217 protein-coding genes and 1 riboswitch (2 of these 218 running past the window's edge) are annotated in these 230,686 nt (G+C 30.2%); of the genes, 79 read left to right on the forward strand and 138 right to left on the reverse strand.

Annotated features, from left to right (window positions below):
• From D1817_06280 to D1817_06330, 11 genes are all read left to right on the forward strand, one after another.
• Positions 1-825, forward strand: the 3' end of a protein-coding gene (locus D1817_06280; GenBank protein ID AXT19489.1) for a LysM peptidoglycan-binding domain-containing protein. 1,095 nt of this gene lie to the left of the window's left edge; only the last 825 of its 1,920 coding nucleotides appear in the window; its start codon lies off the left edge, out of view; it ends in the stop codon at positions 823-825.
• 68 nt (positions 826-893) lie between these two features.
• Positions 894-1,439: a DUF922 domain-containing protein gene (locus D1817_06285; GenBank protein ID AXT19490.1), complete on the forward strand. Its 546-nt coding sequence runs from the start codon at positions 894-896 to the stop codon at positions 1,437-1,439.
• Between the two features lie 6 nt (positions 1,440-1,445).
• Positions 1,446-1,679 (forward strand): hypothetical protein, encoded by a 234-nt coding sequence (locus tag D1817_06290; protein ID AXT19491.1) that lies wholly within the window; start codon positions 1,446-1,448, stop codon positions 1,677-1,679.
• 184 nt (positions 1,680-1,863) lie between these two features.
• Entirely contained in the window at positions 1,864-3,480 is a 1,617-nt protein-coding gene (locus tag D1817_06295; protein ID AXT19492.1) for a CTP synthase, read from the forward strand.
• 87 nt (positions 3,481-3,567) lie between these two features.
• On the forward strand, positions 3,568-5,469 hold the full coding sequence (gene yidC, locus D1817_06300; GenBank protein ID AXT19493.1) for a membrane protein insertase YidC: 1,902 nt from the start codon (positions 3,568-3,570) through the stop codon (positions 5,467-5,469).
• A 119-nt stretch (positions 5,470-5,588) separates the two neighbouring features.
• Positions 5,589-6,287, forward strand: coding sequence for a toxin-antitoxin system YwqK family antitoxin (locus D1817_06305; GenBank protein ID AXT19494.1), 699 nt, complete (start codon positions 5,589-5,591; stop codon positions 6,285-6,287).
• Between the two features lie 99 nt (positions 6,288-6,386).
• A complete protein-coding gene (gene mnmA / locus D1817_06310; protein ID AXT19495.1) occupies positions 6,387-7,574 on the forward strand; it encodes a tRNA 2-thiouridine(34) synthase MnmA in 1,188 nt (395 codons plus the stop codon).
• Between the two features lie 24 nt (positions 7,575-7,598).
• Positions 7,599-9,209, forward strand: coding sequence for a T9SS C-terminal target domain-containing protein (locus D1817_06315; protein AXT19496.1), 1,611 nt, complete (start codon positions 7,599-7,601; stop codon positions 9,207-9,209).
• Complete coding sequence (locus D1817_06320) at positions 9,210-10,151, forward strand: nitronate monooxygenase (GenBank protein ID AXT19497.1); 942 nt, start codon at positions 9,210-9,212, stop codon at positions 10,149-10,151. It begins immediately after the preceding gene.
• A gap of 28 nt (positions 10,152-10,179) precedes the next feature.
• A complete protein-coding gene (locus tag D1817_06325) occupies positions 10,180-11,004 on the forward strand; it encodes a cyclase family protein (GenBank protein ID AXT19498.1) in 825 nt (274 codons plus the stop codon).
• A gap of 8 nt (positions 11,005-11,012) precedes the next feature.
• Complete coding sequence (locus D1817_06330; protein AXT19499.1) at positions 11,013-11,795, forward strand: nucleoside triphosphate pyrophosphohydrolase; 783 nt, start codon at positions 11,013-11,015, stop codon at positions 11,793-11,795.
• Positions 11,796-11,954: 159 nt separating this feature from the next.
• Here the strand turns inward: D1817_06330 and D1817_06335 are convergent, their stop codons facing one another.
• From D1817_06335 to D1817_06395, 13 genes are all read right to left on the reverse strand, one after another.
• Entirely contained in the window at positions 11,955-13,901 is a 1,947-nt protein-coding gene (locus D1817_06335) for a DUF349 domain-containing protein (GenBank protein ID AXT19500.1), read from the reverse strand.
• A gap of 90 nt (positions 13,902-13,991) precedes the next feature.
• Positions 13,992-14,756, reverse strand: a complete 765-nt coding sequence (locus D1817_06340) for a shikimate dehydrogenase (protein AXT19501.1) — start codon at positions 14,754-14,756, stop codon at positions 13,992-13,994.
• Complete coding sequence (locus tag D1817_06345; GenBank protein ID AXT19502.1) at positions 14,725-15,744, reverse strand: DUF368 domain-containing protein; 1,020 nt, start codon at positions 15,742-15,744, stop codon at positions 14,725-14,727. The genes D1817_06340 and D1817_06345 overlap by 32 nt, the downstream gene beginning before the upstream one ends.
• 7 nt (positions 15,745-15,751) lie before the next feature.
• Entirely contained in the window at positions 15,752-16,717 is a 966-nt protein-coding gene (locus tag D1817_06350) for a DUF368 domain-containing protein (protein AXT19503.1), read from the reverse strand.
• A 40-nt stretch (positions 16,718-16,757) separates the two neighbouring features.
• The gene (locus D1817_06355; protein AXT19504.1) at positions 16,758-18,161 is read right to left on the reverse strand and encodes a hypothetical protein; all 1,404 of its coding nucleotides are present in this window, start codon (positions 18,159-18,161) and stop codon (positions 16,758-16,760) included.
• A gap of 113 nt (positions 18,162-18,274) precedes the next feature.
• On the reverse strand, positions 18,275-19,456 hold the full coding sequence (locus D1817_06360) for an aspartate aminotransferase family protein (protein ID AXT19505.1): 1,182 nt from the start codon (positions 19,454-19,456) through the stop codon (positions 18,275-18,277).
• 8 nt (positions 19,457-19,464) lie between these two features.
• Complete coding sequence (locus tag D1817_06365; GenBank protein AXT19506.1) at positions 19,465-21,255, reverse strand: hypothetical protein; 1,791 nt, start codon at positions 21,253-21,255, stop codon at positions 19,465-19,467.
• A 134-nt stretch (positions 21,256-21,389) separates the two neighbouring features.
• Positions 21,390-22,661, reverse strand: coding sequence for an adenylosuccinate synthase (locus D1817_06370; GenBank protein AXT19507.1), 1,272 nt, complete (start codon positions 22,659-22,661; stop codon positions 21,390-21,392).
• Positions 22,662-22,668: 7 nt separating this feature from the next.
• Complete coding sequence (locus tag D1817_06375; protein ID AXT19508.1) at positions 22,669-23,127, reverse strand: transcriptional repressor; 459 nt, start codon at positions 23,125-23,127, stop codon at positions 22,669-22,671.
• A 28-nt stretch (positions 23,128-23,155) separates the two neighbouring features.
• Complete coding sequence (locus D1817_06380) at positions 23,156-25,363, reverse strand: bifunctional (p)ppGpp synthetase/guanosine-3',5'-bis(diphosphate) 3'-pyrophosphohydrolase (protein ID AXT19509.1); 2,208 nt, start codon at positions 25,361-25,363, stop codon at positions 23,156-23,158.
• Between the two features lie 98 nt (positions 25,364-25,461).
• A complete protein-coding gene (locus D1817_06385; protein ID AXT19510.1) occupies positions 25,462-26,625 on the reverse strand; it encodes a threonine synthase in 1,164 nt (387 codons plus the stop codon).
• A gap of 119 nt (positions 26,626-26,744) precedes the next feature.
• Positions 26,745-27,977 (reverse strand): M48 family peptidase, encoded by a 1,233-nt coding sequence (locus D1817_06390; protein AXT19511.1) that lies wholly within the window; start codon positions 27,975-27,977, stop codon positions 26,745-26,747.
• Between the two features lie 54 nt (positions 27,978-28,031).
• The gene (locus D1817_06395) at positions 28,032-28,829 is read right to left on the reverse strand and encodes an RNA methyltransferase (protein ID AXT19512.1); all 798 of its coding nucleotides are present in this window, start codon (positions 28,827-28,829) and stop codon (positions 28,032-28,034) included.
• 157 nt (positions 28,830-28,986) lie between these two features.
• Here D1817_06395 and D1817_06400 point away from each other — a divergent pair, with 157 nt between their 5' ends.
• The gene (locus D1817_06400; GenBank protein AXT19513.1) at positions 28,987-29,772 is read left to right on the forward strand and encodes a hypothetical protein; all 786 of its coding nucleotides are present in this window, start codon (positions 28,987-28,989) and stop codon (positions 29,770-29,772) included.
• A gap of 108 nt (positions 29,773-29,880) precedes the next feature.
• Here D1817_06400 and D1817_06405 read toward each other — a convergent pair whose 3' ends face one another.
• The 8 genes from D1817_06405 to D1817_06440 all read right to left on the reverse strand — a co-directional run bounded on the left by D1817_06405 (position 29,881) and on the right by D1817_06440 (position 38,978).
• Complete coding sequence (locus D1817_06405; GenBank protein ID AXT19514.1) at positions 29,881-30,564, reverse strand: DNA-binding response regulator; 684 nt, start codon at positions 30,562-30,564, stop codon at positions 29,881-29,883.
• On the reverse strand, positions 30,542-31,669 hold the full coding sequence (locus tag D1817_06410; GenBank protein AXT19515.1) for a hypothetical protein: 1,128 nt from the start codon (positions 31,667-31,669) through the stop codon (positions 30,542-30,544). Before D1817_06410 ends, D1817_06405 begins: the two co-directional genes overlap by 23 nt.
• Positions 31,670-31,696: 27 nt before the next feature.
• Positions 31,697-32,767 (reverse strand): hypothetical protein, encoded by a 1,071-nt coding sequence (locus tag D1817_06415; GenBank protein ID AXT19516.1) that lies wholly within the window; start codon positions 32,765-32,767, stop codon positions 31,697-31,699.
• The gene (locus D1817_06420) at positions 32,767-32,952 is read right to left on the reverse strand and encodes a hypothetical protein (protein ID AXT19517.1); all 186 of its coding nucleotides are present in this window, start codon (positions 32,950-32,952) and stop codon (positions 32,767-32,769) included. The genes D1817_06415 and D1817_06420 overlap by 1 nt, the downstream gene beginning before the upstream one ends.
• A 202-nt stretch (positions 32,953-33,154) precedes the next feature.
• Positions 33,155-35,182, reverse strand: coding sequence for a DUF3857 domain-containing protein (locus D1817_06425; GenBank protein AXT19518.1), 2,028 nt, complete (start codon positions 35,180-35,182; stop codon positions 33,155-33,157).
• The gene (locus D1817_06430; GenBank protein AXT19519.1) at positions 35,148-36,974 is read right to left on the reverse strand and encodes a transglutaminase domain-containing protein; all 1,827 of its coding nucleotides are present in this window, start codon (positions 36,972-36,974) and stop codon (positions 35,148-35,150) included. The genes D1817_06425 and D1817_06430 overlap by 35 nt, the downstream gene beginning before the upstream one ends.
• A 141-nt stretch (positions 36,975-37,115) precedes the next feature.
• Positions 37,116-37,769, reverse strand: a complete 654-nt coding sequence (locus tag D1817_06435; GenBank protein ID AXT19520.1) for a hypothetical protein — start codon at positions 37,767-37,769, stop codon at positions 37,116-37,118.
• 42 nt (positions 37,770-37,811) lie between these two features.
• Entirely contained in the window at positions 37,812-38,978 is a 1,167-nt protein-coding gene (locus D1817_06440) for a class C beta-lactamase-related serine hydrolase (protein ID AXT19521.1), read from the reverse strand.
• A gap of 128 nt (positions 38,979-39,106) precedes the next feature.
• Between D1817_06440 and D1817_06445 the strand changes: the two genes are divergently transcribed.
• The gene (locus D1817_06445; GenBank protein AXT19522.1) at positions 39,107-39,724 is read left to right on the forward strand and encodes a DUF2306 domain-containing protein; all 618 of its coding nucleotides are present in this window, start codon (positions 39,107-39,109) and stop codon (positions 39,722-39,724) included.
• Positions 39,725-39,910: 186 nt separating this feature from the next.
• Here the strand turns inward: D1817_06445 and D1817_06450 are convergent, their stop codons facing one another.
• The 6 genes from D1817_06450 to D1817_06475 all read right to left on the reverse strand — a co-directional run bounded on the left by D1817_06450 (position 39,911) and on the right by D1817_06475 (position 47,657).
• Positions 39,911-40,417 (reverse strand): hypothetical protein, encoded by a 507-nt coding sequence (locus D1817_06450; GenBank protein ID AXT19523.1) that lies wholly within the window; start codon positions 40,415-40,417, stop codon positions 39,911-39,913.
• Positions 40,418-40,591: 174 nt separating this feature from the next.
• A complete protein-coding gene (locus tag D1817_06455) occupies positions 40,592-41,239 on the reverse strand; it encodes a hypothetical protein (protein ID AXT19524.1) in 648 nt (215 codons plus the stop codon).
• Positions 41,240-41,399: 160 nt separating this feature from the next.
• A complete protein-coding gene (locus D1817_06460) occupies positions 41,400-42,695 on the reverse strand; it encodes an amidohydrolase (protein AXT19525.1) in 1,296 nt (431 codons plus the stop codon).
• 18 nt (positions 42,696-42,713) lie between these two features.
• Positions 42,714-45,674: an amidohydrolase gene (locus D1817_06465; protein ID AXT19526.1), complete on the reverse strand. Its 2,961-nt coding sequence runs from the start codon at positions 45,672-45,674 to the stop codon at positions 42,714-42,716.
• A gap of 81 nt (positions 45,675-45,755) precedes the next feature.
• Positions 45,756-46,823 (reverse strand): DUF3810 domain-containing protein, encoded by a 1,068-nt coding sequence (locus tag D1817_06470; protein ID AXT19527.1) that lies wholly within the window; start codon positions 46,821-46,823, stop codon positions 45,756-45,758.
• Between the two features lie 114 nt (positions 46,824-46,937).
• Positions 46,938-47,657: an FKBP-type peptidyl-prolyl cis-trans isomerase gene (locus tag D1817_06475; GenBank protein AXT19528.1), complete on the reverse strand. Its 720-nt coding sequence runs from the start codon at positions 47,655-47,657 to the stop codon at positions 46,938-46,940.
• Positions 47,658-47,797: 140 nt separating this feature from the next.
• On the opposite strand from D1817_06475, the gene D1817_06480 reads away from it, so the two are divergent.
• Positions 47,798-49,264, forward strand: coding sequence for an aminoacyl-histidine dipeptidase (locus tag D1817_06480; protein AXT19529.1), 1,467 nt, complete (start codon positions 47,798-47,800; stop codon positions 49,262-49,264).
• Between the two features lie 71 nt (positions 49,265-49,335).
• On the opposite strand, the gene D1817_06485 is transcribed toward D1817_06480, so the two are convergent.
• Genes D1817_06485 through D1817_06495 form a run of 3 tightly spaced genes read right to left on the reverse strand, consistent with a single transcriptional unit; the run spans position 49,336 to position 52,080 of the window.
• Positions 49,336-50,499 carry a peptidylprolyl isomerase gene (locus D1817_06485; GenBank protein ID AXT21240.1) on the reverse strand — a complete coding sequence of 388 codons (1,164 nt, stop codon included), beginning with the start codon at positions 50,497-50,499 and terminating at the stop codon, positions 49,336-49,338.
• Between the two features lie 22 nt (positions 50,500-50,521).
• Positions 50,522-51,067 carry a gliding motility-associated peptidyl-prolyl isomerase GldI gene (gldI, locus tag D1817_06490; GenBank protein AXT19530.1) on the reverse strand — a complete coding sequence of 182 codons (546 nt, stop codon included), beginning with the start codon at positions 51,065-51,067 and terminating at the stop codon, positions 50,522-50,524.
• On the reverse strand, positions 51,067-52,080 hold the full coding sequence (locus tag D1817_06495) for a bifunctional oligoribonuclease/PAP phosphatase NrnA (protein ID AXT19531.1): 1,014 nt from the start codon (positions 52,078-52,080) through the stop codon (positions 51,067-51,069). Before D1817_06495 ends, gldI begins: the two co-directional genes overlap by 1 nt.
• A 226-nt stretch (positions 52,081-52,306) precedes the next feature.
• Between D1817_06495 and D1817_06500 the strand changes: the two genes are divergently transcribed.
• Complete coding sequence (locus tag D1817_06500) at positions 52,307-52,726, forward strand: nucleoside-diphosphate kinase (protein AXT19532.1); 420 nt, start codon at positions 52,307-52,309, stop codon at positions 52,724-52,726.
• Positions 52,727-52,864: 138 nt separating this feature from the next.
• Here D1817_06500 and D1817_06505 read toward each other — a convergent pair whose 3' ends face one another.
• From D1817_06505 to recF, 6 genes are all read right to left on the reverse strand, one after another.
• Positions 52,865-53,056, reverse strand: coding sequence for a cold-shock protein (locus D1817_06505; protein ID AXT19533.1), 192 nt, complete (start codon positions 53,054-53,056; stop codon positions 52,865-52,867).
• Between the two features lie 177 nt (positions 53,057-53,233).
• Positions 53,234-53,587, reverse strand: a complete 354-nt coding sequence (locus tag D1817_06510; GenBank protein ID AXT19534.1) for a hypothetical protein — start codon at positions 53,585-53,587, stop codon at positions 53,234-53,236.
• Between the two features lie 3 nt (positions 53,588-53,590).
• Positions 53,591-56,011 (reverse strand): penicillin acylase family protein, encoded by a 2,421-nt coding sequence (locus D1817_06515; protein AXT19535.1) that lies wholly within the window; start codon positions 56,009-56,011, stop codon positions 53,591-53,593.
• A 60-nt stretch (positions 56,012-56,071) separates the two neighbouring features.
• Positions 56,072-56,368, reverse strand: coding sequence for a DUF721 domain-containing protein (locus D1817_06520; GenBank protein AXT19536.1), 297 nt, complete (start codon positions 56,366-56,368; stop codon positions 56,072-56,074).
• The gene (locus tag D1817_06525) at positions 56,365-56,784 is read right to left on the reverse strand and encodes a hypothetical protein (GenBank protein AXT19537.1); all 420 of its coding nucleotides are present in this window, start codon (positions 56,782-56,784) and stop codon (positions 56,365-56,367) included. Before D1817_06525 ends, D1817_06520 begins: the two co-directional genes overlap by 4 nt.
• Positions 56,785-56,802: 18 nt before the next feature.
• A complete protein-coding gene (recF, locus tag D1817_06530) occupies positions 56,803-57,885 on the reverse strand; it encodes a DNA replication and repair protein RecF (protein AXT19538.1) in 1,083 nt (360 codons plus the stop codon).
• Between the two features lie 136 nt (positions 57,886-58,021).
• On the opposite strand from recF, the gene D1817_06535 reads away from it, so the two are divergent.
• The 8 genes from D1817_06535 to D1817_06570 all read left to right on the forward strand — a co-directional run bounded on the left by D1817_06535 (position 58,022) and on the right by D1817_06570 (position 64,489).
• Positions 58,022-58,792, forward strand: a complete 771-nt coding sequence (locus tag D1817_06535; GenBank protein ID AXT19539.1) for a tetratricopeptide repeat protein — start codon at positions 58,022-58,024, stop codon at positions 58,790-58,792.
• A gap of 3 nt (positions 58,793-58,795) precedes the next feature.
• A complete protein-coding gene (locus tag D1817_06540; GenBank protein ID AXT19540.1) occupies positions 58,796-59,281 on the forward strand; it encodes a 6,7-dimethyl-8-ribityllumazine synthase in 486 nt (161 codons plus the stop codon).
• 112 nt (positions 59,282-59,393) lie between these two features.
• Entirely contained in the window at positions 59,394-59,624 is a 231-nt protein-coding gene (locus D1817_06545; protein AXT19541.1) for a hypothetical protein, read from the forward strand.
• 19 nt (positions 59,625-59,643) lie between these two features.
• Entirely contained in the window at positions 59,644-59,925 is a 282-nt protein-coding gene (locus tag D1817_06550; protein ID AXT19542.1) for a riboflavin synthase subunit beta, read from the forward strand.
• 7 nt (positions 59,926-59,932) lie between these two features.
• A complete protein-coding gene (gene mutL, locus D1817_06555; protein AXT19543.1) occupies positions 59,933-61,786 on the forward strand; it encodes a DNA mismatch repair endonuclease MutL in 1,854 nt (617 codons plus the stop codon).
• A gap of 24 nt (positions 61,787-61,810) precedes the next feature.
• Positions 61,811-62,569 (forward strand): rhomboid family intramembrane serine protease, encoded by a 759-nt coding sequence (locus D1817_06560; GenBank protein ID AXT19544.1) that lies wholly within the window; start codon positions 61,811-61,813, stop codon positions 62,567-62,569.
• Position 62,570: 1 nt separating this feature from the next.
• Positions 62,571-63,458 (forward strand): rhomboid family intramembrane serine protease, encoded by an 888-nt coding sequence (locus tag D1817_06565; protein ID AXT19545.1) that lies wholly within the window; start codon positions 62,571-62,573, stop codon positions 63,456-63,458.
• Between the two features lie 5 nt (positions 63,459-63,463).
• The gene (locus D1817_06570) at positions 63,464-64,489 is read left to right on the forward strand and encodes an endonuclease (GenBank protein AXT19546.1); all 1,026 of its coding nucleotides are present in this window, start codon (positions 63,464-63,466) and stop codon (positions 64,487-64,489) included.
• Here D1817_06570 and D1817_06575 read toward each other — a convergent pair.
• The 18 genes from D1817_06575 to D1817_06660 form a co-directional block, all read right to left on the reverse strand.
• On the reverse strand, positions 64,478-64,786 hold the full coding sequence (locus tag D1817_06575) for a hypothetical protein (protein ID AXT19547.1): 309 nt from the start codon (positions 64,784-64,786) through the stop codon (positions 64,478-64,480). The genes D1817_06570 and D1817_06575 overlap by 12 nt on opposite strands.
• Complete coding sequence (locus tag D1817_06580; protein ID AXT19548.1) at positions 64,786-65,406, reverse strand: hypothetical protein; 621 nt, start codon at positions 65,404-65,406, stop codon at positions 64,786-64,788. Before D1817_06580 ends, D1817_06575 begins: the two co-directional genes overlap by 1 nt.
• A gap of 37 nt (positions 65,407-65,443) precedes the next feature.
• On the reverse strand, positions 65,444-67,039 hold the full coding sequence (gene lepB, locus D1817_06585; GenBank protein ID AXT19549.1) for a signal peptidase I: 1,596 nt from the start codon (positions 67,037-67,039) through the stop codon (positions 65,444-65,446).
• Positions 67,040-67,103: 64 nt separating this feature from the next.
• Complete coding sequence (gene dapB / locus D1817_06590; protein ID AXT19550.1) at positions 67,104-67,808, reverse strand: 4-hydroxy-tetrahydrodipicolinate reductase; 705 nt, start codon at positions 67,806-67,808, stop codon at positions 67,104-67,106.
• Between the two features lie 8 nt (positions 67,809-67,816).
• Complete coding sequence (locus D1817_06595) at positions 67,817-68,443, reverse strand: hypothetical protein (protein AXT19551.1); 627 nt, start codon at positions 68,441-68,443, stop codon at positions 67,817-67,819.
• Positions 68,433-69,332, reverse strand: a complete 900-nt coding sequence (locus D1817_06600; GenBank protein ID AXT19552.1) for a ParB/RepB/Spo0J family partition protein — start codon at positions 69,330-69,332, stop codon at positions 68,433-68,435. The genes D1817_06595 and D1817_06600 overlap by 11 nt, the downstream gene beginning before the upstream one ends.
• Positions 69,333-70,100 (reverse strand): ParA family protein, encoded by a 768-nt coding sequence (locus D1817_06605; protein ID AXT19553.1) that lies wholly within the window; start codon positions 70,098-70,100, stop codon positions 69,333-69,335. It lies immediately after the preceding gene.
• A gap of 77 nt (positions 70,101-70,177) precedes the next feature.
• The gene (locus tag D1817_06610) at positions 70,178-71,335 is read right to left on the reverse strand and encodes a hypothetical protein (protein ID AXT19554.1); all 1,158 of its coding nucleotides are present in this window, start codon (positions 71,333-71,335) and stop codon (positions 70,178-70,180) included.
• Between the two features lie 113 nt (positions 71,336-71,448).
• Entirely contained in the window at positions 71,449-72,900 is a 1,452-nt protein-coding gene (locus D1817_06615; GenBank protein ID AXT19555.1) for a sodium/proline symporter, read from the reverse strand.
• A gap of 89 nt (positions 72,901-72,989) precedes the next feature.
• Entirely contained in the window at positions 72,990-75,113 is a 2,124-nt protein-coding gene (locus D1817_06620; GenBank protein AXT19556.1) for a methylmalonyl-CoA mutase, read from the reverse strand.
• A complete protein-coding gene (locus tag D1817_06625; GenBank protein ID AXT19557.1) occupies positions 75,106-76,473 on the reverse strand; it encodes a methylmalonyl-CoA mutase in 1,368 nt (455 codons plus the stop codon). Before D1817_06625 ends, D1817_06620 begins: the two co-directional genes overlap by 8 nt.
• The gene (locus D1817_06630) at positions 76,466-76,801 is read right to left on the reverse strand and encodes a septum formation initiator family protein (protein AXT19558.1); all 336 of its coding nucleotides are present in this window, start codon (positions 76,799-76,801) and stop codon (positions 76,466-76,468) included. The genes D1817_06625 and D1817_06630 overlap by 8 nt, the downstream gene beginning before the upstream one ends.
• Positions 76,801-77,406 carry a uridine kinase gene (locus tag D1817_06635; protein ID AXT19559.1) on the reverse strand — a complete coding sequence of 202 codons (606 nt, stop codon included), beginning with the start codon at positions 77,404-77,406 and terminating at the stop codon, positions 76,801-76,803. The genes D1817_06630 and D1817_06635 overlap by 1 nt, the downstream gene beginning before the upstream one ends.
• Before the next feature lie 47 nt (positions 77,407-77,453).
• On the reverse strand, positions 77,454-77,879 hold the full coding sequence (locus D1817_06640; protein ID AXT19560.1) for a cytochrome c: 426 nt from the start codon (positions 77,877-77,879) through the stop codon (positions 77,454-77,456).
• 24 nt (positions 77,880-77,903) lie between these two features.
• Positions 77,904-79,049, reverse strand: coding sequence for a PQQ-dependent sugar dehydrogenase (locus tag D1817_06645; protein ID AXT19561.1), 1,146 nt, complete (start codon positions 79,047-79,049; stop codon positions 77,904-77,906).
• Positions 79,050-79,130: 81 nt separating this feature from the next.
• A complete protein-coding gene (locus tag D1817_06650; GenBank protein AXT19562.1) occupies positions 79,131-81,446 on the reverse strand; it encodes a TonB-dependent receptor in 2,316 nt (771 codons plus the stop codon).
• Positions 81,447-81,645: 199 nt separating this feature from the next.
• Positions 81,646-83,136, reverse strand: a complete 1,491-nt coding sequence (locus tag D1817_06655; GenBank protein ID AXT19563.1) for a RagB/SusD family nutrient uptake outer membrane protein — start codon at positions 83,134-83,136, stop codon at positions 81,646-81,648.
• A gap of 11 nt (positions 83,137-83,147) precedes the next feature.
• Positions 83,148-86,270, reverse strand: a complete 3,123-nt coding sequence (locus D1817_06660) for a SusC/RagA family TonB-linked outer membrane protein (GenBank protein AXT19564.1) — start codon at positions 86,268-86,270, stop codon at positions 83,148-83,150.
• Positions 86,271-86,565: 295 nt separating this feature from the next.
• Here D1817_06660 and trxB point away from each other — a divergent pair, with 295 nt between their 5' ends.
• A complete protein-coding gene (gene trxB / locus D1817_06665) occupies positions 86,566-87,528 on the forward strand; it encodes a thioredoxin-disulfide reductase (GenBank protein AXT19565.1) in 963 nt (320 codons plus the stop codon).
• 90 nt (positions 87,529-87,618) lie between these two features.
• Here trxB and D1817_06670 read toward each other — a convergent pair whose 3' ends face one another.
• The 5 genes from D1817_06670 to D1817_06690 all read right to left on the reverse strand — a co-directional run bounded on the left by D1817_06670 (position 87,619) and on the right by D1817_06690 (position 92,030).
• A complete protein-coding gene (locus tag D1817_06670; GenBank protein ID AXT19566.1) occupies positions 87,619-88,494 on the reverse strand; it encodes a hypothetical protein in 876 nt (291 codons plus the stop codon).
• 12 nt (positions 88,495-88,506) lie between these two features.
• Positions 88,507-89,238 (reverse strand): DUF2807 domain-containing protein, encoded by a 732-nt coding sequence (locus D1817_06675; protein AXT19567.1) that lies wholly within the window; start codon positions 89,236-89,238, stop codon positions 88,507-88,509.
• A gap of 99 nt (positions 89,239-89,337) precedes the next feature.
• Positions 89,338-91,110, reverse strand: coding sequence for a PspC domain-containing protein (locus D1817_06680; protein ID AXT19568.1), 1,773 nt, complete (start codon positions 91,108-91,110; stop codon positions 89,338-89,340).
• Positions 91,107-91,448 carry a PadR family transcriptional regulator gene (locus tag D1817_06685; protein ID AXT19569.1) on the reverse strand — a complete coding sequence of 114 codons (342 nt, stop codon included), beginning with the start codon at positions 91,446-91,448 and terminating at the stop codon, positions 91,107-91,109. The genes D1817_06680 and D1817_06685 overlap by 4 nt, the downstream gene beginning before the upstream one ends.
• A gap of 129 nt (positions 91,449-91,577) precedes the next feature.
• Complete coding sequence (locus D1817_06690) at positions 91,578-92,030, reverse strand: DUF4870 domain-containing protein (protein AXT19570.1); 453 nt, start codon at positions 92,028-92,030, stop codon at positions 91,578-91,580.
• A gap of 143 nt (positions 92,031-92,173) precedes the next feature.
• Here D1817_06690 and D1817_06695 point away from each other — a divergent pair, with 143 nt between their 5' ends.
• The 3 genes from D1817_06695 (at position 92,174) to D1817_06705 (ending at position 93,845) form a co-directional block, all read left to right on the forward strand.
• Positions 92,174-92,629, forward strand: a complete 456-nt coding sequence (locus D1817_06695) for a DUF4442 domain-containing protein (GenBank protein ID AXT19571.1) — start codon at positions 92,174-92,176, stop codon at positions 92,627-92,629.
• 60 nt (positions 92,630-92,689) lie between these two features.
• Positions 92,690-93,487 carry a TIGR00266 family protein gene (locus D1817_06700; protein ID AXT19572.1) on the forward strand — a complete coding sequence of 266 codons (798 nt, stop codon included), beginning with the start codon at positions 92,690-92,692 and terminating at the stop codon, positions 93,485-93,487.
• A 160-nt stretch (positions 93,488-93,647) separates the two neighbouring features.
• Entirely contained in the window at positions 93,648-93,845 is a 198-nt protein-coding gene (locus tag D1817_06705) for a hypothetical protein (protein AXT19573.1), read from the forward strand.
• 31 nt (positions 93,846-93,876) lie between these two features.
• Here D1817_06705 and D1817_06710 read toward each other — a convergent pair whose 3' ends face one another.
• From D1817_06710 to D1817_06760, 11 genes are all read right to left on the reverse strand, one after another.
• On the reverse strand, positions 93,877-94,815 hold the full coding sequence (locus tag D1817_06710; protein ID AXT19574.1) for a hydrogen peroxide-inducible genes activator: 939 nt from the start codon (positions 94,813-94,815) through the stop codon (positions 93,877-93,879).
• Between the two features lie 85 nt (positions 94,816-94,900).
• Positions 94,901-95,332, reverse strand: coding sequence for a DUF2141 domain-containing protein (locus D1817_06715; GenBank protein AXT19575.1), 432 nt, complete (start codon positions 95,330-95,332; stop codon positions 94,901-94,903).
• Between the two features lie 106 nt (positions 95,333-95,438).
• The gene (locus tag D1817_06720) at positions 95,439-96,758 is read right to left on the reverse strand and encodes an OmpA family protein (GenBank protein AXT19576.1); all 1,320 of its coding nucleotides are present in this window, start codon (positions 96,756-96,758) and stop codon (positions 95,439-95,441) included.
• Positions 96,759-96,952: 194 nt separating this feature from the next.
• The gene (locus D1817_06725) at positions 96,953-97,699 is read right to left on the reverse strand and encodes an SDR family oxidoreductase (GenBank protein ID AXT19577.1); all 747 of its coding nucleotides are present in this window, start codon (positions 97,697-97,699) and stop codon (positions 96,953-96,955) included.
• A gap of 60 nt (positions 97,700-97,759) precedes the next feature.
• Complete coding sequence (locus D1817_06730) at positions 97,760-98,323, reverse strand: TetR/AcrR family transcriptional regulator (GenBank protein AXT19578.1); 564 nt, start codon at positions 98,321-98,323, stop codon at positions 97,760-97,762.
• A 70-nt stretch (positions 98,324-98,393) separates the two neighbouring features.
• Positions 98,394-99,725 carry a DUF58 domain-containing protein gene (locus D1817_06735; GenBank protein AXT19579.1) on the reverse strand — a complete coding sequence of 444 codons (1,332 nt, stop codon included), beginning with the start codon at positions 99,723-99,725 and terminating at the stop codon, positions 98,394-98,396.
• Between the two features lie 7 nt (positions 99,726-99,732).
• Positions 99,733-100,716: a MoxR family ATPase gene (locus D1817_06740; protein ID AXT19580.1), complete on the reverse strand. Its 984-nt coding sequence runs from the start codon at positions 100,714-100,716 to the stop codon at positions 99,733-99,735.
• Complete coding sequence (locus D1817_06745) at positions 100,698-101,924, reverse strand: DUF4350 domain-containing protein (GenBank protein ID AXT19581.1); 1,227 nt, start codon at positions 101,922-101,924, stop codon at positions 100,698-100,700. The genes D1817_06740 and D1817_06745 overlap by 19 nt, the downstream gene beginning before the upstream one ends.
• 3 nt (positions 101,925-101,927) lie before the next feature.
• Complete coding sequence (locus D1817_06750) at positions 101,928-102,662, reverse strand: DUF4129 domain-containing protein (protein ID AXT19582.1); 735 nt, start codon at positions 102,660-102,662, stop codon at positions 101,928-101,930.
• Positions 102,663-103,544: a hypothetical protein gene (locus D1817_06755; GenBank protein ID AXT19583.1), complete on the reverse strand. Its 882-nt coding sequence runs from the start codon at positions 103,542-103,544 to the stop codon at positions 102,663-102,665. It abuts the gene before it with no gap.
• A gap of 13 nt (positions 103,545-103,557) precedes the next feature.
• A complete protein-coding gene (locus D1817_06760) occupies positions 103,558-104,538 on the reverse strand; it encodes a stage II sporulation protein M (protein ID AXT19584.1) in 981 nt (326 codons plus the stop codon).
• A 35-nt stretch (positions 104,539-104,573) separates the two neighbouring features.
• On the opposite strand from D1817_06760, the gene D1817_06765 reads away from it, so the two are divergent.
• Positions 104,574-105,290, forward strand: coding sequence for an RDD family protein (locus tag D1817_06765; GenBank protein ID AXT19585.1), 717 nt, complete (start codon positions 104,574-104,576; stop codon positions 105,288-105,290).
• A gap of 2 nt (positions 105,291-105,292) precedes the next feature.
• Entirely contained in the window at positions 105,293-105,895 is a 603-nt protein-coding gene (locus D1817_06770) for a trimeric intracellular cation channel family protein (protein ID AXT19586.1), read from the forward strand.
• A 60-nt stretch (positions 105,896-105,955) separates the two neighbouring features.
• Here D1817_06770 and D1817_06775 read toward each other — a convergent pair whose 3' ends face one another.
• Both D1817_06775 and D1817_06780 read right to left on the reverse strand, forming a co-directional pair.
• Complete coding sequence (locus D1817_06775; GenBank protein AXT19587.1) at positions 105,956-108,106, reverse strand: M3 family peptidase; 2,151 nt, start codon at positions 108,104-108,106, stop codon at positions 105,956-105,958.
• Positions 108,107-108,124: 18 nt separating this feature from the next.
• Positions 108,125-108,826, reverse strand: coding sequence for a peptidylprolyl isomerase (locus D1817_06780; protein ID AXT19588.1), 702 nt, complete (start codon positions 108,824-108,826; stop codon positions 108,125-108,127).
• 84 nt (positions 108,827-108,910) lie between these two features.
• Here D1817_06780 and D1817_06785 point away from each other — a divergent pair, with 84 nt between their 5' ends.
• Complete coding sequence (locus tag D1817_06785) at positions 108,911-109,552, forward strand: CoA pyrophosphatase (protein ID AXT19589.1); 642 nt, start codon at positions 108,911-108,913, stop codon at positions 109,550-109,552.
• Positions 109,553-109,605: 53 nt separating this feature from the next.
• Positions 109,606-110,403 (forward strand): 1-acyl-sn-glycerol-3-phosphate acyltransferase, encoded by a 798-nt coding sequence (locus D1817_06790; protein AXT19590.1) that lies wholly within the window; start codon positions 109,606-109,608, stop codon positions 110,401-110,403.
• 2 nt (positions 110,404-110,405) lie between these two features.
• On the opposite strand, the gene D1817_06795 is transcribed toward D1817_06790, so the two are convergent.
• Positions 110,406-111,047 carry a hypothetical protein gene (locus D1817_06795; GenBank protein AXT19591.1) on the reverse strand — a complete coding sequence of 214 codons (642 nt, stop codon included), beginning with the start codon at positions 111,045-111,047 and terminating at the stop codon, positions 110,406-110,408.
• Between the two features lie 4 nt (positions 111,048-111,051).
• Entirely contained in the window at positions 111,052-111,546 is a 495-nt protein-coding gene (locus D1817_06800; protein AXT19592.1) for an RNA polymerase sigma factor, read from the reverse strand.
• Positions 111,547-111,755: 209 nt separating this feature from the next.
• Between D1817_06800 and D1817_06805 the strand changes: the two genes are divergently transcribed.
• The 7 genes from D1817_06805 to D1817_06835 all read left to right on the forward strand — a co-directional run bounded on the left by D1817_06805 (position 111,756) and on the right by D1817_06835 (position 117,805).
• A complete protein-coding gene (locus D1817_06805) occupies positions 111,756-113,909 on the forward strand; it encodes a TonB-dependent receptor (protein AXT19593.1) in 2,154 nt (717 codons plus the stop codon).
• A 99-nt stretch (positions 113,910-114,008) separates the two neighbouring features.
• Positions 114,009-114,629, forward strand: a complete 621-nt coding sequence (locus tag D1817_06810) for a hypothetical protein (GenBank protein AXT19594.1) — start codon at positions 114,009-114,011, stop codon at positions 114,627-114,629.
• A gap of 21 nt (positions 114,630-114,650) precedes the next feature.
• Complete coding sequence (locus D1817_06815) at positions 114,651-116,003, forward strand: histidine kinase (GenBank protein ID AXT19595.1); 1,353 nt, start codon at positions 114,651-114,653, stop codon at positions 116,001-116,003.
• A gap of 12 nt (positions 116,004-116,015) precedes the next feature.
• Positions 116,016-116,330, forward strand: coding sequence for a hypothetical protein (locus tag D1817_06820; GenBank protein ID AXT19596.1), 315 nt, complete (start codon positions 116,016-116,018; stop codon positions 116,328-116,330).
• 5 nt (positions 116,331-116,335) lie between these two features.
• On the forward strand, positions 116,336-116,659 hold the full coding sequence (locus D1817_06825; GenBank protein AXT19597.1) for a histidine kinase: 324 nt from the start codon (positions 116,336-116,338) through the stop codon (positions 116,657-116,659).
• Between the two features lie 4 nt (positions 116,660-116,663).
• On the forward strand, positions 116,664-117,020 hold the full coding sequence (locus tag D1817_06830) for a hypothetical protein (protein AXT19598.1): 357 nt from the start codon (positions 116,664-116,666) through the stop codon (positions 117,018-117,020).
• Between the two features lie 29 nt (positions 117,021-117,049).
• Complete coding sequence (locus D1817_06835; GenBank protein ID AXT19599.1) at positions 117,050-117,805, forward strand: DNA-binding response regulator; 756 nt, start codon at positions 117,050-117,052, stop codon at positions 117,803-117,805.
• On the opposite strand, the gene D1817_06840 is transcribed toward D1817_06835, so the two are convergent.
• The 4 genes from D1817_06840 to D1817_06855 all read right to left on the reverse strand — a co-directional run bounded on the left by D1817_06840 (position 117,797) and on the right by D1817_06855 (position 120,339).
• Positions 117,797-118,228 carry a hypothetical protein gene (locus D1817_06840; GenBank protein AXT19600.1) on the reverse strand — a complete coding sequence of 144 codons (432 nt, stop codon included), beginning with the start codon at positions 118,226-118,228 and terminating at the stop codon, positions 117,797-117,799. The genes D1817_06835 and D1817_06840 overlap by 9 nt on opposite strands.
• A 65-nt stretch (positions 118,229-118,293) precedes the next feature.
• Positions 118,294-118,863, reverse strand: coding sequence for a DUF1080 domain-containing protein (locus tag D1817_06845; GenBank protein AXT19601.1), 570 nt, complete (start codon positions 118,861-118,863; stop codon positions 118,294-118,296).
• Positions 118,864-118,874: 11 nt separating this feature from the next.
• Positions 118,875-119,132: a DUF1456 family protein gene (locus D1817_06850; protein AXT19602.1), complete on the reverse strand. Its 258-nt coding sequence runs from the start codon at positions 119,130-119,132 to the stop codon at positions 118,875-118,877.
• Between the two features lie 34 nt (positions 119,133-119,166).
• Positions 119,167-120,339: a TerB family tellurite resistance protein gene (locus tag D1817_06855; protein AXT19603.1), complete on the reverse strand. Its 1,173-nt coding sequence runs from the start codon at positions 120,337-120,339 to the stop codon at positions 119,167-119,169.
• Positions 120,340-120,484: 145 nt separating this feature from the next.
• On the opposite strand from D1817_06855, the gene D1817_06860 reads away from it, so the two are divergent.
• From D1817_06860 to D1817_06870, 3 genes are all read left to right on the forward strand, one after another.
• A complete protein-coding gene (locus tag D1817_06860) occupies positions 120,485-121,138 on the forward strand; it encodes a DUF4331 domain-containing protein (protein AXT19604.1) in 654 nt (217 codons plus the stop codon).
• 21 nt (positions 121,139-121,159) lie between these two features.
• Positions 121,160-121,726 (forward strand): DUF4331 domain-containing protein, encoded by a 567-nt coding sequence (locus D1817_06865; GenBank protein ID AXT19605.1) that lies wholly within the window; start codon positions 121,160-121,162, stop codon positions 121,724-121,726.
• A gap of 82 nt (positions 121,727-121,808) precedes the next feature.
• Positions 121,809-123,107, forward strand: a complete 1,299-nt coding sequence (locus tag D1817_06870; protein AXT19606.1) for a cell surface protein — start codon at positions 121,809-121,811, stop codon at positions 123,105-123,107.
• Between the two features lie 1,221 nt (positions 123,108-124,328).
• On the opposite strand, the gene D1817_06875 is transcribed toward D1817_06870, so the two are convergent.
• From D1817_06875 to D1817_06910, 8 genes are all read right to left on the reverse strand, one after another.
• Complete coding sequence (locus tag D1817_06875; protein ID AXT19607.1) at positions 124,329-125,150, reverse strand: anti-sigma factor; 822 nt, start codon at positions 125,148-125,150, stop codon at positions 124,329-124,331.
• Positions 125,151-125,684, reverse strand: a complete 534-nt coding sequence (locus tag D1817_06880; GenBank protein ID AXT19608.1) for a sigma-70 family RNA polymerase sigma factor — start codon at positions 125,682-125,684, stop codon at positions 125,151-125,153.
• Positions 125,685-125,793: 109 nt separating this feature from the next.
• Complete coding sequence (locus tag D1817_06885; protein ID AXT19609.1) at positions 125,794-126,411, reverse strand: YceI family protein; 618 nt, start codon at positions 126,409-126,411, stop codon at positions 125,794-125,796.
• A 47-nt stretch (positions 126,412-126,458) separates the two neighbouring features.
• The gene (locus D1817_06890) at positions 126,459-127,673 is read right to left on the reverse strand and encodes an OsmC family protein (GenBank protein AXT19610.1); all 1,215 of its coding nucleotides are present in this window, start codon (positions 127,671-127,673) and stop codon (positions 126,459-126,461) included.
• 98 nt (positions 127,674-127,771) lie between these two features.
• Entirely contained in the window at positions 127,772-128,848 is a 1,077-nt protein-coding gene (locus tag D1817_06895) for an isopenicillin N synthase family oxygenase (GenBank protein AXT19611.1), read from the reverse strand.
• A 48-nt stretch (positions 128,849-128,896) separates the two neighbouring features.
• Positions 128,897-130,192: a sodium-dependent transporter gene (locus D1817_06900; protein ID AXT19612.1), complete on the reverse strand. Its 1,296-nt coding sequence runs from the start codon at positions 130,190-130,192 to the stop codon at positions 128,897-128,899.
• Positions 130,189-131,283 (reverse strand): cupin, encoded by a 1,095-nt coding sequence (locus D1817_06905; protein ID AXT19613.1) that lies wholly within the window; start codon positions 131,281-131,283, stop codon positions 130,189-130,191. Before D1817_06905 ends, D1817_06900 begins: the two co-directional genes overlap by 4 nt.
• A gap of 426 nt (positions 131,284-131,709) precedes the next feature.
• The gene (locus tag D1817_06910; GenBank protein AXT21241.1) at positions 131,710-134,922 is read right to left on the reverse strand and encodes a hypothetical protein; all 3,213 of its coding nucleotides are present in this window, start codon (positions 134,920-134,922) and stop codon (positions 131,710-131,712) included.
• 121 nt (positions 134,923-135,043) lie between these two features.
• Between D1817_06910 and D1817_06915 the strand changes: the two genes are divergently transcribed.
• Entirely contained in the window at positions 135,044-136,171 is a 1,128-nt protein-coding gene (locus D1817_06915; protein AXT19614.1) for a hypothetical protein, read from the forward strand.
• 1 nt (position 136,172) lies between these two features.
• On the forward strand, positions 136,173-137,639 hold the full coding sequence (locus tag D1817_06920) for a magnesium chelatase (protein AXT21242.1): 1,467 nt from the start codon (positions 136,173-136,175) through the stop codon (positions 137,637-137,639).
• Positions 137,640-137,646: 7 nt separating this feature from the next.
• Here the strand turns inward: D1817_06920 and D1817_06925 are convergent, their stop codons facing one another.
• The 7 genes from D1817_06925 to D1817_06955 form a co-directional block, all read right to left on the reverse strand.
• The gene (locus tag D1817_06925) at positions 137,647-138,216 is read right to left on the reverse strand and encodes a PepSY domain-containing protein (protein ID AXT19615.1); all 570 of its coding nucleotides are present in this window, start codon (positions 138,214-138,216) and stop codon (positions 137,647-137,649) included.
• A 66-nt stretch (positions 138,217-138,282) separates the two neighbouring features.
• On the reverse strand, positions 138,283-140,628 hold the full coding sequence (locus D1817_06930) for a hypothetical protein (protein ID AXT19616.1): 2,346 nt from the start codon (positions 140,626-140,628) through the stop codon (positions 138,283-138,285).
• Positions 140,629-140,687: 59 nt separating this feature from the next.
• Positions 140,688-143,069 carry a hypothetical protein gene (locus tag D1817_06935; protein ID AXT19617.1) on the reverse strand — a complete coding sequence of 794 codons (2,382 nt, stop codon included), beginning with the start codon at positions 143,067-143,069 and terminating at the stop codon, positions 140,688-140,690.
• 72 nt (positions 143,070-143,141) lie between these two features.
• Positions 143,142-143,717, reverse strand: coding sequence for a hypothetical protein (locus D1817_06940; protein AXT19618.1), 576 nt, complete (start codon positions 143,715-143,717; stop codon positions 143,142-143,144).
• Positions 143,718-143,800: 83 nt separating this feature from the next.
• Entirely contained in the window at positions 143,801-145,132 is a 1,332-nt protein-coding gene (locus tag D1817_06945) for a peptidase M28 (protein AXT19619.1), read from the reverse strand.
• Between the two features lie 88 nt (positions 145,133-145,220).
• Complete coding sequence (locus D1817_06950; GenBank protein ID AXT19620.1) at positions 145,221-145,688, reverse strand: hypothetical protein; 468 nt, start codon at positions 145,686-145,688, stop codon at positions 145,221-145,223.
• A 180-nt stretch (positions 145,689-145,868) separates the two neighbouring features.
• Positions 145,869-147,077, reverse strand: a complete 1,209-nt coding sequence (locus tag D1817_06955) for a steroid delta-isomerase (protein AXT19621.1) — start codon at positions 147,075-147,077, stop codon at positions 145,869-145,871.
• Positions 147,078-147,242: 165 nt separating this feature from the next.
• Here D1817_06955 and D1817_06960 point away from each other — a divergent pair, with 165 nt between their 5' ends.
• A complete protein-coding gene (locus D1817_06960) occupies positions 147,243-148,097 on the forward strand; it encodes a DUF2911 domain-containing protein (GenBank protein ID AXT19622.1) in 855 nt (284 codons plus the stop codon).
• A 53-nt stretch (positions 148,098-148,150) separates the two neighbouring features.
• On the opposite strand, the gene D1817_06965 is transcribed toward D1817_06960, so the two are convergent.
• Positions 148,151-149,602, reverse strand: coding sequence for a pyridoxal-dependent decarboxylase (locus tag D1817_06965; protein AXT19623.1), 1,452 nt, complete (start codon positions 149,600-149,602; stop codon positions 148,151-148,153).
• Between the two features lie 79 nt (positions 149,603-149,681).
• Entirely contained in the window at positions 149,682-150,554 is an 873-nt protein-coding gene (locus tag D1817_06970) for a hypothetical protein (protein ID AXT19624.1), read from the reverse strand.
• A 209-nt stretch (positions 150,555-150,763) separates the two neighbouring features.
• Between D1817_06970 and D1817_06975 the strand changes: the two genes are divergently transcribed.
• Genes D1817_06975 through D1817_06985 form a run of 3 tightly spaced genes read left to right on the forward strand, consistent with a single transcriptional unit; the run spans position 150,764 to position 153,118 of the window.
• Positions 150,764-151,810 carry a hypothetical protein gene (locus tag D1817_06975; protein AXT19625.1) on the forward strand — a complete coding sequence of 349 codons (1,047 nt, stop codon included), beginning with the start codon at positions 150,764-150,766 and terminating at the stop codon, positions 151,808-151,810.
• Positions 151,811-151,813: 3 nt separating this feature from the next.
• Positions 151,814-152,518, forward strand: a complete 705-nt coding sequence (locus tag D1817_06980) for a DNA-binding response regulator (GenBank protein ID AXT19626.1) — start codon at positions 151,814-151,816, stop codon at positions 152,516-152,518.
• A 6-nt stretch (positions 152,519-152,524) separates the two neighbouring features.
• The gene (locus D1817_06985; GenBank protein AXT19627.1) at positions 152,525-153,118 is read left to right on the forward strand and encodes a hypothetical protein; all 594 of its coding nucleotides are present in this window, start codon (positions 152,525-152,527) and stop codon (positions 153,116-153,118) included.
• Positions 153,119-153,130: 12 nt separating this feature from the next.
• Here D1817_06985 and D1817_06990 read toward each other — a convergent pair whose 3' ends face one another.
• Positions 153,131-153,823, reverse strand: a complete 693-nt coding sequence (locus D1817_06990) for a DNA-binding response regulator (protein AXT19628.1) — start codon at positions 153,821-153,823, stop codon at positions 153,131-153,133.
• Positions 153,820-154,548 (reverse strand): sensor histidine kinase, encoded by a 729-nt coding sequence (locus tag D1817_06995; GenBank protein AXT19629.1) that lies wholly within the window; start codon positions 154,546-154,548, stop codon positions 153,820-153,822. The genes D1817_06990 and D1817_06995 overlap by 4 nt, the downstream gene beginning before the upstream one ends.
• Positions 154,549-154,833: 285 nt before the next feature.
• On the opposite strand from D1817_06995, the gene D1817_07000 reads away from it, so the two are divergent.
• The 3 genes from D1817_07000 to D1817_07010 are packed head-to-tail and all read left to right on the forward strand — an operon-like array spanning position 154,834 to position 157,233.
• Positions 154,834-155,934, forward strand: a complete 1,101-nt coding sequence (locus D1817_07000) for a class A beta-lactamase-related serine hydrolase (GenBank protein AXT19630.1) — start codon at positions 154,834-154,836, stop codon at positions 155,932-155,934.
• Between the two features lie 4 nt (positions 155,935-155,938).
• Positions 155,939-156,850, forward strand: coding sequence for a Zn-dependent exopeptidase M28 (locus D1817_07005; GenBank protein ID AXT19631.1), 912 nt, complete (start codon positions 155,939-155,941; stop codon positions 156,848-156,850).
• Entirely contained in the window at positions 156,847-157,233 is a 387-nt protein-coding gene (locus D1817_07010) for a hypothetical protein (GenBank protein ID AXT19632.1), read from the forward strand. Before D1817_07005 ends, D1817_07010 begins: the two co-directional genes overlap by 4 nt.
• A gap of 65 nt (positions 157,234-157,298) precedes the next feature.
• On the opposite strand, the gene D1817_07015 is transcribed toward D1817_07010, so the two are convergent.
• The 7 genes from D1817_07015 to D1817_07045 form a co-directional block, all read right to left on the reverse strand.
• The gene (locus D1817_07015; GenBank protein ID AXT19633.1) at positions 157,299-159,095 is read right to left on the reverse strand and encodes an acyl-CoA dehydrogenase; all 1,797 of its coding nucleotides are present in this window, start codon (positions 159,093-159,095) and stop codon (positions 157,299-157,301) included.
• An 80-nt stretch (positions 159,096-159,175) separates the two neighbouring features.
• Positions 159,176-160,369, reverse strand: a complete 1,194-nt coding sequence (locus tag D1817_07020; GenBank protein ID AXT19634.1) for an acetyl-CoA C-acyltransferase — start codon at positions 160,367-160,369, stop codon at positions 159,176-159,178.
• Between the two features lie 58 nt (positions 160,370-160,427).
• The gene (locus D1817_07025; protein AXT19635.1) at positions 160,428-162,836 is read right to left on the reverse strand and encodes a 3-hydroxyacyl-CoA dehydrogenase/enoyl-CoA hydratase family protein; all 2,409 of its coding nucleotides are present in this window, start codon (positions 162,834-162,836) and stop codon (positions 160,428-160,430) included.
• Between the two features lie 2 nt (positions 162,837-162,838).
• The gene (locus D1817_07030) at positions 162,839-163,297 is read right to left on the reverse strand and encodes a MarR family transcriptional regulator (GenBank protein AXT19636.1); all 459 of its coding nucleotides are present in this window, start codon (positions 163,295-163,297) and stop codon (positions 162,839-162,841) included.
• 169 nt (positions 163,298-163,466) lie between these two features.
• Positions 163,467-165,239 (reverse strand): long-chain fatty acid--CoA ligase, encoded by a 1,773-nt coding sequence (locus tag D1817_07035; GenBank protein AXT19637.1) that lies wholly within the window; start codon positions 165,237-165,239, stop codon positions 163,467-163,469.
• Positions 165,240-165,372: 133 nt separating this feature from the next.
• Positions 165,373-166,614, reverse strand: coding sequence for a sensor histidine kinase (locus D1817_07040; GenBank protein AXT19638.1), 1,242 nt, complete (start codon positions 166,612-166,614; stop codon positions 165,373-165,375).
• A 79-nt stretch (positions 166,615-166,693) separates the two neighbouring features.
• Positions 166,694-168,061, reverse strand: coding sequence for a sigma-54-dependent Fis family transcriptional regulator (locus D1817_07045; protein ID AXT21243.1), 1,368 nt, complete (start codon positions 168,059-168,061; stop codon positions 166,694-166,696).
• Between the two features lie 162 nt (positions 168,062-168,223).
• On the opposite strand from D1817_07045, the gene D1817_07050 reads away from it, so the two are divergent.
• The 10 genes from D1817_07050 (at position 168,224) to D1817_07095 (ending at position 179,676) form a co-directional block, all read left to right on the forward strand.
• A complete protein-coding gene (locus D1817_07050; protein AXT19639.1) occupies positions 168,224-169,468 on the forward strand; it encodes an HlyD family efflux transporter periplasmic adaptor subunit in 1,245 nt (414 codons plus the stop codon).
• A 73-nt stretch (positions 169,469-169,541) separates the two neighbouring features.
• On the forward strand, positions 169,542-170,414 hold the full coding sequence (locus tag D1817_07055; GenBank protein AXT19640.1) for a hypothetical protein: 873 nt from the start codon (positions 169,542-169,544) through the stop codon (positions 170,412-170,414).
• 75 nt (positions 170,415-170,489) lie between these two features.
• Positions 170,490-171,749, forward strand: coding sequence for a leucine-rich repeat domain-containing protein (locus D1817_07060; GenBank protein AXT19641.1), 1,260 nt, complete (start codon positions 170,490-170,492; stop codon positions 171,747-171,749).
• 36 nt (positions 171,750-171,785) lie between these two features.
• Complete coding sequence (locus tag D1817_07065; GenBank protein ID AXT19642.1) at positions 171,786-172,487, forward strand: ABC transporter ATP-binding protein; 702 nt, start codon at positions 171,786-171,788, stop codon at positions 172,485-172,487.
• A gap of 48 nt (positions 172,488-172,535) precedes the next feature.
• On the forward strand, positions 172,536-174,929 hold the full coding sequence (locus tag D1817_07070; GenBank protein ID AXT19643.1) for an ABC transporter permease: 2,394 nt from the start codon (positions 172,536-172,538) through the stop codon (positions 174,927-174,929).
• A 27-nt stretch (positions 174,930-174,956) separates the two neighbouring features.
• Positions 174,957-175,712, forward strand: coding sequence for a DUF2807 domain-containing protein (locus D1817_07075; protein AXT19644.1), 756 nt, complete (start codon positions 174,957-174,959; stop codon positions 175,710-175,712).
• Positions 175,713-175,805: 93 nt separating this feature from the next.
• Positions 175,806-176,195, forward strand: coding sequence for a hypothetical protein (locus tag D1817_07080; GenBank protein ID AXT19645.1), 390 nt, complete (start codon positions 175,806-175,808; stop codon positions 176,193-176,195).
• Between the two features lie 236 nt (positions 176,196-176,431).
• Positions 176,432-177,505: an AraC family transcriptional regulator gene (locus D1817_07085; protein AXT19646.1), complete on the forward strand. Its 1,074-nt coding sequence runs from the start codon at positions 176,432-176,434 to the stop codon at positions 177,503-177,505.
• Positions 177,506-177,607: 102 nt separating this feature from the next.
• Positions 177,608-178,525 (forward strand): hypothetical protein, encoded by a 918-nt coding sequence (locus tag D1817_07090; protein ID AXT19647.1) that lies wholly within the window; start codon positions 177,608-177,610, stop codon positions 178,523-178,525.
• 8 nt (positions 178,526-178,533) lie between these two features.
• A complete protein-coding gene (locus tag D1817_07095; protein ID AXT19648.1) occupies positions 178,534-179,676 on the forward strand; it encodes a DUF4932 domain-containing protein in 1,143 nt (380 codons plus the stop codon).
• On the opposite strand, the gene D1817_07100 is transcribed toward D1817_07095, so the two are convergent.
• A complete protein-coding gene (locus D1817_07100; protein AXT19649.1) occupies positions 179,677-183,333 on the reverse strand; it encodes a phosphoribosylformylglycinamidine synthase in 3,657 nt (1,218 codons plus the stop codon). It lies immediately after the preceding gene.
• A gap of 116 nt (positions 183,334-183,449) precedes the next feature.
• Positions 183,450-184,667: an RsmB/NOP family class I SAM-dependent RNA methyltransferase gene (locus D1817_07105; GenBank protein ID AXT19650.1), complete on the reverse strand. Its 1,218-nt coding sequence runs from the start codon at positions 184,665-184,667 to the stop codon at positions 183,450-183,452.
• A gap of 61 nt (positions 184,668-184,728) precedes the next feature.
• Between D1817_07105 and D1817_07110 the strand changes: the two genes are divergently transcribed.
• Positions 184,729-185,790, forward strand: a complete 1,062-nt coding sequence (locus D1817_07110) for an oxidoreductase (protein AXT19651.1) — start codon at positions 184,729-184,731, stop codon at positions 185,788-185,790.
• A gap of 28 nt (positions 185,791-185,818) precedes the next feature.
• On the opposite strand, the gene D1817_07115 is transcribed toward D1817_07110, so the two are convergent.
• From D1817_07115 to D1817_07145, 7 genes are all read right to left on the reverse strand, one after another.
• Entirely contained in the window at positions 185,819-186,280 is a 462-nt protein-coding gene (locus D1817_07115; GenBank protein ID AXT19652.1) for a sensor of ECF-type sigma factor, read from the reverse strand.
• Between the two features lie 11 nt (positions 186,281-186,291).
• The gene (locus D1817_07120; protein AXT19653.1) at positions 186,292-186,792 is read right to left on the reverse strand and encodes a hypothetical protein; all 501 of its coding nucleotides are present in this window, start codon (positions 186,790-186,792) and stop codon (positions 186,292-186,294) included.
• A gap of 34 nt (positions 186,793-186,826) precedes the next feature.
• Positions 186,827-187,369, reverse strand: coding sequence for an RNA polymerase sigma factor (locus D1817_07125; GenBank protein ID AXT19654.1), 543 nt, complete (start codon positions 187,367-187,369; stop codon positions 186,827-186,829).
• Positions 187,370-187,685: 316 nt separating this feature from the next.
• Entirely contained in the window at positions 187,686-189,512 is a 1,827-nt protein-coding gene (locus D1817_07130) for an ABC transporter ATP-binding protein (protein AXT19655.1), read from the reverse strand.
• Positions 189,512-191,242 (reverse strand): phospho-sugar mutase, encoded by a 1,731-nt coding sequence (locus D1817_07135; protein ID AXT19656.1) that lies wholly within the window; start codon positions 191,240-191,242, stop codon positions 189,512-189,514. The genes D1817_07130 and D1817_07135 overlap by 1 nt, the downstream gene beginning before the upstream one ends.
• Before the next feature lie 69 nt (positions 191,243-191,311).
• Positions 191,312-192,259: a glycosyltransferase gene (locus D1817_07140; GenBank protein ID AXT19657.1), complete on the reverse strand. Its 948-nt coding sequence runs from the start codon at positions 192,257-192,259 to the stop codon at positions 191,312-191,314.
• A gap of 3 nt (positions 192,260-192,262) precedes the next feature.
• Positions 192,263-192,793, reverse strand: coding sequence for a DUF4199 domain-containing protein (locus D1817_07145; protein ID AXT19658.1), 531 nt, complete (start codon positions 192,791-192,793; stop codon positions 192,263-192,265).
• Positions 192,794-192,953: 160 nt separating this feature from the next.
• On the opposite strand from D1817_07145, the gene D1817_07150 reads away from it, so the two are divergent.
• Both D1817_07150 and D1817_07155 read left to right on the forward strand, forming a co-directional pair.
• Positions 192,954-193,205 (forward strand): type B 50S ribosomal protein L31, encoded by a 252-nt coding sequence (locus D1817_07150; GenBank protein AXT19659.1) that lies wholly within the window; start codon positions 192,954-192,956, stop codon positions 193,203-193,205.
• Between the two features lie 84 nt (positions 193,206-193,289).
• A complete protein-coding gene (locus tag D1817_07155; GenBank protein ID AXT19660.1) occupies positions 193,290-194,468 on the forward strand; it encodes a glucose-1-phosphate thymidylyltransferase in 1,179 nt (392 codons plus the stop codon).
• On the opposite strand, the gene D1817_07160 is transcribed toward D1817_07155, so the two are convergent.
• On the reverse strand, positions 194,465-196,081 hold the full coding sequence (locus tag D1817_07160) for an ABC transporter substrate-binding protein (protein ID AXT19661.1): 1,617 nt from the start codon (positions 196,079-196,081) through the stop codon (positions 194,465-194,467). The genes D1817_07155 and D1817_07160 overlap by 4 nt on opposite strands.
• 45 nt (positions 196,082-196,126) lie before the next feature.
• Between D1817_07160 and mtaB the strand changes: the two genes are divergently transcribed.
• Positions 196,127-197,458 carry a tRNA (N(6)-L-threonylcarbamoyladenosine(37)-C(2))-methylthiotransferase MtaB gene (gene mtaB / locus D1817_07165; GenBank protein ID AXT19662.1) on the forward strand — a complete coding sequence of 444 codons (1,332 nt, stop codon included), beginning with the start codon at positions 196,127-196,129 and terminating at the stop codon, positions 197,456-197,458.
• Between the two features lie 2 nt (positions 197,459-197,460).
• Here the strand turns inward: mtaB and D1817_07170 are convergent, their stop codons facing one another.
• Positions 197,461-197,757: an N-acetyltransferase gene (locus D1817_07170; GenBank protein ID AXT19663.1), complete on the reverse strand. Its 297-nt coding sequence runs from the start codon at positions 197,755-197,757 to the stop codon at positions 197,461-197,463.
• 105 nt (positions 197,758-197,862) lie between these two features.
• Here D1817_07170 and D1817_07175 point away from each other — a divergent pair, with 105 nt between their 5' ends.
• Positions 197,863-198,525, forward strand: a complete 663-nt coding sequence (locus D1817_07175; GenBank protein ID AXT19664.1) for an alpha/beta hydrolase — start codon at positions 197,863-197,865, stop codon at positions 198,523-198,525.
• A gap of 54 nt (positions 198,526-198,579) precedes the next feature.
• Complete coding sequence (locus D1817_07180) at positions 198,580-199,512, forward strand: lytic transglycosylase domain-containing protein (GenBank protein ID AXT19665.1); 933 nt, start codon at positions 198,580-198,582, stop codon at positions 199,510-199,512.
• Between the two features lie 58 nt (positions 199,513-199,570).
• Here D1817_07180 and D1817_07185 read toward each other — a convergent pair whose 3' ends face one another.
• The 4 genes from D1817_07185 to D1817_07200 all read right to left on the reverse strand — a co-directional run bounded on the left by D1817_07185 (position 199,571) and on the right by D1817_07200 (position 203,186).
• Entirely contained in the window at positions 199,571-200,809 is a 1,239-nt protein-coding gene (locus D1817_07185; GenBank protein ID AXT19666.1) for a hypothetical protein, read from the reverse strand.
• Entirely contained in the window at positions 200,809-201,369 is a 561-nt protein-coding gene (locus D1817_07190) for a DUF2911 domain-containing protein (GenBank protein ID AXT19667.1), read from the reverse strand. The genes D1817_07185 and D1817_07190 overlap by 1 nt, the downstream gene beginning before the upstream one ends.
• A gap of 99 nt (positions 201,370-201,468) precedes the next feature.
• Entirely contained in the window at positions 201,469-202,587 is a 1,119-nt protein-coding gene (locus tag D1817_07195) for an AraC family transcriptional regulator (protein ID AXT19668.1), read from the reverse strand.
• Positions 202,588-202,613: 26 nt separating this feature from the next.
• Positions 202,614-203,186, reverse strand: a complete 573-nt coding sequence (locus D1817_07200; GenBank protein ID AXT19669.1) for a DUF2892 domain-containing protein — start codon at positions 203,184-203,186, stop codon at positions 202,614-202,616.
• On the opposite strand from D1817_07200, the gene D1817_07205 reads away from it, so the two are divergent.
• From D1817_07205 to D1817_07215, 3 genes are all read left to right on the forward strand, one after another.
• Positions 203,138-203,353 (forward strand): hypothetical protein, encoded by a 216-nt coding sequence (locus D1817_07205; GenBank protein ID AXT19670.1) that lies wholly within the window; start codon positions 203,138-203,140, stop codon positions 203,351-203,353. The genes D1817_07200 and D1817_07205 overlap by 49 nt on opposite strands.
• A 4-nt stretch (positions 203,354-203,357) precedes the next feature.
• A complete protein-coding gene (locus tag D1817_07210; GenBank protein ID AXT19671.1) occupies positions 203,358-203,519 on the forward strand; it encodes a 50S ribosomal protein L34 in 162 nt (53 codons plus the stop codon).
• 103 nt (positions 203,520-203,622) lie between these two features.
• A complete protein-coding gene (locus D1817_07215) occupies positions 203,623-206,478 on the forward strand; it encodes a carbamoyl-phosphate synthase large subunit (protein ID AXT19672.1) in 2,856 nt (951 codons plus the stop codon).
• A gap of 76 nt (positions 206,479-206,554) precedes the next feature.
• Here the strand turns inward: D1817_07215 and D1817_07220 are convergent, their stop codons facing one another.
• The 10 genes from D1817_07220 to D1817_07265 all read right to left on the reverse strand — a co-directional run bounded on the left by D1817_07220 (position 206,555) and on the right by D1817_07265 (position 214,496).
• Positions 206,555-207,100 carry a YceI family protein gene (locus D1817_07220; protein AXT19673.1) on the reverse strand — a complete coding sequence of 182 codons (546 nt, stop codon included), beginning with the start codon at positions 207,098-207,100 and terminating at the stop codon, positions 206,555-206,557.
• A gap of 76 nt (positions 207,101-207,176) precedes the next feature.
• On the reverse strand, positions 207,177-207,542 hold the full coding sequence (locus D1817_07225; GenBank protein AXT19674.1) for a hypothetical protein: 366 nt from the start codon (positions 207,540-207,542) through the stop codon (positions 207,177-207,179).
• A gap of 11 nt (positions 207,543-207,553) precedes the next feature.
• Positions 207,554-208,414, reverse strand: a complete 861-nt coding sequence (locus tag D1817_07230) for a hypothetical protein (GenBank protein AXT19675.1) — start codon at positions 208,412-208,414, stop codon at positions 207,554-207,556.
• A gap of 7 nt (positions 208,415-208,421) precedes the next feature.
• On the reverse strand, positions 208,422-208,802 hold the full coding sequence (locus D1817_07235) for a hypothetical protein (protein ID AXT19676.1): 381 nt from the start codon (positions 208,800-208,802) through the stop codon (positions 208,422-208,424).
• Between the two features lie 218 nt (positions 208,803-209,020).
• Entirely contained in the window at positions 209,021-209,203 is a 183-nt protein-coding gene (locus D1817_07240) for a hypothetical protein (GenBank protein ID AXT19677.1), read from the reverse strand.
• Positions 209,204-209,550: 347 nt separating this feature from the next.
• Positions 209,551-210,087, reverse strand: coding sequence for an acyl-CoA thioesterase (locus D1817_07245; GenBank protein ID AXT19678.1), 537 nt, complete (start codon positions 210,085-210,087; stop codon positions 209,551-209,553).
• Between the two features lie 11 nt (positions 210,088-210,098).
• On the reverse strand, positions 210,099-211,421 hold the full coding sequence (gene rmuC, locus D1817_07250) for a DNA recombination protein RmuC (GenBank protein AXT19679.1): 1,323 nt from the start codon (positions 211,419-211,421) through the stop codon (positions 210,099-210,101).
• A 97-nt stretch (positions 211,422-211,518) separates the two neighbouring features.
• Complete coding sequence (locus D1817_07255) at positions 211,519-212,313, reverse strand: ABC transporter ATP-binding protein (GenBank protein AXT21244.1); 795 nt, start codon at positions 212,311-212,313, stop codon at positions 211,519-211,521.
• Positions 212,314-212,321: 8 nt separating this feature from the next.
• Entirely contained in the window at positions 212,322-213,353 is a 1,032-nt protein-coding gene (locus D1817_07260; GenBank protein ID AXT19680.1) for an iron ABC transporter permease, read from the reverse strand.
• Positions 213,354-214,496 (reverse strand): ABC transporter substrate-binding protein, encoded by a 1,143-nt coding sequence (locus D1817_07265; GenBank protein AXT19681.1) that lies wholly within the window; start codon positions 214,494-214,496, stop codon positions 213,354-213,356.
• Positions 214,497-214,582: 86 nt separating this feature from the next.
• Between D1817_07265 and D1817_07270 the strand changes: the two genes are divergently transcribed.
• Positions 214,583-215,230: a diphthine--ammonia ligase gene (locus D1817_07270; GenBank protein AXT19682.1), complete on the forward strand. Its 648-nt coding sequence runs from the start codon at positions 214,583-214,585 to the stop codon at positions 215,228-215,230.
• On the opposite strand, the gene cobC is transcribed toward D1817_07270, so the two are convergent.
• From cobC to D1817_07290, 4 genes are read right to left on the reverse strand one after another with little or no spacing between them, the layout of a single operon-like run.
• Positions 215,223-215,792 carry an alpha-ribazole phosphatase gene (gene cobC, locus D1817_07275; GenBank protein ID AXT19683.1) on the reverse strand — a complete coding sequence of 190 codons (570 nt, stop codon included), beginning with the start codon at positions 215,790-215,792 and terminating at the stop codon, positions 215,223-215,225. The two genes, D1817_07270 and cobC, sit on opposite strands and share 8 nt — an antisense overlap.
• The gene (locus tag D1817_07280; protein ID AXT19684.1) at positions 215,777-216,538 is read right to left on the reverse strand and encodes an adenosylcobinamide-GDP ribazoletransferase; all 762 of its coding nucleotides are present in this window, start codon (positions 216,536-216,538) and stop codon (positions 215,777-215,779) included. The genes cobC and D1817_07280 overlap by 16 nt, the downstream gene beginning before the upstream one ends.
• Positions 216,539-216,549: 11 nt before the next feature.
• On the reverse strand, positions 216,550-217,593 hold the full coding sequence (gene cobT / locus D1817_07285; protein AXT19685.1) for a nicotinate-nucleotide--dimethylbenzimidazole phosphoribosyltransferase: 1,044 nt from the start codon (positions 217,591-217,593) through the stop codon (positions 216,550-216,552).
• Positions 217,594-217,600: 7 nt separating this feature from the next.
• Positions 217,601-218,104: a bifunctional adenosylcobinamide kinase/adenosylcobinamide-phosphate guanylyltransferase gene (locus tag D1817_07290; GenBank protein ID AXT19686.1), complete on the reverse strand. Its 504-nt coding sequence runs from the start codon at positions 218,102-218,104 to the stop codon at positions 217,601-217,603.
• Between the two features lie 91 nt (positions 218,105-218,195).
• A riboswitch (cobalamin riboswitch) is annotated at positions 218,196-218,405 on the forward strand.
• Positions 218,406-218,474: 69 nt separating this feature from the next.
• On the opposite strand from D1817_07290, the gene D1817_07295 reads away from it, so the two are divergent.
• Positions 218,475-220,349, forward strand: coding sequence for a TonB-dependent receptor (locus D1817_07295; GenBank protein AXT19687.1), 1,875 nt, complete (start codon positions 218,475-218,477; stop codon positions 220,347-220,349).
• Positions 220,350-220,404: 55 nt separating this feature from the next.
• Here D1817_07295 and D1817_07300 read toward each other — a convergent pair whose 3' ends face one another.
• Genes D1817_07300 through D1817_07310 form a run of 3 tightly spaced genes read right to left on the reverse strand, consistent with a single transcriptional unit; the run spans position 220,405 to position 223,006 of the window.
• The gene (locus D1817_07300) at positions 220,405-221,124 is read right to left on the reverse strand and encodes an adenine nucleotide alpha hydrolase (protein ID AXT19688.1); all 720 of its coding nucleotides are present in this window, start codon (positions 221,122-221,124) and stop codon (positions 220,405-220,407) included.
• Positions 221,124-221,513: an acyl-CoA thioesterase gene (locus D1817_07305; GenBank protein ID AXT19689.1), complete on the reverse strand. Its 390-nt coding sequence runs from the start codon at positions 221,511-221,513 to the stop codon at positions 221,124-221,126. The genes D1817_07300 and D1817_07305 overlap by 1 nt, the downstream gene beginning before the upstream one ends.
• A 56-nt stretch (positions 221,514-221,569) precedes the next feature.
• The gene (locus D1817_07310; protein AXT19690.1) at positions 221,570-223,006 is read right to left on the reverse strand and encodes a carboxyl-terminal protease; all 1,437 of its coding nucleotides are present in this window, start codon (positions 223,004-223,006) and stop codon (positions 221,570-221,572) included.
• Positions 223,007-223,136: 130 nt separating this feature from the next.
• On the opposite strand from D1817_07310, the gene D1817_07315 reads away from it, so the two are divergent.
• Genes D1817_07315 through D1817_07330 form a run of 4 tightly spaced genes read left to right on the forward strand, consistent with a single transcriptional unit; the run spans position 223,137 to position 225,274 of the window.
• Positions 223,137-223,646, forward strand: a complete 510-nt coding sequence (locus tag D1817_07315) for an RNA polymerase sigma factor (GenBank protein AXT19691.1) — start codon at positions 223,137-223,139, stop codon at positions 223,644-223,646.
• On the forward strand, positions 223,633-224,133 hold the full coding sequence (locus D1817_07320) for a hypothetical protein (protein AXT19692.1): 501 nt from the start codon (positions 223,633-223,635) through the stop codon (positions 224,131-224,133). Before D1817_07315 ends, D1817_07320 begins: the two co-directional genes overlap by 14 nt.
• Positions 224,134-224,142: 9 nt before the next feature.
• A complete protein-coding gene (locus D1817_07325) occupies positions 224,143-224,718 on the forward strand; it encodes a DUF4252 domain-containing protein (GenBank protein ID AXT19693.1) in 576 nt (191 codons plus the stop codon).
• A 10-nt stretch (positions 224,719-224,728) separates the two neighbouring features.
• The gene (locus D1817_07330; protein ID AXT19694.1) at positions 224,729-225,274 is read left to right on the forward strand and encodes a DUF4252 domain-containing protein; all 546 of its coding nucleotides are present in this window, start codon (positions 224,729-224,731) and stop codon (positions 225,272-225,274) included.
• Between the two features lie 97 nt (positions 225,275-225,371).
• Here D1817_07330 and D1817_07335 read toward each other — a convergent pair whose 3' ends face one another.
• The gene (locus D1817_07335) at positions 225,372-226,715 is read right to left on the reverse strand and encodes an adenylosuccinate lyase (GenBank protein AXT19695.1); all 1,344 of its coding nucleotides are present in this window, start codon (positions 226,713-226,715) and stop codon (positions 225,372-225,374) included.
• A 96-nt stretch (positions 226,716-226,811) separates the two neighbouring features.
• On the opposite strand from D1817_07335, the gene D1817_07340 reads away from it, so the two are divergent.
• Entirely contained in the window at positions 226,812-227,795 is a 984-nt protein-coding gene (locus D1817_07340) for a DUF1028 domain-containing protein (GenBank protein AXT19696.1), read from the forward strand.
• Here the strand turns inward: D1817_07340 and D1817_07345 are convergent.
• Positions 227,790-228,359, reverse strand: a complete 570-nt coding sequence (locus D1817_07345; GenBank protein ID AXT19697.1) for an adenylosuccinate lyase — start codon at positions 228,357-228,359, stop codon at positions 227,790-227,792. The genes D1817_07340 and D1817_07345 overlap by 6 nt on opposite strands.
• A 73-nt stretch (positions 228,360-228,432) precedes the next feature.
• On the opposite strand from D1817_07345, the gene D1817_07350 reads away from it, so the two are divergent.
• The 3 genes from D1817_07350 to D1817_07360 form a co-directional block, all read left to right on the forward strand.
• Positions 228,433-228,906 (forward strand): cytochrome C, encoded by a 474-nt coding sequence (locus D1817_07350; protein ID AXT19698.1) that lies wholly within the window; start codon positions 228,433-228,435, stop codon positions 228,904-228,906.
• 72 nt (positions 228,907-228,978) lie between these two features.
• Complete coding sequence (locus D1817_07355) at positions 228,979-230,229, forward strand: glycosyltransferase (protein ID AXT19699.1); 1,251 nt, start codon at positions 228,979-228,981, stop codon at positions 230,227-230,229.
• Positions 230,230-230,300: 71 nt separating this feature from the next.
• A protein-coding gene (locus tag D1817_07360; GenBank protein ID AXT19700.1) for a nitroreductase family protein crosses the window boundary here: on the forward strand, positions 230,301-230,686 show its 5' portion. It continues 304 nt past the right edge of the window; the window shows 386 of its 690 coding nt (coding positions 1-386); the start codon lies at positions 230,301-230,303; its stop codon lies beyond the right edge, outside the window.

Below are 230,686 nucleotides of genomic sequence, written 5' to 3' on the forward strand. Positions count from 1 at the left end.
ATCGGCCCATTGATTGCTGATAATTTTGAGCGTGCAGCTTCAATGCTACAATCAGAAAAAGTACCTATAATCTCTACAGTAAAAACATTAAAAAACGTTTACAGGAATGTGTTTCAAACACAACCTGAGGAAGCATTATTAAGAAATGTGATAGCTAATTATGTAGAAAAAGATACATTGGTAAAAAACATTATTATTATATCAGATTCAAAAAGTAAAGCTAAAAGCGATATATTAAAACAGCGTTTCCCAAGAGCTAAGCAAATTTTTTCAAGAAAAGATAAAGAAGATAAAGAAGCTTATTTTATTCTTCCTAAAGATATAGAAGAAGAGTTTAAACCAGGAATGAATGTTGTGTTTTTAGAAACTGAAAATAGTGGTTACGTGTCAAGTATTTCGAGTATGCTAAGCTCTTTTATAGATGAAGAACTTGGAGTTGAGGTTGTATTAATGACCACAAATAAAAATAGAGCTTTTGAAGGGAATGAAATTTCTAATAATGATCTATCTAAATTAAAATTTCAATACCCATCAGCAGAAAAACCATATGATCCAGATGTTGAAAATGCATTTGTAACTAAATATATTAATACATTTGGAACATCGCCAAATAGATATGCAGCTCGTGGTTTTGATATTACAATGGATATTTTATTGCGTTTGGCATCTACAGAAAATTCATTGTATGATGCAGTTGATCAAGAAATGGAAACAGAATATATAGAAAATAAATTTAGATATTCTAAAACAACATTTGGAGGGTTTTATAATCAAGCAACTTATATTATAAAATACGAAGATTTAAAAATTGTAGAAGTCAAATGATAATTTTCAAAAATTGATTCTACAACAAAAAAAGTAATTTAATCGTTCTTTAAAAAAGAATATTATAAATGTATAAGTTTTTAGTTGCCATATGTTTTGTGTGTACAATACATCAAGATCAAGACTATGATTCTACAATAATTTGGAATTCAAATTATCGATTACAATGGAAAGATTTTAAAAGCACTAAAAGAACAACTTCTAATGAACGAGCTGCAGCAGTAACAGCTTCAGGAATCTCGTTTGGATTTTCGGCAAAACAAACTAAAACACGATTATTAAGTTACGATTATCATGTCATTTCACATTTTTATCCAGAAAAATCTTGGTATTTTAAAGGTAAAGAAAATAATGTGATTTTAGAACATGAACGCCTCCATTTCGATATTACCGAATTGTTTGCTAGAAAATTGAGAAAGCGTATTGAAAACACAACGTTTACTTTAAACATTAAGAACGAAATGAATACGCTTAATAGGCAAATTAATGAAGAGTTAAAAGAGTTTCAAGAACAATATGATTCTGAAACTCAACATTCTATACGCCTTGAAGCTCAGAAAAAATGGGAAAAAGATGTAGCCCTTCAACTAATGAGACTTAATTATTATAAATAATATTTTTTGGACACTAATACGAGCAAGCAATTTTTAGTAAAACTAGCAATGACTAAAATGCCTTATGGTAAATATAAAGATAGATATATGATTGATTTACCTGAATATTATATTGTTTGGTATCGCAATAAAGGATTTCCTAAAGGGCAAATAGGAAACATGTTAGCTACAGTTTATGAATTAAAAATAAATGGACTAGAGTATTTAGTAAGAAATATTCAAAAACAAATGGTGGAATAAAATTTTAGTTAATCTAATTATAGATAATTTTATTGTTAATTGTTTTTAGAATAATAATTTATACTAATAAATTTTTTAGGACTTATCATAAAAAGAATCTGCTAAAAAACACAAATAACAATGTTTAATAAACTCAAAAGTTTCAATTCTTCTTTGTAAATTTGCCTGCGTTTAAAAGCGCAAGATGACAAGCACAACAAAATATGTTTTTGTAACTGGAGGTGTAACCTCTTCATTAGGAAAAGGAATAATAGCTGCCTCTTTAGCTAAACTCCTTCAAGCACAAGGTTACCGTACTACAATTCAAAAATTAGATCCTTATATTAATATCGATCCAGGGACTTTAAACCCTTATGAACATGGTGAATGTTATGTAACCGATGATGGTGCAGAAACCGATCTAGATCTTGGACATTATGAGCGTTTTTTAAACGTACCTACTTCACAAGCAAATAATGTAACCACAGGCAGAATTTATCAAAATGTAATCGACAAAGAACGCCGTGGTGAATTTTTAGGAAAAACAGTACAAGTTATTCCTCATATTACAGATGAGATTAAAGAACGTATCCAAATTTTAGGAAAATCTGGCGATTACGATATTGTTATTACAGAAATAGGAGGGACAGTAGGAGATATTGAATCGCTACCGTACATTGAAGCTGTACGACAATTACAATGGGAATTAGGGGAAGATAATGCTATAGTAATTCATTTAACTTTAATTCCATATTTATCTGCTGCAGGAGAATTAAAAACTAAACCTACACAACATAGTGTTAAAACACTTATGGAGAGTGGAGTACAAGCTAATATTTTAGTATGTAGAACTGAACACGAACTAAGTGAAAGCTTAAAAGTGAAATTAGCACGTTTTTGTAATGTAAAACAAGAAGCAGTAATCCAATCTATTGATGCTTCTACCATTTATGATGTGCCAAATTTAATGCTAGAAGAAAAACTAGATAAAGTTGTTTTAAAACGATTAAAGTTAGAATGTACTTCACCAGATTTAACACGCTGGAACGAATTTTTATCACGTCACAAAAACCCTAAAAATGAAATTACAATTGGATTAATTGGTAAATATGTTGAGTTACAAGATTCGTACAAATCTATTTTAGAATCTTTTATTCATGCTGGAGCTGCGAATGAAGTAAAGATAAATATAGAATCTATTCATTCCGAATATTTATCAGATACAGATGTTGAAGTTAAATTATCGCATTTAGATGGTGTATTGGTTGCACCAGGATTTGGAGAACGAGGTATTGAAGGTAAAATTGATGCTGTAAAATATGTTCGAGAACATAACATTCCATTTTTAGGAATTTGCTTGGGAATGCAAATGGCTGTGATTGAATATAGTAGAAATGTGCTAGGTTTGGCAGATGCTAACTCTACAGAAATGAATGCTAATACACCACACCCGGTAATTGATATTATGGAAGAACAAAAATCAATTACTAATAAAGGAGGAACCATGCGTTTAGGTGCTTGGGATTGTGAATTAGCTGAAGATAGTATTGTAGCCAATGTTTATGAAGATACTTTAATACAAGAACGTCATCGTCATAGATATGAATTTAATAGTAGTTATAAATCTCAAATTGAAACTGCAGGAATGAAAACTACGGGCTATAACCCTAAAACAGGCTTAGTAGAAATTGTAGAAATTCCTGATCACCCTTGGTTTGTTGGTGTGCAATACCATCCAGAATATAAAAGCACCGTTTCTAACCCCCATCCACTATTTGTAGCTTTTGTAAAAGCAGCACTAACCCATAATAAAAATAAATAATGCCAGAATGGCATAAAACAAAAATTCGGTTAATATTTTGATATATAATAAAAACTAACATTGACCAAAGATTTATAAGATATTTAAATGGAAGAAAAAAAATTAGATGTTAAATCCATAATTGGCTTTGTCCTTATTTTTGGAATATTATTATGGATGCTTTATAATAACAAGCCAACTCCAGAAGAATTAGAAGCTCAAGAAAAAGCAAAACAAGAACAAATTGCAACTGAGAAAGCACAAGAGAACGAAACAGATGTCTTTACACCTGCTCCAAGTGAATTTTCAGCTGCGGATACTACAGACTCTACACAATTAGCACAATTACAAAATAAAATAGGTGCTTTTGCATATTCAGCGTCATTACCATCGGCGACAGACGAAGAAACAATTTTTGAAAACGAAGTACTGTATTTAAAAATTAATAATAAGGGAGGCTATATTTCAGAAGTAAAACTTAAAGACTATGTAGATCATAATGCAATTCCTATTTATTTAATAAAAGATCATAATTCGATTTTTAATATCAAATTTGGAACTACAGATAATAGAACTTTAAATACACAAGACCTTTATTTTGAACCTACTTTAACTAAAAATGGAGACAATCAGATATTGTCAATGAAGTTAAAAGTATCTCCAACACAATTTTTAGAATACCGATACGAGCTAAAACCTAATGATTATATGTTAGGATTTAATGTGCGCTCTCAAGGTTTAAGTAATATTATTAACGGATCTCAAAATGTAGTTTTAGATTGGAAGTTAAAAGGACGTCGCCAAGCTAAAAGTATTACTTATGAAAATAGATATACACGCTTAACTTACCAGCATGATGGTGAAAAAATTGATAAGTTATCACAAGCAGGTAATGATGAAGAAACAGAAGAAGATGTTAGCTGGCTATCATACAGACAACACTTTTTTAGTTCAATATTAGTTGCTGATAAACCTTTTAAATCTGTTAATTTTAAATCTGAAACCTTAGTAAAAGATGAGGCAATAGATACGTTATTTACTAAAAGTTATGCAACATCTATTCCTTTAGAATTAACCGGGGGTGAATTAAATGAACCATTGCATATGTACTATGGTCCTACAGATACAGCAACTTTAAAAGCCTATGATAAAAATTTAGAAGAAAGTATCCCTTATGGATGGGGAATTTTTGGATGGATTAACAAACAATTATTTATACCGCTATTTGCATTTTTAAGTGGATTCTTACCTTATGGAATTGCCATTATTGTAATGACGATTTTAATTAAATTATTAATGTCTTTTGTGCAATACAAGCAATTTTTGTCTCAAGCAAAAATGAAAATTTTAAAACCTGAATTAGAAGCTTTAAAGGAAAAATTTAAAGGTAACAAAATGAAAATCCAGCAAGAGACAATGGCACTCCAAAATAAAGCAGGAGCAAGCCCATTAGCAGGTTGTTTGCCAGCATTATTACAAATGCCTGTATTCTATGCCCTATTTACATTTTTTCCTACAGCATTTGCATTACGTCAAAAAAGTTTTTTATGGGCAGAAGATTTATCATCTTATGACGTAATAGCAGAACTTCCATTTAGAATTCCACTTTATGGAGATCACGTGAGTTTATTTCCGATTTTAGCATCTATAGCGATTTTCTTTTATATGAAAATGACTACTGGACAACAAGCGGCTACACAACCTACTCAAGAAGGGATGCCAGATATGGCAAAAATGATGAAGTATATGATTTACTTATCACCAATAATGATGCTATTTTTCTTTAATAATTATGCGAGTGGATTGAGTTTGTACTATTTCATTTCTAACCTAATTAGTATAGGTATCATGATAGTTATTAAAAATTATATTATTGATGAAGAAAAAGTACTAGCTAAAATTGAAGTGAAGAAAAGCAAACCGCAAAAACAGAGTCGTTTTAAACAGAGAATGGCTGAAATGATGGAACAAGCGGAACAGCAGAGAAAAAATCAACAAAAAAGAAAATAAATTAAAAGCTGTCATTTTTATTGACAGCTTTTTTGTTTATATAATTTTGAACCTTCAATTTCGTTATCTTAATACAGAATTATATATCTAATCTGGAATATTCAATAATAGAATAATAAATGAAAAACTTCATTTTATACATTACATTACTTTTTGTTGGTATAGGCAATTCTCAAGAGATAAATCAATTTGATGCAAACGGAAATCGTCATGGTGTATGGAAAAAAAAGTTTGATGATACTGAGCAAATTCGTTATGAAGGAGAGTTTAACCATGGTAGGGAAATTGGGCTGTTTAAGTTTTACAAACTTATCAAGAAAAAGAGTGTGCTAACTGCAACTAAAGAATTTAATGATAGTAATTTAAGTGCTAAGGTTAAATTTTTATCATCTAAGGGTAAAGTCATCAGCGAAGGTAAAATGATTGGTAAAACTTATGTAGGGGATTGGATTTATTATCATAATAACTCTACAAAAGTAATGACGTCCGAAACTTATACAAATGAAGGACTGTTAACAGGGAAACGCTTAGTATATTATAAAACAGGACAATTAGCAGAAGAAGCTAATTATGTTAATGGTAAATTAGAAGGAGTTTCAAAATGGATATCACTTAAAAATGTAGTATTAAAAGAATTCATTTATGAAAACAATGAACTTCATGGTATTGCAAAATATCACAATCCAAAAGGAGAGCTTTTAGCTGAAGGAAATTATAAAAGAGGTAAAAAAGTTGGGATATGGAAATACTATGAAAACGGTAAACTTATAGAAGAAAAAGATTTTAATAAAATCTCTAAAAAGAAAACTAAACAATAAACTTTAATATAAATTGTAGATAGTAAAAAGAGCAGTAAATTAATACTGCCCTTTTTTTTATTTGTAAATTTGCAGCCTAAAATCGTAATGATTTAATATATGAAAAGGGTAATTGTAGGACTTTCAGGAGGTGTAGATTCTAGTGTTGCGGCTTATTTATTAAAAAAACAAGGTTATGAAGTAATAGGCTTGTTTATGAAAAATTGGCATGATGATTCTGTAACAATCTCTAATGAATGCCCATGGTTAGATGATAGTAATGATGCGATGCTTGTTGCAGAGAAATTAGGTATTCCTTTCCAAACAGTAGACTTAAGTGAACAATATAAAGAACGTATTGTAGATTATATGTTTAAAGAGTACGAAATGGGGCGTACACCAAATCCAGATGTACTTTGTAATCGTGAGATTAAGTTTGATGTATTTATGAAAATTGCTTTAGAACTTGGAGCAGATTATGTCGCTACAGGTCATTATTGCAGAAAAGGAGAAATAACTAAAGATGGAAATACAGTTTATCAGCTTTTAGCAGGTAAAGATGCTAATAAAGATCAATCTTATTTTTTATGTCAATTATCACAAGAGCAACTGTCAAAAACTTTATTTCCCATAGGAGAATTATTAAAACCTGAAGTTCGTGAGATAGCTGCCTCTCAAAACTTAATTACTGCAAATAAAAAAGACTCACAAGGCCTTTGTTTTATAGGTAAAGTGAAGCTTCCAGATTTTTTACAACAACAATTAAAACCTAAAGAAGGTGTTATTGTAGAAGTCCCCGAAACCCAACAGTTTTATAATACATCTGTTCCAAGCTTTGATTCTTTAGATGAAAAACTAAAGTATTTATCTCGTAAAATTAAATATACAACCACAGATGGTAAAATTGTAGGAAAACATCAAGGAGCACATTATTTTACCAAAGGGCAACGTAGAGGTTTAGCTGTAGGAGGTACTCCAGAGCCTTTGTTTGTAATTGATACAGATGTAGAAGAAAATGTAATATATACAGGACAAGGAAAAGATCATCCAGGTTTATTAAAGAAAGCCTTATTTGTTACTGATGATGAAATACATTGGGTACGTGAAGATTTAAACATTGAAAACGGTACAACTTTAAATGTTAAGGCAAGAATTAGATACAGACAATCGTTAGAAAATGCAACACTTTATAAAACAAAAGGAGGGATGTATGTTGAGTTTGAAAACCTTCAATCTGCTATTACAGAAGGACAGTTTGTTGCTTGGTATTTAGACAACGAATTAGTAGGTTCTGGAGTAATTTCGTAACTTGCATCTACCAAATCATTGCTAGTGAAGAAATTACTACTATTAATAACATTTGCTTTTACTCCATTTTTTGCTGTAGCTCAGCAAGAAGATGCATGGGTATACTTTACAGATAAAGAAAATGTTGCCAACTCTATCGCTAACCCAATTACTATTCTTACACAAAGAGCAATTGATCGTAAAGCAAATCATAATGTAGCTATAGATGCCAGAGATGTTCCAGTAAACGAAACTTATATTACTCAAGTTAAAAATGCTATAGGCGTTACTGTTATGGCAAAATCTAAATGGTTAAATGCAGTACACGTTAGAGGTACACAAACTAATATTAATAACCTATCAACTTTACCTAGTGTAGATCGTATTGATTTTGCAAATAAAAATTTAAATACGGCTTTAAATATTAATACTAATGACGATAAGTTTAGTATTGAAAATGTTGAGGTTACTTTTAATTATGGCAATACAGAAAATCAAGTAGATATGATTAATGTTGATGAGTTACATGAGATGGATTTTACAGGAGAGGGCATACTTATAGCTGTTATGGATGGAGGATTCCCTAATGTAAATACTATGGGAGCATTTCAACGCTTAAGAAATGCAGGTGACTTATTAGGAGGGTTTGATTTTGTTCATAGAACTACAGATATTTATGCAACTAGTAATACAAGTCATGGTACTCGAGTATTGAGTACCATGGCAGGTTATATCGAAAATCAATTTGTGGGCACAGCTCCAGATGCTTCTTATTATTTATTTATTACTGAAGATGGTCCTAATGAAAATCCAGTAGAAGAAAGCTATTGGGTTGAAGCTGTAGAGCGAGCAGATAGCCTTGGTGTAGATATTATAAATACATCATTAGGCTATTCAAATTTTGATAATGCTAATTACAATTATGCACGATCTGATTTTGATGGTAGTACAACTTATATCACAAGAGGTGCTAATATAGCTTTTGAAAAAGGCTTATTATTAGTCACTTCAGCAGGAAATAGCGGAGCTACTGGAATAAGTGCCCCAGCAGATTCTCAAGGAGTACTCAGTATAGGAGCAGTAGATAGTAACGGTAATTATGCTAGTTTTAGTTCTCAAGGCAGTTCTGTTCAACCTGTACAAAAACCAGATGTAGTTGCTAGAGGCTCTGGAAGCTTTGTTATCGAATCATCAAATGCTATTGTACAGAATAATGGAACATCATTTAGTTCACCTATTATGGCAGGGGGTATTGCTTGTTTGTGGCAAGCCTTGCCAGACGTGACAAATGGAGAATTAATGCAATTAGTTCGTGAATCTGCATCACAATATAATTCTCCAGATAACTTTTTAGGTTATGGAATCCCAGATTTAGGTTCAATTTTAAACAGTACATTATCTCAGGGTGATGAGATAGAACAAGATAAGTTTACAATATTCCCTAATCCCACTTCAGGGAGATTAAATATTACATTTCCAACAGATACAGATGAAGCGGATTTTTTGTTATTTGATGTTTTAGGTAAACAGATATTTAAAACAACAATTCTTAGATCTAATAATGCTGTAGATTTAGGAGATTTACCTCGTGGTATTTATATTGCAAGAATGCAAACATCAAATCAATCTAACACATATAAACTTATCAAAAGATAAATGAAGAGTAAGGTTACCGAATTATTTAAAATAGAATACCCAATTATTCAAGCAGGAATGATTTGGAATAGTGGTTGGAAATTAGCTTCTGCAGCAAGTAACTCAGGTATACTAGGGCTAATTGGAGCAGGATCTATGTATCCAGATGTGTTAAAAGAGCATATTAAAAAATGTAAAATAGCAACATCTAAGCCTTTTGGAGTTAATGTACCAATGTTATACCCCAATGTTGAAGAGATAATGAATATTATTGTTGATGAAGGCGTGAAAATTGTGTTTACATCTGCAGGAAACCCTAAAACTTGGACTAAATGGCTTCAAGAAAGGGGAGTAACTGTTGTGCACGTTGTAAGTAGTTTAAAATTTGCATTGAAAGCACAAGACGCTGGAGTTGATGCTATTGTTGCCGAAGGGTTTGAAGCTGGAGGACATAATGGAAGAGATGAGACAACTACTTTAACATTAATCCCTATGGTTAAAGAACAATTAAAGATTCCGTTAATAGCAGCTGGAGGAATTGCGACAGGAAAAGGAATGTTGGCTGCAATGGTTTTAGGGGCAGATGGCGTACAAATAGGAAGTCGTTTTGTGGCAAGTGAAGAATCTTCAGCACATCAAGCATTTAAACAAGTAGTAGTTGATGCTAAAGAAGGAGATACACAATTAACTTTAAAAGAGTTGGCACCAGTTAGACTTATTAAAAATAAGTTTTATAATGAAGTAGAGGCATTGTATAAAACAGGCCCAACAATAGATGAATTAAAAAGCCTATTAGGTAGAGCAAGAGCAAAAAAAGGAATGTTTGAAGGTGATTTAGAAGAAGGTGAATTAGAGATTGGACAAATTTCAGGATTAATACATGATATAAAGCCTGTGTCAGAAATTGTAAAAGGCATTCTTGAAGAATTTGAAGTAGCTAAACAATCAGTTAATAATTTATAATTGTATCTTAGTTCCAAAACTAATTCGTATGAAATCAATTGCTGTAAAGGGAATTCTTTTCCTTTTTCTTTTTATGGGTTGTAAACAACAGTCAAACAATGATGAAACATTAAAAACTCCAGTTGAAAATAAATCTTCGAAGAAGCAAATTATTGATTTAACACACGAGTTTTCTGAAGAAACTATATATTGGGTTACTGCAAAAGAGTTTGAATTAGATGTTGTTGCTAAAGGACAAACAGATAATGGTTATTTTTATTCAGCTAATAATTTTGCAACTGCAGAACACGGAGGTACACATATAGATGCTCCAATTCATTTTGCAAAAGATGCACTATCTGTTGAAGAAATCCCTTTAGATAAGTTAATCGGAAAGGCTATTAAAATTGATGTTACAGAAAAAGCTTTAAACAATCCAGATTATTTAATAAGTATTAACGATTTTAAACAATGGGAAACTGAAGAAGGAATGCAAATTCCAGATGGGAGTATTGTATTACTTGAAACGGGATTTTCAAAATACTATCCAGATAAAATAAAATATTTAGGTACAGATGCTCGAGGGCCTGAAGCATTAAAAGATCTACACTTTCCAGGGTTATCTCCTGAAGCAGCAGAATGGCTCGTTACTAATAGAAATATTAATTCTATTGGCATAGATACACCTAGTATAGATTACGGGCAATCTACACTTTTTAAAAGTCATGTGTCATTAATGACTAGAAATATTCCCGCTTTTGAAAATGTGACAAACCTTGACCAATTACCCAATAAAGGATTTAAAGTTATTGCTTTACCAATGAAAATAAAAGGTGGTTCTGGTGGCCCATTACGAATTATTGCCATTTTATAATTTTTAGAATGAATACTAGAGAAATTCAACTTAAAGCTTTTGATCGTTTATTAACTATTATGGAAGAACTAAGGGCTCAATGCCCATGGGATAAAAAACAAACGTTACAATCGTTACGTCATCTTACTATAGAAGAAACTTACGAACTTGGTGATGCAATTTTAGACAATAATTTGCAAGAAGTTAAAAATGAATTAGGAGATTTATTATTACATATTGTGTTTTATTCTAAAATAGGAAGTGAAACTAATGATTTTGATATTGCTGATGTAGCAAATTCAATTTGTGAAAAATTAATTAACAGACATCCTCATATTTACGGAGATGTAAAAGTTGAAGATGAAGAAGCTGTTAAACAAAATTGGGAACAAATAAAGCTAAAAGAGGGCAAAGGGAAAACAAGCGTATTGGAAGGTGTGCCTAAGAGTTTGCCAGCTTTAGTTAAAGCTAGCCGTATACAAGATAAGGTTGCAGGTATAGGGTTTGATTGGGAATATCCAGAACAAGTTTGGGAAAAAGTTGAAGAAGAGCTCACAGAATTGAAAACTGAAGTTGAAAAAAGCGATATAGATAAAATAGAAAGTGAATTTGGAGATGTTATGTTCTCATTAGTAAATTACGCTCGCTTTTTAAAAATAAACCCAGAAGATGCTCTCGAACGTACAAATAAGAAATTTACAAAACGATTTAAATATTTAGAGAGTAAAGCGAAACTTTTAAATAAATCGTTAAATGATATGACGCTAGCTGAAATGGATGTATTTTGGGAAGAAGCAAAAAAATATAATTAATTATAAAACAAAAAACGTCCAAAACTTAAGTTTTGGACGTATATCTTATATCTATATATTTTCAACTCAAATAATTGTTGAAGAATTTTATAAGATAGTAGTTTTATTTAGTTAGTAGTCAATACCCTATTTATTATAATAAATAGGGTATTGTGATTATTAATAGAATTTTTTAATCTTTTTCAGTTTTTCTGTCCAAGAATTAATATTGTTTCTATGAGTTTCTATTTTATTTAAAACATCTTTTACTAAAGGGTTTTTTTCATCAACATTAGAGAAGAATTGCAAATTATTTTCTAATTGATTTACTTCACCTTTAATTTCATCTATTTTTTTACGGATAAAATTATGTTCATTATCTAATAAACTTCTGTCATTAGCTAATGACTCTAACTTATTATCATATTTCAAAGCCTCTGTTTCTGATTTATCTAAATTAAGTTTAGTATATAAGACATCAACAGCTTTATTAAATTTACCATCAATAAAACGTTTGTTATATGGAACTTTTCCTATAGCTTTCCATTGATTAGAAAGCTCTTTAATATGCTCTAAACTTTCAGCAACATCTTCTTTAAACTCTAATGTTTTTAAATTTTCTAAAAATGCTTCTTTTTTGTTTAGCGCTTCAATTTCTTCGGCGTTAGCAGCATTTTTACTTTCATGAAGTTTGTCAAAATAATGATTACATGCACCTTTAAATTGCTTCCAAATTTTATCGCTATCCCTTCTAGGAACATGCCCGATTTTTTTCCAGTCATTTTGAATTTTCTTCATCAAAGGAGTTACAACTTCAAAATCAACACTGTCTTTATTATTTTCAGCAATTGTAATTAACTCTAATTTTTTCTGTAAATTATTATACTGTTCTTTTTTTAAGCTTTTATAAAATACATTTTTCTTTTTATTGAAGTTCCTTACTGCAGTTTTAAACTTAGCCCAAGTTTCTTCGTTAACTTTAATAGGAACTTTTCCGGCTTTAAAAAAGGCTTCACGTAATGCTTCAATCTCTTTAATTTTTTTCTGCCAAGCAGAATGATTGTTTACATTATCTTCAGAAAGAGTTTCTATTTGAGAAATGATTTCGTGTTTTTTTACTAAGTTATTTTCATAAACTTTATCTTGTTCTTGAAAAAACACCTGTCGTTTTTCATGAATTGTTTTTGTAGCAGCACTAAAGCGCTCCCATATTTGATCTCTATATTCTTTATCTACAGGACCTAACTCTTCTTTCCATATTTTATGTAAAACTTGTAATTCTCTAAAAGCTCTATTACTATTATCATCTTTAGCTAATTCTTCTGCTCGTAAAATTATTTTGAGCTTTTGATCTAAATTATGTTTAAAATCTAAATCTCTTAAATCACGATTTAAATGTAAAAAATCATAAAATATCTCGACGTGATGATGATAATTATTCCAAACATTATTATAACGATCTCTTGGTATAGGACCAGCAGTTTTCCATTGCTCTTGTAAATCCTTAAAATGCTTATAGGTTGTATTTATATTTTCTTCAACATTTATAAGACCTTTAATTTCTTCAATAATGCTTAAACGTTTTTGTAAATTAGATTTTAAATTAGTTTCTAAATCTTTATAATATGCTTGTTGCTTACTGCGATACTCTTTGTAAACATCGTTAAAACGTTTTTTTACTGGACTACTAAAATGAAAATCGATAATATTACCTCCTCCAGCTAGAAACTCTTCTTTTTTCTCTTCTAAAAATGCATCAAATTTTGTATTAAATTCATTTTTTATAAGATCAACCTGAGATTTTATAGTTTGGATATTTTGATTTTTAATTAAAGCACTAAATTCATCTACCAACTCATCAAAGGATAACGCATGATAATCCTTTTCTTCTATATCGTGACGTTTGCTATTATTTTCATCTTCAGCGTCTTCAGCATTAGCAGTTTCAATCTCATTAATTATATCATTATTAGCTCCAGCACTTCCATCTGTATTCGTTTCCTCTTCGATACTATTTGTAGTTTCATCTTGATTTTGAGTTCCAAATTCACTAGCTTTAGAAACTTCTATGGGCGCTTTTGGTTCTTCTGTTCCGTCTGCCTCAGGCAGGTTATCTTTCTCTGACATTTGTTTCAATGTTTAAGTTCGTTTAAATCTTTAATGGATAAAGATAGTACTTAAAAGTATAATTATAAAAAGTTAAGCTGTATAAATGGCTTATTTTGAAGCGTTCCAAATCTCCCAAGCTTTCTCCGCTTGTAGTTCTAACATCCTAAGTCCATTACAAATTTTTGCACCTTTAAGCTTCCCTAATGTTAAAAATTTTGTTTCTTCAGGATTATAAATAAGATCGTATAATAAATAATTAGAATTAATTGCTTCATAAGGAATTTGTGGACAAACATTTAGATTAGGGTATGTCCCCACAGGAGTGCAGTTTATAATAATTTGATATTCTGAGATTATATTTTTGGTAAGTGAACTATAAGTATATTTAACTAAATCTGATTCGCTTCTCGAAACATAATCAAATGGTATCTTTAATTTTTTTAAGGCAAATGCTATGGCTTTTGAAGCACCCCCAGTGCCTAAAATCAGAGCTTTTTTATGATACGATTTTATATAAGGCTCAATAGATTTTTTAAATCCATAATAATCAGTATTGTAGCCAATAAGTTTTCCTTTTTTTGTTAATTTTATTGTATTAATAGCCCCTATTTTTGTTGCTTTTTTTTCGAGTTTATCTAAAAAAGGAATTATAGTTTCTTTATAAGGAATAGTAACGTTTAATCCTTTTAAGTTTGGTGTGTTTTCTATAATTTTAGAAAAAGAATTAATTGTATCAATATCAAAGTTTTGATATGTATGTTCTAAATTTTCATTCTTAAATTTCTCTGAGAAATACCCTCTAGAGAATGAGTAATCTATATTTTTTCCTATAAGTCCGAATTTAGACATATTTTTTCTTTGTTTTTTCACCATACCATTCTAAAGCTAAAACAATAAGTATCCCTAAAATGATATAACTTATTGCAATATAAGTTTCAGAAGAAAGACCTGGTATAAATCGTTTGTAATTTTCTATTACTTTTTGCCCTGTAGAATCTAATAAATATCCTCCATCTATATTAGTTTTAAATATAGTTTTTTTCCATGGCCATACAACGCCTAAAGATCCAATTATAAACCCCATTAGTACAGATAAAGTAATGTTTTTATAATATTTTAATAAATAAGTAAGTAAATGTGAAAAAGTAACTAAACCTGTTAAAGATCCTAGGCTAAAAATACCTAAAACTTTTAATAATCGTAATCTAATAGGGTTATTTGTGAAACTAAAATCTCCTTTAAAAATATTGACAAATGTATCGTATAAAGCATTTACAGAATCTACTAATAGTAAGACATAGTTTCCTAATAATATTAAAATAAAAGATCCTGAAAAACCTGGTAAAGTCATGCCAGAAACACTAATAATACCACATAAAAATACAAACCAAAGATTATCATTTTCTTTAGCGGGGTCTAAATAACTAATTCCTACACCTATTATAGCTCCAATCACTAATCCTATGAAAGTAATAGTGTTCCAATTTTTAAATCCTTTATTAATATGATAAATAGAGCCGACAATCATTCCAAAAAAGACACTCCAAACATAAAGTTCGTAGTGTAAAATGAGGTAATCTAATACTTTAGAAATACTAAAATAACTAATCCCCATTCCTAAAAACAAAAGAAAAAGGAAAGTACCATTAATATGTTTATAAAAACTTTTAAACTTTCCTTTTATGAGTAATTTAAATGCATTTTTATTAATTTTTTGGAGAGAGTTTATAAATTCTTCATAAAACCCAGCCACAAATGCTACAACACCACCAGAAACTCCAGGTACCTTATTCGCAGCCCCCATAGCCAAACCTTTTAAAACTAAAAAAAAACGATCTGTTAATGTTCTTGTATGTTGCATTAGTAAATTACTTTTTAGCTTTTAGACTAAATCGTTCAAGTAATAAAATAGTTGTAAACCCGATCGCCATTAAAATAAGTGCAAATACAATCTGATGATCTCCATCAAAAGAAAAAGGGGAAATATTTTGCTCTATAAACGGAACTTCTAAACCTTTAGAATTTGTTCTCCAACTAAGTGTTTCTTTCCATGGCCAAATTTTATTTAATGACCCAATCATAAACCCAGTAAGAATAGCTAGAGTTAAGTTCTTGTAATTTTTAAACATCCAATTTAATGCCTTAGAAAATACTTTTAAACCTAAAATAGCGCCTAAAGAAAACGTTAAAAAATTAAGAAAAGCACCTTTAAATAAATCAAAATCTCCAGTAATAATACTTTGAAACAAATCATCTACAGTGCTTAATGTAGTCTCATAAGCTCCAAGTAAAAGCAATATAAATGCTCCAGATACCCCAGGTAGGATCATTGCAATAATAGCGATGAATCCACAAAAAAACAGATATAAATTACTATCTGGAGTTGCAAACGGTTCTAAATTAGTAATAAAAAATGATGTAATAGCAATAAGAAGCATAGCTATTACAATTGGAATATTCCATGAAGTAATTTGTTTTCCTATATAGATAATACTGGCTAATACTAATCCAAAAAAGAAAGACCATAATAATACAGGTTCATTTATAAGCAACCATTTAATGATTTTTGCTAATGAGATTATACTAATAGCGATACCTATAAATAATGAAAGTAAAAATTTACCATTTATATGATTCCATGCTCTTTTAAATCCTTCCGATTTCCAAATTTTAAAAAACTTTAAATCGAGTTTATCAATGCTTTCAATAAGCTCTTCATAAATGCCAGAAACAAATGCAATAGTACCTCCAGAAACGCCCGGTACTACATCTGCTGCTCCCATAGCAATACCTTTTAAGATGATAATAAATTGATTTAAAAAGCGATGTAACATTTATTAATTTAAAAATTCGGAAAAGTAAAGGTATAGAATTTTAGTTGGACACTTTTTTATATTTCTGTATAATTTTCTGAACAGATTCACGCTTATAAATCATAGGAAATAACTCTTCAATAATAAAATCGTATTCAATGTTCATTTTTAATGCATTCTCTAGATATAAGTAACCTTGATTTGCATTATTATTTGAGAAATAAAGACCTGCTAAACGATATTCTATCTCTTCGTTATCAGGATAAAATTCTGCGCATTGGTTTAAATTAAAAATAGCCGCTTCGTATTCTCCTAAATTTGTTAAAATATCGGCACGAGATAACCATGTCTCTAATTCATAATTTCCAAGCTCTAGTGTTCTTTTATAACCTCTTTCGGCTTCTTCAAGAAAATTTAAACGATGATTAATCTGAGCATAAAACTTCCAGTATACTACATTTTCACTATCAATATTAATAGCTTTATTTATATTATATAACGCTTTTTGATAATCTTGATTTCTATTATAGTAATTTGTAATTGCTATCCAACCCTTATCTAATAGAGGATCCTCCTCAACTGTTTTGTTAAAATAATGCACAGCTAAATCATCATGTCCTAGTTTTTCATAACTATGGCCAATTCTAAGTAAAGCAAAAGATGTAGGGTCGTCTAATGCGAGTGTAATTTTATAATTCTCTATAGCTTCCTCGTACGCTTTTAACTTTTCTAATACTTTACCTTTTTCTAGATAAGCTCCAATAAATGTATCGTCGGAGATAATAGCAAAATCGAAAGAAGCTAAGGCTTTTTTGTATTCTTTTTTTGTGAAATATTGTTTTCCTAATTGATGCCAAGCTACTTCACAATAAGGGTTTATGTCTAAATAAGTGTTTAAATAATCTATCGCTTCATCATTCTGTTCTAAGAAATCAAAACAATATACGATATTATATAAGGCTGAATAATCTTCAAAATCTGCTTGAAGACACTTCATGAAATATTTTTTTGCATCTTCAAATTGATCTAGAAATAAATATTCCATACCAATTAAGGAATAAATATCTGCATTTTCTTCAGAAAACTCTAATGCAATTTTTAATGCATTTATAGCTTCCTGGTGTTTATCTTTTTTAGAAAGAATATTAGCTTTTTGTATATAAACTTCTTCATTTGAAGGTTCTATTTCATAAAGTTTATTTAAAAGCATTTCAGCCTTAGATAGTTCATTTTCAAATACATGCATTTCTATTTGAAATAGCTTTAAATTTGTAGACGTAGGATGCTGACTTAAACCGAGCTTAATTGCTTTTTTAGCAAGAGATGTCTTGCCTATTTCGAGATAATGGTGAATAATACTTTCGAATTCATTAGAGTCAAAAAACAAAACATTGTTTGTTTTTAACATGGATTCAAACTTTGAGAGCGATAAATTTTGATTGTCGTCAAACTGACTAAACTCCATACTTGTTTTTATAAATTCACTTTATTAAAGTTAGCATTCTATTTAAATAAAAACTATTGGAAGCTTCAATGTTTTCAACAAAATAATTAACACTTTTTATAGAATACTGATTTTTAATGCTCTATTTGGTTTAATATAGTCGTAATAATTTTACAACCATTAATTAATTCTTCTTTAGAAATTGTAAGAGGAGGCGTTATTCTTATTGCTTTAGTTTCAAAAAGTAACCAAAATAAAATCAGCCCTTTTTCTTGTGCTTTTAAAATGACTTGATTTGTAATTTCTGAAGAAATTACCATTACCGCTAACATTAAGCCTTTTCCTCTTATCTCTTTAATTAAAGGATGCACCAAATGTTCTCTAATTATTGTTTCTTTCTCTAAAGTTTGAGATATAAGATTGCTTGTGGTTATTTCTTGTAACGTTGCTAATGCAGCTGAAGCAATTACTGGATTCCCTCCAAATGTTGTAATGTGCCCTAATTTTGGATTGTCCTTTAAACTATCCATTACCTCCTTTGAGGCAGAAAAAGCACCAATAGGCAAACCTCCACCAAGACCTTTACCGGTAATTACTATATCTGGAATACAATTATAATGCTCAAAGCCAAAAAACTTTCCTGTACGCCCAATTCCTGGTTGTATTTCATCTAAAATAAAAAGTGCTCCAACTTGATCACAGCGTTTTCTAACTCTCGTGAGATAATTGTTTTTTGGCTCAATAAAACCAGCTCCACCTTGTATGGTTTCTAAAATAACACAAGCTGTTTTTGAAGTTATGTATGTTAAATCATCTTCATTATTAAATTCAATAAACCTTATATCTGGAATTAGCGGTCTAAAAGGTTGCTTACGTTCTTCATATCCCATAAGACTCATAGCCCCCATAGTATTCCCATGATACGCATTTTTTGCAGCTATGACCTCTGAACGACCAGTATAACGCCTAGCTAGCTTTATAGCTCCTTCTATAGCTTCTGTACCAGAATTAGTCAAATAGGTACTTTCTATAGGTTTGGGTAAATACTTTGCTAATAACTTAGTAAGTTCAACAGCAGGTTTTTGGATATATTCACCATAAACCATAACATGTAGATATTTATCTAATTGCAATTTTATTGCAGCTACTACTTTTGGGTGTCTATGCCCTAAGCTACATGCAGAAACACCAGCAGCAAAATCTAGATAAGCTTTACTATTTTGATCATAAATATAACTTCCTTCTGCATAAGATACTTGCATTGCAAGTGGGTGAGGAGTTGTTTGCGCTTGATATTTTAGAAAATCTTTTTTAATTGGTCTTATTAGTTTTTAGAAGATGATTCATCTTCATCTACATCTTCATCTTTTTTATCAATAGCTTTTTGAGGCACACCTCTGGCAGCTTTATTTTCTTTGAGCTTTCCATCTTTATCTAAAGTTTTATTAGCTGCATTATTAATTCTGTCTAATAATTCTTTATCAAAGAAATCTTCTTGTGGAATATAATCATCAAGTCCTTTTATAATAGGAAGCTCTAAGGGTGGATCATCTTTAAATAGATCTTCAACACTTTTTGGACGCTCATCGTCCCTCCAATCAAACCCTTTAAAACGCCTTAAACTCTCTATAAACTCTTCAAGAGGATAAAGATTGCCATCTGCAGGCCCAATTTTTCTGAGATCTTTGCTATTATCTTCATTAATAAATATTCTTATAATAGCAGATCTAGAACGATCTACACCAAATAAGTCTCCATTTTCTTCTCTAGAATAATAAATGGATTCAGCATTTTTAACAATATCTACCTGTCGTAATTTATTATCCTTAAAAAAACCAAACAATTGTTTTCCTATTACTTGATTATAGCCATCACCAAGAGTATCCTTACTTACAAGAAAAGCATCATTAAATACTTTTAACGTATCTAATGTTTCAGTTTTTTTATTAGCTATAAGTTGTATAGTATCTCCTGTCATTTGATTACCTAAATTCCATAATATAGGGTTACGTTTTGCTGTAAAAGCATCGGTAGAAGAAAAGCGTTTTAAATTAAGAAGTGTAGTAATTCCTTTTTTATGATTAACATTTATAGAATCTGCTTTACCACTTAAATCAGATTTATATATTTTAGCATTGTAATATGCTCTTGTGATTCTGTTTTCTGGCTTACCAGTTACGGTAATAATATCACTATGCATATAAATAGAATCATTTTCTTGTACTGTTATAGCTAAAGCTCTTTTTGTTATAAAAACAGAATCTTTGTCTTTATACACTTCAGCATAATGCCCTTTTACTACAGCATTGTTTATAGTATCTGTAACTTTAATATTATTTGTTGCTGAAGCAAAATTCCTTTTATTATCAAAAAATAAACTATCTCCTTCTATAGTTCTATTATCGTAATCTATTCGAGAGTTTTTAACTGCATAACCTAGTTTTTGCTCTGTATCAAAAAAACCTCTTTCACAATATGTTTTACTATCTTCTGTAGTTATTGTTGATGGACCAAATAAGTAAGCGTTTCCTGTTTCAGAATAAAAATCTAATTGTTCAGTATTTATTATATATTCAGGGTCTACGAGTACAACATCTTTTTCAAATTGATATTTTTTTGCATCAAAATAATAGCGTCCTATTTTACTTGTAATTATTCCTGACGAATCTCTTACAACTTTACCGTTATTATCGTAATATGCTTGTTGTTTTACACGATCAAAATATAATTGTTGTGATGATAAGATGGAGTTAGGTTCTGTTAAAACCACATCTCCTTTAGCAACTGCTAATTGTGTTTTAAGACTATAATCCAAGTATTTTGAAGACATAGTAATAGTATCGCCTTGGTTGATACGTACATTACCATAAGCTTCAATAAAACCCTCATCTGCATAATGAACAGCTTCATCACAAAACAATAAAACTCCATTATGATAAATTTCGACCTGTCTACTATCATCACGTCTTAAACGTGTTGCATCTAGTTGATTTTCTACTTTTTCAGTTCTGGCAGAATATACAATGTTTATTCTACGCTTTTGTTGTGCATAAGAGTACAGGGAAGTAAATAAAAATAAAAAAATGAAAAAATATATGGATTTATGTAATTTCAAATGATTTTGTTTTTTGCAAAAATAACTATTTATATTGTTCTTTTATTGCGACTTATAGAAACTTTAATACAAAAAACCTGCCATAAACAAAGTTCATAGCAGGTCGTTTAATACTAATTTTATATTGGCATATATTATCTAAAAATAGTCTGTTTCCTATCTGGACCTACTGATACTATTTTAATAGGAATTTCTAATTCTTTCTCTAAAAAGGCAATATATTCATTTAATTCTACTGGAAGTTGAGATGCATCTTCCATAGTTGTTAAATCTTCTTTCCAGCCTTTAAGTTCTGTATAAATAGGGGATACATTATGATCTTCAATGTTAAATGGTAAATGCGTAATTGTTTCTCCTTTGTAATTATATGCAGTACAAACTTTTAAAGATTTAAAACCAGATAATACATCTCCTTTCATCATCATTAATTGCGTTACTCCATTTACCTGACATGCATATTTTAAAGCCACTAAATCTAACCAACCACAACGGCGACTACGTCCTGTAGTGGCTCCAAACTCGTGACCTACACGCCCCATAGTTTCTCCAACTTCATCAAATAACTCGGTTGGAAATGGGCCAGACCCTACTCTTGTAGTATAAGCTTTAAATATCCCAAATACTTCTCCAATTTTATTTGGAGCAATTCCTAAACCGGTGCAAGCTCCAGCAGCAGTTGTATTTGATGAAGTTACAAATGGATAAGTTCCGAAATCAATATCTAATAAAGAGCCTTGCGCACCTTCTGCTAAAATAGATTTTTCAGCTTTTTGGGCTTGAAAAATATACTCTTCAGAATCTATAAAAGTTAATGATTTTAAAACTTCAATAGCTTTAAAGAATTCTGTTTCTAATTCTTTTAGATCATATTCAATTGCAACATCATAAAAAGCAATCATTGCTTCATGTTTATTAGCTAAAGCACGATATTTCTCTTTCCAATCTTCTAACTCAATATCTCCAACACGTATACCATTACGTCCTGTTTTATCCATATACGTAGGTCCGATACCTTTTAAAGTAGAACCAATTTTAGCTTTCCCCTTTGCTGCTTCACTTGCAGCATCTAGCAACCTGTGTGTTGGTAAAATAAGGTGAGCTTTTCTTGAAATAAGCAAAGATGCTTTATAATCTACATCCTGCTCTTCAAGTTTATCTAATTCTTTTTTAAAAATAACAGGATCAATTACTACACCATTTCCAACTAAGTTTTTAGTGTCGTTGTGAAAAATCCCTGATGGGATTGTGTGTAATACGTGTTTTTTACCATTAAAGACTAAAGTATGTCCTGCATTAGGGCCTCCTTGAAATCTTGCAATAATATCGTAATTTGAGGTAAGTACATCAACAATTTTTCCTTTGCCTTCATCTCCCCATTGTAAACCTAGTAGTAAATCTACTGCCATTATATATTTAGTTAGTTTCTGTTGTTTTTTTTGTTGCGTAAAAGTAGAGTGAATGGTTATGAATGCTTATATCAAATACTTCTTCAATCGTTTTTTTTATGGATTGAATTCTTGGATCACAAAACTCAATGACTTCTCCTGTATCTGTTAAAATAACATGATCATGTTGCTTGTCAAAATAAGATTTTTCGTAATGCGCCTGATTTTGTCCAAACTGATGTTTCCTGACTAAAGAACATTCCAATAACAATTCGATAGTATTATAGAGCGTAGCACGAGAAACACGATATTTTTTGTTTTTCATGTTGATATAAAGAGATTCTATATCAAAATGATGATCACAATCATAAATTTCTTGAAGAATTGCATAGCGCTCAGGGGTTTTACGATGCCCGTTTTCTTCTAAAAATGTAGTAAATACATTCTTTACGATCTCTTGATTTTTATTTTCGGCTTTAGCATTCATAATATTCCGCGCAAATTTAAACTAATTTTTAAACTCTGTGTACTTTTTCTATACCATTAACCTTTTTAATTCTGTCCATTAATGTTTTTACAAGGTTATTATTTTTTACAGATACAGTTATTTTACCAGAAAAGATGCCATCGTTAGTTTCAAAATGGATGTTTTTAATATTGACATGCATATTTGAAGAAATTACTTTTGTGACATCATTTACTAACCCCATGTTATCTATCCCAGACATTTTTATAACTGCAGTAAATTCTTGTTGAGATGAATCAATCCATTTTGCTTGCATCACTCGGTATGCGTAATTAGATTGCATCCCCAACGCATTAGGGCAATTATTTTTATGAACTTTAAGCCCATCACTTAATGATAAAAACCCAAAAACAGCATCGCCAGGAATAGGATTACAACAGGTAGATAGTTTATAATTTAATTTCTCTTCCTCTTTTCCAAACACAAGCATATCGTATTTGGCAGTAATCTCATCTTTATTTAGATCTGGCGGATTATTTGGTTTACGTATCCTGTTTTTAAGAAAACTCACAAAAGCATTGTTCCGAGATGCTACATACTCCTTTAGCATTTTATTATCGATAGTATTAATGCCTACACGATAAAATAAATCCAAACTGGTTTTAAGTTTAAAATGAATAACCAGTTCATTAATGATTTTATCATTTAAAGGAATCTTAAGTTGTTTTAATTTACGACGTAGTATTTCTTTTCCATCTTCAGCAATTTCTTTCTTTTCGTCTCGTAATGATGATTTTATTTTACTTCGAGCTCTGGCTGTAGTAGCATAATCTAACCAATTTGAATTTGGTTTCGCGTTATCTGAAGTTAAAATATCTACTTGATCTCCACTTTCTAAAGGATGACTAAGCGGGACTAATTTGCCATTTACTTTTGCTCCTCGAGTTTTCATACCAATTTCTGTATGAATACTAAATGCAAAATCTAAAGGTGTAGCTCCTTTTGGTAACGATTTTAAATCTCCTTTTGGGGTAAATACATAAATCTCCTGAGAATAAAGATTAAGCTTAAACTGTTCTACAAAATCAACAGCATTAATTTCTGGGTTTTCTAATGTTTCTTGAAGTTTATTTACCCAGGTATCTAGTGAATCTTCTTGCTCATCTCCTTGTTTATATTTATAATGAGCAGCATAACCTTTTTCTGCAATCTCATTCATTCGTTCACTGCGAATTTGTACCTCTACCCATCTCCCTTTTGGGCCCATAACAGTAATATGTAAGGCTTCATACCCTGTAGACTTAGGGGAAGAAATCCAATCGCGTAATCGGGTAGGGTTAGGCCTAAAGTGATCAGTTACGATAGAATATATTTTCCAAGCCAAAAACTTTTCGTTCTTTAAATCAGATTTATAAATAATTCTAACGGCAAATTTGTCGTAAACCTCATCAAAGGAAACACCTTGTTTTACCATTTTTTGACGGATAGAAAAAATAGATTTTGGGCGCCCTTTTATTTCATAACTCAAGCCTTCGAGATTAAGAGATGCTTTTAAAACTTTATTAAAAGATTTAATATAAGCATCTTGCTCTTCTTTACTATCTTCAATTTTACTGAAAATATCATTAAAAACCTCTGGCTCAGTATATCTTAAACTCAAATCTTCGAGCTCAGTTTTTATATTATAAAGTCCGATACGGTGTGCTAAAGGTGCGTATATATATAAGGTTTCGGATGCAATTTTTACTTGTTTATCTGCTCGCATCGAATCCATGGTTTGCATATTATGCAACCTGTCTGCTATTTTTATAATGATAACTCGAACATCATCATTTAAAGTGAGAAGCATTTTTCGAAAATTTTCAGCTTGCATCGAAACATTTCCGTCTTTGTTTAAAGATGATATTTTAGTTAATCCATCAACAATTCTGGCGACTGTCTCACCAAATAATTGCTGAATATCATCAATAGTATAATTAGGATTATCTTCTACGACATCATGTAGTAAAGCTGAAGCTATTGAAGTTGCATCTAAACCAATTTCTGCAGCGACAATTTTTGCAACAGCAATAGGGTGAAAAATATAAGCCTCACCAGATTTTCGACGCTGTTCTTTATGTGCATCGACAGCTACATCAAAAGCTTTCCTTATTAATTTTTTATCATTTGTAGATAACGTACGATAGCTTATTCTAAGTAGCTCTTTGTATTCTTTTGCAATAGCTGCATTCTCCTTTTCAATCTCAACCTCAGTCATAAATTAAAAATAGTATAAAGAAAATTAACCACCAATAAGTTTATCTATTTTATTAAAATAAATCTATGGTGGTTATAATGAAAATATAAATGTATTTACTAATGTAAATTTTCGACGTATTTATATACAGAACCAGTATTTAAAAGCACTACAGATTCATGATCTTTAATCCAATTAGTTGCTTTTAATTTTTTGTATGCACTCCAGACTCCTGCACCTTCAGGTGAAATAAATAAACCTTCTGTTTTAGAGAGTTCACTTAATGCTTCTACCATTTCGTCGTCAGATATTGCAATAGCAGTTCCTTTGCTTTCGTAAAGTGTTTTCATGATCATTCTATCTCCAAAAGGTTTAGGTACTCTTAAACCATTAGCAATGGTTTCGGCTGGATTCTCATATTTATCTACATCATCACGATTTTCGTTAAACGATTGTACTACAGGGTCACAACCAGTACCTTGTACAGCGACCATACGCGTAGGAATGTTGTCTATCCATCCCATTTCTTTCATTTCTTTAAAAGCTTTCCAGATACCTATTAAACCAGTACCACCACCTGTTGGATATAATACGACATCAGGTAATTTCCAATTTAACTGTTCGGCAATCTCATAACCCATCGTTTTTTTACCTTCTAAGCGAAATGGTTCTTTTAATGTTGTAATATCAAACCAAGAGCCATCATTTTCGGTTTTCATTTGATGCGCTGCATCAGAAATATTTCCTTTTACTTTAGTAACGTTTGCACCCATTACTTCGCAATCTAACTGAAATACTTTCGGTGTTGCTTCTGGCATATAAATATGTGCTTTAATATCTGCTTTTGCACAGTAAGCACTTAGCGCACTTCCAGCGTTTCCGGCAGTAGGGATGCACATTTCTTTTACTCCTAATTCTTTTGCTTTACTTACTGCCATACTAATTCCTCTAGCTTTAAAAGATCCAGTAGGATTACCAGATTCATCTTTTAAAAGCAATTGTGACTGGTTATAAGCTCCTCCTAATTTTTCAAGATTTAAAAGCGGAGAAAACCCTTCTCCTAAATTCATTTGATTTTCTTTTTCTACTACTGGCAATACTTCTTCATAACGCCACATATTAGAAGGCCTTCCTTTTAAACTTTCTTTAGACCATGACTGATCTAACTCATATACTGCTTCTAAAGGTTGATCATCGTCAAAACAATAGGTATTTGTAATATTTTTATCGTAAATTTTACCACAATGATGGCATTTAAGATGGCTGTAAAAGTTATTTTTCATAGTAAAATTAAATACAATTTTATAACAATTGTGTTACTTGATTTTTAAGAGGATGTAAAAATACTTTAAATCCTAGTAGACTGGTAGGGTTTTGGGTTTTTTTTAGGAAATATAAATTATTATTTTCTCAAATTTTTTATTCGCTGAAGTAGAGTGGGGTGAGAATAATGCATAAAAACGTAAGCAGGGTGTGGTGTTAAATTACTTAAGCTATTTTTAGAAAGTTTTTTAAGAGATGTAATTAATGGTTCTGCTTTATAAGTAGTTTTTGCATAATCGTCTGCTTGATATTCAAACTTTCGAGAAAAATGATTCATCATTAACCCTGTTATTTCAGAGATAGGTGCATACAATAACCCAAAAGCAATAAGCCCGATATGAAAACTTGCAATTTCTACTCCTAAAGCATTTGATAATAAAGGATTCGAAATAAAAAGTGATAGAATAAATAAGGTTAACCCTGTGAGTAAGATAGAAGTTATTAAATTAAAAACAATATGCTTACGTTTATAGTGCCCTACTTCATGGGCTAGAACGGCAACAATCTCCTCATCATTTAAATCGTTAATTAGAGTATCATATAGAGTTACTCGTTTTTCGCTACCAAAACCTGAGAAATATGCATTAGCTTTAGTACTGCGTTTAGAGCCATCGATCACAAATATTTTATCTAATTTAAAGCCAACTGTTTTAGCATAAGCTGAAATCTTATCACGTAAATCTCCCTCTTTTAAAGGAACTTGCTTATTAAATAAAGGTACAATAAGTTTGGAATAAAACATATTCATAAATAAAGTAAATAGTGATACTACTCCCCAGGCATAGAGCCAAAATTGCTCCTTTGTTAGCTGATAAAACCAAATAATCAATGCTAAAAGACCACCACCAATGATGATAGTCATTAACCAACCTTTAATTTTATCTAAAACAAACAGTTTTTTTGTGGTTTTATTAAAACCAAATTTTTCTTCAATCACAAAGGTTTTATAGTATGAAAAAGGAGTAGAAAGAATATCGCTTCCAATCATAATCACTCCAAAAAAAATAAGACCAATTACAATAGTATTATCACTATAACTTCTGGCAAAATTATCTATAAACTCAAACCCATCTAAAAAGAAAAATGCTAATGTTAGTACTAACGAAAATAGAGAGGTATAATTAGAGAACTTATAATTTACTTTTTTATAGGCTTGTGATTTTTTGTATTCGGCTTCATCATAAACATCATGTAAATCTTCAGGGATAGCATCATTAAAATGTTTTGCATTAATAAAATCTAAGGTTTTATCAATTATAAAGTTAACGATTAAAATAATGATGATGATATAGAATAAAGTAGTTGAAGTCATATATTTAAAAGATTGCTGCGTTGTTTTGAATATTCAAAACCTCTTGCAATGACGTTATTTAAAATTTCGTTGTCGTTTTGCTTCAAAAATAAGAATTCCTGCAGCAACAGATACGTTCATCGAGTCTATTTCTCCTTGCATTGGGATAATAATATTTTGAGTAGCTGCATGTAACCACTCGTTACTTAAACCAGTGGCTTCGGTTCCAACAACAATAGCTGTAGGTTGTGTATAGTTTTGGGTGTGATAAGCCACAGGTGCTTGTAATGCTGCACAATATATATTAATGTTGTTTTCTTTTAAAAATGTAATAATACCTTCTGTATTACCAATTGCAATCTGGTTTGTAAAAACGCAACCCACACTAGATCTTATAATGTTAGGGTTATATATATCGGTTTTAGGATTTGCTATAATTACAGCATCTGCATTAGCGGCATCGGCTGTTCTTAAAAGCGCACCAATATTACCTGGTTTTTCGGGAGCTTCAGCAATTAAAATTAATGGATTTTTAGTATTAAATTTAATATTTGATAAGGATAACTCTTTAGATCTGGCTACTGCAATTACACCTTCTGTAGTATCACGATAAGCCAATTTTTGATATACGTCCTTGGAGATCTCTATAGTGTCGAGATTATAATTAGAAAGTGCTTCTATTTCTGTTAATGAAAATAAGTCAGGGTAAAATAAAAGGGCTTCGATGTTATAGCCTCCTTTTATAGCTAGAAATAGCTCTCGTTTTCCTTCAATAATAAATGAGTTGGTTTTTTTGCGTTCACGCGATTTTTCTTTTAATAAAACCAATTGTTTTATATATGAGTTTTGAACGCTGGTAATTTGTTTTGTCATAAGAAGCCACAAAAATAAGATATTTTTATTGAGAAATTTTGTGATATTCTCTATTCAAATTTATAATGAGTATCTATTTTTTAAATGATATACGAAGCTTTTTCCTATAATTGTTATAATTTTGCAACCCTAAAACGATAACACTAAAATCATAATAATGAAAAAAATAGCAATTATTTTATTTGCGATGGCTTTGTTTGTGTCTTGTAAGCAAGAGCAAAAAACAGAAACAGTAGAAGAAGTACAAGAAGTCGCTAAAAAAGAATACCCAGAGAATATCTCTAAAGTATTTGAAGCTCACGGAGGGATTGATGCTTGGAACAAAATGCAGTCATTAACATTCGTAATGGCTAGACAAAATGGGGCTGAGGTAACGACTACAAATTTAAAAAGCAGAACATCATTAATTGATGCTCCAAACTATGCTTTAGGACATAACGGAACCGATTTATGGGTAAAATCTAAAGATACAACACCTTATAGAGGGAATGCAAAGTTTTATAACGGATTAATGTTTTACTTCTATGCGATGCCTTTTATAGTTGCAGATGATGGTATTATTTATGAAGAGGCTAAACCATTAGAGTTTGAAGGAAAAACATACCCTGGAGTTTTAGTTTCTTATAACGATGGTGTAGGAGTTTCTCCAGACGATCAGTACATTGTGTATTACGATGCAGATACTCATAAAATGGAATGGTTAGGATATACAGTAACCTTTAGATCTCAAGAGAAAAGTACAGATTTTCATTTTATAAGATATAATAACTGGACAGATCTTAACGGATTACAATTACCAAAAAGTATCGATTGGTATGAATATGAAAATGGAGTGCCAACGACAAAACGTAACACGGTTGAGTTTTCAGAGTTAGCGATCTCTAGCGAAGCACCAGATGCTTCATTATTTGCAGTGCCAGAAGGAGCAACAGTAGTAGAATAAATATTGTTAACTTAGTATAAAGTAAAATCCCGATACAAAAGTGTCGGGATTTTTTATTCCTTTTCACTTTTTATTTTATGAGCTTAGAGATTTAGATTAGCAAATAAATCAAAATATATCTTCAAATGTTTTTCTAAAGCTTTTAGCAATAGGAATCTTTATGTTTTTTATTGTCAATTGATGTTTTTCTATAGTATCTATATGAATACGATTTACAACATAAGACCTGTGTGTTTGGATAAAATCGTTAGTAACAAAAGCAAGCAACTGCTCGACAGTCATTCTACAAATAATTTTTTTAGATGTCGTATGAAAAAATACATAATGTCCATCTTTTTTAATATACAGTATATCATCAACTTCAATTTTATGAATTTTAGATCCACTTTTTATGAACAACGAACTTTGTTCTGATCGTTTAGATTGTATATGTGTAGTGTTTTTAAAATAGTGATGAGCTTTTTCTATACCTTTTAAAAAACGATTAAATGTTATGGGTTTTAGTAAATAGTCAATAGCATTTTGATTATAACTTTCTACAGCATACTCAGAATAAGCTGTAGTGTATATTATCAAAGGGCATTTAGATAAAGACTCAACGAGTTTAATACCACTAATTCCTGGCATGTTTATATCTAATAAAATTAAATCTACAGGGTTATTATGTAAATAGTCTATTGCATCTAAAGGGTTTCTGTAACTACCTTCAAAGTTGAGGTAACTTATCTTATCAATAAACTCTTCAAGAATACTGAGCGCACCAGGCTCATCATCTATGGCTATACATTTCATTCTTGTCTAAATTTATCTTTAAAGATACTGCATATTCTATAGGAGTTTCAGAAATCTTTAGAGTATAATTATTTGGATAAATTAAATTCAATCTACTTTTTATGTTTTGCAAACCAATATGGCTAGATTCTATATCTTGGCTATGATTATGTTTTGGATTAGAAATATTAAAGTTTAGTTTATTACCTTCTATAGTAATTGAAATATCTATAAGTGCTTTTTTCTCAGGATATAACCCAAATTTAAAAGCGTTTTCTAAAAAAGTAATTAATATCATTGGAGGGATAGTAACATTTAAATTCCCTTCAGTACTAAAATTAACATTTACCTCACCTTCTTCAAAACGCATTTTCTGTAATTCTATAAGGTTATTTAAAAATGTAATTTCTTGCTGTAGTGATACAAACGGTTCATCTACACTATTTAAAACGTACCTCATTGAACTTGAAAGTAAAGTGATGGCATTTGCCGCTTCATAATCTTTGTTTCTTCTTGTAATAGCATATATGTTATTAAGCGTGTTAAAAAAAAAATGAGGATTGATTTGAGAACGTAAAAATTTTAACTCAGTTTTTAAATTCTCTCTAATTAATGTTTGTTCTAATTGTTGATGGGCTATCCAATCTCTTATAAATTTATATAAGAAAGAAAATATTAAAACTAATAAGTTTATTGCCCAGGGAGGGCCACTAATGTCTCTACTATTGAACAAACCATTTGGATATAGAAACTTTAAATTTTCAGGAAGTTGAAATAAGCTTTGAAAAATATATCGAATAGATGTTTCTATAACTGTAATCAAACAAAACGAAATAATCAACCAAAAAAAATATTGTTTATATTTTCTGGTTGCCAATAATTTAGGAATTAGATAAAAAGCATTACCCCAAAATATTGAAACATTAAAAATTAAACCAACAATTAAAATGTAATAAATACTTCCATCTGCTTTGTTAAAAGGATATACAAAGACATTATTACCCATGCCCCTAAAACTCAATAATAATAGAATAATGTATATAAGAAGAAGTAGACTAACTTCTACCCAATGAATTTTTTGATACCATTCACCTTGAAAGAATACTGGTTTATCTGCCTTTCTCATATTTCAAGATAATCAATTTATACATCATTATTGTTTGTTTAAAACTTGAAAAGCAATAGTTCCGGCTTTTACTAAATGTGCTAAATTTTGAGATTCATTTGGAATTTTTGGAATTCCCCAAATATCAAAATCTAATTGATACAAATCTTGACGCATACCATTGTAAATGAAATCTTTTCTAATTTGTTTGTATATATCTACCTGATTGTTAGAAACTGAGGGAGTAGCATGACACCTATTACAAAGATTTTCCCTGCCTTTAGAGCTAACGACCATAGATTTTATCTTAGATGAAGACGTTTTTTTGTCAGATTTCATATAATCGATAACATTATTAAGTATTTCAATTGTTGAGCTTGCAGCTTTTTTATAATCTTGTATGTATTCTTTTGATGACCAGGAATCTAACTTGTCTGCGTTTCGTAATAAATATAAAAACCCATCTCTTTTATTTTCGAAAAACGAAACATCTGGAATTTCTCCTTTACTTGTATATCCCCAAGTTTTCCTAATTAAATGATTATTGTTTAACATGGTTTTAGCATGTGTGTATGGGTAACGCTCTAGTTCGGTTAAACTATCAATATAGCTTTTTGCATTGACTTCAGAAAGAATATTACTTAATGGAAGTGCTTTTCGTTTTTTATCGAATTGACGATAAAAATTTTCCACAGAAGCTTCTAAATCGTTATCAACAAAATCATTTCCCCAAATTCTTACTTTATTTATAGTACCATCACTTTCAAAAACTATAGAAAGCAAAGCGTCTTTAAATTTACCTTCTTGTAAATTAAAAACTAAAATTTTTAGGTGTTTAACAGATGTATCAATAGTTGTATTCGCATTGTATACTTTTATAGAGTTAAAGTCATTTGTTAAACTCTCAAAATAAGGTAAAACCTTTTCTATAAGTTGCTCTTTTTGAAAATCTTGACGAACTAAATTGTTCAAATTTAATTGAAGGTTTATACCTAGTTCAATACCGTCAATTGAACCAGATCCCTGAGCTTTTGAAGTTTCAGTACAGGAGATTAAAGTAATTATTAATATCATTAAAACTGACTTCATAAATTGAGATGCTAAATTTTTCATAACCATTAAATTTTATTAATGCATTTTAATGTCTTTTCGGAAAATGTTTTTTGGATTGTATTATTACAATTGACATCAATTGATTCCTTAAGAAAAGATAATTGAAGCTCTTGTGATCTATTCAATTTTTTATTTTGTGAAAAAAGTAAAAACGGAATATAAAGTAGAAATAATAAGATAAGTTTTTTCATAAACTCAATTTTTTATGATAAAACTAAAATTAGTTGCTTTTGTGACAATTTGAAAAATTATGTCACGAACTGTAATAGATATGTCACGTATTATCTAATAAATGATCGATGCTGCTATTAATATAACTAGCAGTTTTATAATAACTTTTCATTGAAAGAGCTAATTGAACCTCATTAAATATATTATTAATGACAATTGTTTTTAAGAACTCTTTAATTTAATAATCAACCGCTTACTTTTTACATTTTTAACCCGTTCATTTAGTAACTTCAGTTTATTATAATTCTCTTTCGGAATTAAGTTCTTTATAATTTTATAATTTGATTGCAGTTTAAGTTGATTCTTCTTACTCTTTTTTAATTCAAAAAAATATTCTCCATAATCATTTTTAAAATCTAAATTTCCATTTTCAAGACCTAAGACTTCTATGTTACAAGGAAAATTTATATAAAACATAAAATTGTCAGAATAACTATAATCGAGGTAATAATTTAGTTCGGAAGTATCAGAATTGCTTATTAACTGATTATGTTGAATCAATTTATCAACAGAAATACTTACGAGACTATCATTTATAAATGTGATTACATTATTTAATGTGCCCTCAGTATTCATACTGTAGGCGTAAGGTTTATTTCTATTTAGTTTTATATTTTTAACAGTATCAATCTGCATTGTTTTATCACTACCTTCAAATTCTGATAAAACATCATAAAAGTTGCTTACTTTTTCATTTTGATTTAATATTTCAAAAAAAGTTCGCAATTCTGTAGATAACCCACCAGAAACTTTAAATCTATATTTAAAATAAGTTTTCTTTTCTTCAACATCCACGTTGGTGAAAATTGTTTGGTTTATATAATTATGATTTGAATCCATTCCAGGCAAATTAATTTCAGCTACAGTTACAGAATCCACCATTGCTAATTTTAAATCCCTAGCTATAAATTTGTCTTTTTTCTTCTTTTTTTCTTTTAAATATGGTTTAACTAAAACGGCATCAGTACTGTATAAAGGTGTTGGGATTTCATCAATTTGATACATATAAAAGTCATTGTGCGGATATAAAAATTTCACGTATCCATTTTCATTTTCAAAGGCAAAAAAGACATGGTCATACTCACCTTTTCTTATGTAATGAGTATCAATAGCACCTAAACGTTTACTTCTACCAAATACAGCCCAATATTCAATCTCTAAATCTTCTAAAATTTGTCTGTAAAACCTTCTAATACTAAACGGATCAAACTTTTTCTCTTTTAGAAAATAACCACTAGACTTTATAAACTCATTTTTTTGAACAGATTCCATCTTAAAGTTGTTTAACACTTCTGTATGTAACAAGTTAAATTTATAATACTTAGAACTATCCTTGGCAGCTCCAATTACATTGCGCTTCCATCTTTTATAATACGAAGATTTTTCGTAGTCTAATGCGATTGGTTGTGTAAGGAAATTAAATTCCTCATTATAAACATCTTTCCAAGTTCTTAGCTCACTATTTTTATTTTCTAAAGAGTAATACAAATATGGTAACTCACAAGGTATACAACTATATTCACTCTCAACAAACCCTTTTACTTTATCCATCGAAAATTGTAAATAAACCAAAGAGTCATTAGATATAATTGCTGGCTCAGGGAAATCATTATAAGATTTATATCTCACCGTTAAATCTGAACTTGTTTTTATGGTGTATTGTGAATTTTTACTAGGTAAATTTGTGTATAAATTTACATAACTCAATAAATCAGTTTTTTTTAAACTCTCAGAATAAACGTACGATGTTTCAATAGTGTCTCCTGGTTCTACAGCAGGAATTGGATAATTAATAGCTCCAAATTTTTTATCTTTGAAATTCTGTTGAAATATTAAACTAGAATCTAATTCAACTATAGAACCATCCGATTTTAAGGTTTTTATTTTAATATTTTCTATGTTATTACTCACATATTCATTCAAGTTCAAAAAAGCATAATTTTCCACACCAGTAGTATTATTTACTACTAATTTGTTATTTATCGAAATATACTTCTTGTACTGTAGCCAATTTTTTATATATGAAACATCAGTATATGAATATGAATAGTAAGCATCTGAATTTTTGCAAAGCGTTAAAAAAGGATCCTCTACCTTGTTTTTATCAGTAGAGTTGAAACTGTAAAAAAGCGCACAAATGCATATAATGATTAGGCTAGCTTTTCTGTTTTTTGAGAACGATAGGTTCATTAATTATTTTTTTAAACAATTTTAAAATTTCATTTGTTTCGTCGATGTTTTCTTTTTCTATAAATATATAATCGAAAATAAAATCATAACTACATTCGATTACCAAATTCGATATCGCGCTTATTTTTACATTTAGTAATATTCCTTCTCCTTCATAATGATGTTCAATAGTATTAAAAGTTTCAATAGGCTCGTTAACCTTAATTTTTACACGCACTTTTTTGTGAAAAGGATTCCTTAAGTAAATACCCTCTATTAACGTTTCTCTGTTTTCAGTTTCAATAAGCCTTGGCAAAAAATCAATAAATAAATACTTATTTAAGCCATCATTAAAAGTTTTACCATTGATAGAAATGTTTCCTTCAAAATGTAACTTTTTAAATTCATTAGTTATTATTAAATCAGAAATTGATTGGTTTCCAAAAACTTCTTCATAAAACAATTTTGCAAAATTCTCAAACTCTTTTTTGCTTTCATTTTTAAGATTACGCTGTAAATAGTTACCAGAGATACCATTATAGTCAATATCAAATCCTCCTTCTATAAGCGTGTTATTAGTATCTATTTTTAAATCCATTTGATAATAAATTTCATTTTCTTGAGGACTAAATTGCTTTACTTCAAAAAATGAGCCTCCATTAGAATTTATAATTAAAATAGTACGGCCTTGTAAACTTTGCACTGGTGTTCCTTCTATATGAATAGGGTCTGTAGGATCTAATAGTATTGTTTTACCGTTTATATAAGCAATGCAAATAACATGATTGGCAGAACTTAATGAGGGAAAATCACAATCACTAATATGATCAAAAGTAGCAGCTAAAGCAATATCGCTAACAATACCTTTATATTTTAACGCTTCAGATAAAAAATTTGAAAGATCTTTGCAATCACCTTGCTTGTTTAAATAAACTTCATTGGCATGTGAGGGAATAAAAGCTCCCATGCCAATTTCTATAGCGACATATTTAAAATTATTTTTCACATAACTGTAAATAATATTTACAATCTGCATTGGGTCTACTATATTAGCAGTTAACTCATCAATTTTTTGTTTTACTGAAGCATTCAATCCTTTTTTTGTAGTCACATTTTTAAAATACCAATCGTTCATATACTTGATGGGTTGACTCTTATAAGAACTTGGCATTACAAGAATCCGCATTAACGGAACTTTTATGTTCTTATAAATTCCAAAAAAATGCAATGGATTGGGTTCTACTTTCTTTGGAGATACTTTTATGTTCCATATAGAACCAGTACTAGTTTTAATAGAATCGATTGCATAAAAAGATAATGAATCTTTATAAATTGTGTTGTGCGCTAATTCAAATTTTTTAGGAATGCTTATTTGATATTTTAATGTATCTATTTTGTTATAGGAAAAGAGTTGTAAACTTGAAAAATACATCAATTCTGGGCATGATACCGAATATGTCAATTTTACTTCTGTGTTAGCCGGAATCTCAATAGATTTTATCTTTTTACTAGCTATATAATCTAACTCAAGATTTTCTTCATAAATATTTTTTATAGATATTTTTTTTATGCGTTTTCCTTTTTTGGCAGACAGCTGGATATCTGATATTTGCTCTAATTCTGCATCATAGTAAATCGGATAAAGATGTGGTTTATCAGTTCTTTTAAATTCGATTGTAACTTCGTTTATAAAAGAAGAATCTTCTTGAACTCTAATTTTTTCTGACCTCGATTTTAAATGGATATTTTGAGTGAATCCTTTTACATTGTAAAAAACAAAAAATAATAAAATCAGATACAATTTCTTATTCATAGTTTTTTCAAATATATGACAATGTTTGGTTTTGTTACTTTTGCCTAAGTTAGTAAAAAAGAACGACTCGTAGTTCAGGCGCGAGGATTTTCTGAAGAGAAAATATGAAGCAATTATTTTATACGCCGTTGTGCTAAGTTTTTATTCTTCTGATATCACTACTTTCTTTCGTATTAAATAGTCTTTCTCCAAACTGTCGACTAGGTAATTAGCAACACTTTGCCTGCTTATCAAAATGCTTGGTTTAGGTTTGTTTTCAAAAGATTCTTTGATTTTTGTTTCTCGCTTTGAATTGTAAAGCCCAACTGGTCGAACAATAGTCCAGTTCAATTTTGATTCAGATAATATTTTTTCTTGTTTTTCGTGATCTTTATATGCAACTCCAATATTACTATTATTGATAAACCATTTGAACCATTTTGGAATATCATTCTTGGTTTCTGCAACTCCCCAAGCCGAACATATAGTTATTCGCTTTAAATTTTGATTTTCAGCAATTGGAATTAAATGATCCATAACGTCCGAAAGGAAAGTTTTTGGTGTTCTTAAATTCGCCCAAGGGAAGTCCGATTTTCTTGAAACATTCAAAACATTAATCAATACATCACAGCCAAAAATTGCTTTTCTTAAGTCAATTTTATTATTAGGGCTTCCCTCAAAGATTGTTAACCCATCACTTGCTTCAATTCTTTTGGAGTTTCTAGAAAGACAGTTTACACGATAGCCTTTTTCTAGTGCTTTCTTTAGCACTAGCCTTCCAGTTCTTCCAGTTGCTCCAAGTAGTAACAATTTCATTTCTTAAATTAAGCGCAATAGTTTTGTGTATGGGTTTTCGTATTAGTTGCTAAGATACCAGTCGTATATTAACTGTACTTTATTTGGTTGTTGCATATTCCAAGCTGTCGTTACGATAATCAAGTTTTCTTTCCTAGACACAATTATATTTTGTCCACCAGCACCCCTTGCTAAAAACACATTCGTTTTCTTGTTGCTTTGGGAAATTGGATTGCTCCACCAAAAATAACCGTAGTCATATTGCTTATATGCACCATTTAATCCAACTCCTGTAACAATTGAAGATGTTGCAGTTTTAACATAGTTTTCAGGTAAAATTTGTTGGTTATTCCACCTACCATTTTGAAGATAGAGCTGTCCGATTTTAGCCATATCTCTTGATGTTAATGAAATAAGAGGCATTCCATTATTTTCAGGTTTGCCGTTGCCTTGCCAAAACCAGTAATTTTTGATATCTAAAGGCTCGAACAAATAATGTATAGCAAATGAGTCTATTGCCATTTTTGATTCACTTTGAATAAGTCCTGAGATTAGCGTAGGTGCAGCGTTGCTATACACGAATTTTGTTCCAGGTGTTGTATCCATAGGTGTATCAAGTATTTTTTTATACCAATCGCCTTCTTTACTAATTATTTTCCTCCAGGTATTATTAGGGTCTTCCCAAGCTCCCTCTTTCCATTGAAACCCATGTCGTTGTGTTAATAAATCACTAATTGTTATTTGTTGTTTAAGATTCCCCTTTAAAGAATACTGCTTAAAATAATCAGAGATAAGGTCGTTTTCATTTTTTATTATGCCTTTTTGTAATGCACAACCTAATAAGGTAGAAATAACGCTTTTGGTTGCCGATTGTAATTGATGTATAGAATCCCTTGTCCATTCGTTATAGTAATTTTCAAATAAAACTTTACCGTTCTTTACGATAAGTAAACTATGAACAGTTCCGAACTCTCCCTTTTTTATAGCACTGTCTGCTGACAAGGCCCTATTATATAATGTTTCGTCAATGCTCTTTTCCTCGAAATTGATTTGAGAAAATACATTGGTTGTCAATAAATAAAACGTTAATAAAAGTATATATTTCATATTTCGTCCTACAATAACCGCTAACGTATTTGTGTGTAGTTTGTTACGTGGAACTAATTTAGCAAAAAAGAAGAGAAGACACAGGGTTTTGCAAGAAATCCTCGAATATCCATTAAACAACATAAACGATAAACGTTATTAATAACTGACATTTTTGAACTAAATAAAATCACCGTCCATATTATATCAAAAGAATAAAGACTTCAATTAATTAAAATTCATTACTTTCAATTTTCACAAATTGATGCTATATGACAACACTTTCAAAACCTATCCAAATTGGACTTGTAATTATTGCCTTATTGGCTATCTTAACAGGTTTGTATCCTGTCATTTTCGCCTTTGTACCATCATCTCGAGGTCTTTTTACTACCAAAACAGAAGCGCTTTTGCAGAGTTCTTGGTATATTCCTACATTTATGATTCATATAGGGTTTGGTGCTGTGGCTATATTAGCTGGAAGTACCCAGTTTTTTAAGCAACTTCGTCATCGAAAACTCAACCTTCATCGTAACTTAGGTAAAATATATGTGGCTTCTGTAATTCCTAGTGGTTTTGCTGGACTTATGGTAGGGTTTTATGCAACTGGCACATGGTATTCTAAAGCAGGCTTTATAGGATTAGCTTTAGGTTGGCTACTAACTACTATTCTTGCCTATATTGAAGTACGTAAAGGGAATATTAACCTCCATCGTAAATGGATGATGAGAAGCTATGCTTTTTGTTTTGCATTTGTGACTTTTAGAATTTATTTAGGCTTAGGAATAGCTATAGGTATTCCATTTAATGATTATTATTCTTACCTTTCTTTTTTATGTTGGGTACCCAACCTTATTTTTATTGAATGGAGAATCAAACAATTGAGATAGTAACTTATTTGCGTTTTTGAGAAGGGTTAATATTTTTAGATTTATAAGTGCTTGTTGCTAATGTATTTGTGTATGGTTAGTTACGTGGTTAAGCAACTAAGTTAGTAAAAGAAGACGAATCAGAGGGAAATCCGTAGGATTTTCCGAGTACACACAGTAAAAGCAATTTACTATACACATAGTTAGCTACAGTTTTTTGTATTTCAGTTTTTCAAAGTTTAATATTTTTTCCACTTTTTTATTCAGACTATTAATTGTGAATTCAGAGAATAATTCAATAATCAGAATATAAATTAGTCCAAAAAGCGGTAACTTTAGCATTGAAAATCCAATGTCATTCCCAATTATAATTTGATATAATGCAATAATAAGTGTTAAGGATACAAAGAAAATCATAAACCAAAATTGCATTTTATATGTTGCTCCATTCACACGTTTCAAAGTCAATTTACTTTCGGTTCCGTTTTGATTGGTATTCGCACAGATCAAGTTCAACTTGACTAATGGTCCAAGATTTGGTTTAAAAACAGAAAATGATATTGTGTTATAAATGTTGATTCCACCATTATCAGGATATTCGCCAGATAAATTGAATTGCTTTCCAAATGTGCTTCGATTTAGTTCTGTTCGAATAGTTTTATAAAATTTATCAGCTGATTCGCGAATTCTATATTCCGCTAATTTTTTCTTCAATATTCAGGTCGGTTAAATTGTTCACAACGTGTTTGTGTATGGTTAGTTGCGATTAACAACTAAGATAGCAAAAGGGGCGAGTCTGAGGGAAATTCGGAGAATTTTCCGATTAGAAAAACTAAACTCTAGCAATTAACTATACACGTTGTTGTGGGGCGTATTTTTTATTTAATTTCAATTTATTTTTTGAACGGTGGTAGGTAGTGGTATCAAAAACTCTTTATCAGTTAACCATATTTTAATATCCGTATTATTTGTTATTCCATAATATTGATCGGTTAATTTATCTAAATTTTCAAGCAGTTTGTTAAATTCATTTTGCTTGTCATAAGAAATAGAAATCACTAATTTTTTTGAGTTTTCACTCAGTATAGGGTTTATTCCGTTATTGGTAATGTCCTTTTTTAAAACACTTTCTAAACTGTCTATCGGAAAAGTATTTTTTGGGTGTTTAAAAATTGTGTCATTATGAATTTCAATTACATTTTTTAATTTGATAATTTTATAAGAATCGTTTTCCCAGCATGGATTATGAAAATAGATAGTTCTAATTTCATTACTTGTTCTTAACGTTATTTTTGGGATACTGTCATTACAAATAATCTTTCCAGCTCTTTCAACTAAATCAATCCAATTATTGAACTTTTTAGTATTTAGTTCAACACCAAGACTGTTATTTTCTGTTTTCCATTTACCAAATTCTCTATGAATTATTGCTGTTTCTTTTTCAACTGGCTCTTGTTCTTTTTTTTCAACATTCCCACATCCATTTATTATTAGAATCAAGAATAGTGAGAAAGACATTTTAAGTATATATTTCATTTTGAAACTATTTTTATTTATGCACCACAACGTAGGGATATTTTTACCGGTGTATATACCTCCATTATATACTCAAATATATCTAATTTTGTATTAAAAAACCTACCATTTTGTAAAAAAAAAGTAGGTTTTTTTGACGTTTTAAAATAATAAGATTAATTTATTTCTGATTTTTATATTTATTGCTATAGCGTTTCCAAAGTTCTGTTTGGTGGGTTTCTAAACTAATTGCTCTCCCATTAATAAATGCATGTGTGAGCTTATTAGTTCGCATATCCAAGGCATCACCTTCACTTATAAATAAGGTTGCATCTTTACCTGCTTCTAAAGTCCCTAGTTGCTTGTCGATTCCTAATATTTTAGCAGTATTAGAGGTGATTAATTTTAAAGCGTCTTCTTTACCTAATCCTTCTCTTGCAACTGTACCCGCATAAAAAGGTAAGTTTCTGGTTTGGAAGTTAGACACCGATCCCGTGTGTAACCCAACCAAAACACCAGCGTCCATTAATAATTTAGGGGCTTTATATGGCAAATCGTAATCGTCATCACTAGAGTTTGGTAAACGATGTGTATGGTTTATTAACACAGCGATATTATGTTGCTTTAACAGGCCAGCCACTTTATAAGCTTCATAGCCCCCAACAATAACCATGTTAGTAATATTGTTTGCTTTTGCAAAAGCGACGGCATCAATAATTCCTTTTTCGCCTCCAACATGGGTGTATAATTTTTGAGACCCATTATAAAGTCCTTTCATGGCTTCAAAAGGAATATTTTTTATGTTCTTATTTCCTTTTAAATAAGCTTTGCTTTCTCTTACAAAAGTATTAAGCTCTTCTACTTGGCTTGCATAATTTGTACTTAGTTTTAATGTAGGATCTTCGCCTAACCACCAACGTCCTCGTGTAAAAGGGTTAGGCCAGTTTAAGTGAACGCCATCATCTACTTTTATGGCAGCATCTTCCCAGTTCCAGGCATCAAACTGTACAATAGAAGAGGTTCCGGAAATACGTCCACCTTTAGGCGATATTTGTGCAACTAGCACACCATTAGGCCGCATAGACTCAACCACTTTAGATTCTGCATTATAAGCAATTAAACTTCTTATGTGGGGGATCATAGATCCAATTTCGTCAGCATCATTACTTGCTCTTACGGCATTTACTTCAATGAGTCCTAAAGAAGAATTTGTAGTAATAAACCCAGGGTACACGTGTTTCCCTTTCGCATCGATCACCTTACCTTTTGGAGAAGTGTTAGATGCTGGAGAGCAACTTGTTATTTTTCCGTTCTCTACAATAATAATACTGTTTTCGATTACAGAGCCATTACCAATATGGGCTGTAGCTCCAACAATAGAAAATGTTTCAATTTGTGGAGGCCCAGGGGTTTGTTGTGCAACAACGACTGTACAGCATAACATTAAAAGCGTGTATATATATTTGAATGTTTTCATGTTTTTTCGTTTTTAAAATTATTCTGAATCACAGTGTAATTCTTTCTTCTCCGATTTTTTTACTGGCTGCGTTTTTAAACCTTTATTTTTATCTTGAAGCATCATTTTAACCAACTTGCTTTTTTCGGCTTTCATTGCTTTTCTAAGTTCTGTATCTCGTTCTAGATCAAAATACGTAGCACCTTCAATAATCGTTTTTTCTGCTTTAGCATAAATAGACATTGGGTGGTCGGTCCATAGTACTACATCGGCATCTTTCCCTACTTTAAGGCTTCCTACACGATCGTCTAAATGCAATAATTTAGCAGGGTTAAGTGTGACAAACTTCCAAGCATCTTCTTCACTAACATCACCATATTTCATTGTTTTTCCAGCTTCCTGATTTAAGCGCCTGGACATTTCGCCATCATCACTATTAATAGCAGTGAGTACCCCTGCATTGTGCATAATAGCTGCGTTATAAGGGATGGCATCGTTCACTTCAAATTTATAAGCCCACCAATCGCTAAAAGTAGAACCTCCTACACCATGTGCTTTCATTTTATCGGCTACCTTATAGCCTTCAAGTATATGTGTAAAGGTATTGATGGTAAAATTAAATTGATCTGCCACCTTGATTAACATATTAATCTCGCTTTGTACATAAGAGTGACAGCTTATAAAGCGTTCGCCATTTAAGATCTCGACCAGCACTTCCATTTCTGCATCTTTACGATAAGGCTGTCCACTATTTTTTAAAGTTTCGTATTCTTTAGCTCTTGTAAAATAATCTACAAATACTTGCTCAACACCCATTCTGGATTGTGGGAAACGCACGGTCTCATCTTCTCCCCAGTTAGATTGTTTTACATTTTCTCCTAAAGCGAATTTGATAAACTTTGGTGAGTTTTTATAGATTAAATTTTCGGCAGATTCTCCCCATTTCAACTTAATAATGGCAGAACGCCCTCCAATAGGGTTTGCAGATCCGTGTAGTATTTGAATAGAAGTAACACCACCTGCAAGATTTCTGTAAATATTAATATCATCGGCATCAATAGCTTCTTCAATACTTACTTCTGCGGTAGAGTTATGGCCGCTTTCGTTAATACTAGACGCTGCAATATGCGAATGCTCATCAATAACACCGGCAGTTAAATGTTTACCTGTAGCGTCAATAACTTTAGCACTTCTTGCTTTTAAATCTTTACCAATAGCTTCAATTTTCCCATTTTTAATGAGTACATCAGTATTCTTTAAAATACCTTCGGCTTCGTTGGTCCAAACGGTTGCATTTTTAAAGAGCATAGTTTCTTGTTTTGGTAAACTATTAAATCCGTAAGCGGTATTAGGAAAAGTTACCGGAACTATGTCCAGATTTGTTTTATCAGTATCAGTTTTCTTTTTCTTTGCATCTGCTTTAGATGATTTTTTTGCAGTAAATGCAACTTCATTCCCATTAGGAAGAATGGCTTTTCCTGTTAACGCATCACTACCCGAAACTCTGGAAGATAAACGTGTAAACTCTTTATTTTTAAGATCGATACCAGTAATTGTTAAGTTTACCCAACCATCTTTATAAGTTAATTTTGAGCCTAATGTCACGCTTCCACTTTTTACGGTAGCTTTTGGTTTGTTAAGCTCTCCTGTAATAGAAATATCGTAAGTATTCCCGTTAATACTAGTGGTGTAATTGCCACGAATATCTTTAGTAGTCATATCTTCAACAACGGTTTTATCACCTTTTACCCAGTTTTCGTAAAGTGTTGTTTCTTTTTCGAAAATATCTCCAGATGTAATTAAAAAATTGGCATAAGCTCCATTTTTAAGAGAACCTATAACATCAGATTTTCCTAAAATACTTGCCGGTACAGTAGTTAAAGCTTCTAAAGCTTTAGTTTTACTTAATCCATACCGAATGGCTTTAAGCAGGTTTGCTTTTAGGTCTTTAGGTGCTTTTAAATTATCTGTAGTAAACGCGAATGGAATATTGTTGTCTGCAAATGTTTTTGGATTATGTGGTCTCTGATTCCATTCTTTCATATCTGCATAGCTTAATGCGTTAGCTAAAAAGGGATTCTCAACATCATAAGCATCTGGAAAATTTACTGGAAGTATGTACGTTGCATTTGTTTTTTTAATTTCATTAATGCGCTCATATTCATCGCCACCACCAACAATAACATATTGAATACCAAATTCGTCTCCAACATTATCAACACGCACATCATTAAGATTACTACCGGCTTCAATAATCTGTACTAAACCTTTATTAGCAATTAAAGCTTCTAACGAACGATCTTTTGCAGTAGCGTTGCCTTTACCATACCAGTCGGCATCATAATACATTTGTCTGAGTAAGGCAGTAGTTCCCATTATTGAGGACGGATATACTTGCGCAGAGGTAACACTTCTGGATAACGATAAGTATTGTGCAGAACGATCATCAAGAATACGTTCAGAATCACCACCTTTGTTTGTTAATGCCACTAAAGCACCAGTACCTCTAACCACACCGTCTTGCATATGTGTGTTTACGACTCCAAATCCTGCTTTTTTAAGATCGATAGCAGATTTATTGTCAAACTTAAATTTATCGAGCGCATTTTGCTCAGGCATAATATGATCGTTCCAATAAAACCCTTCACGACCAGCATCGTATTGAGGGCGACCACCATTGTTTTGACGAGACGGTATTTTTACTCCAAAATTTGAGTAAACATCAATAAAGGAAGGGTAAATGCTTTTTCCTGAGAGATCAACTACTACTGCATTTGCAGGAATGTTTACCGAAGCTCCAGTAGCAATTACTTTTCCTTCTTTAATTAATAAGGTGCCTTTTTTAATGATTTGTGTTGGCGTGACATAAATTTTAGCATTTGTAAATGCAGTATAATTTGTGTTTTTAGATTTTACGCCATCATTTTTGGGGAAGTGCTCTTGTGCAATTATCGAAAAACTACACAGAAGCATCGTTAGAATAAGATACTTTTTTATCATATTTAGTTAGTGAAAAATTAGAACTTTAAATATAATGAATAAGAATGCTTGTACCCTATGTTAAGATTTTTTTAACGTTTGCTATAAACTTTTATCTTTAAAATAATTTACTAATAAAGCTACTACATAACTATAACTCTCTATCCCTTTATCCTGGTTATTAGCTTTTAAAAAAGTGTTGTAACTTTTTTTGAAGAAAGGCTCAAAAGGGTTCTCATACATTTTCCAAAACTCTCTAGAATCTTGATAATTTTCTCTAATGCCAATATTGACTGATATAATAAGTTTTCCATATTGAAGTTTATCTCGCCTGTAAACTTCGTTTAAACAATCTTTTAATGCAGAAAGATAACCTGAGTATTTAAAATAGATATCATTATTATACATTGTTGCTAAATTTCCAATGAAATTAGTTTCGTTTTCAGCTGCATAACCTATTTGATGTGCTGCTTCGTGACCAGCAGTATCCGGCAATTTATATAATGGTACTAAACCATTTACTTGGGCTTCATTAGTAAACGGATTTAAATATCCACTAAAGCCCATATATGCTTGTATACTATTATAAGTACATATTTTTGCGCTTTTAGGTGTATATTGAAGCTGTGGGTAAACTTTTGCTAACTCAGAGTAACCATTGCTCATCATTTTTAAAATTTCATTTCGATTATAAGGTATTGTAACCTTTTCTTCTTCACTGTTAGTAATAGCTATATGTATTGCATTCGATTTGACAATTAACTTTTTAGTTACATCTATTAAATCTTCAGTGGAATATTCAGTATCAATATTTAATGTTTTATGAATAGGTAACCTGTAGTAATTCATCCCCCATAAAAAATAAAAAGCAAAATAAGCTATGGATACAGCACATAATATATCTATTAACCAAGCTTTAAAATCTTTAATTATCCTCTTTCTATTAACTATAAGCCATCTAATGACATAGATTATTAATAGACCTAAAAGAATATCTCCAACCGAAAAAGGAATCCACCCAAACATATATCTCATCGTTTTAGAAACGAATTGATAAATACCATGACTGTAATAAGTCTCTACAAATTCAGGATACTGTGATAATAGTTTTACAATTAAGTATTGTGGAATAATACTTAGCGCCAGTATTAATTTTTTGTTTTTGAACATCTCTCAAAAATAAGTAATTTTCTAAAGAGGTATTTTAGAATTGCCTTAAAACAAAAAAGCTTGAATTATAATTCAAGCTTTTTTGATATTTTACATTCTTGCTAAAAAAGAAACTTAATTGACTTTAATTAGTTCGATTTCAAAAACTAATGGCATAAAAGGTTGAATAGCACTTCCTGGTCTTGGATTTGCACCATATGCTAATTCTTGTGGAATAAAGAATTTGTATTTAGCACCTTCTTTCATTAATTGCACACCTTCTGTCCAACCACGAATAACACCGTTTAAAGGAAAAGTAACAGGTTCTCCACCTATTGAACTATCAAATTCAGTACCATCAGGAGTAGTCCCAGCGTAATGTACAGTAACATTAGCTTGAGCATTTTCAGGTTGTTTACCAGTACCTTCTTTAATCACCATATACTGTAATCCACTTGGAGTCACTTTTACTCCTGGTTTAGATTTATTCTCCTCTAAAAAATCTAATCCAGCTTGCTTAACGCCTGCAAATTTAATTTCTGCTTCTGCTTGCTGTTTAGCTAATTGCTCTTGCTGTAATTTTTGACCATAAGCTTGTAAAACTATTTGACAATCTGCTTCTGAAATTACTAATGCTGTAGAATCTGCAACATCCTGATACCCTTTTAAATAAGCGTCAATATTTATTCCAGGTACTTGAGCTAATAACGATTTAGCTTGATTGGCGCCAATTGCATAACTCACAGAATCAATATTAGTAGTTAAGTTTACATTAGTATTTGTTCTCCCTTCATTATTACACGAAAATAATGTTGCTATTGAAACTGTTAATAATAGTATTTTTTTCATTTTTATTGAATTTTATTCTTTTTTTAAATCAAGTAGCGAAAGTATAATTTTTTTTTCTTTTTAAGCACTTTTTAAAAAGAAGCTAATGTTTTATTAATCTTTAATGCTAATAGCTACCTTTGTCACTCTTTTATTAAAAATAATTTATGAATTCAGATATCAGACAACTCGAACCAAAACAGTTATGGAACAAATTTGCAGATTTAAATGCTGTGCCTAGAGCTTCTAAAAAAGAAGAACGTGTAATTGCGTTTATGAAAGATTTTGGAAATAATTTAGGATTAGAAACTTTAGAGGATGAAGTAGGTAATGTTATTATTAAAAAGCCAGCTACAGCAGGTTTTGAAAATCGTAAAACCATAGTTATGCAATCGCATTTAGATATGGTACATCAAAAAAATAATGATACAGATTTTAATTTTGATACTCAAGGAATTGAAATGTACATTGATGGCGATTGGGTTCGAGCTAAAGGCACCACTTTAGGTGCTGATAACGGACTTGGTGTGGCTACAATTATGTCGATATTAGAAAGCGATACGATAGAACATCCAGCAATTGAAGCCTTATTTACAATTGATGAAGAAACAGGAATGACAGGCGCTAAAGGTTTAAAAGGAGGATTGTTGCAAGGAGATATTTTATTGAATTTAGATACTGAAGAAGATGATGAAATAGGCGTAGGATGTGCAGGAGGTATTGATGTAACTGCAACACGTGCTTATAATGAAGAAGAAACCACTGAGATTAAAATAGGATATGCCATTACTGTAAAAGGATTACAAGGAGGACATTCAGGAATGCAAATTCATGAAGGGTTAGGGAATGCTAATAAGATTATGAATCGCCTATTATTTGATGGGTTCGAGAATTTTGGTTTGCGAATTTCTGAAATTAATGGTGGAGGCTTACGCAATGCTATCCCGAGAGAGAGTAACGCAATTGTTGCTATTGATGCCGTTCATGAAGATGCTTTTGAATTTGAAATAGAACAGTTAGCGAATATTATTAAAACAGAATTAAAAACTATGGAACCCAATTTAGAGATATTAGTTTCTAGATCGGAAGTACCAAGTAAAGTTATGGATTTAGGTGTTCAAGAAGGGCTAACAAGAGCGTTATATGCAGCACCTAATGGAGTATATAGAATGAGTGCTGATATTCCTGATTTAGTAGAAACGTCTAATAATATTGCTAGAGTAAGTGTAAAAGAAGGTCAAGTTACTATCGGGTGTTTAACACGATCGTCTGTTGAATCTTCCAAAATGGATCTAGCTTATGCTATACGAGCAACTTTTGAACTCACAGGCTGCGAAGTTACTTTTAAAGGTGATTACCCAGGGTGGACACCTAATATGAATTCTAGTATTCTAAAAGTAATGTCTGAAGTGTATGAAACCTTAAATGGCGAGAAAGCACACGTAGCTGCATGTCATGCAGGTTTGGAGTGTGGGATTTTAGGAACGCATTATCCAAATATGGAAATGATAAGTTTTGGGCCAACAATTAAAGGCGCACATTCGCCAGATGAGCGTGCTAGTATTTCGTCTACTCAAAAATATTGGAAATTTGTTTTAGAGATTTTAAATAATATTCCGGAGAAACAGAATTAAAATAAATATTGCTTATAAAAAAAGAGCTTTATAAATTTATAAAGCTCTTTTTTTATGCTTAATCAAATTAACTATTTAGCTATTCCTACAATTTCTAAATCGAAAATAAGATTAGTATTGGGCGGAATAGGACCATACCCTTGAGGGCCATACCCTAGATATGAAGGAATAAATACTCTAGCTTTATCTCCAACCTTCATATTTAACATCGCTTCTCTAAATCCAGGAACTAAACCAGCAGTTTCATTATATATCATAGGAAAAGGAGCATAGCCATTTTGTTTATCTCTTTGCTCGTTATATTGTCCATTCTTTTTAGCAACATCTTTTAAACACGTATCAAACAAACGACCATCTTCAAAATAGCCTGCATAGTTAATTAATACAGATTCTGTAGATTTTGGTGTAACTCCATTACTTTCTTTTGTAAAAATCATTGCTAAACCAGAGGGTAAGCGTTTTGTGTTACCTTTTAAATTTTCATTTTCAGCAATAAATTTTTCTTTTGCAACTTCGATTAATTCCCTTGCTGCCTTAGCAGCTTCTTCTGCTTTTAATTTAAGGTCTTCTTTTCTTTTTGCTTCACGCTCTGCTAATAAAGGTAATTCTGTTTCCCATGTTTTAGCAGCATTAAATTTTCGAGCATCAAATCCTTTTCTAATGATATTAATTTTCACAATTGTATCTCCTTTTTGTACAGATGTAATTAAATCGGTATTTACTACTAATTCCCCAAAAACAGAATGACAACTTACTCGAGGGTTTTCGCATTGTTTTAAATTACCTTCTTCATCAAAAGCATCTAACCAATCTGTAGCTTTATGTGTAATATAAAATTGACTGCCATTTGTACCATAACCGGAATTAGCCATAGCTAAAATTCCTTTTTTATCGTGTTTTAAATCAGCGTTAAACTCATCTCCAAATTTATAACCAGGACTTCCGGAGCCTGTACCGGTGGGATCACCCCCTTGTGCCATAAAATCATTGATAACACGATGAAAAGTAAGACCATTGTAATATGGTTTTCCTTTATATTGTTCACTCACCATTGGATGCTCTCCTTCTGCCAGAGCTACAAAATTAGAAACTGTAACTGGTGCTTTTTCAAAAAATAGTTTAGCAACCATAGTATCCTTATTTGTAACAAATTCAGCATATAATCCATCTTCCAACTCGGGGTAAGCTTTACTTCCACAGGAAGTTATAAGGAATGTTAATAATAAGACCTTAATGGAATGTTTAAAAACTTTCATTTTAATTTACTTCTTTTTGAGTTATTGTATTTAGTGTTACTTTACATATTATAGAACTATTGCCTTCTATTTGATTATTATCTCCATAAAATCCATAAGCTTTCTGAGATGGAAATAAAAAGGTAATGGTTTCCCCTGCTTTCATTAATTTTAAACCTTCACGTAATCCAGAAAAAAGCTCTTCTTGATCAATGGCATAATCTTGAGGTTTTAGATCTTCTTCAGAATAAATTAATTCGTTATTGATATTTGAGACATTATAATTAAAGTTAACAATATCTCCAAAAGCAGGCGTAATTGTATTCTCTTCAATTTTAGTATTATAGTAATACCAAAACCCATTTTCTGAAGCGATATAGTTTACTTCAGGATTAAGTGCAATAATGTCTTGAATTTGTTTATGCTGCGATGCATTCAACTTCTTGTTAAGTGCTATTGATTGATCTATAAAAGAACCAGTTTTTACAGATATAGGTCTTCTCGCTTCTGGTGTTTTACAAGCTAAAACACTTACAATACATAAAAGTAGGATAATTATTTTTTTCATTAGTTGAGGTCTTGCTTATAATGGGGTAATATACTAATAAATTTCTCAATGGTTTCTTTTAAGCTAAGCTTACTTCTCCCTCCAGCAGCATTAATATGACCGCCTCCATTAAAATGGTTACGAGCAAATTCGTTAACATCAAATCCATCTTTAGAACGGAAAGATATTTTAATAATACCTTCTTGGTTGTGCTCTATAAAAATAACAGCAAATTTTACATCTTTAACAGAAAGCGCATAATTTACAACCCCTTCTGTATCTCCTTTTTTAAAATTAAAACGATTTAGCTCTTCTTGAGATAAACTAATATAGGCAGTGTTTAATTTTGGTAACACTTTTAAATTATCTAATGCTTTTCCTAATAATTGTAAACGAAAGTAACTGTTAGTGTCGTATACATTATTGTGTATTTGAGCATTGTCAGCACCTTTGTCTATAAGGTTTGCAATAACTCGATGTGTTGTACTACTAGTGGATCTGAATCTAAAAGAACCTGTATCTGTCATAATACCAACATATAATGCTGTAGCTATGTTAACATCAATTTTATCTGTATCATCTAACATTTCTATAAAATGATAAATCATTTGACAAGTCGAACAAATTGAAACATCAGAATACAAATATTTTGCATAATCATCAGGTTGTTGATGATGATCTATTAAAATTTTAATGGCTTTAGCTTTAGTTAAAACAGTTTCCATATCACCAGTTCTATGCAATGCATTAAAATCTAACGTAAATATAATTTCTGCTTCTGCTATTAAATTTGTGGATTTTTCTACAGTACTTTCATATTTTAAGATCGTACCCTCCCCAGGAATCCATTTTAAAAATTGAGGATAATCATTTGGAAGAATAACAGTAGCATTATGACCACTTTGTTTTAGATAATGATATAAACCTAAAGAAGAGCCAATAGCATCACCATCAGGATTTTTATGAGCGACGATTACGATGCGTTTAGGTGACGCTAATAATTGTTTTATTTCAGAAATATCTGTTTTTGTCATAAGCAGCGAATATACAATTTTAATGACAGATGCTTAACTAGTGATATGCTACTTTTGTATAAAATTAACCTTTTACATACTTTGTAAAAAGCGATTTTATAATTCAAATAATTGATATGAAAATTTGAAAAGAAAAGAATGCTTTGCATCAAGTTTTAATACAAAACTATTAATACTTGCTAATTTATATAAAAGCATTATTTTTGCGCAAAATTAAAACTATATAATGGCAACAAATAGAACATTTACAATGCTTAAACCTGATTCTGTAGAAAAAGGGAATATTGGCGCAATATTAGAAAAAATTAATGCTTCAGGATTTAGAATTGTGGCAATGAAATTAACGCAAATGACTATAGCAGATGCAGAAGCATTTTATGCAGTACATAACGAACGTCCATTTTTTGGAGAGCTTGTAGAGTATATGACAAGAGGACCAATAGTAGCTGCTATTTTAGAAAAAGATAATGCTGTTGAAGATTTTAGAACTTTAATAGGTGCTACTAATCCAGCTGAAGCTGCAGAAGGGACTATTCGTAAACTATATGCTGCTTCAATAGGAGAGAATGCTGTTCATGGTAGTGATAGTGATGAGAATGCTGCTATAGAAGGTGCTTTTCATTTTTCTGGTAGAGAAATGTTTTAAAAATAAAATTACATAATAATATAAGTGTTAAAACTACAATTTTACGATTGTAGTTTTTTTATTTTAAAATAAAGAACAAGAAAAAAGCCTATCAATATTTATTGATAGGCTTTTACTTGTAATTGAAAAGTATATATCTTAGATTACTTTTACGTTTACAGCGTTCAGTCCTTTTCTTCCTTCTGTTAAGTCAAATTCAACTGCATCACCCTCACGAATTTCATCGATTAGTCCAGAAATGTGTACGAAATGTTCTTTGTTTGTGTCATCTTCAGTGATAAATCCAAATCCTTTTGAATCGTTGAAGAATTTTACGGTACCTTTACTCATTGTTTTAATTTAAATTATTTAATGCGACAAAGATAACATTAAATACTATAACTTTTGGTTTTTTATAAGACTTATCTTCAAAATAATCAAAGGTTTACATTAAATTAATGTTTGAAATTATTTTATAGTAGACAACAATCTAAGTATCATAATACTTAAGCTTGTTAATTACTAAATTTATTTTTTAAAAAGTTTCCTACATTCAGTAGCAAAAAAGCCAGACATCCCTGCTGCGACCCCTCCAATTATACCAGTTATTAATAATAATAGTACTGAATTGCCATTAAGTGGAAGTAAAACGGCAATTTTTTTTGCTAATATAAAATCATTATTACTCCCAAGATACCATGCATATCCCATCCAAAAAACTGCAATAGATAAGAAAGGAGTAAAGAATACAGATGCTTTTTTTAAGGAGATACTAAATCCAGAAATAAAAGATGCTAACATCACACTCCACCAAGGTAGAAATTGAGAAAGTAAAATTGCTAATATTAGTGTTAATACAAAACTTTTTATAATACGACTCATATACTATTGTTTTGGAGTTAGAGTTTGTGTAAAACGAATATCTTCAATTTGGTTAACATCTTGGAGAAAATTAATATTAATGTATTCTCCAGCTGCCCAAGTATCGATAAAATTATCATAATACTTACTACCAGGATTTCCAGACTGCCCGCCAGGATAAATTCCTAAAGCCTTAGGTGGAGAAGACATTTCTACAATCATACGCCATGATGGTCCATGATTTTTGCTTGTAGCATTTACGATACCACTATTGCCCCCAATTGGTAAATTAAATCTTGAAAAAGCGGGTAAGCCTTGAAGTAAATGACCTACATAAGTTGCTTTATAAGCACCCCAATTGTAATCACCATTTTTACTTTTCCAAGTATTTAAACGCTTTGCTGCATTTTTAAAACTAATTAAAAACAAATCTCTAGCGGTTTCTTTTTTACTAGTTTCTACAATGTCCATAAACTCATTATCTGGATCATTTTTAAGAAGTTCTATAGTTCGATAGCTAAATGGATAATCTAATTCAGTATCTTGATCTCTCATTTCATCCCATAACAAGATAAATAGCCTGTTCCACCAAACTTCCCATATTGTTGGAGCAAGCTTGTTAATCTCATTATAAAAATCCCATTGTTGCACTTCACTTAATAGAAGTTCTTCTTCTTCTGTTAAACCTGAAACATCCATTGTTGCGATCATGTACGGTAATAACTCGGCAGCTTTAAGATTAAAATTGTTATTGTGTAAATCTTTAAAATCTTGAATATTAAATGTTTCTTTTGATCTGAAAAAATTATTGATCACTCGACTTCTAGATGTATCGTAACCATCATTAAAATAGTAATATGGATAACTTTCATCGGTTGGTGATTGGTTCGCAGAACTAACAAATCCGCGTTCAGGGTTTTTTGTATGTGCATTATGTTCTTGAGGAATAAACCCTTGCCAATCATGTGTTGGTTTACTTCCGTCCATTAAAAACTTTCCTTGACCTTTCCATTTATTCGGAAATTTACCTTGTACCCAAAGTGCGATGTCTCCCTCTTGAGAAGAGAAAATAATATTTTGAGCTGGAGATGAAAAATCTACAATTGCTTTTTCGTAATCACTATAATTTTTAGCTTTATTAAGTGCTAATAATGCTTTTTGATTATTACCCCCTATATGCCCAGCCCATTTCATGGCATAACCTATTAATTCTTTATTACTATTAAAGTTTTTATCGTAAGTGACCGGACCATGGTGAGTATAAATTACTGTATCTATAACAGTAGTGCTGTGCCTCACTTTTATTTTCTCAACCTTTTTAGAAGTTGCTCTCCATTGGTTATTATAAAAATATTCATTTCTGTTATTATCTTTAAAAGTAATTTTATACCAATCTTTAACATCTCTAGTAGCATTAGTAACTCCCCAAGAAATATTATTATTAAATCCTACTATAATCCCTGCAGCTCCAGGTAAACTTACACCAAATGTGTTTTTTTTCGGAGTTGTTAATTGTAAAGCAAACCAAATAGATGGTAAATTAAGTCCTAAATGAGGGTCATTAGCCAATATAGGATTTCCAGAATATGATTTTTTTGGCCCGACTGCCCAATTATTACTTCCGTTATCTGGATTTGGTTTTGGTAATACCTTTGTAATATGTGCAGTATCTATTAAAGTTAGTTCTGGAGCTTCAGGAATTTTTACATTCCATGATGCCCAACTGCTATCTGTTGGGATAACCGGATCTGCTTCTTTATAAAAATCTGGAAATAGTAAATCAAAACGCTCTTTCCCAAATTTTGTTATTAGATTAGTATACTCCAAATCAGAGTCACCTCCAGACAACATATCTGTCATGAACATTAATAACAATGCTGTTTTTTTTAGAGTCCAAGGTTCTGGCTTATAGTCTAATAATTTATATTCAACAGGATAATTGTTTGGATTTAAAGTTGAAATATATGCATTCACACCATCTCGATATGCTTCTAATTGAGCTTTTGTTTCAGGATCATTTTCCATTATTTTAAGGTTATTTTCAGCTCCAAAAATCATCCCTTTACGACGTTGACGTCTATCATAATTAATAGCTGCCTCACCAATAACCTCAGATAACATACCACCGGCAGCTCTAATCTGAAAATCCATTTGCCATAATCTATGTTTGGCAGTAATATAACCCTGAGCTTTGTATAAATCCGCATCGTTTTGTGCAAAAATATGAGGGATTAAATACTCGTCATAATGCACAGTTACTGGATCAGAAAGCCCAGTAATGCTTAAAATTTCTGTATCATCAAACTCATTAATTTCGTTTTGCCAAACCCCCTGAGAAGGTGCCAAAAATTTACCGATAGGAGGGATGCTTCCAAATTTTGTATTAAGACCATAAAAAATACCTACAGTAAGAAGTAAAGAAAGTATAAATTTAAAATATTTCACAGATTGAGTTTTTTAAAAAAATAAAGCAGAGAAATTACAAAAAAATAATTGATTAAGATTTTACCTCAATACTAACTTTTTAATTAACTCTTTACCTAAGGATTCATTAAGCATCGTAATAATTTTCTCTTTACCATAACTTAATTCTTCACGTAATACAGACGAGCTTAATTGCACATATAGTACATCATTTTGCAATTGCACATTAGTAGTATAACTGTTTACACCATTTCCCATTAAATTCACCCAAGCTTCTTGTACATCAACTTTATCAAGGCCTTTTTGCAATTTATTTTCAGTAACAAATTCTTTAAGGGCATCACTTAATTTTAAATGTTCATTATTACGTTTACTCATAACTCTAAATTTAAAGCTTCAAAAGGTTTATAAGTATATTTAAATCCCTCCGTATTACTAATAATAAGTTCTTTTTTAGTGAGCTTTACAATTGTTTCTTTAAAAAAAGTATCATCAGATGTATAATAAATGTTTAATGAGTCGTTCCCTACTTTTAAAACAAAAGGGGATTTATGCTGAGAAATTAAATATTTACCATCAAACTGAGGTACTACTTTTTTTCGAAAACCTATGGTATCGTTAATTTCAAAATAATCGATTGTAGTATTAACTGTATAATCTTTTAACTTAGTATTATTTTTTTCAACCTGCTGTATTTCCCAATACCCTGTAAGTTCAGAAATATTTTTATCAGGATTATCATTACAAGCTATTAGGATAGAAAATATAAAAAGGAATGAGGTTTTTTTTAACATAAAAAAGTTGTTTAAAACTTAACCAAGATTAAATATCTCATAAGTTTGATGTGCACTCTTAATAGCATTTTCAGTACGATCGTGATGTGTATCACTTATAAAAATTTGTCCAAAATTTTTATCGTCTACTAAGTTAATGATTTGAGTAACACGTTGCTCATCTAATTTATCAAAAACATCATCTAATAATAAAATAGGATTGACTCCACTTTGAGTTTTTATAAAATCAAATTGTGCTAGTTTTAAGGCTATTAAAAATGATTTTTGCTGTCCTTGACTTCCAAATTTCTTAATTGGATAGTTTTCAATTTTAAAATTAAGATCATCTTTGTGTATACCAACAGAAGTATATTGTAAAGCTCTATCTTTATTAATGTTATCGTTTAGTAAAGTATTTAAATCATTTTTAAATAAATCACTTTTATAATCTAAATGAACAGATTCGCTATCATTACTAATCCATTTATAACGTTCTTTAAAAATAGGAATAAAACTTTCTAAAAAGGCTTTTCGCTTTTCAAAAATAACTTGCCCCAATGCGTTGAGTTGAAAATTATAGACATCTAGTGAGTCTTGATTAAAAGTATTATTTATAAAAAAGTATTTTAAGAGAGAATTACGTTGAGATATTAATTTGTTGTAATTTATTAAATCTTGTAAATAATCCTTATCACTTTGCGAAATTACACCATCTATAAATTTACGACGCACATCACTCCCTTCGATAATTAAATCACGATCAGCAGGAGAAATAATTACGAGAGGTAAAAAACCAATATGATCACTAAAACGCTCATAAACTTTGCCATTACGTTTAATAACTTTTTTTAACCCTCTTTTTAACGATACAATAACTTTTTCATCACGTTCTTCTTTTATATAGTTACCGTCTATAACAAAAAAATCTTCGTCATGTTTTATATTTTGAGATGAAACAGGGTTAAAATAGCTTTTTCCAAAAGATAAATGATAAATAGCATCTAAAACATTTGTTTTTCCGATACCATTTGGGCCTACAAAACAATTTATTTTAGAATTAAAGATAAAACTTTGACTGTCAAAGTTTTTGTAATTTACTAAAGATAAGTCTTTTAAAATCATAAACGAGTGCAAATAGCACTAATTAAAAAGTTGTAATCTCTTAAAAAAGAGCTGCAAATTATTGAAAAATAACAAATAAATTACCTTTTTTTTACCAATAAAAATTTTATTTTTGCGGCGCATTAATATACAATATATGGCGACTTACAAGAAAAGAGGTTATAAACCAAAAACAAAAGCTGAAAAGGTTGAAGCAATAGAGGATAACTCTACAACGGCTGAGGTATTTAATACTTTAGATCAGGGAGCTTCTAAGGCAGAGGAGTGGGTTATTAAAAATCAAAAGTATATTTTTATAATTGTTGGCTTGGCTGCAGTATTAATTTTAGGATATTTAGGATATAATAAATATATACAAGAACCTAAAGAAAGTAATGCAATGAATGATATGTATCAAGCACAACAGTATTTTGATCGTGCTGTTAATGATCCTGCAAAAGATTCATTATATACATTATCATTAAATGGAGGGGAAGGTAAGTTTGGAATGCTAGATATCATTAATGAATATGGAGGTACTAACGCTGGTAATTTAGCAAAGTATTATGCAGGAATGGCGTACTTGAATTTAAAAGATTACCAAAATGCGATTACTTATTTAAGTGATTTTTCTGGAGGTACTGATGAATTTAAAATACTTGCTCAAGGTGGAATAGGAGATGCATTTGCTCAATTAAATCAATTAGACGATGCTTTAGATTATTATGATAAAGCTGTTACTATAGGTAATAATGATTACTTAACGTCTATGTTTTTATTTAAAGCAGGAACTACAGCTTTAGAACTTAACCAAAACAACAAAGCATTAGGTTATTTTAATCGAATAAAGAATGATTTTCCAAATGCAGTAGGGCCAGCTCATATAGATGTGTTTATTGGTAAAGCAGAAGCTGCTATGAAAAACTAAATTATGGCTACCATAAATAAAAATTTATCAGCATATGATAAAACAACAATCCCAAACGCGAAAGATTTTCGGTTTGGGATTGTTGTTTCAGAATGGAATGAAAATATTACAGAAGGCTTATATAAGGGAGCTTACGATACGCTTATAGATTGTGGTGCTTCTAGTGATAATATTATACGTCGGAATGTTCCTGGTAGTTTTGAATTGATTTATGGAAGCAAAAAAATGCTCTCACAAAATGTAGATGCAGTGATTGCAATTGGTAGTGTGATTCAAGGAGAAACAAAACACTTCGATTTTGTATGCGAAGGTGTATCTCAGGGTATAAAAGATCTAAACATTATGCACGATGTGCCAGTTATATTTTGTGTGTTAACAGATAATACGTTACAGCAAGCTATAGATCGTTCTGGTGGGATTCATGGTAATAAAGGAACAGAAGCAGCAATTGCAGCAATAAAAATGGTTGAATTAAACAAAAACGCTTAATATCATCTTCAATTCTTCTTATTTTAATATTTTTTGTTAACAATTTTTAGCACTTCAACGCAACTGTTTTCTTGTATTTTGAGTACATTTGAAAGACAAGAATTCTATAATTTTGTTTAAACAACGTAAGAATAAACGCTTTAATTATACTCCACGTTATTCTGATAATGACCGTATAGATGCAAATGTTACATCTAAAAAAGACGAGTTTGCTTCAAAATGGCAAAGAGCTCGTAATACAAATACCCCAAGATCAGGAGCAAGAATTTCGATGAAATTTTTAATATTGATTTTGGTATTATTGTTGATTTGTATGTACATATTAGATGTAAAATTTAGATAACTTAATCTTAGAAGAAATTATGGGTATTTTAAAAACACGTAAAAACAAAAGATTTAATTACACTCCTCGCTATTATAAGAGTGATAGTGATGGCAGCCCTTTTGAGATCAAACATAAGTTTGATAGTTATAGAAAGACTGTAGGTGGGAAATCAGGAATTAAAACAAAAATTAATAACGCTTTAGATGAATTAAAAGAAGAGCCAGATAGAGAAGCCAACAGACGTATATTAATTATAGTTGCAGCACTAGTATTGATATTTTTGTTTGTAATAGATTTCGATTTGTCTATTTTCTTCTAAACCCATAATGGCAGATATTATACAATTATTACCAGATCACGTTGCTAATCAGATAGCAGCGGGAGAAGTGGTACAACGACCAGCCTCTGTAGTTAAAGAGCTTTTAGAAAATGCCATTGATGCAGGTGCAAATACTATTAAACTTATTATTAAAGATGCAGGTAAAACCTTAATCCAAGTTATAGATGATGGAAAGGGAATGAGCGCTACTGATGCTCGGTTAAGTTTTGAGCGTCATGCTACTTCAAAAATAAAAACTGCAGAAGATTTATTTAACCTTCATACCAAAGGTTTTCGAGGTGAAGCATTGGCTAGTATAGCAGCAATTGCTCATGTAGAGTTAAAAACAAAACAAGAACAAGATGAAGTAGGAACTCATATTAATATAGAAGGGAGTGAAGTTGTGAGTCAAGATGTAATAGCTACTCCAAGAGGAACTTCTCTGGCTGTTAAAAATCTGTTTTTTAATATTCCTGCACGACGTAATTTTTTAAAATCAAACACTGTAGAAACACGCCATATCATTGATGAGTTTCATCGTGTTACTTTAGCACATCCGAAAATTAGTTTTTCGATGTATCATAACGGAAGTGAGCTATTTAATCTTCCTGTAAGCAATAATAGGCAACGTATTGTTAATATTTTTGGAGGTAAAACAAACGAAAAATTAGTGCCAGTTGAAGAATCTACAGAAATCTTAAAAGTCGAAGGGTTTATTGGTAAACCTGAGTTTGCTAAAAAAACAAGAGGTGAGCAATTCTTTTTTGTAAATAATCGTTTTATTAAAAGCCAGTATTTAAATCATGCTATAAACTCAGCTTTTGATGGCTTATTAAGAAACGGTACACATGCAAGTTATTTTTTATACCTGCAAGTAGACCCTAAAACAATAGATATTAATATTCATCCTACAAAAACTGAAATTAAGTTTGATGATGAACATACATTATATGCTATTTTAAGAGCAGCTGTTAAGCATAGTTTAGGACAGTTTAGTATTGCTCCTGTTTTAGATTTTGAAAGAGATAAAAATCTTGATACGCCTTATGATTTTAAGAATAAAGACGGAAATGTTCCTAATGTAGAAGTTGATAGAAGTTTTAATCCTTTTAAAGAAGAAAAAACAAGTTCAAAGTTATCACATGGCGTAATTTATAAGAAAGAACCAACAACAGGTTGGGAAAGCTTGTATGTAGGATTAGAATCTAAAAGCAATCTCTCACAAGGTGAGTTTAGTGAAATGCAGTTTGAAAGCGATACTGTTACCCCTTCATTTTTTGATGACAATCAATCACCTTCAGCTCAAAATACATTTCAATTACATAACAAATACATTGTTAACACCATAAAATCGGGAATATTAATTATTGATCAACATCGAGCACATCAACGTGTCTTATATGAAGAATTTTTACAAGATATTACCGTTAAAGAAGCTGTAAGTCAGCAATTGTTGTTTCCTGTACGTTTAGAATTTTCTAATACTGAAATAGAATTACTACAAAATTTAAAAGATCAGTTAGAGCAAACAGGATTTGTGTTTTCTAAATTAAAAGATGGAGTGGTTGAATTTTCAGGAGTACCAATTAATATGGTTGAAGCTAGTGTATCTTCTATTTTGGAACAGTTAATTAGTGATGTAGAAAATGAAGTGCCTGATAGTAATTTTAGTCAAACCGATTTGCTAGCAAAATCATTAGCAAGAAGCTTAGCAATAAAAACAGGGCAACGACTAACTAATGAAGAGCAAGAACATTTGGTGAATAGTTTATTTGCTTGTAAAGAACCTAATATTTCACCAACAAATAAATCAACATTTGTAACAATGCGTGTTGAGGATATTGATAAAAAATTTAATTAAGACACCTCGAAAATTCAATAAAGAATGATGAGAATTACAGATACGGTAAAACACTTATTAATCATTAACGTGGTTATGTTTATTGGTACTATTTCTATAGGAAATGGAGAATTGTTTTACCAATGGTTTGCGCTATATTTTCCAAAAAATGATTTATTTCAACCTTGGCAGATCTTTACACATATGTTTATGCATGGAAGTCCAACACATATTTTGTTTAATATGTTTGCATTATGGATGTTTGGGACAGCAGTAGAACAACGTTTAGGAAGTAAGAATTTTTTATTTATTTATATTTCAGCAGGGTTAGGAGCTGTTCTTTTTCAATTAGGATATTATTATTTTAAATTCTACTCAGGAATGGATCTATTAACTAGTGGAGGTTTTGATCAGGGACAAATAATAGATACTCTATCATCTAATGTAAACACTTATGATAGAAGATGGGAAAGAATATTATCTCAGCAACAATTACAAAGTTTTGTAGGAGTGTTTAATGCATCAATGGTAGGTGCGTCAGGTTGTATTATGGGAATTTTAGCTGCATTTGGTATGATGAACCCAGAAGCAAAACTGATGATGATCTTTTTGCCAATTCCTATAAAAGCAAAGTATTTTATTCCAGGAATTATTCTTTTAGATGTTATTTCTGCAATTTCTGGACAATCATTTTTTAGCCCAAGTAATACGGCATATATGGCTCATGTTGGTGGTGCAATTACTGGATTTTTAATCATGTGGTATTGGAAGAAAAACCAATTTAATAAACATCGTTGGAATTAAAATGACATCACTTACGCAAGACATACAAGACAAGTTGAAACGTCTTACTACTTTTGAAAAAATTATAGCAATCAATGTTGTAGTTTACTTTATTGGTTGGTTGCTTGCAACTACACAAACTAATGTTTTTAGATCTGAAAGTTTAAGCTGGTTAGAGTTACCTAATACTTTTTCTGAATTTATTGGTAAACCATGGTCTATTATTACATATGGATTTACACATTTTGAGTTTTGGCATCTCTTTTTTAATATGCTTGTATTGTATTTTGTTGGGAGATCGTTTTCAAATTTATTTAGTATAAAAATAGCATTGAATGTTTATTTTTTAGGTATTATAACTGGAGGCCTTACTTTTATTTTAATATATGCATTATTTCCAAATGGATTTTTAAGTAATGTTGGTGCTTTAGTTGGCGCATCAGCAGGTGTACGTGCTGCTTTAATTTTTTTATGTGCATACATGCCAAATAAAGAAGTTGGTTTTGCGACTATACGTTTTAAATTAATGTACGTAGGTATTGCATTAGTTTTTTTAGATATAGTGGGTTTGTTTGGTGATAATCAGGGTGGTAATATTGCTCATTTAGGTGGAGCTCTTTTAGGATATTTTTATGCAATTCAATTAAAAAAAGGAATAGATATAGGAAAAGGATTTGAGCGTTTAATGGATAGTATAACAAGTTTATTCTCTAAAAAATCAAAAACAAAATTAAAGACTGTACATAAAAAGAGTAAGAAGAAAACTTATGCAGGGCATACTAAACAAGAGTTTGATGAGTTTAATACTCAGAAACGTATTGATATAATACTCGATAAAATCAGTAAAAGTGGCTATGATAGTTTAAATGAAGATGAAAAAGCGTTTTTGTTTAAGGCTGGAAAAAAGTAAATTATATGAAGAAGTTAAATACTTTAGACAAATTAGTGTTTTTCTTCAATTTATTTATAGCTATAATGCTATTGTTTTCTTATGTATTACCTTATGTACAACCTAAAAATTTTGCATTTCTATCTGTTTTAAGCCTTGGTGTACCGTTACTTATTGTATTAAATATTCTGTTCTTAATTTATTGGCTTCTTAAAGTTAAAAAACACTTACTAATATCTCTAATTGTATTAATTATAGGTTCTAAATATGTTACATCTTTATATAAATTTTCTTCTTCTAAAGATATTGAAAGCACTGATAATATTTCATTGATGAATTATAATGTGCGCTTGTTTAATTTATATAATTGGATACCAAGTAACAATACGCAAAAAGAGATTGTAAACCTTATAAAAGAAGCTGCGCCAGAAATAATTAGTTTTCAAGAATACCATCCACACGCAGATGTTGATTTATCATTTTATAAATATAAATACGAATCACTCTCAGGTTCTCGAATTAAATATGGTCAAGCTATTTTTTCAAAATACCCAATTATAGATTCAGGTTCTGTAAAGTTTCCCAGTACAGCCAACAATGCAATCTATGCGGATATTGTTAAAGATGAAGATACCTTACGTATATATAATGTTCATCTACAATCTTTACGTATTCAATCAGATCTAGAACAATTACAAATGGAAAACTCTGATGTGCTTATCGAGCATATAAGTGATGCTTTTGAAATACAACAATCTCAAGCCGAATTATTTATTAAGCATAAAAGTAAATCTCCTTATAGAGTTATTGTGTGCGGAGATTTTAATAATACTCCATACTCGTATGTGTACGATAAAATTAAAGGTGATTTAAAAGATGCTTTTCAAGAAGCTGGAAATGGTTTTGGACGTACATTTGATTTTAAATACTTCCCAACACGTATCGATTTTATACTTACAGATCCATCTTATTCTGTTAATAGTTTTAAAACCTACAAGAAGAAATTGTCGGATCACTATCCAATAATGGCTAAAGTAAGTTTACATAAATAAACAATCTATACTGTCTGCTAAAATATGAATGCATAATCCGATACCTAATAATCGTGTTTTTTTGGGGATTAGTAATATTATATATAAAGTTATTGCAATACTTGAATGTAGAGGGTGGAAATTAATACTACATCTATTAGCATCAAAAATAGGAGTTGCTAATAAATGATCTAAATCAATAAGCATTGTAGAGAGCATTATAATTAGCGCAATAATAAATTTATTTTTATAAAATAGTAATGCAATAATTATAGGTACAATAAAATGAACACCATAATGTAATGCTGATTGAAGCATTATAAGGGTAAGTTTTGAGTTTCTAAATATTGGAATGCATTAGTACCTTCATTGAAGAGTAAATCTAAAATACTAAGATTATTTATAAAACCGTGTTTAGATTCAAAAACTTGTGTATAAGGTGTAAATAAAGCTGCTTTTTCTTTTCTAACATTAGCAAGATAACGTAGATCAATACTATCTGAAACTTCAGTTTTGTAAACTGTTGATTTCTGATATGGAATCTCTAATTGCAAGCATTCTAAAATCCGATCAATGCATTCAAAATTAAAATCTAAAATATAATTATATTTTTTATGAAATAACGATGCTAATTCGTCTTCATAGTATTCAAAATAAGGTGATGTTCTATACGCACTTTGCAAAGATTTCCAATGCTGTGATTGCCAATAAGTGTCATTTACAATCTTAACATCTTTATAAAGTTGACGGTTTTTATGCGTATGACTTATAGGAATGTTTAAAGCTAGTTTTCCATTAGCTCCATAAATATAAGTTCGATTTCTGTAGGTTTGCTTTTGATAATTATCAAAAACTTCAAAAACAAGTGTTTTTGCCTTTGCAATAGCTGTAAAATGACTAATGTTAGGGAAATATGTTGGATGTAAAAGGATGTTCATTTATCTACTTTCACTCCTGCAAAAGCAAGAATTTAAATTACGCTTTTTTACGTTTACGCCATTTTTTATATCCGAATATTGCTAATAAAGCTGCTAAAAACGGAATTAAATATGAAGTGCGTTCGCCATTACCATGTACTGTAGTAAACACACGATCCCAACGTATTTTCCAATTTCCTATACCGTCATTAATACCATCAATACTCATCCAGATAAATACAGGCTTACCAACCACATGGCTAAAAGGTACAAATCCCCAAAATCTGGCATCTATTGAGTTATTACGATTATCTCCCATCATCCAATAATAATCTTGAGTAAAAGTATATGTAGTTGTCAACTCATCATTAATGTAAATTTGATTTCCTTTTACTTGAAGTTTATTGCCTTCGTATTCGGTAATTACGCGTTTGTAAAGAGGTAAAACATCTACGTTAATATCAACAGTAGTTCCTGCTTTAGGAATGTAAACAGGACCAAAGAAATCACTATTCCATTTATACTCTGGATCGTGAGGAAATATTGAAGATTCTCTTTTTCCTTTTTCATTTTTAAATAATTTGATAGATGCAACATTAGGATGATTTTTAAACCTATTAAAACTTTCATCAGAAATTGCAGGAAATAAAGCAACAGAACTATTTTGATTATAGTTTGGGAAATCTGTGATATTATATCTATTAGCTAATTGAGAATTATTGAATCTTCCATTTTTTGTTTCTACTATATATGAAAATTGTAGATGCGCTCTATCTGGTAACTCATTTTTAACACCATTTATATATACATAACCATTGCGAATTTCTAAAGAATCTCCAGGAATACCAACACAACGTTTTACAAGATTAGTTTTTTTATCTATAGGTTTATAGTAATTTCTATCTGGATTGAAATTATTCATGTCCAACAGAGTATCTGCAGGTTGGTTAAATACTACAATCTCATTACGATCTATTTTTTCAAATCCTGGAATTCTTAAATAAGGAAGTTGTAATTTATTTTTCCATGATGTTTTATTATTCTCAATTTTATCGTCAAAAAGATAAGATTTCTTTTTAAGTACAGGAATAGTATCATGTACCATAGGAGCTGCAACAGTAGTCATAGGTGCTCTTGCTCCATAATGAAATTTACTAACAAATAAGAAATCTCCAACTAATAATGACTTTTCTAGAGATGATGATGGAATCACGTAGGGTTGCATAAAGTAAGTATGTACCAAAGTTGCAGCTACAATAGCAAATAAAATAGAGCTTACCCAATCTCCAGATGAGCTTTTAGGTTGTAAACTCCTGTCTTTTATATACTCAACATTCAATACATAATTTATATAATAGTTATAAAACCCTAGGGTAATTAAAGCTAAAAATGTATCTATGTATGTATTTTTACCATAACTTCTAGCAGTTTCTACCCAAACTACAGGAAACATAATTAAGTTAATTATAGGAAGAAATAATAAGATCGTCCACCAAGGCGAACGATTAATAATTTTCATTAAAACTATTGCATTATATACAGGAATAAAAGCTTCCCAGGCTTGTCTGCCAGCTTTTAGATATAATTTCCAAGTTCCTAAACCATGAACAACTTGAATTATTAAGAAAAATATAAACCACTGCATTAATGTCATAATTGTAATTTTTAGTTGTTAGTTTGTAATAGATCAGCTTTATGCGTTACAGCTTACTAAGGTATTAACCAATATTTAACACATCATTCATTGTATATACTCCTGTTTTTCCCAGTAGCCATTCTGCTGCAATAACTGCTCCTAAAGCAAAACCATTTCTGCTATGAGCAACATGCTCTATTGAGATTTTATCAACCTCAGAATTATAATCTATAATGTGAGTACCTGGCACATTTTCAATACGCTTGGCTTCAATAGGTATTGAATTAGTTTTTGCCTGTGTTCTTAATGACCAATCCTTATATTCTGAGTTTTCAATAATCCCTTCTGCAAGAGTAATTGCTGTCCCACTTGGCGCATCTAGCTTTTGAGTGTGATGAATTTCTTCCATACTCACATTATACTGCTTAAGAGTACTCATCATTTTTGCTAAAGTTTTATTCAATTCAAAAAAGATATTTACCCCCAAGCTAAAATTTGAAGCATATATAAAACCACCTTGCTTTTCATTGCATAAAGCTACCATATCATCGTAATTATCTAACCAACCTGTAGTACCAGAAACTATAGGAATACTATGATTTAAACAATTAGAAATATTAGCTACTGCAGAACTAGGGATGCTAAAATCTATAGCGATATCAGCATCAGTTATATTATAATTTGTAGCATCTCTACCGATTTTTAATACTATGGTATGACCACGATCTAAAGCTATTTGCTCTATTACTTTTCCCATTTTACCATACCCAAGTAATGCTATTTTCATTTGTATATTTAAAATTTAAAATCTAAAGTTAATCCAAGACTTGTAGTGGCATCGCGTTCGTCAAACTTAAAATGTGGCTTTAATGCTAGATTTTCATCAATATTAAAGCTTAATAAATGAGCACTTACATTAGCTTCTATAATGTTTAACGCATAAATACCAATGGTTACTATTAATGCGAGATCTCTATTACGACTTAGTTGATCTTGAGCTCTAATAAGGCCATCTTGCGAAATTCTAGGAGTTGCTAGAGGGTTTCCATTCGCATCTGTTCCAAAAAATTCGTCATCTGAAAAACCAGCTAAACGCCTTTTAAATGCATCTCGATAACGATTAAATTCGTTATTGTTACTAATGTAAAATGCAACACCAGTACCAATAGCTGCATAAACAATAGGGATTTTCCAATATTGTTTATTATAAGCTTGACCAAGACCAGGTAATATTGCAGAATAAAAAGCAGCTTTAGAAGGAGCTAAAGGATTTATCCTTCTTTTTTTTATATCAAGATCCTTTACAATTATATTTTTATCATCTAACTGCTCTTCAACATCTTTATTTTGTTTTTCTTCTTGAGCAGAAGCTAAAAAAGGAAGCAGGAAAATGCTTAAAATAATAAAAAATTTATTTTGCACTTTTTACTAGTTTTTGAATTCGGTTAAAATCTTCTTCAGAATGGAAAGGGATTGTTATTTTACCGCTACCATTCTTTGCTATTTTAACGTCTATTTTATGACCAAAGTATTCTGAAATTTCTTTAATTCCTTTCTTTATATATTTTGGAGTTTCTTCTGTTTTAGGAGCTGTAACAACTTTTTCTTGTTGGTAATTTCTAACTAAAGATTCCGTCTCTCTAACAGAGAGTTTTTTAGATAAGATAATTTCGTATATGTCCAATTGTTTAATATGATCATCAATATTAATAATTGCTCTACCATGTCCCATCGAAATAAATCCATCTCGCATTCCTGTTTGTATGATGGGATCTAATTTTAATAAACGTAAGTAATTGGAAATTGTAGATCGTTTTTTGCCAACACGCTCACTCATTTGCTCTTGAGTTAAGCTAATTTCATCAATTAAACGCTGATAAGACAATGCAATTTCTATAGGGTCTAAATCTTGGCGTTGAATATTTTCTACTAAAGCCATTTCTAATGATTCTTGATCATTAGCAATACGAATATATGCAGGAACAGTTTTTAAACCAATTAATTTTGAAGCTCTAAAACGGCGTTCTCCAGAAACTAATTGATATTTATTAAACCCTGTTTTTCTAACAGTAATAGGTTGTATAACACCAAGTTCTTTTATAGAAGATGCTAATTCACGAAGTGACTCTTCATTAAATGATGTACGAGGTTGAAATGGGTTGACCTCTATAAGATTAAGATCTAATTCAACAATACTGCCTATAACTTTATCTGCATTTTTATCTTGTACAGATTTAATATCATTTTTAGGATCCTGTAATAATGCAGATAACCCTCTTCCTAAAGCTTGTTTTTTTGTTGCTTTCGCCATCTAAATCCCATTTTTTGTGATTATTTCCTTAGCCAAACTTAAATAATTGGCAGCACCTTTACTACTTACATCATAATTAATAATGCTCTCACCATAACTAGGTGCTTCTCCTAATCGGACATTACGTTGAATAATAGTTTGAAATACCATTTCGTTAAAATGCTTTTGTACTTCTTCAACAACTTGATTAGATAATCGTAAACGCGCATCGTACATGGTTAATAATAAACCTTCAATATCTAATTCTGGATTATGAATTTTTTGAACACTTTTAATAGTATTTAAAAGTTTACCTAATCCTTCTAAAGCAAAATATTCACATTGTATTGGTATAATAACTGCATCTGACGCAGTCAATGCATTAAGAGTAAGTAATCCAAGAGAAGGAGCACAATCTATTAATATATAATCATAAGACGATTTTAAATGCGATATAGCTTTTTTAAGCATATATTCTCTCTGCTCTTTATCTACAAGTTCAATTTCTATTGCTACCAAATCTATATGAGCAGGAATAATATCTACATTAGGGGTATTTGCAGAAATTATAGCTTCTTCTGCTGTACATGTATGTTCTAATAACTGATAGGTGCCTATCTGTATTGTATCTACATCAATACCTAGGCCAGATGTAGCATTAGCTTGAGGGTCAGCATCAATAAGTAATACTTTTTTCTCTAAAACTCCAAGTGAAGCTGCTAAGTTTACAGAAGTTGTGGTTTTACCAACTCCTCCTTTTTGATTAGCGATAGCAATAATCTTGCCCATAAACGTTTATAGATTTAGTGCGATAAAAATACGATTATTTATGGGTTTAAAAAATGAAATTTATAACTATATAAGGATTACTTTTTACCTAATATGTAAGCAGCTTTAAACCCGAAGTTTTGATTTGAAACCCTTAATCTATTATCTTCGAATGGACTTAAATTTGAAAAATATTTTGGTGTGAATGATAGAGAAAATCTAAAGTTTTGTATAGTTACACCAGCTTCAATGGAAACAGAAAGATCAGTGTTTGTTTCGTCTATGTTTCCTCCTAATTCATTTAATGATCCAGCTATATTTTCTGTAATAGTATAAGAATCAACACTAAAAGTAAAGTTAGTTCTGATAAAAGGGTTGACTTTAGCTTCAGGTAAAAAATTATATCTTGGACCTATAGATGCTAATATTGAATTTTTATCAACTGAGAGAGCATTAATACTGGCATCACTTTGAAAACTATACCCTAGTCCAATATCGAGAAACAATTTTTTTCTAAGTTCATTAAAATAAGAAGGTGAAAAATTTACATTCGCAAAAATTGAAAATGTATTTAAACTTTCATCAAAAGGGACATTGGTAGTTCCTGGAACAACAAATTCAATTTGCTGTGAAAGGTAAGATGCCCCTAATTCTACATTAATAATTCCTTTTTTCTTTGAAAATTCTAAATCTTTAATTTGTCTACCAGAGAATGTATATTCATTAGTATACTCAGCACATTGATTGTAGTTTTCAGTATATTCTTTAATAGAACTATAAGTAAAACGATTACCGTTTAATGAGCTTCTTACATCAGGGCAATCTTCAAAAAAAACAGTTAAAATCCCTCTGGCTTTGTCTCGAGATGTAACATAAGATTTATATCTTATTAATTCTTTCAGTCCTGATTTTTTTGATTCAATAATAAAATTTGTAGAATTTACATCTTTATATAAAGAAGCTTTGCCAGTCACTAAAATTTCTGCAATTTTAATAGTTTTATCTACCTGTTTTGTAATGTAAGTTTTATTATTACCGTTATATTTTAATGTGAGATTGGCAGTATTTAATACATTAATAATTTCATTTGAATTAGTAGCTTTAAATGTTAAAGATGTGGTTTTTGCATTTACTTTATTAGAAAAATTCCCCGAAATAATTTCATTGGATCTAGAGATTTCCCCAGGGTAATTAAAGTTTTGAGCATTGGTAAAAGTAAAAATGGATAATAAAATGATGGTAAGTGTTTTTTTCATAGCATAATAATTTTAATTAAATAACTAAAGATGAGTAAATTTAGTTATTATTTTATTTTTCTTTTTCGGAAAGATAATTAACAAAAACCATTCCTTTTTAAAATAAAATAAAATTATTTTTTTGATTTAATACTATAAGTAGAAATAAAAGCCGTCAAAAGTGCTACAAAAAATGTTAATATTCTGGAAGTAATATATTTTTCTTCCATCCCGGTGCTTATCCATATAATTGTAAATAAAACTCCAATAATTATAGTTAATAATGCAGCTTTACCATGAAATCGTTTCCAAAAGAGAGTTAGCATAATCACTACAGAAAAAGTACCACCAATACCCGCCCAAACATAAGAAACTAGTGTAAATATTAAATCGGATGGAGAAATATAGGCAATTACTAAAGCGATAACAGCTAAAAGCGCTGTGATTATTCTAGATCTTAATAAACTCTTTTTAGGATTAATTTCTTTTTTTGATAGTGGTTTAATTAAGTTTTCTGAAAGTTCTGTTGCAGACAAAATAAGTAGTGAATCGGCTGTAGATATCATTGCTGCAATTGCTCCAGTAATTAAAATAGCAGCGATAAAAGGAGGAAAAACCTCCAAAATTACTGCAGGCATCACAAATTCACGGTCTTCTAATCCATTGGGTCCAAAAATTGCAATTCCTATCCAACCAATACATAGTGCTCCTATGTACGCAATAATAGTCCAAAGTACCCCAATATTTCGCGCTTGCTTGGCTTGTTTAGTGTTCTTTATAGCCATAAACCGCATGCTTAATTGCGGTTGACCTCCTAGATAACCAAAAAACCAAGAGAAACCACTCATAATAATGATACCTGCTCCAAATCCTTTTAAGCCACCTAACATCGAATTATATTCTGGCCCCGCTTTTTGCAAAGCTCCGGAGATAGATTGTGCAAATAACTCAGGGTGATTAGATATATATATAAACCCCATAATTGGACCTATAATAAGTGCAATAATCATGACAATAGCCTGTATAACATCAGTGTATACAACACTTCTAAATCCACCATAGATAGTATAAGGAACAATGATTGTTGCAGTAATTAGCATACCTAATTTAGGGTCTATATCAAACATAGTATGTAATGTTTTACCACCACCTAAAAATTGTGCGCCAACATAAAAGAAAAAGAAAAACACAATGGTTGAACTTCCAACAATGCGAATCCATTTACCTACATCACCATGTCGCTTAGATAAGTATTCAGTAAATGTATTTATTTTATATTTTTCGGCTTCATCTCTTAAGCGCCAAGCCAAAACAATCCATGCAAAAATAATACCTGCGACACAACCTATAGCTGTCCATATTTCTAACAAACCAGTGGCATATGCCGCGCCAGGTAAACCTAATAATGCCCATGATGATTCTCCTGTAGCACGTTCAGATAAAGCTGCTACCCATCCTGGTAAATTACGACCTGCAATAGCATAATCTTCACTAGATTTTACTTTTCTACCTTGATATAAGCCCCACAAAATTAATAGAGACATATACGAGATCATAACGATAAGTAATTGCAGTTGGTTGTCCATAGGAGGTGTTTAAATTAAGCTTTAAATATAGTAAAACAATGATATTCTTTAACATTTAGAATTATCAATAGTAACAAATTTGAAAAAGATTAATCAATCAAGATTTCTAAAATTTTAATAGCTGCATCACTAATTTTAGTACCTGGACCAAATACAGCTACTGCACCAGCATCAAATAGATATTGATAATCTTGTTTTGGAATCACTCCGCCTACAATCACCATAATATCTTCACGACCATAGCTTTTAAGAGCTTCTATAACTTGAGGAACTAATGTTTTATGTCCAGCCGCAAGAGAAGATACTCCTAAAATATGAACATCATTTTCTACAGCTTGTTTAGCAGCTTCTTCTGGTGTTTGAAACAAAGGACCAATATCTACATCAAAACCGACATCAGCATAACCTGTTGCAACTACTTTAGCTCCGCGGTCATGACCATCTTGTCCCATTTTGGCAATCATAATACGAGGTCGACGACCATCTTGTTCTGCAAAAATATCTGCAAGCTCTCTGGCTTTTTTAAAGGAATTATCGTCTTTTATTTCTTTACTATACACTCCACTAAATGATTTTATTTGTGCTTTATAACGTCCAAATTCATCTTCAAGAGCATCACTAATTTCTCCTAAGGTGGCACGCTCACGAGCAGCTTTAACAGCTAAAGCTAATAAATTTTCTTGTCCTGAACGAGCAGCTTCAGTTAATTTTAATAATGCTGTTTCTACTTTATCAGAATCCCTTTCGCTTTTAATTCTATTTAAGCGTTCTATTTGTGAATTACGAACGGTTTGGTTATCGACCTCTAAAATATGCAACGGATCTTCTTCATCTAACCTATATTTATTAACTCCTACAATAACATCCTGCCCAGAATCTATTCGAGCTTGTTTACGAGCTGCAGCTTCTTCAATGCGTAATTTTGGTATTCCCGCTTCAATGGCTTTGGTCATACCACCTAGCTCTTCAACTTCTTCAATAAGAGACCAAGCTTTTTGAGCGATATCGTTTGTTAAAGATTCTACATAATAACTTCCAGCCCAGGGGTCGACTGTTTTTGTAATTTTGGTTTCTTCTTGTAAAAATATTTGTGTATTTCTCGCAATACGTGCAGAAAAATCTGTAGGCAATGCAATGGCTTCATCTAAAGCATTGGTATGTAAAGATTGCGTACCTCCAAAAGCTGCGGCGGCTGCCTCAATAGTTGTTCTGGCTACATTATTAAAAGGATCTTGTTCAGTTAAACTCCATCCCGAAGTTTGACAATGTGTTCTTAGTGCTAATGATTTTTCATTTTTAGGATTGAATTGTTTTACCAATTTTGCCCAAAGCATACGTGCTGCACGCATTTTAGCGATCTCCATAAAATGATTCATTCCAATTGCCCAAAAGAAAGATAGGCGAGGCGCAAAAGTATCAATATCCATACCTGCTTCAAGACCTTTACGTATATATTCTAATCCATCGGCAAGTGTATAAGCTAATTCAATATCGCAAGTTGCACCAGCTTCTTGCATATGATACCCAGAGATACTAATGCTATTAAATTTAGGCATATAATTACTGGTATATTCAAAAATATCTGAAATAATTTTCATTGATGGTGTAGGAGGATAGATATAGGTATTCCTAACCATAAATTCTTTTAAAATATCATTTTGAATGGTTCCAGCTAATTGTTCAGGAGATACGCCTTGTTCTTCTGCTGCAACAATATAAAATGCTAATATTGGTAGTACAGCGCCATTCATTGTCATAGATACGGACATCTTATCTAAAGGAATCTGATCAAACAGTATTTTCATATCCTCGACCGAATCAATTGCTACACCAGCTTTTCCAACATCTCCCACGACACGCTCGTGATCTGAATCATATCCACGATGAGTTGCTAAGTCAAACGCAACAGATAACCCCTTTTGTCCAGCAGCTAAATTACGTCTATAAAAAGCATTACTTTCTTCAGCTGTAGAAAATCCAGCATATTGGCGAATTGTCCAAGGTCTGCGCACATACATTGTGCTATATGGGCCACGTAAATTTGGAGTAAGTCCAGCTGCAAAGTTGAGGTGTTCTAAATTTTCAATATCACTTTTAGAGTAAGTTTGTTTTACCTCAATATCTTCAGCAGTAAGAAATGAACTTGTTGGATCTTGTTCTTTTTTTACTGCTCCTCCTTTTAAATTTATATGTTGAATATCTTTTCTACTCATTATCTAAACGTTTTTGTTCAACAGTTTCAGCTAAACGTTTTTCAATAATTGGTTCTATTAAAGTTTTTCGAGTATTTATTTTTATAAATGGATATAATTCCAAATCGTGTTTCATTTTATCATTAGGGTTTGGATGTTTATTGGTACCCAATAATACTTCCTCTCCGTCATTAAATAATGTTTGTTCTTTTATAGCACTTTCCTTTATTTTACGCTGAATTGTACCTTCTTTAAGTTGCTGTAAAAAACCACCATTAGTTTCAATATCTTTAAATAACTCTAATGCTTTCTCAGCAAACTGATGGGTTAGCTCCTCAATATAATAAGCACCATCTGCTGGATTATCAATTTTATCAAAATAACTTTCATGTTTTAGGACAAGCAATTGATTACGTGAAATACGCTCACCAAACTCGTTATCTTTATGGTAAATAGCATCATAAGATAAATTGCAAACAGTGTTTGCACCGCCTAAAATAGCACTCATACACTCAGTCGTTGTGCGCAACATATTTGTGTTATAATCATAAAGTGTTTTATTTCGTTTAGTAGGGGCCGCTATAATGTGGCAATCGGTATTAATATTATATTCTGAAGCAAGAGTGTTCCAGAGTAATCTTAAAGCTCTAAGCTTGGCAATTTCGAAGAAATAATTGGTGCCAATAGAGGTATTAAAAATTACTTTAAGAGATTGCTTATCATCATTCGCAATGATGTTATCAAGATGATTTAAATATTCGTTTGTATGTGCTAGTCCATACGTCAATTGTTGAATAATGTTTGCTCCAGCATTTTGATATAAAGACATGTCTACACCAAAGCTTAAAGTTTGCTTTACAATCGTTTCGAATTTAGAGTGATCTTCTTTTAAATTAGAATACCAATTCCCTGATTTAGCTAAATTGCCAATAATATCTGTATGAATAGAAATTTTTGCTTTTGCAGCAATTGTATTTAATTGTTTAACAAAGCTTTCTGAAAGGAATTGAAGTTCAAAATGTAATGAAATAGAAGTAAGATCGATATTCTTTATTAATTCATCAATAGAAATATCTTCTGATGGAATTATAAATTTAATACTTTCAGCTCCTCTATTTAATATATCTATAGCTTTTATGTTAGATTTTACTACATCTGCTACAAAAATAGATTGACATACGTCCCATTTTGAAGCTTCTGTTTTGATACCTTGAGATAGTTTAAAATCTTCTAAATGATAAAAAGGTTTTACATCTACTCCTTCAATAGAATTCCAAATTAATGTGTTATTATAATCAGCTCCTTTTAAATCTAATTGTATTTTTTGTTTCCAAGCTTTAATTGAAACAGGTTCAAATTCGTTGAATAATGATTTACTCATTCTCGTTTTTAATTTTGATGCTATCTTCGTATTCTATAATATAAATTTCTTCATTATCTTTCTTCATATGATATTTTTCACGGCCATATTTCTCTATGCCTTTATCATTACTTAATTTTTTTATGTCTTTCTGATCTTTTTGAATTTCATTTTGATAATATGCTTTCTCTGCTTCTAAATCTTTAATATCTTCATTCAATTCATTATGAATAAACCAAGAATTACTATCAAAAAAGAGCATCCAAACAGAAAAAACAATAAATATTAAAAAGAATAAATTTTTAAAGGGTTTTAAAAAACGTTTGTATTTATTTGGAAATTTAAGCATTATAGACGATCGTTAATAATAGTTCTTAAAATATTAACTGCTCCAGTGTTGTATTTGTTGTTTGGAATAATAATATCTGCATAATCTCTTGTTGGTTCAATAAATTGCTCATGCATTGGCTTTAATGTAGTTTGGTATCGAGATAGTACTTCATCTAAATCTCGACCTATCTCTGAAGTATCACGTTTTAATCGCCTTATTAAGCGCTCATCGCTATCGGTATTTACATAAACTTTAATATCGATCATATTTCTCAGATCAGGATTAGTAAGGACTAAAATACCTTCAATAATCATTACTTTTTTTGGAAGTATTTTTATAGTATTATTAGTTCGATTATGTTCTACAAACGAGTATACAGGTTGATGAATAGCTTTTCCAGCTTTTAAAACCTTGAGATGCTCTACTAATAAATCAAAATCAATAGAATCTGGGTGATCGAAATTAATTTTAACACGTTCGTTATAACTTAAATGCGAATTATCTTTATAATATGCGTCTTGCGAAACCACTCCAACTTCCTTTTTAGGGAATTCTTTTAATATCTGATTTACAATTGTAGTTTTACCACAACCAGTTCCACCAGTGATTCCTATAACTAACATTGGTTTTATTTTAATTTAGTTATAAAGTTAATCAAATATATGAGCAATTATTTTTTTATTCCTGCAACTTCTTCTTTAGTTATCATTTTGTTATTTTCATTACCCCAACTATTGGTAATGTAGTTCATAACATCTGCAACCTCATCATCTTCTAAACCTAAGCGAGCCATAAAACCATTATAAGTTTCGCCATTAACTGTAATTTCTCCTCGTTGCCCATATTTTATACCCTTAATGCTTGCTTCTCGATTATTTTTTAAATAATCAGAACCGGCGAGAGGAGGGAAAGTACCCGCTACTCCTTTACCTGTAGGTAAATGACAAGTTACACAAAAATCTGCATAAATTTCGGCTCCACGTTTAATGCTTTCTTTTAGTTTATTAGCATCTTGTAGTGTTGTTTCGTTTGAACTTGAAATATTTACTAACAATAAAGATATTACAGTGATACAACTTAGTATAAGTGTTTTCATTTTATGTTTTTTAATTTTTCAATTTTATTTTTTTGGCATAATTTTTATAATGCCTTTTCCTTCTACAGCAGCGTAAATGTAACCATCAGGTCCTTGACGTACATTACGTATACGCCCTAAACCATCTAATATCTTTTCACGCTTAACTACTTTATCACCTTTAAGAATAACGCGTTCTAAATATTCAAATTTTAAAGATCCAGCTAAAAGGCTTCCTTTCCAATCAGGATATATATCAGAAGTTACAAAAGCCATACCACTTGGAGCAATAGATGGTACCCAGAAAAATAGTGGTTGTTCCATTTTAGGTAAAGCTGTGTTTTCTGTAAAACTTGTTCCGTTGTAGTTAATACCATAACTAATTGTTGGCCATCCAAAGTTTTTTCCTTTTTTAATGATATTTATTTCATCTCCACCACGCGGCCCATGTTCGTGCACCCATATCTTACCTGTTTTTGGATGTTTAACCATCCCCTGTGGGTTACGGTGCCCGTAACTATAAATTGCAGTTTTAGCATTTGGTGAATTTACAAATGGATTATCGGATGGAATACGTCCATCATCATGTATTCTGTATATTTTACCACAATCACGAGTAATATCTTGTGGATTTACATCTCTATTTCCTCGATCTCCAATAGAAAAATATAAATAACCTTCGTTATCGAACTCCAAGCGAGAACCAAAATGCTGCCCTCTTCTTGAGTTAGGACCAGCTTTGTATAATAATTGATTTTCTACAAATTTGTTGCCTTCTAATTTTGCTCTCATTATAGCTGTGTTTCCGCCATCACCAGCACCTTCAGCGGATGCAAACGAAAAATAAATCCATCCGTTATTTTTATAATCCGGATGTAATTCAAGATCTAATAAACCACCTTGACCACGAACATAAATATCTGGTAAGCCATCGATATAAGTTTTTTTACCATCTTTAAAATGAATTAACTCTCCAGACTTTTCTGTGACAAGCATACTTCCGTCAGGTAAAAAAGCCATTCCCCAAGGAATTGCTAATTCTGGTATAACAGTTTCTACAGTATAATTAATTTCTGAAGGAGCTTCTGCTAGTATAGTAGATTGAATTTGATTATTAATAGCAGAATTATTCTGAGCACAAGCAAAATTAGCTGTAAATATAATTGCAAGTAAAAGGCTTAAATTTTTCATTTGTTTTGTTTTATGAGTACTTGAAAATATAATGAATGAATTTGTTGTTTTTTATTTGAACGGTTAAAGATACTACATTAATTAAAAATTATAATTAACATTAACACCACTATAATAATTCACAGGATTACCTGGATAAAAAAATCGAGGCGCATTACCACCAAATCCCCTGGCATTTATAAGTATTTGTGAAGCGTATTCTTCATCAAAAACATTATCTAGTCCAAAATAAGCATTTAAATTCCATCTTTGATTGATAGCTAATTTATAACCTATTTTTAAATTAGTGAGATTATAAACTTCTGAAAATTGAGAGTTACTATCTGTTATAGGAATACGACCTACATGCTGAAAATTAATATTTCCATAGAGACCTATTTTAGTATTAAAATCAATTCCTGCATTTAATACTTCGGATGGTACACCAGTTAAATCATTTCCAGAAAAATTATTGTCATCATCAATAAATTCTTCAAATTTAAAATCATTAAGCGTATATGTTAAAAATGTATTTATAGATAATTGCTCTTTTTTTAACCACTGATAATCTAGAGAAACTTCTAAACCATCATTTTGAGTTTCACCTGCATTAATACCAATAAACTGATCATCAGCAGTACGACGTGATACTAATAAGTTACGAATATCTAATCTAAAAACTGAAACATTGTATTGTAAACGATTATTAATGAGAGTCCCTCGTGATCCAATTTCAAAGTTCCATCCTGTTTCTGGTTCAAGTTCTGTGTTTATCTGACCATTTGGTAATAATGTTTCTTGAAGCGTAATAGGAGAGAAGCCATGACTTGCATTAGCAAATGCACTAATATTATTAGTGAACTCGTGTGAGATACCAAATTTTGGAGATACAATACCATCAAATCTAAAATCACCTGATTGATCTGGGTTGCTTACTGAAGCTATAAAACGATCGTCAAGGTCATAAGCTGTTTGATTAAAATTTACACCAATAGATAATCTCGTTTTCTCTGATATATCGTAATTAGTATCAAAAAAGATATTGTAATAGGATCTGTTTTCTTTAAAATCTGATAAGCGATCACCTTCTACACTACCAGTACCAATAGGGAAATCAAGATATAAATTTTCGAAAGTTCCAGATTTTAGGCGATCATTAAAAAACTCTCCTCCAAATGTCCAATTAAGCTGTTTGTTAAATAATTTGAAACTCCCTAATAATCTACTTCTAATACCTATAGCAAATAAATCTTCTTCTAAAATATTAAAAGGCCTAGGTTCATACGATTTTCTAAACGAAGTAAATACGCTTGTTGTTTGTTTTAAATTATCATGATATTGATGATTCCAAGATAATCCAAAGATTCCACGTTGAGAATCTTCAAATCCTTGTGCTTGCCCCCAAGTAAAAGCAGCAGCTCTAGGATTATTTATAAATGTATCTTCATTAATTGAACTCGGGATAAATGCTTTTAAATCGACATAACTTCCTAAAAAAGATAGCTCGTCTTTTTTTCCTAGGTAATGATTTGTATTAACTGTAACGGTTTGCCTGTCATACTCGTTATTATCTCTATAACCATCGCTATGTGTGTTACTATAAATTGCCCTAAAACTATTTTTATTAGTTCCGTGGTTTATATTTATAGTTTCTTTTATTAAACCAAACGATCCAATATTAAGTTCTCCACTTACATTTGTTTGATTAAGGTATGAATTCTGTGGTGTGAGATGTATCGTTCCTCCCAAACCAGCACCATAAATACTTGAAGCTGCCCCTTTTATTATTTCTAAACGAGAGATTGCACCAAGCTCAAAATCTTCTATTGTAGTTTCACCATTTCCTGTGGTTAATGGAATATCTTTAAAGTAAGCACGTATATTTGCGGTACCAAATAAATTGCGAGCACCTATCCCTCTAATTGTTATTCGATTAGTGTTTAAAGCACCACTTTGTTGAAATACACCAGGAACTCGATTTAATACCGAAGCAGTATTATAATCATTACCTCGATTAATATCTTTTTGAGTAATGATACTTGTGGCTGTTACTGATTTTTTTAATGATTGAGGAATATTATTTGTACTAACAAGAACTTCGTTTAATTCTGAAGGCTCAATAGACATTTGTATAATTATATATTCTGAACCTTCTGATATTGAAATTTCTAAATCTTGATACCCTGTTTTTTTAAGCTGATATGTTCCTGAGGTTACCTCAAACTTACCATTAGAATTTGTAGAAGTTGCTAAATTATTTTGAGTATTAAGAAGCGTAACCTTAGATAAAGGGGTTCTATTTTCACTATCAATCACTTTTCCTTCTATAGTTTGTTGACCATAAATAAGATTGGAAAACATAATAATAATAAATAAAAAAATCTTTTTAAATGCTGAAGAATAGGTTAGTAATGTCATTTATTAGTTTAAAAATCAAGGAACAAAACTAAGTGTAAAAAATGAGTTTAATTTCAATTTTTTCTAAATCATATGTTAATTTTTAAGGAATAAATTTGATTACTTGTCTTAAATAAAAAAAGGCTGTCGAAACTTCGACAGCCTTTTATTACCACAATAGTTTATTGATTGACTAATTCAAATAATTAATTTATGGATTTTAATTTTGAACCAATAATGGGTTATTATCTGTTGCACGTTGTGGGATTAACCATTGCCATCTTGGATCTCCAGCTGGTACAGTTTCAATTATTGATTGCGTTGGATTAAAGTTAGAGTTTGCGAAATCTCTATCTAATGGTAAATCCATACGTTTTAAATCATAAAATCTAAATCCTTCACCCCATAACTCAACACGTCTTTGTATTAAAATTTCATCAATTAAATCTTGACCTGTGTTAGTAGATAATGTATAAGCAGCATCTCTAGCTTGAGCCATTGGTAATAATGCATTAGCAGCACCAGGATCGTCTCCCATTCTTGCTCTCGCTTCAGCTTCAATTAAATACATTTCTGATACTCTCATATAAGGTTGATCCATACGGCTATCTCCTGTACCTTCAGCAATAAATTTCTGATTAGTATACGGGAATCTTTGGTGACGACTAGATATTTCTACCCCAGGTGGTAAATCTGGATGTGTTCCGTCTGGTGAAAATAATCTTGCACGAACATCTGTTGGAGATATTTGATCGTATAATAAACGGTTAATTGACTTAGGATTACCTCTAATATTAGATGAACTAAAGTTTCTTGAAACCCATGCTCCGTAGTTTCCAAATAAATCTGTTTGATCTTCTTGAATTGAACTACCCCACATCCATTCACTACTTTCTAAATTTGTAAAATTATTAAAGTAATCTGCTTCATTCATTAAAGTAAATCCATTTCTAGCAGCAACTGCAGATTGTGCAGCCATAGGATAATTACCTTGCACTAAGTAAACTCTTGCTTGCAATCCTTCAGCCACACCTTGACCAATATTTGAATCACCTCCTCTACCTGCACCCGCAAGTAATGGAATAGCCTGAGCTAAATCTGCGTGAACTTGAGTATAAACTTCTTCAACTGTATTACGAGGAAGAGCTTCTGCATCTGTATCAGTTCTTATAACCACTCCTAATTGTGTGTTGTTTCCACCTGGAACATATCTACCTCCAAAAAGTTGTACTAATTGGAAATGCGACCATGCTCTATAAACCAAAGCTCTACCTAAAGCAATATCTCTTTCTTCCTGAGGACCTACAGCATCTGCTGCTCCTCCAATAATTGTGTTTGCATTACGAATAATTCTGTAATAAACTCTATATGGAAAATCATCATTAGCACTTAATGCACTAGTATGACTAAGCCATTGTCCAGTCCCAATAAACCAACCGTTAGCACGAGCATTCATTACATAATCATCACCTAAAACTTCGTTTTGAATCATGATTGATTGAATACCTGTTCTACCTTGTGCTCCGTATCTTATATATAATGATCTATTAATACCGTTTAATAATAGATTTAAATTACCAGTTGTTGCAGTCGCAGAAGAAGCTGATACTGCATCGGTAGGGACTCTTTCTAAAAACTCCTCTTCACAAGAAGTAAATACTATGCCTATAAGTAATAGGCTTAATACAATTAATTTGTTACGTGTTTTCATACTTATTTTTTTTAAAATGTAAGGTTTAAACCAAGAGTGATCGTTCTAGCTGGAGTAAATGTATTTGTTGTGTTACCATTAAATGTTTGAGTGGCATCAAGACCTCTTCTTCCATTAGCTTGAAAAATATTCTCTCCATTTGCATAAATTCTTCCTGCAGTTATTCCTAAATAATCATTGATTTTAGGAGAAAGATTATAAGCTAAACTTACTTGTCTTAATGCTAAGAAATCTGAAGAAATTAAAAATCTGTCTGATAAAACGTCAAAATTAGCTAATTGACTTGCATCTAAACGAGGTTGATTAGTAATATCTCCAGGTTGTTGCCATCTGTTTAAGATATCTCTAGCAAATGCAGTTCCAGCTCTACCTGAGTGTAATAACTGTTGGTAATTAGTATCTAATGTCTCACCTCCTAATTGGTAAATGAATGTCATTCCTAATTCAAATTGCTTATATCTAAAGTTATGCGTAAATGCACCAGCTAAATCGTATACTGCAGATCCTATGAAAGATCGTAAAGCATCATTTTGATCTGTAGTTGCAACAGTACCATCTGCTTGTACTCTAACACCTGGATCTCCTGCTACTGCTAACTCTGGATCGGCAACATAAAGTGCTGCTCCATCTGCTGGGTCAACTCCTACGAAATCTCTTATAAAATATGCAAATAAATCACCACCTACTCTTAATCTTTGGCTATTACCAACTGTTATTTCTGCATTATCGTCTGGTAACTCTGTAATTTCATTTTTTAAAGTAGTACCATTTACATTAACATTCCAGCTAAAATCTTGTGTTTTTATAGCTTCAAAATTTAAGTCAAACTCAAATCCTCTATTAAATAAACTTCCGATATTTGCAGGTGCTGTATCAACTCCATTTTCACGTGCTTGTGGTACATTAAATAATAAATCTTCAGATTCTCTATTGTAATATTCAAAAGTACCGTTAATTCTATTATTAAATAAACCAAACTCTATAGCAATATCAGTTTGAATATTCGTTTCCCATGTTAAATCTGGATTACCACCAGCACTAGCTAATAAAATACCAGGATTTGGACCATCATTTAAACCTAAATCAAAAGTATCTAAAGCTGGGAAGAAACCTAAGTTGTCATTACCTAATTGTCCGTAAGAAGCTCTTAATTTAAGATCATTAACCCAACTTACATTATCCATAAAGCTTTCTTTTACTATTCTCCAAGAACCACCTACAGACCAGAAGTTACCCCATCTGTCGTTTATAAACCTTGAAGAAGCATCTCTTCTAAATGAACCAGATAAAAAGTATTTACCGTCGTAGTTATAATTAGCACGAGTAAAGAAACCTTCTCTAGTTAAAGTAGATAAACCTGAATCGGCATTAGTTGTTGTTGTAAAGTTAATAAGCTCTGTATTACCATCTACAATTAAACCTGTTCTGTTTGCTTGTAAAAATGTAATATCTTGTTGGAAACTTTCATGACCACCTAATAAATTAATATTATGATTACCAATACTTTTATTCCACTCTATTAACTGTGTGTAGTTTTGAGTGTCTATGATTTGTGAAAATCTACTAGCTCTACCATCAGGAGAAGCATCACCAACTACTGGGTTACCAAAAGTAATATTGAAGAAATTACGTCTATCTAAAGATGCATTAAAAGTTGCTTTAAAATCTTTTAAAAACGTAAACTCAGCATAAGTTCTAGCACCTAATGTACTAATAACGTCTCTATCTGTATTTAATAAATTTTCTAAAATTACATTTCTACCATTAGTAATACCTGCTCTGGTATCACCAAAATCGAATTGACGATTTCCATCATCATCTAATACAAAATCACCAGTAACTGGATCATGTAAGAATACTGGGAAAATTGGTGCGATAGTTCTAGTAGTTGCAAAAGGATTTACTAAACTATTAGTAGCACCAGCATTACCATTATTAGATCTTGAAGATGCAGCTGATAAATTAATACCAGTTTTAAACCAATCGTTTAATTTAGTATTTACATTAATACGTGTGTTAAATCTTTCAAAGTCAGAACTTACAATAAATCCTTCTTCTTTAAAATAACTTAAAGATGCAAAATAATCTGTGTTTTCATTTGCGCCACTATAAGTGAAATCTGCATTTTGTTTATTACCAGTTCTTATAAGTGGATCTTGATAATCCAAATCAGTAAATAATAATTGAGCATTTGGATTAAGTAATCCATCCGTTCCTACTATTTGATTATTAGGAACATTAAATGGGTTAACTCCAAGGGCATCAAAAACATTATCTGTAGCAAATTGATTTGCAGTGACTAAATCAGATCCAGAAGTTATTTGTTGATTTCTAATAGACTCCCATATTAAAGGATAATACTCTTCAGCAGTTACTCTTCTGTATTCTTCAATACTTCTATCAGTAAAACCTTGACTAACATTTAATGTAAATGTATTTTTACCTTGCTTACCTTTTTTAGTTGTAATGATTACAACCCCATTAGCAGCTCTATTACCATAAAGAGCGGTAGAAGCAGCATCTTTTAAGATACTAAATGAAGCAATATCATTTGGATTTATACTCGAAAAACTACCAGAAAACTGGCTTCCATCTAATATAATTAAAGGTGCTTGAGATGCGTTTACAGATCCAAAACCTCTAATACGTATAGCTGGAGTTGAACCAGGTTGTCCATTAGCACTAGTTAATCTAACACCTGCGGCAGCCCCATCTATTGCTACTAAAGGATTACTTAATCCTCTTTTTTCAATACGTTCAGTAGTAATTTGTGTAACAGCACCTGTTAATTGTTCTTTAGTTGAAGTACCATAAGCAACTACTACAACTTCATCAAGTGTAGTATCTGCAGCTAAAGTGACGTTAATTGTATTAGAAGCACCTACAGTAATTTCTTGTGTAGTTGTCCCAACATAACTAAATACTAAAACATCTCCTACGCTTGCACTAATGGAATAATTACCATCAAAATCTGTAGAAGTACCAGTTTGAGTCCCTTTAATTTGTACTGAAACACCTCCTAAGGGGAGATCTCCATCAGTAACAGTACCTGTAACTGTTTTTGTTTGCGCAAAGCCAATTTGCACTAATAACACTAACGATAGTGTTAAGATAAATTGTAATCTTTTTTTCATGAGAAAATAAATTTGTTTATAGAATTGGTTAGTATTCAGTGTTAAAACTAGTAAAAATATTGTAATGAAATGTTAAATTTCATAAAAATATGTTAGTTATTATCATAAATAAGACTAATGAATGTTAGTTGCGTAAATGAATATGTTTTTTATCGAATAAAAACGTATTTAATCGATAATTTGTGGATTTCATCAAGAATAAATGAGCGATTTTTTAAAAATCTGTTAATAAATTATATGTAAGGAATTAAACAAAAAAACTACTTTTGCCTAAGTATAACAATGAATACAAATTATGTCTGATACAATAGAAAGAGTAAAGTGTTTAATAATAGGATCTGGTCCTGCTGGATATACAGCAGCGATTTATGCAGCTAGAGCAAATATGTTTCCAGTATTATATCAAGGAACACAACCAGGTGGGCAATTAACTACAACTAATGAGGTTGAAAATTTTCCTGGATATAAAGATGGCGTTACTGGCCCAGAAATGATGATTCAGTTGCAAGAGCAAGCACAGCGTTTTGGAACTGATGTTCGAGATGGTTGGGTTACTAAGGTAGATTTTTCAAATGATGTTCATAAAGTATGGGTTAATGATACTAAAGAGATTCATTGTGATACTGTAATTATATCTACAGGAGCATCAGCTAAATATTTAGGCTTACCTTCAGAACAAAAATATTTGCAATTAGGAGGAGGAGTTTCTGCTTGTGCAGTGTGTGATGGTTTCTTTTATAGAAATCAAGAAGTTGTGATTGTAGGGGCTGGAGATTCTGCAGCTGAAGAAGCTCATTATTTATCTAAACTATGTACAAAAGTAACTATGCTTGTTCGTCGTGATGAGTTTAGAGCTTCCAAAATTATGGCTGCTCGTGTAAAAAATACTCCGAATATTGAAATTTTATTTAATACTGAAACAGATGAGGTTTTAGGTGATGGTCAAGTCGTAACAGGTGTTCGTGCTAAAAACAATGTTACTGGAGAACTTATTGAAATTCCAGCTACAGGATTTTTTGTTGCCATAGGGCATAAGCCTAATACAGATATTTTTAAAGATTATTTGGATTTAGATGAAACAGGATATATTATTAATGTTCCTGGAACTTCTAAAACAAATATTGAAGGGGTGTTTGTATCTGGAGATGCAGCGGATCATGTTTATAGACAAGCAATAACTGCAGCAGGTACAGGATGTATGGCAGCTCTAGATGCTGAACGCTATTTAGCAGCAAAAGAATCTGTAGTAGAAGTGTAAAATATTGAGTATATATATTAAGGTATAAAAACCCAAAGCATTTGCTTTGGGTTTTTTGTTGGTTAGTTTAATAAATATTTAATTTTTTGACTAAAACTCGTTTATTTTATGAATTAATGTGTTTTCTATTCTAGGAGCGTGACTAACTCCCATAGTTACAATAACAGTTTCTCCTTTTTCGATCAGTTCTAGTATTATTTTTATCATATGTTCATCTCTCGATAAGTTAGAACTATTCCATATGTCATGAAAATAACCAGGCCACCCGTATCCAGTTGAATAATTTCTCCATTCAATATTTGGAAAATCTGATTTCCAAATACTATCTATTTCTTCCCAGGAAACAATAGTATTTCTTAAATGATCGTAATCTGTCCTTTCATTGATTAGTTTTTGAAGCTTTTTTTCAGGATCTTTTTCTCTTACTTCTTTAGGAATACTAAAAAATGGTCGCAAAGAATAAAACATGGCTAATTTCTTTGCAGAGTATTTATTTATTAGTAATTCAATTTCATCTTCACGTGAAGGTTCCCATGTGTATAAATCAATACGATCCCTTTTTGCAAGATCAGAAAGTAAACCTCCTTCACCATACTCTTCGATAGGGTCTTGAAGCCATTTGAAAAAGAAACCTAATCGCCCTTCGACTAAAGCTACTGTTGGTTTATATTCATTCCAATAATATCTTATAGAATCAAATTGAGTATCATTGGCATCAGAAGTATGATTAACTCCAAGTACTATAACTTGCCCTCCTTTTTTTGATTTAATATTATAAATATATGGCCTTCTATGCTTATTTACGATACTATCCATATATGTAGACATATCTATAATAGGAATATCAAGAGTAAATTGTTTTTCAGTTTTATAAAATGCTGGAGATTTCCATACAACTCCAAAGAAGAATAATAGTAAAACAAAAACAGTAATTATTGATAAAGAAATTATTAATTTTTTCATCATCATTACTAAAATTTATTGCCTTCTGATACTTCCAGAAACGCCATCTTTTTTACTTACTTTTTCTGGATTACCATAATATTTTATATCAGCTCCACTTGATGCTCTAGCATATAATTCTTCAGAAGTGTTTACTGTAATATCAGCTCCACTTGATGCTTTAACAGTACTGTTTTTTGCTTTAAGATTACCCGCTTTAATATCACTGCCACTGCTAGCATCTGCGTATAATTTATCTGTAGTCCCAGAAATACGTAAATCACTGCCACTTGAAGATTTGCAATCTACAACTTCTGTGTCAACTTCAATCCTCATATCACTTCCACTAGACACAGATAACTCTAAACTATTAGCTTTTATAACATTTGTAGAAAATACATCACTACCGCTTGATGATGATATTTTTTGAATATTTTTTATAGTTACCATTACTTTTCTAGATTTTGAAGACTTAATGTTTTCATCTGCATAAATTTTTAAAACATCTCCTTCAACTTCTGTGATAATGATATCGTGTAAATTCTCGTCTGCTTCTACGGCTAAACTTACATCATCACTTTGTGTGATGTATACATCTAAACCACGACTTACTTTAATTTCAGAAAAATTATCACTTAGCGACCTATCTTCTATTTCTACATTACCATTTCCTCTTACCCCTGCAAAACCAAAGCTGGAATTAAATTGGCAAGACACAAGCATTAAGCTTACTATAATACCTATTATAAATTTTGTTAGTGTTGTCATAACTGTTCGTTTTTTGATTGATTTTATAAATGTACTTTTTAAGAATAAATTAGTTTAATATTTTTTACCCAACTGTTCTTTTTTAAGAGTGAATTGTTATTAATTATTTTTAGATTTAATATTTACTCCACTAGAATCTATTGTTGTTTTAATATTTTTACCTTCTATAACAGTTTCTTTTTTATTAGCTTCAATATTAAGATTCCCTTCTTTTATTTTTAGCCCATCTTCTTTATTCAACTTAAGTTCAGAACTTTCATTTTTTATGTCAATGCTTAATGTTTTACAATCTAAACACTCAGTATCTCCATCAATAACTTTATGAGTTTCTCCTGTTTCACTATATGAAATAATGTTCCTACTCGATCTATAACTATTTAAAAAAGATCTAGTATTCCTGTCTAATTTAAATGTAGTTCCTTCTGGTAAGTATATAATGATTCGTATGTTCTGGTTTCTAAATTTATTAGATGTATCTGTTAATAAATAAGAATCTAAACTTAATATGTTATTATTTAATGAATAATTATATTCAATATTACCAGCTTTTTCTCTAGCATCTTGATAACTTCTTCCATCAGAATTTTTTTGAACATGAATGGATGCAATAGAATCTTCAGTAGATCTAATTATTAAACGTACGTTAGAAGAGTATATTTTCTTTTGATCATCTTCAGTTGTAACAATTATTGTATTGTTATTACGATATAATCTACCAGATCTAGATTCATAAAGATAATCATTACCAACCATTTTAATATTTAAAGCGCTGTCTTTTGAAATATTTAATTGTGTTTTTTCAGTAGTGCCAGCATCAATTACATGTTCGGTAAATTCTCTAACAGACATAACACTTAATACTAAAAATGAAGTGAGCCATAAACCTAATAAGGTGAATTTAGCAATTTTACCAATAGATTTTAAGTTGTTTACGAGTATTTTTAATCCTAATAAGAAAATAAAGAAAAATGGTATCCCTACAGCAAAAAACGTTAGTAAGGCAATAAGCCAAACTGGTCCTCCAGAAATATTTCCGGCTTGTACATAATCCATCCACCAAGGGTTAAAAAATGAAGAAGTTCCTACTGAAAATAAACTTATAAATAAAGCGATTAAAGTTGAAGCGCCTACAATTATAAGTATAACACCTACAAATTTTGCGAAAATTTTAAAGAAGAACATAATTACATCTCCAAGGGCATCAAAGAAAGACCGTGAATTATTTTTTGTTTTATTATAATCACCATTTTTTACTTTGTCTGTAACTTCATCTATACTTTCTTTAACATTACTAAACCCTTCTTTTACTTTTTGTTCTATATTAGTAATGTTAATAGGCTTTCCCGTCATTGCTAATTTCTCAGAAGTAGATTCTGCAGACGGCATTAAAACCCATAACAAAATATAAACGAAAATACCAGCACCACCACCAAAAACAAGAAGCACCCATATTAAACGGATCCATAAAGGTTCGATGCCAAAATAATGACTCAATCCAGATGCTACTCCAGCAATATATGCATTGTCTTTATCTCTATACAATTTTCTAGTAGATTGTGATTTCTTTTTAGAGAACTGTGTTTGTGGTTCGTCTTCAAAAATTTCTTCATCCACAATATAATCTTCGGGTTGCCCCATAATTGTAATAACATCTTCTACTTCTTTTATAGAGATAACTTGTTTTTCATCTTTAACGCGCTCATTAAATAATTCAGCAATACGAGCTTCTATATCAGAAAGTATTTCTGAACGTCCTTGAGAGTCTGTGAATGAACGTTTAATAGCCTCAAGGTAGCGTTGTAATTTTGAGTATGCATCTTCATCAATGTGAAAAAATATACCAGCTAAATTTATGTTGACTGTTTTATTCATTTTTTTGTTGTTTTTTTACTTGTTACTAGGTTAACAGCATTTTGTAGCTCATCCCAAGTACTATTTAATTCGTTTAAAAATAATTTTCCTGTTTCTGTTAAACCGTAATATTTTCTTGGAGGTCCAGAAGTGGATTCTTCCCAGCGATAATTTAATAAGCCTGCATTTTTTAAGCGCGTTAATAAAGGGTAAATTGTACCTTCTACTACTAACAACTTAGCGTGCTTTAAAGTCCCTAGAATCTCAGCAACATATGCGTCATCATCTTTTAATACTGAAAGTATGCAGTACTCCAAGACACCTTTACGCATTTGAGCTTTTGTATTTTCTATCTTCATGTGTTTGTAATTGTTTTTTCTATAATCACATAATATTTAATTAATCTTAAGTGATGTAGAATTTAAATTTGTAATAACTGTTCATTTTTTGATTGATGATGGTTTGATTGATTGTGATTGATGAAAATTTTATTTTAAAAAAGGAATCGTAAGAGGGTATTTATATAACTCTCCTTGATTTGCTTTTTTAGTTGCTATAATAATAAATATGATCTCTAACATAAATGCTGCAGCTGCTAATAATCCAACTATAATAGAAAACATAATAACGTTAAAACTCTGATGCCTAGAAATATGAAAATCAAAATCATAAAAGTTCCAGAACTCAGGGAATTCTATAGAATTAACTACTCCAAATAAAAATAAAGGAATAGATAAGCAACCAATAAGTATTGTATATAATAAAATACTTAACTGAAAATTTATAGCTTGTTTGCCATGTACATCTACAAAATCAGATTTTTCCTTATTCACGCTCCAAAATATAAGAGGAATTATAAAATTCCCTAATGGGATGAAGAATTTTGATAGAGCAGATAAGTGTATTACAGCTGCTAAATTTTTATGGTGAGTTGTTAACATAATTAAAACATATAATAGTTTCTTATGCAAATATATATCTTTTAAAAGGTATTATGCAAAACATAGTACTTAAATTTAACATAAATTTAACAATTTAGAATATTTACTTTTTTGTATATATTAGTAAAAAATAGAAGTTAAGTATGAAGGTTACCCCTCGTAAGATCAATGTGTTTTTAATGCTTAAACTCCCTTCAGCATATATCTGTGGCGTACGAGTAAAGAAAATTAATTCTAAAGGGTGTATTACTTCTGTTAGATTAAAATGGATCAATAAAAACCCATTCAAATCTTTGTTTTGGGCTGTTCAGGGGATGGCAGCAGAGTTATCTACTGGAACTTTAGTAATGCTAAAAATTAAGGAAAGCGGAAGAAATATTTCTATGTTGGTGGCTAACAATAATGCTTCTTTTTTAAAAAAAGCTGTTGGTCGAATAACTTTTGAATGTAAGGATATAGATATAATTAACGCTGCTATAACAAAAGCTATTCAAACTAAAGAGGGTCAAACCTTTTGGGTTAATGCTAAAGGAATAAACAAAGAAGGCATTCAAGTATGTGATTTTAATTTTGAATGGACAATTAAACTGAAGACTTAGATTTGTGTAACAAAACTTAAAATAGGATTACTAATAATTTGAATCAATTAAAAAAATATAATGACAGCACATGAAATAGATTATAAAATTTACGGAGAAGAAATGCAATTTGTAGAAATTGAATTGGATCCACAAGAAGGAGTTGTAGCAGAATCAGGTAGTTTTATGATGATGGACGATGGGATTAAAATGGAAACTATTTTTGGGGATGGATCTCAAAAAGATCAAGGCTTCTTAGGGAAAATATGGGGAGCAGGTAAACGTATCCTAACTGGAGAAAGTTTGTTTATGACAGCTTTTTATAATGAATTTGTAGGAAAACGAAATGTTTCTTTTGCATCTCCTTATCCTGGAAAAATTTTACCGTTAGATTTAACAGAGTTTAATGGCAAATTTATTTGCCAGAAAGATGCGTTCTTATGTGCAGCTAAAGGAGTTAGCGTTGGTATTGAATTTAGTAAACGATTGGGGAGAGGGCTTTTTGGAGGAGAAGGATTTATAATGCAAAAACTTGAAGGAGATGGAATGGCTTTTATACATGCTGGAGGGACATTAGCTAAAAAAGAATTAGAATCAGGAGAAACTCTAAGGGTGGATACTGGATGTATTGTTGGTTTTAGTCAAACCGTAGATTATGATATAGAATTTGTTGGAGGTATAAAAAATACCATTTTTGGAGGAGAAGGTTTATTTTTTGCAAAATTACAAGGACCAGGAACTGTGTATATTCAATCATTACCGTTTAGTAGATTAGCTGGTAGAGTATTATCATCAATACCTAAAGGAGGCAGAAGTAAAGGAGAAGGAAGCATTTTAGGAGGCTTAGGAGATTTACTGGATGGAGATAATAGATTTTAAATAAAAGTGGATTATTTTTTTATAGTCGTATGTTAAATGTTTTCATAAATTTTTAAAAGACTGTAATTTTTTATATATATTTAGACTGAAAAAAAGAAAACCCGCCTATGATGTAAATTTACATTTACCCTAATATTAATTAAATTTATAGTAATAGATTATGGCAAGAGCAATGTTTGAGTACACTAAAACGGTACTTAAAAAAGTCAGTTTTGATACTGCATTGTTCTGTAAAGAGGTACAAAAAGCAATAAAGCGATTATTACCTTACGAGATTGAAGAATTAAAAATTTTCGTACAATCTTTAGTGATACAGAACCCACAATTAGATCAATGTTTAATTTATTTAAAAGCATAATAAAAAAAGCGACACAACTAATGTCGCTTTTTTATTTTTGCAAAGGGCTTATAATATTTACATTCTGAAAAGCTATGGCCCCTCTTATAATACCAGAAATAACTTCGTGAAGTGCTTCTATAATTTGTATTTTGAGTTCACTTTTATTGTAAATAATACTTATTTCTCGAGCTGGATGTGGTTCATTAAAATGATGTAAATTTTTCTTTTCATTTTCTTTAATATCTAACGTATGCATGTAAGGTAATAATGTCATTCCTAATCCTTCATTAGAAAGCTTTATTAGCATTTCTATACTGCCACTTTCTAATTGAAAATGATCTTCATCAGATGTCTTAAAAGCATTACATAAATTTAAAATACCTTCTCTAAAGCAATGACCATCTTCTAATAAAAGCAAATCGTTGATTTCTAAATCAGAAACTTCTAAATCTTTTTTACCATACAATTTGTGTGTAGAGGGGATATACCCAACAAAAGGTTCATAATAAAGCACTCTTTCTTTTATAGAATCATTTTCTAATGGTGTTGCGGCTATGGCCGCATCAAGATGGCCTTCCTTAATTTTAATAATAATATCTTCAGTAGTAAGCTCTTCTATTTTTAACTTCACCTTTGGATATTTATTTATAAATGCTTTTAAAAACATAGGTAATAAAGTAGGCATTACTGTTGGGATAATTCCTAACCTAAATTCGCCACCAATAAATCCTTTTTGCTGATCTACGATATCACTAATCCTACCAGCTTCATTAACAATATTTCGAGCTTGAAATACTATTTTTTTACCTATTTCTGTTAATTCAATAGGTTTTTTACCACGATCAAATATTTGAATGCTCAATTCGTCTTCCAATTTCTGAATTTGCATACTTAATGTTGGTTGAGTTACAAAACATTTTTCTGCAGCTTTAGTGAAATTTTGATACTCTGCTACAGCTAAAACGTAGTATAATTGAGTGATTGTCATAAATAATCAATTTAGATTATAAATGTACAAAAACCATCAATATTATTTATAGTATAGTAGTGAATTGTAAAGAATGAATATCAATTTAATTTGCATGTAAAAGCTTAATAGATAAGTTTAAGTTATCATTTTCAACCTTAAACTTAGCTTCAGAATAAATTGGAGGACCAAAAGCTAAATTGTTATTAGAAACCCCATAATGTTCTATAGGCATTCCATTGGGCTCAAAATCCATTCGATTATTCTCATTTTCGTCATGTAAAACTAAAATAGCATATTCTCCTGGCTTTACATTTTTAAATGTAATGGTAGCTTTACCATCTTTAATTTCGCTTTGCGAATTTTGGATCCCTGCGCCTTTCATAAAGGTAGTTTCTGAATGTAGAGAAAATAATACTTTCCCTTTACTATTTAAAACGTTGTTTACTATTACAGTAATATCCTGACCAATATTTTCTTGAGCATTAGTGATAAGTGTAGTAAAAGTGATTGTAATAAATAAAAAAAATGTTTTCATAATTAATTGTTTAAAGTGATTAACACTGTAAAAGTCTTATGAAAACATTTTTTTTAATAATATACTTTACCGAACTGTATATTTTATAAGATGAATTGAACTAATATTAATTAAGCTGAAATATTTCAACCCTTCTATTTTTTGCTCTAGCTTCATCAGATTCTGTATCATTTGGATCTAAAGGCCTAGTTTCTCCATAACCTTTGACAGTCAATCGAGCTTCGTCTACTCCTTTTTGAACTAAATAGTTTTTAACGATTTCAGCTCTTTGCCTAGATAAATTTAAATTATGCTCATCAGAGAAAGTATTATCTGCATGTCCAGCAATATGAAATATTTTTCCAGAATTTAAATTTATGGTAGTAGCAATTTCATCTAAAATTGTTTTATTATCCTGAGTAAGTCCTACTTTTCCATATTCAAAAGTTATTCTTTTAAAAACAAGTTGATCTTTAGCTTTTTGAATAGGGCAACCAGCATTGTTTGCAGGTCCAGCTTGATTAGGACATTTATCTTTACTATCGTCAACACCATCATTATCTGTATCTGGTATTGGACAACCCCTATTATTGGTTGCTCCTTTAATATCAGGGCAACTATCAAATTTATCTGGAACTCCGTCTCCATCTGAATCTGGGCAGCCTCTTAAGTTTTTTGGACCAGCAATTTCAGGGCATTCATCTTCTAAATCCTTAATACCATCACCATCTGTATCTGGACACCCATTTAATTCTTTTAAACCAGCCATATCCGGACATGCATCTTCAGAATCTTTAACACCATCACCATCTGTATCTGGGCAACCATTAAATTTTAATAAGCCAAATTCATCTGGACAATCATCTTCATCATCTTTAATACCATCTTTATCTTTATCTTTAGCTCCAAACTTGTAGATTAAACCAGCTGAATATTGTTGATGTTGTACTCCTGTACTTCTAAAAGTATATTTATAAATACCTTCTACATTAACTCCAAAATTATTAGTAATAAAAATATTAAAACCTATACCGCCATTTGCTGTTGGCGCTCCAACATCATCTAACCAAGAATAACCTCCACCAGTAGTTAGATATGGTCTAAATATTAACCCTTTACTTAAATTATATTTAAACGCTCCATCTACTGAAATATATGCTAATTCATCTCCTGAGTTATCGTTAGTATCAACATTATTAATAGAACCAACGGCTCCAAATGAGAATCCAGCTCCTAAATATCTAGAAACATTAAGTTTAAATCCAGCAGGATCTAAATTAAATGTTTCAAAACGATCTATTTCATTAGGTAAATCAACTCTAACAGGATTTATTACGGCATTAAGGCCTAAGGTAATACTCCATTTATTTAATGCGTCCTGAGCATGTGTTTCTTGAAAATTTAAACTACATGCGATAACAGTTATTAGTAGAACAAATGATCTCATTTTTCTTATTATTTATTAATAGCGAAGACAAGATATGCTAAAAAAAAGAATATAAAAAAATAAATCGAGATAAGGTTAAATTAACTCTAGCAAAGAGGATTAACTGTAAAAAATAATAGAGGAATGGTAAATAAACTTAAATAAATAATAGAGCTTAATTTTTTTAACTCTATTATTTATTTATATAAAATATGTTAATTTCTACCGGCAATAACCCCACCATCTGTATCCCAAATAGCTCCAGTAACCCATGAGGCTTTATCAGACAATAAAAAGATAATACTGTTAGCAACATCTTGAGCAGTACCGTTTCTACCTATAGGGTGAAATGCATTAAACCCTTCAAGTGCTTTTTCTGCTTCTGACTTACCTCCAAATACACCATGATATACAGGTGTATTTACTACTGCTGGTGAAACAGCATTCACTCTTATGTTATCGTCTGCAAGCTCCATAGCTAAATGTTGTGTTAACGAATGCAATCCAGCTTTTTGCATTGAATAAGCAGAAGATGGCGTTGCTTTTACAGCTTGTTTTGCCCACATTGATCCTACATTAACAATTGAACCGCCTTGAGTTGACTTCATTTTTTTAGCAGAAGCTTGGGTTATAAAAAAGAAACCTCTGTTCAAATCTTGGTATGAATCGTAATCAGCAACAGTATGATCTAAAAAAGGTTTTGGTCCAAAAATTCCTGAGGCATTTACTAAATAATCAAGATTATTTAAATTCTCAATTTTCGAAATTAATTCTTTCACATCATTTGAATTAGTAATATCTACTTTATGTTTTATTAAATTAGGGATATCAGTTACTTTATCTGTTGAACGTCCCACAATATGCACTGTAGCTCCATTTTCTATTAGTGATTGTGCTGTAGCATAACCTATACCACTTGTTCCACCTATTACTAAAGCTGTTTTGTTTTCGAATTGTTCCATTTTTTTTGTTATTTATTAATTATTGAACAGAAAAGTCTGTCTGCTTTTATTTAAATTTTTTTATTCTAATAGTTTAATACAAAGTTTCTGAGCAGACTCAATAGGCCAAACATGATTGTGTAAATGACTTTCTGCTACAGCACCTTCATACAAAAGATAAATCTGTTTTGCTAACAAAGTAGATTCTTGTGCTTTTAAATTAGAGATGTTTTCACTAATCAGAGATTCTATAAATTCTAAAAAGAGGAATTTAAGCTTTTTAATTTCTGCTTTTATGATTATGTTATCTTTAGGTATTTCAGAAACTGTATTAATACACCAACATCCATTAAATTCTTTTTGATTAAAGAAATCTTTTAAAAAATCAAATAAGGCTAACACTCGGTTAGGTCCATTCTTAATATTTGAAGTATATTTTTTAATTTGTACTAAGAAATCTTCATTTTTATTTTGAAGAAAAGCAATACATAAATCATCTTTAGACTTAAAATGATTGTAAAGTGTTGCTTTTGCTATTCCAGATTTTTCAATAATTTCATTAATACCAGTAAGGTTATATCCATTTTGATAAAATAGAGTTGAAGCTATATTAATAATATTTTCTCTAACTAAAGAAGTTTTCATATTGCAAATATATAAAAATAATTTATAAACAGACAAGTCTGTCTATTATAATTAAAAATCAAAATTATTTTTATAATAACCCTCTGGCTTTTATCTCCAAATACTTATTAATAGTATCGATAGTTAATTTTTCTGGAGAAGTTAAAATACTCTGTATACCATGTTTTTGTAGCTCTTTTACCATTAGGCGTTTTTCAAATACAAATTTTTCAGCAATAGTTTTGTGATATATTTCTTGGAGGTTTTCGGCATTTTTAGAAATTAGTTGATCTAATTCGGTATTTTCAAAAATAATGACCACTAGCATATGTTTTTTTGAAATTGCTTGTAAATAAGGAAGTTGTCTTTTTAAAGCACTTATGTGTTCAAAATTTGTATATAATAAAAGTAAACTCCTATGAGTTACTTTTCTTTTTAATTGCGCATAAAGTAAGCTAAAATTACTATCACTAAATTGTGTATCAATACTATAAAGATTCTCAAGTATTCGATTTAAATAAGTAAGTTTATGAATTGCAGGTAAAAATATTTCAATGTTTTTTGAAAATGATATCATTCCTACCTTATCATGTTTTTTTAAAGCAACGTTACTAAATGCTAATGTTGAATTAATAGCATAATCTAAAAGCTTTAAGCCATTAAAAGGCATTTTCATTACCCGACCAGTATCTATAATGGAATAGATAGGTTGTGATTTTTCATCTTGGTATTGATTAACCATTAATTGTGCTTTTTTAGCAGTTGCTTTCCAATTCACAGTTCTAAAATCATCACCAGTTACATAATCTTTAATTTGTTCAAATTCTGATGTATTTCCAATCCTTCGAATTTTTTTTAATCCAAATTCTGTTAAATAGTTACTAATTGCCAGAAAATCGTATTTCTGCATTTGTATAAAAGATGGATAAACAGTAACCATTTGTTCGTTTTGAAACTGATACTTTCGTTTTACGATCCTAAACTTAGTAGATACATAAAGATTTAAATTCCCAAAAAAATACTCACCTCGTTCCACTGGTCTTACTAAATAATCAAAATTATGAACCTCATTATGAGATAAGTTTATCTTATAACTAAAATCACGTTTTTGAAATTGGAGCGGTAACTCATCAATAACGTCTACTAATATTTCGAATGGATAAGTGCTTTTGATTGTAATCGGAACAGGGTTTTCATCACTATTAGAGAACTTATCTGGCAGTAAACGTCTTGCAGTAATTGCATTTTTAAATCTATATAAAAAAAAGATATCTACTATAAACAACATAATAATTGCTATAGTGATTATCCATGCAATTGAGTATAATAATTTAATCCAATAGGATAATAAAAAACTTACTATTGCAATTGTGATATAGGTGTAAAAACCTTTGTGTATGTATAATGATTTAAAAAACTTCACTTCTTAATTATCTAGGTACTTCAACAGATTGTATAATCATTTCAATAACGTTTTCAGTTGTCATTCCTTCCATTTCGCGTTCTGGTGTTAAAATAATCCTATGATTTAAAACTGGCTCTACAGCTTTTTTTACATCTTCGGGGATTACAAAATCTCTTCCATTAATAGCTGCATAAGCTTTGGCTGTATTTAAAATCGCGATTGAAGCTCTTGGAGATCCCCCTAAATATAAATGTGGATGGTTACGAGTTTTAGAAACAATCTCTGCAATGTATTTTATGATTTTTTCTTCAACAATTACAGATTGCGTTTTTTCTTTATAATCTGCCAAAGTTTTAGAATCTAATATAGTGTTGATAAGCGTTTGTGCGTTTTTACCTTTTCTTTGATGGTGAGTTTCTATTATTTTAACTTCATCATCAACTGATGGATAGTCTATTTTAATTTTAAATAGAAAACGATCTAATTGTGCTTCAGGTAGGGCATAGGTCCCTTCTTGCTCAATAGGGTTTTGAGTAGCTAATACCATAAAAGGTGTTTCAAAAACATAAGTAAGTCCATCTATGGTTGCTTGACGTTCTTCCATAGTTTCAAATAATGCAGCTTGTGTTTTTGCTGGCGCTCTATTAATCTCATCTATTAAAACAATATTGGAAAAAATTGGGCCTTTCTTAAATTCAAACTCAGAATTTTTCATATTTAAAATAGACGTACCTAAAACATCACTCGGCATTAAATCTGGAGTAAACTGAATTCTACTAAATTCAGTTTTTAAAACTTTAGCAAATAGTTTGGCAGTTATTGTTTTTGCTATACCAGGTACACCTTCAATAAGTACATGACCATCTGCTAACAGAGCAACAATAAGAAGTTCAATGAACCTTTCTTGGCCAATGATTACTTTTTTTAATTCTTCTTTTATTGAATCTGAAGCTATTTTTAAATCCTCCAAAGGGATCCTATTATTAAAATCTAAATCTTCGTTTTCCATATGTTATTGGATTTAAATGTTTCGATTAAAGTATTTAATCGTTCTAATTCTATATTACTAATTTCTTTTTGGTTGTTTAACTTATTGATAGTGTTAAACAATTCTTGAGTATCTTCAATTGTATTATTACTCCTAGCGGCTAAATTTTTTATAAACTCTTTATCTATTAAAGTCGTATTTAAATAAAAATGCACTCTAATAAAATCCAAAAAATGATGAATTTTATGCTGGATCAATTCCTTATGTTTATCTTTTTCATAATACATGTTGGCTATCGTTCGTGTAAAATCTATTGTTTGATTTCGTAAAGGTTTTTTAATAGGAATAGCTCGTTGTTTACGTTTTCCTTCAAAAATAATGTAAACAAGCGCACCTAGAAGCATCATATAATAAGCCCATTTTAATTCTTTTGTATTTAACATTATGTAGAGGGGAGACGAGTAAAACTTTTTCCCAGATTTGTAATGATTATCAAAAAGTATAGGTTGATTTTTATCTATATAAGAAATTAATCCAGAAGTAAATTTTTGATTAGGTGTATTTAAAATAAAATAATTTGTAAACGCTTGAGGAAATGTGCTTAATATAATTTGTCCTTCTCCAAATTGTTGTTTTATAGTACTAATATGTTCCTTTTGTATACTACCTTTTTTGTAATGATCGGTAATACTAACTATTTTAGTATATAGAGTATCGATTGCATTAAAATGAGATATAAAATTTGCTTTGTCGAAAGTATAGGACGTCGTATCTTTTAAAGAACTGCTTTTTAATTGAAATTGAAACTCATTATTTATATTGTTAAAATTACTAATAACAGATGTGTCTAAATTTAAAGTATCTAATAGCTTTTTTTCAAAATTTGATGAAGCAATAAAAAGCGTGTTTCCTTTAGCAGTCCAATTTAATAACTTTTCAAGTTCTTCATTACCAAAATTCACATTGTTATTTATAAAGAGGTAAGTCCCTTTTATATTGTTAGGTTTAGAAAGATATTCAAAAGGAGGACGATTTACGTCCTTGATTTGATCATCACCAAAAATTTTATGAAGCTGCTCTTTAAAAATGTAAGTCCCATAAGGGATTTTATGTTGCTTATCGTATGATGGAAACCAATTAATCTCTTTTGGTTTAGTATATTCAATAAGCACAATAGATAAAATAGCTACTGCTAAAAGAATAATGTATATTTTTCCTTTTTTATCCAAATTTTAATGTCTCATTTTTTTATTCAAACTTTCAAAAGAAGTTTTTAGCTGTTCAAATTTTAATTCATCAATGTTAAACTCACCATACCATACATAATCGTATATTTTAGTAATATTTGAGAAATTTAGGCGTAAAGTTTCTTTTTCTATTTCTTTAATATAATCTTCATTAGTTTTTTGTTGTTCCCAATTAATGAGATTGTTTTCAGATAAATATTTTAAAGACAATAAATAATAATAACGAATTGCTAAGCGATAGTTTTTTTGCTTAACGGCTTCTTTAATGAGAGAAGAAATATCTTGATTTTTAATAATTTCTTCTTCTTCAGAAAAAGAAATGGAACCAGTAGTTGTAGCTCCAGTAATTATATTTCTAGAATTTACTTTTAAAAAAAAGCGCAATAATAAATAAATTAAGAAAGCTAATACTATATAAGGGAAAATATTAAACATAAAATATAAAAACCCTGAAGCAGTACCTACTCCAAATATGGCTTCATATATTTTAGTTAAGATATTTCGTAACCAACGCTTAAATTTATCCAGAAAGTTTTCTTCAGATTGAATTTCAACATAATTAAAATCAGTATCGTTTTTATAAGTTTCAAGGCTTTCATCAGAAATTTGTTCAATATTAATTACTGTATTGTCATACTGATTTATGGATAATGAATCTTGTTGCCCAAAAGAAGGCAAAGTGAACAAAAAATAGATGATGATGAGTTTAAAAAAATACATTTATTCTCCTATGTTTCCAATTGATTCGATACGATCAAGAGTTCCTGAAAAGTTCTTTTTCTCATTAAGATTAAAATAAATTAATGCTGTACCTATTGTAAAGATCAAGTTTAACGAAAGCTGAAAAAGGGTCCCTAATACATTTAAAATAATACTAATAGGATCAACCAAATTAGTGAAGTTTTCAGGATCAATCTCTCCTGAAAAAATACCTGTTTTTAATAATGTATATATAGTTGTTGGTAAAGCAAAAACATAACTAGCTATTGTAACGATAATGCCAAGCACAATTATTGTTGCAAGTGTTACCCAAAATTCACTTTTAATAAGTGAAAAACTAGATCCGTAAGCACTAGAAGCGTCTTGATTTTCAAAAATATAAATAGAGAATATAATAGCCATGGGAACCATAAAATAAAATACTGGTAAAACACAGAGAAAAATTGCTACTATAAGTGTAATCCATTTTAAAACTCCTAATCCAAGAAATCCCCAGAATCTTTTATAAACGTTTTGTTTTATTTCATTAAAATCTGCATTTCCATTATTAGTAATGTATGACTTTATATAATGTAATGTTGTAGATATAGCAAAAACATAAGCTAAAAGTGCAGATATTAAATATGCTCCAGCTGAAATTAACAATAAAAAAGGGTCAATAAAATCACTTCCAAAATCATTTGATGTTAAATCAAAATTTAAAGTTTGACCAGTATAATAAGTATAAAAGACCATACTAATAATAAATAAAATAATGTATGGTCCAGCGACTTGAAAAATTGTTTTAAAAAAGGATTTGAACTCATTCCTTACAAATCCAAAGGTATCAGATAGGATATTTTCAAAACTGCGTTCTTGTTTAAATTCTATATAAGATTTCATAAATTATTTTGATCTAATAGTCAGTAAGTTGTTTTTGCGTTATATGTAGCTTATGTATTTTCTTTGGATATATAACATAATAATAAAGTATTAAAGTTAAAGAGCTTCCAATTATAATTATGGCAAGCCAATCTGGCATTTCTGTGTGTCGGGTAACAAAACCTTCTAAAAAACCTGCGATAATAAAAAATGGGATGGTACTAATTAATATTTTTAATCCATTTTTAACCCCTCGTTTAAAAGACTCTAATCGTGTATAAGTTCCTGTAAATAAAATACCGTTACCAAGAACTAAACCAGCACAACCAGCAATAATAATTACGGATATCTCTATAGTACCATGTATCCATATGGTTCTTGCAGATTCCCATAACAATCCTTCTTGATAAAATAAATACTGAAAACTACCCAGCATAATGCCGTTTCTCATCATTATATAAAGAGAACCGATACCGAGCATTATACCATATGCAAAAGCCCAAAGAGCCACTTTTATATTATTTATAGTAATTCCTAAAAACATATTAAATTCACCTTGTTGTTTGTAAACAGCCATAGGGTCTCCATTTTTTATGTTTTCTAAAGTCATATTGACATAACTATCAGTTAAGATTGCTCTCATAAAATCACCTTCATTAGCAGCAGAAAAGACACCTACAATTACAAAAAGAGTAAATACTAAAAAAGAAACTAATAACTCTCTTTGGTGTTGATACATTAATAAAGGAAACTCTGTTTTGAAAAAAGAAAAAAGCCTGTTTTTGGGTTCTTTCCTTGTTTTATAGATTTTTTGATGTGCTTGAGATGCTAACTGATTAAGATAACGTTCAGTATTACTAGCATTATAAAATGTTTTAGCATAACTTAAATGATCTGTGATTTCAATATATAAATCAGAAAGTTCATCAGGATTTATTATTATTTTATTTGAAAGAACATTTTCAAATTTTAACCATTTATCCTTATTTTGCTTTACGAAAGCTGCTTCGCGCATTTAGTTAATGAGTTTGCTATCAAAGAAAAGAAAATATGGAGGAATTTCAAATAGAAACTGCCCAAAATGTAGGGATTAATCAGAATGTAGCAAATTTAGGAGATAGAATGTTAGCTTACCTTTTAGATAGTGTTATTATTTATGGATATTTAATATTAATGATAATGTTATTAACATCTATAGACGTTTATATTAATGATTTTTGGGCATTATACCTTTTAATATCATTACCTGCATTTCTATACTATGTATTATTAGAAACTTTTTGGGATGGTAAAACTGTAGGTAAATTTGCTTTAAAAACACGTGTTGTTAATTTAGATGGTTCAAAACCAAGTTTTGCTAACTATTTAGTAAGATGGTTGCTAAGAATTGTTGATGTTGTAATAACTTCTGGTGGCCTTGCTGTAATAACAATATTGATAAAAGGAAATGGGCAACGTGTTGGTGATATTGCTGCTGGAACAACTGTAATTAGTGAAAAAACAAAACTATCTATAAAAGATACAATTTTAAAAGAAGTTCCGTCAAATTATGTACCTACTTATAGTCAAGTTACTGTTTTTAATGATAGAGAGATGCAAACAATAAAAAACTTGTATGAGGATGCTTTACGTAAAAGCCAGCACAATATTATTTTATCATTGCATAATAGATTAATTAAAGTTATGCAGGTCGAACCTAAAGAACAACCAATAAATTTTATAGAGATAGTTATAAAAGATTATAATTACTATACTCAAAATATGTAGCCGTGTTTTATACCATTGATATTTTAGGAACAATCGCATTTGCTATTTCAGGAGCACTTATAGCAATGCAAAAAAAAATGGATCCTTTTGGGATATTAATTATAGCATTTGTAACTGCTATAGGTGGTGGAACTCTAAGAGATATCCTTATAGGAGAAACACCCGTAAATTGGATGAAAGACATAACGTTTACTTATGTTATATTAGGAGCTACAGTTTTGGCAATTGTTTTTAGAAGTAAGATTAATTATTTAAGAACATCATTGTTTTTATTTGACACAATAGGTATTGGCCTTTACACTGTTATAGGAGTAGAAAAAGGATTGAGTGTAGGGCTAAACCCTATAATATGTATAGCTTTAGGGACCATATCAGCTTGTTTTGGAGGAGTTATTCGAGATATTTTGTGTAATGAAATCCCAGTTGTTTTTAGAAAAGAAGTTTATGCTACGGCTTGTATTTTAGGAGGAGTAACATATTTTGTATTGCGTTACTTTCCAATTAATGATGATTTTGTTTTTGTTATTGCTGGATTAGTTGTTATAGTAACTCGTTTGTTGGTTGTAAAATTTAAAATAAGCTTACCCAGTTTATATAAAAACTAAAAAAACTATCTCTTTTTTAATAGAGATAGTTTTTTAATAATATTTGTTTATTATAATTAATTATTTAGGAACAGGGAATCCTCTATCTCTCATTAAAGCTTCAATTTTTGCATCACGACCTCTAAATAAGCGATAAGCTTCTGCTGGGTCCATTGCGTTTCTTGGTGCAAATAAGTATTTAACTAATTTGGTAGCAACTTCTTTGTCATAAAACCCTCCAGGAGCTTCCTTAAAAGCTTCAGCTGCATCTGATGTTAATACATCTGCCCACATATATCCGTAGTATGCAGTAGCATAACCTTCTCCTGCAAATACATGGCTAAAATGAGGTGTTCTATGCCTCATTACTAATTCTTTTGGCATATTAAGCTCAGCTAAAGTTTTCTTTTCAAAAGCATCCACATCAATATTTGTTGGATCTGCTAAATGAAATTTCATATCCATTAATGCTGAAGCTAAATACTCTGTAGTTCCAAAGCCTTGATTAAAAGTTGCTGCATTTTTAATTTTTGCAACTAATTCAGAAGGAATTACTTCTCCAGTTTTGTTATGAACCAAAAATTGATTAATTACTTCATCTGTAGATAACCAACGTTCCAGTAACTGCGATTGAAACTCTGTATAATCACGAACACCTCCATTTAATGTTGGATATTTTATATTTGCAGAAAAGAAATGCAAAGCATGCCCAAATTCGTGAAAAAACGTATTAGCATCATCCCAAGATACTAAAACAGCTTCTCCTGGAGCTGGTTTTACAAAATTTGAGTTGTTTGATGCTAAAACAGTTTTCTTTCCATCAAAAGTAGTATGACTTCTATAAGTGGTTGCCCAGGCACCAGAACGTTTACCTGTTCGCGCATAAGGATCTAAATACCATAAACCAATGTGTTCTCCAGAATCTTTATCTGTGACTTCCCATACTTTTACATCTTCATGAAATACAGGTACACTTCCTTCAGGTACAGATTTAAAGTTAAAATTAAATAAACGCCCAGCAACATAAAACATAGCTTCGGTAAGCTTATCTAGCTGCAAATACTGTTTAACCTCGTCAGAATCTAAATCATATTTCTTTTTACGTACTTTTTCTGCATAAAAACGATAATCCCAAGGTTCTATAGTAATATTGTCTCCATTGGCATTTGCAACAGCTTGCATATCTGCAACTTCCTCTTTTACACGGCTAATAGCAGCTGGCCATACAGCATTCATTAATTCTAATGCATTTTCTGGAGTTTTTGCCATACGATCTTGTAAACGCCATTCTGCATAATTGCTATGCCCTAATAACCCTACACGTTCTTTACGTAGTTTTAAAATCTCAGCAATAATTTTATTATTGTCATATTCATCTCCATTATCTGCTCTTGAGTAATAATTTGTCCATACTTGTTTACGTAATTCTCTTTCTGTAGAATACGTTAAAAAAGGATCCATAGAAGATCGTGTATTTGTTACAGCATATTTACCTTCTTGCCCTTTGTCAGAAGCTATTTTTGCTGCAGATTTAATATATGATCCTGGTAAACCATCTAACTGTTCTGCCGTAAGATAAGTCACATAGTTTTCTTCATCATGCAATACGTTATTTGAGAAATTTGTATATAGTGTAGATAATTCTTTATTTATTGCAGCATAACGCGCTTTTTTTTCAGAATCCAATTCAGCTCCATTTAATGTTAATCCGTTATATATAAGTTCAACTACACGTTGTTGATCTTCCTCTAAAGGATTTTGAAGTGAGTTTTCGTAAACAGTTTTTATTCGTTTAAATAAAGCTTCATTTTGTGAGATTTTAGAATTAAAATCAGATAATTTAGGAGCAAGTTCTCCCTGTATTTTTCTAAACTCAGGACTATTCATGTTACTACCTAAAATCCCATAATATGTAAAAGCTCTGTTTAATTCAGCTCCAGCACGTTCCATTTCTTCAATTGTATTTTCAAATGTTGGCGTATCCGGATTATTGGTAATCTTATCAATATCTGCTAAATTTAAAGCCATACCTTCTTCCATAGCACCCGTTACATCTGCTACATTCATTTTATCAAAAGCAGGAATACCACCATAAGGACCTGTCCATTCTTGAAGTAAAATATTATCTGTCATCACTTTTTCTTCTTTTGTATCATCTTTACAAGCAGTAAAAACAACTAATGCTACTAAGCAAGTATATTTTAATTTCTTTGTTATTAATTGTGCTATCATAAGTTTTTAGTTTTTATATTATTCAATAATTTGTACAGTTCTTATATATATATTTGATAAAGGCCATTCGGACTCATCAGTTTTTTGTGCTGCTATTTTATCAACTACATCCATTCCTTTTGTCACTCTTCCAAAAGCGGTAAAACTACCATTTAAATGGTGAGCACCATTAGGACTTTGTACAATAAAAAATTGATATGGTGAAGCTAATTTATACGGATTTTCTATATCACTACTCGGCATAGAAATTACGCCTCTTACGTGTTTAAAACCGTGATTTGCATCAACGGGAAGTAAATATTTTCCAATTTTTCGCCTGCGTATAGCAATTTTGTTCTCATCACTATTACCTCCTTGAATTATAAAATTGTTTACAACACGATAAAACTGAGTACCATCAAAATACTTTTGTTTAGTTAAAAATATAAAGTTAGATCGATGAAAACGTGTTTCGTTAAATAAGAGAATATCAATATCCCCAAAATCTGTAGTAATTCTAACTTTATTTTCTTTATGCTCATCATTATAATGTAAAAAGAATTCTAAAGCATTAGTATCAGTTAATAAAGGAAACTCTCTTTTAGGAGATACTTTTTTCTTCTTCTCTTTTTTTATTTCAACTGGTATAGAAGTATTAACTGTTGATTTTTTTTGCTTAGATTGTTTATCTTCACAGCCTAAAAATATCAGGCATGAACAAAAAAGTATTAAAGTTTTCATATAAGATTTTAATGAATTTTAAAGCCGAAATTATTAGATATTTTTTTGTTAAATATCTAATAGATCCCGCAAATTAATCATTCTATGGAATTTAAAAAATTTCTTGAACGCATTTCGAAAAATAAAACATTACCATTACCTGGTGAGGTTTCTCAGCTTAAAATGTCACCTCCATTTAGAAAAAAGCTTTTAGAAGAACAGAAAGATAAAATAAAAGAGGCTAAAAGAGCTGGAGTTATTGCTTTATTTTACCCAGATAATAGAGAGCTAACAAAATTAGTATTGATTTTAAGAAAAACTTATGAAGGTGTACATTCTGCACAAATAGGATTTCCTGGAGGCAAGTATGAAAATGGAGATAAAACAATAAAAGATACAGCAATTAGAGAAACTTTTGAAGAAATAGGAGTTCCAATAACACAAATAGAAATTATTAAAGAACTAACACAAGTTTATATTCCTCCTAGTAATTTTTATGTCCAACCTTTTTTAGGAATTTTAAAAGATTCACCGGAGTTTATTAAGCAAGAAGATGAAGTAGAGTTAATTATTGAGGTTAATTTAGATGATTTGTTAGATGAGAAAGTTGTGGCAACCAAATCTGTCCCTACATCGTATAATAAAAACATAAAGGTGCCTACGTTTACATTCAATAATTATATTGTTTGGGGAGCGACAGCAATGATATTAAGTGAAATAAAAGACTTGTTAAAAGAAATGCAGTAATTTATCTGTTTTATTACATTTGCAGCACGAACTAAATTGAAGGATTATTATATATGGGATTATTAAAGAAAAATCCTTTCGGTCACATACTTTTCTTAAAAAAATGGATCATCAGAATATTAGGGGTTATAACTCATAGACGCTTTAGAGGGTTTAATGAATTACAAATTGAAGGTTCTGAGATTATAAAAAACTTGCCAGATACTAACGTTTTATTTATTTCTAATCACCAAACTTATTTTGCAGATGTTGTAGGTATGTTTCATGTATTTAATGCGAGTTTAAGTGGAAGAGTAGATTCTATTAAAAATGTTGGTTATTTATGGAGACCTAAATTAAATATCTATTATGTTGCTGCAAAAGAAACAATGAAATCGGGGTTGTTGCCAAAAATATTAGCATATGTAGGATCTATAAGTATAGAGCGCACATGGCGAGCAGAGGGTAAAGATATAAATAGGCAAGTTAAAATGAGTGATATCTCTAATATAGCTAAAGCTCTAGATGATGGTTGGGTTATTACATTTCCTCAAGGAACGACTACACCATTTAAACCAATACGTAAAGGAACTGCACATATTATTAAACGTTATAAACCCGTTGTAGTACCAATTGTAATTGATGGTTTTAGGCGTTCATTCGATAAAAAAGGTTTGCGTATAAAAAAGAAGAATATCTTACAATCTATGGAAATTAAAGAGCCTTTAGATATAGATTATGAAAACGAAACAATACCTGAAATTGTAGAAAAAATTGAGTATGCTATAGAGCAACACCCTTCTTTTTTAAAAGTAATTTCTAAAAAAGATTTATTAGAACAGGAAGAATTAAATAAAAAACGAGAGTGGTAAGTTTAGATTTCTAGCTTTTTAAGTTCACTATAATTATGGTTTAATTTTCTTAAAAGTAATCCATATATTAACCAATAAAATAATAATAAGATTCCAATAACTGCTGCTAGAGCTATAATAGTAGTTATTATAATAGCTGCATAATATTTAAATATTTCTCCATTTGCAGCAGCATCGTTAAGTTGATTCGAAAATGACTCATCTTGTTTGACACTCATAAAAACTCCACTAACAACCCCTATAACAAGGAAAATTATATTAAAGGCAACATATTGTTTCACAGTTCTTCTTGTTCTAAGAATGTTCTCCATTAATATTTTTGCACTATCTGTTACAGAGATATTTCTATAGTTTTTATAAAACTTATAGAAGAAATAAAATAAAATTACAAAACCGATTATAGAAAGAGAAATAAATAAATTGCTAGCATTAAGCTCTTCAACTTCCTTTATATGCTTACTATCTTTAAATAGAAGCGAAAAACCTGTCCAGAATACAAACTCCAAGATACTTATTATAAAAATCCACTTCACAATTGAAGAAGATTTTTTTAAAATCATTTTATAAATTTCATTATAAGTTAACTTAGGATAGTTTCCTTTATCCTTTTGCCAATCTTTTTTTAATAATTCTAATTCATCCATAGTATTACGGATTTAAAATAGTTCTTAGTTTCGTTTTTACACGATTCATTTTCACTCTTGCATTTACTTCACTAATCCCCATCGTTTCACTAATTTCTTTATAATTTTTGTCTTCTAAATACAAGAAAACAAGTGCTTTTTCAATATCATTTAATTGATGAACTGCTTTGTACAATAACTTTAATTGTTGTTCTTCTGTTTCATCATAATCTTCTGCCTTTATTTTAAACTGAACTAAATCAAATTCTTGCGTATTTATTCTTCGCTTAGATTTTCGATATAGTGTAATTGCTGTATTTAATCCTACACGATACATCCAAGTACTAAATTTAGCATCACCACGAAACTTAGGATATGCTTTCCAAAGTTGTATGGTTATCTCTTGAAATAAATCGTTGTGAGCATCATAATTATTTGTATAGAGGCGGCATACCTTATGCACAATATTTTGATGCTTTTCAAGCAATTCAACAAAACTATGTTCTAATTCTTGGCTCAATTTTATAAGTTAGTTACTCTATAAGTAGTACTAATTTTAATTATGTTACATATAAATTAAGAAAGTTTAAATATAGCATTTAACTCGATACAATCAATACATTTTCAATTCATCTGTAATTCTCTACAATTCAGTTAGAATAAGTTTTTAAAGTTAGTGTTGTGGTACAAATTTGCCTCATCAATTAAAAACGAGCAACACTATAATTTATGAAAGCAGTATTAACAATCATCAGTTTTGTATTACTATTAAATGTAAATGCACAAACTACTATTAATGGAAAAGTAGTAGATGCTAAAGGAATTCCAATAATAGGAGTTAATGTGTATTTAGAGGGTACTTATGACGGAGCTACAAGTAATGAGAATGGAGAATTTAGTTTCACCACATCAGAAGAAAAAATACAAACACTAATAGCCTCTTTTTTATCATATGAAACTTTTAAATTCATAATTGATGTATCAAAAATGAAAGATTTGATAATTAAACTTAGAGAAGATGTGGGGACTTTAGATGCTGTAGTCTTGTCTGCAGGAACTTTTGAAGCTGGAGACAATAATAAAATAAATGCATTAAAACCCTTAGATGTAGTTACCACAGCTAGTGCTTTAGGAGATTTTGTAGGCGCGTTGCAAACTTTACCAGGGACTACTACTGTAGCTGAAGATGGACGTTTATTTGTGCGTGGTGGAGAGGCTGACGAAACACAAATATTTATTGATGGTATTCGTGTGTTTACGCCATTTACACCTACAACTAACGATACACCAACACGAGGAAGGTATTCTCCATTTTTATTTGATGGGATTACCTTTTCTACAGGCGGATACTCTGCAGAATACGGACAAGCTTTATCTAGTATTTTATTATTAAACACTATTAACGAACCAGAACAAAAGAAAACTGATATAGGTATTATGAGTGTTGGAGGGAGCCTAGGACATACTCAGAAATGGAAAAAAAACTCTTTAAGTGTTAATGGTTCTTATATTAATTTAGCACCTTATATTAATGCTTTACCTAACAGAAATGAGTGGATTAAACCAGTTGAAGCACTTGCAGGTGAAGCTGTATTTCGCCAAAGCTTTAATAAAGGGTTATTAAAACTTTATACTGCTTTTGATACTTCCAAATTAGAACTCATCCAAGACGATATTAATATTACTGAAGGTGTGCGATTTAAATTAGATAATAATAATTTATATTTTAATGGCTCTTATAAAGGAATGTTAAGTGATACATGGTCTGTATCTGGTGGATTTAGTTACACACATGCAAATACCAATGTAAATATTATAAATAATGATATTGATGATAGAGAGAATTCAATTCATGCAAAGTTGAAATTAAAAAAACATTATAGTAATCGATTTAAATTTAACATTGGTGCAGAGTATTTTTTAACCGATTTTAATGAACAATTTTCTAATGAATCCATCAATAATTTAAACTATGGATTTAATAATAATATTGCTGCGACATTTGCTGAAGCAGATATTTTCTTTTCAAAAAAAATGGCTTTAAAAGCAGGGCTAAGAGGTGAGTATAGTGAGTTGTTTGATGACTTTTATATATCTCCGCGATTGTCTTTGGCTTATAAAACATCTTCTAAAAGTCAAATATCGTTAGCATATGGGAATTTTTATCAAAACCCTAATAGTAATGTTTTAAAATTTGAACAGGACCTACAGGCTCAGAAAACAACACATTATATTTTTAATTATCAATTAAATAGTGCGGGTAGAATATTTAGAGCAGAAGCATTTTATAAAGATTATAATAATTTATTAAAATATGATACTGAATTTTTAAATTTCGATACTGTGTTTAATAATAACGGCTTTGGTTTTGCAAAAGGAATAGATTTATTTTGGAGAGATAATAATAGTTTTAAAAATTTAGACTATTGGGTGAGTTATTCTTTTTTAGATACGGAGAGGAACTTTAGAAACTTTTCAGAAAGTGCTCGACCTAACTTTGCAAATAAACACAACCTTTCAGTTGTTGGGAAATATTGGATAGATAAACTAAAAAGCCAAGTAGGGCTTAGTTATAGCTATGGCTCAGGGCGTTCATTTACTAACCCTAATATACCTGGTTTCTTAAATCAGAGAACGAAATCGTTTAATAGTTTGAGTGTAAATTGGGCATATTTAATAAGCCCACAAAAAATATTGTATTTATCTGTAAATAATGTTTTAGGTTTTAAAAATGTAAATGGATTTCAGTTTTCAGATACTCCAGATATTAATGGGAATTTTAATAGTAGAGCATTACGCCCAGCAGCTGATCAATTCTTTTTTGTAGGATTCTTTTGGACTATTAGCGAAAAAGGAACAGACAACCAATTGGATAATTTATAATACTAACAATTCATCATTAGCTTTTTACAGTTCAGTCATTCACTTTTTTAATACAGACATTTCTAGTAGATATTTGTTGTATAATTAAAACACAAAATTATGTTTAGACTATCAGTACTTATTGCAATGTTTATTACAGGGTTAATAACTGCACAAACAAATTATGAGAAAGGAATGGAAAAGGCTTTAGAACTTATGCAAAGTAATAAATTGGATGCTGCCGAAAATATATTTGAGCGTATTGCTAATGCAGAATCAGATGAATGGCTGGCTCATTATTACATAGCTCAAATTAATAGCTTAAAAAGCTGGAATGTAAAAAATGAAGCTCTTTTAAAAGCACAGTTAGATAAAGCTGAAAAGCATATTAATGAAGCTAAACAAGTAAGTGAAAACAATGTAGAGATTTTAGTATTGCAAGCTCATATTTTAACTAATTGGGTAGCTTATGATGGAGCAACTTATGGAATGAAATATGCAGCTTCGGTTTCAGAATTGTATAATCGAGCTTATGAGTTAGCTCCTGAAAACCCAAGAGTAGTTTATAATAAAGCAGAATGGGCTATGGGAAGTGCAAAATACTTTGGTCAAGACACAAAGCCCTTTTGTAAAGACATAGAAAAATCCTTAGAACTTTTTGCTAACTTTAAACCAGAATCTAAATTCCATCCTAATTGGGGGAAACAAAGAGCAGAACAGGTTTTAGCATCTTGTAAATAAAAAGTAAAAGCATTATTAATTATGAAAGAGCTTATTAGAATTATTACCATTAGTATTGTTATAGCTGCTATATTATTTGTCATAAATGTACTATTTATGTATACTAATGGTGAGGATGTACAATATGACTCGAGTTTATTAATAATGTTCGCATATCATGTAATGTACAGTTTTCCATTAACACTTGTTAATTCCTATTTTTTTAGTTATTTAAATCATAAAGTAAAATGGAATAAATATAAGGAGTATCGTTTTTTAATAGGTTTTTTAGGCTCTATTGTAATCTCATTAATCACTATATTTTTTATTAGAGTGTTTCATAAAATGGTAATAGGAAACTATACTTATGAAGAATTTATTAATTCAGAAAGTTTAAATTTCTATTTTATATCACTACTAATATGTATAGTTGCTTCATTATTTTTTCATGCATTTTATTTTTATCAGCAACTTCAGAAAAATAAGATTAAAGAACAAAAGGTCATTGCAGGTACAGCAAGCGCAAAATTTGATGCTCTAAAAAATCAATTAGATCCACATTTTTTATTTAATAGCTTAAATGTCTTAACCAGTTTAATTGATGAAAATCCAGATAATGCTCAAAAATTTACTACAGCTTTATCTAAAGTATATCGTTATGTGTTAGAACAAAAAAATAAGGACCTTGTATCTGTAGATGAAGAACTGGATTTTGCGAAAACCTATATGTCATTACTTAAAATGCGCTTTGAAGATAGTCTTATATTTGAGATTCCTGAACGTGCAACAAGCCCAGAGAGCAAAGTTGTACCATTGTCATTACAATTGCTTTTAGAAAATGCAGTAAAGCATAATACAGTAACTTCTAATAAACCTTTGCACATTAAAATTTATGAATCTGAAGGAAATTTAATTATAGAAAACAATTTACAAGTAAAGCAGGTTGTGAAGAAGAGTAGTGGTGTTGGATTAAATAATATAAGACAACGATATAATCTATTATCAACACGTCAAGTAAAGATCAATCATTCAGCAGACCGTTTTGCAGTCGCATTACCAATGCTAACAAAACAAATATCAATTATGCAAACAAAAACACAATCACGATTAGACGATAGTTATGTGGGAGCACGTAAACATGTCGAAGAATTAAAAGAATTTTATTACGGAATTATATCATATTGTTTAGTTATTCCCTTTTTAATTTTTATAAATTGGTATACATCATGGGATTTTCAATGGTTTTGGTTTCCAATGTTAGGTTGGGGTATGGGTATCGCATTTCACGCTTATAAAGTTTTTGTGAATGATGGGGTTCTAGGAAGAAACTGGGAGAAAAGAAAAATTAAACAGTTTATGCAAGAAGAAGAGAATGCTAAAAACAGATGGAACTAAAATTTAAATACTATGGACTTGAATAATGAAGAAATAAGATACTTAAGAGCTAAAGAACGAGTAGATAAGGTAAGAGGGTTTTATATGCATTTATTGCTGTATATTATTGTTAACTTAGGGGTAATGGTAGTTAAAGTAATAAAAAACTTTAGAAATGGAGAACCTCATGTAGAGATGTTTTTAGATTTTAATACCCACATCATGTGGTTAACTTGGGGAATTGGATTAGCGTTACATGCATTTGGTGTATTTGGGGTTGGAAGGAAATGGGAAGAAGAAAAAATCCAGCAATATATTAGAGAAGAGCAAGATCATTTAAATTATTGAAGATTATGAATAATCAATTAGAACCATATAGAGATGACGATTATAATTCAAATTATAAAAAAGGAGAAGCTTATTTAAGAGCAAAGAAAAAAGTAGAAGAGCTTACAGGTTTTTATTGGCATATTGCTGTTTATATTATAGTCATTCCCTTTTTAATACTTATAAACTGGTGGACATTCTGGGGCTTTAAATGGTTTTGGTTCCCAGTGTTTGGCTGGGGTATAGGATTAACACTTCACGCTTTTAGTGTGTTTGGAGTAGGAAAACGATGGGAAGAAGAAAAAATCCAACAGTTTATGCAAAAAGAACAAGACGATTTAAATTTCTAACATTATGAATAATCAATTAGAGCCATATAGAGATGACAATTATAATTCAGATTATAAAAAAGAAGAAGCTTATTTAAGAGCAAAGAAAAAAGTAGAAAAACTCACGGGGTTTTACTGGCATTTAGCAGTTTATATCGTAGTTAATATTTTTTTAATTACAATAATTACTATGAATAGAGATAGCGATGAAAGTTTTTGGGATTTTAGTACTTTTTCAACAGCTATTTTTTGGGGGATTGGCATATTTTTTCATTTTTTGGGAGTTTTTGGTCAAGATTATATTTTTAGTAAAGATTGGGAGAAGAGAAAGATTGATGCGTATATGAAGAAAGATCGAGAAGAAATGAAAAAATATGAATAATAAAAAACAAAAGAATTAAATTTAAGAGAATGAGAGTAATTATTATTGAAGACGAGAAACCATCTGCACGTCGTTTAGAGCGAATGCTTCAAAAATTAGATATCCAAGCAGAAGTATTACTACATTCTGTTGAAGAATCTATTAAATGGTTTCAAAATAATTTACATCCAAATCTTATTTTTTTAGATATCCAATTAAGCGATGGACTGTCATTCGAAATTTTTGAAACTATTAATGTTAAATCAGCTATTATCTTTACCACAGCGTATGATGAATATGCTTTACAAGCTTTTAAATTAAATAGTATTGATTATTTATTAAAACCTATAGATGAAGACGATTTAGTTAAAGCTGTTTCAAAATATAAAGATAGAGCACCAAAGCAGCAATCTGTAACCTTAGATTTTAATGATATTAAAAAAATGTTAGTAAACCCAATAGAACGTGAGTATAAAAAACGATTCTCGGTTAAAATAGGGCAGCATTTAAAACTTATTAATATAGATGAGATTGAGTGTTTTTATAGTGAAAATAAAGGCACTTATTTATATACATCTGAAGGACGAAACTATTTACTAGATACAACTTTAGAGCATTTAGAAGATGAATTAGAACCTGACACTTTTTTTCGAGTAAATCGAAAGTTTTATGTAAATATTAATGCTATAAAAGATATGATAAGTTATACTAATTCGAGATTACAGATAAAATTAAACACTTATAGTGAAGGTGAGGTTATTGTCGCAAGAGAGCGAGTAAAAGCTTTTAAAAATTGGCTAGAATAAATCAAAAACATCACCTAAAACATCTCCCACACCATCAAAAAGACCATCCAATAAATCTAAATCTGCACCCATAAAAAGATCGAGTAATAATAAATCTTCGAGTGTAGATGATTTACATTTTTTAGATTTTGTTTTGGCTTCTTCTTGCCACTCTTGATACTCTTGTTTAATCTTTGGTTCTATAACTATTAGTTCACGATTAGATGAATCACTGAGCATTTTATCGTAAACTTTACGTTTTTTATTATTAGATAAGATATCAAACCCTTCAATTAGATCTTCAAATATTTTGCTAGCCTCAGGAGATGTATTCTTATCAGGATGATATATAGCAATCTGTGTTCTAAATGCTTTTTTTATAGTTTCTAAATCACATTTAGGATCTATAGCTAAAACATCGTAATAGTTTTTGATAATGCCCATAAATTATAGTTTATAACTGTTAGTAAACTATTCTACGAATATGTTACAATCATGACCAGTCATTATTAAAGCTGCGTTATAGTAACATTTCTAAAGCGTATTTCACCATGTTCAAAGGCTTGAAGTGCTATAGTACCTTCAATGAGTTGATCATCTTCAAGTGTTGCGGTTAATATATCGTTAACCCAAATGTTTAAAACATTGCCTTCACAAATAATTTTATAAGTATTCCATTTATTTAATGTCTCTACCTTTTTTAAAGGTTTAACTCTAGTAACTATAGCACCGGTACGATTATCTTGATTTGGATGAAGATCCCAAATATTAATTTCATAACAGTTAGTAGCAGAAATATCGTCAGTGTTACAACGTACAAAAACTCCAGAATTAATTGTGTTGTCAGGTTTAAATTCAAGATTGAGTTCGAAATTTTTATAATTTGCTTTTGTCACTACAAAACCACGAGTACTATCAGCAACAGCAACAAGTTCGTTATCTTGAAACGACCAAGATGATGTTCCTTTAATTTCCCAATTATTATCTCCTTCGTTAAAAAGTATTTCAACAGTATTGGATTTAGCGCAAGAAACTATGCTTATAATTAATACAACTATAACAAGTATTTGATTTTTCATTTTTAAATGAATTAATTATTTGAGTTTTTTTGTGGTTTCTTTTCAGGCATTGGGCCTCTTAAGTGGATAATCAACCCATCTAAAAAGTTTCTTAAAATTTGATCACCACATTCCATATATTTTGGATGATTTTCATTTCTAAAAAAAGCGCCAAGCTCACTTTTACTAATTCTAAAATCTTTTAAAGCACAGATTTTAATGATATCGTCATCTCTAAGTTTGTGAGCAACGCGTAATTTTTTAAAAATGTCATTATTGTTTAATCCCATTTGGTAAAGGTATGTGTTTTTATAATAAGATGAATTACTCTTCAATTCGATTATCGTCAAAAGCTGAAGGTAAAAGTTTAGGTATAAATTTTATAAAAATAGGAAGTAATAAAGCACCTCCTGGAAGTAAAAAAATAGCAAGACTTGGTATACTTTTAAAAATATCTAATAATTGTTCTTGCACTTTTTTTTGCTCTTCTTTGGTAAGATCACGAACGGTAGATTTAGATAAAAGAATCATTAACTCTTTACTATCAATAAGCTCATTATATAATCGTTTCCTGTTTCTAGATATTAAAACACGAACCATTTTATTAGAATTATCATAAAAACTCTTTATAATATTTTTAGAACTTAAAAGCGCAATATTGTCCTTATAAACAGTATAAAAATGATTTACCATTTGTATAGAACGTTTTTGTGTAGTTTTGTCTAATTTTAAATCACTACTTAATTTTTGTAAAAAATGTTGTTCGTTAATTTCTATTGTTTTATCACTCCAAGTTGCCATACAGGCAATATCTAAAACATATTGCTTTTCTTGATTTGTTTTTAAATACTGTATTGCTTCATTATAAGTAATATCAAAATTATCCTGATAACGTAAAGAAGCTTCAAATAATTTAATTAAACTCTCATCGTATTTTGTTCGATTTGTTTTTGAACTTAAAACGTTTAAAACTATAGTTTCTATAGTAGCTTCTAAGTTTTTAATATAAGTTTTAGAAATCTGTTTTTTATATAAATACTCTTGATAAGCAAGAATATCTACAAAAAGCAATGCATTAATAACAAAATAGTTGAAGTTTTTTGTGAGAAAATTATCGTCTATCTGTACACGTTTATGTATAATTTTTTCTAACTGCCTACTTGATTTCTTTTCATTTAAAATTTCTTGAAAAAACGACTTTTTAGTAGCATTAATTTCAGTATAAAAATCAATGATACTATTAATAAAATCGATATTAGGGGTTATACTTTTATGAGTATAGTAAAGTGCTATAAATAAGTTAGTTTTACTTTTTTCTTCATCAGTAAAATCATTTTTTTCTATTAAAGCATGTACAATTTTAATATTATTTCCATAAATAAATCCACAAGACTTTAAAGCATTATAAAACTCAGTTTCGGATAATTTTGATGTAATATCATCTAAAATAATAGATTTTAACAGCTTTTTTATCCAGCCACTACTCGATGGGTTCATATAAATATTTATTGACCATGTAAAGGTAATAGATATAGTTTAAACAATTGCGTTTTTTAATATTAACAAAATTTTAATAAAACCTATTTATTCTTTTTTCCGTAGGTAAGGCGAGAACTAATTAATTAATATAAAATATCTCATTATGAAAAAGATTAAAGTAGTATTAGGAATCCTAGTTGTAGCAACTGCAGGTTTCTTTTTGGTGGCAGCCGATCACATTGAGGCGCCCGCAGTAAGTGGTGGAGCTAGCGACATCACAGATTTTTATGCATTTCAAGGTGCAAATACAGACAATATTGTTTTTGTAGCAAATGTTCAAGGCTTATTAAGTCCGACAGCAACAGCTTCTGCCAGTTTTGATGAAAACACTCTTATAGAGTTCAACATTGATACTAATAATGATAATGTTGAAGACTTAGTAATTCAAGCTATTCCAAGAGATGGCGAGATGTTTTTCTTTGGCCCTTCTGCTCCTGTACAACCAGGGTTAAATAGTACTATTTTAACAGATAGTAATTTACAAGCGAGTGTTGGAATTACGCCTTATAACGAAGATATAATTGTTGAGAATGTTAATGGTATAAGTTATTTTGCTGGACCCAGAGATGACCCTTTCTTTATGGATTTTTCACAATTTGTAAGTATCGTATCAGGAAATGCAACTGGGTTTAATAATCCAGGAGTAGATACGTTTGCAGGAACAAATGTTCTTTCTGTAGTGGTTGAGGTACCAAAAACTTTAATAGGAGGTACAGGTACAATTAATACTTGGGTAGAATCAAAAGGGATACAATAAACATTTTAAAGAAAAAGAATTATGAAACTTAATAATATAAAATTAATAGCTTTAGCTATAGTAGCGTCTATTTCAATGTATAACTGTAATAATGATGACGATAATGATGCAATAGATTTGCCTACTGGACCAGACTTTTCAGGAATTTTTGTTCAACAAGATCAAGTGGCACGCCCAGCAGTAAACACAGTGTTTATATCTTCAGGAAGTAAAGATGCATTTAATGAAACAATACCATCTTTACAAAGTGGAGTATTCCAAAGTATGATGCAAGCTAATTTAGAAGCATTGAGTCCTGCATATGGAGCAGAAGGAGATGCAAATGCATTAGGATTAGATGCAGCAACATTTACAGGATTATTATCAACAGATGTATTAAATGTATCTCTAGATGGTACTACTACATTTTTTGATGGAACAAATGTCCTTACTGGACGTGCTTTAGCTGATGATGTAATTTCAGTAGAATTACTTCTAATCTTTGGAGGTGAAGATGGCACAGAAAATCCACAGTTATCTAATGATAATGTAGATGCAAATGACAGACCATTTTTAACATCATTTCCATATTTAGCTGCACCGTTTTAATATAATTATTTGCCATAAGAGTATGATTCTTAATACTATGCTTATGCTCTTATGGCTATAAAAAACAAACAAATAAAACATTATGACAACTACAAAACAAATATTAAGTTTATTAGTGACATTGGTATTAATTACTAGTTGTAAAAAAACTGAAAATAATAAGGTTTCAAATACTAATGATTATGAAGTTTATCTAAATGCAGAATACAATGAAGCATTAGTGTCAACAAAAAAAGAAAGACAATTTTGGATAGATAAATTAAATCAAACACCAAACCAATTTCCATATTTATCAAAGATTGCAGCAGCAGAATCTCAGTTATTTCAAATAACAGGAAATATAGATAACCTTATTAGAGCTGAAGAAAATTTAATTAAAGTTAATGAACTTACTAATTATAACAGTGCATCTAATTTAAGAGCATTGTCTAGAAATTATATTTCTCAACATCGTTTTAAAGAAGCTTTAATTTTATTAAAAAAAGCCGAAGCAAATGGAGAAAATTTAGAGGGCACTCAAAAAATGCTTTTTGATGTTTATCTTGAGTTAGGAGATGTAAAACTTGCAAAACAGTATTTAGGGAAGTTTGTTAATCTAAGTGATTTCGATTACTTAATAAGAACATCAAAATGGAATGATCATATAGGCAATTTAGAAGGGGCTATTAAATATATGGAAAAAGCAGTAAAAAAAGTTGAAGCTGCAAATAATGAAATAACTATGCAATGGGCTTATACTAATCTAGCAGATTTTTATGGGCACGCAGGTAAAATTAAGGAATCGTATAATTACTTTTTAAAAGCTTTAGAATTAGATCCAAATGATGCTTATGCAAAAAAAGGAATAGCTTGGATTATATATTCACATGAACGAGATGCAAATGAAGCATTACGAATCCTTAATGCAATTACAGAAGATTATTATGCTCCTGATTATGATTTGCTAAAAGCCGAAGTTTCTGAATTCCTGAATAACCATGACGAAAAAAGTAAATTTATAAAATCTTATAGATCAGCTGTAACTAATATACAATATGGTGATATGTATAATTCTTATAATGTAAAGCTAAATAATGATAAGAAAGAAGATATGGAAGTAGCTTTGGCACTTGCCAATCGAGAGATTAATAACAGACCTACTGCTCAATCATATGACTTACTAGCCTGGACTTATTATAATAAAGGATTATTAAAAGAAGCATTACAAATTGTAGAAACTAACATAAAAGGCAAAACATTTGAACCTGAAGTTGTATATCATATGGCAGAAATTTATAAAGCAAATGGATATGATGATATGGCTAGCGATTTAAAACCAGAACTCCTTGAAAGTGCTTTTGAATTAGGTCCTTTAGCAGAACAAAAAATTAAATTGCTCTAAACATATTTAATTAAATACTATACCATTTTCTGTAAGCTTAGGAATTACTTATAACTTTTAGAAGTTTTAAGAAGTAATTTAAAACTTTAAAAGTGTTGTTTTTATTGATTATTGATTGATATGTTTAAAAACGCTTATTATAAATTAATAAGCGTTTTTTATGCTACAAAGAGACTCTTTAATTTATATTTATTATAATTAAAATTGATTGCTTAAATGCTTTTTAATAAATTTTTTCTTTAACAAAATTTTAATATAACAATTAAAACCCCCCTGTTTGTATTTCCGTAAGTATGTATGAAAAGAAATAATAATTATTTTTTTTCATAAGTACATTGACATATTAGACAGTAAAACATATTATAATTGCTCTTTAATAATATTATTATTTGGGAAAAATAACGCATGAAAAAGAATGTTTACCACAATTATTATTGAGCAAAAATAAAATCGTTTTATAAAATGATAATATTAAAAATGATATAACATTTTTAATATCTGGAATAAAATAAATTAATAGAACTCTTAGCATCCTCTTTTTAATTGGAAAAATTGCTTTAATGAAAAGAAAATCAAATTTGACGCTGTGAGGGGCTTCACTTTTGGCTAAGTCTAAGAGTTCTATATCTTAACATTTTTGTTTTTTGTTAGTTTGTTTGAGGCGCTTGTTTTAATCTTTAAAATAGGCGCCTTTATTTAAAAAATGAAATTGCCTAATTATTTATAAAGAAATAAATTGAGATTATTAAAAGGAAGAGTTAACAAATTTAACACTTTTAAAAAAACCAATTTGTCAGTTTATTCGTAAATATAAGAGAAGATTGATTAAATATAATATAAGAATACTATAACAGTATTTTGAAATATTGAGAATAAGATATAGTTAAATGATTAAGAGGAATATATTATTTGGGAAAAATAACGCATGAAAAAGAAATCTTTTACCATAATTCCATTGAGCATCTTAACAACACTTCATCCTCAAAAAGATTAATAATTAAAATATGAGTTGGACTAGGGGAGTAGTTCATCACTAATATAGAAATCTTGAAACGTTCTTTTAATTATAATAGCAATTAATAGTAGGTTATTAATATAACCTAAGAATTCTATAAAAGTAAATATTTTGTTTATTTAAAGTTGGTTAGTAAAAAACGCCTAGTTTTATTTTTAAAACAGGCGTTTTTTCGTTTTCAATAATATAGTTTTTGTAATGTAAATCTAAGGTGTCGTCGTACTAACAACTCCTAAAGTATAGAGTTGTTCTAAAGTTGGTGATTCACTACCACCTGCAGGTTCCAATGTAATACCAAAAGCTTGAGATTCGTTAGCATTTTCTATAGCGAAAATCTTGTTGCTATCTGTTGCAAAATCATCAATAGTACCTAAATTTGTAGGGGTTAATGGATTTAAAGTTAATGACCAGACTTGATAAACTTTTCCTTCAGGAGGTTCTGGTAAACCTTGAGCATCTAAGTAAATACTATTGTTATCTTTATCCCAGTATACATTTGCGTATGCTTGAGGAGAAGCAGCTTGACCTCCAAGAGGAACAGATATTACATTACGATCTGTTAATACTTTAACTAATTTTTCAGAATCTTCAAGATTAGAATTTGCTATTTCAATTTGTTCTTCTAAGAATGTATTATCAGCTTCGACAACTTTAATTTCGTTTTCAAGCCTTGTATTTTGATTGGATATCCAAAATAGTCCAGCAGCTAATAATATTGAGGCAGCCCAGCCTGTATAAGCGGCCCAATTTGTTTTAGGCTTTACAATATTAATTACTTTAGTGTCATTATCGTCTTCAGTACCTTTTAGCCCTAGTACTTGTTTAATAGCACTAAATAAGTTTTTAGAACTGGTAGGAGATATCGAAGATGTTAATTTTATAATAGCAGATTCAATTTTAATAACCTCTTGTAAAACTTCAGGATACTGTAACATTTTAGAATATACATCTTTATTCTCTTTTTCAGAAAGAGAACCCGCAACATAAAGTTCCAAAATACCAGATTCTATGTACTCTTTTATATCCATTTATTGTACATCAAGCATTGCTCTAAGCTCTTTTATGCAATTCCTATTATTTGTCTTTACAGTTCCAATTGGCATTCCTAAGGTTTCTGATGCTTCTTTTTGTGTATATCCTTTAAGGTATAGAAGATCAATAATCTTTTTACATTTATCAGCCAATTTACTTACAATTTTTCTGATGCCAATGGCATCTGTACTTCGATCTAAATTATCATTACTTTCAATTATATCTACGAAAAAATCGGAGTTTAGGTTTTTATTTGAATCTTTAAATGTTTTAGACCTTATTTTATCTATGGCAGAATTACGAGCAATATTTAAAATCCATGTAAAAAAACGTCCTTTTTCAGGTGAATAACTATCAGAATTATTCCAAGCTTTAATAAAAACATCTTGCATGATTTCTTCAGATATAGCTGTATCTTTCACTATATTAAAAATCACACCAAGCATACTTTCATTATACATTTCATAAAGTGTTTGAAATGCTTTTTGATCTTTTTGCTTAAATTTTTCGACTAATATACTAATATCCATAAAAAGAAGGAAGCTTTTAAAAAAGCTGAGTAAAGAAATAACTATTTTTTTTAAATAGCAATTACTTAAAGATTAAATTTATTTACTTAATATAAGTAAGTGACTGATATCAATTTTTTCTGAGATATGTACTTACTTCTATAGCTACTTCTTCCCAAGTTTTACTAACACCATCTTCACCTTTATGAAGATCAAAGCAAGCTTTATTTAAGGTTTCTAAGGCCTCTAAAGCATCCCATTCTTCAAGATTCATTATTCCTGTTAACTTTACACGTCTTCCTTCTGTAATACTTACCTCTAGTGGTAAGTCACCAGTTACACCATTCATAGTAATAGAAGCTATATATTTTCCATTATTAACTTTTATGCTTCCTTTTAATAGAGAGGTGTTTAACATAGCTCCAAAGAAAAATGACTTTATTTTAGAATCCCTACCCACATCTTTAGTAAATAAGCTACTAACAGGAATAGAAAAACTCAAATTGTTTAATGCTTCTTCTGGCGATGCTCCAGCTTTATTATCAAAATTCAAGGTGTTAAATTCACCACCAACACCAACTTTGGCAGTTGTTTTATATGCAGTCCAAGTTACAGAAGTTGCTTCTGGTTTAACAACAAATTGTTCAATTTCTGTATTTGTAGTTTCGTCATTTTTTGTCTCTTTAGCATTCTTTTTACAAGAAAATGTAATGATGCTTAGTAAGATTAAAAAGGATATTTTTTTCATAATAATTTATTTTCTATGGTTAGAATATTTTGATTGGCAAATTACAATTAATTAATCAATTTAGTAATAACTTGTGTTTCGTTATGTAATGTTTTATGGACAGGACATTTATCTGCAATTTGTAACAAACGTTGTACTTGTTTATCATCTAAATCTCCTTCAAATTTAATTTCTCTATTAAAAGTATCTATTTTAGAAGAACTTTCGTCACAAGCTTCGCAATCTAGAGCGTGTGTTTTACCATAACTAGTATGTACTTGTACATTTTTCACATTCCATCCTTTACGTTTCGCATACATTTGTATGGTCATAGCTGTACAAGCAGAAAGTCCAGCGGAAACAAATTCATAAGGAGAGGGGCCAAAATCGTTACCTCCAAAACTAATAGGTTCATCGGCAATGATATAATGACTACCTACTTTCATTTGTGTGGTAAACCCATCATCTGCATTTAAACTCGCAACAACTTGATGTTTAGATTTTAAAATTTCTTGCTCTGGAATATCTATATAACGTTTTGCCCATCCAGAAATTACATCTCCAACATAAGCAGAATCTTTTTTATTAGTTAATAAATGATCAGCACCATCCAGAGAAACAAAACTTTTTGGATGATGAGCAGAAACATATATTTCTTCAGCATTATTAACGCCTACTGTAGTATCTTGAGGTGAGTGCATTACCAGTAAGGCTTTCTTTAAATTTTTTGCAACTTCAGGAAGAGATTTAGTTTCTAAATCATCTACAAATTGCTTTTTTATAGTAAAATCACGACCACTCAAGTTTACAACGGCTAATCCGTTAGATTTTATTTCGTCTAAACTACTACTTAATAAATGTTGAACATGTTTAGGGTTTGAAGGCGCACCTACTGTAGCTACTGCTTTGATCGAATCTAATTGTGAAGCTGCGAAAATGGAAGCAGCGCCACCTAAGGAGTGACCAATAATAAGCGTTGGAGCTAGATAGTTCTCTTCTAGATATTTTGAAGCACTAATTAAATCTTCAACATTTCCTGAGAAATTAGTATCGGCAAAATCACCATCACTTTCTCCTAAACCAGTAAAATCAAATCGTAACACTCCAAAACCATTGCTTGTTAAAGCACGACTTATATTTTTTACAGCAGATAAATTTTTATTACATGTAAAACAATGTGCAAATATTACAAAGTTATGCGCTTGCTGTTCGGCAGGAAGTTCTAAGCGACCAGATAGTTGTTGTCCTTCACGATTTAAAAATGATACTTTTTTTAAACTCATAAGTTTTGGATTTTTGTTTAAGTCGAAAATAACCAATATTACTTTCTAATTAATAAACGATATAATGATATTTTTAGAGAGATAAATGTGATAGTATTTTATTTATCTACAGCATAATCATCACCATAATATTTGCTTGTAATTCCTGTATGAAATTTTATTGCAGATATAGGCTTATATTTTACGGGAGTCAAACCTGGTAATACTTCTAATATCTCATCTTCCCAAAGATAAATCGCCATAGGAATAGTGATTCTAGATTTGTTTAATAAATTAGCTTCTTTTGGTTTGCTTACTCTATGTGTAGTAGAGGGTAAACGATCATTTGTAATACGTTGCATATAATCTCCAGTATTAAGAATGATAGTTCCTGGGTCTGGATTTAATCGTATCCATTTACCATTTGCACGATTATATACTTGTAAACCATCGACACTTTGAGCTGGCAGAATGGTAAATAAATCAATATCTTCATGACCTAGCATTCTTCCAGCTCCAGAAGCATCATCTTCTTTGCTTACAGCTGGATAATAATTAAGTCTGAATCCAAAATTTGTTGCAGATAATTTTTCGTCATATAAATGAGTATAACAACCTAAATAGCTTAAAATACTCTGCATAATAGGTAAAATTAATTTTTCATGAGACTGCACTACTTGTCGAAATACAGGTTCAAAATTGGGTTTAGGCCAATAATCGGATTCGTTATAATTTGAATTGTCAGGTAAATCAAAAGCACGCCTGCAAAATACCCAGCCTTCTACTAAATCTGGATGAATTTTTGTGGTTTCTTTTATAGGAAAATAACCTTGATTAACAGATCCATGACGTTGAGCTTCGTAAGCCATACGTTCTTTAAGAGATACGGTTTTAAATAACTCTTCAACTTTGCTTTCTGCTAAGTTATATAACTCGGTTTCTACCCCGTGCCCTGATAAAACAGCAAAACCTATTTCTTCAAGAGCGCTCCCAAGTTTTTTTGCAAATGCTTTTTTCCCTTCTTCACCACCTTCAAAAAACTCACGCATATCACAAGTCTGAATTACAAAATCCTCGTCAAATTGATCTACAGTTTCATTTTCTACTAAACCATATTCATGATCTTTATTAACACCTTCATATTTGTTAAACTCTTGATTAATAGCATGAATTCCATCTTCTTTATTTTTAGCCATTGTATTCTATATTTTATGCTTAAAAATACGCAGAAAAATTAAAAAATATTATATACTATTATAAATATACCCTATAAGAACAGTGAGTAATGTTACTGGTACAACCCACCGTAACCAGAACGTAAAGAAAAAAGCACGCTTACTATTAGGGTTGTTAAATAATTTTTTGATATAAATACTACGTTTAGTTCCCCACCATATCCCTATAATTGCTAGCATGCTACCAAATACCTGCATCCCAGATCCAAAAACAAGATCTAAAACTCCTATAATGTTTGGATATAAAGCACTTGGAAAAGCTAATATAAGTTGTAAAATACCAAAGCTTATTATCAATTTCTTTTTTGAAATTTTAAGCTCCGAAAGACTACTTATTGGAACTTGAAAAGATGCCACTAAAGATAAAAATGCGACAAGGCTTAGTGATACTAAAAATAAAGAGCCTACCCATCTTCCTCCTGGTAAATTGGTAAACAATTCTGGGAAAGTATTAAAAATAAGAGAAGGACCAGCATCCATTTTCATTCCTAATACAAGGATACTAGGAACTAAAAATAAGCTTACCAAAAGCGAAGATCCTAAATCTCCTAAACAAGTAAGTATTGCAATTTTTGGAATTTCTTTAGTTTTAGAAATATAAGATGCATAAACTACAACAAAAGTCCCTCCTAATCCTATTGAGAAAAATGCTTGCCCTAATGCTGCAAAAATTTCAGTAGAACCAATTGCTGTAAAATCTGGAGATAAGAACTGCTTAACACGATCTAGAGCTCCAGGCATTAGCCATGCATGAATTATCATATATAAAATAGATAATAAGAAGAAAGGCATAATAATTTTCGAAATTTTTTCAATTCCATTTTTTAATCCTTTATAGGATGTAAATAGTGCTGCTATAATGAGTAAAATAGTGAGTCCATATTGAATTACCCCATTACTTAACAATTGTTGAAAATATGGATTAGCTTCATTAGAAAACCCTTTGATGACTGAAAAACCAGCACTAAAAAACACGTTTGCAACCACCACGGCATAATAAGATCCAGCTATAGTTACAACAGTTATTAATAAATAACCTAATATAACTCCAAGGCGTCCTTTAAAAAGAGATTTGTATGCATTTAGTGTTCCTGTACCAATATGTTTTCCTAAAGACATTTCGGTAAGTAGGGCAGGGAACGCTAATAATATAGTAAAAATTAAATAAATAAGAAGAAAAGCACTGCCGCCATAGGCTCCCATCATATATGGAAATCGCCAGATATTACCTAAACCCACAGCAACACCAATCATGGTTAGTATTGCTCCTAAATTAGAAGAATACTGGTTTTTATTATTTGTCATATATGGTGAGTAGTTTTAAATGTTCCAGGTAATGACACTTCTAATAATTCTAAATCTTTTGAATAATTGGTCATTTGATATTTCATATTTGGCGGAATCACAAAAGCATCTCCTTTTTGAAGTTTTTGTTCTTGGCGATTTTCGGCAAGCAAATTTAAATTACCTTTCATAACAAAGGTAAAAAGAATATCAGCATCATGGCTTATAACTTGCTTTGTTGGATTTGTAGTTAGTGCTCTTGCAATATGAACTGAAGCAACATTATTTGTAGCAGAATTAATCTCTGTTTCCCTATATTCAAAACCATCGATTCTCCATTTGTTCCACTCAGATTCTTCAAGCTGATGACGACAAAACGTTTGACCCTGAAATTTTCTTTCTGGCCTGAATTCTTTAGTAGGTAGCCTCATATCATGATCAATAGTAGTCATATGCTCTGCAGGAACACCAATTTCAATAACTTCTAAATTGTCAGAGGATTCTAGAACACGATGCCTTATTTCAGGAGGTTGTGTAACACAATCTCCAGCTTTTAAAATAAATGGAGGTCCTTGATCTTCATAAACTAATTTCACCCAACCTTTATAACAAAATATGAGTTGAAATCCTATGGTATGATAGTGTACAACATCTGGTACTGGACCACCATTTGGAATATTAATATGAGATGCAATAATACTTCCTCCTAAGCGATCAGGAATAAGGTCTCGATAAAGCATACCTGCCCTTCCAACGACCCATGGATCGTTATTTGTTAATTTACGTACTTCAAATTTGTGCTGTGTTTGTGGTGTATGTAGCTGATACGTTTTAGGTAAAAGTTTAATAATTGTACCGTTAGGTGCAATTAAATCAGTGTTAGAAAATTTCTCAGGTGTATCTGTTAATAAATGTAACGTTGGTGGATTACAATTAGCATTTTTATCTATATAAATTTGTTGCCCAAAACCTGACATAATTGCAACTGCTGGATCATCTGATGGAAATATTTGATTTAGCTGAAAACCTAAATTTGTAAAATATACTATATCCTTTGTAAGATCTTGACTAGGTAATACAAGTTGAGTTTGGGTATAGTTTTGCTTACTCACGTTTTATTTTAAATCGAAGATACAAAAAAAGGGATTAGATTATCTATATCTAAATATGTTTGTATCTGGTTTGCTGAGCGGAGTTTAATTTTGTGTAAACTTATTAAATTCGTTAATACTGTACGCTTTCATGAAATCTTCCTCATCTATTGTATTCCTTTCATTAGAATTATAATCCATTAATATTTTCCACTTATTGTTTTCCTTTATGAAAAGCACATGAAACCTCGAATAGTAGTAATTATATTTTTACTAAAATAGCAAAAAGGAAAGAATTAATTTATTGTTTGGCCCTAAGGAATTTAGAGCAGGGGCTTAAAAGTAATAGACTAATAATATGTAGAACTAATTTATTAAATATCATGTCTAATGAAAAACGCTCTGAATATTTCAGAGCGTTTTTCATTAGTTGCTTAAATTTTACATTTAATCAATCTTAAAAGATTCAACTTCTTTAAAAGGGGATAAGTTTAATTGCTCCATTTCATTTTGATATCCTTTCCATTCATCATTAAAGAAACTGTTAGTTTTATCTAAAGCATCTTTTAAAGCATCTTTTGCATGTTGCATTAAAGTATTTTCTGTTGAAGTTAGTCCATTCTTTCTTGTAGCTATATATCTAGCAGCCCCTCCAATACGTTGCATTACTGTTACTTCTGGGTTTCGAGTAATCCCTTGGCGACGATCTACTTTCCCTAGATAAATTGCCACTACAGAATCAATTTTCTTAACAATATCCTTTGAAGCTTTGATCTGATTTTTATATTTCTTTTTATCAAGCTTAGCTAATGTTGAACTATACTGGGTAGCTATATTTTTACTTTCTACCAATTGCTTTACAGCATCAGCAGCAGTTTGTGTAAGTTCCTGTATATTTTTGGAAGCTGTATATACTTCATTAATAGAGCTTATAGATACGTTTAAACGTGGATCACTTTTTACAGAAATTGTTTGTTCTGAAGTTTGATCTCCATAAGTCATTACTAATTTATAATTACCTGGCTTAACCTGAACTCCTCTCGGTTCATTTCTTCTAGGTCTGATAGTACGAGAAGGCCTATCTCCTCCTTTTTCGTCCATAAACCAAGTTAACTTATGTATCCCTGTTTCTTTTGGAGTTTTACGTTTTAAGGTTCGGATTAAACGATCTCCATCATATACTTTTAAAGATAGAGAATCCCATTTAATTACATTCTTGTTTTCTTCTTCAGAAGCATTATCTTCATCCTCTTTTTTCTCATCTTTAGTTTTAGCATCTTTTTTCTTCTTATCTACTTTCACATAATAAGAAATGATAGCTCCACTGCCTCTATTTTTACCATTATAAAGTGCATCTGCTCCAAAACGACTTCCAGTTGGTTGTTGATAAGCTGCCTGATATGCGGTTGGAGGTGAAAATAAGTTTAATTTATTTTTAGTAATACTACTGTTTTTAGCAATAGCTCTTAAAGGTCTAATGTCATCTAATATCCATGCAGCACGACCAAAAGTTCCTATTACTAAATCGTGTTCACGTGGATGAATCACTAGATCTTTTACAGAAACAGTTGGAAACCCTTCTGTCCATTTTGTCCATTTTTTACCAGCATTTATAGATATATACAAACCATCGTCAGTTCCTAAAAACATTAAATTTGGCTCTTCTATATCTTCTACAATAGCTAAAGCATAACTTTCTGCATCCGTTGCGTCAACAATTCGCTCCCATGTTTTGCCATAGTTTTTTGTTCTAAAGGCATAAGGTGTAAAATTAAATCGTCTGTAATCGTTAGCAACTAATAATGCTTCTCCTTTATTCTTGTTAGAAGCTTTTATTTGAGTGATCCAACTTCCTTTTGGGAGTTCTTTAATGTTTTTTGAAACATCTGTCCAAGTATTACCTCCATTTATGGTATAGTGTACACGCCCGTCATCTGTTGCTGCCCAAAGCATATTTTTTTCTACAACTGACGGTTCAATAACTAAAATTGTAGTATGATTTTCGGCGCCTGTGGCATCTAAAGTAAGGCCTCCGCTTTCGCTTTGCTTTTGTTTTTCTGGATCGTTAGTTGTTAAATCTGGAGAAATTACTTCCCAAGTTAACCCTTTATCTTTTGATTTATGTACAAACTGACTTCCGAAGTAAATTGTACTATTATCAAACGGATCAATGTTTATTGCAGAATTCCAATTAAAGCGTAATACAACATTAGGATCTTTATGAGTTGGTTTTACACCAAAATTATTTCCAGTTTGCCAATCATATCGAGATACATTTCCTTGCTGACTCATTGACCAACCGTAACGAGAATCATCTTTGTCTGGCACCACATCAAACCCATCTCCAAAAGAGATTTCTTGCCAATATGAATTTCTTATTCCCTGAGCTTTCCATACATAAGCTGGACCTCTCCAAGAACCATTATCTTGCATCCCGCCATATACATTATAAGGATATTCATTATCTACATTTATATGATAAAACTGAGCAACAGGAATATTACCTACAAAACGCCAGGTTTTTCCACCATCTTTTGTAATATTCACACCTCCATCGTTTCCGTCTATCATGAATTGACCATTGTCTGGATGAATCCACCAAGCATGGTGATCTGGATGCACACCATTATCTGCATTATAAGCAGGCATTAGTTGAGAGAAGTTTTTCCCACCATCTTCACTTACATTAACATAAGTAAATACAGAGAATACACGGTTTTCGTTTTGAGGGTCTACATGGATATCTGAATAATAAAAAGGCCTGTTGCCAATATCGTTCTTATCGTTTACCTTACGCCATTTAAAACCACCATCTTCACTTTTATAAAGGGCATTTTTTTTAGATTCTACTAAAGCATATATAATGTTGGGTTTATTTGGAGCGATAGCGATACCTATTCTACCAAGGTTTCCTTTAGGAAATCCATCTTTTTCGTTTATTCTTTTCCATGTCTTACCACCATCGTGAGTAATATGTAAACCAGAACCTTTTCCTCCAGAATTAAAAAACCAAGGATCTCGTTTATGCTCCCACATTGCTGCTATTATTTTATTTGGATTTTTAGGATCCATAACCATATCTGCAGCACCAGTTTTATTATTTATATAAAGAATTTTATTCCAAGTTTTTCCACCATCTTCAGTTTTAAATACGCCTCTTTCTGGATGTTCACCCCATGGAGATCCGATTGCTGCTACATAAACAACATCAGGATTTGTAGGATCGATAATAACGCGATGAATATTTCGAGTTTTCTCTAGTCCCATTGCAGTCCAGCTTTTACCACCATCTAAAGATTTATAAATACCATAACCGCCATTTAAACTGTTTCTAGGGTTTCCTTCTCCAGTACCAACCCAAATCACACTAGGGTTTGATTGTTGTATAGCAACTGCACCGATAGAAGCCGTTACTTCTTTTTCAAAAATCGGATCCCATTTTATACCTCCAGAAGTAGATTTCCATAAGCCTCCAGAAGCTGTACCTACATACATTACATCAGGATTGCTATTTACAACATCAATAGAAGTAACACGTCCAGACATTCCTCCAGGACCAATACTTCGAGGCTTCATATCCTTTACTAAATCCATTGAAAACTCTTGTGCAGAAAGCAATGTAATGCTGAATAGCATCACAAGAAAAGTAACTTTTTTTATCATCATTTTTTTAGTTAGTATTAAAGAAGCGTTAAAGTTAATGAAAACTTAATATACAATTCTTAAAGCTGTGTTAATCCAATTATTTTAATATCTAAAAATATAGTATTTTTATGCGTCTATGAAAAATTCACCTTCACGCAAAGGTTTTGTATTTAAAACTTACAAAGCACCTAGCCAATCTCCATTTGAAAAACTCTTCGATATTTTTAAAGAGCTTATAACTCATACTTCTGGTGATTTTGATGAGGCTATTGATTGGTTAAAAGAATTAGATAAGGAATATAAACTTACGGATGAGAATTATACCATTGATGATTTTATTGAAGACCTTAAAAAGAAAGGATATATAAAAGAAGAAATTGATGCAGATGGTAATGGTGGCGGAATGACTATTACTGCTAAAACTGAACGTGCAATTCGTCAACAGGCATTAGATCAAATATTTGGTAAGATAAAACGAAGCGGATCTGGAAATCATAAAAGTAAAAGCCCAGGAATAGGAGATGAACATACAGGAGATTTTAGAAATTATCAGTTTGGAGATGCTTTAGACAAAGTATCAATGACAGAGAGTTTGAAAAATGCACAAATTAATCATGGTATTTCAAATTTCATACTTTCAGAAGATGATTTGGTCGTTGAAGAAACAATGCATAAATCGCAAATGAGCACGGTGTTGATGATTGATATTAGTCATAGTATGATATTGTATGGAGAAGATCGTATAACGCCAGCTAAAAAAGTTGCAATGGCATTAGCTGAGTTAATTACAACACGCTATCCAAAAGATACATTAGATATTTTGGTGTTTGGAAATGATGCATGGTCAATTCAAATTAAAGATTTACCTTATTTAAAAGTAGGCCCTTATCATACAAATACAGTAGCGGGATTACAACTGGCTATGGATTTATTACGTCGTAAACGAAATACAAATAAACAAATTTTTATGATTACTGATGGTAAACCTAGTTGTTTGCGATTATCAACGGGGGAATATTATAAAAACAGTGCTGGTTTAGATAAACATATTGTTAATAAATGTTATGCAATGGCACAACAAGCTCGAAAATTACATATTCCTATTACGACGTTTATGATCGCACAAGATTCGTATTTAATGCAATTTGTTAGAGAATTTACTTATGCTAATCAAGGAAAAGCATTTTATACTGGATTAAAAGGGCTTGGAGAAATGATTTTTGAAGATTACGAAACAAACAGAAAGAAAAGAATTAAAGGCTAGTATGAATATAGAAACTATTACAACTTTAGGAGCTTTAAAAAAAGCTGATTATAAAAGCAAATCTATAAAAGATGAATTAAGAGATAATCTAATTCAGAAAATAAAAAATAAAGAAGTAAGATTTAAAGGGGTTCATGGGTATGAAAACACAGTAATTCCAGAATTAGAGCGCGCCATTTTATCACGTCATAATATTAACTTACTAGGATTACGTGGTCAGGCAAAAACACGTTTAGCAAGGTTGATGTTAAATTTGTTAGACGAATATATACCGGTAGTAGAAGGTTCAGAAATAAATGATGATCCATTTCAACCAATTTCGAGATATGCAGTGGAGTTAATTAAAGATAAAGGCGATGAAACTCCTATTTATTGGATGCATAGGAGCGAGCGTTTTGCCGAAAAATTAGCTACACCAGATGTAACAGTAGCAGATATAATTGGTGATGTAGATCCTATTAAAGCTGCAAATTTAAAACTGAGTTATGCAGACGATCGCGTTATTCATTATGGGATGATCCCTCGTGCTAATCGTTGTATTTTTGTAATTAATGAACTTCCAGATTTACAAGCGCGAATTCAAGTAGCGTTATTTAATATTTTGCAAGAAGGAGATATTCAGATTAGAGGATTTAAATTACGATTACCTTTAGATATGCAATTTGTATTTACTGCCAATCCAGAAGATTATACTAATAGGGGTAGTATAGTTACGCCGTTAAAGGATAGAATTGGATCTCAAATACTAACTCATTATCCTGAAGACATAGAAACAGCAAAGATTATTACGCAGCAAGAAGCTAATATAAATGTCACTCAAGCAGATTTAGTCACTGTTCCAGAGCTAGCAAAAGATTTGTTAGAACAAATTGTTTTTGAAGCAAGGGATAGTGAGTATGTAGATTCTAAAAGTGGAGTATCTGCTCGTTTAAGTATTACAGCATATCAAAATTTACTAAGTGGTGCAGAACGACGTGCGTTAATGTGTGGTGATAAAACAACAACACTCCGTATGAGTGATTTTGTTGGAATCATTCCAGCAATTACAGGAAAAGTAGAATTAGTTTATGAAGGTGAGCAAGAAGGAGCAAATGTTGTAGCTTTTAATTTAATTGGAGAAGCAGTTAAAAGCTTATATCCTGAATTTTTTCCAAAAATAGAAAAATTAGAACGCCAAGGAGAAGAAACACCTTATGATAATATAATATCTTGGTTTTTTAATAATAATGATGGATTTGAATTGTTAGATGATTTAAATGATGAAATATATCAAACAGTATTAGATAAAATAACACCTTTAGAAGAACTGTTACAAGAATATCAACCTAAAGTTTCTAAAGAAGAAAGTTATTTTGTGAAAGAGTTTGTACTTTGGGGGTTAACCGAATTTAAAAAATTAAGTAAATACAGATATTCAGAAGGTATTCAGTTTAAAGATCCTTATGGAAGTTTTATTAATGGATTGTAGAATTAGTTTATAAGTCTTTTTTTTGTTTTATAGTTTTATATGCTCTTATTTGTCTTGGTTTTAGCCATAACCAAAAGCCACTAAACGCTAATAAGATAAGAACTAACGAGGTTATAGTGGAATAAGCTAATTTTATATTATCTGATTTGTTTTTGAATAGATAATCTAAAATAGAACCATCATGTATCATCTCTATTATATCTGCTGTACGTTGCTTATTAGATAATAATTCCCCTGTATAACAATTAATCTGTAATTCTGTAAAATGATGCTCAAAACGTACTTTAGCAATACCTTTTGAAGGACGATAATCTATTCGGTTGATAGTGGTATCTAAATTTAAGTTTTTTACAAATCGAATTGCATTTTCTTGAATTTTACTTAATGATATAGTAGGTTGATTAACTTGAGTTATTTTTTGAGAAGGAGGAGATAGTTTTAATTCACTTTTCCAAGCTAATAATAATCCAGTAACACCAAGTAAAAACATAAAAACTATCATAGGTACGGCTATGTATTTGTGAAATTTCCTGTAGAAACGTGTACGTTTAGCGAGATGTCTTACTTTATTATCCAATTGGGGTTAAATTATAAGGCTCGAAAGTATAAAAATTTATTGATGAAGTCATAAACGATTAATTAATTATTTAATATCAGGGATATTAATAGAAATAACTTCGGAAATTAGATCACCAGTATCACTCATCCCTTCGATATAAAAACGAATGGTTTCTTGTTCATGATCAGGAATTATTATAGTTTGCGTTTCATGTTCTAAAGTAATATCAGGAATCCAATGTATAGTTCCATATTTTTTATAGACTGGAGAATTAAAAGAGTTATATTTAGGAGTATAAAATTCTTTATAGGGTTTAAATCCTTTTTTTACTTTTTTTAAAGATACTGTTGTAGATATATTCTTTCCTGGTATTATTTTTTTTGTAAAAATTTCTATTACCCCGTTTTGACCATTTCTTCCAAACTTAATATTATTGATTCTATTTTTATTTAAATAAAGCTTTTCAATTTCTTTCATAGATAATGAATTTACAATACCACCATCTGGAAATACTGCACCATTTAAAACTAACAATTGAGGTCTTTGACTTCCTCTTATAAAACGTGTTACGCTAGTTATACCCCTATTATTTGTTCTAATATTATAACCATTTTGTCTAAGAAAATTTACAAGAGTAAATTTAGTGTCATCTTCTTGAATATATACTACATCATTGAATGCTCTTTCTATTCTTTTTTGTTTTTCTGCTTTAGAGAGAATAAGTATTTCATCAAGTGTAATAGTTTTATCAGTTATTAAACCCTTAAGGTTGATACTGTTTAAAGGTGTTTTGGATAATTTTATTTTATTTTTTATTTTTTCTAAATTTATTTTATCAGATGAACTATTAATAATTAACTGTGTGTTTAATTCAGGTTTTTCTTTAATTTTTCTCTCTGAAGCAAAAGTAAATTTAATGATTTCATTTGTTTCAGGATACAAGTTTGGTATTGAAAATGTGAATGTAGAATCAACTTCTATAAATTGAGAAGTACTATTTTTAAAAGGGAAAAGATATAATGTTTTTAGAGTATCATATTTACGATGAGGCTTTAGATTTCCTTTTAAAGTTAATCCATTTTCAAATTTAAAAATTGCTTTCGGTTTTTGATTAAAGATATTAAACCATCTATACCTGCTCCACCCTTGAGTTAATAATAACAAATCCAAATCATGTTTTTTTCGTCTATTAATATTTGTAAAGTAATACCTAGAATTCTCCACATTCCCTTTTAAATAAGGAAGGAGTTTAAAATTAGAAATAATATTATCTGAATGATTATAAGCTTTAGTATCATAAGGTAAAACAGAAATACTTAAATTATAATATATTGATTCATTTTGAGGTAATGATAAGTTTAATTGAATAGAATCATTAACCTTTTGTTCATAAACTAATCTTATTTTTTTATTTTTTTGCCTATGATTGTAAATTAACCGTTCAGCAATAGGTTGTTGTTTATCATTAATAAGTGTAAGGATATTGATACCTTCAAACAATTCTGTTCTTGGGATTGATATATTACTACTTGTATTATTATTTAAATTAACATTAAAACTTTTAGATATACCATTTTTGTGAATCAAAACTTTAAAAATAGAATCTATGGTTTTAATAGTTTTATTTACACTAATAATGATTTTATCACCATGGGCATTTATAACATTAATATTTGCGCCAATGTTTTGCGGTACTGATAATAATTTATTTATAGTTTGTCCATTACCTAATTTTGCAATTACCTGATATGATTTTCCAATTTTATATGTCAATTGAAATTTACCTAATCCGAAAGAATTTGTTTTAAAACTGGTTATGTGATTTTGATCTTGATCAAGAACTTGACCTTCATTAATTTCAACACCTTCGCCTTTAGAATTAATTACTTTTACTCCAATAGTATTTTTTATGCCTAATAAAGCATACCCACTTTCTGGAAGTAATTGGAGGTCATAGATACTATCAGTTAATGTTGTTTTTGAAAATTTATCTTTATCATTTATTATTCTAATTTCTGCAGAATAAGTGTCATCTTCAATAAAATTTCTCATCCAATATGTAGAAGCTTTGACGTAATACTTTCCAGTAGTAAGTGTACTATCAATTTCAAAATTACCTCTTAATAACCCTTCATAGCCTAAAAATAAATCGTTTTTAATTTGATTACCACTTTCATCATATAGTCCAACATAAATATTAGAAGTTTTGATAGTAGGCTTATTATTTTTTCTATCATATATATAACCTTTAAACCAAATATCTTCACCAAAAACATAGTCACTTTTGTTTAAATGTAAATAAACAGATTCTCTTGGAAGCTCAAAATATTGAGCATAATCTTTCTCAATATTTTGTTGGGCAATAATGCTAGAAGAGCTAAAGGTTATAAAAAGAACTATTAGTATACTTAATGGGGAAGAAAATCTCATAAAATGTTTTATATTTTATGTAAGACTATAAAAAATAAATTTACCCTTAAAAAAAGTAATTATTTATCGCTTGGTATATTAACAGAAATAACTTCGGAAATTAGATCACCAGTATCACTCATCCCTTCGATAAAAAATTTCATAGAATTTTGCTTGAGATCTGGTATTTTAAATCTTTGTTTACCACTAACAATAATATCTGAAAACCAATGAATAACCCCATGTTTTTTATAAGTTGATGAACCATAAAATGAATACTTAGGGTTATAAAATTCTTGATATTGCTTAAACCCTTTTTTTGTTTTAATTGAATAAAGAGATAAATCTTTAGATCGATTTACTTTTGGTAATGGGAATTTGCTAGTGTAAATATTTATTGCGCCACTATATGGCGAAAGATAATCTTTAGATAAAGCGTATTGATCAAAAAGAATTTCGTCAATAAGATTAATTTCTATTGACGTAAGAATACTTAAATCATTTAATGGAGTATCGTTTATATAAATTGCAGGACCTTTAGATCCAGGGTTTATACTAGATTTAGGTGTAATGATAGAAATACTATTTGTACTTTTATCTTCATTCACAATAAAACCATTATTACGTATTAACTCAATTACGCTTGTGTTTGCATAATCTATATTCTCAATAATAATACTTTTACCTCTTCTTAAGCGCTCCTTTTTTAAAACACCATCTTGTTCTAATTCAATGAAAGCATCTTCAAGAAATATATTATTATTTTGTATTAAAGTATTTAGTGAAGCAACACTAAATTCAGTACTAATAATGTTTGTACGATTTCTAACTGTATTAATATTTATTTTAGTATTATTTGAATTCAAATAATTTAACTTGTGTGTTACAGTAGGAAAGGTTTCTAATTTAGTATTCTTACTTTTTTTAAGCTTAAAAGAAAGCCTAATTAATTCGTTTGTTTCTGGAAAAATATTATTGAGTTTAAAAGCATTACTTGTATCTATTTTTGTGATTTGAGGAGGGCTATTTCTCAAGCCTGAAAAGTAAATAGAATTCCCTTTTCTGTTTTTAGAAAGATTACCAGTTAAACTTAAACCATATTCAAATTTAAACCTTTGTTTGGGCTTATTATTAAAAATATTATCCCAAGAGTAACGACTCCAACCCTGTGTTAGTAGCAATAGATCTAAATCATATTTTTTCTTCCTATTAACATCTGTGAAATAATGAATTGGGTTTTCTACATATCCTTTTAAATAGGGTAGAAGTTTAAAGTTGGAGATGATATTATCAGAGTGATTGTAAGATTCTGTTGCAAAAGGTAAAACTGATATACTTAAATTATAATAATTTGCAACTTGACCTGAAATGGATAAATTAAATCGTAAAGAATCTTTTACTTTTTTATTATAAACCAAATTGATTTTTTTAGAACTAATGTTGCCTTTGTAGTTATATATTAATCGTTCTGCTATAGGTATATTTTGTGAATTAAATAATGTTAAAATATTAATTCCTTTGAACAAGTTATTTCTAGAAATAGAAATACTGGTATTTAATTGATCTTTAAATTTAATAGAAACAGATTTGGATAAACCATCTTTGTGGATGAGTAGTTTAAAATTATTATCAATAATTGTTGCTGTTTTATTAATAGAGATTACTACTTTTTTATCTAAAGAGTTTTGAACATTAAAATTAACCCCTTTAGTATTAGGTTGAGGTAATTTTTGAGTTATCTCTTGTCCGTTATCTAATTTTATTAATGCTGTATATGTTTTATCTTTTTCGTAAAAAATAGAAAAATTACCTAACCCTAGTGTGTTGGTTTTAAATGAACTAATTTCAATATTATCATTGTCAAGAATCCTACCCTGTACTATTTTTACTCCTTTGCCTTGAGAATTTATGATTTTTACGCCAAGATTATTTTTCATTCCAATAAGCGCATGACCACTTTCTGGCAGGAATTGGACATCATAATCATTAGATGGTATTATTGAAATATTTTTAGAGTCAATCGGGGTTTCATTAATAATATATATTTCTGTAGTATATGCATCATCTTCAGAAAAGTTTTTCATCCAATTAGTATACGCTCTTATAAAATATTTTCCAGTTATCAAATCGTTATCGATAGTGAAATTGCCTCTTAAAAAACCATTATAACCTAAAAATAAATCACTTTTTACTAGCTTCCCATTTTCGTCATAGATGTCAACATATATGTTTGAAGTAACGTTGGCAGGAATATCGTTTCTACGATCATAAACATAACCTTTAAACCATATTTCTTCACCATAAACATATTCACTTTTATTGAAATGTAAATAAATTGCTTCTCTTGGAAGCTCAAAATATTTTGAATAATGACTTTCTATATAAGTTTTAGAATTAGAGTTTTGACTAAAAGTAGAAATAGAAATAAGTGTAGTAAAGTAAATGAGTAATTGTTTTGTCATTTGATGGTATAAATAATAAAGCTAGTTATCAAAAATCATTCCTAATTTTTAATATAAACCCTTAAAAAATGTTTATCTAGTCGCTCGCTGTTTTATATTTTGTTCACAAAACTGTATAATGCTTTTTATACGTTTCACTCTTGTTTCTGCTCGCTTTGCTTGATTTAACCAATATAAATATCCTTTTCTATAAGAAGGAGCAAAATTTTTGTAATTGTTAAAGGCAATTGGATTCTCATTAAAGGCGAATTGCAAATCTTCAGGGATTACTAATTTTTCAACATCATCCAAGCTAGTCCAAGAACCATCTTTTTTAGCTGCTTCAATTTTCACTAAGCCTGATTTATGCATCCGTTTTGATGCAATTAATTCTTTTATATATTTTTTGTTTAAAGCACTCCATACGCTTTTAGGTTTTCGAGGAGAAAAATATTGTACACGAGATTCTTCGTCTAATTTTTTAACAGTGGAATCTATCCATCCAAAACAGATGGCTTCTTGTACTGCTTCTTCCCAACGCATACTTTCTTTAGAGCTACTTACTTTATAAAGTATTAATTGAATTCCAGTAGTTGTATTATGGTTGTCAATTAACCATTGTCGCCATTCGTCTCTGTTTTTTAAATATAGTCGAGGTGCTTTTGTCAAAACGTTATAAAAATTTAATTCCCTAGGATGAAACGACTAAGGTAACATTTTAGGGAATTAAAAATAAAATTATAATCTAACTATTATCTAAATGTTCTGCTAGGAAAGACAACCATACTCTCGTGTCCATCTTTTCCAACTGATGCAATACCAAAGAAATAATTATCTAATACAATTCCTTTTAATACAAATTCAGAAACATCACCTACATAACGACTATGATCCCAAGTTGGAGATGTTGTATCTCTCCAATAGATTTTATAACCCACAGCACCATCTACTTTATTCCATTTAAATTTAGCTGATGGTTGAACAATACCTCCAATGGCTACATTAGCCGGAGGAGGAGGAGCAATTGCTAAACTCGCTAAGTTAATTGCATTAACGGCAGTTAATTTTTTGGCATATCCAAAATTAACATGCTCAAAAGTATCTCCATAATTAATTCCGTTTTCAGTACGAATATCTTGATGTTGTTGTGTATAGTTTTCGTGAGATTCCATAATACGAACTCCTGCAAATCCAAGATCATTAAATGGACGATGATGACCACCACGACCAAAACGATCTAAACGATAAATCATTCTAGGTTTCATTTCTGGCATATAAGTTTTTACATTTTTATGAATATATCGTGCCATTTGTCTTGAAATTCCATCAACTTCTCCACCTTGAAAACGACGTCTTCGTCTTGCTTGCTCAGATTCGTTTGCTGGTACTGGTTCTGAGAAAATTCTAAACTCACGATTATCAATTACACCATCAACACCTTGTATGTTTCCAATCATATCATTATTCATAATACCTATAATATCCCAACCTTTTTCTTTAGCATAATTAGCCAATCCTTGCCCGCCAAAAAGTCCTTGTTCTTCTCCTGATAGTCCTACATAAATAATACTACTTTCAAACTTGTATTTGCTTAATACACGAGCGGCTTCAATAGTTCCTGCCATACCAGAAGCATTATCATTTGCTCCAGGCGAATCAGATGTAAAATTAGTAGCATTTGATACTCTAGAATCTATATCACCACTCATCATTACAAAACGATTAGGGTATTTTGTACCACGTTGTATAGCAACTACATTAGTGATTACAACATCGTGAACAATACGAGCATTAGCTCCTTTTTTGACCAAATTATTTTGATTAATGACTTCTAGGCAGTTATTACAGTTTTTAGAAATACTCTCAAATTCAGATTTTATCCAACGTCTAGCTGCCCCAATACCTCGAGTATTCGAAACAGTATCACTTAATGTGTGTCTTGTTCCAAAGTTTACTAACGTTTGTACATCTGCTTTAATACGATCTGCTGAAACAGCATCTATAATATCATAAATTTTTTGATCTGTTTGGGCTTGAAGTACACTGCAACATACAATGGCAGTAATGAGTAATAGTTGTTTCATTTTTTAATTTTAATGATTAATACAATTGATAAAAATAGTTTTTTTGAATTTATAAGTGTTAAAAAAAATGTTAATTGCTTAGAAAGATTTACTTTTTGTAATTAACTTTTACGACCTCTACTTTACCATTATTATTTTTAATATCAACAAACACATTCATTTCATTATCATTTATTTTTTCAAAAGTCATTCCTTCAAAAACGACTTTGTCTTTAGTGATTTCTTTAAGTGGAAAATCAACGGTTTCATCTTTTGTTTCCCAACCTTTTAAATCATTATTAAAATGTTTAAGTTGAAGTATCAAAGTATTATTCACTTCTCGGATGATTTCAATTTCATAAAAAACAACTTTACTGTTATTAATTAATTTAAAAGTTGCCATCATTGAACCTCCAGAAGGTTCACTCCAAATTTCTTCAACAATACCACCAAATGCTTTACCTTTCCAATTACCAGAAATCCAAGCAATGTTTTCTAATTTTGGCTCTAATTGTTTATCTGATTGTGCTTGACACGATATGGTTATAATTAATACTATTAAAACTAAATTTTTCATGTTACCCTATATTTTAAGTTCATATCCTCCTTGATTTATGATTAATTCATTTAATCATTACCTTTTAAACTCTTATTATATTTAAGACGTTTGTAAAATTGAATTAAGGGACAATATTTTTTAATTTTAAATGAGTTATCTTTTCAATTAAAGTGATTTATTGAATAGTTTAAATTATTATTAATATATAAAAGTTACTTTTTGTATTAAACCATTTTCAATCTCATAAACAGCAACAGCACTACGATACTTTCCGTTAGCAAGAATATACTCCTCATCAATAACTTTATTACTAATCGTAATTCTGTTTTTAATTTCGCAATGTAGATCAGGCGTATTTTTAAAATAAGATATAAAACGTTCTCTCATTTTATCTTTATTTTCAAAACGTACTTTTTCTGGAAAAAAATAAATTTTCACATCATCACTATAAGTGGACATAAAAGCTTCTAAATCTCTTGAATTATATGCTTCTACTTGACGTTGTACTAATTCTTCAGGGGTTTCAGATTTTCCATTCTCAGCAACTAAAGATAACTTATTAGATTTGGTGTTTACTGCTAATCGAGAAATATTTTTGATATCAAATCCTTTGATTGAAACTACTTCCACCCATTTACTATCTTGTTTTGGATTGAATTTATAGATAATATCTCCTTTTCCCATTAAAATAGTTCCGTTAGGTGTCCAACACATATCATCTGCACCTTCAACAGTATTAACTATTAATTTTGTTTCTTTTGTTTTTGGATTTAACGAACGAATTTCCCATTTGTCGTTAGTTTTACTCACATAACTAACCAAATCGGTTCCAGGAATATTATGTAATGAACGCCCTATTTTAGGCTGGATTGTTTCATGCTCTCCAGTTTTTATATTTGAAATGGTAAGTGATAAACCTTCTCCGTCTAAGACTGATGATATTAAAGTACTTTTATTATACCAAACTTGATAGCCAATCACAATATCATCAATTAAAACACTCTCTTTTCCGTTTTTTAAGCTATAACGGTTAAGTGTTTGTGTACCATCTTTATCTAATTGAATTGCTGTAACAGCATTACTATTTGGGATTTTTAAAGGTGAGTATTCACTACCATCTGATGTATTAACCCAAGATTTGTTCCCATTTAAAATTGAATATTTTAAAATATCTGTCTGCCCATTTCTTGTTGATGCGAACAGAATTGTATTATTATCTAAAAATGAAGGTTGATTATCATAACCTTCATTACTCGAAATATTTACCTTATTTGAAATTGAAATGATTCCATTATTTTCGTTCAAATCAAAAAGAAATACATCTGTATTAGGCTGTGCAAAAGAAAATGTACTTGTTAATAGTAGAAAGAAAAATAAAAGAATAGAGGTAAGATTAAAACGTTTCATAATTAGGTAATTATTGATAAAAAAATAGATGAACTGCTAAGGTATTTATTTTGTTTCTTTTATAATGAGTTTCTAATGGTATTTATCAACTCAATTTTCTAAGTAATCTCAAATTTTCACGACTTAATGCTTAGTTTTGCAATCTAAATAAGCATATATAATAAAATGAAAAAAATTATTCTTTTAGTAACACTATTTATAAGTCAAATAGGATTATCTCAAATTACTAAAGCAAGTTTAAGTCCTCAAACTAAAATTGAACAAAATGTAGGTTTAGCGAAAATTACTTTAGAATATGGACGCCCCGGAGCAAAAGACAGATCAATTTTTGGAGCATTAATACCATACGGGAAAGTATGGCGTACAGGTGCCAACTCTTCTACTAAACTAACTATTGATAAAGATGTGACATTTAGTGGGGAAAAAATCCCAGCTGGAAAATATGGATTATATTCTATTCCAGGCGAGAGTGAATGGACTATTATTATTCACAAAAACGAAAAACTTTGGGGAGCTGGCAATTATAATAAAGCTAATGATTTGCTTCGTTTTAAAGTACCAGTAATTAATTTAAAAGATTATCAAGAAACATTAAGTATTAATTTTGAGAATTTTAATGCTAATGGGGCTGATTTAATTATTCAATGGGAAAACTCTAAAGTGGTGATACCAGTTTTTGTAGATTCTGACGCTCTAGTTTTTAAACAAATTGAGGATAAATTAATTAATGCTACTGGAGAGATCAACGCACAAACTTATTTTGATGCAGCTTCATTTTATTATGAGAAAAATAAAGATTTACAATTAGCTGCCCAATGGTTTGATAAAGCAATTTCATTAAGACCAAATGCATTTTGGTTTAAATATTATCGCGCTGAGCTAGCTTATGTTTTAGAGGATAATGAAACTGCCAAAACTCATGTGCTTAAAGCTCTTGAAGATGCTAAAGCTAGTGCCTCTGGTGATTATGGCTATATTGCTAAATGCGATTTATTAATTAAAAAACTAGGTATTAAATAATATTTTAAACCTATGATAACTAGTTAAAAATATCTTTTTACAGGCCTGTTAGATTAACTAATAGGTCTTTTTTTTGTTTTTAAGATAACCGCTTTTTCTTTTATTTTTGAAAGCAACTCTTTAAAATGATCTCCTGTTGTAAAAGGATTCATGATAGTAGTTCTTAAATACGTGATATCATTTAATTTAGTTTGTAAAATATAGAATTCACATTCTTTTAGTAGCTCTTGACGAATAGTTTGATTTATATCATCAAGTTGATTATTTGTTAACTCTTGATCGTAATATCTAAAACACACAATATTAGACATAGGTTGTATTGCAATTTCAAAATTAACATCTTCATTTAATATTCCGGCAAATACTTCACCCAAATGATATAGTGTAGTTACAAAATCATCAAAAATAGTAATTCCATAATGTTTTATAGCTGCATACCAATGTATGGACATCATATGTTTAGTACATTCAAAAGTACGTTTAGCTAAATTATACCATTCTTTTTCGTTAGAAAGCTCTAATAAGTAATCTGCTTTCTGACTAAATGTTTGATAAGAGTGGTTTTCGTCTTTAAATAACAGAGCTGTTGTTAACGCTGGCATCATTAACATTTTATGTCCATCTATAACTACAGAATCAGCATATTCGATTCCTTTTAGAATATGCTTGTAAGTTTTTGAAAAAATCGCAGCTCCTCCGTGAGCTCCATCTACATGAAACCAGATATTTTTTGATTTACAAAAAGCAGCTAAAGCTTCTAAATTATCATACACTCCTGTTGCTGTTGAAGGTGCACTACCTACCAAAGCAAAAATTTCTATTCCATTTGATTTTGCATCGTTATAATAATACTCTAATGCATCAATTTGTATAGCGAAATTAGAATCTGTAGGAACTTTAATTAAACCTAATTCCCCTAATCCCATAATTCCAACAGCCCTTTCTATGCAATAATGAGCTTGGTCAGAAACCATAACTCCTAATTTTCTAGTATTACCTTCTTTCCATATATCTTCTGTAACTTTAGCTTTTCTAGCACTTAACATTGCGGTTAAGTTAGCTAATGTACCACCAGCAGTTAAAAAGCCTGAAGCAGTATTAGAGAATCCAATTTTTTTACAAAGTAAATCGGTAATAATACGCTCTATAGAAGTGCCAGCAACTCCCATTTCGAAAATACCCATACCATTATTTAATACGCTCATGGTTAACCCTGTAAGCCCAGTAATTGGAAGTGTAGGGTTAATTTGATGACCGATATATTTTGGATGATGAAGATGAATGGAATGCTGAATTAAATTATCAAAAAAATCTTCAGATCTACCTCCCTCTAAATACTGTTTCCAATATTCCAACTCATCTTCGGGGGCATTCCAATAATTAGATTTTGGTGCTGTTCCATTAAGGTTATCACTTAAGTGTTTAGTTAATTTATCGATAAGCTCGTGACCTTGAGCTCTAAATGTTTCTGGATTATAAGCGTCTCGTAATAAGTCTAATTTCATTGAAAAAATAATTAATGCAAAATTAGAGTAATTGGAGATATCTTCAATAACTATTCTGTAAAATAGTTTTTTAATTAGCTCAATCTTTTACATATTCTTCAAATCTTTTTTTATTAAAATCAATAGAAGTATCTGCTAGAAAATCAAGAATGGATAAATGTCCGGCACCTATAAGTAAAAAGATACGATCTTTTCCAGGGTTATTAATTTGTAATAGATTATGAAAAATCCTTAAATTTCTATTATACCACCACATCGCATTGTCTGGGCCAAAATAATCATTTCCTTCACCCATTTTAAAATTGCCAATTAAGTAGTGTCCATGCATAATTTTTATTGTTTTAGGGGCGTTCATATGAAGGAAGCTATCTATTAAAGGAATTTCTGTCTTCATTTTATCACCAATAGCATACATTTTTGTGAAAGTTTGATGGATTTGTAACTCGCGTTGCAATAAAGATTGATCTGCTTTTTGACGATAATAAGTTTCTTTTTTAGAATATTCTTCACTAATAATATCATTATTCCGTTTGGCAGGTGCATCTACAGCATATACTTTTTTGTGTCCCAGTAATTTTGCTACTCGAAATCCTATTTGGTAAACTTCATTTCGTCTTAATTCAAAATTACCTACTAAGTATTCATTGTATAGCGAATCAAGTCGTTTTTGTCTGTTTTTTCGCCATTCAACTGCAATTTTCGTAGGTGCATATGTTTTAATCGCGTCAATGATTTTCATTAATTCTTTTTGTCTTAGGTCCGACATAATGTCGACCTCATATTCAGGTTTATATTCATCCAGGCCTGGATTATTAAAATGGAATGACCCTAAAATCATTAAATCTGAAAATTGAATATCCTTAAAATGATTATCAATATCAAATCGATTGTTTTGAGCTATACTGGTTTGAACGACTATAACTAAAATTAAATGCTTGAATATATTTTTCATGGGTATAAAATTTAAAATTATTATGTCAAAAGTACCTAGCGATTTCTTGCCTTAAAGTTTTATTATACCAAGAACACCTTTTGCTAAATCAAACCATGAAAAAAATAGGACTACTAATTTAATCTTGTATTTTTAGTATTATATATAAACAAACTCTTATTTCGTCCTAAAAAAAAATGGACTTAGCTTGTAATAGGTATTTTTGAAGTATGGAATTAAAAAAAACATGGAAATATCATCTTTTGTTAGCAATAATCATAGAAATTATGGCGTATTTTAGTGATTATGTTTATGGTGGTAGAGAACGATTTATAGGAAATTTCGAATCTGGCCAAGTACTACTTCGAATTACATTTTTAATTACTTTTTTTAGTACATATTTTATAAATTATTCAATCGTTTGTCCAAGAACATTATCTAAAAAGAAAGTTGGACATTTTCTAATCATTATATTAGTAATGCCATTTGTATTTGCAGGTATTCGCTACTTTCTAGAAGAAATTTTAGTGTATAACCTCTTTGGGTTTCACAATTACCATGAATCAAAACGCGTGTTTTGGTATTATGTGTTTGATAATTCATATTTTACTATTAAAGCATTGTTATTTAGTACATCAATGTACTTGCTCTTTATGTATATTAGGAATTTAAATAGAATTCATCAATTAGAACTCGAAAATAAAAAAGCAGAATTAAGTTTTTTGAAAACCAAATTAGAACCTCACTTTTTATTTAATACACTTAATACATTTTATACAGAACTTATAGACGCGCAACCAAAAACGGCAAAGAGTATTCATAAACTTTCTGATTTATTAAGATACGTTACTTATGAAACAAATAAAGAACATATGCCGCTAACAGAAGAGTTGAAGTTTATAGAAGATTACCTCTATTTTTATAAAAAACGCTATGAATCTAATTTATTTTTAAACTACACAGTAAAAGGTAATGTGACTAATCAGCAAATTCCTCCTCTAATTTTAATTCATTTTTTAGAAAATATCTTTAAACACGGGGTTTATAATCATAAGGAAACTCCGGCAACATTAAAAATTAATATTGGGAATGAACATTTAACAATTGAAACTAAGAATAAAATATCCAAGGGGCAGAATTATAGTGATAAAGGCATTGGAAGAGATAATTTAATTAAACGACTTGACCTATTATTCGAGGATACTTATGAGTTTAGATATAATGAGAATGAAAGCTATTTTGAAACATATTTAAAGTTTCCATTAACCAATAACTAATCTATGAAACACCTAAAATGTTTAATAGTAGACGACGAACCACCAGCAATTCGATTACTTGAAAAGTATATTGAAAAGATACATTTTTTAGAATGTGTAAGCACTAGTACAAACTCTTTAGAAGCATTAGCGATTATTGAAAAAAGAGATATCGATCTCGTGTTTTTAGATATCCAGATGCCAGATTTGACTGGAATACAACTTTCAAAAATTATTGATGAAAAAACTAAAATTATTTTTACCACTGCATATCCACAGTTTGCCATAGAAAGTTATGAACTTAATGCTGTAGATTATCTTTTAAAGCCTTTTGATTTTGAACGTTTTTATCAAGCTATATTAAAAGTTAAAAGTGAAAATAAAGTAAACCCTATAAAGCCAGATGAAGCGTTTATATTTATTAAAACTGACGGCAAAAATAATTTTGAAAAGGTATATATAAAAGACATCTGTTATATTGAAGGCTTGAAGAATTATGTAGCGATTCATTTAACAAATAAGCAAATTATTACTTATAATACCCTAAAGCATATTGAGACTTATTTACCATCAAGTGCATTTGTTAAAATCCATAAATCATTTATTATAGCCTTACAACATATTGATAAAACCGATTCATTATCTGTGCAAATTAAAGATAAGTATTTACCTATTGGGAACACATATAAACAATTGTTTTTTGATGTGATTAAGAAAAATAAACTTTAGAGCATTATGAGCAAACTAAAAAAAGTACTAAAGAAAATCAACTATATTCAGTTAAGCTTAGATTTAATTATTGTATTTATAGGAGTTACTTTAGCATTTGTGTTTACAAATTATAAAGAACAACAAAAAGAAGAAAAAGAAACGCAGCGTGTTATAGGATTATTAAAAGTAGGGATTGAGCGATATGAAGGACTATTTAAAGGTTTTATTCAAAGACATGATGTCTATAATGAAGAATTTAGAGAACGCTTAAATAATGGCTTTGTACAAAACTATCAGGGTATCACTTATCCTTCTCCACAATATCCAACACATGTGATATCTCAGTTGTTATCTAACCAAAGAAATTTAAATACAGACGCATACGTGCTTTTAATTAGTTTTTCTAACGGAATTAAAAGATTGATATATACTGAAGAGAAGTTAGTTGAAAACTCAGAAAAATACATTCAACTTCCTGAAAATACGGGAGCTGTATCTCCTATATATTATATAGAACAAGAAAAATGGGCAAGACAATATTTACGTTATTTAGATATAAGAAAAAATATTTTACAAGAACTAGTGGCTATTATTAGTCAGTTAAAAACACTTATTTAAGTGAGATTAATTTTATTTGAAGATAGTTTTAATAACACTTTTATAGGTTAAGCCTATAGGAATTTGACGATTATTTAAATGAATAATATTACCTTCAATAGATTTTATTTTCTGTTTTGAAACAATAAAAGATTTGTGTATACGAATAAAATCAAAAGATAATGATCTCTCGAAATCTGAGATTTTCTGAAGCGTAACAATTATTTCATCTTCTAGATGCACTTTACAATAATTACCATAAGCTTCAATATATAGGATGTCATTTATATAAATTTGATGTAATTTTTTATCACTTTTAATGAATAATTGTTCTTCATGTAAATCATTTTTTGAAGTACCTATTGATTTAGAACCTAGAAATTGAACTTTATTTATCGCTTTTAAAAAGCGTTCAAAATCAAAAGGCTTTAAAAGGTAATCTATAATATCAAATTCGTAACCTTCTAGGGCAAACTCTTTATATGCAGAAGTAACAATTACCTTAGGAGGGTTAGATAATGTTTTTAGCATTTCAAACCCTGAAAGCTTAGGCATATTAATATCTAAAAATAATAGATCTACTTGCTGTTTCTGTATCAACTGCATAGCTTCAAAAGCATTATAACAGTTACCTACTTTGTTTAATTGAGGTAAATTATTAGCATAGCCTTCGATAATACGATGGGCAATAGGTTCATCATCTACTATAATGTAATTTATATTCATTTAAGTTTAATTATTAATTGTGCGAAAAATACGTTGCTTTCAGAATTAAATAATAATATATGTTTTTTTGGATAAAGCAATTGCAAGCGTTTTTTAAAATTTTCTAAACCTATCCCTTTCTCTTTTAAATTACTATTGTCATAATTGTTTTCTATACTAAAATTCAACTCTTTATCATTACTAGATAATTTTAAATTAATATAAGCATTATCTATTAAACTCTCTATCCCATGTTTAAAAGCATTTTCTAGTAACATTATGAGTAATAAAGGAGAAACCTGTAATTCTTCATTACTAATATTCTTTTCAAATGTAATAGACACTTTTTTTTGATATCGTATTTTATGAATTTCAATATATTGTTCCAAATATGAAACTTCATCTTTTATAGCAACAGTATCATTTTCTCCTTCATAAATGGTATATCGCATGATATCTGATAATTTTAATATGATTTCTGGAGTTTTATCAGATTTTTCAACAGCTAACCCGTAAAGGTTGTTTAATGTATTAAAAAAGAAATGCGGATCTATCTTGCTTTTTAATAAGGCTAACTCTGCTTCTGTCTTATCATTTTTTAACTGCCGATAATGCTTCCACAAATTAAATAACCAGGATAATGCAATGTATCCTACTGTAAGAAAAAAAAATAGTTGGAAAAGCCCAAATATATTACCATCGATTTCTGCTCTAGAAAGCTCTTCTTTTCGCTTGTAAGTCAACATTCCCCACAAAGAACTTAAGATTAAAACCCAAAGAATTATAGAACGATAGTATGTTTTGATAAACGATTTCACAACTCAAAAGTATCATTTAGAATGTTTTAAAACAACTTATTTGATGAACTGGAACATATCGCTGATAAACTAAATTGAAGCAATGATAAACCACCACTTAAAAAGTGTTCTGTAGTATTTAAACAAGAAGAAATATCATTCATCATATAGATTGGTAATTGCAATATCAAGCTTTTAATTTCGAGGTATTATTAAATCTAAAAAACTTTAATTATGAAAAATCATATCATTTACTTGTTTACATTATGCTTTGCATTGGGGTATTCGCAAAACTCAATTTCAGAATTTACTAATTCATTGGATAGAAATATCCCTAAACAGTTAAAAGAAAAAAATGTGCCAGGATTAGCTGTTGCTATTATTGATAATGCAGAGGTAATTTATAAAAAAGGGTTTGGATTAGCAGATATAAATAATCAAATTAAAATAACTTCTGAAACGGGTTTTAATATTGGTTCTATATCAAAATTATTTACAGCTTGGGGAGTCATGAAATTGGTTGAGAAAGGAAAGCTGAATTTAGATATTCCGGTAGAAAATTATTTAACCCGATGGAAGCTTCCAGAATCTAAATTTGATAAAAGCAAGGTTACAATCAGAGGCTTGCTAGGTCATACGGGAGGAATTTCGGTTCATGGTTATCCGGGATTTCATCCAGATGCAAAATTACCAACACTTGAAGCTTCATTGAATGGAGAAAACGGGCCAGTTAGAGCAAATGAAAAAGTAGAACTAATTTATGAACCACAAACCAAATTTGAATATTCGGGAGGTGGATATACGATCTTACAATTAGTGATAGAAGAAGTTACAGGGAAATCATTTGAGAAATATATGCAAAATCAAATTTTTAAGCCTTTAAAAATGAAACATACAAGTTTCACTATAAATCAAAATATATTAAAGAATTCCGCAACACCTTATGATGAAGATGGTAAAGAAGTATATTTTGAAGTGTTTACTGCGAAAGCAGCTGCAGGATTACAAACTACACTTGAGGATATGCTGATTTTTGTTAATGCTTCATTAAAAGGTAATAAGATATTAAACAAAGATACATTGCAATTAATGCGTAAACCTTCAAAATTAAGCAGAGGTAACTATGGATTAGGGTATATCATATTTCCGTTAGGAGATATAACAGTTAAAGGACATACAGGAACAAATACAGGTTGGGAATCCGCATTTTTATTAGATTTTGAATATAAAAGTGGTATGATAGCATTAACAAATGCCTCAAAAAATGGCGAAGCTGTAGCTAGAAGAATATTGCGTGAATGGGTGAAATGGAAGACCTCTCAAATTAAAAAATAAGAAGATGAAACCATTTTTTAAATTTATAATATTAATTACTACCATATTTTATTCACTTATTAGTCAAGCACAATTAGACTCATTATTTGTTTTAGAAATTAAACCTATTCAGAAAGAGATCTTGGCTAAACTGACCGGACAAAAAGCAATAAAAGATAACCTGTTTTTACTGCAAAGAAGTACACCTAAAGAACGACGTCTAACAGTAGACTATCTGTCTGATTATCTTTTTAATATGGGTTGGGAATTGTATAATCATCATTATAAAACAACCAATGGAAATCCGTTTTTAGATTTGATTTTAAAACCTATGACAGGCATTAATGTGGTTGCAAAATTACCTGCTACTAAAACCAGTAATGAATATATAATCTTTGGATCTCACTATGATTCAGAACGAGGAAGCCCAGGTGCTATAGATAATGCCTCTGGAATAGCTTTAAGCCTAGGGTTAGCCCATAAGTTAACAGATTTGAAAGAACGAAAAGTTAATTTTATAATCGTATTTTTTGATCAGGAAGAAGATAATGAAATAGGAAGTAAAGCGTATGCGAAATTGCTGAAAAAGAGCGGGAGAGAAGTACATTCTGTACATACCATAGATATGATGGGATGGGATAAAGATGATAATCGTGGATTTGAGATAGAGCTTCCTACTTTAAGCATGCAACAACTGTATGAAACCGAAGTTGAGAAATTCAATATTCCTCTTAGTATAACCAAAGTAAGTTCATCAGATCACAAATCATTTATAGATCAAGGGTTTAATGCTGTTGGAATTTCAGAAGAATATGTAAAGCGAGATACAACTCCTTATATTCATACGCCTAATGATACTTATGATACTGTGAATTTTAACTTTCTAATATCTACTACGCAAATTATATATCAAATATTTAAAAAATTAGCGCAATGAGTATAATTCAAAAGATTAAATCATTTAATGAATATGAAATATTACTTGTATTAAGTTTTGTACTCATCATTATAAAAAGTATGGAGTATTTATTTATTGGAATTTTTTATCCATTAATAATCATTATATTATTATTAAGTCCATTCATATATATCGCTTTTGGAGCAAAATGCAATTTTCAAAAAGCATTAAAATATTGGAGTATATTAATTATTTGTTACGGAACAATACGTGTTTTATTGCATGTTTTGACCTTTATAGAATCCAAAGGTATTCCATCTGCAGCATATTACCAATTCACATTATGGTATGGTTTAAAAAGTATGATTTATATTGTATTAGGTAGTGTATTGTTATTGAAGAGAAAGTACATTACTTATTAATCAATTATAAAAAAAGCGTTAGTGTAGGGACTAACGCTTTTAGAGAAAATTTAATTAGCTATTAATTAAAAACAATACTTGTTTTCTCTTTTTACTTTTTCTGCTATAGCATTACGTAAATCAACAATGTCAGGATAGTTTGTATATTTTGTAAAACGTTTAAGACCCATGAGCATCATACGTTGTTCATCACCTTCAGCAAATGAAATGATGCTTTCTTTTCCATTTTTTTCTACGATATCTACGGCGTGATACAAATATAATTTAGCCATCGCAATTTGTGTAGCTTGTGCGTCTTCACCAAAGCGTTTTACATTTTTTTCAGTTCTTAAAATTGCAGATTCAGCCATATATATTTCAATTAAGATATCAGAAGCAGCGATGAGTAACTGTTGGTGTTCTTCTATTTGTGGTCCAAATTTTTGTACCGCAGCACCAGCTACCATTAAAAATGTTTTCTTTAGTTTGGCGATCATTTGCTTTTCTTCAGAAAACAATTCAGAATAATCTGGTGTTTCAAAAGAAGGAATACCCATTAATTCTTCTTGAACAGCCATTGCAGGCGTCAATAAATCTACATGACCTTTCATAGCTTTTTTAACTAACATTCCCACGCAAAGCATTCTGTTAATTTCATTAGTTCCTTCATAAATACGTGTAATACGTGCATCTCTCCAAGCTGCTTCCATAGGTGTTTCTTCGGAGAATCCCATCCCTCCATAAATTTGGATACCTTCATCTGCACAAGCTTGTACATCTTCAGATACTGCAACTTTAAGGATAGAACATTCAATAGCATATTCTTCAACACCTTTAAGTTCTGCTTCTTGATGTGAATTACCAGCAGCTTGACGTAAAGCAATACGATCTTCAATGTTTTTTGCAGCTCTATAACTTGCAGATTCTCCTACATAAGCATTGGTTGCCATTTCTGCTAACTTTACTTTAATTGCTCCAAAATCTGAAATTGGTGTTTTAAATTGTTTACGTTCATTAGCGTATTGAGTTGCCATAGAAGTAATACGGCGTTGCGAATCTAAACATGCTCCTGCTAATTTAATACGTCCAACATTTAAAGCATTCATAGCAATCTTGAATCCGTTACCTCTTGTAGATAACATATTTTCTACAGGAACTACTGTATCATTAAAAAATACTTGACGTGTGGACGAAGCACGAATACCTAATTTATGTTCTTCCTCACCTAAAGTAATTCCATTATTTGGATTGTTTTCTATAATAAAACCAGTAATGTTTTTATCATCTTCAATACGGGCAAATACAATAAATAACTTACAGAAACCTGCATTAGAGATCCACATTTTTTGCCCATTGATTTTATAAGATTTTCCATCAGTTGATAATTCAGCAGTGGTTTTTCCAGAATTGGCATCACTACCAGCTCCAGGTTCAGTTAAGCAATACGCTCCAAACCATTCTCCAGTGGCTAACTTTGGAACATATTTTAATTTTTGTTCTTCAGAACCATAAAGTGTAATTGGCATAGTACCAATACCAGTATGAGCACCAAAAGCAGTACTAAAAGATCCTGTACCACTAGAAATATAATCGCATACTAACATTGTAGATACAAATCCCATATTTAAGCCACCATAGGCTTCAGGAACAGAAACACCTAAAAACCCTAGCTCACCAGCTTTGCGCATACATTCTTCGGTAAGTGCATAATCTTTAGCCTCAAAGCGTGCTTTGTGAGGAATAATTTCGCGATCATTAAACTCTATAACAGCTTCTTTCATCATCTGCTGCTCTTCTGAAAAATCTTCAGGAGTAAAAATATCTTCACAATTGGTTTCCTTTACTAGGAATTGCCCTCCTCTTAATAGTTCTCTTTCTTCCATATTCTTTATATTATTTTGTAGTTTTAAATAATGAGATTTATTACGTTATCTCAATACCTAATTTCCGCATCCTTTATTTTTTAATTTAAAAATTCAAATATTCCACAAGCACCTTGCCCGGTACCTACACACATAGTTACTGCACCATATTTTCCTTGCATATTTTGTTTACGCATTTCGTCAAATAGTTGAACAGATAACTTAGCTCCAGTACAACCTAATGGATGACCTAATGCAATAGCGCCTCCATTAACATTAACAATATCTGGATTGAGGTTTAATTCACGAATTACTGCTAAAGATTGAGAAGCAAAAGCTTCGTTTAATTCAATTAATGATAAATCATCTTGCTGTAATCCAGCTTGCTTTAATGCTTTTGGAATCGCTTTTACTGGACCTATTCCCATAATGCGAGGTTCTACACCAGCAGCAGCATAATTAACTAATCGTGCAATAGGTTCAAGGTTTAACTCTTTAACCATGGTTTCACTCATTACCATAACAAAAGCAGCGCCATCGCTCATTTGAGATGAGTTACCAGCAGTAACACTTCCGTCAGCAGCAAACACAGGACGTAATTTAGCTAGAGCTTTTATACTTGTATTTGCACGAGGGCCTTCATCTTTAGTTACTGTATATGATTTTGTAGCTTTTTTACCATTGTCGTCAATGTAAGTTTGCTCAACTTCTATTGGAACAATTTGATCTTGAAAACGATTTTCAGCTTGAGCTTTTAACGCTTTCATATGAGAGTTAAACGCAAATTCATCTTGATCTTCACGAGAAACTTTAAATTGATTTGCAACTGCTTCAGCAGTATTTCCCATTCCCCAGTAGTAATCTTCATGACCAGCTTTTACAATAGCATCATAATTTAACTCAGGTTTAAATCCGGTCATGGGTACAGCACTCATACTTTCAGCACCACCAGCAATGATACAATCGGCCATTCCAGCTTGAATTTTTGCTGTAGCAACTCCAATAGTTTCTATTCCTGAAGAGCAAAATCGATTGATTGTTACTCCTGGGACATCCACAGAATTTAATCCCATTAAAGAGATTAGTCGCGCCATATTTAATCCTTGAGAACCTTCTGGCATTGCATTACCAACTATAACATCATCAATTCGTGATGCCTCTAACTGAGGTAATTCTTTCATCATATGCTGTATGGTTTCAGCAGCTAATTCATCTGTTCTTTTAAATCTGAATACACCTTTAGGGGCCTTCCCAACTGCTGTTCTATATGCTTTTACTATATATGCTTGTTTCATTTTCTAAATTTTTATAATTAGATTTTAGATTGGTTAGAATCATTTATTATAACCTTTTCTAATTACGGAGTGGTTTTCCAGTTTTCAACATGTGCTGAATGCGTTCTAATGTTTTACGTTCTGTACAAAGAGATAAAAAAGCTTCGCGTTCTAGATCTAATAAATATTGTTCACTTACTAAAGTAGGTTCAGATAAATCTCCACCTGCCATCACATAAGCTAATTTGTTTGCAATTTTCTTATCATGCTCAGAAATATAATGACTTGCTTCCATAGAGTCTGTTCCTACCAAAAACATACTTAAGGCTTGTTTTCCTAGTACTTTTACATCTTTGCGTTTTACAGGTTGTGTATAACCAGATTCAGCCATTAATTTAGCATACGCTTTTGCAGTAGCAATTTGTCGATCTTTATTAACCACAACAATATCCTTTCCTTTTTGAAGAATCCCTAAATCAAAAGCTTCATAAGCAGAAGTTGCCACTTTAGCCATGCCAATAGTTAAAAAATACTCTTGAAGCACATTGAGTTGAACGTCTCCTTTTTTAAATGTATCTGAAGCACGCAAAGCCATTTCTTTAGAACCACCTCCACCAGGAATAACACCTACACCAAATTCAACTAATCCGATATAGGTTTCAGCAGCAGCTACGACTTTATCAGTATGCATTGATAGCTCGCAAGAACCACCAAGCGACAAGCCATGTGGAGCTGCAACCGTAGGAATGGACGAATAACGCATGCGCATCACGGTGTCTTGAAAGTATTTGATAGCCATATTTAACTCGTCATATTCTTGCTCAACAGCCATCATAAATATCATCCCAATATTGGCACCTACCGAAAAATTTGCAGCTTGATTTCCTATCACCAAACCTTGATAATTTTTTTCAGCTAAATCTATAGCTTTATTTAATCCAGCGAGCACATCACCACCAATGGTATTCATTTTAGATTGAAACTCTATATTTAAAATGCCATCTCCTAAATCTTCAATAACTACTCCTGAGTTTTTAAAGACCTCATTAGATTTTCTAATATTATCTAAGATGATAAAAGCGTCTTGTCCAGGTATTTTTTCTTGAGATTGCTTCGGAATATCATATGCATAGGTTGCACCATCTTTTACTGTATAGAATGACGAATTACCAGATGCTAACATCTCTATTACCCAAGCTGCAGGCTCCAAACCTTCAGTTTTCATTATATCAATTCCTTTTTCTACACCAATGGCATCCCAAATTTGAAAAGGGCCATGTTCCCATCCAAAACCAGCTTTCATAGCATCATCTATTTTATACAAATCGTCTGAAATTTCAGGAATTCGATTGGTAACGTAAGCGAAAAGAGCTGCAAATGATTTACGATAGAATTCACCAGCTTTATCTTTTCCGGAAACCAATATTTTAAAACGATCAATAACGTTATCTATAGTTTTGGTAAGCTCTAAGGTTGCAAATTTCGCTTTTTGTGCTGAGCGATATTCCAATGTATTTAAATCGAGAGATAAAATTTCTTTTTTGCCTTCTGCAGATATACTTTTTTTATAAAAACCTTGTTTAGTTTTACTTCCAAACCACTTATTTTCTACCATTGTATTGATGAAATCGGGTAATTTAAATAACTCTAAACGCTCATCATTTTTACAATTATCAGCAATACCATTGGCAACATGTACCAAAGTATCTAAGCCAACAACGTCTACTGTTCGGAATGTAGCAGATTTTGGTCGACCAATCACTGGACCAGTTAGCTTATCAACTTCTTCAATGGTTAATCCTAATTCTTTTACTTGATGGAATAAACTTTGAATTCCAAAAATTCCAATTCTGTTTCCTATAAATGCAGGTGTGTCTTTGGCAATTACAGATGTTTTTCCGAGGAATTGCTCACCATAAGCATTTAAAAATTCTAATACTTCAGGATTGGTTTTTGGCCCAGGAATGATCTCAAATAATTTTAAATAACGAGCTGGATTAAAAAAGTGTGTACCGCAAAAATGCTTTTGAAAATCATCACTTCTTCCTTCGTTCATGAATTTTATAGGAATTCCAGAAGTATTAGACGTGATTAATGTTCCAGGAGTTCTATGTTTTTCAAGATTTTCGAATACTTTTTGTTTAATATCTAAACGCTCTACCACAACTTCAATAATCCAATCTACATCTTTCACTTTTGCAATATCGTCTTCTAAATTCCCTGTGGTAATTCTGTTTGCAAATTTTTGCAAATAAATAGGAGAGGGTTTCGATTTCAAAGCTACTTTAAGAGAATCATTTACCAAACGATTACGAACCACCTTATTTTCGAGAGTTAACCCTTTAGCTTTTTCAATTTCATTAAGTTTATTGGGTACAATATCTAACAGTAAGACATCTACGCCAATATTTGCGAAATGACATGCAATACCACTACCCATAATGCCTGAACCAATGACTGCTACTTTTTTTATTCTTCGTTTGCTCATTTTTATTTTAAAATAGATGCTATTTTTTTATTGTATATTTTTTTGTTTGAAACCATTTCATTTATTAGTTCAGCAACTTCATAGAAGTGGTTCAACTTTTCTTCTGAAATGTTATTACGTATAGTTTCATTAAAAGTCAATACCCGTTCTCGAGAGTATTCTCTTTTTTCTTTTCCAAAATCTGTAAGATGTATTATAACTCCGCGACCGTCTTTTGGATTTGGCCTACGTTCGATTAAACCTAGTTCATCCATTCGTTTTAATATTCTAGATAAACTCGTAGCTTCCATTCCCATTTTTGGGCCTAAGGCTGTTGAAGCTGTACCTTCTTCGGGATCTATACTTAATAGCGTAAATCCAGTTGCCATGGTGGTATCAAATTTTGCAGCTTCTTCATTATACATTTTGTTTACAGCCAACCAAGTGGTTCTTAAAACATAATCAATGGTTTTATCTTTCATCTAATTATAATATTTGTTGAGAGGTCACTTTTGTAAGTTCACGCATTACAAGTACACTCTTGAATTAATAGCTAAGTCAAAGATATAAAAATTTATTATGCATGCATAATAAATTAGAAAAACTTAACAAATAATAAATGTTTTAGTAAAAGAATTAAAAAATAATAATTTAAGATCGATAAATCTTCTCTATAAGATGTGCATAAATATTTTTAATGACGCTACGTTTCATTTTCATAGTAGGAGTAAGATGACCAGCGTCTATAGACCATACTTCGGGCGTCAATTCAAAACGTTTTATTTGTTCCCAGTTGCCAAAATTCATATTACAACTGTTAATCTCTTCTTGAATACGTTCTATAATAATTTGAGATGATGCAATTTCAGCTTCAGTTGTACCTACATCTTTATTTTTTCGCTCAATCCAATCTTTGATAAAATCAAAATTTGGCTGTATAATGGCAGCAGGCATTTTTTCGCCTTCACCTATAACCATAACCTGTTCTATAAATCGAGATTGTTTTAAGATATCTTCTAAAAGCGTTGGAATAACATATTTACCACCAGATGTTTTAAACATCTCTTTTTTACGTCCTGTAATTTTTAAAAACCCATCGTCGGATAATTCACCTTTATCTCCGGTGTGAAAATAACCGTCAATAATTACTTCAGCTGTTTTTTCTGGATCTTTATAATAGCCTAACATCACGTTTGGACCTTTAACAAGTATCTCACCATCACCAGCTATTTTAACCTCTACATTATTAATAACGCGTCCTACAGTACCTATTCTAAAACCTCCACCACGTTCATCATTTACAGAGATTACAGGTGAAGTTTCTGTTAAACCATAGCCTTCCATAATAGGCATACCTGCTGCTGCAAAAGTTCGGGTAAGCCGTGATTGCAAAGCTGCACTTCCAGATACCATAAGTTCTAATTCTCCACCAAGACCTTCTTGCCATTTACTAAAAATAAGTTTGCGAGCCAGCTTGAGTTGCTTCTCGTACCACCAACCATTTTTACCATAAGGTTCATACTTCAGTCCTAAATTAATTGCCCAAAAAAAGAATGCTTTTTTAATGCCTGACAATTCAGTGCCTTTAGCAACAATTTTATCGTATACTTTCTCATAGAGACGAGGTACAGCTGTCATTACATTAGGCTTAACCTCTTTAAGGTTATCACTCATTTTTTCGATAGACTCAGCAAAATAAATTTCTACGCCACAATATTGATATAAGTATAAGATCATACGTTCAAATACATGACAAACTGGTAAAAAACTAAGTGCTTTAGATTTTCCATAATTAAAGGGAACGCGTGTTTCACTATCCAATACGTTGGATACTAAGTTATTGTGTGACAACATAACTCCTTTAGGCGTTCCTGTGGTTCCAGAAGTATAAATAATAGTTGCAAGATCGTTAGGTGTTACGGAAGCTTTTATGTTTTCTACTTCAGGTTGATTACTGTTATCTTTCCCTAATTGAAATAATTCTGAATAATGTTTGCAACCTTCAATTTCATCAAAAGAATACACTTCCTTTAATTGTGTATTATCTTTGATCACATTTATTTTTGCCAGTACTTCTTCATCAGAAACAAAACAATAAATAGATTCGGAATGATTAATGACATATTCATAATCTTCGGCACAAATGGTAGGATAAATAGGTATATTTTGAGCTCCTACTTGTAAGACACCTATGTCTATAAGATTCCATTCAGTTCGATTATTTGTGGAAATTACAGCAATTTTGTCTCCTTTTTTGACACCCAATCTAAGCAAAGCACGACTTATAGCATTGGCTTTATCGATATATTCTTGTGATGAAATGGATTGCCATTCACCATCATATTTTGTAGTAAATGCTTTATCTAGATTATAAGTATCTCGTTGGTGATACGGGAAGTCAAAAAGTCGAGTGATATTTGCCATTAAAAATTATGAGATTTTGAAATGCCAAATTAGGAAATAAAATGTGGTTTTGAAATAATATTTTATTATTAATACCTAGACAATTGGTTAATAACTACGTTATTGGTTTTTTTTAACTGAATATCGTTAAATCTTATAGTATAAAACTCAATACAAACATTGTTTTTTCTTTTTCAGGCTTAAAGTAGATAGTGCCCCCGTGGGATTCCATAATGCTTTTAGTGAGTGTTAGCCCTATTCCAGACCCACCTTTACGAGTAGTAAAATAGGGAACAAAAATATTATCTTTAATATCTTCTGAAATACCAATACCATTATCTGAAAAATAAATATTGATTTTATTGTTAATCTGTTTTACTTCTATGCTTATGTTTAATTGATCTTTTATGGCGTTTAAGCTGTTAGAAATTAAATTAATAAATACCTGTTCTATTTGTTTTTTATCAATATTTAATATATAATGTTCTGAGTTATCAAATATTACAGTAACATTATTTTCTTCAAACTCTTGTTTAAATAGTACTAAAGTATTTTTAATAAGCTGGTTAATATTTGTTTGTTCTTTCTCAGGTAAAGGTAATTCAGTTAAAGTTCGATAAGTATCTACAAAATTGGTAAGATGTAATGAACGTCGATTAATAATTTGTAAGCCTTGTGAAAGTTCATCTAAAGCTTCTTTATCTGGTTCTTCTTGTAATAAAGAGTTTAAATTACTGGCCAAAGTACTAATAGGAGTAATAGTATTAATGATTTCGTGAGACATTACATTCATTAATTTATACCAGGATTCTTTTTCTTTTTTATCAATAACCTGTTGGATAGTTTCTAAAGTAATTATTAAATATTCAAAATTATAAGTTTTAGTTACTGATGTTTTTAAATAAAAAGTTTCTGCTTGATCATTAATATTAAGAGAGATTGTTTTTCTTTGCTTTTTCCAAGATTGTTGATCTATTAAATCGATTAGTGGCTTTATTTTCTCTTTTAATAATTCCCATTTATAATATTTAGGAATCTTTAAAAACCCAGTAAATGTATCATTAAGCTGATAGACCTCAATAAGGTTTTTACTGTCTTTTCTTAAAATAAGTGTACCTATAGTTAAACTCTCAATAATATTAGTAAAAATAAGTTGTTCTGAACTTTGTTTTAAATCTCGTTCTTTGTATTTTTTTATAAGTAGAGCTGTTTTATGATAGAGACTATTTTTTCGTTTTCTTTTTGAAATAGAAATAGAATAGTCATCGTATAATAAACAATCTATAGATTTTTCAATATCAGCTATTAAAGATTTTATGTAATCTATAAATAAGAAAATTTGAGCAATTAAAAAGACACAGAAAATAAAAAACGTAATGATATATTTATTGATCAAGAAGTAGTAAATCGCAATTCCATTGATACTTAGTAAAAATGCTCTTATAATAATTTGTATGTAGATGTTTTTTGTCAAATTACATTTTATATTTTTCTAATCGTCTATATAATGCAGCTCTTGTTAATCCTAATTCTTTTGCGGCTTTACTAATATTACCTTGATGCTTATTCAATGCATTTTTTATGAATGTTTTTTCAGTATCTTCTAAGTTAAGTGTTTTGGGTATATTGGTTTCAAATTTTTTTGTTGAAAAATGTAAATCTTCCATTTGAATCGCGTTAGTATCTGAAATGATAGTAGCACGTTCAATAATATGCTCTAACTCTCTAATATTACCTGGCCAATGGTAGTTTAGCAACGCATCAGAAGCTGATTTAGAAATAGTTTTTATCAGTTTTCGATACTTATTTGCTTGTGTTTTTAAAAAATGATTGGCTAATAACAATATATCTTCCTGACGTTCTCGTAAAGGAGGGAGGTGTAATTCTATCGTATTAATTCTGTATAATAAATCTTGACGAAAATTATCTTCATCCATCATTTTATGAATATCTGCATTAGTAGCACAGATAATACGTGCATCAATGGGACGCTCAATAGCTTCTCCTAAACGCATTATTTTTTTATTTTGAATTACAGTTAATAGCTTCGCTTGAAGATGTAAAGGAATATTTCCTATTTCATCTAAAAAGATAGTACCACCTTTAGCCAATTCAAATCGTCCTTGAGTATCTTTTTGTGCATCCGTAAAAGCACCTTTAGCATATCCAAATAATTCACTTTCAAATAAGTTTTCGTTTAAAGACCCTAAGTCAATATGAATAAATGGATGTTTTTTTCTATTGGATTGTAAATGGATCTCTTTTGCGAATACATATTTTCCAGTTCCATTTTCTCCAAGTATTAAGATATTGGCATCAGTAGGAGCAACTTTTTGCATCAATTTTACAGCATCGTTCATTGCTGAAGAGGCTCCAATAATGTGCTCTGTTTGTTGGTGAAATTCCTTGTTTTGCTGCTCTTGTATGGTCTCCAACTGTGTGTTTTTTCGCTTTGAGCGTGCTAATTCTACACCAGCATTTACAATGGAATATAGTTTTTCACTATTCCAGGGTTTTAAGATAAAATCGGTTGCACCTTGTTTAATAGCGTCTACAGCAAGATTAACACTTCCAAAAGCAGTCATTAAAATTACAGTAGTTTCAGGACTTATCTCTTTAATTTGTTTTAGCCAATAAAGTCCTTCTTTACCATCTTCAAAACCAATGCGGTAATTCATGTCTAAAAGAACAACATCAATTTGCTGAGCTAGTTTTGTGATAATAGTTTTAGGATTGTTTGTTGTTATGATATTCGTAAAATGATTTTTCAAACTAATTTTAGCCGAAAATAAAATATCATCATCATCATCAACTAATAAAATGGAAGCTTCCTTTTTTCGCATATGCATAGTTACATATATGTTTGATATCGAACAAATTATTGTTCGAAAACGAACACTTCTATTTTAGTTTTTATTTTTAAATACCTGATAGTCAAATTCTTATGATTTATTCTTTATTGGCACATTTGTGGCACATATTCAATCAAGTAAATAAAACAGAAAATGGACAAACAAATCAAAGCTAAAAATAAAACTACAAATAAAATGCTATATATAGGGCTTCCCGTATTATTTGTTTTAATAATCACTGTACTTAACATGACTCGTAAGAAACAAATAAACTTAAAAGCAGATACTATTACAATACGAGAGGTAATAAAAGGAGATTTTGAAGATGTTGTACTATTTAACAGTATTGTAGAACCTAAAACATCAGTATTAATTAATGTAGTGCAAGGGGGATCTGTTGCTGAAATTTTTGTGGAAAGCGGACAAATGATAAAAAAAGGAACTCCAATGTTAAGTGTTTATAATCCAAATGCAGAATTAACATACTTAACAAGAGAAACGGCTATAGTAGAGCAGATTAATAATTTGAGAAATATTAGAGTTAATATTAAAAATCAACAATTAAACCTTAATGAACAATTGTTGAGTATTGACAACTCTTATAAAAATGCAAAACGTAAATATGTAACTGACACTACCCTATACGGAAAAGGAATTGTTGCTAAAAATGATTATGAAATCTCAGTACAAGAGTACAAATACCAAAGTGAACGTAATAAAGCCATTAAAGAAAGTGTATCTCAAGAGAAAACTGATAGAGCTGTACAACTCTCTCGCATTAATGCTTCAATTGGAAACATGCAAAAAAGCTTAGAATTACTAAGAAAAAACAAAGAAAATTTTATTTTAAAAGCACCTATTGATGGTTTACTATCATCTTTTAATCCTACATTGGGTCAAAATTATAATCAGGGAGAATCTATAGGAAAAATAGATGTCTTAGATGGCTTTAAGCTTGAGGCAAAGGTAGATCAGTACTATATTTCTAAACTGAGAGAACAGGTACGAGGTAACGTAAATACAGACAACGAAAGTTATGATGTAATCATTTCTAAAATACTTCCAGAGGTCATTAAAGGACAATTTCAAGTGGAACTTACTTTTGCTAATGACACTTTAAATGCAGATATAAAACGAGGAATGTCTCTGCAAACAAAAGTATATTTATCTAATAATTCGCAAGCACTATTATTACCAAAAGGATTATTTTATCAAAGCACTAATGGTAGTTGGGTATTTGTATTGAATTCTGAAAACAAAGCTGTAAAGCGTAATGTTAGAATAGGTCGAGAAAACCCTTTTTATTATGAGGTATTAGATGGTTTAGGGGAAGGGGATAAGGTAATTACATCTAGTTATGATGATTTTATAGATGTAGAAGAAATAAATATTAATTAAATAAAATAAGAGATGATTTTAATTGTAATAATTGTAGTGGTAATCGTAAACTTAATTTTTAAATAGTAATAAAATGAAATTTATTAAATCAGTTTTTATACTCGTAATTTTAATTTTGAGCACAGGTTGTTCAATTACTAAATACCAAAAAGACGGAAGTGTCGCAAATAAAGAATTCCATTATAAAACGGGTTTTACAACTTTAAAATCAGTTATTATTTTACCTGTAACCGTAAATGGAACGACAAGAAACTTTTTGTTTGATACTGGTGCAGATTTATCATTACTTCAAAGAGACAGTATAGTAGGAAAAACAATAAAAGTTAACGGTGCTTCTAATCGAACAATAAAAACAGGAAAAGGTTATGTGAAATCTATACAAATTGGTGACATAAATTTCTTAAATACGTATGCACTTAATAGTGATTTAAAAGGATTAAAAGAACAGATTACAGATTTTGGAGGACTCATTGGTCAACCCATTATAAGTAAAGCCAATTGGTTAATTGATTATCCTAACAAGAATATAGAAATTTCGAATACACATTTAGTTGACGATAGTTATCAATCTATTAAAATTAAAAGAGAAGATGGAGCTCCTTACATCTACCTTACCATTAACGGTAAAAAACATAAAGCAATAATAGATTTAGGCTCTTCCAGCACATTTTCTATTCCTAAGGGTTCAAAATTGGCATCAGAAGTTTTGAATGCCCATAATTTTGAAGACAATGAAAGAGAAATTTACACATTGGGTGGAATTCAAAAAATTAAAGAAAAAGTAGGTGTGTTACCTAGCATAAAGATTGAAAGTATTGAATTTAAAAATGTAAAAACAGATGTAAAACCTACAAGTCAATTACGAATTGGGAATAATTTTTTTAAAGATCATATTATTTATATCGATAATATAAATGGTGATTATAAAGTAAAAAAAATACAATAAATACAAAATAACAATTTTAAAATTACAGATATGCTTAAAAACTTTATAAAAACATTGTGTACGATTAGCTTTTTTGTGCTATTCCATTTACAAACTAATGCACAAGTACCTGTTAACTGGACAAATAAAAAAAATGTAACTACAAGAAATGGATATATTTCCAAATTTGATGGAGGTATACTTTGGGATTCAGGTGCAACTTCAAAGCAAATACTTAATGAAAAAATAGATGGTTGGATGGAAACCATAATTCAAAAAGCAAAACAACAAAAGATTATTGGATTTTCTAAACCTCAAAAAATTGAATTTTGGGAAAAAATTGATTATGCTATTTATATGAAAAAAGGAATTATTAGTATAAGTGAATCTGGTATGATAGTATTCAAAACTGATATAAAATGTAAAAAAGGAGATTTGATTAGAATAGAGAAAAAAGAAGGTGTAATAAGCTATTTGTTAAATGGGAAAGTGCTTTACGTCTCAAAAAAAACTGTTTCTACTGATCTTCGAGTACATACGGCTTTCTATATCAGTGGAACTGGTTTTTACAAAACTAAAGTATCTAATAGTTTTAAATCTTTAAAAAATCGAAGTAGAACTCCTGCTCAACTTAAACCTGGAGACGTTTTAATGACATTCGGTAATGGAGCATATGGAAAAACCATTTTTTTAAATGGTATGAATAAAGACACCTATGATGCCATAGAAAAAATAGATAACAAAGAATCATATTATGTATATTTTAATACAGAAAAAATGACCCAGGTTGATTTTGGTACTTCATGCCAATATTTAACTTGGATAAATAAATTAGTTATTGATCGTTCAGATAAGGTGAAAAACTACAATGCATTACGTTTTTTAACTCATTTAGAAGAAATATATTTTATTGATGGTAACCCCCAACTCCCAATATTAGATTTAAAAATTATTTCACAATCAAAAAACCTAAAAAAATTAGTAGCCTATAATTTCACTAAGTTTAATAATTATGAAATGCTTAAAAACTTCAATTTTCTCGAAGAACTTGAATTGGTAAATAGCTATATTAAAGATTTAAGTTTTTTAAATGGAATGAATAATTTAAAGAGACTTGATATCTCTGGACATTTGAATACATATCAGGGCTTAATATCAATAGGGAATCTTGCTAATTTACAAAAGTTAGATATTTCTGGTAATGAGAAAATAACCGATTTAAGCCCTCTTTATAATTGTACAAATTTAAAAGAATTAGTTGTAACAAAATCTGATCGCTCATTTTCTAATACCGAACTCGAAAAAATCAAAAAAGAGTTTCCAGAATTAATGATAAGCGAACGTGTAAACCATTAATTAGTGAATATTTAAAAATAATTAAAGCGTATTAAAATGATAATAATAAAAAACCTAGTGAAAGTCTATAGGACTGAAGAAATTGAAACTACTGCACTTAATAAATTAAGTTTAGAAGTTAAAGAAGGTGAATTTGTATCTATAATGGGAACTTCTGGTTGTGGGAAATCTACGTTATTAAACCTTATAGGATTATTAGATACACCAAATGATGGAAGTTATTTGTTTGATGAAGAAGAAGTAGCATCGTATAATGAAAAGCAACGTGCAGGGTTACGCAAAGCCAATATTGGGTTTGTGTTTCAGAATTTTAATTTAATTGATGAACTTTCGGTATACGAAAACGTTGAGTTACCATTAATTTACAATAAAGTAAGTAAATCTGAACGTAAAACACGAGTAAATGAAATTTTAGAGCGTGTAGGAATTGCACATAGAGCAAAACATTTTCCATTACAATTATCGGGAGGACAGCAACAACGTGTAGCTATAGCTAGAGCATTAGTAGCTAATCCAAAATTAGTACTAGCAGATGAGCCTACGGGAAATTTAGATAGCAAAAATGGAAATGAAGTAATGGAGCTGTTAACAGAATTAAATGTGCAAGGAACAACCATTATTATGGTAACACATTCTTCTTATGATGCGCAATTTTCAAGTAGAATAATTACTCTAAAAGATGGTGAAATTATCTCAGAAAGCGTAAATGATCACAAAATAGATGTTTTAGTTCAATAATTATTTCATTTTAAATCGATCAAAAAATAAACAATTAATTCAAAAAAAATGATACAAACGTGGTTTAAATTATTTTTCAGAAATAGTAAAAAGAACTGGTTAAATACTATTATTAACATTTCGGGTTTAACCATAGGGTTAACAGGCCTTATTATTGTATTACTTTATTATAACGATGAAAAATCTTATGATCAGTGGAATTCAAAAAAAGATACCATTTACAAAGTAGTTCATAAATTTGGAGATGGTCAAATATATGACTCTACTACAGACCCAGAAGGGCCTAAATCTAAAGAAGTCATACCAGAGATTTTAGATGTTTGTAGCATAGAATCATATTATTCTCAACAAATTTTAAGTTATAAAGACAAATCTGTTTATGAAACTAAATTGGTTGGAGCTAATCAAAATTATTTTGAATTTTTCCCACATCCAATATTGAAAGGAAGCCGAAATGAAATTTTGGCTACTCCAAATTCAATAGCTATTTCATCAAATATTGAAAAGAAACTTTTCGGGAATAAAGAATCATTAGGAGAAATAGTAAAATTAGGGAGAGAAGATTATATAGTAACGGCGGTATACGAATTACAAACACCATCTATAATTGAACCTCAAGTATTAGTTCATAAAATACCATCCACAAGCAATAACTGGGGAGGTTTTACTAATTATACATTTTATAAGGTTAAAGAAGACTCAGATATAGCTTTAATAGAAAATAAACTATACAATGTTTTTGTCGATAATTATTATAGTAGAAGAGCTTCTGAAAAAGGCATTACTACAAAAGAATATGTAGATAAAGAAGGTTCTATTCCTTTATTAGAACCTTTAGAAGATTTACGATTACATACTAAGGGAGATATTGGTTTATTGGAAGGGAAGGGAAATTATTTATTGTTGTTAATTATGATGGGGTTATCTATATTAATTATAATAATTTCTAGTATTAATTTCATCAATCTTTCTATAGCATCTGCTACCCAAAGAGCAAAAGAAGTTGGAATTAAAAAGACCTTGGGTGTTTCTAAAACCAAATTACGATTACAATTTATATTAGAAATATTAATACAAGGTGTGTTTTCATTGCTTATAGCTTTGGTTATTGTAGAACTATTACTTCCAGTATTTAATGTGTTTTTTGAAAAGCAACTATCACTAAGAAATTTTAATGTATTAGGGTTAGTAGTTATTCTTACTATTATAATAGCTTTAGTTATAGGAGTCACTTCTGCATTATATATTTCAAACTTTAAAATTATTAATGTTTTAAAAGGAAATATTTCAAGAAGTAAGAGTATGGTGTTTGCAAGAAACTTAATGTTAGGGTTACAATTTGTGATTTCTGGTTTCTTCTTTATTGGAGGTTTGATAGTATATGCACAGGTGGCTTATATGAGTGAAAAAGAACTAGGGTTTTCAGGAGAGCAAATTTTAGTAGTTAATTTTAATGATAATCAAACAAATAGAGTTAAACAATATAATTTAGTAAAAACAGTATTTGCTAATAATCCTAAAATAGCATCTATATCTTCATCTTTTGAAGCACCGGGAGTAAGTGAAGATATGTCTTTAGACATTGATTACTTAGATAGAGTAGTAGATGTAAAATTTATACCATTAGATTTTGGACACCTAGAAATGTTACAAACAGAATTGATTGAGGGACGGTATCTTTCTGAACAGTTTGTATCAGATACAATTAACAATCTTATTTTTAATGAAACTGCTATTAAACGATTAGGAATTATAGATCCTATTAATAAAATAGTTGATATTGATAGAAAAAAATTCAAAATCGTTGGTGTGATTAAAGACTATCATTTATCAAGTTTAGATAAAGAGATTAGACCTGCTTTTTTTACATACTACACAGGGTTTAGATGGATTAGAAATAGTATGAAGACTGTTCAATTTAAATTAAATCCAGAAAATACTCAAAGTGCTATAGCTGAGATAGAGCGTTTTTGGACTACTAAGTTAGAACCTGGATACCCATTTTCGTTTTACTTTTTAGATCAACAATATCATAAAACACATGACATTTATAGAAAACAACAAACATTATTTTTTATACTTACTTTCATCGTTATTTTCATTGCGCTATTGGGACTATTTGCTTTAGCAACGCTCACTATTCAGCAACGCTTAAAAGAAGTAGCTATTCGTAAAACAATAGGTGCAACAGTTAAAGAAATCATTATACAGCTAATAAAGAGTTTTTTAAAAATCACACTAATTGCTTCCGTAATACTACTTCCAATTGTTTATTATTTAATGCAAAATTGGTTGAATAATTTTGCATATCGCATAGAAATGCCTTTTTGGCCATATATTATAGCGCCTATTGTCCTATTGATATTAGTATTTACTGTAGTAGGCTTCAAGGCCTATAAAGCAACAAAAATAGACCTAATCAAGCATTTAAAATTCGAATAAATTCATATTAATCAAAAAATAAAAGTTATGTTTAAACAAATCACAATTAAAACAATTAGCATTGCAATTATACTATTATTATTTAGCTTAAATGGTTATGCACAGAATAAGATCACTCCAGTAGATACATTTAATAAAGTTATTATTAGCCCGCATTTAGAAGTAGTATTTCAAGAAGGAGAAGAAGAATCTGTAAAGATTGAATCGATTAATTTACCAATAGATAAATTTAATGCTGAGGTAAAGGATTTAACACTTCACTTGTATTTAGATGGCGCTAAAATTACATCTCCAACTAAGAAAGAAAAGAAAAATGGTTGGAAGCAAAGAACTTCTATTTATAAGGGAACTCAAGCAAAAGTGATTATTACTTATAAAGAAGTAAATACGTTTGCTTTAAGGGGAGAAGAGAAAATTGTATTTAAAAGCCCTTTAGAACAGGAAAAATGTACTTTAAATATCTATGGAGAATCACAAGTTTATATTAAGGAAGCAAATATTGATGATTTAAAGGTAGTTGTTTATGGAGAAAGTTTTTTAGAAATTATGGAAGGAGAAACAGGAGAACAAAAGTTTACTGTTTATGGAGAAGGTAAAGTAGATGCATTAAATGTAACAAGCGAGTTTACCAAAATTACTGCCTACGGTGATGGACATTTTAAATTGAATGCACAAGAGCGTTTAAAAATAACAGCATTTGGAGAACCTACAATTTTACATAAAGGGAATGCAAAAATGAAAGCGATGGTTATTGGAGAAGCTCACATAAAGAAGTTATTTTAATAGTTATTTATATATTAGTTACTTTAAATTATAAAACTAAGTATTATGAAACATCATCAAAAAACACTGTTCGTACTAATGATTTCATTTATAATGTTATCGTTTACAGAAACAAAAAATGTAATACACAAAATTAAAATTGTCAATAGTTCAGAACAATTATCTGTATCAGAGTTTATATTAAAAGAAGGAAAAACAGAGTTAAAAACAGGAAAAGATTATACGTTTTATGTGAATGTGAAATCCAAAAATATAAAAGGTAAAATATTAAATAATGATTATACTAAAACAAAACGTAAAGGAGTAGAATATAAAGTAACTTATGTTTATGAGTATGAATCTGGACCTGGGAAATATCAAAAGTCCAACCAAATATTTTGGATTTGGGATGATGGGGATATTACTAAACCATTTACACCAGAACATATTAATGTTGGGAAAATAACATTAAAAACTCAGGTAGAGAGAACAGATAATATGTAGTTAGTAATATTAAATTTGAAAATTGAATAAAAAATCTTTTGAATTAGTCAAAGGCTTTTTTATAAGTTTCTACTTTTGATTGATTTTTACAGTTAAGTCGCTTTATTTGTTAATAATACTTTTTTAAAGACCAGAAACGCGTTTCTGGATGAATAAATTTGTTTTTTTGCAATACAATTTCCCTCTGCATTAGATTTCTATAAGATTTATTTTAAATTGGTTCTACAAGTAAAATTATGAACTTAGAAACGATTATTTTATTATTGATTTCTGGACAAGGATTATTATTAAGTATAGGACTGATAACATCTATATTTAAAAAGAAGTATTCTAATCTTTTTTTAGGGATAATTATATTAGTTATCACTATTGAAATTTTAAATGCTGTAGCAATGCAATTTCAATACCATAGTAGAGATTATCCATTTCCATTTTGGATTTTAGGATCATATTGGTTAATCCCATCAGCATTATTTTTCTTCTTAAAACTCAATACTATTAAACTATATCAACTAAGACCATTAGTATGGCTCTTATTTATTCCTAGTATTGTAGAGATAATGATAGAATCGATTGCATTTTACCTCAATATTTATATGAGTGTTAATTATAAACTAATTGATTATACATTTTGGTTTGTATTTACAGAAGTTATGCCTTTATTAAGCATGATAATTGTATTAATTGTGTATTGGATAGATTTAAAAAGATTTAAATCAAAACTGAAAGATGTTATAATACAACAATACAAACAGCATCTGTTTAAGTTGAATATATTTTTTATACTGTTTAATGTTTTTACCTTATTGTGGTTTGTTCAGGGAGTTTTAAATTATCAAGTATTTTTGATTATTGAAGTTTTGCTAGCTACAATGTTATTTGCCATTGGATATATTGGTTATTTTCAACCATCTTTATTAGAGGTGCCTAAATCGTTAAAAACTAAGGTGATAAATAATGAATTTCATCACTATAATGATACTATAGAATTAAAACGATTAGAGCTCCTCTTTGAGATTAAAAACATATATACAAAACCCAAATTGTCTCTTAAAGAAGTAGCTCAAGAATTAAAATTACCACAGCGATATGTTTCTATTCTCATAAATTCATACCATAATACAAGCTTTCGAAATTTTGTAAATATGTATCGTGTTAATGATTTTAAGCAACGCGTTAAAGACCCTAAAGAAACTCATAAAACATTACTGGCATTAGCATTAGAATCTGGTTTTAATTCTAAATCATCATTTAATCAGATTTTTAAAGAGTTTACAGGTAAAAATCCTTCAGATTTTTTAAATAAATAATTTTACATCCAAAAACGTTATTCTGGACGTCCAGAAAAGAACTTTAAAGCGATTTTAATTTACAACACCTTTTTATTTGTAGTAAATATTAAAATTACTATAATGAAAAAAGTATTCTTTTTTATTTGTACATACTGTTTTTGTTGGATCAGCAAAGGACAAAGCGACCTCAATTCTTCATTTTCTTCTAACCCCGATGAGGTTCTGTTTTACACAGAAGATATCACTCGATTCTGGAATGTATTTGATGAAACCTCACCCAAATTTAAAAGCAAAGTTTGGGAACAAGACTACTTGGAAAAGGGGAGTATTGGGTTAAAAAACTTTATTAAAAATAGAATCACTAGTGGTAAATATTTAAGTAAAGTGATTAAAAAGAACCTAAGCTACTATAATTCAATTAGAGAAACATCGTTAAACATCAATCATAATACCGAAGAGTTTTATACTATTTTTCGAAAATTAAAAGCAATTTATCCACAAGCAGTATTTCCAGACATATATTTTGTTATTGGAGCAAAAAATACAGGAGGAACAATTTTTAATGAAGGACTTATTATAGGGATTGAACGCTTCGGAAAACAAACTGAAAGCTTCACACCTGATATACCTATTGACGAACTAGATGATACTATTGCTCATGAACTGATTCATTTTCAGCAGCGTTATAGTAGGAGTAATACATTATTAGCACAATGTATACGAGAAGGAGCAGGAGATTTTTTGGGAGAGATGCTAACAGGACATCATGTAGGTAGTGATATGTATGCTTATGGTGATGCTCATATTACAGAACTTAAGACTGAATTTATAAGCCGAAAAGATGGTAACGATTGGTATAATTGGTTATACTATTCTAGAGATAAAACACGTCCAAGAAACTTAGGTTATTGGATAGGTTATAAAATTTGTAAAGCTTATTATGAAAAAGCTAAAGATAAGAAACAAGCCATTGTTGATATTTTGAATATCCAGGATTTTGATTTGTTTTTAAGACAAAGTGAATATTTAAAAAACTAGCTTAATATATGAAAGATTATTGCATATTAATAATAGTATTATTTACTTCTTGTAATCGAGTAAATACAGAAGTAGAGAATAATAAAAGTAGCAAATTAAGAATTGAAATTAATAAAAATATAGAATTACTTGGTTTTGGATATTTTATTGGATTTGAAGGATTAAATATAGAAAATAAGACGGTAGAAGTTAATGGTGAAATAATCCCTAAAAAAGAATGGCATAATTTCGGCTATTCATTTTATGAGAAATATAAATCTTTTGCTTCGAATGAAAATGCTATAAAAAGTTTTGCAATAGCAGATCATCTTTGGCTGGATTATTTAATTGCCTTTTTATTACAAGTAGAAGAGTTCCCCAATGCAAAATTACCTGAAACTTTAGATGCTTCGTATTATATTAATTTTTCTAAAGATAAGAATATGGCTGAAGCTAAACTTAATGCTACAGCTTTCTTAGACTGGTTAAACAAATTTTATGAAGAAGTTAATTTTGATTCATTTTTATCTCAATCTAAACCATATTATAACAAAATAATAGAAGAAGTTACTAATGCAATACCCAATGCTACATTCATTGCCGAAATGGAAATGTTTTATCAAAAAAGATATGATAGCTATGTGCTAATTCCAAGTTTAACTATCCCTAAATCAATGGGATTTGGTATTCGAATGTTAGAAAAAGATTCATCAAGAGTTTTTAATGTTTTTGGCGCATTAGATTTTCAAGAGTTTAATAATATTAAAAAATTAAAAATGGGATTTAACCACCCTAAAAAATTAAGAGAATTAAGTGTGCATGAATTTGGTCATTCTTTTGTTAATCCAGAAATATTTAAACTTCCAGATAGTTTATTTGCTAATACCAAAGCATTATTTTTATCTATTAAAGATAATATATATAAACAAGGCTATAATACTTGGAAAGCTTGTGTTTATGAACACTTTGTTAGAAGCGGAGAAATAATAATAGCAGAAAGAATGGGTAATTTACAAACTGCTAAACAATTACAATTAGATTATGAAATCCAAAGAGATTTTAAATATATCCCAATAATCCTTCCTGAACTAAGAAAATATAACGAAGGCGTATATAAAACATATTCAGAAACTATTAAAAACACTATGATTAAGATGAGTAATTTAAAATAACTATTTATTCTCAATCCATTTACGTGCATTTACAAAAGCGTCTAACCAAGGTGATACCTCATCTTTTCTGCCTTGTGGGTAATTAGCCCAATTCCACTGAAAAGTAGAACGCTCAATATGAGGCATTGTTACTAAATGACGCCCAGTTTTATCACAAAGCATTGCGGTGTTAAAATCTGAACCATTCGGGTTTGCAGGATATTCTGAATATCCATATTTAGCAACGATATCATAATTACTTTCAGATAAAGGTAAATTAAATTTCCCTTCACCATGTGAAATCCAAACACCTAAAGTGCTCCCTTCTAGAGCGGATAACATCACCGAATTATTTTTTTGAATAGTAACAGATGTAAAATTACTTTCGTGTTTATGAGAGTCATTATGAATCATCTTTCCGTGTGCTTCATGCTCAGGATTAATGAGATCTAACTCCATAAATAATTGACAACCATTACAAATTCCAACAGATAAAGTATCTTCTCTTTTAAAGAAATTATTAATAACAGAATTGGCTTTTTCGTTATATTTAATAGCGCCAGCCCAACCTTTTGCAGATCCTAAAACATCAGAATTTGAAAAACCTCCTACAGCTCCTAAAAATTGAATATCTTCAAGAGTTTCACGACCAGAAATTAAATCTGTCATGTGTACATCTTTTACATCAAAACCAGCCAAATACATAGCATTTGCCATCTCGCGTTCTGAATTACTTCCTTTCTCTCTAAGAATGGCTGCTTTTGGTCTACTACCTTTTATTATTGGTAATTTACCTGTGAAATCTTTAGGGAATGTATATTGTAAAGATTGTTCTTTATAATTATTAAAACGATCTGTCGCTAAGTCATTAGCCGTTTGTTTTTGATCTAATAAATATGAAGTTTTAAACCAAGTGTCTCTTAATTCAGGAATATTTAATACAAAAGCATCGCTACCATTTTTGATAGTTAATGTATTACTTGCATTGACATTACCAATATTAAAGAATTCTATATTTGCTTCAGATAAAATGTTTTCTATCGAAGCATCTTTAGATTGAATTACAATCCCTGAATTTTCAGCAAATAATAATTTAATAGAATCCTTCTCAGTTATTTCAGAAAGATTTAATTCTGCTCCAATATTCACATCTGCAAAGCACAATTCTAGCAATGTGGTGATTAATCCGCCAGAAGCTACATCGTGACCAGCTACAATTTGTTCACCTTTTATTAAACTTTGAGTGGTATTAAAAACAGTTTTCACATAGGCAGCATCCTTAACTAAAGGCGTTTCATTTCCTATCTTATTTAATACTTGTGAAAAAGAACTTCCTCCTAATTTAAAATTATCTTGAGATATATTAATGTAGTAAACACTCCCTGCATTTTTTTGAAAAACCGGCTCTACTATTTTTGTAATATCATTACAATTTCCTGCCGCTGAAATAATAACTGTTCCAGGAGAAATAACTTCTTCATTAGGGTATTTTTGTTTCATCGATAAAGAATCTTTCCCTGTAGGGACATTAATTCCTAAATCGATAGAAAACTCTGAAATTGCTTGTACTGCATCATATAAACGAGCATCTTCACCTTCATTTTTACAGGGCCACATCCAATTAGCAGATAGAGATATGCTCTGTAATCCATCTTTTAAAGGCGCCCAAATAATATTTGTTAGCGCTTCAGTGATACTACTTCTACTTCCAGCTACGGGATTAATTAGCCCCGAAATAGGGGAGTGGCCAATGGACGTAGCAATCCCTTCTTTTCCTTTATAGCCTATAGCCATTACGCCAACATTGTTTAATGGTAATTGTAACGGACCAGCACATTGTTGTTTAGCAACTTTTCCACCAACACAACGATCTACCTTATTGGTTAACCAATCTTTACAAGCTACTGCTTCTAATTGCAATACTTGCTCTAAATAGGTTTTAAAATTATCTGAACTATATTCTAAATCTTTATAATTTCTTTTAACAGTTGTATCGGTCATTATCGTTTTTGGCGAACTACCAAACATATCTTCCAGAGCTAAATCCATTGGTTTATTACCTTTGGTTTTAGATTCGAAAGTAAAACGATTGTTTCCTGTAACATCACCTACAGTATACATTGGTGAGCGTTCGCGTTCTGCTATACGCTGTAGAGTATCTATATGTTCTTCTGCAATAACTAAGCCCATACGTTCTTGAGATTCGTTACCAATAATTTCTTTATCTGAAAGCGTTGGATCCCCTACTGGAAGTTGATCTAAATCAATATGACCACCTGTATCTTCCACTAACTCAGATAAGCAATTTAAATGTCCACCAGCCCCATGATCGTGAATAGAAACGATAAGGTTTTCATCGCTTTCTACCATTGCTTGAACAGTATTTGCAGCACGCATCTGCATTTCAGGATTTGAACGTTGTACAGCATTTAATTCGATGCCTGAAGCAAATTCTCCTGTATCTGCTGAAGAAACTGCAGCACCACCCATTCCAATTCTATAATTTTCACCGCCCAAAATCACGATTTTATCCCCTTCTTTAGGCGTGTCTTTTAAAGCTTGATTTGCCTTGCCATAACCAATACCTCCAGCTTGCATAATCACTTTGTCAAAACCTAATTTGCGAGCATCTTCTTCGTGTTCGAAGGTAAGTACCGAACCACAAATAAGAGGCTGTCCAAATTTATTTCCAAAATCTGAAGCTCCGTTAGATGCTTTTATTAAAATATCCATTGGAGTTTGATAAAGCCATTTGCGCTCATCCATTCCTTGCTCCCAAGGTCTATTTTCTTCTAAACGAGAATATGATGTCATATATACAGCTGTTCCCGCTAATGGTAAAGATCCTTTTCCTCCGGCTAATCGATCTCTAATTTCTCCGCCAGAACCCGTTGCTGCACCATTAAAGGGCTCAACAGTAGTTGGGAAATTATGAGTTTCTGCTTTAAGAGAAATAACTGAATCAAATTCTTTTTCGGTATAAAAATCAGGTTTATCAGCACTCTTAGGAGCAAACTGAGTGACTTTAGGTCCTTTTATAAAAGCTACATTGTCTTTATAAGCAGAAACAATATCATTAGGATTTTGTTTAGAAGTTTCTTTAATAAGTTTGAATAATGATGTTGATTTTTCTTTTCCATCAATTACAAAAGTTCCATTAAAGATTTTATGACGACAGTGCTCTGAATTTACTTGTGAAAACCCAAACACCTCTGAATCGGTCAATGGTCTTCCTATTTTTTTTGAAACACCTTCAAGATATTCAATCTCTTCATTGCTTAATGCTAAACCTTCTTGCTCATTATAAGTAGCAATATCTTCGATACTTAAAATAGGTTCAGGCTGTATATCTATGGTAAATACATCTTGATTTAAGCCGTTGAATTTTTGTGAAATCATTGGGTCGAAATCAGAAAAATCTTCTGCAACTGTTGTAAATTCTTCAATACGTACAATTCCAGTGATTCCCATATTTTGAGTAATCTCAACAGCATTGGTACTCCAAGGGGTAATCATAGCGGCACGTGGGCCAACAAAAAAAGCATCGAGTGATGCTTGTTCTATTTTTGGTTGATTACCGAAGAGCCAATTTAATTTTGAAATACTTTCGGTTGATAATTCTTCTGCTGTTTGTACAGCAAATACGTTGCTGTTTACGTTTCCAAAGAAATGAATCATTATGTATTAGTTTGTGTTGTTTTTAATAAAATGCAAATTTAACGCTTTTACTTATATTTTTAATGTAAATACTATGGATAATTTGATAGTTATTCACTAGTTTTTAAACAGTAATTTTATTTTGTATTTCGTTCTAAAAGCGCCATATAAAATCCATCAAAACCAGATTTATGAGCTAGTATTTTTTTATCTTTTATAAATGAGAATTCTTTTCCTATTTCTGTAGTTAGAAACGTATTTACTTGCTCTTGATTTTCAGATGGTAATACTGAGCAGGTAGCATATACTAATTTTCCTCCTGGCTTTACCATTTTAGAATATTGAATAAGTACATCTTGCTGGGTTTTTCTAATATTGTCTACAAATTCAGGTTGTAATTTCCATTTAGAATCTGGATTACGTCTTAAAACACCTAATCCTGAGCAAGGTGCATCGATTAAAACACGATCTGCTTTATTATATAATTTCTTTATTGGTTTTGTAGAATCTATAACCTTTAAATCAATATTATGAGCGCTATTACGTCTAGCTCTAATTTTTAATTTTTTGAGCTTACTTTCATAAATATCCATCGCAACAATTTGTCCTTTATTCTCCATTAGCGAAGCTAAATGCAATGTTTTTCCGCCAGCACCAGCACAAGTATCTACAACCTTCATTCCTGGTTTTACATCTAAAAATGCTGCTACTAATTGCGATGAAGCATCTTGCACTTCAAACCAACCATCTTTAAATGTTTCTGTTTTAAATACATTAGCACGCTTCTGTAATTTTAACGCATCAGGATGATTAGGAAGAAAATCAGTTTCGATACCTTCAGATTGTAACCTAAGTTGTAATTCTTTTTTTGTAGTTTTAAGTGTGTTTACTCTTAATATTACTTCAGCTTGAAGATTAAGAGCTGCAAGTTCTTTAGTCCACACATCCTTACCAAGCTCTTTTAAACCAATAACATCTATCCAATCTGGTACCGATTCTCTAAACTTTCGATCTTTAGATAACTCATCAAAGCGCCCTTTAATTTTACGAGTAGGCGTGCCTTCAAAATATTTCCAATCAGGTAGTTTTATACCCTTTAAGGTAGCCCATACTGCGAACAAACGCCATGCATCATCACGACTAAATGGTTCTTTTACATTAGCTATTTCTGCATATAAACGTTTCCAGCGTACAATATCATAAGTTGTTTCAGCTACAAAAGCTCTGTCTCTACTTCCCCAGCGTTTATCTCGTTTTAATAGTAATTGAACTACTTTATCTGCGTAAGCATCTTCATTAAAGATCTGAATAAGACCATCTATAACAGCAAAGCATAAATTTCGGTGTAATCGCATTTTGAATAAATAAGAGTGCAAAGGTAACTTTAATTAATTATTTTTAGGCAAAATTTTTAAAATGAGACATATACTTAGCTTATTACTGTTGATTATTATTACTTCTTGCAAAAAAGAAGTTGCTAAAGAGAAAGCAATTGTTATCCATGATTTTAATCGTGTTGAAATTGAAGACATCCATACAGATTCTACTTTAAGTATTAGGGCTATTGAATTATTAAACGATGGGAGTTTAGCTTTTGCTGCAAACAACAATACATTTGGTTTATATAATGTAAGAAACAAAAAATGGAATATTGCTAAACAACAACAAGATAGTTTAAGACTGGAGTTTAGAGCTGTAGCTCATAATGCTTCTGATTTTTTTATGTTGAGTGTAGGAAACCCTGCTTTATTATACAAAACAAGAAATAGTGGGGGCATGGAGTTAGTGTATCGTGAAGATCATGATAATGTATTTTACGACGCAATGAGTTTTTGGAATGATAACGAAGGTATTGCTATGGGAGATCCAACTGATGGTTGTCTGAGCATTATTATCACCAGGGATGGTGGTGTAACTTGGAATAAATTACCTTGTGATAGATTACCCCAGCTAAATGAAGGAGAGGCAGCTTTTGCTGCTAGTAATACTAATATTGCAATTATTGGAGATAAAATCTGGATTGCTACTGGCGGATTATCTAGCCGTGTATTTTATTCATCAGATAAAGGGAATACCTGGGAAGTTTCTGAGACTCCTATTATACAAGGAGAAGCTACTACAGGAATGTATTCTATAGATTTTTATAACGAGAATATTGGATACGCTATAGGAGGAGATTACACTAAACCAGAAAATTATAACTCAAACACAATTAAAACGATTGATGGAGGTAAAACATGGAAATTAGCTGCAGAAGGAGAACAACCCGATTATAGAAGTTGTGTGCAGTATATACCTAATAAGGAGGGAAAAGAAATTGTAGCCGTTGGGTTTCGAGGAATTAGTGTTTCTAAAGATGGAGGAGAACATTGGAAAAAAATAAGTGATGAATCGTATTTTACGATTAGATTTTTAAACGATTCAATTGCTTATGCAGCTGGTCGTGGTAGAATATCCAAACTAACATTTAAAGAATAAAAAAAAGGAAGCATTGCTTCCCTTTTTTTTAAGGTTTATTTTTTTTAGGAGATTCTTTTCGCTGATGTCGATGCCTGTATTGCTCAATAAGCTTACGCCTAAAACCTTCTTCAGATCGTATAAGTTTCCATATTTTTTCTGATGATAGAATGGGCTTTAAATCGGAAACTAAAGTTTTTAATAATGCAGCTTTGGTCTCTTCTGTTTTTATATGCATAGTTACTAATTCTGCAGATAACTTTTCATCAAGAGTATTATCTCTATTAGTTTTAATTATAGACCTTAACTCATCTCTTAGTTTATGAAGTTTTTCTTCATATTTATTATAGATAGGCCAAAATTTTTCAGCTTCTTGCGTTGTTAAATCTAAACGTTCTGTGATATAAGATACTCTAAGTGCTTTTAGTTTTTCATAACGATCCTTTGAATCACGTTGTGAAAATGCATTTAAAGTGATCAGTAAACATAATATTGGAAGAATTCGTTTCATTTTCATTTTTTTTAATCAATTAAAAAATCATCTATAGTATCATCATCTAAAATAAAATTCTCAAGTGAATCATCATTTAAATTATTCTGAATAAAATCATCTTCTATTAAACTGTCATCACTTAATAATGATAATAAATCTTCAGAACTTATGGATTCAGTGTATAAATAATTTTCTACTAATTCCATTTCAATAGAATCAAAAGTTACAGTTTCTTTTGATATATAAATACTAATAAATATTAAAGCTGCAGCTGCTATACTCGAAATATAAATAAGACTTTTTTTGTTAAATAATGGAATTACTTTCGTTTCTTTTTTATTATTAGAAACAGTATTCATTATAGTTTCTTCTAAAGTGTCAAAATAATCTGTTGGTGTACTAAAACCAGACGATTCAACTTTAAATTTATTTGAGGTAACAGAATTCATAATACTATCATCTAAAGTATCAAAGTAATCTTTTGGTACTTTATATCCTGAATGTTTTATATGATTTAAATTCGGTTTCATTGCTATTTCTTAGACGTGATTTTTTATAAAAGGTTTAATTATTAGTTAAATAGATTTCAATTTTTTTTACTGCTAAATGATATGATGCTTTTAAAGCACCTTCACTAGTTTCTAATATTTCTGCCATATCTTTATATTTAAGATCGTCAAAATATTTCATATTAAATACTAATTGTTGCTTTCGTGGTAGAGTAGCTATGGCATTTTGTAATTTTAATTGAATAGTATCTCCTTCAAAATAAACATCAGATTTTAAATTATTAATTGCTATTGTATTTAATTCCTCATTAGAGACATTTAAACGCTTAGCATTTTGATTGAGATGTGTTATGGCTTCATTGGTAGCGATACGATACATCCAAGAAAATAACTTGCTATCACCTTTAAAATTACCAATACTTTTATAAACTTTAATAAATGTATTTTGTAATACATCATCACTGTCATCGTGAGAGATTACAATTTTCCGAATGTGCCAATACAAACGTTCTTTATAAAGCGAAATAAGCTCCCTAAAGGCTTTATCGACGGTTTCGGGTGATTTTAATTCTAATAGAAATTCTTTTTCGTTATTCACAAAGTGATTTTGTGTTTAGACTGTCTAAGTTACCAAAAGTTTAATAATTTTAATAAATAATGTAAAATTTCTTATTATTTTCGATTAACATTTAAATATTTGATTATCAGTATTTTAATATTTAAAATATCGATTAAGTGTCTTTTTTTAACGATAAAATGCATTTTTTTCTTGTGCATTACACTTATTTGTTTTAGTTTAGCATTAACTTAACCAACTTACAGTTATCATAAAGCCCCTCTTATGATAGCACAAAAGAAAAGGATGCCGCCCAAATCGCATCCTTTTCTTATTTTTATAAACTCTTACATTAAATTTATTGGATAGATTGCATTTTCACTAAAGAGCTGTATACTCCTTTTTTGAGAAGTAACTCATCGTGCTTTCCTTGTTCTACAATTTTACCTTTTTGCATTACAATAATTTCATCTGCATTTTGGATGGTAGAAAGTCTGTGAGCTATTACGATAGATGTTCTGTTTTTCATCATATTTTCAAGATCAGCTTGGACTAAACGTTCACTTTCTGTATCTAAAGCTGATGTAGCTTCATCCAAAATCATAATTGGCGGATTTTTAAGAACTGCACGCGCGATACTTATACGTTGTTTTTGTCCGCCAGAAATTTTCCCTCCAGAATCTCCAATATTTGTATTAATACCTTTAGGCAAATCTTTTACAAATTCCCAAGCATTAGCAATTTTTAAAGCTTTAATAACATCTTCATCAGTAGCGTCTTCTTTTCCTAATAGGATATTGTTTTTTATACTATCGTTAAATAAGATAGAATCTTGAGTGACTAAGCCCATTAAATTACGAAGAGAATGCTTAGTTAAATCCTTAATGTCTTTACCATCAATAGTAATTTTTCCTTTATTAACATCATAAAAACGAGTTACTAGGTTTGCAATAGTAGATTTACCACTACCAGATTGCCCTACAAGTGCTAATGTTTTTCCCTTTTCAAGCTTAATTGAAAAATTATTGAGAACATAATCATCTTCATATTTAAATGATACATTATCAAATACAATATCATCATTAAAATCTTCTTTTGAAATGGCATTAGGCTTATCTTTAAGAAGTGATTTTGTATTTAAAATTTCTAAAACACGTTCTGCTGCTGCATTCCCCTTTTTTACACTATAACTAGCTTTACTAATCGCTTTTGCTGGTGTTAAAATATTATAAGCAAGGCCCATAAAGGTTAAAAACTGCTCACCTTCAAGAGAACCTTCTACTAATACCATTCTACCTCCAAACCATAATAAAACACCAATTACACCTATTCCTAGAAACTCACTAGTTGGTTTTGCCAAATTTGTTCTGTTTAAAAGAGAGTTAGAAAAATGAAAGAAACGTTTTGTTGAATCTTGAAATTTACGATTAAATATACGTTCCATATTAAATCCTTTAATGACTTTTAAACCACCTAGAGATTCTTCTAATAAGGATAGAAAATATCCTTGCTCTTTTTGAACTTTATCTGATTTTCGTTTTAGACTCTTTCCAATTAAAGATATAATAACACCAGAAATTGGAATAAATATAAATACAAAAATGGTAAGCTTAACACTAATAGTAAGCATAAATAAGATCGTAAAAATAATGGTAAGTGGCTCTCTAAAAATAAGCTCTAAAATAGATAAAAAAGAGTGTTGAATTTCTAAAACATCAGTTCCTAAACGTGCCATGATATCTCCTTTTCGTTTTTCTGAAAAATAGGAGAGAGGTAACTCAATAGTTTTGTCATACAACTCATTTCGAATATCTTTTAAAGTCCCATTTCTTAGAAAGGTAATAAAAAACATGGCGAGATAATTAAACACATTTTTAAGAAAGAATACAGATAGTATTAAAATAATAACAAATGTTAAAGCTTTTGCTGGATCGTTACCCGCTAATTCGGTAATATGATAATTAAGATAATCGTTAAAATAAGTTGCTGCTTTTGTGAATCCTTCATATTGAGGTACTTCAGTTAATTTTTCTGAATCTTCACCAAATAATACCTTTAATAAAGGCATTAAAACCATAAAAGATAATCCAGAAAACAATGCATAAAAAACATTGGCTACAATATTTAAAATGGCATATCCTTTATAAGGCTTTGCGAAACGTAGTATTTGTTTAAAATAATTCATTAATTCAATTTCAAATCTTTGATAATAGCATTTATTCTTTGATCTAGGTTTTTTTCAGAATTATCAAAATCAGCTTCAGATTCTAAATTAGAATTCACACTAATATAGAATTTAATTTTAGGTTCTGTACCACTAGGGCGCAATGCAATTTTACTACCATCTTCAGTATAATAAATTAATACGTTAGATTTTGGTATGTCAATATTGTTTTCTTCTCTTGTAATTACATTCTTAGAAATTGAAGATTGGTAATCTTCAATTTTTACAACTTTAGAATTATTAATTTCACTTAATGGATTTTCACGAGCATCAATCATCATTTGTTTGATTTCTTGAGCACCTTCAATCCCTTTCTTGGTCATAGAAATTAAATGTTCTTTATAATGACCGTGTTTAGCATACAATTGAATTAACTTTTCATATACAGAACTTCCTTTTATTTTTGCTTGAGCTGTGATTTCGCAAGCTAATAACGCTGATGTTACAGCATCTTTATCTCTTACAAAATCGCCAACCATATAGCCAAAACTTTCTTCACCGCCACCAATAAAATCTAACTCAGGGAAATCTTTTATCATTTTAGCAATCCACTTAAAACCAGTTAATCCAGTTTTACATTCAACATTATATGCTTTTGCCAAAGTTTCCATCATAGGAGTAGAGACAATAGTCGTGCCTATAAACTCTTTGCCATTTAATTTGTCTTTTTTCTGCCATTGTTGCAGTAAAAAATCAGTCATTATAAGCATTGCCTGATTTCCATTTAATAATATAAGTTGATTATTTAAATCACGCACAGCAATTCCAACACGATCGCTGTCTGGATCTGTACCAATAACAATATCTCCATTTACAGTTTCTGCTAAGTTTAAAGCCATTTTTAGAGCTTCTGGTTCTTCTGGGTTAGGAGATTTTACAGTAGGAAAATCTCCGTTAGGTTCAGCTTGTTCTTTTACAATATGTATATTATTGTAGCCAGCTTGTTTTAAAACATCAGGGATGACTGTAATAGATGTACCATGTAAAGAGGTAAATACCACATTTAAATTCTGTTTAGCTTCTGTGGTAGTACTAAAACCTCCATTCTCTATTGAAGCTTGAATAAATACATTGTCAAGATCTTGTCCAATATATTGAATCAAATTATTATTAGGTATAAACTTAATTTCTGAGTAATCTAAATTATTAATTTCTTCAATAACCGCAGTATCTTGAGGAGGTACTAACTGCCCTCCATCTTGCCAATACACTTTATATCCATTATACTCTGGAGGGTTATGGGATGCTGTTAATACAATCCCACAATGACAATTTAAATGTTTTAAAGCAAATGACAATTCAGGAGTGGGACGTAAATCTTCAAATAAATATACTTCGATATGATTAGCCGAAAATATATCAGCTACTACCTTTGCAAATTGTTTACTATTGTGTCTACAATCGTAAGCAATTGCAACTTTAATAGATTCCTTTTTAAAGGTTTTATGAAGATAATTACTTAACCCTTGTGTGTTTTTTCCAAGTGTATATTTGTTAATACGGTTGGTGCCAACCCCCATAATTCCTCGCATACCACCAGTTCCAAATTCTAGATCCTTATAAAAACTATCTTCTAATAGTTTAGGGTCGTTTATGATGAGGTTATTAATATCTTCTTGAGTATTATCATCAAAAGTAGGTGTAAGCCATTGGCTAACTTTGTCTAATAATTCAGGCTGTATAGATGTCATATATTGTATTATGCTGCAAAAATAAGCAATTGGTAGATGTTATAATTTATTAAGAGATTAATTTGAGAATTAAAGATTTGTTTCTTCTTTAACTGCATAACGCTTCTTGTTTTCTTTAGTTCTTAAAAAGATTTCACCTAAAAACCCTGCAACAAAAAACTGAGTTCCTATAATCATTGTAACTAAAGAGATATAAAACTGTGGACGACTAGTAATTAAACGGCCAGAAGTATTTAAGAGTAATTTATCTATACCTAGATAAATTGCAAAACTAAAACCAATAATAAACATTAAAGCTCCTAAAGAACCAAAAAAGTGCATTGGACGTTTTCCAAACCGAGATACAAACCAAATAGTGAGTAAATCTAAAAAGCCATTAATAAAACGTTCCATTCCAAATTTTGTTTTCCCGTACTTACGTGCTTGGTGTTGTACTACTTTTTCTCCAATGTGATTAAATCCTTCATTTTTAGCCAAAACTGGAATATAGCGATGCATTTCTCCATTAACATCAATAGCTTTTACAACTTCATGTTTATAAGCTTTTAATCCACAATTAAAATCGTGTAGTTTTAAACCAGATGTTTTACGTGCAGCCCAGTTAAAGAGTTTTGAAGGTAAATTTTTTGCGATAACAGAATCGTATCGCTTTTTCTTCCAACCAGAAATTAAATCGTAATTCCCTTCGTTAATCATTTTATAAAGCTCAGGAATTTCCTCTGGGTTGTCTTGTAAATCTGCATCCATTGTAATCACAACATTACCTTGAGCTTTTAAAAACCCAGCATGTAATGCTTGAGATTTCCCATAATTTCTTAAAAATTGAATTCCTTTTACATTTACATCTTTTTGAGATAAAGCCAGTATGGTTTCCCAAGAAGAATCTGTACTGCCATCATCTATAAAAAGAATTTCATACGAAAAATGATTGGATTGCATCACAGATACAATCCAATCATATAATTCATTTAAAGATTCTTCTTCGTTAAGTAGTGGTATAACTACTGATATATCCATATATTAATAATCTTTTTCTGGATTTTTTTTCATAAAGGCAGCTACAATTAACCCTATGATACTATAAATTGCTAATTGGAAAACTGCTCCAATAAGTAAGCTAGGGATTGAATAACTATTTTGATCTTCCATACTATTCATTGTTTGACTTATGGCATCTTCATCAGCACCAAACCGTTGCATATTTCTTGCTGTAGCTTCAATAGTCTTTTCTTTTAATACCTCTGCTGCTTCAGGATCAATAAAATTAAAAAGAATATAGTATATAAGAATACTAGCCAAAATACCTAGAGATACGGTTATAAAATAAGCTGTAAAACTATGCTTAAAACTTAAAAAGCCACCGGAAATTTTTTTGGCTTTTACTACTGAGATTATACCAAATACAATAATTAAGACAAATAAGAAAATACCATACAAACCACCTGCAAGTAAATCTAAATTTATAGCATAAGCTGCTAAAATCAATAAAACGAGAGTTAAACTTAGGTATAACCCCAAATTAATTGAACTAGATTTTGCTAATTTTTCCATATTTTTAAAATGTTAAGGTTGATAATGCTAGTTAGTAAACAAAGATACTAAATTGTTACAGTTAGAATCGAAAATAAAAAACAAAATAAATATTGTAATTATCTAAAAAAGAATTAAATTTGCAGCTCGAAAAAACGAAAAGTAAATAAAGTATTTAGCGATGAAAAAAGGTATACATCCAGAAAATTATAGATTAGTAGCATTTAAAGATATGTCTAATGATGACGTATTCTTAACTAAATCTACAGCAGATACAAATGAAACTCTTGAGGTTGATGGTGTTGAGTATCCATTAATTAAAATGGAAATATCTAGAACATCTCATCCTTTTTATACTGGTAAATCTAAATTAATAGATACTGCTGGTCGTATTGATAAATTTAAAAACAAATACGCTAAATTTAAAAAATAAATTAAGCGATATCATATTATTTATAAAAAGCCTTTCTACTATTGAAAGGCTTTTTTATTTTTACAAAAAGCTAGCAATAATACAATGAACTACATTCTTTTTGATGGACCATCACGATATAACTTATTACCGTTCACTTATACACGCCCTGTTGCAGATATAAGGGTTGGGATTTTAACTATTCGAGAAAAATGGGAAGCTCACTTAAAAGTAACTACGACTACAATTACTGAGGACTATCTATCTGAAAAATATCCGATGGTTGAGTTAGAAGAGAATGTGATGATTAATGCATCATGTTTACCTACCTTAGAACTAGTAACTTTAATAAAGAGCTTGAAAGAAAATCAAGCAATATTTAATGGAGAAGATGTAATTGCATTTTTCTCTAAAGAAACCCAAGAAGATATTGATTTTGGTACGTATGAAGCTATTGAATATAATGAAGAATTGCTTAAAATAGAGCATACTTGGGATATCTTCTCAAAAAACGGTAATGCAATTAAAGAAGATTTTGAATTATTAACTAAAGGAAAAATATCGCAACCCATCCCTAGTTCAAATAACTGTATAGAATCAGATCAAATATTTATAGAAGAAGGAGCTAGATTAGAATTTGTAACATTAAATGCTAGTTCGGGCCCTATATATATAGGTAAGAATTCTGAAATTATGGAAGGTAGTATTATTAGAGGCCCTTTTGCTTTATGTGATAATGCTACTGTAAAATTGGGAGCTAAAATTTATGGCCCAACTACTATTGGACCACATAGTAAAGTAGGAGGAGAAGTTAATAACTCTGTATTATTTGGATATTCTAATAAAGGACATGATGGATTTTTAGGAAACTCAGTATTAGGAGAATGGTGTAACTTGGGAGCAGATACAAACAATTCTAATCTTAAAAATAATTATGCCGAAGTACGTCTTTGGGATTATAAAACAGAGAGTTTTGCAAAAACTGGATTACAATTTTGTGGTTTAATGATGGGAGATCATAGTAAATGTGGTATTAATACAATGTTTAATACTGGAACAGTTGTTGGTGTTAGTGCTAATATTTTTGGCAGTGGATTTCCTCGCAATTTTGTACCTAGCTATAGTTGGGGAGGTCACTCAGGTTTTACAACATATTTAACTAAAAAAGCATTTGAAGTTGCTAAAGTAGTTATGGCTAGACGAAATATTGAGTTTACAGAACAAGATGCTGCAATTTTAGAATATGTTTTTGAAGATACTAAGCGGTTTAGAAGGGATAATTAATTTTTCCTAACACGTTTTAAATCTAACATATTAATAGGGTTAATTCCTAAACCTGTCACATTTTTTCGTGTAAACCTAATAACTTCATCATAATATAAAGGTACCATAATGGCATTGTCCATAGCTAAAGAATCAATAGTGGTATATAAATGCTTACGTTTATCAATATTAGTTATGGTAAATGCTTTATTGTATAAACTATCAACAGTTTTATTTTTAAAATGAAAATAGTTTGAACCATTTGGAGCAAAATTTTCGCTGTAAAAAATGGACAAATAATTTTCGGCATCTAAATAATCAGCAACCCATGAACTTCTAAACATATCTACTTTACCGTTAGATCGTGCACTACGTAAAGAAGCTTCTGGCATTACATCAACATTAATAGTTAATCCTGCTTTTTCAAGTTCTCTTTGGATGAATTCACAAAAACTTAAATAATTACTGGTAGTAACCAAGGTTATTTTAGGGTTTTTAATATGGCTTTCTTCTTTAAATTGATTTATTAATTGTTTGGCTTTTTCAGGTTGATAAGTAAATCCTGAAGAGGTATTATAACCAGATAATCCAACAGGAATGAATCCACCATTTGCAGGAATACCTACACCATTATTAAGATATAGTATCATTTTTTTCCTGTCGAAACCATAATTAATGGCTTTTCTAATAAGATTAGATTGAATTTCTGGGGTTTTAGAATCTAAATAAAACCCTAAATATTCAGTGTTTAAATATGGACCACGAATCATATTTACATCCTTTTTGTAAATCTCACGTAACTTTCCTGTAGCAGTTAAAATTTCATCTTTATAAGATGCATCTAAACCAGAAACAAAATCAATATTACCTTGAATAAATTGTAAAAATTCACTTTGCTTATCTGGTAAAAATGTAAGTGCTACTGCTTCTAAATAAGGCAATTGTTGCCCATTTTCATCTTTCTCAAAATAATACTTATTTTTTCTAAGGACGAGCTTTGTATTTTCTTCCCATTCTTTAAACTTAAAAGGCCCAGTACCAATAGGGTTGGATCTAAAATTATTACCATAGTATTCCACAATTTCTTTGGGCACTACAGAACAGTATTTCATTGTTAATAATCCAATAAATGCAGGAAAAGGTTGTTTTAATTGAATTTGAAAAGTTGTATCATTTACAGCTTCAAAATCATCTACTTTATTTAAAACCCAACTACCTGGAGCAGCTAATTTTTTATCTCTTAATCGATTTAAGCTATATACAAAATCCTTAGCAGTAACAGTTCGTGTAGAGTCTTTACCAAATAAATTATGCTTATGGAAAAGAACATCTTTCCTTAAGTCAAAAGTATAAGTTTTAGCATCTTCAGAGATAGTCCAAGATTTTGCTATGCAAGGTTTAATATTTAATTGATCATCTAATTGAACTAAACCATTAAATAGCTGATTGTTAATAGAATTATCTTGAAGAGTTCTTGAGAAAGCAGGGTCAAGAGTATTAATATTAGCATATTCATTATACCTAAAGATTAAATGATCTTTATTTGTTTCTGATCTTTTTCCACAAGAGAAAATAATAATAATGCAACTAATTGATAAGTAGTTTGTTAATCGATTTGTTATAGGCTTTATCATATTATTTATTAGTTGTAAATTTGCACGCTTGGTAAAAATACAAGAATGAACGCTAGAAAAAAAGTTGCATTTTATACTTTAGGTTGTAAACTAAATTTTTCTGAAACATCTACGATTGCTAGAGGTTTTAAAAATGAAGGTTTTGATCGAGTAGGTTTTGAAGACAAAGCAGATATTTATGTGATTAACACTTGTTCAGTCACTGAAAATGCAGACAAACGTTTTAAATCTATTGTAAAAAAAACACAAGCAGTAAACCCTAATGCTTTTGTTACAGCTATAGGTTGTTATGCACAATTAAAACCACAAGAACTAGCAGATGTAGATGGTGTTGATCTAGTTTTAGGAGCTACTGAAAAATTTAAAATCACAGATTATTTAAATGATTTAACTAAAAATGATTTTGGAGAGATACATTCTTGTGAAATTGAAGATGCCGATTTTTATGTAGGGAGTTATTCTATTGGCGATCGTACAAGAGCATTTTTAAAAGTGCAGGATGGTTGTGATTATAAATGTACTTATTGTACAATCCCATTAGCTAGAGGGATTTCAAGAAGTGATACACTTGAGAATGTATTACAGAATGCAAAAGAAATTTCTGCACAAGGTATTAAGGAAATTGTACTTACTGGAGTAAATATAGGAGATTATGGTAAAGGTGAATTTGGGAATAAAAAACATGAACACACATTTTACGAACTTGTAAAAGCTCTTGATGAAGTAAATGGAATTGAGCGTTTAAGAATATCTTCAATAGAACCTAATTTATTGAAAAATGAGACTATAGAATTTGTATCAAAAAGCAGAACCTTTGTGCCCCATTTTCATATACCTCTACAAAGTGGGAGTGATTCTATTTTAAAGCTAATGAAGCGCCGTTATTTACGAGATGTTTATATAAATCGTGTAAAACAGATTAAACAAATAATGCCTCACGCTTGTATCGGTGTAGATGTCATTGTTGGTTTTCCAGGTGAAACAAAAGAACATTTTTTAGAAACATATAACTTTTTAAATGAATTGGATATTTCATACTTACATGTATTTACTTATTCTGAGAGAGATAATACAGAAGCAGCCACTATGGTGGATGGGGTTGTTCCTAAAAATATAAGAGCTAAGCGAAGTAAAATGCTTAGGGGGCTTTCAGTTAAAAAGCGCCGTGCTTTTTATGAAAACCAATTAAATACAGAGAGAACTGTTTTATTTGAAAGTGAAAACAAAGAAGGTTATATACACGGATTTACAGAAAACTATATAAAAGTTAAAACACCTTGGAATCCAGAGTTAGTAAATACATTACAGGATGTCATGCTAACCAAAATAGATGATGACGGCCTTGTTAGATTTGATACAGTAAATGTTTTAAACTAAAATTAAATTCTAATACCTACAGGGAGCATTCTTTTGTAACGTCTATTCCTTCTTATAAACTTAGCAATAGGAGGACTGGTAGGAACAACACTAATGTTTCTTTCTTCAATGTTTTCCATTACCATTTTTAAGAAATCATCAACAAACAATTCATTATCAACAGTTTCTGGGACAATAAGTTTTGTTAAAAATATTTTTCTATCTTGTAAGGAGTACTCAATTTTTGCTAATCCATCATCTACTTTTATTTCAAACTGTCTCAAGAAGTCGTTATCGACTAGTTCAATGGTATCAATCATAATTAGTATATTAATTTATAAAGGAAGTACTATATTGCATAACTTTTGCCGTGCAAATTTACAAAAAAATAATTGTTTAACACAATAATTACGTTATAATAACCTATGAGCCAAGAGTTAATACACGTATACTTAATGCCAGGAATGGCAGCAAACCCAACAATATTCGAAAATATTAAACTTCCTATAAATAAATATAAAATTCATTTATTAGAATGGATTATCCCTAATGATGGTGAAAGTATAGTAGATTATGCAAAGCGAATGCTTAAAAAAGTAGATCATGAAAACTCTGTTTTAATAGGTGTGTCATTTGGTGGAATATTAGTGCAAGAAATGGCTAAACTAAGATCGTTTAGGAAATTAATTATTATTTCAAGTGTGAAAACAAATCTTGAATTACCTAAAAAAATGAAAGTTGCTAAGGCTACAAAAATTTATAAGATCCTCCCAACTAGCTTAGTTAGTAATATAGAAATACTAGCAAAATATGTGTTTGGAGAAACTGCGAATAAACGATTAGAGCTTTATAAAAAATACTTGTCAGTTAATGATAAGCAATATTTAGATTGGGCTATTGAACAAATGATATGTTGGGGGCAAGAACAAGCATTATCCGAAGTTATTCATATACATGGAGATAAAGATCCGGTGTTCCCTATTAAAAATATTAGTAATTGTATTACAATTAAGGGGGGAACACACATTATGATTATTAATAAATATAAATGGTTTAATGAAAATTTACCTATCATATTAGAACGTTAAAATTGAAATAATATAATTTTATTTTTATAATTTAGTGGCGCAAACAATTTGAAAATGAAGAGAATAAATACTTTTTTAACCTGCTTAGGTTTAGTGAGTTTATCTGGATTTTTAATATTTGGAGTGCAAGATGCCCCTAGTGACGAAAATTTAGAAACAAAAATTATTAACGATTATAATGTTTATGCATTAAACGTTCCTGATAACTTAGAGTTTTCTGGAGAAGCATTACCACTTAAAGATCCGGAAGTATTCGAGCGTATGGATAGAGAGTTATTGGTGAATACCTATTGGCAATCTAACGGATTATTAATGTTTAAACGTGCTAATAAATTTTTCCCTGTTATAGAACCTATCCTTGCAAAATATGGAGTTCCAGACGATTTTAAATATCTGGCTGTTATTGAGAGTGGCTTGCAAAATGTAACCTCTCCCGCTGGAGCTAGAGGATTTTGGCAAATTTTAAGAACAACAGCAAGAGAAAATGGATTAGAAGTTAATGCTAATGTAGATGAGCGTTATAATTTAGAAAAAGCAACAGAAGTTGCTTGTAAATACCTGTTAAAAGCTAAAGAACGTTTTGGTTCGTGGACTCTGGCTGCTGCTTCGTATAATGCAGGAATGGCAGGAATTTCTAGACGTTTAAAAACTCAAAATGTAACGAATTACTACGATTTGTTATTAGGAGAAGAGACAGGGCGTTATATTTTTAGAATAGTTGCTTTAAAAGAAATTTTAAACGCACCAGCAAAATATGGTTTTAATTTTAGAAATAAAGACTTATATAAAACAATACCAACGTATAAAGTAGAAGTTGATACTGCAGTAACTGATTTTGTGAAATTTTCTGAACATTTTGGAATTACATACAAAATTTTAAAAACACATAACCCTTGGTTAAGAGAACCACACCTTAATAATAAATCTAGAAAAGAATATTTTATTGAGATTCCTGAAGAAGGATATTATAATAATGCTACTCCTTAAAACATTAAAGTTGACAAACAAAAAAGCTATAAATTAACTTATAGCTTTTTTTGTTAATTTAAGATTTATAATTTTTAATAAAATCTATTATAAAATTATTATTAGCAGTTTCTTCTCTTGAGAATTCAATGTCAGGGATACACGGATTTCCTTCTAAATTAATTCCATTTAGCCGAATAGCTTCTCCGAAAGGGTAATTTAAATTCATTCCTTTATTAAGATTATAATCATTTGCAAATAATACCATTCCTAATGATTCTTTACCGATAATTTTACCTCTTTTTACATCTTGAACAGAAATAGAGAAAATTTCCCCACCACTGCCTACACGCTCATCAATAATTACTATGATTTCTCCCGTATAAATTTCTGGATCCCAACTTAACCAACTTCGTTTTGGTGTAAATTTTTTGCCTTTAAAATCGACCAATTCTTTCATTGAATTGGGAGAACTCATATATTTTTTGAAAAATGCATTGTGATGTTTTCTGTAAACAAAATACTGACATATAGTTTCTGTTGGAATAATCATACTCAGAAGATGCCTTACATTGTTCACATTACCGCCGCCATTGCTTCTTAAATCTAGAACTATCTTTTTAGTATTTTGAGCTTTTAAAAACATTGCCTCTATATAATCTCTATCATATACTCCTTTTCTAAACGTATTTACTGTAATTAAAGCAATATCTTTATTGATAAATGATAATGTATCTTTAGAAAATAATTGGTGCTTGAAATAGAGGATATTCTTAGTAAGTATACTATCTGCTCTTTTAAGAAGTATTTCGCTTTGTTCTGATGCTTTTCCTTTAAGCTGTAATGAGGATGTAATTAAACTATCATTTTTACGTAGTAGAATATCTCCAGGCTTAAGCCCTCCTTTATCTGCAACACCATCTTTAACTATTCTGCTAATAAAATAGCCTTCTTTTATCCTTATAAAATTTGCTCCAATATTTATATCAGAACCGTTCTTTCTAATAGTCAATCGATCTGGAGAATTAACCCATAGGTGTGAAACCTTATAACTATATAAGATCTTATTTATAGACGATGTAAAGGATTTTATTGTAGTGGTAGTATCAATAATATGTTTGCTTTTTGCAAAACGTTCTTCAATGTCTAAGAATGTTTCATTAAATGCATATCCAGATTTTTTGAGTTTATTAGCTATTTTTTTAATAGCAATTTCTTTTTCTTGTTCTGTGATGCTATCATTGTCTTTAAAATTTGGTTGACAAGAAGTAAGTGCAACTGAAACTAACGCTATAATTATAGAAATATATTTTTTCATTAGTTAAGTTGAATTGGAATTATAACTTTTGTTTTATCCCAGGACAATACTAGAGATAGCTCTGAGCTTTTTTCGAATAAAATAGTAAACATTTCTGTAATAATATCCGTTTTATGTGCATCTACAGTAGTAACAAGCACATCAAATTCTCTATCTAAAGAAGCTTTACTGGGGTCTCGCATATTAATCCCCCAGAAATACGATTTACTATTAAAAATAATCTCCCAACTATCTTTTCTTGGAATCGTATACAAAGAATACTTACCCTCAGGTAATTCTTTCCCATTAATTTTAATGGTTTTATTCGTTTCAAATGTAGTAGCCTCATTAGCTCCTGTTCGCCATGCTTTATTAAACGGCACGAGTTTTCCAAAGATTTGCCTTTCTCTTTTAGATGGGCGACTATAAGTAACGGAAATTTCTAAATCGACTTGACTATAGATTATGGTTTCTTCTGGACTAGCTTTTTTAGTTTGCGCAATCATATATTTAAAAGCGCCAAACAGCCCAACACTTATAATAACAATTATAATTAGTGACCATTTAATCATTTTTTTCATTGCTTATATTTCTTTTATTGATTGAAGTAGCAAAAGAAGTAGTAAATACAATGATAAACGCCCCATTAGAAGCAATGAGACCTACTTATGAAAAAAATATTATTGATTTTTATATGCTGAAGGAGAAACTCCAGTTTCTTTTTTAAAAACCCGATTAAAACTAGCTTTAGAATTAAATCCGCATTCGTAAGCAATAGCTAATAATGTATAGTTACTATTATATCCTGAATCAATTTTTTCTTTAACAGCTTTTACACGATAGCTATTAATAAGATCATAAAAAGAGATATTCATATATTGATTTAATAAAGTAGAGAGTTTTTTATCTGTAGTAGAAATTAAATCAGCTAACTTTATTAACGTAAGTTCATTATCTAAGTAAGGTTTCTCTTCTTCTAAAACAGATTCTAATTTAAGTTTTAATACACTCATTTCATTATCCTTTCTGTCAGATGTAATAGCATTTCTTTCTCTAAAATTATCCTTTTTAAATAAGAAATCAGGAAGTAATATTTTTGATTGATTTAAACCATAATAACCTAGATAGAAAATAAAAAGGATTAAAGCTACAAGTGTAAATATTCCAGATTCTATTTTAAAAATATTAAAGATGATTTGATATAAATTCATTATTAAATCTAAACTTATAATAAGAATACCTCCAATTAACAACTGATTAATCCAATTCAAATCATTTTTTGAAAGATTGGCATAATTAGCTTTAATTTTCTGAACATATTTTGATAAAAATTTATGACAAATAATAAGGTATATAATAAGGTATAAGTCATTTATATTAGCAACCCATAAAGAATTATTATAATAAGTTTTTAAATAATCAAAAAGGTAAATACCTGTAATTTGATATAAAAGAGAGGGTATTGAGAAAATAAGTAAATAAAATAGGGTTGGACCAAATATTAAAAACAGATTCTCATAAACATCTTTCGTTTTCAGAAATAAAGATTTTATATATATAAATAATAAAGGACCAAAAACCCATAATGCTATGTTATGAGGGATATAAGTTATATAAAAAAGAAGATTGAGTTGATGTAAGCTCGAATAAAGGTTAATAACAATACATAATAAAACAGTAAAAAAAACTATTAAAACTAATTGTGGAAGTTGTTTGCTTCTTTGTTTTAGTATTAAAAATAGTATAATAATAATAGCTATTATACCTGCATTTACAATAAAATCCAGTAATAAAGACATAAAAAGGTATCAAAGACGATATTTATCTATCGTTGCCTTCCACCTCGGCGTTGTTGGTGACCACCATAGTGTTGATTTGGGATAGAAGCTTTTTTCATTTGTTGTTTCATCATTTTAATTTGATCAGTAAGCATACCGCGTTTATCTAATTTTTGAGCTTCTGTTAATAATTTTTGAGCTTCTTGCTTACGTCGTTTTGAAAATGCGATTCCAGCTAAATTTAATTTTGCCATTGCCAAGTCATGATCCATAGATAATCCTAAGCTAATAGCATTTTTAAAATATTTTTCAGCTTCGTTCATATTAGTTTGAGATACCATAATACCATTTAAATAACTATGATATCCTTGTTGTTTCCTTGTTAATGCAGCTTTTGGGTTTTTAATTTTATCCAACCATTTTTTTGCACCATCAAAATCTTGCTTACGTAATTTTAAAAATGATAATAAGATAAACTCATTTTTAAAATATAAAAATACAAAGATGAGTGATAATAGGATATACATGATACCGTTGCCGATGTACCCTTCTGTAAATTGGTAAATAGCGAATGCTAGAATTAATAAAACTAGAACTAATTTTATATTTTTATTGTACATTTTTTGCGTTTAATTTTAAGATTGCAAAGGTAGTAAAAACAATTATAAATATTTTTAATTTTAGTCTTGTCAAAGTAAAAACTCTTTGTATATTTGCCCCCAGTTTTGAAGAAGTTGATAAAACTTACTTTTTAACAAAAAAGAAAAGAAGATTTTTAAAGATATAAAGTAATGAGTAAAAGAACGTTTCAGCCATCAAAAAGAAAAAGAAGAAACAAACATGGTTTCAGAGAAAGAATGGCGTCTGCTAATGGTAGAAAAGTCCTTGCCCGTAGAAGAGCAAAAGGAAGGAAAAAAATATCTGTATCTTCTGAATTAAGACATAAAAAATAATGATTAACAATTGTTAATATATAAAGGTGTTACTTTACGGTAACGCCTTTTTTTATATCTCCTCGATAACTATTTTTGAAAAATTTAAAATACAACTCATAAAATGCCAAAAAACCAAGATCTAAAATCGATTTTAATTATAGGTTCAGGACCTATAGTTATAGGACAAGCTTGCGAGTTTGATTACTCAGGATCTCAGTCTTTACGTTCTTTAAGAGAAGATGGAATTGAAACTGTACTAATCAATTCTAATCCAGCAACAATAATGACAGACCCTTCTATGGCTGATCATGTGTATCTGTTGCCATTAACTACAAAATCAATCATTAAAATATTAAAAGAGCACCCTCAGATAGATGCTGTTTTACCAACAATGGGAGGGCAAACAGCTTTAAACCTTTGTATTGAAGCTGACGAAAAAGGTATTTGGGAAGATTTTGGAGTAGAGTTAATAGGTGTAGATATTGATGCTATTAATATTACAGAAGATCGCGAAAAGTTTAGAGAATTAATGCTAAAAATAGGAGTAGGTATGGCTCCTCAAGCAACAGCTACTTCTTTTTTAAAAGGAAAAGAAATTGCTCAAGAATTTGGTTTTCCATTATGTATTAGAGCATCTTATACATTAGGAGGAGCAGGAGCTGCAATTGTTTATGAAGAAGAAGATTTTGATAAACAACTTCGACGAGGTTTAGAAATTTCCCCAATCCATGAAGTCATGATTGATAAAGCAATGATGGGGTGGAAAGAATATGAATTAGAATTACTTAGAGATAGAAATGATAACGTTGTTATTATTTGTTCTATCGAAAATATGGATCCGATGGGTATTCATACAGGAGATTCCATTACAGTTGCTCCAGCCATGACATTATCTGATACTACATATCAAAAGATGCGTGATATGGCAATTAAAATGATGCGTAGTATTGGTGATTTTGAAGGAGGTTGTAATGTACAATTTGCAGTTAGTCCAGATGAGAAGGAAGAAATTATTGCTATTGAAATTAATCCACGTGTATCTAGATCATCAGCATTGGCAAGTAAAGCTACAGGATATCCTATTGCTAAAATAGCTACAAAATTAGCAATAGGTTATACATTAGATGAATTAGACAATCAAATAACAAAAGAAACTTCGGCATTATTTGAACCTACATTAGATTATGTAATTGTAAAAATACCACGTTGGAACTTTGATAAATTTGAAGGTAGTGATCGTACTTTAGGACTTCAAATGAAGGCAGTTGGAGAAGTTATGGGAATTGGGAGATCCTTTCAGGAAGCGTTACATAAAGCAACTCAATCTTTAGAGATTAAACGAAATGGATTAGGAGCAGATGGGAAAGGATACACCGATTACAATCAAATTATTGAAAAACTTACCAATGCGTCATGGGATCGTGTATTCGTAATTTATGATGCGATTGCAATGGGTATTCCTCTGAGTCAGATTTATGATATCACAAAAATTGATATGTGGTATTTAAAACAATATGAAGAGTTATTTCATTTAGAAAAAGAAATTTCGACTTATACTATAGAGACACTTGACAAAGAATTATTATTAGAAGCCAAACAAAAAGGTTATGGAGATCGCCAGATTGCCCATATGTTAGGATGTTTAGAAAGTCAAGTGTATAATAAGAGAGAAGAGTTAAATGTACAACGTGTATATAAACTTGTAGATACTTGTGCGGCAGAATTTACAGCAAAAACACCCTATTATTACTCAACGTTTGAAAATGTAGTAGAAACCCCATCTGGGGAAACATATTCTCATAATGAAAGTGTAGTAAGCGATAAAAAGAAAGTTGTTGTTTTAGGGTCTGGACCAAATAGGATTGGTCAAGGAATAGAATTTGATTACTGTTGTGTACATGGTGTTTTAGCGGCTGCCGAGTGTGGTTACGAAACCATAATGATTAACTGTAATCCAGAAACCGTATCCACAGATTTTGACACGGCAGATAAGCTGTATTTCGAACCTGTATTCTGGGAACATATTTATGATATTATCCGTCACGAAAAACCAGAAGGTGTTATTGTACAATTAGGAGGCCAAACAGCTTTAAAATTAGCAGAAAAACTAACTAAATATGGCATTAAAATTATAGGTACAAGTTTTGAAGCTTTAGATTTAGCAGAAGATAGAGGAAGTTTTTCTACCTTATTAAAAAACAATAATATTCCTTATCCAGAATTTGGAATCGCAGAAACGGCAGATGAAGCTTTAGCTTTAGCAGATCAATTAGATTTCCCAATTTTAGTAAGACCGTCTTATGTTTTAGGTGGACAAGGAATGAAAATAGTTATTAATAAAGAAGATTTAGTAGAACATGTAGTGGATTTGCTTCGAAAAATTCCAAACAATAAATTATTACTAGATCACTATTTAGATGGCGCTATTGAAGCAGAAGCTGATGCAATTTGTGATGCCGATGGTAATGTATACATTATAGGAATCATGGAACATATCGAACCTTGTGGAGTACACTCAGGAGATTCTAACGCGACATTACCAGCATTTAACTTAGGTAATTTAGTAATGCAACAGATTATAGATCATACGCATACTATTGCAAGAGAACTAAATACAGTAGGATTGATTAATATACAATTCGCTATTAAAGATGATACGGTTTATATTATAGAAGCAAACCCTAGAGCATCTAGAACAGTACCTTTTATAGCTAAAGCATATAAGGAACCATATGTAAATTATGCTACTAAGGTGATGTTGGGAGAGAAAAAAGTTACAGATTTTGATTTTAAACCACAACTAGAGGGATATGCTATAAAGCAACCAGTATTCTCATTCAATAAATTCCCTAATGTTGATAAAACATTGGGCCCAGAAATGAAAAGCACGGGAGAAAGCATTCTATTTATAGATAGTTTAAAAGATGATGATTTTTATGATTTATATTCAAAAAGAAAAATGTATTTGAGTAAATAAATATTTCTAAAAATTTAAATATAAAAAAAGCAACTACTTTAAGTAGTTGCTTTTTTTATTTAATGATATTATTATATTATCTCTTTTTTAATTCAAAATTAAAAGACACTTCTATAGATTCAGTGATTTTATTTCGTACTACTTTTGGTATTTTAATATCAAACTCTGCAGGTGAAGCATTAAATTTTCCAGAAATTGTAATAATATCTCCATCTATTGAAACATTTAATGGTAGGTCACTAAGCTCTTTTGTTTTCCCATGAAAGGTAAGTGTGCCGTTTAAACTCATGGTACTGGCGTTAGCGCTTAATTTATCAATAGAAAAATCTTTAATATTACCTCTAAAGTTAGTTTTTGGAAAATCATCAGAATCAGCATAATTTTCATTAAAATGCTCTTCCATTAAAGCGTTTTTAAATCGAAATCCTTTTACTAATGCTAAAGCAGCTAAATCTCCATTCTCGGTATTTAATATTGCTGTTGCAGTACTGGAAGTTCCTTTAACTTCTTCAAATGCTGCTACTGAAGCTTCAAATGTAATTTCTCCTGTTTTTGTTAAGTATTTTCCTTGAGAAAATGCACTTATACTTATTAATGCGATTAAATATACTATCTTTTTCATTCTTTTATGTTTTGTGGCTTTTATTCTTCTGTTTTAAATTTAACCAAAAATGTTGCCATAATTCAATTTTTTAATATTAATTTTCTAAAAAGCCATCTACTTCCCATTGAATAACTTGATCTATTAAACCTTGAGGTAATCTTGAAGCCCCTAGAGGCATTGCACCTGGTGACCCTGTAGGCCTTGAAATTCTATCTATTAAATTATTTTGAGTAGAAGTTCTCACTTCTTCAAATGTTGTTAATGGTATTGGAGCTCCATTTTGAGGTGGATTACTATGGCATTCAATACAATTATTATTTATGATAGGTGCTACATTTTCATCGTATGTTATAGTAGTATTTATAGGTATAACATCTTCTAAATCGCTAATGCTATCTGTTGCACAGTTATATGTGATTAGTGATATGACTCCTATTAAGATTAAGTATATTTTTTTCATAATTACTGTATTTAAAATGTACGATTTAAGTTAAATCCAAAAAAGATGTCTCCTTCAAAGAAATTACCATTTGCTTGATTTAAAAACCCAATAGCGTTTATTGGTCTTGCATTTGTGAATGTTAATTGAAACACGTGCCCACCTGTTTCCAAATCAAAACCGATTGATAAAGCATTTCTTGCTTCAGAGCCATCAGCTCTATTTAAATGCAAACCATAATCTGCATTAAAAGACCAACGTTTTGTAAACTTATATCGACCTCCAAAGCCAACTAAATATTGAGCATTATCTTGATTAACCTCTCTAACTAAACCTTCATGAATAAATGTTGGAGCTACTTGTAATGATAAATTTTTATTAAACTTTCTAGAGATTAACAATTGAGATACGTAACCTAATCGATTGTCAAACTCCAAACCAGGTAAATTATCACTATCTAATCCTGTATTCACCGTAATAGAATTATATCCAACTATATTTACAGGAAAGCCTTCTTTTTTTTGTCTCGCAAGACGATATTTCAAAGAGAGCTCATAAATTGCATCAAAAGAACTTCTTGATGCGCCTATATTAAGCCAATCTGTAAATCCGTAAACAAAATTTAAACGTGTTACAGAATCATCCAACCCAAAAAAAGTATCAATTCCATTTTCTAAACTTCCAAAACGGTGTGCTACAATAAATGTCAAATCTCCTTTTGCAACTAATTTAGTGGATTCAAAATTTACGATTTTTAAGCCCTTAAATGCAGCATCTTCATATTGACTTTCTGTTTCATCTATTTCTAACTCATCTAATAAGTCATCTTGAGAAAATGATAGTAATGGTATACATAATAAGAATGTTAGAATGTACTTGTAATTTAATTTCATAGTATAATTAATTAATAATGTTTGTTTGATCTATTTTTATTTGCTCTAATAAATCGTCATACCCAATAAAACGACCTTTAACAGTAACTACCTTATTAAGTGATAATTCTTCTGTTATGGATACATCAAATACACAAAAAATAGTACTGTTTATTGTGAGATCATTAGTATTAAGCTCTGTAATACTACCTTGTACCTCAATAGTTTTATTTAAATACTTTTTTTCTGCTGCTATAGGGTCATCTATAAACTCTTTAGAAATATCTTCAGATGTTGTTACGAATTCTGGAGCTTCAGTTTTTATATCTCTGTGATCTTGATATAAATAATTATATCCTCCAATGCCTATTATGGCTAATACGATTATTACAATAATCCATTTTTTCATATATGGTTAATTATATATTAATATAAAATTCTGTGAATTTGTGACTAGGAAGAAAGCTGGTTGCCGCGTTATAGTCGCAATTATATTTTTAGAATTACAAAAGAGATTAATTAATTAGCTAAATACTTTCTTTGAGATTAAATTTTAGCTAGTACTGAAGACATGAGAGTATCACATTTGATAGATCCAAATTCAAAGAGAGAAGCTCCTTTAGATAATTAAAAGAGTTCATCTTTTAATATTTGTTTAGAGCGATGAATTCTGACTTTTACATTACTTTCAGTCAGATTTAAACATTTAGATATATCAGAAATACGCATTCTTTCAACTTCTTTTAATATATAAACAGTTTTATATTTTAATGGAAGATTTCCTATCGTTTTTTCAAGAATATATTTCATTTCTTTTTGTATTATTTCTTTTTCTGGATCTGAACCATCGGGTGATTTAATAATATGAGTTTCTAATGAATTATCGAAATAATAATTGGAGTTTTTGTACTTGCTAAAACAAAAATAGGAGCTTATGTAGCTTCTGGTTGGCTTATAGCAATTGCTTTGATATTAATTGTAAGTGGAATATTTATTGATATCGCTGTTAGAGATATTGTTGGCTATTGGTGCCTATGTTTTAGCTAAGCTATCAGTCGAAAAACCAGTTACAGCTTAATAAATCTAATTACCTAATAAAAAGCGTAACACATTAAATGATTCTAATGGTTACGCTTTTTATAAATAATTATTAATTACTAAAGTTCAACTTTAGCATTATGATTTTCTATTAACTCTAAATACTCATCAATTTTAAATTCCGAAGCTTTAAAAAGAGTAGATCTTTTTTTAACTTGTTCTTGTCTTTTAATACTTCTGGCAAAACGGCGAATACTACTTTCACAATCTAATATAAGACCTGGAACTTTAACAGTTTTTCCATCTTCGCCTATTGCTACCATTGTAAAATAGGATGAGTTACAATGTTTAACACTCCCTTGTCTAATATTTTCTGATTCTACCCTTACACCAACAACCATTGACGAACCTCCTGTATAATTCACAGATGCTTTAAGAGTTACAATCTCTCCGACCTCAATAGGGTTTAAAAAATCTACTTTATTTACAGAAGCTGTTACACAATAATTCCTTGAATGTTTCGAAGCACACGCAAAAGCGATTTGATCCATTAAATTTAAGATATAGCCACCATGAATTTTACCGCTAAAATTTGAATGAGATGGGAGCATTAATTCTGAAATAGTAATTTGAGAATCCTCTATTTTTTTAAACATAGTATTACTTTTCAATCTTGGTCGTCTTCAGCACGCTTTATTATCGCTTCAGGTAACGCTTTTTTTGCTTTAGCTCCCATTTTTTTAAGCTTTTCAACCGATGTAATAAGATTTCCTCTTCCTTCAACAAGTTTGTTCATAGCTGAAGAATAATCTTTTTTTGCATCATCCATTTTTTTGCCAACACCTGTTAAATCTTTTACTAATCCTTCAAACTTATCATATAAGGCACCGGCTTGTCGTGCAATTTCAATAGCATTGCGCTGTTGTTTTTCATTGTTCCACATAGTGTCTATAGTACGTAATGTAGCTAATAGGGTAGAAGGTGTTACAATTACGATATTACGCTCGAAAGCCTTGTTGTAAAGGTTATTATCCTCATTTATGGCAATAGCAAAAGCTGGTTCTATGGGAATGAATAGTAATACAAAATCTGGTGATTCAATATCATATAAATCTTGATAATTTTTATCGCTAAGTTGCTCTACGTGTCTTTTAATAGAATTAATATGTGCTTTTAAATACATTTCACGATCATCTTCTTCTGCATTAACATAACGTTCATAATCAGTTAAAGATACTTTAGAGTCAATAATCATTTTTTTACTATCAGGAAGATGTAATACTACATCTGGAAGTACTCGAGTACCATCTTCTAAAGTAAAACTTTGTTGCATAAAATATTCTCTATCTTTTTCCAATCCAGATTTTTCAAGTACACGCTCTAAAACCAATTCGCCCCAGTTACCTTGCATTTTATTATCTCCTTTTAAAGCTTTAGTAAGATTAGTAGTTTCTTTAGCCATTTGCTGATTTAAATCTTTTAGGCCTAGTAACTGTTCTTTTAAAGCTGAATGCATACTGATGCTCTCTTTTTGAGAATCTTCAACTTTTTTCTCGAAAATTTGTATTTTTTCTTGAAGTGGATTTAAAATCTGTTTGATATTTTCTTTGTTCTGAAGCGTAAACTTTTCTGATTTTTCATCTAGAATTTTAGTAGCTAATAACTCAAAATCCTTGCGAAGTTGTTCTTGTTGTTTTGCGATTTCTCCATCTCTTTTAATACTTGATTGCTGAATATTTTCAAATTCAATATTTTTTTGAGCTAATTCAATATTTAACCCTTCACGCTCATCTCTAAACGTATCACGTTCTACTTCTAAAGCATTAATAGTGTTTCTTAATTCGTTAATGGTATTAGTTGATTGATGTTGTCGTTCTTCTAAGGTACTTTTTTCACCTTTACTTTTTAGTTTAGAAAATAACATACCAAGGTAAGCACCAACAGAAGCAGCAAGTATAATAGAAATGATGAGAATTAAGCTATCGCTCATAAAATGAATAGAATTTACTCAAAGATAAATTTTTTAACTAGAAGAAAAAGAGATTAAAGTATGAAGTTTTTAATTATAAGATTGCTGATCAAATAATCTACTTGTTTATTTTAAATCCACCATTTATATCATCAAATACAATTAAATCTTTAGGAAATAAAGTATTAAAAATACCTTGTTTTATTAAGCTTTTTGGAGTACCCATTGTAACACTATTCTCAGTCATCACAATCATTTTATCACATAACTGAATGGCTAAATCGATTTCGTGAGATGAAAATAAAATGGTTTTTTTAGTGTCTTTAGCAAGCTTTTGTAATAATTTTAAAACATAAGCTTTATGATACATGTCGAGATGTGTAGTAGGCTCATCTAAAATAATTAAAGAGGTATCCTGAGCCAATGCACGTGAAATCATTACTTTTTGAAGTTGTCCATCGCTAAGTTCAAAACAGCGTTTAGATTTTAAATCTTCAATATTAGTGAGCTTCAGTGCATTTTTTACAATATTTCTATCTTTTTCAGATAAGTTACCTACCCAATTGGTATAAGGCTGCCTTCCTAAAGAAACAAGTTCTGAAACAGTGAGGTTTTTAGAAACAATTTGCTCTGTTAATACTAGGCTTAACACTTTTGCTAAATCTATACTATTATAATGAGTCAATTTCTTTCCTTCAATTGAAATACTGCCACTTATTGGGTTTTGAACTTTTGTAAGAGTTCTTAATAATGTAGATTTTCCGATACCATTGGCACCAACTAATCCAATTAATTCACCTTGTTGTAATTGAATATTAATGTTAGAAGCAATAACGGATTTTGCTTTTTTAGATTGATACCCCACGGACAAGGCTTCAGTTTTTAAAACGATATGTGATATGTTTTCATTCATTTTACACCTTAAAATATCATTTTTCGTTTTCTCACTAATAACCAAATCACTACAGGCGATCCAACTAAAGATGTAATAGCATTAATAGGTAGTGTATAATCACTAGTTGGTAGTTGTGCAACACTATCACAAATAAGCATTACAATAGCTCCAAATAAAAATACAGCAGGTAATAATATTTTATGATTAGAGGTATTAAAAATTTGACGTGTCATATGTGGTATAGCTAAACCAATAAAAGCAATAGGGCCAGTAAACGCAGTAATTGTTCCTGCTAAAAAACTTGTAGCTAGTATAATGATCATTCGACTTCGCTTCATATTTACCCCTAAGCTTTTTGCATAATTTTCACCTAATAAAAGTGTATTTAATGCTTTTATAGAAAAGATACTTAATAAAACCCCAGCACCATATATTATAAATAATATAAATATCTCATTCCAGGTTAAATTACCTAAGCTTCCAAACCCCCAAAAGAAATATTGCTGTAGCTGTTCGGCAGAACTAAAATAAGAAAGCACACTTACAATCGCAGCTGTAATACTTCCAAACATTAAACCTATAATAAGTATTGCCATAGTATCTCGCACTTTTGTAGAAACTAATAATACAGCTAGTAGTACCAAAAAACTACCTAAACTTGCAGCAATCACAATAGTCCATTTTGAAATTAACATACCTGCTAATACGCCTCCAAAAATTGACGCGCCCATAATTACTAACGCAACGCCTAAACTCGCACCAGAAGTGATTCCTAAAACAAAAGGTCCTGCAAGTGGGTTTCTGAATAATGTCTGCATCATCAGCCCAGAAATACCTAAACCAGACCCAACAATAATAGCGGTAATGGCTTTAGGTAACCTATAATCTTTTACAATATATATCCAAGATTGTTTTTCAACTTCAGCACCAATTAAACTATTAAAAACGTCATCAAAAGGAATGATAATGGAACCCAAACTAATATTTAATAAAAAGCAAAGTACTAGTACAATTGCTAATATTATAAAAGAGAGTTTATATGACTTTGAAATAGCCAACTATTTTAAAACTTTAAAAAAGAAAGATTCATAATCAGGTAATAATTGTGGATGTGAAATAGAAATGATATCTTTTAAAATAAGATCAGGACGTAAAGGTCCTAACTCGTAATAAAGAAGTCCTCCTTTGGCTCCTATTTTATTAGTATAAGTATATATTTTATTATTTTTATAAGCATCAAAATAAGTGTATCCTTTATTTTTTGAAGCCATTTGCGCCTTGTTTTCAAAACTACCAGCACCTATCCATAATTCAGCTTCTTTTGCTCTTTCAAGTACGTTTTCAAAATTTAGCTGTAAACTACCGGTATTGTCAGTGTCTTTCCAAAGATATTCTGTATTTGCATCTTCTAGATATTTGGCAACAAAACTTTTTCCACCAGGAATATTCCAGACGTCTTTAAAAGTAGATCCAGAAAATACAATCGGTTTTTCTTTAACGTTTAGTGCTGTTTGCTTGGCTTCTAAATAATCTGCTTCTATTGTTTTAAAGATAGTATTTGCTTCTTCTTCTTTATCAAAAAAAGCAGCAATAAATTTTATCCATTCTGCTCTTCCTAATGGATGTTGTTCTGTCCAGGCACCATCTAAAACTACAGGGATTTCAAATTTCTCAATTTGATCTAATGTTTTATTATTTCCGTTTACAGAGAATCCAATCACTAACTCTGGAGCTAATTCTAAAAGTAATTCCATGTTTAATTCTAAATCATTATTGAGATCTTTAATTTTTCCGCTATCGATATTTGCTCTTGTCTTTTCTGAAGAAATATAATCAGTACTTGGAAATCCAACTAATAAACTATCAACATTTAAATACTCTAAAGATGGAATATTAGTGGTAGACATAACAACCACACTTTGTATGGGGAGTTGTATGATGTGTGTATTTTTATCTTGTTTTGGTAGAGAATTTCCTTTTTTAACAAGGAGATAACGAAATGTTTTTTCACTAGCTGGCCAAGCAGAAGTTACTTTTATTTCCTTATAGGCTTCGTGTTTTGTTATTGAAAAACCTTTTGCATATTTAATTTCCTGAGATACTCCAGTTTTAGCTTCTGATGCTACTAAAACATCTTTTTTTTCTTCTTTACAAGAAAAGAAAACAAGAGAAAACCCTATGATAATAATTAAAAATCGCATCGATAAAAATTAGAAATCAAAATTCGTTATTTTTTTTGTAATACCCTCTACATAAAGTTACTTTTGAAGCATTAAAACTTGTTTAGATGAATTTTTTATGCTCTTGGAGTGGGGGAAAAGACAGTTGTTATGCATTTTATAAGGCCGTACAGCTTGGATATAACCCTATGATACTTTTAAATGTTATGAATGAGTATGGTGACTGTTCTCGCTCACATGGAATTTCTAGAGAAGTGCTTTTAGCACAGTCTGAGGCTATAGAAGTTCCTATTCATTTTTTTAATAGTACCTGGGAACATTATGAAGAAAACTATGTCAAGCATTTAAAAGATTTGACTAAACACCATGCGATTACACATACTGTTTTTGGGGATATTGATATCGATTCGCATCGTGCTTGGGAAGAAAAAGTATCTAATGCTGCAGGCGTTGAAGCTATTTTACCATTATGGCAGCAGAATAGAAAACTATTAGTGCTAGAAATGATAGCTAATGGTATAGAAGCCATGATTGTTTCTTGTAATCAACAATTAGGACCAGAGTTTTTAGGAAGAACCATTAATGCTTCATTATTAGAGGAGTTTGAATCTATAGGTATAGATGCTTGTGGAGAAAATGGGGAGTATCACACATTAGTAGTTAACGCTCCCTTTTTTAAACATAAACTTAATGTTGAGGTAAAAGAAAAAGTAATTTCTAGTAATTACAATTTTGCAGAATTAAAACTTAACTAATATTTATTTTCGAAACAATTTTTAATTTACTCTCCTCTTTTTTAAGATGAAAAACCTCTCCGTATTGTATTTTTATACTGAATGATTTTTCTAAAGGTATATTTAAGAGTTTGGCTAATAAACTTCTTATAGGACCAGCATGTGTTACAATAATTACATCTTTCTTGCTTTTAAACAAAGTTAATTCTTCAAAAAAATCAGATACTCTGGAGGCTAATTGTATATATGACTCTCCATTAGGAGTTTTTATATTTACAAAATCTTTCATCCAAGGGTCAATTTCTTCTGAAGGAATGACATTCCATGGTTTCATTTCCCAATTTCCAAAATTCAATTCTTTTAATCGATTATCATAAGTAACTTCAGTATCAAATTCTTGTGCGAGTAAATCACAACGTTTTAAAGGACTACTAATCACATTATAAATTCTGTCATTAGGAATTTGAGAACGAATCGTTTCAAATTCTTTAATATAATTTTCAACTAAATCTAAATTGGTTTGCCCGTAACAAATCCCTTTTTCTATTTTAGGAGTTGTATGTCTAATTATATAAATGTCCATATAACTATAAAGCTCAAGTAAAAGATAACTTCAGATAATTGTTGAACTGCTCCAGCACAGTCGCCAGTTTGACCTCCTAACCACTTTTTGAATTTAGCTCCTAAATACACTTTTGATAAATACATTGGTACAAGCGTTAAAAATAATAAAGGTGTTTTAAAAAATAATAAAGGCACAATTCCAAAAAGACCACTTATGATTACAATATTTAAACTAACATCTTTTGCAGCAGGTTTTGCTTTACTATCATTTGTATCTCTAACATAGGGGTGTGTATAGATTAACATAGTTGCTATAAATCTGCTTAAACTATGCCCAGAAATAATCGCTAAAGGAATATAATGAATAGGGATTTCTCGTAATGCAGAAAATTTTATAGCTAATAAAAGTCCTAATCCAATAACACCATAAGTTCCTAATGTGGAATCTTTCATGATAAGCAGAATTTTTTCTTTAGTCCATCCGCCCCCAAAGCCATCACAAACATCTGCAAATCCATCTTCATGAAAAGCACCAGTAGTATATACTGAAGTTACCATGCTTAATAAAATAGCAATTTCTAATGGTAAAATAAAAGAAGTTCCATAAAAAACTAATGCAGAGATGCTACCTACTATTATTCCTACTAATGAAAAATAGCGTGCACTTTTTTTGAGATATGTAGGATCATGATTTACCCATTTTGGACAAGGAATCCTTGTAAAAAACATTAAGGCAGTAAAAAAAATATGAATCTCTTTTTTCATCTAATAAATTATTATTTTTCAGTTTCGGTACTTATTCCAGCGCTATCAAAACTAGCCATATTATTCAAGAAATTTACAGAAGCTTTTAATAAAGGCATTGCTAGTGCAGCTCCTGTTCCTTCGCCTAATCGTAAGCCTAATGATAATAAAGGTTTTACGTTTAAAAAATCTAACATTTTTATATGCCCTTGCTCGTTAGAGGTATGTGCAAATACACAATACTCTAATATTTTGGGGTTTATAGCCTGGGCTGCCAATAATGCAGAAGTAACAATAAATCCATCTATAACAATTGTCATTTTTAACTCCGCAGCTTTTAATATAGCACCAATGAGCATTATAATTTCAAAACCACCAAATATAGCTAATGCTTCTATTGGAGTTTTAGGAGTATATTGATTATAAACCTCAGAGAGAATATGTTGCTTTTTATGAATGCCTTCTGGATTAAGCCCAGTCCCAGAACCAACGCACTCGTTTATTGGAATATTTGTAAAATAGCTCATAAGTAATGAAGCCGATGAGGTATTACCAATACCCATTTCACCAAAACCTAAAGTATTAACATTATTATGATAAAGGTCAGATACAATGCTTCCTGATTTTTTTAATGCGAGCTCAATTTCAGCTTTGGTCATGGCAGGACTATCCTGATAGTTTTTAGTACCAAAACCAATTTTAGCATCTATAATATCTAAGCTCTCTTCGAATGTGTGATTTACTCCAGCATCAACAATTTTTAAATTAATATTATTGGTATCACTAAATACATTAATTGCAGCACCTCCATCCACAAAATTGTATACCATTTGCGAAGTTACTTCTTGAGGAAATGGGTTAACTTCTCCTTTTAAAGCGATACCATGATCTCCTGCAAAGACAACAATGGTAGGGTTTGTAATTTTAGGGTTTTCGGTTTGTTGTATACATGCAATTTTAAAAGCTAGCTCCTCAAGAATTCCTAAAGCACCAATAGGCTTTGTTTTTAAATCAATTTTATGCTGAACTTTTACTTCTAGATCTATATTTTTTGTAGAACTAATATTGTAATCCATTTTGCTTTTATTTAAGAGTTACTGGTATTCCTGAAACCATTAATGTTGCTTTATCTGCATGCTTAGCAATATGTTGATTCATCCAGCCTTGAAGTTCGGTAAATTTTCTACCTACCTCAGTTTGTGCATGCACTCCCATTCCTATTTCATTAGAAATAATAATAATTGTAGCATTAATGTTTAATAATTTATCAAACTCTTTTTTAGCTAATTCTAAACATTTTTGGATATCGTTTTTGGTATCAACATAATAATTGGTGAGCCATAAAGTAACACAATCTATAATTACGACATCATTGTTAGAGATAACTTGAGAGATGTTTTTCTCTTCTTCTACCGTAGTCCAACGCTCATCTCTATCTGCTTTGTGCCTATCAATTCTTTTTTTATGATCATATCCCCAATTGCGAGATGTCGCAACATATTTTGGAGAATTTGAAAAAGATAGCGCTAATGCTTGTGCATAACTACTTTTACCAGAACGTTCACCACCAGTTATATAATGAATCATAGAATGTGTTTTTCGTAATTTATAGATGCAAATATTATACTTTTTTGAATTAATAATAAAAATAATAAGTTTTGATTGTAAAATTGATAGTATATTTGCAGCGAATTTTGGTTTTTAGCTTTTTTTTAAAAAGTTAAAATTAAAAGGGAATCTGGTTAAAATCCAGAACTGTTCCCGCAACTGTAATCTTAGTCCGCTTTGGTGGATGCTTATTATTAACTTCAATGTCACTGGAATTTATTCTGGGAAGACTGATAATAAGACGAAAGTCAGGAGACCTGCCATTTTCAACAAAAAATAAGTCAAACTTTCGGGATAAAAGTTTACGTATAAGAAATTATACTTTTCTCGATTTAATTTTTTCATTAAAATGAACAAAAAAACAAATGTGTTATTAGCATTAGGTATGCTATTATCAATTTTCGCTTCTGCACAAGAAGTAGAAAAAACAAAAGTTGAAGAGTTAGAAGAAGTTGTATTAACAGATTCTCGTTTTGAATTAAAACGAGAAAATTCAGGAAAAACTGTTATTAAAATTTCTAAAGCAGAAATTGAACGTAATCAAGGACGTACAATTGCAGAATTAATAAATACCAAATCTGGTATAGAAATTAATGGGAGTAGAAGTAATGCAGGACAAAATTTAGGTGTGTTTGTACGTGGGGGAAGAAATCGCCAAGTACTTGTAATTATTGATGGCGTTCAAGTATCTGACCCATCTCAAATTAATGGAGAATATGATTTGCGTTTATTGCCTTTAGGTAATATAGAATCTATCGAAATCATAAAAGGCGCTGCAAGTACACTTTATGGTAGTGGAGCTGCTGCTGCAGTAATTAGTATAACAACTAGTAAGGCAGGAAAAGATGCTATTAACGCTACAGTGACATCGAGTATTGGAACAAATCAATCTCAAGATGATCAAGGTTTTGATATTGCAGATTTCACTAATGGTGTCAATATTAATGGTACAGCAAATAAGTTTAATTATCGTTTAGCATTTAATCAGACATTTTCTGATGGTATTTCTGCTGCTATTGCAGATAATGGAGAACGAGATGCATTTTCAAGATATGGATTAGATTTAAATTTAGGGTATAAAGTTACTGATGCCTTTTCAGTAAATATTTTTGGAAATATTACAGATATCAATTCTGATTTTGATGGAGGTGCATTTTTTGATGCAGAAGACAATGAATTTAATAGTGATCAACAACGAATTGGTTTAACTTCAAAATATGAATATGCTAACGGAAGTGTTAACTTAAGTGCGTCATATAGTAATTTTGAAAGAGAGTTTATCTCAGACTTTCCTTTTTCTGCAGATGGAGAAAACTTTATTTTAGATGTGTATAACAAGTATAATTTTAGTAATACATTTTATACAATAGTAGGCCTTAATATTATTGATAACCAAGTTACTTTTGATGAAGATGTCGATTTTAATATTGTAGATCCTTACGTAAATGCTGTGTATGTATCTGATTTTGGGCTGAATATTAATGCTGGAGCTAGATTAAATAACCATAGTGAATATGGATCTAACTTTACATATAATATTAATCCATCTTTCGTTTTTAAATTTAATGATAATGATTATTTAAAACTATTTGGATCTTATAGTACGTCATTTATTACACCATCATTAACACAATTATTTGGGAATTTCGGACCTAATCCAGATTTAGATCCAGAAGAAGATTTAACTATTGAAGGAGGAGCAGAGGTAAAACTTGGAAATAAGTTTAGAGCTTCTGCTTTGTATTTTGATCGTGAAGAAGATGATGTAATCTTGTTTGATTTCGCTACAGGGTATTTTAATGCACAAGAAGAAGTTAATACTACTGGTGTTGAATTAGAAGTAACTTATAATCCAATAAAAAAAATAGCAATTACTGCCAACTATACCTATATCGATAATGAAGATGATGCTGGAATTTTAATCCCAGAAAATAAGGTTAATTTAGGAGTAGGTTATAGTTTTACGAAAAGAACCAACGCTTCAATTTCTTATCAGTTTACAGATGAAAGAACTGCTAATGACTTTAGCACATTTCCAGCAACACCAGTAACTTTAGATAGTTTTTCTATTGTCAACTTAAACTTTAGTCATACTTTAAAAAATGAAATTGTCACTTTCTTTGCAGGTATAGAAAATTTATTTAATGAAGATTATCAAGATGTATTTGGATTTACCACCAGAGGATTTAATACAAATATTGGTATTAGATTAAATTTATTATAAATCATAAAAGCAAGGGAGAATTAGTCAAAAAAAGCCATTTACTGAATGGCTTTTTTTATGGCATTAAATCACAATACCAAAATCCAGATTTTTCATTCCCACATACAGAATTATCATCAGTTTTTGGAGTGTTATATTCACGATATACTTTTTCTCCGATAGTAAAGTTAATAGAGTGTTTAAAAATAGGTCCATCAAAACAAAATGTATGAAACTCGCCATTTTCACCACATGAATCAACATTATCTGGTAATTCGTCTATAAAATTTTCATCTATAATTTTGCCAACAAAATCTTCTCCAAAATATTTAGCATTAGCACAAACGATAATAGTTTTAAAATCTAAATCTAAAAATTCTTTTATTAAAGATTTGGTGTCTTTTTTCCAAAGTGGAAAAATGGTTTTTAAATTTTGCTTAGCTAGTTGGCTTTCGCGATACATTTTTAAATCTTCTAAAAAGATGTCACCAAACGCGCTATGTGTAAACCCTTTATTTTTTAAACTGTTAACTGTTTCTAACATTTTTTGTTCGTAAACTTCCATAGTGGGTTGTTCAGGCAGTTCAATAATATTTGCAGGAATATCTAAAGCTTTGGTTTGAGCAAAGAGCAATTCTTTTCTCAATCCATGCATACTTACGCGATTGTAATGACTATTTACAGTTGTAATTAACTCTTCAACAGAATAACGTTCATCCTGTAATAAATAATGTAAAGCTAAGGCAGAATCTTTGCCAGAACTCCAATTAAAATAAGTTTTATTAACCTTAGACATTAATTAATAGCAATTGGATTTCGTTCTTTATTTATAGCAACAAATGTAAATTCTCCACTAATAGCTTTTTCTCTTGAGGATGAATACATTTCTTCAATAAATACATCTACTCTTATTTTAAGGCTTTTAGTGCCTAAATATGTTACTTTGCCTATAAGTTCTATAATTGTTCCGTGAGGAATAGGTTTCTTAAAGTCAATTTTATCACTACTCACCGTTACCATTCGTTGACGGCTATAACGCGTAGCAGTTATAAATGCTACTTCATCCATAAGTTGCATCGCTGTACCTCCAAACAAAGTATCATAATGATTTGTAGTATTAGGAAAAACGGCTTTAAAGATTCTTGTTTCAGAATTCTTAACACGTTCTGTATGTAAATTGCTCATAAATTTAGTGCTTATTCTATAGCTTCAAATTTACGATAATTGATTTCTTTTATAGTTTATTCTATAGAAATATACATATTATCTTTTAATGGTGTTTCCATATTAGAACTTGCTATAATTTTATTAAATGTTACTTGAGGTTCTGTAGATTCTATAGATGTTGATATAGATACTTGTTGTAATGCTCTTGCTAGTAAAGGCTCGTTTATATCCCCTAAAACACCATAGTTTGCTAAATCTTCATCTAAAAAAATATTTGGAATTAAGCCATCTGTATATTCAAAAAAACCATCTGCATTTGCATTTCTCCCTAAAAGAGGCTGAATTGCCCATGTATGATTTCTATTTGGAAAACTCCCACAACCTGAACCTCCTATAAAATTACATTCCGGAACATCTAATAATGTTGTAGAAAATTCATTTTTACCAGTGGTAAATCCACCTATATGTATGACATCTATATAAGGAGTAAGACTATTAATTACCAATTCACTAGCAGAAGCTGTGTTTTGTTGTGCTAATATAAATACGCGATTTAAATTTAAACTATTAATTGCTGCTCCACTTGATAAATTATCTACAAAATTTCGATTAAGTACTTCTTCAGAAAGTTGCGCTTGAATTTTGTCATTCCAAACTCCTCTAAATAATAATTGTCCTGTAAATTGCCCAGTAATCATACTAGATAAATGTATAGCTGATTGTACACTACCTCCAGGATTATAACGCAAATCTAAAACCAAATCCTCAATTCCATCTGCCAAAAACTGTCCAAACGCATTATTCAATTCTGTGTCAAACTCGTCAGTAAAACGATTGTACATTAAATACCCTACTTTACGAGTTCCAGTATCAATTGTATTAGCAATAAATACTGGGTTTTCGGTATAAACCTCTTTAGTAAGTGTTACTTCTCGACTCGTATCAATAAGATCATTATTAGATATTTCTAAAATATTTAAAGTATATGTATCAGAACCAGTAAACAAAAGTTCTCTAAAATTACTTTCTGTAAGTTGTATTCCGTTAACTTCTGTAAAGATATCTCCTCGTTGAATATCTTGAGTAGATGCATTAGAATTTGGTAATACAAGCCTAACAATACCAAATACGTCAGAGCTTCCATTTATTGTTCCTAAACCAAATTCAAGACCATTGGTAAGTGTTGTTCCTTCTAAAGAATTAAAAAGTGCGTTAAAATCATCTACAATAAAGCTAAAACGATCTTCGCTAAATAATAAATTATTAAATAACTCATTTGGATTAGTAAAAGATTCTAAATACTCAGAGAACTCTTCATTAGAAGAAAAACGATTATCTGCCAAATCAGGTACACTCCCTTGCCAAAAATACCATTGATTCATTGCTGTCCAGATAAACTCATTTATTTCTGATGTGGCTATAGGATTATCATCAATATCATCATCACTAAAACAACTTGTAATTAAATTAAATGAGAGAATAAATAGAAGTAGGTATTTAAAACGTTTCATAGCAATTGTTTTTATTTATAAACTCTAAATTTACTTAGATTATTTTATTTTAAAAGTTTTTGTGTAACAAAATTAAATATGGGTCGTCGTAATAACAAATAGCAATAAAAAGCTATAAACTAACCAAAAAATGACACAGGCAGATTTTTTAAGTATAGTAATGCCTTTTAAAGATAAAATGTTTCGTTTGGCAAAACGATTACTGGTTTCTCGAGAAGAAGCAGAAGATGCCACACAAGAAATATTATTGAAATTGTGGAAGAATAATAGTCAAATAAGTAATTATAAAAATGTAGAAGCATTTTCTATGACAATGACTAAGAATTTTTGTTTAGATAAATTAAAATCAAAGCATGCACAGAATTTAAAAATTGTACATAGCAATTATCAGGATAAAAATATATCATTACAAAAGGAAGTAGAATTAAGAGATAGTATAGATTGGGTAGCGAGAATTGTTGAAGGATTACCAGAACAACAAAAAATAATTTTACAATTAAGAGATGTAGAACAATATGATTTTAAAGAAATGTCTAAAATGTTGGACATGAATGAAACAGCAATTAGAGTTGCTTTATCAAGAGCAAGAAAAACAATAAGAGAAGAATTAACTAAAACCCACAATTATGGTGTTAGATAATATAGAACAATTAATAGAAAAGTACGACAACGGAGAAACTACTTTACAAGAAGAGCAACAGTTAAAACACTATTTTTCGCAAGAAGAAACTGTAATGCCACATTTGGAAGTATATAAACCAATGTTTGCTTATTTTTTGGACACCCATAAAGAACAGTTTACGAAAGACGTTCCATTAAAACCTAGAAAAACCAAAGCGTTGTATAAATGGATTTCTGTAGCAGCAGTAGCAGTTCTTATGTTTGGGGCTTATAATCAGATCTATAACCCACCAATTATAGATGATTTTTCTTCATTGACACAAGAAGAACAAGAAACTTATACTAATGCAGTAAAAGTTTTTAGTTTAATGTCATCAAAGTTTGATAAAGGCACAGAAAGTATGAATGCTTTAGCTTCTAATTTCACTAAAGGTGCTAATAACTTGACATATGTCAATGAATTTTCAGAAACAACAAATAAATTTTTAAAAACAACAAGTAATTAAAATAAAATCATGAAAAAATTAATATTAATAATAGCGATTATAGTAACACCGTTAATGTCTTTTGCACAAAATGGATTGTTTGATAAATATGAAGATATGAAGGGAGTAACTTCTGGAGTTTTAAATCAAAAAATGTTCTCAATGCTAGCAAGCATTAACATTAACTTTGATGATCCAGATAGTCAGGCTCTTTTTGATGCAGCAAAAAAGATTAAGAGCGTTAATTTTATAACTACTGGAGATGAAAGTATTTCTAAAAGTATGAAAGCAGACGTAGATAGATATCTTAAAAGTTCTAATTTAGATGAATTAATGCGCTTTAAAGATGGAGATCAAACAGTGAAATTTTATGTTAGAGAAGGCCGTAATGAGAATGAAATAAAAGAATTATTGATGTTTGTTAGTGGACTTAAAGAACTTACAAAAGGTCAAGATATTACGATTAACGGAGAGAAGAGAGATATAGAAACAGTTATGGTATCTGTTCTTGGAGATATAGACCTTAGAGAAATATCTAAAGTTTTAAACTCAATGAATATTCCAGGTGGAGAGCATTTAAAGAAAGCTGGAGAAAATAGAAACTAAACATAAATTAATGAATTCATCAATCAAAAACCTTGTAAAGTCACTCCTCATAGTTATAGTTTTAACAAGCTGTGACTATGGAGAGACCTTACAAGCGTATTTCGTCACTAAACAAGAAACTCCAAACTTTATATCTATAGATATTCCAACTAGTTTTGTAAATATAGATAAAGTAACATTGACCAAAGATCAAGAAGAAGCTTATGAATCTATAGATAAACTAAATATGTTAGGATACACTATTTCTGATGATAATATAGAAGAATATAATACAGAGTTAGAAAAGGTAAACCTTATATTAAAAGATGAACGTTATCAAGAACTTTTGAGAGCAGGTAATACTACTGATGGGAAAATTGTTATAAAGTATATTGGAACAGAAACTGAAATTGATGAGCTTATTATTTTTGGGAGTGCAACAGATAGAGGTTTCGCTATTGTACGTGTTTTGGGTAATAATATGAAACCAGCACAAATAATGACATTAGGAGACGTTATACAAGATTTAGATTCTGAAGAAAATAATGTACAAGATTTTATGAAATTCTTTCAATAGAGATTCAAAAAAATAACCCTTCAATCTTATAAAGTTATTGAAGTTTTATTATGTTAATGAAGAAAAACCTCCTCTGATCGGGAGGTTTTTTAATATATTATATTCCTGTATAATTAGAGGGTGTAATTACTTTAAGTTCAGATTTTATAGCATCACTTACTTCTAGAGTATCTATAAAACTAGCAATTGAGTTTTGTGTAATAGCTTCGTTAGTTCGAGTTAATCCTTTTAATGATTCATAAGGATTAGGGTAACCTTCGCGACGTAAAATGGTTTGAATTGCTTCTGCTACTACTGCCCAGTTTTGTTCTAAATCGTCAGCAAATCTTTGAGCATTCAATAATAATTTATTTAAACCTTTTAAGGTTGATTTAAAACCAATTAATGTATGCCCAATAGGAACACCTACATTACGTAACACAGTACTATCTGTTAAATCACGTTGCATGCGGGATAGTGGAAGTTTAGCGGCTAAATGTTCGAATACTGCATTAGCAATCCCTAGATTACCTTCACTATTTTCAAAATCAATTGGATTTACTTTATGTGGCATTGCAGAGCTTCCTACTTCACCTTTTTTAATTTTTTGTTTAAAATAATCCATGGCTACATAGGTCCAGATATCTCTATCTAAATCAATGATAATAGTATTAATACGTTTTAAACCATCAAATAAAGCAGCCATATGATCGTAATGCTCAATTTGAGTAGTTGGAAATGAATGATGTAAACCTAATTTTTGTTCTACAAATTGAGTTCCAAAAGCTTTCCAATCAATATTTGGATAAGCAACTTTATGTGCATTGTAATTTCCTGTTGCTCCGCCAAATTTTGCAGCATTTGGAATATTTTTTAACCCGTTAAACTGTTGCTCTAAGCGTGTTACAAAAACTTCAATTTCTTTTCCTAGTCGAGTAGGAGAAGCTGGTTGTCCATGAGTACGAGCTAGCATTGAAATATCTTTCCATTCAATAGCTAGTTCTTTTAATTTTTCTAAAACAGAAGCGTATTCAAGAGTATAAACATCGTTTATTGCATCTTTAATACTCAAAGGAATAGCTGTATTATTGATATCTTGAGAAGTTAATCCAAAGTGGATAAATTCCTTATATTCAGAGATGCTTAAAGCATCAAATTTTTCTTTAATAAAATATTCAACAGCTTTTACATCATGATTGGTGATACTTTCAATATTTTTAATAGCTAATGCATCTTCAGTCGAAAAATCTTTATAAATAGCTCTTAACTTATCAAATAAACCTGTGTCAAAAGATTTAAGTTGAGGTAGAGGAATTTCACATAAAGCAATAAAGTATTCAATTTCAACCAGAACACGATATTTTATTAAAGCTTCTTCAGAGAAATAAGGTGCTAAAGATTCAGTTTTATTTCTATAGCGACCATCAATTGGTGAAATGGCATTAAGAGCAGTTAAAGACATAAATTATGCTGTTTTTTTGAAGTTGCAAAGATAATTAATTCAGTGATCAAATAGGAAGAATAAATTATATATATTTAGCTTTTTAAATCTCAAAAAATGAAATATTTCTACCTATTTGCTCTTGTTTTTTTATCACAAACAACTTTTGCACAATCTTATAAAAAATCAGAACCATTTACTCATACATATTCTATTGTGGCTAGAGATGAAATTACTGGAGAAATGGGTGTAGCTGTTCAATCACACTGGTTTAGTGTAGGTACAAGCGTAGTATATGGAGAAGCGGGAGTAGGTGTGGTAGCAACACAATCGTTAACTAACCCTGCATATGGTCCAAAAGGCTTAGCTTTAATGAAACAAGGTTTATCTCCACAGCAAGCTTTAGATGCGTTGATTGCCAATGATGAAGGAGAACAATACAGGCAGATAGGAATGCTAGATGTTAACGGAAATGTAGCGACACATACCGGAAGTGCTTGTATTGCTGAAGCTGGGCATCGTCAAGGTAAAAACTATTCTGTACAAGCGAATTTAATGTTAAAGAATACTGTTTGGGATGCTATGGCAAATGCCTTTGAAGCAAGCAAAGGTCAATTATTTAGTGAACGTCTTTTAGCTGCTTTAAAAGCTGCACAAGCCGAAAAAGGAGATTTGAGAGGTAAACAATCTGCAGCGATATTAATTGTAAGCGGTACAGCAACAGGAAATAGTTGGGAAGATACATTAATGGATTTGAGAGTAGATGATAGCGATAATCCATTACAAGAACTAGAACGATTAATGAAAGTTGATAAAGCTTATAATTTTATGAATAATGGAGATGTAGCAATGGAAGCTGGAGATTCTAAAAAAGCAGAGGAGCAATATTTGAGCGCTCAAAAATTATTTCCTGATAATTTAGAAATGCAATATTGGTATGCTGTTAATTTATTAAATAGTAAAGATTTTAAGAAAGCGAATCCTATCTTAAAATCTATTTTTAAGAAAGATGAAAATTGGCGTATTTTAATTCCGCGTTTGGTAGATAGTAAACTATTAACACTTACTAAACTTGAGTTAGAAGCTGTAATGAAATTATAAATTAGCTTTTATTTTTTTGATTAATTTTCTAGCTCTAGCCTTAAAACCAGCACTCTGAGAATAAAAATCACGTTCTAAAATATCTACTAACTCAGGATGAATCCAATTGTATTCTTGACCTAAAAGATAAAGCGTATGCATAGCATAAGCTTTTGGTGCAATTTTCTCATCATTTATCATCCAATCAAAACAAGCTTCGGTTATTTTAGTTTTATGAGTTTCATTAATTACTGTTTTAAAACTAGATTCTTTTTTTGAATAGTGGGACGTAATTAAAAGTTCACAAATTTTTGCTACAGGACGTACAGCCGAATCTAAGTGCACTTTATGTATATTATTGGTAAATGTGGTTAAAAAAGGAATAATAAGATCTAGCTGTTTGCTACAAGTAAACTCTAATACCCAAGCTGCTCGACATGAAACCTTGTCGTCAACCATGAATGTAATATTTATTAACTTAGGTAATAAATCTATATTGTTTATGACTAAGTTTGCTGCTGCTAATCTATGTTCCCTTAAAGCACTTACTTGAGTCAATTCTTTATATAAAGCATCAGTAGTCAAAAGGATTTTTTTATTACTTTTAAAGTTCTTAAAATACGATCGATCAATATAAAAACATTATAAAGATATACAGATGAAAATTATAAAAAAAATATTGGTAGCACTACTGATTGTTTTAATAATTATGCAATTTTTTGGTCCAGATAAAAATGAAGGTTCTTTACAGGATATGACAGCATTTATAAATGATACTAATCCTCCAGAAAATGTAAAAACAATATTAGAGAATACATGTTACGATTGTCATAGTAGTTATACACGTTATCCTTGGTATAATAATATTACGCCTGTAAATTATTGGATGGCAGATCATGTAAGACATGGAAAAGGAGAACTAGATTTTTCTAAATGGGATGCATATTCATTAAAAAGAAAAGACCATAAATTGGAAGAAGTGATTGAATTGGTTGAAGAAAAAGAAATGCCATTACCATCATATACATGGACTCATGGAGATGCAAGACTAAGCAAAGAACAAATTGAAAGTGTTATTGCTTGGGCAAACCAAACACGAATAAAATATAGTGTAGCGCCACAGCCACAATAGGTTTTGAAATACTCAAATGAATATCTTCAAAAAAAAGGTTTCTTACTCTTTTTTATTTGATGCTTTATAATTATGCATAAAAAACTATTAATTATTGGTTTTGTTTGGCCAGAACCTAAGAGCTCAGCAGCAGGTAGCCGTATGTTACAGCTTATCGAAATATTTCGCTCTCAAGAATACCAAATTACTTTTTCTAGTACTTGTGCAAAATTTGACAATGCTTTTGATTTAAAATCTATTGGTGTGCAACAAGTAGAAATAGAACTTAATGACCCCAGCTTTGATGTATTTATAAAAGAATTGAATCCAGATGTCGTATTGTTTGATCGTTTTATGACCGAAGAACAATTTGGTTGGCGTATAGCTGAACATTGCCCAAATGCGTTACGTATATTAGATACAGAAGACCTACATTGCTTACGAAAAGGGAGACAGCAAGCATTTAAAGATGAATCAACTTTAATAACTATTGAAATTGATAATAGTTATTTGTTTAATGAAATTGCAAAGCGTGAAATTGCAAGCATTTATAGAAGTGATATAACCTTAATGATTTCTGAAGCTGAAATTGAAATTTTAAAAACAAAATTTAAAGTCGATAAAGCATTATTACATTATTTGCCCTTTTTGTTAGATGAAGTTTCTAGTGAAAGTATAACAACGCTTTTAAAATTTAAGGAACGTCAACATTTTATTACTATTGGTAATTTTATGCACCCGCCTAATTATGACGCGATAGTGTATTTAAAACAAGAGATATGGCCATTAATAAGACAGCAGCTTCCAAAAGTGGAGTTACATATTTATGGTGCATATGTATCTCAAAAAGCAAAGCAATTACATAATCAAAACGAAGGATTTTTTATAAAAGGTTTTGTGGAAAATGTAAATGAAGTCATGCAAAAAAGTAAAGTATGTTTAGCACCATTGCGCTTTGGTGCAGGTTTAAAAGGAAAGCTAATAGATGCAATGCAAAGTGGAACACCGTGTATAATGACTTCTATAGCTGCTGAAGGGATGTTTGGAAATTTAAAACCAAATGGATTTATAACAGATTCATCTAAAACGTTTGCGAAAAAAGCTATAGAATTGTATTCTAACCAAGAAGCATGGGAAATGTTTCAAAGCAATGGATTTAAAACTATTAATAACCGTTTTATTGGCGAGAATTTTAAAACTGTTTTTGTAAACAAATTAGAAATTTTATTGAGTACTCTTAAAACACATCGTTTTCAGAATTTTACGGGACAAATGTTACACCACCACCAGTTACAAAGTACAAAATATATGTCGCGTTGGATTGAAGAAAAACATAAACATTAAACAAACAAAAAACGAACGTGATTGTAGGTTTATTAAATGTATATGTTAATTATTAAAGCAATGAATTAAATATGGAAGAGAAAAAATATACCATAATTAATGGTTATAAACATATACAATATGAGGCTGAATTATATACTCAAAAAAAATCACTTACTGAAAGTGAAGAATTTTATAAGTGGATAGATACAAGACGTTCAGTAAGAGAATATTCTAATCAACCTGTTTCTAAAACAATTATTGAAAATATAATAAAAACAGCTTCTACTGCACCGTCAGGAGCTCATAAACAACCCTGGACATTTTGTGCTATTTCTAATCAGGAATTAAAATCTAAAATACGTTTAGCTGCAGAAATTGAAGAAAGAGAAACATATTCTAATAGAATGAGTGAGCGTTGGCGCAAAGATTTAGCTCCTTTGGGTACAGATACTAACAAGCCATTTATTGAAGATGC

Source organism: Flavobacteriaceae bacterium, assembly GCA_003443635.1.
Taxonomy (GTDB): Bacteria; Bacteroidota; Bacteroidia; order Flavobacteriales; family Flavobacteriaceae; genus AU392.

What these genes read in the sequence shown, in the direction of transcription:
- D1817_06285 (AXT19490.1), top strand. Translation starts at nt 894, where the DNA reads ATGTATAAGTTTTTAGTTGCCATATGTTTTGTGTGTACAATACATCAA.
- D1817_06295 (AXT19492.1), top strand. Translation starts at nt 1,864, where the DNA reads ATGACAAGCACAACAAAATATGTTTTTGTAACTGGAGGTGTAACCTCT.
- yidC (AXT19493.1), top strand. Translation starts at nt 3,568, where the DNA reads ATGGAAGAAAAAAAATTAGATGTTAAATCCATAATTGGCTTTGTCCTT.
- D1817_06305 (AXT19494.1), top strand. Translation starts at nt 5,589, where the DNA reads ATGAAAAACTTCATTTTATACATTACATTACTTTTTGTTGGTATAGGC.
- mnmA (AXT19495.1), top strand. Translation starts at nt 6,387, where the DNA reads ATGAAAAGGGTAATTGTAGGACTTTCAGGAGGTGTAGATTCTAGTGTT.
- D1817_06320 (AXT19497.1), top strand. Translation starts at nt 9,210, where the DNA reads ATGAAGAGTAAGGTTACCGAATTATTTAAAATAGAATACCCAATTATT.
- D1817_06325 (AXT19498.1), top strand. Translation starts at nt 10,180, where the DNA reads ATGAAATCAATTGCTGTAAAGGGAATTCTTTTCCTTTTTCTTTTTATG.
- D1817_06330 (AXT19499.1), top strand. Translation starts at nt 11,013, where the DNA reads ATGAATACTAGAGAAATTCAACTTAAAGCTTTTGATCGTTTATTAACT.
- D1817_06335 (AXT19500.1), bottom strand. Translation starts at nt 13,901, where the DNA reads ATGTCAGAGAAAGATAACCTGCCTGAGGCAGACGGAACAGAAGAACCA.
- D1817_06340 (AXT19501.1), bottom strand. Translation starts at nt 14,756, where the DNA reads ATGGTGAAAAAACAAAGAAAAAATATGTCTAAATTCGGACTTATAGGA.
- D1817_06345 (AXT19502.1), bottom strand. Translation starts at nt 15,744, where the DNA reads ATGCAACATACAAGAACATTAACAGATCGTTTTTTTTTAGTTTTAAAA.
- D1817_06350 (AXT19503.1), bottom strand. Translation starts at nt 16,717, where the DNA reads ATGTTACATCGCTTTTTAAATCAATTTATTATCATCTTAAAAGGTATT.
- D1817_06355 (AXT19504.1), bottom strand. Translation starts at nt 18,161, where the DNA reads ATGGAGTTTAGTCAGTTTGACGACAATCAAAATTTATCGCTCTCAAAG.
- D1817_06370 (AXT19507.1), bottom strand. Translation starts at nt 22,661, where the DNA reads ATGGCAGTAGATTTACTACTAGGTTTACAATGGGGAGATGAAGGCAAA.
- D1817_06375 (AXT19508.1), bottom strand. Translation starts at nt 23,127, where the DNA reads ATGAATGCTAAAGCCGAAAATAAAAATCAAGAGATCGTAAAGAATGTA.
- D1817_06380 (AXT19509.1), bottom strand. Translation starts at nt 25,363, where the DNA reads ATGACTGAGGTTGAGATTGAAAAGGAGAATGCAGCTATTGCAAAAGAA.
- D1817_06385 (AXT19510.1), bottom strand. Translation starts at nt 26,625, where the DNA reads ATGAAAAATAACTTTTACAGCCATCTTAAATGCCATCATTGTGGTAAA.
- D1817_06390 (AXT19511.1), bottom strand. Translation starts at nt 27,977, where the DNA reads ATGACTTCAACTACTTTATTCTATATCATCATCATTATTTTAATCGTT.
- D1817_06395 (AXT19512.1), bottom strand. Translation starts at nt 28,829, where the DNA reads ATGACAAAACAAATTACCAGCGTTCAAAACTCATATATAAAACAATTG.
- D1817_06400 (AXT19513.1), top strand. Translation starts at nt 28,987, where the DNA reads ATGAAAAAAATAGCAATTATTTTATTTGCGATGGCTTTGTTTGTGTCT.
- D1817_06405 (AXT19514.1), bottom strand. Translation starts at nt 30,564, where the DNA reads ATGAAATGTATAGCCATAGATGATGAGCCTGGTGCGCTCAGTATTCTT.
- D1817_06410 (AXT19515.1), bottom strand. Translation starts at nt 31,669, where the DNA reads ATGAGAAAGGCAGATAAACCAGTATTCTTTCAAGGTGAATGGTATCAA.
- D1817_06415 (AXT19516.1), bottom strand. Translation starts at nt 32,767, where the DNA reads ATGGTTATGAAAAATTTAGCATCTCAATTTATGAAGTCAGTTTTAATG.
- D1817_06420 (AXT19517.1), bottom strand. Translation starts at nt 32,952, where the DNA reads ATGAAAAAACTTATCTTATTATTTCTACTTTATATTCCGTTTTTACTT.
- D1817_06425 (AXT19518.1), bottom strand. Translation starts at nt 35,182, where the DNA reads ATGAACCTATCGTTCTCAAAAAACAGAAAAGCTAGCCTAATCATTATA.
- D1817_06430 (AXT19519.1), bottom strand. Translation starts at nt 36,974, where the DNA reads ATGAATAAGAAATTGTATCTGATTTTATTATTTTTTGTTTTTTACAAT.
- D1817_06435 (AXT19520.1), bottom strand. Translation starts at nt 37,769, where the DNA reads ATGAAATTGTTACTACTTGGAGCAACTGGAAGAACTGGAAGGCTAGTG.
- D1817_06440 (AXT19521.1), bottom strand. Translation starts at nt 38,978, where the DNA reads ATGTTGTTTAATGGATATTCGAGGATTTCTTGCAAAACCCTGTGTCTT.
- D1817_06445 (AXT19522.1), top strand. Translation starts at nt 39,107, where the DNA reads ATGACAACACTTTCAAAACCTATCCAAATTGGACTTGTAATTATTGCC.
- D1817_06455 (AXT19524.1), bottom strand. Translation starts at nt 41,239, where the DNA reads ATGAAATATATACTTAAAATGTCTTTCTCACTATTCTTGATTCTAATA.
- D1817_06460 (AXT19525.1), bottom strand. Translation starts at nt 42,695, where the DNA reads ATGAAAACATTCAAATATATATACACGCTTTTAATGTTATGCTGTACA.
- D1817_06465 (AXT19526.1), bottom strand. Translation starts at nt 45,674, where the DNA reads ATGATAAAAAAGTATCTTATTCTAACGATGCTTCTGTGTAGTTTTTCG.
- D1817_06470 (AXT19527.1), bottom strand. Translation starts at nt 46,823, where the DNA reads ATGTTCAAAAACAAAAAATTAATACTGGCGCTAAGTATTATTCCACAA.
- D1817_06480 (AXT19529.1), top strand. Translation starts at nt 47,798, where the DNA reads ATGAATTCAGATATCAGACAACTCGAACCAAAACAGTTATGGAACAAA.
- gldI (AXT19530.1), bottom strand. Translation starts at nt 51,067, where the DNA reads ATGAAAAAAATAATTATCCTACTTTTATGTATTGTAAGTGTTTTAGCT.
- D1817_06495 (AXT19531.1), bottom strand. Translation starts at nt 52,080, where the DNA reads ATGACAAAAACAGATATTTCTGAAATAAAACAATTATTAGCGTCACCT.
- D1817_06500 (AXT19532.1), top strand. Translation starts at nt 52,307, where the DNA reads ATGGCAACAAATAGAACATTTACAATGCTTAAACCTGATTCTGTAGAA.
- D1817_06505 (AXT19533.1), bottom strand. Translation starts at nt 53,056, where the DNA reads ATGAGTAAAGGTACCGTAAAATTCTTCAACGATTCAAAAGGATTTGGA.
- D1817_06510 (AXT19534.1), bottom strand. Translation starts at nt 53,587, where the DNA reads ATGAGTCGTATTATAAAAAGTTTTGTATTAACACTAATATTAGCAATT.
- D1817_06520 (AXT19536.1), bottom strand. Translation starts at nt 56,368, where the DNA reads ATGAGTAAACGTAATAATGAACATTTAAAATTAAGTGATGCCCTTAAA.
- D1817_06525 (AXT19537.1), bottom strand. Translation starts at nt 56,784, where the DNA reads ATGTTAAAAAAAACCTCATTCCTTTTTATATTTTCTATCCTAATAGCT.
- recF (AXT19538.1), bottom strand. Translation starts at nt 57,885, where the DNA reads ATGATTTTAAAAGACTTATCTTTAGTAAATTACAAAAACTTTGACAGT.
- D1817_06535 (AXT19539.1), top strand. Translation starts at nt 58,022, where the DNA reads ATGGCGACTTACAAGAAAAGAGGTTATAAACCAAAAACAAAAGCTGAA.
- D1817_06540 (AXT19540.1), top strand. Translation starts at nt 58,796, where the DNA reads ATGGCTACCATAAATAAAAATTTATCAGCATATGATAAAACAACAATC.
- D1817_06550 (AXT19542.1), top strand. Translation starts at nt 59,644, where the DNA reads ATGGGTATTTTAAAAACACGTAAAAACAAAAGATTTAATTACACTCCT.
- mutL (AXT19543.1), top strand. Translation starts at nt 59,933, where the DNA reads ATGGCAGATATTATACAATTATTACCAGATCACGTTGCTAATCAGATA.
- D1817_06560 (AXT19544.1), top strand. Translation starts at nt 61,811, where the DNA reads ATGATGAGAATTACAGATACGGTAAAACACTTATTAATCATTAACGTG.
- D1817_06565 (AXT19545.1), top strand. Translation starts at nt 62,571, where the DNA reads ATGACATCACTTACGCAAGACATACAAGACAAGTTGAAACGTCTTACT.
- D1817_06570 (AXT19546.1), top strand. Translation starts at nt 63,464, where the DNA reads ATGAAGAAGTTAAATACTTTAGACAAATTAGTGTTTTTCTTCAATTTA.
- D1817_06575 (AXT19547.1), bottom strand. Translation starts at nt 64,786, where the DNA reads ATGCTTCAATCAGCATTACATTATGGTGTTCATTTTATTGTACCTATA.
- D1817_06580 (AXT19548.1), bottom strand. Translation starts at nt 65,406, where the DNA reads ATGAACATCCTTTTACATCCAACATATTTCCCTAACATTAGTCATTTT.
- lepB (AXT19549.1), bottom strand. Translation starts at nt 67,039, where the DNA reads ATGACATTAATGCAGTGGTTTATATTTTTCTTAATAATTCAAGTTGTT.
- dapB (AXT19550.1), bottom strand. Translation starts at nt 67,808, where the DNA reads ATGAAAATAGCATTACTTGGGTATGGTAAAATGGGAAAAGTAATAGAG.
- D1817_06600 (AXT19552.1), bottom strand. Translation starts at nt 69,332, where the DNA reads ATGGCGAAAGCAACAAAAAAACAAGCTTTAGGAAGAGGGTTATCTGCA.
- D1817_06605 (AXT19553.1), bottom strand. Translation starts at nt 70,100, where the DNA reads ATGGGCAAGATTATTGCTATCGCTAATCAAAAAGGAGGAGTTGGTAAA.
- D1817_06610 (AXT19554.1), bottom strand. Translation starts at nt 71,335, where the DNA reads ATGAAAAAAACACTTACCATCATTTTATTATCCATTTTTACTTTTACC.
- D1817_06615 (AXT19555.1), bottom strand. Translation starts at nt 72,900, where the DNA reads ATGGACAACCAACTGCAATTACTTATCGTTATGATCTCGTATATGTCT.
- D1817_06620 (AXT19556.1), bottom strand. Translation starts at nt 75,113, where the DNA reads ATGAGTAGAAAAGATATTCAACATATAAATTTAAAAGGAGGAGCAGTA.
- D1817_06625 (AXT19557.1), bottom strand. Translation starts at nt 76,473, where the DNA reads ATGAGTAAATCATTATTCAACGAATTTGAACCTGTTTCAATTAAAGCT.
- D1817_06630 (AXT19558.1), bottom strand. Translation starts at nt 76,801, where the DNA reads ATGCTTAAATTTCCAAATAAATACAAACGTTTTTTAAAACCCTTTAAA.
- D1817_06635 (AXT19559.1), bottom strand. Translation starts at nt 77,406, where the DNA reads ATGTTAGTTATAGGAATCACTGGTGGAACTGGTTGTGGTAAAACTACA.
- D1817_06640 (AXT19560.1), bottom strand. Translation starts at nt 77,879, where the DNA reads ATGAAAACACTTATACTAAGTTGTATCACTGTAATATCTTTATTGTTA.
- D1817_06645 (AXT19561.1), bottom strand. Translation starts at nt 79,049, where the DNA reads ATGAAAAATTTAAGCCTTTTACTTGCAATTATATTTACAGCTAATTTT.
- D1817_06650 (AXT19562.1), bottom strand. Translation starts at nt 81,446, where the DNA reads ATGACATTACTAACCTATTCTTCAGCATTTAAAAAGATTTTTTTATTT.
- D1817_06655 (AXT19563.1), bottom strand. Translation starts at nt 83,136, where the DNA reads ATGAAAACACGTAACAAATTAATTGTATTAAGCCTATTACTTATAGGC.
- D1817_06660 (AXT19564.1), bottom strand. Translation starts at nt 86,270, where the DNA reads ATGAAAAAAAGATTACAATTTATCTTAACACTATCGTTAGTGTTATTA.
- trxB (AXT19565.1), top strand. Translation starts at nt 86,566, where the DNA reads ATGTCTGATACAATAGAAAGAGTAAAGTGTTTAATAATAGGATCTGGT.
- D1817_06670 (AXT19566.1), bottom strand. Translation starts at nt 88,494, where the DNA reads ATGATGAAAAAATTAATAATTTCTTTATCAATAATTACTGTTTTTGTT.
- D1817_06675 (AXT19567.1), bottom strand. Translation starts at nt 89,238, where the DNA reads ATGACAACACTAACAAAATTTATAATAGGTATTATAGTAAGCTTAATG.
- D1817_06680 (AXT19568.1), bottom strand. Translation starts at nt 91,110, where the DNA reads ATGAATAAAACAGTCAACATAAATTTAGCTGGTATATTTTTTCACATT.
- D1817_06685 (AXT19569.1), bottom strand. Translation starts at nt 91,448, where the DNA reads ATGAAGATAGAAAATACAAAAGCTCAAATGCGTAAAGGTGTCTTGGAG.
- D1817_06690 (AXT19570.1), bottom strand. Translation starts at nt 92,030, where the DNA reads ATGTTAACAACTCACCATAAAAATTTAGCAGCTGTAATACACTTATCT.
- D1817_06695 (AXT19571.1), top strand. Translation starts at nt 92,174, where the DNA reads ATGAAGGTTACCCCTCGTAAGATCAATGTGTTTTTAATGCTTAAACTC.
- D1817_06700 (AXT19572.1), top strand. Translation starts at nt 92,690, where the DNA reads ATGACAGCACATGAAATAGATTATAAAATTTACGGAGAAGAAATGCAA.
- D1817_06705 (AXT19573.1), top strand. Translation starts at nt 93,648, where the DNA reads ATGGCAAGAGCAATGTTTGAGTACACTAAAACGGTACTTAAAAAAGTC.
- D1817_06710 (AXT19574.1), bottom strand. Translation starts at nt 94,815, where the DNA reads ATGACAATCACTCAATTATACTACGTTTTAGCTGTAGCAGAGTATCAA.
- D1817_06715 (AXT19575.1), bottom strand. Translation starts at nt 95,332, where the DNA reads ATGAAAACATTTTTTTTATTTATTACAATCACTTTTACTACACTTATC.
- D1817_06720 (AXT19576.1), bottom strand. Translation starts at nt 96,758, where the DNA reads ATGAGATCATTTGTTCTACTAATAACTGTTATCGCATGTAGTTTAAAT.
- D1817_06725 (AXT19577.1), bottom strand. Translation starts at nt 97,699, where the DNA reads ATGGAACAATTCGAAAACAAAACAGCTTTAGTAATAGGTGGAACAAGT.
- D1817_06730 (AXT19578.1), bottom strand. Translation starts at nt 98,323, where the DNA reads ATGAAAACTTCTTTAGTTAGAGAAAATATTATTAATATAGCTTCAACT.
- D1817_06740 (AXT19580.1), bottom strand. Translation starts at nt 100,716, where the DNA reads ATGGAAAACGAAGATTTAGATTTTAATAATAGGATCCCTTTGGAGGAT.
- D1817_06750 (AXT19582.1), bottom strand. Translation starts at nt 102,662, where the DNA reads ATGTATTTTTTTAAACTCATCATCATCTATTTTTTGTTCACTTTGCCT.
- D1817_06755 (AXT19583.1), bottom strand. Translation starts at nt 103,544, where the DNA reads ATGAAATCTTATATAGAATTTAAACAAGAACGCAGTTTTGAAAATATC.
- D1817_06760 (AXT19584.1), bottom strand. Translation starts at nt 104,538, where the DNA reads ATGCGCGAAGCAGCTTTCGTAAAGCAAAATAAGGATAAATGGTTAAAA.
- D1817_06765 (AXT19585.1), top strand. Translation starts at nt 104,574, where the DNA reads ATGGAGGAATTTCAAATAGAAACTGCCCAAAATGTAGGGATTAATCAG.
- D1817_06775 (AXT19587.1), bottom strand. Translation starts at nt 108,106, where the DNA reads ATGATAGCACAATTAATAACAAAGAAATTAAAATATACTTGCTTAGTA.
- D1817_06780 (AXT19588.1), bottom strand. Translation starts at nt 108,826, where the DNA reads ATGAAAACTTTAATACTTTTTTGTTCATGCCTGATATTTTTAGGCTGT.
- D1817_06785 (AXT19589.1), top strand. Translation starts at nt 108,911, where the DNA reads ATGGAATTTAAAAAATTTCTTGAACGCATTTCGAAAAATAAAACATTA.
- D1817_06790 (AXT19590.1), top strand. Translation starts at nt 109,606, where the DNA reads ATGGGATTATTAAAGAAAAATCCTTTCGGTCACATACTTTTCTTAAAA.
- D1817_06795 (AXT19591.1), bottom strand. Translation starts at nt 111,047, where the DNA reads ATGGATGAATTAGAATTATTAAAAAAAGATTGGCAAAAGGATAAAGGA.
- D1817_06805 (AXT19593.1), top strand. Translation starts at nt 111,756, where the DNA reads ATGAAAGCAGTATTAACAATCATCAGTTTTGTATTACTATTAAATGTA.
- D1817_06810 (AXT19594.1), top strand. Translation starts at nt 114,009, where the DNA reads ATGTTTAGACTATCAGTACTTATTGCAATGTTTATTACAGGGTTAATA.
- D1817_06815 (AXT19595.1), top strand. Translation starts at nt 114,651, where the DNA reads ATGAAAGAGCTTATTAGAATTATTACCATTAGTATTGTTATAGCTGCT.
- D1817_06820 (AXT19596.1), top strand. Translation starts at nt 116,016, where the DNA reads ATGGACTTGAATAATGAAGAAATAAGATACTTAAGAGCTAAAGAACGA.
- D1817_06825 (AXT19597.1), top strand. Translation starts at nt 116,336, where the DNA reads ATGAATAATCAATTAGAACCATATAGAGATGACGATTATAATTCAAAT.
- D1817_06830 (AXT19598.1), top strand. Translation starts at nt 116,664, where the DNA reads ATGAATAATCAATTAGAGCCATATAGAGATGACAATTATAATTCAGAT.
- D1817_06835 (AXT19599.1), top strand. Translation starts at nt 117,050, where the DNA reads ATGAGAGTAATTATTATTGAAGACGAGAAACCATCTGCACGTCGTTTA.
- D1817_06840 (AXT19600.1), bottom strand. Translation starts at nt 118,228, where the DNA reads ATGGGCATTATCAAAAACTATTACGATGTTTTAGCTATAGATCCTAAA.
- D1817_06845 (AXT19601.1), bottom strand. Translation starts at nt 118,863, where the DNA reads ATGAAAAATCAAATACTTGTTATAGTTGTATTAATTATAAGCATAGTT.
- D1817_06850 (AXT19602.1), bottom strand. Translation starts at nt 119,132, where the DNA reads ATGGGATTAAACAATAATGACATTTTTAAAAAATTACGCGTTGCTCAC.
- D1817_06855 (AXT19603.1), bottom strand. Translation starts at nt 120,339, where the DNA reads ATGAACCCATCGAGTAGTGGCTGGATAAAAAAGCTGTTAAAATCTATT.
- D1817_06860 (AXT19604.1), top strand. Translation starts at nt 120,485, where the DNA reads ATGAAAAAGATTAAAGTAGTATTAGGAATCCTAGTTGTAGCAACTGCA.
- D1817_06865 (AXT19605.1), top strand. Translation starts at nt 121,160, where the DNA reads ATGAAACTTAATAATATAAAATTAATAGCTTTAGCTATAGTAGCGTCT.
- D1817_06870 (AXT19606.1), top strand. Translation starts at nt 121,809, where the DNA reads ATGACAACTACAAAACAAATATTAAGTTTATTAGTGACATTGGTATTA.
- D1817_06875 (AXT19607.1), bottom strand. Translation starts at nt 125,150, where the DNA reads ATGGATATAAAAGAGTACATAGAATCTGGTATTTTGGAACTTTATGTT.
- D1817_06880 (AXT19608.1), bottom strand. Translation starts at nt 125,684, where the DNA reads ATGGATATTAGTATATTAGTCGAAAAATTTAAGCAAAAAGATCAAAAA.
- D1817_06885 (AXT19609.1), bottom strand. Translation starts at nt 126,411, where the DNA reads ATGAAAAAAATATCCTTTTTAATCTTACTAAGCATCATTACATTTTCT.
- D1817_06890 (AXT19610.1), bottom strand. Translation starts at nt 127,673, where the DNA reads ATGAGTTTAAAAAAAGTATCATTTTTAAATCGTGAAGGACAACAACTA.
- D1817_06895 (AXT19611.1), bottom strand. Translation starts at nt 128,848, where the DNA reads ATGGCTAAAAATAAAGAAGATGGAATTCATGCTATTAATCAAGAGTTT.
- D1817_06900 (AXT19612.1), bottom strand. Translation starts at nt 130,192, where the DNA reads ATGACAAATAATAAAAACCAGTATTCTTCTAATTTAGGAGCAATACTA.
- D1817_06915 (AXT19614.1), top strand. Translation starts at nt 135,044, where the DNA reads ATGAAAAATTCACCTTCACGCAAAGGTTTTGTATTTAAAACTTACAAA.
- D1817_06920 (AXT21242.1), top strand. Translation starts at nt 136,173, where the DNA reads ATGAATATAGAAACTATTACAACTTTAGGAGCTTTAAAAAAAGCTGAT.
- D1817_06930 (AXT19616.1), bottom strand. Translation starts at nt 140,628, where the DNA reads ATGAGATTTTCTTCCCCATTAAGTATACTAATAGTTCTTTTTATAACC.
- D1817_06935 (AXT19617.1), bottom strand. Translation starts at nt 143,069, where the DNA reads ATGACAAAACAATTACTCATTTACTTTACTACACTTATTTCTATTTCT.
- D1817_06945 (AXT19619.1), bottom strand. Translation starts at nt 145,132, where the DNA reads ATGAAACAACTATTACTCATTACTGCCATTGTATGTTGCAGTGTACTT.
- D1817_06950 (AXT19620.1), bottom strand. Translation starts at nt 145,688, where the DNA reads ATGAAAAATTTAGTTTTAATAGTATTAATTATAACCATATCGTGTCAA.
- D1817_06955 (AXT19621.1), bottom strand. Translation starts at nt 147,077, where the DNA reads ATGAAACGTTTTAATCTTACCTCTATTCTTTTATTTTTCTTTCTACTA.
- D1817_06960 (AXT19622.1), top strand. Translation starts at nt 147,243, where the DNA reads ATGAAAAAAATTATTCTTTTAGTAACACTATTTATAAGTCAAATAGGA.
- D1817_06965 (AXT19623.1), bottom strand. Translation starts at nt 149,602, where the DNA reads ATGAAATTAGACTTATTACGAGACGCTTATAATCCAGAAACATTTAGA.
- D1817_06970 (AXT19624.1), bottom strand. Translation starts at nt 150,554, where the DNA reads ATGAAAAATATATTCAAGCATTTAATTTTAGTTATAGTCGTTCAAACC.
- D1817_06975 (AXT19625.1), top strand. Translation starts at nt 150,764, where the DNA reads ATGGAATTAAAAAAAACATGGAAATATCATCTTTTGTTAGCAATAATC.
- D1817_06980 (AXT19626.1), top strand. Translation starts at nt 151,814, where the DNA reads ATGAAACACCTAAAATGTTTAATAGTAGACGACGAACCACCAGCAATT.
- D1817_06985 (AXT19627.1), top strand. Translation starts at nt 152,525, where the DNA reads ATGAGCAAACTAAAAAAAGTACTAAAGAAAATCAACTATATTCAGTTA.
- D1817_06990 (AXT19628.1), bottom strand. Translation starts at nt 153,823, where the DNA reads ATGAATATAAATTACATTATAGTAGATGATGAACCTATTGCCCATCGT.
- D1817_06995 (AXT19629.1), bottom strand. Translation starts at nt 154,548, where the DNA reads ATGTTGACTTACAAGCGAAAAGAAGAGCTTTCTAGAGCAGAAATCGAT.
- D1817_07000 (AXT19630.1), top strand. Translation starts at nt 154,834, where the DNA reads ATGAAAAATCATATCATTTACTTGTTTACATTATGCTTTGCATTGGGG.
- D1817_07005 (AXT19631.1), top strand. Translation starts at nt 155,939, where the DNA reads ATGAAACCATTTTTTAAATTTATAATATTAATTACTACCATATTTTAT.
- D1817_07010 (AXT19632.1), top strand. Translation starts at nt 156,847, where the DNA reads ATGAGTATAATTCAAAAGATTAAATCATTTAATGAATATGAAATATTA.
- D1817_07015 (AXT19633.1), bottom strand. Translation starts at nt 159,095, where the DNA reads ATGGAAGAAAGAGAACTATTAAGAGGAGGGCAATTCCTAGTAAAGGAA.
- D1817_07020 (AXT19634.1), bottom strand. Translation starts at nt 160,369, where the DNA reads ATGAAACAAGCATATATAGTAAAAGCATATAGAACAGCAGTTGGGAAG.
- D1817_07025 (AXT19635.1), bottom strand. Translation starts at nt 162,836, where the DNA reads ATGAGCAAACGAAGAATAAAAAAAGTAGCAGTCATTGGTTCAGGCATT.
- D1817_07030 (AXT19636.1), bottom strand. Translation starts at nt 163,297, where the DNA reads ATGAAAGATAAAACCATTGATTATGTTTTAAGAACCACTTGGTTGGCT.
- D1817_07035 (AXT19637.1), bottom strand. Translation starts at nt 165,239, where the DNA reads ATGGCAAATATCACTCGACTTTTTGACTTCCCGTATCACCAACGAGAT.
- D1817_07045 (AXT21243.1), bottom strand. Translation starts at nt 168,061, where the DNA reads ATGCGAAAAAAGGAAGCTTCCATTTTATTAGTTGATGATGATGATGAT.
- D1817_07050 (AXT19639.1), top strand. Translation starts at nt 168,224, where the DNA reads ATGGACAAACAAATCAAAGCTAAAAATAAAACTACAAATAAAATGCTA.
- D1817_07055 (AXT19640.1), top strand. Translation starts at nt 169,542, where the DNA reads ATGAAATTTATTAAATCAGTTTTTATACTCGTAATTTTAATTTTGAGC.
- D1817_07065 (AXT19642.1), top strand. Translation starts at nt 171,786, where the DNA reads ATGATAATAATAAAAAACCTAGTGAAAGTCTATAGGACTGAAGAAATT.
- D1817_07070 (AXT19643.1), top strand. Translation starts at nt 172,536, where the DNA reads ATGATACAAACGTGGTTTAAATTATTTTTCAGAAATAGTAAAAAGAAC.
- D1817_07075 (AXT19644.1), top strand. Translation starts at nt 174,957, where the DNA reads ATGTTTAAACAAATCACAATTAAAACAATTAGCATTGCAATTATACTA.
- D1817_07080 (AXT19645.1), top strand. Translation starts at nt 175,806, where the DNA reads ATGTTATCGTTTACAGAAACAAAAAATGTAATACACAAAATTAAAATT.
- D1817_07085 (AXT19646.1), top strand. Translation starts at nt 176,432, where the DNA reads ATGAACTTAGAAACGATTATTTTATTATTGATTTCTGGACAAGGATTA.
- D1817_07090 (AXT19647.1), top strand. Translation starts at nt 177,608, where the DNA reads ATGAAAAAAGTATTCTTTTTTATTTGTACATACTGTTTTTGTTGGATC.
- D1817_07095 (AXT19648.1), top strand. Translation starts at nt 178,534, where the DNA reads ATGAAAGATTATTGCATATTAATAATAGTATTATTTACTTCTTGTAAT.
- D1817_07100 (AXT19649.1), bottom strand. Translation starts at nt 183,333, where the DNA reads ATGATTCATTTCTTTGGAAACGTAAACAGCAACGTATTTGCTGTACAA.
- D1817_07105 (AXT19650.1), bottom strand. Translation starts at nt 184,667, where the DNA reads ATGCGATTACACCGAAATTTATGCTTTGCTGTTATAGATGGTCTTATT.
- D1817_07110 (AXT19651.1), top strand. Translation starts at nt 184,729, where the DNA reads ATGAGACATATACTTAGCTTATTACTGTTGATTATTATTACTTCTTGC.
- D1817_07115 (AXT19652.1), bottom strand. Translation starts at nt 186,280, where the DNA reads ATGAAACGAATTCTTCCAATATTATGTTTACTGATCACTTTAAATGCA.
- D1817_07120 (AXT19653.1), bottom strand. Translation starts at nt 186,792, where the DNA reads ATGAAACCGAATTTAAATCATATAAAACATTCAGGATATAAAGTACCA.
- D1817_07130 (AXT19655.1), bottom strand. Translation starts at nt 189,512, where the DNA reads ATGAATTATTTTAAACAAATACTACGTTTCGCAAAGCCTTATAAAGGA.
- D1817_07135 (AXT19656.1), bottom strand. Translation starts at nt 191,242, where the DNA reads ATGACATCTATACAGCCTGAATTATTAGACAAAGTTAGCCAATGGCTT.
- D1817_07140 (AXT19657.1), bottom strand. Translation starts at nt 192,259, where the DNA reads ATGGATATATCAGTAGTTATACCACTACTTAACGAAGAAGAATCTTTA.
- D1817_07145 (AXT19658.1), bottom strand. Translation starts at nt 192,793, where the DNA reads ATGGAAAAATTAGCAAAATCTAGTTCAATTAATTTGGGGTTATACCTA.
- D1817_07150 (AXT19659.1), top strand. Translation starts at nt 192,954, where the DNA reads ATGAAAAAAGGTATACATCCAGAAAATTATAGATTAGTAGCATTTAAA.
- D1817_07155 (AXT19660.1), top strand. Translation starts at nt 193,290, where the DNA reads ATGAACTACATTCTTTTTGATGGACCATCACGATATAACTTATTACCG.
- D1817_07160 (AXT19661.1), bottom strand. Translation starts at nt 196,081, where the DNA reads ATGATAAAGCCTATAACAAATCGATTAACAAACTACTTATCAATTAGT.
- mtaB (AXT19662.1), top strand. Translation starts at nt 196,127, where the DNA reads ATGAACGCTAGAAAAAAAGTTGCATTTTATACTTTAGGTTGTAAACTA.
- D1817_07170 (AXT19663.1), bottom strand. Translation starts at nt 197,757, where the DNA reads ATGATTGATACCATTGAACTAGTCGATAACGACTTCTTGAGACAGTTT.
- D1817_07175 (AXT19664.1), top strand. Translation starts at nt 197,863, where the DNA reads ATGAGCCAAGAGTTAATACACGTATACTTAATGCCAGGAATGGCAGCA.
- D1817_07180 (AXT19665.1), top strand. Translation starts at nt 198,580, where the DNA reads ATGAAGAGAATAAATACTTTTTTAACCTGCTTAGGTTTAGTGAGTTTA.
- D1817_07185 (AXT19666.1), bottom strand. Translation starts at nt 200,809, where the DNA reads ATGAAAAAATATATTTCTATAATTATAGCGTTAGTTTCAGTTGCACTT.
- D1817_07190 (AXT19667.1), bottom strand. Translation starts at nt 201,369, where the DNA reads ATGAAAAAAATGATTAAATGGTCACTAATTATAATTGTTATTATAAGT.
- D1817_07195 (AXT19668.1), bottom strand. Translation starts at nt 202,587, where the DNA reads ATGTCTTTATTACTGGATTTTATTGTAAATGCAGGTATAATAGCTATT.
- D1817_07205 (AXT19670.1), top strand. Translation starts at nt 203,138, where the DNA reads ATGCTAGAATTAATAAAACTAGAACTAATTTTATATTTTTATTGTACA.
- D1817_07200 (AXT19669.1), bottom strand. Translation starts at nt 203,186, where the DNA reads ATGTACAATAAAAATATAAAATTAGTTCTAGTTTTATTAATTCTAGCA.
- D1817_07210 (AXT19671.1), top strand. Translation starts at nt 203,358, where the DNA reads ATGAGTAAAAGAACGTTTCAGCCATCAAAAAGAAAAAGAAGAAACAAA.
- D1817_07215 (AXT19672.1), top strand. Translation starts at nt 203,623, where the DNA reads ATGCCAAAAAACCAAGATCTAAAATCGATTTTAATTATAGGTTCAGGA.
- D1817_07220 (AXT19673.1), bottom strand. Translation starts at nt 207,100, where the DNA reads ATGAAAAAGATAGTATATTTAATCGCATTAATAAGTATAAGTGCATTT.
- D1817_07225 (AXT19674.1), bottom strand. Translation starts at nt 207,542, where the DNA reads ATGAAAAAAATATACTTAATCTTAATAGGAGTCATATCACTAATCACA.
- D1817_07230 (AXT19675.1), bottom strand. Translation starts at nt 208,414, where the DNA reads ATGAAATTAAATTACAAGTACATTCTAACATTCTTATTATGTATACCA.
- D1817_07235 (AXT19676.1), bottom strand. Translation starts at nt 208,802, where the DNA reads ATGAAAAAATGGATTATTGTAATAATCGTATTAGCCATAATAGGCATT.
- D1817_07240 (AXT19677.1), bottom strand. Translation starts at nt 209,203, where the DNA reads ATGAAATATATTCTTGAAAAAACGATAGGAAATCTTCCATTAAAATAT.
- D1817_07245 (AXT19678.1), bottom strand. Translation starts at nt 210,087, where the DNA reads ATGTTTAAAAAAATAGAGGATTCTCAAATTACTATTTCAGAATTAATG.
- rmuC (AXT19679.1), bottom strand. Translation starts at nt 211,421, where the DNA reads ATGAGCGATAGCTTAATTCTCATCATTTCTATTATACTTGCTGCTTCT.
- D1817_07255 (AXT21244.1), bottom strand. Translation starts at nt 212,313, where the DNA reads ATGAATGAAAACATATCACATATCGTTTTAAAAACTGAAGCCTTGTCC.
- D1817_07265 (AXT19681.1), bottom strand. Translation starts at nt 214,496, where the DNA reads ATGCGATTTTTAATTATTATCATAGGGTTTTCTCTTGTTTTCTTTTCT.
- D1817_07270 (AXT19682.1), top strand. Translation starts at nt 214,583, where the DNA reads ATGAATTTTTTATGCTCTTGGAGTGGGGGAAAAGACAGTTGTTATGCA.
- cobC (AXT19683.1), bottom strand. Translation starts at nt 215,792, where the DNA reads ATGGACATTTATATAATTAGACATACAACTCCTAAAATAGAAAAAGGG.
- D1817_07280 (AXT19684.1), bottom strand. Translation starts at nt 216,538, where the DNA reads ATGAAAAAAGAGATTCATATTTTTTTTACTGCCTTAATGTTTTTTACA.
- cobT (AXT19685.1), bottom strand. Translation starts at nt 217,593, where the DNA reads ATGGATTACAATATTAGTTCTACAAAAAATATAGATCTAGAAGTAAAA.
- D1817_07290 (AXT19686.1), bottom strand. Translation starts at nt 218,104, where the DNA reads ATGATTCATTATATAACTGGTGGTGAACGTTCTGGTAAAAGTAGTTAT.
- D1817_07295 (AXT19687.1), top strand. Translation starts at nt 218,475, where the DNA reads ATGAACAAAAAAACAAATGTGTTATTAGCATTAGGTATGCTATTATCA.
- D1817_07300 (AXT19688.1), bottom strand. Translation starts at nt 221,124, where the DNA reads ATGTCTAAGGTTAATAAAACTTATTTTAATTGGAGTTCTGGCAAAGAT.
- D1817_07305 (AXT19689.1), bottom strand. Translation starts at nt 221,513, where the DNA reads ATGAGCAATTTACATACAGAACGTGTTAAGAATTCTGAAACAAGAATC.
- D1817_07310 (AXT19690.1), bottom strand. Translation starts at nt 223,006, where the DNA reads ATGAAACGTTTTAAATACCTACTTCTATTTATTCTCTCATTTAATTTA.
- D1817_07315 (AXT19691.1), top strand. Translation starts at nt 223,137, where the DNA reads ATGACACAGGCAGATTTTTTAAGTATAGTAATGCCTTTTAAAGATAAA.
- D1817_07320 (AXT19692.1), top strand. Translation starts at nt 223,633, where the DNA reads ATGGTGTTAGATAATATAGAACAATTAATAGAAAAGTACGACAACGGA.
- D1817_07325 (AXT19693.1), top strand. Translation starts at nt 224,143, where the DNA reads ATGAAAAAATTAATATTAATAATAGCGATTATAGTAACACCGTTAATG.
- D1817_07330 (AXT19694.1), top strand. Translation starts at nt 224,729, where the DNA reads ATGAATTCATCAATCAAAAACCTTGTAAAGTCACTCCTCATAGTTATA.
- D1817_07335 (AXT19695.1), bottom strand. Translation starts at nt 226,715, where the DNA reads ATGTCTTTAACTGCTCTTAATGCCATTTCACCAATTGATGGTCGCTAT.
- D1817_07340 (AXT19696.1), top strand. Translation starts at nt 226,812, where the DNA reads ATGAAATATTTCTACCTATTTGCTCTTGTTTTTTTATCACAAACAACT.
- D1817_07350 (AXT19698.1), top strand. Translation starts at nt 228,433, where the DNA reads ATGAAAATTATAAAAAAAATATTGGTAGCACTACTGATTGTTTTAATA.
- D1817_07355 (AXT19699.1), top strand. Translation starts at nt 228,979, where the DNA reads ATGCATAAAAAACTATTAATTATTGGTTTTGTTTGGCCAGAACCTAAG.